Raw genomic sequence first — 230,686 nt, 5'->3', positions numbered from 1 at the left:
AATAATCTTTTGATTTTGACTACTAATGATGGGAAAGTTTTGAAATTTGAAAAGATTGATGACAGAGCTTATCATTATTAGGTGTTAGAGATAGAGAATTTCAAAAAAATCACAAAAAAACAACATTGAATTCCTGTAAACTCTATGATACAATTTCATTAATCAAGAAGCAGAATAAAAAATTTGATATTTTGAAAACAAATAAAAAGGAGAATTTGTTATGAAGAAAAATTTAAAAAAATTATGTTTGCTAATGGTAGTATTAGCAATGGGAGTAGTAACTTATGCAAATGGAAGAGCAACTGCTCAAAATAACACTCAAGCTGTTACACAAAGTGAAGAATTTCCAGGCGGATTAGCAAAAGGAATAGATCAGAAATTTACTACAGATGGAAAGTTGCATGCAGAAAAGTTTTTGAATAAAACACTTAGTTATACAGATACAGCTGATACTTTTAAAATTCAAAAAGACAGCAAAGGATATTTTGTTACAAAATATATCGATGAATCTCTAGAGCAAGACAGTTCTGATTCAATAAAAGAAGAAAAAGTAAGATTAAGATTAGAAAAGAAAGTATTTCTTAGAGAAGTAGCCAAAGATGGGGATTACGCTTATGCTTACGACACAAAACTTAAAAAAGTAGTAATAATAAATCCACATAACAATTATAGAATAATGACTGTAGTTGATTAAAAAAAGGGAGAGTGTCCAAAATTTTGTGTAAACTCAAAATATAATATATGGTACAGGATGGTAGTTTTATCATCCTGTTTTTAAATTCTTCCTTCAAAATAAATATAAATCATGAACAACCACATAGTGTAAAAAATTATTTGTGGTTTGAATATGTGCTATTATAGGAAAAGACACACTATTATCAATTTTTTTATCCTCAACTTTCACTGCCTTTGAATCAAATCCCAAATAATCAAGCCCTTTTATCATTCCCGCAAGATTAGTTCCGTTTTTATCTGTTCCTAATATTTGCCGTAACTTGGCAATTGAAAAATTTGAATTATATTGCTTAGCTATTGTTAATATACAGGCAGCTCCACAATCATTCTCATCCTTCTGTAAAACTTAAATATCGGAAAAGTCTTTTTCCCCCTCTCTCTCTTTAAAAATAAAGAGTTCCTAAAAACTAGAAACTCTCTATTCAAATAAAATTTTTATTAAGATTAGGTTAAAGACTATAATTTTATAATAAATACGTATTTATTTAATCTATCTGTTAATTTTAAGAAACTTTAATATAATTTTTCCAAGCAATCCAACAACAGCACCTGTAATTGCAGCTGTTATTAAACCTATAACCCATCCATATTCATCAATTATTCTACCACCAATTATGGCTGAAGATATTGAAGCCATTATAACTATCATATTTTGATATTTCTTATTCATAAATTTTACCTCCTTAAAAATTTCGATTACCATCCTAATTTGAAAGCTCCTCTATCAAAAGTATATCCTACTCCTCCTGCAAAAGAGCCTTCAATAGTTGATGTCTAAAATATAAAATATTTCTAAATTAATAATTCAAATAAAATGCTTCTTTCAACTCTTCATAATTTTTTGATCCACCCAAATCTTTTTGGATTCTTGAATTTTGGATAATCAAGTTGTATGGAACAGTTTTTACTTTGAAGGCTGTCATAAGAGTATTTGTAGCGTCGTAATACACAGGGAAAGTAAATTTACTATCTTCTACATATTTTTTAGTTGCTGATAAGTTTGTTTTTCTTCTTGTGAATACAACTACAACATTTATATTATCTTTATTTTCTTCGTAAAATTTTTGTACATCAGCTAATTCACGTTGACAATAAGGACACCATTCAGCCGCAAAAATTAAAAGTGTTGGTTTTCCATCTCCAAATATTTTTTTACTTTTAGTATATTTCCCATGAAAATCTCTTAATTCAAAATTTGGTAATTTTGCACCTTCTGTTACATCAACATCAAGAGGCTTTGCATTTGCGAATCCGAAAATACATGTCATAAATAATGAAATAATAATCAATAATTTTTTCATTTTTATCCCTTCTTTCTTATTTTTTTTATTTAAAATATTTTATAAAGTTTATCATATTAATATATATTTTCAATTATATTTAACTTTTTAAATCCTAATTTCGCTATATTTCTTACAAACAATCCACAAGTTAAAAGAAAAAAACTAAAATAATAGGATAAACTAAACAAAGACAAAAATATTTATATTAAAATATATCTAATTAAAAAAGAGGTGAATATGAAAAAAGTACTATTAATATTGTCATTATTTATTTTTTGTTATTGCTTCTCAAATACAAATGTAAAAGACAATAAGAATTCAAAAGTTGAAAATACAAAAAAATATGTTTCAGGAAGTGAAATTTATCGTGACAGAATGAGAGATTTAATTCGTGAAGTGCGTTCAAATACAACAAAGAATAAATATTTAATCACACAAAATGGGAATTTGTTGTATTATCGTAATAATCAAATAGACAAGGATTTTTTTAATGTTACGAACGGAACTACACAAGAATCACTTTATTATGGAGAAGGTCTAAAATTGTCGCATCCGACTAAAAAGGAGTCAAATGAGTTTCTTTTGAGTATTTTAAATCCAATTAGAAAAGCAGGGAAACCAATTTTTGCGATAAATTATGGAGTAGGGAATAAATTGAGAGAAGATTTGTTGGTAAAATCTAATCAAACAAATATTATAAATGAATTGTTACCATCATTTGGAGCTGAAAAAGCATATATGCCAATACAAAATTTTAATTCGAATAATATAAATTCTTTGAATGATGTAAAAAATTTCTTGGTGTTATTAAATCCAAAAGAATTTAGAGATGTTGATGATTTTTATAATTATTTGAAAAATACTGATTATGATTTGTTGTTAATCGAGCCTTCACATAGTGGAAAATATATGACAAAAGAGCAAATAGAATCATTGAAGAGAAAGAAAAATGGAGCTAAGAGAATAGTGATAGCATATTTTAGTATTGGAGAAGCTGGAGGATACAGAGATTCCTGGAAGCCTGAATGGAAAAATAAAGCTACAAGACCTAGTTGGATTGTGGGAGAAAATCCAAATTGGGCAGACGATTACATTGTAAAATATTGGAGTCCTGAATGGAGAAAAATCGTAAAAGATTATCAAAAACGATTAGATGATATGGGTGTAGACGGTTATATGCTTGATACAGTTGACACATACTATAATTTTGAAGTTAAATCTGAAAAAAGCGGAGAAATTATAAATTAATTATTTAGTTAATAACTTTATAACAAAGAGAAAACCACCTTTTGATTAGGATTGCATGATATAATGCAACAGGTTTTCTCTTTTTTGTTAATTAAGAAAAAGTAAATTTTAGTTTTTAGCAAAAGGAGAGGTTTAAATTGGAATTAAGAAAAATAAAATCAATAAAACAAATTAGAAATATTTACAAATTATATCAAAATTCGTTTCCAAAAGAGGAAAAAAAGCCATTTGGATTAATATTAATCGGAGTATTGAGAGGGAATTTTGAGATCTTTTCAATCGAGAAGAAAAAAACTGATGAGAAAAATAGAGATTCGTATGAGTTTAAAGGTTTAGCAATTGCATTGAAACATGAGGACTTGGTTTTGCTAGATTATTTGGCAATAACTGAAGAAGCTAGAAGTTATGGATACGGCTCTAAAACGCTATCTTTTTTGAAAGAATATTACAAAAATTATCGTTTTTTTCTTGAGATTGAAAATGCTGAGGATGAAAATGCTAAAAATTACGAAGAGCGTCAAAATCGAAAGAAATTTTATTTGAAAAATGGATTTTCGCCATTTCCTTTCAATGTTGACTTATTTGGAATTGAGATGGAAATTTTAGGATACAATTGTTCTTGCGAATTTTCAGAATATCTTGAACTTTACAAAAATCAATTTGGTGGAATTATGAAAAAGAAAATTTCAGAAAATATTTTTTTAGTGGAAAAATAATTAAAAATTGTTGTATTATCGAAATATTTGTATAACAAATATGGTATAATAGTTAAAGTAATTTTATGAAAAGTGATTGACAAATAGTTGTGATCTTGATAAGATTTTTGATTTTAGAAAAGGAGGGAGCTATGAAATTTGAAATTAAATGGAAAAGAGCTTATGAAAAAATTGGAGAAGCAGATGGTTTTAGAATATTAGTTGATAAATTGTGGCCTAGAGGGTTAAAAAAGGAAGATGCGAAAATCGATTATTGGGCAAAAATTATTACGCCATCGAAGGAATTAAGACAAAATTATCATAAAGGAATTATCGATTTTGAAAATTTTTCTGAAAAATATAGAAAAGAATTGGAAGAAAATTCGGATTTTAAGGAATTTGAGGGTATAATATTGGAAGAGTTGAAGAAGGGAAATGTGACAATGGTTTATGCGAGTAGAACTCCAGAATTGAGCCATATTCCTGTATTAAAGAAATTTATTGAGGAAAAGTTGGGAAAATAGTTGAAATTTAAAAAGTATTTTGAGTGTTGCATAGAAAAAGTTTGAAAATAAAGAAGTTAAATAAGAAATAAAGAGTAAATTTTTTATTAAAATAAATAGGAGAATAAAAAGAAAGGAAAGTGAAATATGAAAAAAGGTAAATTTTACGGTATTGGAGTAGGAGTAGGAGATCCTGAAAATATAACGGTTAAAGCGACGAAAAAATTGCATGAGGTGGATGTAATTGTATTGCCTGAGGCAAAAAGTGGAGAAGGAAGCACGGCTTTTAATATTGTAAGAGAATATTTGAAACCTGGTGTAGAGCAAATGTTTTTGGAATTTCCGATGATAAAAGATGTGGAAGCGAGAAAAGTTTTTAGAAAAAATAATGCTGATAAAATAAGTGAAGAACTTGAAAAAGGGAAAAATGTGGCATTTTTGACAATTGGAGATCCGATGACTTATAGCACATATACTTATGTTTTGGAGCATATTGCAGATGATGTAGAAGTAGAGACGATTGCTGGAATAACTTCGTTTAATAGCATTGCAGCTAGACTGAATGTGCCTTTGATGATTGGCGATGAAGATTTAAAAGTGGTGTCTGTCAATCGAAAAACTGATATTTACAAGGAAATTGAAAATAATGATAATTTAGTTTTAATGAAAATAAGCAGAAATTTTGAGAAAATTAAAAAGGCGATAATTGAAACAGGAAATAAAGAAAATGCTGTAATTGTTTCAGATTGCGGGAAAGATAATGAAGTTGTTTATTGGGATATTGAGAGTGTGGAGGAAGTTCCTTATTTTTCGACGATGATATTGAAAAAATCAGGGTTTTAAAAATTAAATTTAAGTATTAAGGAGAATGGAATTATTATGAAAAAAATTTTATTTATTTTGTCATTTATAGTGGCAATTCAAGGAATGGCAGAAACGATTGTAAAAGGAACTTACGATACAAAAAAGAAAAGATATGTAGAATTGAGTCAAGATTTTGTCAAAGAAATTAAACTAGATTATGTATTGCCAAGTGATAAAAAAGATTTGGTGACTTACAAAACTGAAAATTTTGATATTGTAGTAAGAAAAAGTGATTTGTTGGAATTATATAATAAAAATAGAGATAAAAAAGAAAAAAATATAAAAGATAGTATTTCGGATAAAGATAAAAAATTGGATTATGTTCGTAATTATATCGCTGAATTAGTGGAAAACGGTAGAGCGACTATTTATGAAAGAAAAACAAAAAAAGAAATAAAAAATATTGTAAAGATAAAATATAATAACAATACTTATTATGATGCTGGAAGAGGTTCAAATTACGATGGTTATAAATTTTATACAGATAAAAGTTTGTCACAGGAAATCATGAAATTTGATATTATAACCCAATTTGGAGTTGCACTTCACAGTAGTTTGGGAGATAATCCGTATAATAGGGAATTGACAGAAAAGGAAAAAGAATATAGAGAAAAAAGTGGAAATCATTTTGAAGAATTAAAAGAACTGTATAAAAAAGCGGTTCAAAATCCGAATATGGAACAAAAAATTAGTTATTAGTAAAAAATATTTGATAAGTTATTTTTGAAATTAATATAAATGGGGGATAAAAATGAGAAAAATTGAAAAAGGAATTGAGAGTAGTATGGTTTATTTTCAAATCAAAGAATTGATGGAAAATGCGAGAAAATAGGTGTCTGTAAAGATTAATAATATTCTTGTGCAGACTTATTGGGAAGTTGGGAAAATTATTATAGAAGATGAGCAGGAAAATAATGAGAGAGCGGAATATGGTAAAAAACTTTTAAAAGAATTGTCGAAAAAATTGACAAAAGAGCACGGAAAGGGATTTTCAAAATCAAATTCATTTAATATGAGAAAATTTTATTTGAAATATCAAAAATTCCAGACAGTATCTGGTTATCTTGAAAATGGGAAAGTCTGGGAAGCGTTTTTTAAGAAAAATGAAAAAATATATTTGAATACAGAAATATCAGTAAGTTTTGAAATAAATGAAATATTATAAAAATGGAAAATTAATTCAAAAAGAAAGAGGTAATTTTATGAAAAAAGTATATTTTATAGGAGCAGGGCCTGGAGATCCTGAATTAATAACAATAAAAGGTCAAAGAATTGTAAAGGAAGCAGATGTCATAATTTATGCGGGTTCGCTTGTGCCTAGAGAAGTTATTGAATGTCATAAAGAAGGAGCGGAAGTTTATAATTCTGCTTCAATGAACTTAGATGAAGTAATGGAAGTTATGATAAAAGCTCAGAAAAATGGAAAATTGGTTGCAAGAGTTCATACTGGGGATCCAAGTATTTTTGGAGCAATAAGGGAACAAATGGATATTTTGGATGAATATGGAATAGAGTATGAAGTCGTGCCAGGAGTGAGTTCATTTGTAGCTGCTGCTGCCGCAATAAAAAAAGAGTTCACATTGCCTGATGTGAGTCAAACAATAATTTGTACAAGATTGGAAGGAAGAACACCTGTTCCTGAAACAGAAAGTCTAGAAAGCCTAGCTTCACACAAATGCTCAATGGCAATATTTTTGTCTGTACAAATGATTGATGAAGTTGTAAAAAGACTATTAAAACATTACGAGAAAACAACTCCAATTGCAATTGTCCAAAGAGCCACTTGGGATGATCAAAAAATCATTATGGGAACATTGGAAAACATTGCTCAAAAAGTGAAAGATGAGAAAATTACGAAAACTGCACAAATTTTAGTTGGAAACTTTATGGGAGATAAATATTCTAAATCTAAACTTTATGATAAGACGTTTTCGCATGAGTTTAGAAGAGGGATTAAAGAATAAAAATTTTGATAAAGTAAAAAAATAAGGAGAATTTTAGATGAAAAAATTATTATTAATCGTATTGTTTACATTTTCGTTACAAATTTTTGGACAAGGTTATGAAGTGACGAAGGGGAAAAATGTTACATTGTCTGCAGAACAGATTGAAATGGAGAATAAAAAGATTGAAGAAAAGATAAAGGATTATATAAATAGAGGTTTTAAAGAGTATTTATCAACATTTTCAGAAGCAGAAAATGCCATGAAAAATCAAAAAAATAATAAATCAGAAGATGTTTATCTTTATAAAACTTTCTTAGAAGCTTATTCACAGATGTTTGATCTTATGGCTGAAAATACTAAAATAGAAGTAAAAAGTATAAAGTATTTATCAAATTCAAAAGCAATTGTAAAATGTGAAATAAAAATACCTTCATTTGATAAATCGGATGATTTAAGTGAAGAGGAAATTGAAAAAAATTTGGCAGAGAAATATAATGCTGATAAATTAAAAAATATGAATGAAAAGGAAATGGCTGCAGAATTTTTGATGTATATGACAGATTTAATGAAAAAAGAACTAAAAGAAAATTCGTCTTATGAAATTACTAAAAAAAATATTACTTTTGAAAAAAAAGGAAATGATTGGAAATCAAAGGAATATGAGGAAATGTTTAAATAAAATAATATAATTTTGGCAATCCTTTTTAGGAAGGAGTCTGGATAAGATTTATAGTTATTATAATACTACATGTTGTGATAATTTTAATCGAACAATTCTAGAAAATAATGTAAAATAAAAGAGGACTTACTTGGCGATTAGTCCTCTTTTTGCTATTCCATGGTTTCTTTATTTTAAAATTATATCATGTAATATTTAAAATTTTAATATTAAAATTTTCTAACACTATTCTAAATCAACATAACTATATGGTATAATATTTTATAAATAAAATAAAAAAGGAGATAAAAGTGATTACAACATTATGTTATTTAGAAAAAGATGAAAAATATCTAATGCTACATAGAACTAAAAAGAAAAATGATATAAATAAAGGAAAATGGCTAGGAATTGGCGGAAAATTGGAAGCTGGGGAAACACCCGAAGAGTGTTTAAAAAGAGAAGTTCAAGAGGAAACTGGCTACAAATTGAATAGTTATGAATTTCGTGGACTTGTGATTTTTAATTACAACAACGATGAGCCACTATTTATGTATCTTTATACAAGTTCGGATTTTTCAGGAAATCAGCATGAATGTGATGAAGGCAACTTAAAATGGATTCCAAAAAAAGAAATTTTTGATTTAAAATTGTGGGAAGGCGACAAAATATTTTTAGAATTATTGTTTAAAAATACGCCATTTTTTTATTTGACTTTAAATTATGAAAACGACAATTTATTGAGTTCAAAATTAGAATTTAAAGAAAAATATAGTTGTTTTGAAGTTTTTGTTCCAGAAAATTATGTGGAAAAAATTGTGGAAAACTTACAAAAATACAATCTTTTGACAGAAGGCTTTTATGCAGATGTTTATTCTACAATTGATGGAATTGGACATTGGAAAACTTTGGAAGGCGGAAATCCTTTTGACGGAGAAGTTGGAAAATCCAGTGTTGCCAATGAAAAAATTATGAAATTTAGAGTGAAAAAAGATTTTCAAGAGTTAGCGTATTATTTGATTAAGGAGGTTCATCCTTATGAAACGCCTGTGATTAATGTGTTTGAGATGGAAGTGTAGAATTTTATGGACTAGAGGGATTTATGAAAATAAAATTATTTAAAATTTTTAAATATTTTAAAGATATAATTTTTTGGAATCGAGAAAAATATAATAAATATTACAAAGCGTTGAAAAAATTTTATCCTGAATATTATTTATCAATAAATGATTATGAAGAAGATGATGTTGATGAAGAGATTGAGGGAACAAACTTAGAAATAGAAAAATTTCAATATTTTAAAAATGGTGAGGTAGAAAAATTATTAAAAGAATATTATGAATCATCAAATATTTCATTTTCCTTTTTGGAAAGAAAAAATTTTTTTGATAAATTGAAAAAAGAATGTACGACACAAGATATAAATAAAATTTACAGTTTGATTTTTGAAGGTGATAAGTGTGTTGAAACTGATAATTTGAGATTTGCGAATAAAATAGATAAAATTTTAAATCAAAATAAATTTGAAAAAGATTTTTTTAAATATAACCTTATGAATAATGGTAAAAGTGAATTGAAGGAAATATTAAAAGAATACGAAGCCAATTCAGAAAAAGGGATAAAAAAATTTATTAAAAAATATTTTTTTCTAAAATATAACAAAATTTTGGGTTTATGTATAAATAGTAATGAAAATATTTTAAAAAATTGGATTTTTTCAAAGCCATTTTTCTTAAATATAGAAAATATGATGTTTAAATATAAATTGAAAAAAATAAGTAATGAAGAAATTTCAGGCTATGTTTTTTATATAACTTTAATTCTTTTATGTCTACAATTTACAGGAATTATGCTTATGTTAATGGGAAGTTTACAAATTAATTATTGGATAATTTCATTAGTTATAGGAATAATCTTCCTTATTTTAGATTGGGATGCACTTATAAATTATAAAGAGATAGAAGGAGGTTTTTCATCAGGAATGACAAATTGTTATTTATTTTTTGAACCAATCATTTATTTAATTTATCATTTAAAATATCAGAATTTTAGTTATGAGAGTTTTTATCAACTTTTAGGATTAAATTTAATATTTATTATATATTTTATTATAAAGCAGAGAATAGTTTATCTTCGTGTAAAAAAAGTATCTAAATATTTTATAGATAGCATTTTTGGAAAAACTTATACGAAAGAACTAATAGTTGAAAATGAAATACAAGAAATTAAAAAATCAGATTTGATAGAAAATTGGATAAAACTTTTAAAAAGTAAACTTTCTAAATTATTATTAAAAAAATATGTATTTAGAAAAGTACCAGAATATGAAGGATTAATTGAAGATTTTATTCATTTTGAATCGGATGATAAAAAGAAAATTTTGGAAATTTTAAAATCTAAAGGAATTATAGAAAAAAGTAAAATACCAAAAAAAGAAAAGAAATTACTGTATAAAAGGTTAAAATTATAGATTTAAAAAATAGAAAAAAGGAGAAAACTTTATGAAAAAATTAATTTATGCAATTACAATTTTTTTAGCAACAAGTTTAGGAGCAAATGCATACACGCTTAGGGAATATGTTCAGGAAACGCTTTCTAAAAAAGGAGTAAAACAAAGTATAATTGATGAAACATCAGACTTTCTATTAGATTCAAGAGGTGAATTATCAATTATTCCACAGAAAGATGAAATTGATGAATTGATTAACAAGGCAGAAGTATTGCTGAAAAAAGATAAAAATAATGTTTTAGTTAGACAATACTTAATAACATTGTATTTAAAAAAAGGTGGGGATAAAAATATTTTAAAAGCACAAAAAATAGGTGAAGAAAATTTACAAGATAAGGAAATTACTGACTTTGAAAAATGGAGTCTGGCAGGTCTCTATTATTATCAAATTGGTCAAAAGGAAAAAGCTCAAGTATATTTTAATAAAATTAAACAAAAATATAAAGATAAACCAGCTGTTTATGATCTAATTGAAATTGCGACTATGGAAATTGATATTCATGGTAAGAGCAAGAATTTTCAGGAATTACTTAATCAAGCATTGGAAAATGAGAAAAAAATGAAGGAAATAAAGGAAATCAGTGATAAGCAAATGAAAAAAATAGTAGTTGTTAAAGATTTTTTTCAGTCAGAAGAAAATAAAAGAGATTTTAAAATTGTAGACGAGTTAGTTTACGGATTTGATTTAACGTTAAATTTTTCAAAAATTAATGAAATATTAGAGAATTATTCGGAAGATTCAAGTGAAGAAAAAACAGAAGTTATAAAAAAAGCGATTGATTATTATTTGAGAAATATTGCAAATAATGAGAAAATGACAGAAGATTCAATAAAGTATAATATTATTCTAGAAAATATGTACTTGAAAATAATGAGGATGGTGGCATCGTTTGATGAAAAAGAAAGCGAAGAGTTTTTAAATAAATTAGAAAAAAGTAAGCTTTATGAAGTTATGAGAAAATTAGAAGAATAAGTTCAAATAAAAAGTTAAAAATTTAGTGATTAGGAGAGATAAAAATGAGAACAGCAGTATATTGCGTAAGCAAAAACGGATACGAAACATGTTTAAAAATAAGAAACAATGTTTATAAAAATTTGCATATTTATGTGTCACAAAGAGTGGCAAATATGCTCAATCTTGAAAGTGAAAATGTGGAAAATTTGTTTGTGATAAATGAGCGAGTGCCAATTTTATTAGAAAAAACATTTGATAAATATGATTTACATATTTTCGTTGCAGCAACTGGAGCAGTTGTGAGAATTATTGAAGGGAAATTTAAAAGCAAGGATACAGACCCAGCTGTTATTACAGTTGATGATCATGCTAATTTTGTGATTTCATTACTTTCAGGACATCTTGGCGGTGCAAATGAAGAATGTAAAAAAATTGCAAATGGAATCGGAGCAATCCCAGTAATTACAACAGCTTCTGACGTCGGTGGAAAAATTGCAGTTGATACATTGTCACAAAAAATTAAAGCAAAATTGGAAAGCTTGGACGATGCTAAAAGAGTGACTTCGCTTATCGTAAATGGAGAAAATGTGAGCATTCATTTGCCAAAAAATATTGTAGGAAACGACAAAAATTGTGCTGGAGCAATAATTATTTCAAACAGAAAAAATATCGAAATTTCTAAAATTATTCCCAAAAATATCATTCTCGGAATCGGCTGTAAAAGAAATACACCAAAAGAAAAAATCATCGAAAAAATAAATTACGTAATGGAAACTCAAAATTTAGAAATGGATTCGATAAAAAAAGCCGCATCCGCTTGGGTAAAATCTGATGAAATTGGACTTTTAGAAGCAATGACTGAATTAAATATTCCAATAGAATTTTTTGAAAAAGAAAAAATTTTGGAAGTAGAAAATTTAGTCGAAGAGCGTTCAGAATTTGTAAAAAATCAAATCGGAGTATATGGCGTTTCCGAGCCTTGTGCGTACTTAGCTTCGAGCAGAAAAGGTAGTTTTTTAGTAAAGAAAGTTAAGATGGAAGGAATTACAATTTCAATTTTTGAAGAAGAAATGTAGGACCAAAAAATTGAGATTGATTTTTATAAAAAATAAATTTCATAAGATTTTCTAATTTAATTTAAAATATTTAGTATCTAGAAACAAGAAACTTAAGGAGAAAATATGAAAAAAATACTTTTTACATTAGCACTATTTTTTATAATAAACTTAAATTTAGCCGCCTTAACAATAAAGGAAAAAATCCAGCAAGATTTATCAAAAACAGGTGTAAAACAAGAAATAATTGATGAAACTGTAAAATTGGATAAGAAATTTGGAGAAGGATTTGTAAATGAGGATGATAAAGATGAGAAGGCAACTGAAAGTAAGGATGAATGGGAAAAACTTTATCAAAAAGATAAAAGAAATTATGTTGCCTTGGAAAGATTAATAGAATCATATTTTTTGACTGAAATACCAAACGATCCTCAGAAGAAAAAATATATTTCAGAATATTTGAAAATGAATATTCCTGAAGATAGAAAAAATTTCGTTTTGGGAAGGGACTTCTGGAATTGTTCTGAAAACAAAAATATAAAAAATGAGTATTTTGAAAAAGTTAAAAGAATTAGCGATAATCAGTATTATTTGAAAACAATAGACTTTTTTGAATATTTATCAAAAGAAACAGAAAATATAAAAGAAGATGGAAATCCTAAGTTAATGAAACAGAAAATAGATGAAATAACGCAAAAAATGGATGAAATTGATAAAATACTTGATAATAAAAATTTGCTAGAAAAATACAGAATTTCTGATGAAGAAGCCTATTCTACTCAATTAAGTTTTTTTATGGTTGGTGGTATTCTAAAAGTGTTTACAGGTGATACTGAAGGAATGGTCAATGATTTTATAAATAAAATTGCAAATAAAAAAATTTCTAAAGAAGTGGCAGAGTATAATCAAAATAAAGAAATAATTACTGCTTTGTTAATCAAAATGACACTGGCTTTTAAAGAATTTTCTGAAGAGGCACCAAAAGAAGGAAAAAACTTTGAAAATTTGATAAAAAGATTGGACGAAACTGAAATGTATAAAAGAATTAATATAAATTCGGCAAATGAATAAAAATAATGTTTTGAATACAAAAGGGGGAATTCAATCACTTCCTTAGATAACAAATTTGTAAATAATTAAATATATTAAAATAAGTATATCCAATAAGGAGAAATAAATTAATAAAAAGAAATTTTGAAGTTTTTCTTAAAGTAGAGATTCAAAAGATTAGATATCACAAAAAGTGATATTTATTCTTAATAATTTATTATTTAAAAAAAATAAAAAAAGTAGTTGACAATTTTTTTTGTTTTTGATATAATACTTCTTGTCGATACGAAAATGTATCATGTACAATAAACAAATAAATAGAAGAAGCATATACCATAAAAGATGTGATAAATAAGGACTTTTAATAATAAAAAAAGTTCCTGTCAATAAGACTTTAAAAGGTGAAAATAAATATTGAATGAAGAGTTTGATCCTGGCTCAGGATGAACGCTGACAGAATGCTTAACACATGCAAGTCAATGGGGAAACGGTGCTTGCACCGTGATAACCATGGCGGACGGGTGAGTAACGCGTAAAGAACTTGCCTCTTAGTCTGGGATAACAGATGGAAACGACTGATAAGACTAGATATTATTAAAGCTTCGCATGAAGCTTTAATGAAAAGAGATGCTAAGAGAGAGCTTTGCGTCCTATTAGTTAGTTGGTGAGGTAACGGCTCACCAAGACGAAGATAGGTAGCCGGTCTGAGAGGATGAACGGCCACAAGGGGACTGAGATACGGCCCTTACTCTTACGGGAGGCAGCAGTGGGGAATATTGGACAATGGAGGAGACTCTGATCCAGCAATTCTGTGTGCACGAAGACGGTTTTCGGATTGTAAAGTGCTTTCAGCAGGGAAGAAGAAAGTGACGGTACCTGCAGAAGAAGCGACGGCTAAATACGTGCCAGCAGCCGCGGTAATACGTATGTCGCAAGCGTTATCCGGAATTATTGGGCATAAAGGGCATCTAGGCGGATATACAAGTCAGGGGTGAAAACTTAGGGCTCAACTCAAAGCTTGCCTTTGAAACTGTATATCTAGAGTGCTGGAGAGGTGGACGGAACTACACGAGTAGAGGTGAAATTCGTAGATATGTGTAGGAATGCCGATGATGAAGATAGTCCACTGGACAGCAACTGACGCTGAAGTGCGAAAGCTAGGGGAGCAAACAGGATTAGATACCCTGGTAGTCCTAGCTGTAAACGATGATTACTGGGTGTGGGCATGAAGAGTGTCTGTGCCGAAGCTAATGCGATAAGTAATCCGCCTGGGGAGTACGACCGCAAGGTTGAAACTCAAAGGAATTGACGGGGACCCGCACAAGCGGTGGAGCATGTGGTTTAATTCGACGCAACGCGAGGAACCTTACCAGATCTTGACATCCTACGTAGGCCTGTGAGAACAGGCTGTGCCTTCGGGAACGTAGAGACAGGTGGTGCATGGCTGTCGACAGCTCGTGTCGTGAGATGTTGGGTTAAGTCCCGCAACGAGCGCAACCCCTATAGTTAGTTACCATCATTAAGTTGGGGACTCTAACTAGACTGCCTGCGAAGAGCAGGAGGAAGGTGGGGATGACGTCAAGTCATCATGCCCCTTATGATCTGGGCTACACACGTGCTACAATGGTTGGTACAAAGAGGAGCAAAACGGTGACGTGGAGCAAAACTAAAAAGCCAATCTAAGTTCGGATTGAAGTCTGCAACTCGACTTCATGAAGTTGGAATCGCTAGTAATCGCAAATCAGCAATGTTGCGGTGAATACGTTCTCGGGTCTTGTACACACCGCCCGTCACACCACGAGAGTTGTTTGCACCTGAAGTTACTGGTTCAACCGTAAGGAGGAAGGTACCTAAGGTGTGGATAGTGATTGGGGTGAAGTCGTAACAAGGTATCCGTACCGGAAGGTGCGGATGGATCACCTCCTTTCTAAGGAGTATATAAATACTAAATCTGTTTGGATTATGTTTCTTCTAGTATAAGGACAATGGGAAATGAATAGTAGGTAAAAAGATTACAATGAAAACAGGAAAACTGTTAGAGTTAGAATAAAAAGCTATTAAGGGCACACGGAGGATGCCTAGGCAACAAAAGCCGATGAAGGACGTGATAAGCTGCGAAAAGCTTGGCGGAGGTGCACATAACCTTTGATGCCAAGATGTCCGAATGGGAAAACCTATATGTGTAGATCACATATGCGAAAGAGGTAAGTCCGTGAACTGAAACATCTAAGTAACGGGAGGAAAAGAAAGTAAAAACGATTCTCTAAGTAGCGGCGAGCGAACGGAGAACAGCCTAAACCATATACATGTAAGTTGGCGACGTTGTGTATATGGGGTAGAGGGACTTTAATAGACTAATAGCCATAAAGTCATTTTACTAGTAGAGTAAGTGGAACACAGCTGGGAAGCTGGACCAAAGAAGGTGATAGTCCTGTAGAACGTAAAACTATTAGTGAAACTTAAAGCACCCGAGTAGCATCAAGCACGAGGAATTTGGTGTGAATCAGCGTGGACCATATCACGTAAGGCTAAATACTTTTGTTGACCGATAGAGAAGAGTACCGTGAGGGAAAGGTGAAAAGAACCCTGAGTAAGGGAGTGAAATAGAATTTGAAACCGTGTGCTTACAAACGGTAGGAGCTCGCAAGAGTGACTGCGTGGATTTTGGTTAATCATCCTGCGAGTTATGATATATGGCAAGGTTAAAAAGAATGGAGCCGAAGGGAAACCGAGTCTTAATAGGGCGACAAGTCGTATGTCATAGACGCGAAACCTAGTGATCTAGGCCTGTCCAGGTTGAAGCTAAGGTAAGACTTAGTGGAGGACCGAACTCACCGCCGTTGAAAAGTTGGGAGATGAGATAGGTCTAGGGGTGAAAAGCCAATCGAACTAGGAGATAGCTCGTTCTCTCCGAAATGCATTTAGGTGCAGCCTTAATTTTAAGATATGTGGGGGTAGAGCACTGTATGATCTAGGGGGCGTATTGCTTACCGAAATCAAGCAAACTACGAATACCATATATTAATGATTAGGAGTGAGTCTATGGATGATAAGGTCCGTGGACAAAAGGGGAACAGCCCAGACCACCAGCTAAGGTCCCTAATTATGTCTAAGTGGGAAAGGAGGTGGATATTCACAGACAACCAGGAGGTTGGCTTAGAAGCAGCCATACCTTAAAAGAGTGCGTAATAGCTCACTGGTCGAGAGTATCTGCGCCGAAGATGTAACGGGGCTAAGACATAAACCGAAGCTGTGGAAGATGCTTTCGCATCTTGGTAGGAGAGCGTTCTGTAAGCCGATGAAGGCAGGCTGCAAGGCCTGCTGGAGGTATCAGAAGTGAGAATGCAGGAATGAGTAGCGAGAAGGCGGGTGAGAATCCCGCCGGCCGGAAGTCCAAGGTTTCCAGGGGAAGGTTTGTCCGCCCTGGGGAAGTCGGGACCTAAGCCGAGGCTAAGGAGCGTAGGCGAATGGAAAATAGGTTAATATTCCTATACCACTTAATTAACGTTTTTACTGATGGAGTGACGCAGGAAGGTATGTGAGAAGGCTGACGGTTTAGCCTTTCTAAGGAAATAGCGTGGGCATATAGGCAAATCCGTATGCTTAAACGTGAGAACTGATGGGTAAGCACCTCTTGGTGTAAGTCACAAATCCTACACTGCCAAGAAAAACTTCTAAGGAGGAGATTAAGTGCCCGTACTGTAAACCGACACAGGTGGACAGAGTGAGAAACTTAAGGCCGACAGGCTAACTCTAGCTAAGGAACTCTGCAAAATAGCCCCGTAACTTCGGGAGAAGGGGTGCCTATATTACTTGAGAAGAGAAACACTTCAAGGGGAAATAGGTCGCAGTGAAGAGTCTCAAGCAACTGTTTACCAAAAACACAGGTCTATGCTAAGCTGAAAGGCGACGTATATGGGCTGACACCTGCCCAGTGCCGGAAGGTTAAGAGGAGGATTGAGAGATCCGAATTGAAGCCCCGGTGAACGGCGGCCGTAACTATAACGGTCCTAAGGTAGCGAAATTCCTTGTCGGGTAAGTTCCGACCTGCACGAATGGTGAAATGATTTGAGAGCTGTCTTGGCTGGAGGCCTGGTGAAGTTGTAATGTCGGTGAAGATACCGACTACCTGCAGTAGGACGGAAAGACCCCGTGGAGCTTTACTGTAGCTTGGCATTGGGTTTTGGCAATGTGTGTATAGGATAGTTGGGAGACTATGAAGTAATGGCGTCAGTTGTTACAGAGTCGCTGTTGGAATACCAACCATATGTTGTTGAAATTCTAATCTGGTAACGGAGACAGTGCTAGGTGGGCAGTTTGACTGGGGCGGTCGCCTCCAAAAGAGTAACGGAGGCGTTCAAAGGTTCCCTCAGGTTGGATGGAAATCAACCTAAGAGTGCAAACGCATAAGGGAGCTTGACTGCGAGACTGACGGGTCGAGCAGGTACGAAAGTAGGAGTTAGTGATCCGGTGGTTCCGTATGGAAGGGCCATCGCTCAACGGATAAAAGCTACCCCGGGGATAACAGGCTGATACTTCCCAAGAGTCCATATCGACGGAAGTGTTTGGCACCTCGATGTCGGCTCGTCTCATCCTGGGGCTGGAGAAGGTCCCAAGGGTTGGGCTGTTCGCCCATTAAAGAGGCACGCGAGCTGGGTTCAGAACGTCGTGAGACAGTTCGGTCCCTATCCACTGCAGGCGCTAGAATATTGAAAAGATCTGTCCTTAGTACGAGAGGACCGGGATGGACAAACCTCTGATGTATCAGTTGTCACGCCAGTGGCATGGCTGAGTAGTCACGTTTGGAAGGGATAATCGCTGAAAGCATCTAAGTGAGAAGCCCACTTTGAGATGAGTGTTCTTTTAGTATCCATCGAGAACAGGTGGTGATAGGCTGGAGGTGTAAGTATAGAGATATATTTAGCTGACCAGTACTAATATTACGAAAGCTTTTAATATTCTTTTTACCGTACTATTTATTTCTCATTGTCTTTATTAAATTTTAAGTTTGGTGACAATAGCGACAGGGATACACCTGGTTACATTTCGAACCCAGTAGTTAAGTCTGTTTACGCCGAAGATACTTAGAGCTGTCTAGGGAAAATAGGAAATTGCCAAACTTTTTAATATATATTCTTATTAAAAAAGAGTGTCTCCGTAGCTCAGCTGGTTAGAGCATCTGACTGTTAATCAGAGGGTCGTTGGTTCGAGTCCAACCGGGGACGCCATTTTTTTATTTGTAAAAATAATCAAATGATAATTGAAATAGTGCTAATATTTATAAATTAAAAAATGAATAAAGATAAATACTAGAACCTATTTAGAATAAAATTACTAAAATTATATAAATTTAGATTTTGAGTAAATAACTATTGTTTTTGAATTTGGTTTTAAAGCAGTTTTAGTATATAAAAAATAAAAATATATAAGAAAATAGAAATAAAAGATTTGATAAAAGAAAGAAACTAAATAAATATAAATTTTAGAAGTGACAGTTGACAGTTGAAAAGATAAAAAAATAGAGTAACATTAAATTTAAAAAGTTACTCTATTTTTTTATCTTGTATTTAAAGAAATAATTTTTTATTCTTCAATTTCTGTAAATAACCATTTGTAACATAATGCAGCTAAGGCACCACCTATTAGAGGGGCTATGATAAATACCCATACTGATATTAAAGATTCTCCACCCATGAATAATGCTGGTCCGAAACTTCTTGCTGGATTTACAGATGTTCCTGTAAAGTGAATTCCGAAAATGTGGATTAGAGTTAATGATAATCCGATTACTAATCCTGCAATTGCACTATTTGAAATTTTTGAAGTAACTCCTAGGATTACGAATACGAATACAAATGTTAAAATGATTTCGATTAATAATGATTTTCCGATACTTGAATCAAATAATCCGTTTGTACCTAGTCCGTGTTCTTTTCCGATTAATGACATTAAAATGAATGCTCCACATATTCCTCCTAAAAATTGAGCGATAACATATCCAATAAAATCTTTGACGTTCATTTTGCCTGATAATAAAAATCCTATTGAAACTGCGGGATTGATGTGACATCCTGAAATATTTCCGATTGAATAAGCCATTGCTACGATTGATAATCCGAATGCAAAGGCTGTTGCTAAGTAGGCGACGTTTGCTTCACTACCTTTTGTGCCTAAAACTGCTGCAGTTCCACAACCGAATAAAACTAAAACTGCGGTACCAATAAATTCTGCTACATATTTTTTCATGTACTTTCTTCCTTTCTTTTTGTTTTTTAATAAATTTGATGAAATAAAAAATTTAGGATATTTTTTATTATAAATTTTTTTTCAAGTTGAATTATATATTTTTGATAAAAAATTTATAAAAAAGAAATTTTTTAAAAGACTGTCTCATAAGATCAATTTAATTATTATATTTTAATATTTCTTCAAACTAATAGAAATAGTATTTTTAAATATAGTAAACTTACTTTAAAAATAAACTCAAAATTTATGGCTACTTACTTAAAATTAGAATTTATACAATTTTAGTAGTTTGATTTTAAATGGTTTGAATATATTTAAAAAGATGTAATATTTATTAATAATATTATTTTATGATTTATGAGACAGCAGTTTTATTTTCCTAAAATTTGTTTTATCATTAGTTTTTTAAAAGTATAAAAACTTAAAATATTAAACATATTAATAAACTTTACCTGTATTTGCATCAATGGTATAGTTGTATTCTTTTCCATTTACGAAAAATTGGATATTATAAACAGATTTACCATTTGATGTATTTAATTTTATTTTTGTGAAAGTTGCATTATTTTCTAAAACTTTTGCATGGTTTAAAGCTATTTTTTTTGCGGCTTCAGAAGTTAAATTGGTACTTGCTTTTCCAATTTTTGTGTAACTAGCCAAAGTATAATTCTTGGATTTTTTTAAATTATTTGAACTAAATCCAATACAGGTAACTAAAGTTAATCCCAAAAAAGTGATATTAAAAATTTTTTTCATTACTCCTCCAAATTAAATAAAAGTTATCAAAGTTACATTATTTATTAACTTCTGTTTTTTATCAATAGTAGTTTTAGGTAAATTAATAGTTATTGTTTAGAAATTCTTGAATTTACGAGATTACGAGATAAATAACAGAAGTTTTTAATTTACTAATTATTTAAGTGTATCAATAAATTACTAGTAAAAAATTTTGCTAATATTTGTTAAATTTTAACTGATACCATTACTTAATAGTTTTATGTTATCATAGAATTATTAAACAAAAATGAGAGAATTTAGATTTTTTCTAAAAATGGTAAAATGATGGAAAAAGTTGTACCTTTTCCTAATTCACTTGTTACCGAGATATTTCCGTTGTGAGCTTCGATGATACCTTTTACCATTGGTAATCCTAAACCGCTGTTGTCAGTAGTTCGTGAGGAATCAGCTTGGAAAAATCTAATCCATATTTTATCTAAATTTTCTTTTGAAATTCCAATACCATTATCTTCAAAAGTGATAAAAATTTTATTATTTTCTTTTTTTAAAGAAATTTTTAAGAAACCGTTTTCTTTACCATAAAAAATTGCATTTGAGATAATGTTGTTAAAAGCACGTAAAATCATTATTTCATCTATGAAAGTAAAAATATTTTCTTCGATATTGGTAATAAAGTTTATATTTTTTTTATTAGCGTTAATTTGTTGGGTTTCGAGTGAAATTTCTAGCAATTCTCCGATGTCAATATTTTCTAAATTTAATTTTAAGTGACCTTTGTCGATTCTGACAAGAGTCAAAAGTTGTGAAACAAGTTGTGACATTTTTTTTGATTCTTTGAAAATTATGTTGAATGTATGTTTTGCCTCTTCAGGTGTCATCTCGATATCTTTTCCATATTCAGATTGTGTCATAATTACTGAAATTGGAGTTCGTAATTCATGTGAGACATCTGAAGTGAACTGTACTTCATTTTCAAAGGATTTTTGTAATTTATCAAACATATTATCGAATGTATTTGCAAGATTATAAATTTCATCTTTTCCGTTTCCTAGATTAATTCGTTTTGTTAAGTCGTCACCGTCATTTATTTCTTGGGCAATTTCTGTGATTTTACTAATTGGTTTGAATAATTGTTTTGAAAAAATGTATCCTCCAATAGTAATAAAAATTAGTAAAATTGGTAATCCGACTAAAGTTATGAAAAAAATTGCTTCGATAGTATATTCTAAAACAGAAGATTCTACGACTCCACGAACCCATAAATCACCATATCCTTTATAAAAATGTTTTTCTTCATAAAGATACCAACGTTGATTTTTGTGTTTTAAAATCCGTACTTTTCCATTGTCTGAAAGAGTATCATCGAATTTAAAATTTAGCGGGGAGTTTCCATAAATAAATTCTTTTTGATTATTAAAAATCGATAATTGAATACTTCCGTTTAAGGTTTGTAAATTGTCGTCAATTTCGAGTTCTTTGTCTTCTTGAATGTATCGAATGCTAGAAAAACTTTTGTTTACTCGTTCTTTTAAATAGGTGTATGTTGATTTTCGGACAATATTATTTGTTATATAGAAAAATAAACCAGAATAAATTATAACAATAAACCCCATTGAAATTAGGTACCACAACGCAATTCTTGATCTTATTGAAAATTTATTGTTTAAGTTTGTATTTACTTTTTCAAAAATAGGATTTTTAGTCATCTTCCACCTTCAAAACATAACCTAGACCACGAATGGTGTGAATTAATTTTGGCGAGTAACCATTATCAATTTTTTTTCGTAAATATCGAATGTAAACGTCGACAACGTTTGTACCACCTTCGTAACCGTAATCCCAAATGTGTTGCTCGATACTTTCTCGGCTTAAAACTCTTTCCTTATTTCTAATCATATATTCTAAAATAGAAAATTCACGCATGGAAAGTTTGATTTTTTGGTTGTCACGGAGAACGGTGTGAGAATCTATTATTACGGTTAAATTCGCTAAAGTGTAGGTGTTATCAGCGTTTTCTGAGCTAGAATTATTTCGTCTCAAAAGAACTCGAACTCTAGCGAGTAATTCTTCAAATGAAAAAGGTTTTATCAAATAATCATCAGCGCCTGAATCTAGACCTTTTACTCGATCTTCTACGCTATCTCGAGCTGTTAATAATAAAACAGGTGTTTTTACATTTTTTGAACGAATTTTTTTTAACACTTCAAAACCGTCTAATTTTGGAAGCATTATGTCTAAAATTATAGCATCATATTCTGTTGCAAGAATATAATCGACAGCCTCTTCACCATCAAAACAAAAGTCGACACCATATTTTTCCAATTTTAATTTTTTTACAATAATATCATTCAAATTTTTTTCATCTTCAACAACTAAAATTCTCATATTTTGTTGTACGATTAAACGTACTGCTCCTTTCTCAAATTTAAAAATATGAATTATTAAGACATTGTATTTTTAGAAAAAATTTTGTCCAATTCAAAATATTACGAATGTTACTAGTCTATAACTAATTATAACATTTTTTTGGTTTAAAGTAGAGTAAAAAAATTATAGAAATTATGAATTTATTTTAGCTTAAAAATTTTAACACTCCCTATGTCAATTATCATTTTTTAAATAATTCTTGTATTTTTATGTTATTTTTTCTTGCTTTTAAAATCCATGAAAAGGAACCTTGTATAAAATACAGACTTTTTGGCCAATTTGGATTTATATAAATGTTTTTATCACTGTTTAAAGTTAAAATATTTCTAGAAAATCTGTTTAGTATTTTTTCTAAATTTTTGAGTGGTCCTTGTCCAAGTTTAAATTTTTTTAAATATGGTAATAATTCTCCTGAGCCTATACCAATTCCTTGTCCCCATTTTGCTTTAACTTTTTTACACCAATTTTTCATATGTAAAATTGCTAAGAAATTTTGTCTTCCTTCATAAAATCCATTGTTAACGATACAATAAATTTTAGTTTCAGGTCTTACAACATTTTCCTTTTCAAAATTTACAAGTAGCTTTAGTAAATTAGACGGAATTCCGTCAACATATAAAGGAAAAATAAATATTACAACATCGCTATTATAAATTTCATTTTTTGTTTTGTCATTTAATTGGAAATGGATGGAATAATATTTTTTTATGTTATTTTCTTTGAGCAATGGAAAAAGGTAATTTCCTAATATTTCAGAATTACTTTTTATTGTTTTGGGACTTCCATTTATTATAATAATTTTCATGTTTTATAATTCTCCTTTTCGAAATTTTACTTCAAATATATAGCTAATTTCTTATTATGATATATTTTAATTTAATTTTTTAGTGGATTAATCATAATTTTCAAAAAATAAAACTTTAAATTTTTTTACATTTAAGTTTATACTGTTGGCTTTTACTATTTTTTTCGCAGTTATTTTTTCGCTTCGTGTTAAATTTTTTCCATAAAAGTATACATTTAAATCAAATTTTGTTTTACTTCTCGTAGTGTGGTGCATTTCCTTATTTTTAAATTTAAAAAATGGAAGTAGATACGGGATTGTTCTATCTAATATATTTTTTACAAAGGGACTGTAAGAGCCATAAAAACATTGGCTTATAATAATTACTTTTTCTGCTTTTAAATATAATTTTGACAAATTTTCATATCCATCACGAATTTTACATTTTCCTGGTGTTTTAATCCAACAGTCAAAGCATCCCATACAGCTTTTTATTTTTTTATTATTGCTGATGATACATACATCTTTGTCAATTATTATTGAGCCTTGATCTATGCTTTTCTTTATGATATTTATAGATTTATCTTCTTTTTCAAGTTCTGATTTTAAATTTTCTAATTTTTCATTACTTAAATCGTGTATAATTAGTTTCATATTTATCACCTTATCGTAGTCAATTTATTTTTATATCGTGAGTTAATTTTTTATTCCTAGCTTAAATTCTTAAAGGGAAGGTATCATGCAGCTTGATTTTATTATTTCTTCTATTTTTTTCTCCCAGTATTCAGAAAAGCTTAAATTATTCATAGTTACTATTGTTACTAATCCTTGAACTAATGCCCACATTGCTATGATTTTATCTTGTATACTTTCAGGCGGTATACTGTATTTTTCAAATACTTTGGTTGCTTCAGTTTTCAATATGTAAAAAGCGTTCTGGTTATCATTTTCTGATTTTGAAAATTCAGATAGTAGATCAATTTTCATATTATTTCTTGAAATTATAAAATGATAATATCGAGAATTTTCACAAAAAAAAGTGACATATTTTTTTCCTAGTTTAACTAGCAATTCTTCTTTATTTCTATACTTTTCTCTTGTTTCATTCAATTCCTTAGCTAACATTTTCCAAATATAGTTACTTATAGCTTCAAGTAAATCTTCTTTTTTCTTAAAATATGTATAAGGAGCGGCATTGCTTACTCCACACATTTTAGCAACATATCTTAAAGATAGTTTTTCTTCGCCCATTTCATTTATTATTTCGATTCCTTTTTCAATTAATTCTTCTTTTAAATTTCCATGATGGTAACTTTTTTTTAAATTTTTCATATTCAATAAATTCCTTATTTATAATCTTATCGTTGTAAAGATTATACAATCCAATCTTTACATTGTCAAGTTTTATTTAAAAATTTTTTTGAGTTTTAGAATTAATGAGAAGAATATTATACTCAAAATTATTTAAAATTAAACTATTAAAAATTATGTGAATTTAAGAGTTGAGTAAAATAGTCATAGTTTTTGAATTTAGTTTTAAAGCAGTTTTACTATGAATAATATTTTAGAAAAAGTTTATATTTTTAACAAAAAGATAGCAAGAAGTCTCCGACTTCTATAAGTGGGAGATGAATTGTTTTTTTTTGTAAAAAAAATTGAAAAAAGGATACTCTTATGATACAATTTTTGTATAAAATATCGAAGAGAAATAATTAAAAATAATATTCAAAATCAAAAGGAGGTGTAATTTCATGAAATATAATTTGGCATTCAAATACAGAATTTATCCAAATAAAGATCAGGAATTATTGATAAATAAGACTTTTGGATGTGTTCGTTTTGTTTACAATACGATTTTGTATACTGCGAATAAATTTTATGAAGAAACTGGAAAAAATAAAATAATTACACCTGCCAGTTTAAAAAATGAAAATCAATTTTTGAAAGAAGTGGACAGTCTGGCACTTTCAAATGCTCAATTAAATGTAAAACGATCATTTACGAATTTTTTTCAAAAGAGAGCAAAGTTTCCAAGATTCAAATCTAAAAAGAATAATGTTAAAAGTTACACGACAAATTGTGTGAACAATTCGATAAGAATTGAAGAAAACAAATATTTAGTTTTGCCAAAATTGAAAAAAGTAAAATTGAAATATCATAGAGAAATACCAGAGGATTATAAAATAAAGTCGGTAACATTGACAAACAGTAATGGAAATTACTATGTTTCTGTTTTGACAGAATTTGAAAAAGAAATTCAAAAAATGCCAAGTAATGATAAAGTAATTGGACTTGATTTTTCAATGTCTGAATTATTTGTCAGTTCTGAAAACCAAAGAGCTGATTATCCAAAATATTTTAGGATATTGGAGAAAAAATTAAAAAAATTACAAAAGTCATTGTCAAGAAAAGTGAAATTTTCTAAAAATTGGTATAAGCAAAAAGCGAAAATATCAAAATTGCATGAATATATCAAAAATTGTCGAAGAGATTTTCTACATAAATTATCGAAAAAATTGTCTGAAACATATAATGCTATGGTTGTTGAAAATTTGAATATGAAAGGGATGAGCCAGGCATTAAATTTTGGGAAAAGTGTAGGAGATAATGGATGGGGAATGTTTTTGAGGATGCTTGAGTACAAGTTGATGTTTTTAGGGAAACAATTTTTAAAGATAGATAAGTGGTTTCCATCGTCGAAAACTTGCAGTAAATGTGGAAATGTTAAAGAGGAACTGAAGTTATCAGAAAGAAGCTATAAATGTGAGTGCTGTGGAATTGAAATTGATAGAGATTACAATGCGGCACTGAATATAAGAGATGTTGGAAAAGAAATGTTGAAATATTAGGAAATAAAAAAATAGGGCAGGGGCTGCCCGAAGAGCTTGGTAAATATATTTGGCTAGCAAAAGCAGATACTTCCCAAGAAGCTCCCGCTTCTACAAGCGGGAGTAGTTCACTTTGTAGAGGAGTTTGATTTTTATGAAAAATTATAAATAGAATATAGTAAATTTAAAATGATATGTGACACAGAATGTCTCATAATTAGAAAATTATTCATTTCATTAATGTAAATTAAATATTAAAAATTTGAAGGTACTTAAAAATTTTTAATAATAATAATAAATATTTTCTACTTTATGAGACAGACTGTTTTTTAGTAATGATAAAATTTAAAATTCATAATCTCCACTCCAAGAAATAAATAATCGCATTATTTCCTCAGTGATAAATTCATTTCGTTTTTTTATATCATCGACATTCCAGTGAGTAACATGTTTTGTGGCAAATTCTTTTACATAAGGAATTTGAGAACGTAAGTAAAGGATACGTTTTTTCTGGAAGTAATCTTTACTTGCCTTAATAGTCGATCTTTTTTCAAATGGAATTTTATTTCCAATTGAATCTAAGTAATCTTTGCTTACAGTTTCTAATGCTTCATTATTAAAGCCTTCCACAGATTTTGATGGGTAAATTTGTTCAATTTCCCATTTGTCAGGTAATAATTCTTCTTGAAAATTGTAAACCATCATTTTTAAAGTCATTTTGAATAAATTTTTACTTGGAAGTCTTAATTTTGTTTTTAAGCTATCAAGTGGTAGATTTTGGAATGTAACTGGTGGTGAAAGTTTTTTTGTAATTTCAACATTTAACTTTAAAATACCAGCTTTAACTGCAAGAACAGTTGGTTTAACCAAATAGTTTGCAACTAATTCGATTGTCAATTTTTTCAAGAATTTCAAAAATCTCTTTTCAAATTCAGGATTTTCTTTATGAACCAAATAATAAATTATAACAGGATATTTCCAAAATTCATTTGGATAAGATGATAAAACATCTAGCATCTTGATAATTTGGTTATTTTTAGACCATTTTGCATTTTCTAAACTCTGTTTTTTTACAACAACAGCCCACAAATCTAAAATTGAATTCAAATCTTTTAAAAGACTCTTATTAAATAATTTTGCAAAATTATTTTGTGAAAAATATTTTCTGATTCCAATGGTCGTTGTAGCAGAATCACCATCTAATGCTCGTAAATAAAACATGTAGTAGTAAAAAATCTGTTGAATATCTTCATTTACATATTCTGCTTTTTCTGTTAATTCTTTCCAACGCTCAATAAATCGGTTTTTTTGTGAATCGTCTAAAAAATTATAGATTTTGGCTTTAAAGATATCTGATTCAGACAAAGGCATTCCTCTTGTGTTTAATGTCGAGAAGATGTTAAGAGCACCTTCTTGTGATTCAGTTATTATTGGACAAATTAATGTTCGATTTAATACATAACGGACAAATTCAAACATAAGTCCTGGATTTTCATAAACTAATCCATCAAATAATCTTTGAAATAATGTGTAATTTAATGAATATCTGTCATTTGCCTCTTCCTTAGTGACCCCATTTTCTAAAATACCTTTTAAAATATTATTTCCTTCATCATTGATAACGGAAGATGAGATTAAAACATTTTTTACTGCACCTTCACTTTTGATTACATTTTTCCATAAAATAGGTTCGATTTCACTTAAAAGTTCATCATAAAGGTTTGTCTTTTTGGAAAAAGTTTTTAACTTTGTATAAATGGCTCTTAATAACAAAAATAATGATGTAATACGTTGTTGACCATCTATGATTTCCTGTTCACCATTTTCATTTTTAAATGAGATAACAGTTCCTAAGAAATAAGTGTCATTGGAATTTTTATTTTTTTTGGAAACGTCTCCCTCGGTAAATAATAATAAATCGTTAAATAATGTTACTATTTCTTCCTCTCCCCATGAGTAAGGACGCTGATAATCTGGAACAAGAAAAGGTTCTTCTCTACCAGTTTCAAGAAATTGTTTAACGTTTAGTTGTTCTATTTTCATCATCGTTCAATCATCCTCCTTATAATTAAGAATTATAGCAAAAAAGGTTGTAATTTTCTAGTTTTATTTGGTTTATTAATTGTAATAATTTAAAGAAAATAATAAGAGGTGGGTTTTCCACCTCTAAAAAAATTCAATACTTTTTTAGTTTTTATTTTAAGATTTTACTTAAATTTGATAAAATTAGTATAAAAGCTGATTTTTTATTATTCCCACTCAATTGTAGCTGCAGGTTTAGAAGAAATATCATAAACAATTCTATTTATTCCATTTACATTATTGATGATTTTATTTGCAACATCTCCTAAAAATTCGTAAGGTAATTTAGACCAAGTTGCAGTCATGAAATCAATTGTGTTTACAGAACGGATAGCTGCTACATATTCGTAAGTTCTTTGGTCACCCATAACTCCTACAGTTTTAACAGGTAATAAAGTAACGAATGCTTGATCCACTTTTCCATATAATCCTTCTTCCATCAAAGCATTAATGAAAATGTCGTCAGCTTCTTGTAAAATTCTTACTTTTTCAGGTGTAACTTCTCCAATTACTCTAATTCCAAGTCCTGGTCCTGGGAATGGATGTCTATTAATAATTGTGTCAGGCAATCCCAATTCATGTCCCACTTTTCTAACTTCATCTTTAAACAATTCTTTTAATGGTTCCAACAATTCAAATTTTAAATCTTCTGGAAGTCCACCAACATTGTGGTGAGATTTTATTGTATGAGAAGGACCTTTTATTGATTGAGATTCGATAACATCAGGGTAAATTGTACCTTGTGCTAAGAATTTTGCACCTTCTTGACCTTTTAATTTTCTAATTTCTTCATTGAAAACTTCGATAAATTCATGTCCAATGATTTTTCTTTTAGCTTCTGGCTCATCTACACCTTTCAATTTGTTTAAAAATCTATCTTTTGCATCAACAAAAACGATATTTAAATTAAAATGTTCTTTATAATATTCTAAAACTTTTTTACCTTCATCTTTTCTAAGAAGTCCAGTATCTACAAACATACAAGTCAATTGTCTTCCAATCGCATTGTTAATCAAAACAGCTGCAACTGAAGAATCTACGCCACCTGATAATGCAAGTAAAACATGTTCGTCTCCAACAATTTCTTTAATTGCTTTTGTTTTTTCTTCAATGAAACTTGTAATTTTCCAGTTTCTTTCACATTTACAAATATTGAAAACAAAGTTAGCAATAATTTCAGTTCCGCATTCAGAATGAACTACTTCTGGGTGGAATTGTAATGCATAAATTCCATTGTTATTTGTAATTGCAGCGATTGAAGAGTCAGTTTGTGCAATTATTTCAAATCCTTCAGGCAATTCAGTGATATGATCATTGTGACTCATCCAGATGCTAGAAGTTTTTTTAATTTCTTTAAATAAAGGATTTTCTCCGTTTATAACTTCTAAAATAGCTTTTCCAAATTCTCTCGAATTAGCTTTTTCAACTTTTCCACCATTTAAGTGAGTAATTAATTGCATTCCATAACAGATTCCTAAAATAGGTAATCCTAAATCAAAAATAGCTTTATCAACTGTTGGAGCGTCTTCCTCATAAACTGAAGCAGGTCCTCCCGAAAGAATAATTCCTTTTACAGGTTCAGTTCCATTTTTGATTTTTTCTACATCAATTAATGGAACGATTTCACAGTAAACTTCCATTTCTCTAATTCTTCTTGCAATTAATTGAGTATATTGCGACCCAAAGTCAACAATTAAAATTTTCTCTTTCACAAATTCACCTCTTTTTAGTATTTATTTTTGTTAATTTTTTATATAATTTATAACGATTTGATTATTTTTTCTTATTAAATATTGTATCATTAATGTTGTTTAAAGTAAAGGAAAAAACTTTATTTTCCAGATAACATTCCAAAAGTAGTCATATCAAAAAATTCAGAATTTGCAGTAGGATCTATTGTCCATTCAGAACCGTCTTTTTTGTAAATAACATCAAATGTCTTTTCTCTATATTTAACATTTGAACTAGATAATTTTTCTTTTATCAAGTCAACCATAATTTTTTCTCCCATTTTATTTAATTCTTCTTGTGATTTACCTGCCATTTCACTAGGTGATGTAGACATTATTTTTTGTAAAGCATCTTGAACTAAATTAGATAAATCTGGAGATTTCATAGTAACATTAATTTTAGCAGTATTTTTGTCAGTTTCAACTTTATTTACTTTATATGTAATTTTTTTGTAACCATTTTTTAAAGTTTCAAAAGTATCTTCATTAAGTTTTTTAAACTCTTCATTTGATTTCACATTAGGCATTTTTTCGATATCACCACTTTGTAAAATCGACATTTCTTTCTCAAAATTCTTTACAGCAGGGTGTTTTCCTCCACAACTAATTGCAAAGAAAATCGCAAATATTAGCAGTACAACAGTTTTTTTTCCAAAAAAATTTTTTTTCATAAAAATTACCTTCTTTCTAAATAAATTTATATTTCTATATTAATTTTAACACGAGAAATCATTTAAAGCAATAAAATTAGGGGATAGAAAAAAATAAGATTTTTATGAAAAATTAAAAATATATAAAATGAAACATTAAAAAAATTTAATAATAAGAATAAGAAAGGGAGGAAAGTAAATAAAAAGTAATGGTTGTAAATTTTTTTTGTAAAAAATCTACAAATATATAAAATATATTTGTAGAATACTAAATATTGTGTTATATTTTATATGTGAAAACTAGATATAGTATACTTTTAAAAAGATAAATATAAAAAATATAGATATTAGTTTTTTTGAAAACTAGTGAAAATAGCGATTGAATAAAATGAATGATTAATATTTTATATGATTTAGATAATAAAAGTTCAATTTTGGAAAATAGAATAAAATAAAAAATGAGATTTAAAATATGGACTGAAATTGGCTTTTAGTTAAAAAAATGGGAGGAATTAAAAATGAAAGAATTTTTGACGGAAGATATAAATAAAATGATATCGGGGATTGTAAATGTAGAAAAAAATGATATTAATAATGAAAATGCAAATATGTCGGCTTCAACACCAGCTGGGCAAATGATGAGACTTGCGAGTGAAATTTCCAAAATGTATACTTTGCAGAATTTGATTTCTCCTAAGTTTAGTGAAGCACATAAAAATGGGGAAATTCATATTCACGACATGGACTATTATCCAAGTAAAACCACGACTTGTCTTCAATATGACTTGAAACCGATGTTTGAGAATGGTTTTCAAACAAAACACGGATTTATTCGAGAAGCAAAAAGTATTTCGACTTATGCGACTTTGGCAACAATAATTTTTCAAACAAACCAAAATGAACAACACGGTGGTCAAGCAATTCCAGCGTTTGATTTTTTTATGGCAAAAGGTGTGTTAAAATCGTTTAGAAGACATTTTAGATATAGATTATTAAGTTTTTTATCTTTGGATTATGTGGATGAAATTAATCAAGAGGTAAAAGCCTTTATAAATAGTGTTGTAACTACGATTAAAGTGGATGATGAAACGATTAAAAAATTATCAGAACATTTAAAAATAAATGAAAAGCATATAAAAAGATTGCTGGAAATTGCTTATGATGACACTAGACTTGAAACTTATCAAGCGATGGAGGGATTTTTGCATAATTTGAATACGATGCATTCTCGTGGTGGAAATCAAGTTGTATTTTCGTCAATTAATTATGGAACAGATACTTCTGAAGAAGGTAGAATGGTTGTTCGTGAATTGTTGAAGGCGACAGAAGCTGGATTAGGGAAAAAAGAAACACCTATTTTTCCAATTCAAATTTTTAAAGTAAAGGAAGGCGTGAACTTTGATGAGGAAGATTATCAATTTGCGTTGGAAAATAGTGAAGAAATTTTTGAGGAAATTGACAGTCCTAATTTTTCTGAAAAATATAAATTTAAGACACCAAATTTTGATTTGTTGTTGTTGGCCTGTAGAACGACTAGCCGAAGATTATTTCCAAATTTTGTATTTTTAGATACAGAGTTTAATAAGCATGAAAAATGGAAAGCCGAAGATCCTGAAAGATACAAATATGAAATCGCAACAATGGGGTGTAGAACAAGGGTTTTTGAAAATGTAAATGGAGAAAAAACGAGTCTTGGGCGTGGAAATATTTCGTTTACAAGTATTAATTTTCCGAGAATAGCGATTGAAGTTAGAAAAAATGTGGAAAAAGAAATTGCAGAGTTGGAAAAACAAGGTAAATTTTCTAGTGAGCAAGAAAAATTAGAATTGAAAAATAAGATGTTGTCAGAAAGATTTATTGAAAAAGTGAAGGAAATGACATATTTTGTTGGAGAACAATTGAAAGAAAGATTTGATTTTCAGAAAACTGCGTTGGTAAAACAGTTTCCATTTATGGCGTCTAATAATTTGTGGAAAGGTTTAGGAGAGTTATCGATGAATGATGAGATTCAGAATGCGATTAACACTGGAACTTTATCAATTGGATTTGTCGGTGGTGCGAATGCGATGTATGCGCTTTTTGATGAAGAACATAGTCAAAATCAAGTGGCTTACCAAACATTGTATGATGCGATAAAAGAAATGTCGAAAATTGCTGTGGAATTGAGGGATAAGGAACATTTGAATTATTCGGTTATTGCGACACCTGCAGAAAGTTTGGCTGGAAGATTTTTGAGAATGGATAGAGAAAAATATGGGGAAATTGAAAATGTAACAGATAGAGATTATTACGTTAATTCATTCCATATTGATGTTAAGAAAAATATTAGTATTTTTGATAAAATTAGAAAAGAGGCACCGTTCCATGAATTGACTAGAGGTGGACACATTACTTATGTAGAATTGGATGGAGAAGCTCGAAAAAATATTGGAGTAATTTTGAAAATTGTAAAAGTGATGAAAGATAGCCAAATCGGGTATGGTTCTATAAATCATCCAGTTGATAGATGTAAGGATTGTGGATACGAAGGAATTGTTTATGACAGATGTCCGATTTGTCACAGTGACCATATTTCAAGGGTTAGAAGAATAACTGGTTATTTGACAGGTGATTTAGATAGCTGGAATAGTGCTAAAAAGGCTGAAGAAAAAGATAGAATTAAACATGGATTGAAATAAGTTTGTAATAAAGCAGGTGATTAGAAAATTGTAAAAAATAATAGAAAATATTATTGAAAATATTGTGAAAAATGGCAGTAGAAGGAGGAAAAATGGGACAAGAATTCACTTTAAGATTGTTGAATGTGTATAAAGAGACGATAGTGGATGGTGTGGGATTGAGATATTCGCTATATTTTTCGGGATGTTCACATGCTTGTCCTGGCTGCCATAATGAGTATTCCTGGAATCCGAAACACGGAACATTATTGACTTTCAAAAGATTAGAAGAGATTGCAGAGGAGATAAATGCGAATACGCTATTGGATGGGATTACGATAAGTGGAGGAGATCCGTTGTTTAATCCGGATGAAATGTTGAAAGTTTTGAAGTTTTTGAAGGAAAAGACTAAAAAAAATATTTGGCTTTATACAGGATATACGCTTGAACAGGTTAAAAATGATGAGAAAAAAAAGCGTTGTTTAGAGTACATCGATGTTTTGGTGGATGGAAAATTTATACAAGCGTTGCATGATCCAAAATTAAAATTTAGAGGAAGCAGTAATCAGAAAATTATTAAGAAAGCAGATTTTTATTGATTATTATTAATAAAGTTTTCTAGTTTTACTTATAACAGATTTTTAGTTATAATTAAGTTTAGATAAAAAAATCACAGTCAAAAAAGATTGTGATTTTTAAATTTCTAGTAAATTCCCTTTTCAGTTACGATAAAATCTACTTTCACATCATGTCCTTCAACTGGAACTTTTTCAATTATCTGAAAATCATAGCAAATCGCTACAAATGGAATATCAATGCCATCTTTTCTCAGTTGAGTCAAAAATGTATCATAAAATCCACCTCCAAAACCAATTCTATTTTTTTCTAAATCAAATCCAAGTCCTGGAACAATGATTAAATCGAGGATTTTTTCATCGTAAAACTTTTCTGAAGAAGATTCGTAATAGCCAAATTTATGGAGAATTAACTCGTTTTTTTGATATTTGTTGATTTTCATCTGTCTTTTTGGAAAAATTTTTGGAATAAAAAAAGTTTTAGTGGGATACATTTCAATTAAATCACTAATTTTTACTTCGTTTTGCATGTTCATGAAAATCATGATATTTTGGGCCTTTTCGATGAAAGGAGCTAAATTTTTTATTATTGAGTCAGAATATTCACGAACGATATTGATAGATAGAGAATTTCGTTGTTTTATAAGATTATTTCTAATATTTGTTTTTAAATTATTCATAATTATTTTCCTCACTTTTATAGTTTTCTAGGCTTTTTTATTATAGCTTTAAAAATTTTAAAAATCAACATTAATAAAAAGGAAAAAAATCACTTGACATTTTGGAAGAAAAGGAGTATTATTAATAAAGTAAAAAGAAAAAAATCACAATAAATTCTTTATGAAAAAAAAGATGTTTGATTTTTTTTGAAATAGTGATATACTAAAATTACAAAATATTAAAAGTCATTTTTACTATTTTAAAAATTGAAATATACTGAATATAATAGTAAAGATATAAAGTATTAGATTTATTTGAATTAGTTTGATGGTTTTACGGAAATAAATTTTGTTATTTATAAAAATCAATTAGATTTAAAAATATTGGGAGGACAAAATGGCAGAAGTAAAAGATTTAGAAGGATTGAAAGGATTAATTAGTCGTGTTAGAAAAGCACAGGAGGAATTTTCAACTTTTGATCAAGAAACAGTAGATAAAATTTTTAGAAAAGTAGCTCAAAGAATTAATGATGAAAGAATAACATTATCAAAAATGGCAGTCGAAGAAACTGGAATGGGTATAATAGAAGATAAGGTTATAAAAAACCACTTTGCTTCAGAATATATTTATAATAAATATAAAGATGAAAAAACTTGTGGTGTTTTGGAAGAAGATAAATCTTATGGAGTAAAAAAAGTAGCCACTCCAATAGGAATTATTGCAGGGGTAATTCCCACAACTAACCCAACATCGACAGCAGCTTTCAAAATATTATTAACTTTGAAAACTAGAAATGGGATTATTTTGTCACCACACCCAAGAGCAAAAAAAAGTACAATTTATACAGCTAAAATTGCTTTGGAAGAAGCAGTTAAATATGGAGCACCAAAAGATATTATTGGTTGGATAGATCAACCAAGTGTTGAATTATCAAGAGAATTAATGCAAAATGCTGACTTGATTCTTGCGACTGGAGGACCTGGAATGGTTAAAGCGGCTTATTCATCAGGAAAACCAGCAATAGGAGTTGGAGCAGGGAATACGCCAGTTGTAATTGATAAAACAGCTGATATCAAAATGACGGTAAACTATGTTTTAATGTCTAAAACATTTGATAATGGTGTAATTTGTGCGACAGAACAAGCAGTAATCATTGATAAAGAAATTTATGATGTAGTTAGAAAAGAATTTTTAGATAGAGGTGCATACATCTTAAATGAAGAGGAAAAAGATAAAGTAAGAGAAATCTTGTTTATTAACGGGAACTTGAATGCAGATGTAGTTGGTAAGAGTGCTTATGTGATTGCTAAAATGGCAGGATTGGATATTCCTAAATCTTCGAAAGTGTTAATTGGAGAAGTTGATTCAGTGGATATTGAAGAACCATTTGCACATGAAAAATTGTCACCAGTATTGGCAATGTATAAAGGAGAAGATTATCAAGATTCATTAGCAAAAGCTGAGGCTTTGGTTGAATTAGGTGGATTAGGACATACTTCGGCACTTTATGTAAACTTGGCTGAAAAAGAAAAAATCGACGAATTCGGAAGAAAAATGAAAACGGGAAGAACTTTGATAAATATGCCAGCTTCATTAGGAGCAATTGGAGATGTATTTAACTTCAAATTAGAGCCATCATTGACTTTAGGATGTGGTTCTTGGGGAGGAAACTCTGTTTCTGAAAATATTGGAGTTAAGCATTTGATTAACGTAAAAACAATCGCAGAAAGAAGGGAAAATATGTTGTGGTTTAGAATACCTGAAAAAGTGTACTTTAAATATGGTTCATTACCAACTGCTCTAGAAGAATTGAAAGGTGAACATAAAAAAGCGTTTATTGTAACAGATAGAGCGTTATCTGAATTAGGGTATGCAAATCACATTACAAAAGTATTAGAAGAAATTGGAATTGATTTTAGAATTTTCTCTGATGTAAAAGAAGATCCGTTATTGAGTTCAACTCAAGAAGGAGCAAAAGCAATGTTAGAGTACAACCCAGATGTAATTATTGCACTTGGTGGAGGTTCAGCAATGGATGCTGCTAAAATCATGTGGGTATTGTACGAACACCCAGATACTAGATTTAAAGATTTAGCAATGAGATTTATGGATATTAGAAAAAGAATTTTACCATTCCCTAAAATGGGACAAAAAGCTAAATTTATAGCAGTTGCAACATCAGCTGGAACTGGTTCAGAAGTAACACCATTCTCAATTATAACTGATGACGAAACAGGAGTAAAATATTCATTAGCAGATTATGAATTGACACCAAATGTAGCAATAAATGATCCAGAATTAATGTTGACAATGCCAAAAGGTTTGACTGTAGCTTCAGGAATTGACGTATTTACACATGCTTTGGAATCTTATGTTTCTGTAATGGCAACTGAATATACAAAACCATATTCATTGGAAGCAGCAAGATTAGTATTTAAATATTTACCAGAATCAGTAAGAGAAGGATCATATGCAATTAAAGCAAAAGAAAAAATGGCAAATGCATCTTGTCTTGCAGGAATGGCGTTCGCAAATGCATTTTTAGGAATAAATCACTCATTAGCACATAAATTGGGAGGACAATTCCATATTCCACATGGAGTTGCAAATGCGTTGATTTTAGAAGAAGTTATTAAGTATAATGCAACTGATGCACCAACAAAAATGGGAGTTTTCCCACAATATAGATATCCAAATGCAATGCAAAGATATGCAGAAATGTCTGATCATTTAGGATTTGGAAAAGATGCTAAAACAAAAGAAGAAAAAGTAGATAAATTAATCGAAGGAATTATGGCAATTAAAAAAGAAATTGGAATACCACAAACAATTAGAGATTGGGGAGTACCTGAAAAAGACTTCTTGGAAGCTGTAGATGAAATGGCATTGAATGCATTTGATGACCAATGTACAGCAGCAAATCCTAGATACCCACTAATTTCTGAATTGAAAGAAATTCTAGTTAGAGCTTACTATGGAGCTGATTATGTTCCTAAAACTGAAGAAAAAGTAAAAAAAGAAACAAAACCAGCATCTAAAAGTAAAAAAACTAAAAAATAAAAAAATTTAAAATTATTTGTTAAAATACGTCAAATCCCATATTTTTGGGAAATGGCGTATTTTTTTGTGGGAGAAATATTGAAAAAATGTGGTATAATATTGGTGGATATCTTTAATTTTTTTATAAAAGGTAGAAAGAAATTTACAACTATTAAAAGTAGAGAATATTTCACTTTAAAGAGTATTGAAAATAAAAAGCATTGGAAATATTATTAAGAAATTTATGAATTTACGAGTAGAAATTAGTCGCTTATTATGGAAAATATAGGAAATAAAAAGTGGAAAAAGAAAGGAAAAATATGTCAGATATATTTGAAAAAAAAGTAAGAATAAATGAATTAACTCAATTGAGAAATAGCTATATGCAACAGGGGAAAGTTATTGAAGAAGTTGCGATTTTAAAGGAATTGGCAAAATTGACTGAGGAAGTTTTTGGTGAAGAAAGTGATGAGAATATAAAAATATTGAATGAAGTTGGAGGAACTTTGAAATATGTGAGTGAGTTTGATGAAGCTGTGAAATCACTTTTGAAGGCGCAAAAAATTATTGTGAAAAAATACGGGAAAGATACAATTCCGTATGCAACTTGTAATTTGAATTTGGCTGAAACTTACCGTTTTATGGGGAAAAATGATGAAATTGAGAAATTGTATTTGGAAACAATGGCAATTTATGAGAAGAATAATTTGAAAAATGACTATTTGTATGCGAGTGTTTGTAATAATTTAGGGTTGTTCTATCAAGGTGTTGGAAAGTATAAGGAAGCGTTGGAATTGCATGAAAAAAGTTTGAAAATATTGGAAAATTTTCCAGAAAATGGATTGCAATATGCGACAACATTAAGCAATATGGTGTTTCCGTATGCAAAAGTTGGTGAAAGTGAAAAATCGCATGAAGTTTTGGAAAAATCATTGAAATTGATTGAAAAAATTGTTGGGAAAGAGCATAATTTGTATTCAGCGTCGTTGAATAATTTGGCAATTCAGTATTTTAATGATGGAAATTTTGAGAAGGCGTTGGAACTTTTTGAGAAAAGTGCGGAAATTTGTAGAAATACTTTTGGAGAGAATAGTGCAAATTATCAAAATTTGATGGAAAATATTAAGATGGTTAAGGAAGTTTTGGAGCAAACGAAGTAATTAGAGATTGGAAAATATAGGATAGGAGAAAACATGGAGAAAATGAAAGGATTGGAACTTTCAAGAAAATATGTTGAGGGAATTTATCTTCCATTTTTAAAAGAGGAATTTCCTGAATTGTTGGAAAGAATGGCGATTGGACTGGTTGGAGAAGGTTCGGAATGTTTTGGATTTGATGATGAAATTTCTAGGGATCATGATTTTGGACCATCTTGCTGTATTTGGTTGCTGCCTAAGGACTTTGAAAAATATGGAGTTCAGTTGGAGCAAAAATTGAGGGAGCTTCCGAAAGAATTTATGGGATTTCCAGCGTTGGTTGTGAGTGAGTATGGTGATGATAGAAGAGGAGTTCTTAATATGAACGATTGGTATTACAAATTTTTGGGAATGGAAGATGCACCAGAGAGCTTGTATGATTGGCGTTTAATTCCAGAAAATTCATTGGCAACAGCTACGAATGGAGAAGTTTTTTTTGATAATTTGGGAAAATTTACAGAAATTCGTGATAAATTGAAAAAGTATTTTCCTGAAGATATTCGGCGTAATAAAATTGCAACGAGATGTATGAAAATTGCACAGTCTGGGCAATATAATTTTTTGAGATGTATGCAACGTGAGGAATTTGTGGCAGCACGATTGGCTGAAACAGAATTTATTTCTGAGGCGATTCATATGATTTATTTGTTAAATAAAGAATATTTGCCATTTTACAAGTGGCAGCATAGAGGATTGAAAAGGTTGAAAATATTGGGATTTAAGACACATGCAATGTTGAATGAGTTGGTGAAGGCTCCATTTGATAATGCAAGATTGAAAGTGCAAATAATTGAAAAAATTTGTGGCGATATTATCGAGGAATTGAAAAATCAAAATCTTGTAAATCCATATATGCAAAGTGATTTTCTGCAAGATTACGGGCCTTTGGTGCAACAATCGATTCAAGATGAAAAATTAAGAAATTGGCCGCCAATGTTGGATTAAAATTAGAAAATTTGAAGAAAGGGAACTATTTTTGTTGATAAATTATTGAAACAACAGAATTTCAATTTATGATTTAAAAAAGTAGTTGTGATAATTATGAGCGAAGAAAAAATGACTGAAGAGCAAGAAAATAGGTTAAAAGAGAGATTAATAGAGCAAATATTAGAGAGAGAATGGATGTTTTTTCAAATGGTTCATCATACAGAAGGAAGAGCTGAATGTCAGAATAATCCTGATGAATTTGTTGTTATGAGAAAAAGTCAGTGGGAAACAATGCCAATTAATATTTTGAGAAGTTATTTGGAAGATTTGATTTTGGCAAAACACAAGGAAATTAACATCGTTGGAGAAAAATATGCTCGAATGATGGAATTTAGTGCACCAGATGAATACGCTCAAATAAAGGACTTCATAACACCGATTTCTCAAGAGAAAAAAGATTTAGTGAATGAAATTGTGGAAATTTATTTGAAATGGGAAGAAGACATGATTGAGAAGTATCCAAAATTGGCTTCTCGTGCTAGACCTTTACATTCAAAGGACGACACTCCAAATTATGTTTCGATTGAAACTTACTTGAAAGGAGAGTTATCATCGTATTCTGTAAAAACCTTGAAATTGTATTTTGAATACATTCAGGAATCATTGAATCAGGGAATTAATTTAGCAAAGAAAAATTTGGAAAATATTGCTAAGATGAAAGGTTATGAATCTTTGGAAGATGTGGAAAAAACGTTGGTTTAAAAGAGAAAAAATCAATAAAAGAGGAGTGTTTTGTATGAAAAAGAGAATGATTTTGTTAGTATTGCTTTTTGGGGTGGTGAGTTTTTCGAAAACTGGAGTAGTAGGGACGCCGACACGATCGAAAAATAATTTTTCTACAAAAGTTATAGGTGTGAAAAATGAAGAAAGTGCTGTAAATAAGGCATTTGAAGAATATATTGGTAATTTTAAAAATCCTGAAAATATTAGACAGCAATATACGGAAAAAAATCGTGAAAATTCTACGAAAAAAACAGATGAAATAGTGGGAAATAGCGTTAGTAAGTCTGATCGTGAGGGTTTGAAAAAAATAGATAACCTTGTGACAAATAAAACAAATGAAAATACTATAAATTATTTAATCAAAGCGAATGAAAAAATTTCTTACAAAATCTTGAATACAGAAATTAAAGGGAATCAAGCGATATTGATTGTGCACATGAAAGCACCAAATTTTGCGGCTTATATGGATGAAATGGAAAATTATATAAAAAAATATATAAACCAAAATTCTATGAAAATAAAACAAATGACAGAAAGAGAATATCAAGAATCAATACTCGAAAAAATGACAGAATTTTTCTTAGAATTGTCTGAAAGAAATAATATTCAGTATTTGGAAGGAGATGTAAAAGTTTTTGCTGAAAAAGTTGGAAATGAGTGGAGATTGATGGAAGATTATAAGGTGAATAATGATTTTTATCGGTATATAAGTTTTGGGGTTGCACTTAATGTGGTAGATTGATTAAAATAAAATTAAAAAATATCTAGAAAAAATCAAAAAAATAAGTTATAATAAACTCAGATAATAAAAAATTATTTGAGTTTTTTTGTTAAAAAGCATAAATTTATAGATTTAAAAAGGGGAAATCTATTTTAAATTATGAAATTGAGGGGTTGATTTTGAGTGAAAAAGAGAGGGAATGATGGGTTTACGCTCGTTGAGGTTTTGTTATACACGTCGATTGTTGTGATTTTATTTTCGATTGTTTCGATTAGTTTGCAGAAACAGAAGGAAAAACAGGAGTTTGCAATTCAAAAGAGAAATATAAGTCAGTTTGTTAGGAAGATTCAGCAGTATTCACAACATAATAAAAAAGAATATATTTTAGATTTTCAGATTTCTAAAAAAACAGTTTTTTTTAGAGAAAATACAAAAGATATTATAGATAAAATGGTTATTTCTGATCAAATTTCATATATGACAAATAACACGAAGAAAAATGATGATTTTGTTAGAAGTACGACTAATGAAGGGAATTTTGAGAGAGGATTTTCGATTTATTTGTTGAATAAAAAAGGTGACAAAATATTTTATAGAATTTCTACGAATACGATAAATGCTGCGAAATTTCCGATTATTAGTATTTACAAGGCGAAGGAGCCGATTAACGTAAAGGATGATTATTCGAAATCGGTTTTGTGGGAAAAGGAGTTGTAAATGTTGGAGAAAGTAATTGGGAAAAGTGGAGTTGAGGAATTTAGAAAAATTTGGAATAAAAAATTATCGCTGGAAGATTTTAAGAAAATTATAAGTTTTGGGACATTGTTGGCGTTGGGAGTGATTTTGTTTAATTGCTATTTGAAGTATGTTACTTTTAATGGAGAGCTGAAAGGCGAGAAGATTTTGTATGTGAAAATTGATGGTTCTACTGGGGCGGTTCAGAAAGTGAATAATAAATATTTGGGGAAACAAGCGAGTATTAAAAATACTAAAAATTTGAGTTATGGGTATTATTTAATGCGATTTGATGTGAAAAAAGTTGTTACGAAAAAGGGATTTACGACAATTGAAGGAAAAATTATGGGATACAAGGAATCAAAATTGAATAATTTTAGAAGGTATATTTTAAATATTTTTGATGATTTGTTCATGACGGAAGAAAATCTTTATGCGTTTTCACGAGCGGCAGTTTTAGGGGAAAAATCGGAAGTTTCCAAGGATATGAAGGATAAATTTAAGTATACGGGATTGGCACATTTGATTGTAATTTCAGGAACGCATATTAGTTTAGTCGTAATTGGAATTGTGAAAATTTTGGATACTGTGAATTTAGCATACAAGTGGAAGTATATTTTTTCGTTGATTGCGTTGACTCTTTATTGTACTTTGGTTGGAATGTCTCCAGGAATTTTGAGGGCGTATATTATGGGAGCGATGATGATTTTGGCTAGAATTTTGTTTCAACAAGAAGATAGTAAAAAATCGCTTATGATTTCTCTAATTGTGATTTTGGTGTTAAATCCGTATGCGATAACAGATATTTCGATGCAATTGTCATACGCAGCTGTGATTGCGATTATTTTTGTGTACCCACATATAGAAAGAATTTTAAATATCAAATTTTTGGAAAAAATGGAAAATGGAATTTTGAAGGACAGCCTAAAATTAACGATTTTAAGCCTTTGTATTCAAATTGTAAGTATGCCATTATTTTTGTATTATTTTGAAAAATTGCCATTGTTTTCATTTTTATTGAATATTATTGGAGTTCCGATTGGAACTATTTTGATCGAAGCATTATTTTCAATAACCTTATTAAATATTTTAAAATTAAAATTTTTAAATTTTATTTTTGTGCCAGTAGCACAAGCGATTTACAATGCTTTTGAAGGATTTATTTTTATGGGAAGTAAAATTCCTATGTTGCAGTTGAATGTAGCTGGGAAAATAGATTTATGGATGGTTTTTGTGTATTATATTTTGTTGATTGTTGGAGTGATTTTTGTGAGAAATGTTGGTTTTGAAATTGAGGATGAAATTAAAAAAAGAAGTATTAAAAAATATTGAGAGATTGGATTTTTCAGTCTCTTTTTTTGTTGGAGTGATAAAATATAAGCTGAAAAAAAGGAAATTTATTTTTTTATAATAAGGATTTGAAGAAAATTTTAATTTCGTTACTTGTAATAACCAAAAAATATGGTAAAATAATAGAGATAAAAGTATTTTTTAATAATTGGAGGTTGTTTCATGGAAGATAATGATAAAAATTTTGAGATGGAAATAGCGAGTAAAAGGGGAAAAGAGGCACTAATGAAAGAGGCAGAACGGGTAGAAGATATAGAAAATGGGATTGGATATACAGATAATTCTAACCAAGAAGATTATGATCTAAATCATGATAATCAATATAGCCAGAACAACGAATATGGGAATATGAATGGCTATCAAGAAGTAAATGAAAAGGAATTTATGAATTCTATAAATTGGATTATAAATATTCATAAAATATTTGGAATATTGGGGATAATTCAAGGAGTATTGGCGTCGTTAAGCATAGTTGGATTAGTAACGGGAATTCCTATGATTATAGCTAGTATGAAATTGATGGATACAAGTAAGATTTTATTTAATTATAAAATTACTAGAGAAGAGTCGAATTTAAAAATGTTTTTTGATGAGTATAAAAAATACTGGGTAATTTTGTTAGTATCAATGTTGATTTCAATTATATTAATGATAATTGGATTTGTAGCATTTGCAGGAACAATAGCAGCACTTCTTGGTACTTTCTCAGGTGGACATACAGGATATGAATATTAATATAAAATTAGAAAATTTACAGATATGGGAAATACAAAAATAGTTGAAAATAAAGGGAGATAAGAGATAAATATGGATAATAATTTTTCAGATAACAGAAATAGTTTTTTAGAGATGACATTTTTTAATTCGATTAATTGGATATCGGTTATACATAAAATAATAGGAATTATTTTGATGATACAAGGTGGAATGATATCACTTACAATAATAGGGGCAATAATAGGGGTTCCAATAATATTTGCAGGAAAAAATTTATTTGCATCAGGTGGGAATTTATCAGATTATAAATTTAGCAAAAGTATGAATGAGATTAAGAAATTTTTTATTAATTACAAAAAATACTGGAAAATAATATTTATGATATATATTGCAGGAATAGTTTCAGTAGTTTTGTTTATTGGTATTTTAGTATTTTCAGTAATTAATGCTTCAAAAGCATTACCAAAAAGTGATCCAAATGATGGAATAGCTTCGATTTCAACAACTAATGACAATAATACAAATACTACAAATACTACAACAGATCAATCAAGCAATGATCAATCAGCACCTGAATTAGATGAATTACATAAATTAATGGAAGAAGTTGTTACAAATGGTAATACAGATGCATTGAATAAATATTCAAAAGATCAGTTGAGATTATTGAGAAATACGTTGTATGCAGAAAAAGGTTATATTTTTACGGGAGATTTGAAAAATTATTTTGATTCAAAATCTTGGTATCACGGAACTGTAGTTGATCAAGATACAATTCAATTAACAGATTACGAAAAAGCCTTTATTAATGCAATAAGAGAAAAAGAAGGATTGCCAAATATTAATAATGATGGTTCTGTATCACAAACACAAACATCAAATGATAGTGGAGAAGAATTGGAAGAATTGCATGAAGTAATGGATGAAGTAGTAAATGGAAATGAATCAGTATTAGAAAATTATTCTAAAGAAAAACTTCGATTATTAAGAAACACATTGTATGCAGAAAAAGGTTATATTTTTACAGGAGATTTGAAAGGATATTTCAAATCAAAACCTTGGTATCATGGACATATTTCAAATCAAGATTCAATACCTTTATCGAGTGAAGAAAAAGTGTTTGTAGATGCGATAAAAAGATATGAAAATCAATAGAAAATTTGCAAGAAACTGTTATTGGTTTTAATTGACTTTATTGAAAAATAAGTTATAATTGTAATAATAAATAAAGATTTAATTTTATAGGAGATGATTTTTTATGAGAAAAATTATTAATTCACCATCAAAATATGTTCAAGGAAAAGATGAAATTGCAAATTTAGCAACTTATTATAAATTACGTGGTAATAAAGGAGCGTACCTTCTTGTAGATAAATTTATTTTTGATAATTTTAAAGATAAAATTGTAGAAAGTTTTGAAAAGGAAGGTATCAATTACCATATTGAAGTTTTTGGAGGAGAATGTTCTAAAAATGAAATTAATCGAAATATTGATATTCTAAAAGAAAAAAACTGTGATGCAATATTTGGAATAGGTGGAGGAAAAACTCTTGATACAGCAAAAGCAGTATCTTATTATGAAAATATTCCTGTATTTATTGTTCCTACAATTGCTTCAACTGATGCACCTTGTAGTGCTTTGTCAGTAGTTTACACTCCAAATGGAGAATTTGAAGAATATTTATTCTTAAAAGCAAATCCTGATATGGTAATAATGGATACAAATGTAATTGTAAATGCACCTGCTAGACTTCTTGTAGCTGGAATTGGGGATGCACTTGCTACTTATTACGAAGCTAAAGCCTGTGTCGATGCAAATGCTACTTCAATTGCTGGAGCTGGTATTACAAAAGCAGCTATTGCCATTGCAGAATTATGTAAAGACACATTATTTGAAGATGGATTAAAAGCTAAAGTTTCAGTAGAAAATAAAGTAGTCACAAAAGCTTTAGAAAATATAATTGAAGCAAATACTTATTTAAGTGGAATTGGATTTGAAAGTGGAGGACTTGCTGCAGCTCATGCTATTCACAATGGTCTTACTATTTTAGAAGAAGGGCACCATATGTATCATGGAGAAAAAGTAGCATTTGGAACAATAGCGCAATTAGTTCTAGAAAATAGATGTTTGTGTGAAATTAAAAAAGTTGTAGACTTTTGTAAGAGTGTAGGACTTCCAACAACATTAGCTGAATTAGGAATGGGAAGTGTTTCAAAAGGAAGATTATATGAAGTAGCAAAAGCAAGTACAGCTGAAGGAGAAACAATTCATAATATGCCATTTAAAGTTACTGCTGATGATGTTTTTGCAGCAATATTAGTAGCAGATGAACTTGGTAAAAATTAATTTAGAAAGTTATAGACAATAAATTAAGAAATAATTTAGTTAGGAATAAAAAACTTAAAAAGGTATCGGTGAAATAGAGAATTTCATTTGTTAAAATAAAAAAGGAGTTGATTGGTATGAAAAAATTAGTAATTTTTCTAATTTTATCAATTGTAGTTATTGGGTGTTCTAAGGAAAATAAAGTAGAAAGAGTTTCAAAGGTGGATTCAGGAACTATTGCCGAGATTAAGACTTCACAAAATCAGAATAATGCTGAGGAAAAATCTCAAAGTCAAAAAGTTTCTTCTGAAAAAGAAAAAAAAGTAGGAGCTAAAAGTCAAAAAGATAATTTAGGTAAAAAATCAAGTGGAACTTACACAAAAGAATTGAACAGTAGAATGGAAAAATTGGAAAAAGAAATGCAAAGTAAATTGGATTCAGGTGTAACTTCTGAAATGGTAAATGCAAATAATGAACTTTATGAAGCTTGGGACAAAGAATTGAACAAAGTGTATAAACTCCTTATGGAAAAATTACCAGCTGATAGAAAAGAAAAATTGAAAAAAGATCAGAGAGCTTGGGTAAAAATTAAGGAAGAAAAAGCAAATGAAGCTGCAAAAGAAGCCGATGGAGGAACTTTGGCAGGTGTACTGTATTCAGGTACAGCAGCTGGCTTGACAAAGGATAGAGCAATTGAACTTGCAAAAATGTACGATAATTTAAAATAGTAAAAATTAAAAAAGACTGGACTATAACCGGTCTTTTTTAGTATAATAGATATATGTTAAATAATAAAAAATATTGAAAGGATAGAAAAAATAATGAGATTATCGAAAGTATTTTTAAAAACATATAAAGAAGCACCAAAAGAGGCAGAAGTTATAAGTCATAAATTGATGTTGAGAGCTTCTATGATTAGACAATTGACAAGAGGAGTTTATAGCTATTTGCCATTGGGATATAAAGTTTTGAAAAAAATTGAGAATATTGTTAGAGAGGAAATGGATAGAGCTGGGTCACAGGAAATTTTAATGCCAGTGTTGCAACCGGCTTCATTGTGGGAAGAATCTGGAAGATGGTTTGCTTATGGTTCGGAACTTATGAGAATGAAGGATAGAAATGAGAGAGAATTTGCGTTGGGACCTACGCATGAAGAAGTTGTTACGGATATTGTTAGAAATACAATTACTTCGTATAAAGAATTGCCGTTTAACTTGTATCAAATTCAGACAAAATTTAGAGATGAAATGCGTCCAAGATTTGGTCTTATGAGAGGAAGAGAGTTCTTAATGAAAGATGCCTACAGTTTCCATTTAACAAAAGAATCGTTGGATGAAGAATTTTTGAATATGAAAAATGCATATTCTAGAATTTTGGAAAGAATGGAATTAAAATTTAGAGCGGTTGATGCGGATTCTGGTTCGATTGGAGGAGACGCTTCAAATGAATTTATGGTACTTGCTGAAAATGGAGAAGACGATATTTTATACAGTGACTCATCAGATTATGCTGCAAATGTTGAAAAAGCTACGAGTATCATTGAATTGAAGGAAAGTTCAGAGGAAAAATTGCCAAAAGAATTGGTTGAAACGCCTAATACTAAGACAATTAAGGAATTGTCAGAATTTTTGAATATTCCAGAGGAAAAAACTGTTAAAGCGGTTATGTTGAAGGAAGTATTGGAAGATAAAGTAAATTATGTGTTGGCACTTATTCGTGGAGATTTGGATGTAAATGAAATTAAATTGAAAAATGCAGTTAATGCTTCGATGGAATTGGAAATGATGACTGAAGAAGAATGCGAAAAATTTGAGATTGTTCCTGGATTTGCGGGATCTTATGAGAAAAAAGAAGGACTTACAGTCGTTATTGATGAAACAGTAAAATATGTGAGAAATTTTGCGTTGGGAGCAAATAAAAAGGATTATCATTTTATTAATGTTAATTTGGAAGATTTGCATTATGATGTAGTTGCTGATATTAGAACGGCTAGAGCGGGAGATATTTCGCCAGACGGAAAAGGTGTATTAAAAATTGCTCGTGGAATGGAAGTTGGACATATTTTTAAATTGGGAGATAAATATTCAAAAGCGTTAGATGCAAAAGTTTTAGATGAAAATGGTAAACAGCAAGTAATCCAAATGGGATGTTACGGAATTGGTGTTTCAAGATTGATGTCGGCTGTAATTGAGCAAAAACACGATGACTTTGGAATTATTTGGCCAAAATCAATTGCACCGTATATTGCAGATGTGATTATTGCTAATGTAAAAGATGAAACACAAGTAAATGTTGCTGAAAGAATTTATGAGGCGTTAGAAAATGAAAATATTGATATTGTTTTAGACGACAGAAATGAGAGAGCAGGATTTAAGTTTAAAGATGCTGACTTAATTGGTTTCCCGCTTAAAATTGTAGCTGGAAAAGGTGCAGCTAATGGAATTGTGGAAGTTAAAGATAGAGCAACTGGAGAAAGCGTTGAAGTTAAGGTTGAGGAAGTTGTTAATTTTGTGAAAGAATTTTTGGCGAAATAATTTATAAAAAAGGAGAAAAGAATGTTAAAAAAAATATTATTTTTATTGTTAGCAAATGTACTTTTTGTAATGAATTTGTCTGCTGCTCAAGAAATAATAATTCCAAAAGCGTTGAAACCTGGGGATACGATAGGACTTATTGCTCCAGCGAATTATAAAGGGGATTCGGCTCAAGCGGAAGTGGATTATTTGTTATCGAGAGGATTTAAAGTGGTTTATGGAAGATCGTTTGATTCTACTTGGTATGGATTTGGTGGAACTGATTATGTTCGGGCAAAAGATATAAATGATATGTTTGCAAATCCAAATATTGATGCGATTTTTGCGATAAGAGGCGGATATGGAGTTATAAGAATTATTGATAAATTGGATTATGATGTGATTAAGAAAAATCCAAAAATTATATCAGGATTTAGTGATATAACGACGTTATTGTTAGCGATAAATGAAAAAACTGGACTTGTGACATTTCATGGGCCTATGTCTGACAATATAAAAGATATTCCAGAAACAACAGAAAATTCATTTAATAAATCGTTTACAAGTACAGGTTCGTACAATTTGTTGGATTTCGATAAATCTTATTCGATTATGAAGCCAGGACAAGGTTCAGGTAGAATTACAGGTGGGAATCTTTCATTGGTAGTTGCGACACTTGGAACTGATCATGAAATTGATACTGACGGAAAAGTTTTATTTTTAGAAGAAGTAAATGAAGATAGTTACCGTGTAGACAGAATGTTACAACAATTAAGATTAGCTGGAAAATTCAAAAACTTAAAAGGAATAATAATTGGAGATTTTAGGAATCCTAAAAAATCAGATCCGACTGATATGAGTATTGATGAAGTATTCTATGATAATTTTGGTAAATTGAATGTTCCAATTATAAAAGGATTGAAATCAGGACACGTGAGACCATTTATTACGATACCAATTGGTGCAAAGGTTTCGATTGATACGTATAAAAATGAAGCGATTGTTCAACAATCGGTAAAATAAATAAAGCAAGATACGAGATAGAGGTAAAGTCTGTCTCGTTTTTATTAATGAAGAAAAAAAGAGATAATCTCAAATTTCTCGAGAAAATCTCTTTTTAAATTATAGAATGTTATTATTTAATGATTCCTACTAAATCTCTAAGAACAAATGGAATAAATAAATGTCCATCAGCAAAATCAGTTGCTTCACCTTGATTATAAATTAAAACGAAAGCTTCATCTTCCATGTAGAAATTATGTTTTTTAGAAACACCTTCAAATTTACCTTTTGCAGTAACTGGTGTAAGTCCAAATTCAGTAAATCTTTGATTTATAACTCTGTTTAATTCACTTTCATAATTAGGTACGAACAAATCGCTTAATTGTAAAGGTTTACCATTTTTCAAATTAAATGAAATACCATCATAAATAATTTTTGAAGTACCATCTTTTGAATCTTTTTCTAAAATTTTAAACAAAGCACTCGCAAAATAAGCATTGTTTGCTGTTAATTCGTAGCTTATTTTGTATGATTTTGTTTTAGTATTTTTGTACTCTTTCAAAAAGTTTTCCACAGATTTATTCATGTTACTTGTGATGTCAGGATTTGATGCCATAAAATATGGATAATTTCCTGTTGTAGTTGTTTTTTCTATAACACGAACACCGTCAGCAGAACTTGGTACAAAGTTTTGGAATGTGAAAGTAGTATCTGCTGCTGTTTTTTTTGCCGAGAATGAAAGATTGAATACCATTAACGACATTAATAATAATAATAATTTTTTCATTGTATTAATCACCTCAAATAAATTTTTTAGTTACAATGTATTATATCCTAAATTTCTTAAATAATCAAATTAAATTTTTGTCTTGATTTTGCTTTAAATTTACTTTATTAATTGTCGAAAAAATGGTGATAGTTTCAATGATAGGATATTATTTTTTTTGATATGATAATTTGTTATATGAATAGATTTTCAGATAAAAAATATATGTTATATATTAGGTTATAAAAATAATGAATTTTACATATTTTTTGAAAAATGTTAATATTTGTATATGAAAGAAGTTTGTAGGGGAAAAATAAACAAAAAGGATGGAGAGAAAATGAGAAATAAAGTGAAAAGGTTAAAAAACAATTTAAATTTAATAAATAGCATGTGTTGTTGTATGTGTATGATAAGGTCTACAAGAAGTTAGAAATTTATTCAATCTTCGAGTAGACGGTTTTTAATTAAAATAAAAGGCTATTCGGAGACATACAAAATCACAATATTTGATAATAAATCCGAATGTAAAAAGTTCGGATTTTTTGTTTAAAAATTTTTTGGAGGAGAGAAAATTGAGAGAAAGAGATTTTGTGAAAGAGGCAGAAATTAAAGAACTGCAAGAAATTATTAAGCTGACGAAAGCGGCTTTGACTGACCCTGAGAAAGAAAAAGAGTGGAATGCGATAAGAACATCATTTGCACTTTATACTGAAGGGAGAGCAAAAGGGACATATATGATGCGTCCTCGTTATTATGAGAGTAAAATTACGCCAGATGAATTAGAATATTTGTTGGGAGTTGTGGAAAAATATGGAGATGGGAGACTTCATATAACTACAAGACAAGATTTTCAGTTGCATGGAATTGAAAGGGAAAATTTACCTAATGTTTTGGAAGCAATTTCAAAAATGGGATTTTTTACGAAAGCAACTTGTGGAGATTCTACAAGGGCGGTAATTACGCCAGAAACAACTGGTTTTGAGGAAGAAGTTTTTGATGTGGGACCTCATAGTCGAATAACGACAGATTATATTTTGAATGGTAGAACTTTTATGCATTTGCCAAGAAAATACAAAATCGCTTTTTCTAACAAAGAAGAAAATTCATTATATGTAAAAATAAATGATATTGGATTTCAAGCGGTAATTAAAGATGGAAAAAAAGGATTTAGAGTGTATGTCGGTGGAGGATTAGGACCAATATCGTCAAATGCGATAATTTTAAGAGAATTTATTGAGGAAGATGAATTTTTGTATTATGTTCATGCTATGAGAAATGTTTTTAATGATCATGGGAACCGTAAAATAAGAGCTAGAGCTAGATTGAGATACGTATTATTAAAATTAGGTGAAGAAGAATTTTTAAAATTGTGTAATGAGTATGTGGAAAATTTTTATGCTGAAAAAGGAGATAGCTTAAAAAAATATACAAGAGAATTGCTAGATGAAGCAGCTCAAGAGAAAGATTTATTTGCAGGAGAAGTTAAAGAGCTTGAAAAGTTTGAAGATTCAAATATTGTTGCTGGGAAAAATGGTAAATTTGGATATTATTTGAGACCTAATCGTGGGAATATTTATAAAGAAGATGGGCTTAAATTGGCTGAATTTATAAGAAATTTAGGATATGAAGTGGATATAAAAATTACAAGTAATCAGAGATTGCTTGTGAGAGGACTTGAGAGAGAAGATTTATTCAAGTTGAAGGAATTGATGAGTGATTATTACGGTGGAAGTGAGTTTTTTAATTCGTATTCGTGTATCGGAAGTACAACTTGTAATGTAGGGATTTTGGATACGCCACCTATATTGGATTATGTTCTTCAATATTTTGAAAAGCCAGAAAAAAGAGAACTTGCAAATTATTTGCCACAAATAAAAATTTCTGGTTGTCCAAATTCTTGTGCAACTCCACAAATTGCAAGACTTGGATTTAGTGGAAGACGTAAAAAAGATGGAGAATATTTTGCGATTTTTGCGAGAGGGAAATTTGATGATAAGGTAGTAAAATTAAATGAAATTATTGGAGAAATAAAAGCTACTAAAATACCATATTTTCTTGAAGATATTGCGAATATTATAAAAGCAGAAAATATTGAATTTGAGCAACTTGTGAATGAAGATCGATTTATTGAGTTGATTGAAAAATATAAGGAATTTGAGCTTGAAGCGATTGATTTTAATGATTTTCGTAATGCTGATGCAAAAAAGGCTTGGTAAAATAAAAAAGCAAGAGAATCTATAGGAGAGAATCTATGTATGTTGAATTAAAAAATATAAATAAAATGTATAACGACTATAAAGCGTCAAATGACATCAATTTAGGAATAAAAAAAGGGAAACTAGTGGCATTATTAGGACCTTCAGGAAGTGGGAAATCTACAATTTTACGAATGATTGCTGGATTGGAAACACCTGATTCTGGGGAAATTGTGATAGACGGGAAAGTCGTGAATGATGTTTCACCTAGTAAAAGAGGGATCGGTTTCGTTTTTCAAAATTATGCATTGTTTCGTTATATGACGGTTTTTGATAATATTGCTTTTGGGTTGAAAATTGCGAAGGAGAAAAAGTCGGTTATTAAAGAGCGAGTGGAAAAATTGATGGAACTTGTGAATATTAAAGGACTTGGGAAACGATATCCAAATCAGCTTTCGGGAGGACAGCGACAAAGAGTGGCTTTTGCAAGGGCATTGGCTCCGAATCCTGAAATATTGTTACTTGATGAACCTTTTGCGGCAATTGATGCGAAAGTTAGGCAAGATCTTAGGAACTGGTTACGGGAAACGATTGATAAAGTGGGAATTACAAGCATTTTTGTGACTCATGATCAGGAAGAAGCAATTGAAGTAGCGGATGAAATTATTGTTACAAATCGAGGGAAAATCGAGCAAATTGGGACGCCGAAAGAAATTTATACCAATCCAAAGACTGCGTTTGTGGCAAAATTTATGGGAAATCCTACAGAGTTGGAAAATATTAATAAATTTAAAGGTTTTGAAAATTTAGAAAATGGACAAAAGGCAATTATTCGTCCAGAAAATGTAAGTGTTATAAAGTTAAATGAGAATTTTAGATATTCGGCTTCGGTTGAAACTGGAATAGTGGAATATACGTTATTTCGTGGGAAAGAGGTTGAAATTGGTGTTAGAATAAACGGAGTTTTGATAAAAGGGAATCGTAAAATTGAGGAAGAATCGGTTTCTGTGAATGAGAAAGTGAATATTTATATTTACAGGGCATATGCTTTTGGTGAAGATGAAAAAGTGGAACTTGTGGAAAATGCGAATATTAAAAATCAAAATGATGTTATTATTTAGGTTTTGTAGATTGTGAGGTGTTTTATGGCAGAAAATAAGGGAATTAAGAATAATGGCAATGAAAAAGAGAGCAAAAAAAGAGAAAAATTGAAAATTAAGGAGCTTGAAACTGATGTTTTGATTATCGGTGGAGGGACTGCTGGTTGTTATGCAGCGATTACGATTGGGAAAAATTCTGATTTGTCAGTAATTGTGGCTGAAAAGGCGAATATTAAAAGAAGTGGATGTCTTGCGGCTGGAATTAATGCGATAAATGCCTACAATGTAAAAGGGCGTGTGCCACAAGATTATGTGGATTATGCAACAAAAGATGCGAATGGAATTGTACGGAATGACTTGCTAATTACTGCTGCGAATAGATTTAACGAAATTACGGCTGAAGTGGAAAAATTAGGACTTGTAATTTTGAAGGATGAAAATGGAGAATATGTAGCACGTGGTAACAGAAATATAAAAATAAATGGAGAAAATTTTAAGCCGATACTTGCTGATGCGGTGAAAAAGACAAAAAATGTGAGAGTTTTGAACACGCTTAATATTACGGACTTGCTCACAAAAGATGGGAAAGTTTATGGAGCTATTGGATTTTCTATAAAAAAAGAGGAAGCGTTTGTGATTAGAGCAAAAAAAGTTATAATTTCGACAGGAGGAGCTGCTGGACTATATAAACCTAACAATCCTGGATTTTCACGACATAAAATGTGGTATCCGCCATTTAATACTGGGGCAGGATATGCGATGGGAATTTTGGCAGGAGCTGAGATGACAACTTTTGAAATGAGATTTATTGCTTTGAGATGTAAGGATACAATTGCACCAGTTGGGACAATTGCTCAAGGGGTTGGAGCAAAACAGATAAATTCGAAAGGATTTGTGTATGAAGATAAATATGGACTTACAACAAGTGAGCGTGTTTATGGAACTGTGCGAGAAAATCAACTTGGAAATGGGCCTTGTTATTTGAAAACAAGTGGAATTAGTGAAGATGAAAGCGATAGTTTGTTAAAAGCATATTTAAATATGGCACCGAGTCAAACATTGAAGTGGATTGAAAGTGGAAAAAATCCAAATGAGCAAGATGTAGAAATTGAAGGGACAGAGCCTTACATTGTTGGAGGGCATACTGCAAGCGGCTTTTGGGTAAATACGAATAGAGAAACAACGATTAACGGACTTTATGCAGCAGGTGATGTAGCTGGAGGCTGTCCACAAAAATATGTTACAGGAGCATTGGCAGAAGGAGAAATTGCTGCACTTGATATAATTTCAAAATTGAATGATGAAAAAAATTGTGGAAAACTTGATGAAAATGTGGAAAACTTTTTGGATAATCAAAAAAAACAAATTATTGGACAATATGAAAAAATTAGAAATACGAAGGCTAGAAGATTTTCAACTGAAGATATGGAAGAGGGAATGCAGAAAATTATGGATGAGTATGCAGGTGGAATATCGACAAATTATCAGTTTAACGAGAAACAATTGAAACTGGCAAAACAGAAAATTGATCAGTTGATAGAGCTTTCTGATGAGCTTTCGGCAGATAATATGCATGATTTGATGTTTGCTTATGAATTGAAGGAGCGATTGACGGTTTGTAAATCGTTAATTGGACACCTTTTCTTTAGAAAAGAAACTAGATGGCATTCATTTAATGAAAATTTAGATTATCCTGAAACCGATGAAAATTATTTTAAATATGTAAATTCGAGATTGGTTGATGGAGAGTTGGAAGTATTTACGAGGGAAATTGTGAAGGAGGACAAGTATGAGCATAGTAATTGATCCATATAAATGTATTGGGTGTACGAAATGTACGCAAGTGTGTCCAGGTACTTTAATCGAGATGCAAAAAGTTGAAGATATGAAGGTCAAAAAGGCAGTTATGCAATATCCAAAAGATTGTTGGGGATGTGTTTCCTGCGTGAAGGAATGTCCAGTTCAGGCGATTTCATTTTTCCTCGGAGCAGATATTGGTGGAAATGGAAGTACGATGACGACTAAAGAGGAAGGCGATATTCTAAAATGGATTATTGAAAAAAGAGATGGAACTGTAGAAGAAATTGATATAAATAGAAAAGATGCTAATAAATATTAGAAAATTTGAGAAGTTAAAAATTATTAAAACATATGAAAAAAGAAAGGGTGATTTATAATATGAATGAATTATCTCATTTAGATGAATTGGAAGCAGAGGCGATATACATTATTCGGGAAGTTGCAGCTGAATGTGAAAATCCTGTTATGTTGTATTCGATAGGGAAGGATAGCTCGGTTATGTTACATTTGGCTATGAAGGCATTTTATCCTGAAAAACCGCCTTTTCCTTTTCTACATGTAAATACTGGTTGGAAATTTAAGGAAATGATTAATTTTCGTGATAAAAGGGCGAAAGAACTTGGAATTGAAATGATCGAATACATCAATCCTGAAGGAGTTGAAAAAAATATTAATCCGTTTGATCATGGATCTTCGTTTACGGATATTATGAAAACACAAGCGTTGAAACAGGCACTTAATAAATATGGATTTACTGCGGCATTTGGTGGAGGTCGTAGAGATGAAGAAAAAAGTCGTGCTAAAGAAAGAATTTTCTCATTTAGAAATGCAGCACAAGCATGGGATCCCAAAAATCAACGTCCAGAAATGTGGAAACTTTACAATACAGAGATTAGTAAAGGTGAAAGTATCAGAGTTTTCCCAATTTCTAATTGGACTGAAAAAGATATTTGGGAATATATTCAAAAGGAGAATATACCAATTGTGTCGCTTTACTCGGCAGCAGAACGTCCTGTTGTGGAAAGAGATGGAAATTTAATCATGGTTGATGATGAGAGAATGCGATTGGAAGAAGGCGAAGAGCCTGAAATTAAAATGGTTCGTTTTAGAACGCTAGGAGATTATCCATTGTCTGGTGCTGTGGAATCAGATGCTGTAACTTTGGAGGAAATAATTGATGAAACATTAAGTTCGGTTGAATCTGAGCGTACAAGTAGAGTTATTGATAGAGATAGTGGAGCAGCAAGCATGGAAAAAAGAAAAAGAGAGGGGTATTTTTAATGGTGAGATTATTAAAATTTATTACTTGTGGAAGTGTGGATGATGGAAAATCAACATTGATTGGAAATATTCTTTATAACTCGAAATTGCTTTATGCAGATCAAGAGGAAGCATTGATTTTAGATAGTAAAGTTGGATCACGTGGAGGAGCAATTGATTATTCGCTACTTTTAGATGGATTGATGGCTGAAAGAGAACAAGGAATCACAATTGATGTAGCTTATCGTTATTTTACTACAAATAAACGTAGCTTTATTGTGGCTGATACGCCAGGTCATGAAGAATATACAAGAAATATGGCAGTTGGAGCTTCGTTTGCCGAAGTTGCAATTTTGCTTTTAGATGTTACAAAAGGTGTACTTGTTCAAACTAGAAGACACGCAAGAATTTGCTCAATGGTCGGAATACGTCATTTCGTTTTTGCAGTAAATAAAATGGATTTAGCAAATTATAGCGAAGAGAAATTTAATAAAATTGTCGATGAAGTGAAGGAATTGGCAAAAGAATTGGAATTAGAAAATATAAAAATAATTCCTGTAAGTGCGACTGAAGGAGATAATGTTACTAAAAAATCAGAAAATATGCCTTGGTATAAGGAAGAAAGCATTATCGAATATTTGGAAACAGTTGATGTAACAGAAGATACTAAAAATTCTGATTTTTATGTACCAATTCAAAGAGTTTGTCGTCCAAATCATGAATTTAGAGGATTCCAAGGGCAAATTGAAAGTAGTTTTGTAAAAGTTGGAGAAGAAATTGTTGTGTTACCAAGTAATGAGACTGCAACTGTGAAAACAATTTTAAATGGAGATAGAAATGTGGAAGAGGCATTTTCAGGACAAGCTATTACGATTCAGTTAGATAAAGAAGTAGACGTGAGCCGTGGTTCTGTTATTACAAAAAACAAAAATCTTCCAGTTTCAAAATCGGTTGAAGCTGCATTATTATGGATGGATGATGATAAGTTAATTGTTGGAAAAGAATATTTGGCAAAACTTGGAACAAAGAAACTACCTGCAATATTGAAGGAAATTGTTTATAAAATTGACGTTAATACTGGAGAAAAAATTAAAACGCAAAGTATTACAAAAAATGAAATTGCTCTTTGTAAAATTGAATTTTCAGATAAAGTTATTGTTGATTTGTTTAAGAAAAATAAGACTTTGGGAGAATTGATATTAATTGATAGACTTTCTCATCAAACGGCTGCTGCGGGAGTAGTGGAAAATATTGATACGACTGGAGAAAAACCATATTTTGAAAAAGATGATATAAAAATTGGTGGATATATTTTTGAAGAATTGTACTTTGATTTTGAAAATGCGAGAATGTCTAAAGAAGAAACAGGAGAAAAAACGTATCATGTAGGCGATATTGTGCCTCAAATGGGAGATAGCTTCGAGTATCCGCAATATTTTGACATTATTTCACTTGAAAGCGAAGCGGCAGTTTTAGTTAGGGACCGTAAAATCTTTGATATTGTGAAATTGGAAGATTACCACTTTACAGGGCTTCCAGTGTTAGATGAAGCAGGATTTGGATTGCAGATAAAAACTAGAGAAGATATGAAAAATTATCTTGCAGACCATAATCAAAATAAAAATAAAGTAGAAATTCACAAAAAATGGGCAAAATTTGAGACTTATAGAAGAATAGTAAGTGGAGATAGTTTTTACGTGATTTAAAAAATTATTAAATAAAAAGGGAAAGGAGAAGGGAAATATGCTAAAAAAACTGAAAGTGCCAGTGATATTTGTTGCAATTATAATTTTACTTTATTTTGTAGGGATTATGCGACAAAACAGTAAAATTGGAAAAAATAAGCAAAAAATGGAAATTGTGAATGTTTCCTATGATCCTACCCGTGAATTGTACGAGAGATATAATGGGCTGTTTAAGGCATATTACAAGGAAAAGTATGGAAAGGATGTGAATATTATCCAGTCACACGGAGGGTCAGGATTGCAAGCACGTTCAGTAATTGAAGGTCTTGATGCAGATGTTGTGACATTAGCTTTGGAAAATGATGTAGCACTTCTTGAGAAAGTAGATTTGCTAGAAAAAGGCTGGGTAGATAAATTTCCAGGCAGTTCTTCTCCGTATACCTCGACAATCGTTTTTCTTATAAGAAAAGGAAATCCACAAAATATCAAGGATTGGAATGATTTAGTAAAAAAAGGAGTAAAAGTAATAACACCTGATCCAAAAAGTAGTGGAGGAGCTTGCTGGAATTTTTTGGCAGCATGGTCGTATGGACTTGAAAAATATGGAAAAGATGAAAATAAAATAAAAAGTTTTGTAAAGAGCATTTATGATAATGTGGCTGTAATGGATTCAGGAGCAAGGGCAGCGACTACAACTTTTGTGGAAAATAATCAGGGAGATGTGTTAATTGCATGGGAAAATGAGGCGATTGCAACGGTTAAGGAATATCCTGACAAATATCAAATTGTTTATCCAAGTGTGAGTATTTTAGCTCAGCCGACAGTCGCAGTAGTCGATAAAATCGCAAAAAATGATGGAACGTATCAAATAAGCACAGAATACTTGAAATATCTATATTCTGAAAAGGCACAAGAAATAATCGCTGAAAGCGGTTATAGACCTTATGACCAAAAAGTTTTAAAAAAATATGGAAATAAATTTGATTTAAAGATGAAATTGACGAAAATAGATAATTTTGGTGGATGGAAAAAAGCATATGAGAAATTTTTCAATGAAGGTGCTTTATTTGATAAAATTTATGAAAATTAAAAATAAAAAAGGTTTTAAATGGAAGGAGTGAAAAATGAAAATATTAGCTTTAAAAAGAAAAGAAAAAACTGTAATTCCAGGTTTTGGACTGACATTTGGAATATCACTGGCAATGTTGTCAATTTTAATATTGATACCGCTAGCCTCAATATTAGTCTATTCCTTTCGATTGTCACCTTCTGAATTTTGGCAGCTTATAACAGAAAAGGCAGTTTTAAGTGCACTTTTTACAAGTGTCGGTTGTTCATTCATTGCCGCCATTATAAATTGTATTTTCGGAGTAATTTTGGCGTGGGTACTTGTAAAATACGATTTTTTTGGAAAAAGGTTTTTAGATGGAATGTTGGAATTGCCTTTTGCCTTGCCTACTGCGGTTGCAGGAATTACGCTTTCAAAAATGTATTCTGATACTGGAATTGTTGGAAGATACTTTGCAAAATTTGGAATAAAAATTTCATACACTCACATTGGAATAATAATTGCATTAATTTTCGTTGGAATTCCTTTCGTGGTAAGGGCAGTTCAGCCGATATTAGAAAAATTAGATAATCAGTACGAAGAAGCGGCGTACATATTAGGTGCAGATAGAAAAACAACTTTTTGGAAAGTAATTTTTCCAGAGATAAAACCTGCACTTTTGACAGGATTTGGACTTGCATTTTCGAGAGGAATTGGAGAATATGGAAGCGTAATTTATATTTCAGGAAATAGCCTAAAAGAGCATACACAAGTTATTTCCTACGTAATTATGCAAAAATTAAATTATGTTGACTATCCTTCAGCAACTGTTATAGCTTTAGTAATGCTAATATTTTCATTCATACTTTTATTTTTAATAAACTTAGTTCAAATGAACCAATTTAAGCGAACAAACAATATTTAGGGAAGGGGAAAGCAATGGATAAAAAAAATAACACGATAAAATATGTATTAATAACAATAAGTTTACTATTTGTTGGAATTATGCTAGTATTGCCACTAATAGCAATTATCATAAATTCACTTCAAAAAGGCTGGGCATTTTACATAAAAAGCCTAACTGACAAATATGTTTTATCAGCCCTGAAAGTAACGATAATTGCAACAATTTCAGCACTAATTATAAATACTTTTTTCGGAATAACGGCAGCATGGCTTCTCACAAAATTTTCTTTTCGTGGGAAACATATTTTAGCTACACTAATAGACATTCCCTTTTCAATTTCACCAGTAGTTGCAGGTCTTGCTTTCATTATGACCTTTGGAAGAATGGGTTGGGCAGCACCGTATATTACGGCATTGAATAAATTTTTTGTATTAGATATAAAAATAGTGTTCGCAATTCCAGGAGTAATTTTAGCAACTGTTTTTGTAACGTTTCCATTTATTTCAAGGGAAATAGTTCCAATCTTGAATGCGCAAGGAAAAGATGAGGAAGAGGCAGCGGCACTAATGGGAGCAGATGGATTCACAATTTTTAGAAAAATAACATTACCACATATAAAATGGGGATTACTTTATGGAATAATTCTTTGTACAGCAAGAGCATTAGGAGAATTTGGTGCAGTAAATGCACTTTCAAAAGCAAGAGGAGGAACTTTCACATTGCCACTAGAAATAGATGCACTTTATTTATCAGGTTCATCAGAGTCAATAACAGCAGCTTTTGCAGTATCTTCACTTTTAGTACTTATTTCGATAATAATTTTGATTATTAAAAATATTGTTGAACATAAATCTGTTAAAAAAGGGATTTAATAAAAAAATAATTGCAAATTTGAACTAGAAAATATATAATTGTATATGTAATTGTAATTTTATAACAAATTCAAATTTCTAAAAAATTAATCAAATGAAAAATAGAAATTTGAATAAATAGTCATAGCTTTTAAGTTTGATTTCAAAACGGCGTTACTATTAAAGTAAAATAGTTATAAAATTTCTTAATTTTGGAGGGAAAAATGACAAAAAATATGAAAACAATGGATGGTAACCAAGCTGCAGCTCACATAGCTTATGCATTTACGGAAGTTGCTGGAATTTATCCAATCACTCCGTCATCAACTATGTCAGAGCATGTAGACCAATGGGCATCATACGGGAAGGAAAACTTATTCGGAACACAAGTGAAAGTTGTAGAAATGCAGTCAGAAGCCGGAGCAGCAGGAATTGTACACGGTTCTTTACAAGCTGGAGCTTTAACTACGACATTTACTGCATCTCAAGGATTACTATTGAAAATACCTAATATGTACAAAATAGCAGGAGAATTGCTACCAGGAGTAATGCATGTAGCAGCAAGAGCTATTTCAACACAGGCATTATCAATATTTGGAGATCATCAAGATATTTATTCAGCAAGAATGACAGGTTGGACAATGCTTGCAACAAGCTCGGTTCAAGAAGTAATGGACTTAGCAGGAATCGCACATTTAGCAGCAATTAAATCAAGAGTCCCTGTTATGCACTTTTTTGATGGTTTCAGAACATCACACGAAATAAATAAAGTGGAAGTTATGGATTACGATTTTCTTGAAAGCTTACTTGATAAAAAAGCAGTTAGAGAATTTAGAGAAAGAGCATTAAATCCAGAAAAACCAGTAACTAGAGGAACAGCACAAAATGATGATATTTATTTCCAAGCAAGAGAAGCTCAAAATAAATTTTATGAAGCTGTACCTGATATTATAAACGACTACATGAAAAAAATTAGCGAAAAAACAGGAAGATATTATGCACCGTTTGTTTATTACGGAGCAGAAAACGCCGAAAGAGTTATTGTTGCAATGGGATCTGTAAACGAAACAATTAAAGAAGTTGTAGATTATTTAAATAAAAAAGGAGAAAATGTAGGAGTGTTAAACGTTCACTTATACAGACCTTTTTCAAGCAAATATTTCTTCGATGCAATGCCAAAAAGCGTGAAAAAAATTGTCGTACTTGACAGAACAAAAGAGCCAGGAGCATTAGGAGAACCATTATACATGGACGTAAAAGCACTTTATTACGGAAAAGAAAATGCGCCTGAAATTGTAGGTGGAAGATACGGATTGTCATCAAAAGATACAACACCTGAACAAATTGTAGCAGTATTCAAAAATATTGCACAAAAAGAGCCTAAAAATAATTTTACAATAGGAATTGTTGATGACGTTACATTTACATCACTTGCACTTGAAGAAGAAGTTTTCACAGGAAATGAAGATGTGAAAGAGTGCTTATTTTATGGACTTGGTTCAGATGGAACTGTTGGAGCTAATAAAAATTCGATAAAAATTATTGGAGATAAAACAGACTTGTATGCACAAGGTTATTTTGCGTACGATTCTAAAAAAGCAGGAGGAGTGACAAGATCACATTTGAGATTCAGTAAAGATCCAATTCACTCAACTTACTTAGTTACAAGACCAGGTTTTGTAGCTTGTTCAGCACCTGCATACCTTGGAAAATACGATATGATTTCTGGGTTAAAAGAAGGAGGAACATTCCTATTAAACACAATTTGGGATAAAGAAAGATTAATTCCAAGCATACCAAATGAAATTAAACGAGAGTTAGCTAGAAAAAAAATTAAATTTTTCATTATAAATGCTACAAAATTAGCTAAAGAAATTGGATTAGGAAATAGAACAAATACAATTATGCAATCAGCCTTTTTCTATCTTTCAGAAGTAATTCCGCACGAAGAAGCAAAAGAGTATATGAAAGAATATGCAGAAAAAAGTTACGGAAGAAAAGGAAAAGACGTAGTTCAAAAGAACTGGAATGCTATTGACAGAGGAATTGATGGTTTAGAACAAGTGGAAGTATTACCAGAATGGGCAGACCTTGAAGTAAACGAACAAATTATCGAAGCAGCAAAACCTGAATTTATCAAAAAAATTGTAGACCCGATTAACCATATGAAAGGTAACGAATTACCAGTTTCATCAATCATAGAAACAGGAATGGTAGACGGAACTTTCCAACCAGGAACTGCAAATTACGAAAAAAGAGGAGTAGCGTCAGAAGTACCAGAATGGCAACCAGACATGTGTATACAATGTAATCAATGTGCCTATGTTTGTCCGCACGCTGTAATACGACCATTTTTATTAGATGAAGAAGAGATGGCAAAAGCACCAGAAGGAATGCCAACAGTAAAAGCATTAGGTGGAAAAGCATTCGAAGGATTACAATATAAAATTCAAGTATCACCTTTAGATTGTACAGGATGTAGTGCGTGTGTCGATGTTTGTCCAGCTCCAAAAGGAAAAGCAATTGTTATGAAATCAATAGAATCACAAATTGATAATCACGAAATAGAATATACAGATTACTTATTCGATAATGTTTTATACAAAGATAAATTGATGAATAAAGGAACAGTAAAAGGTTCACAATTTGCAAAACCATTATTTGAATTTTCTGGAGCATGCGCAGGTTGTGGAGAAACACCATACATTAAGTTAGTAACACAATTATTCGGAGAAAGAATGATCATAGCAAATGCAACAGGATGTTCATCAATTTATGGAGCCTCAACACCATCATCACCATATACAACGGCTGAAAGTGGTTGCGGACCTGCATGGGCATCTTCATTATTCGAAGACAATGCCGAATATGGATATGGAATGTTCCAAGCTGTAAATACAATTCGCCACAGAATTTTAAAAAGAATGGAAGAAATAAAAGAAGATGTTTCTTCAGAACTTTTTGAATTATTTAATAAATTTTCAGAAAATTTTGATGATGGAGATAAAACTACAGAAATACGTGATGAATTAGTAGCAGCGTTAGAAAAGGAAAACTCTAAAAATACAAATGAAAAAGTAAAAAATAATATTTCTGAAATATTAGAATTAAAACAATACTTAATCAAAAAATCTATCTGGATGTTTGGTGGAGACGGATGGGCCTACGACATAGGGTTTGGTGGACTTGATCATGTTCTAGCCTCTGGAGATGACGTAAACATACTTGTACTTGATACAGAAGTTTACTCAAATACAGGAGGTCAATCATCAAAATCTTCAAGAACTGGAGCAGTTGCAAAATTTGCAGCCTCAGGAAAACCAGCCAAGAAAAAAGATTTAGCCGCAATATTAATGACTTACGGAAATATCTATGTTGCCAAAGTGTCAATGGGAGCAAACCAAAACCAAACACTAAAAGCAATAAAAGAAGCGGAAGCATATCCAGGACCATCAATAATAATAGCTTATTCACCTTGTATTGAACACGGTATAAAAGCAGGTATGGGTAAATTCCAAACAGAAGAAAAATTAGCAACAGAAGTAGGATATTGGCCAATTTTTAGATTTGATCCAAGATTAGCCGAAAAAGGTAAAAATCCATTGCAATTGGATACAAGAAATCCAGCTTGGGAAAAATATGAAGAATTTTTACTAGGAGAAAGAAGATATGCAACTTTGGCTGCAGAATTTCCTGAAAAGGCAAAAGAATTGCTGGAAACAAATTTGAAAAATGCTAAGGATAACTGGAATTATTATAAACGTATGGCGGCAATGGATTATTCAATAGAAGAATAATAGAATAGTAAAATATAATTTTTGAAAGAACTGTCTTAAAAATAATTAAAATTTTGAGACAGTTCTTTAATTTTTAAAAAGTAGTAAAGTTTTCAAAAAAAATTAAAAAAAGTAGTTGACAAATATTTTTGTTTTTGATATAATACCTCTTGTCGATACAAAAATGTATCTTGTACAATAAACAAATAAATAGAAGAAGCATATACCATGAAAGATGTAATAAATAAGGACTTTTAATAATAAAAAAGTTCCTGTCAATAAGACTTTAAAAGGTGAAAATAAATATTGAATGAAGAGTTTGATCCTGGCTCAGGATGAACGCTGACAGAATGCTTAACACATGCAAGTCAATGGGGAAACGGTGCTTGCACCGTGATAACCATGGCGGACGGGTGAGTAACGCGTAAAGAACTTGCCTCTTAGTCTGGGATAACAGATGGAAACGACTGATAAAACTAGATATTATTAAAGCTTCGCATGAAGCTTTAATGAAAAGAGATGCTAAGAGAGAGCTTTGCGTCCTATTAGTTAGTTGGTGAGGTAACGGCTCACCAAGACGAAGATAGGTAGCCGGTCTGAGAGGATGAACGGCCACAAGGGGACTGAGATACGGCCCTTACTCTTACGGGAGGCAGCAGTGGGGAATATTGGACAATGGAGGAGACTCTGATCCAGCAATTCTGTGTGCACGAAGACGGTTTTCGGATTGTAAAGTGCTTTCAGCAGGGAAGAAGAAAGTGACGGTACCTGCAGAAGAAGCGACGGCTAAATACGTGCCAGCAGCCGCGGTAATACGTATGTCGCAAGCGTTATCCGGAATTATTGGGCATAAAGGGCATCTAGGCGGATATACAAGTCAGGGGTGAAAACTTAGGGCTCAACTCAAAGCTTGCCTTTGAAACTGTATATCTAGAGTGCTGGAGAGGTGGACGGAACTACACGAGTAGAGGTGAAATTCGTAGATATGTGTAGGAATGCCGATGATGAAGATAGTCCACTGGACAGCAACTGACGCTGAAGTGCGAAAGCTAGGGGAGCAAACAGGATTAGATACCCTGGTAGTCCTAGCTGTAAACGATGATTACTGGGTGTGGGCATGAAGAGTGTCTGTGCCGAAGCTAATGCGATAAGTAATCCGCCTGGGGAGTACGACCGCAAGGTTGAAACTCAAAGGAATTGACGGGGACCCGCACAAGCGGTGGAGCATGTGGTTTAATTCGACGCAACGCGAGGAACCTTACCAGATCTTGACATCCTACATAGGCCTGTGAGAACAGGCCGTGCCTTCGGGAACGTAGAGACAGGTGGTGCATGGCTGTCGACAGCTCGTGTCGTGAGATGTTGGGTTAAGTCCCGCAACGAGCGCAACCCCTATAGTTAGTTACCATCATTAAGTTGGGGACTCTAACTAGACTGCCTGCGAAGAGCAGGAGGAAGGTGGGGATGACGTCAAGTCATCATGCCCCTTATGATCTGGGCTACACACGTGCTACAATGGTTGGTACAAAGAGGAGCAAAACGGTGACGTGGAGCAAAACTAAAAAGCCAATCTAAGTTCGGATTGAAGTCTGCAACTCGACTTCATGAAGTTGGAATCGCTAGTAATCGCAAATCAGCAATGTTGCGGTGAATACGTTCTCGGGTCTTGTACACACCGCCCGTCACACCACGAGAGTTGTTTGCACCTGAAGTTACTGGTTCAACCGTAAGGAGGAAGGTACCTAAGGTGTGGATAGTGATTGGGGTGAAGTCGTAACAAGGTATCCGTACCGGAAGGTGCGGATGGATCACCTCCTTTCTAAGGAGTATATAAATACTAAATCTGTTTGGATTATGTTTCTTCTAGTATAAGGACAATGGGAAATGAATAGTAGGTAAAAAGATTACAATGAAAACAGGAAAACTGTTAGAGTTAGAATAAAAAGCTATTAAGGGCACACGGAGGATGCCTAGGCAACAAAAGCCGATGAAGGACGTGATAAGCTGCGAAAAGCTTGGCGGAGGTGCACATAACCTTTGATGCCAAGATGTCCGAATGGGAAAACCTATATGTGTAGATCACATATGCGAAAGAGGTAAGTCCGTGAACTGAAACATCTAAGTAACGGGAGGAAAAGAAAGTAAAAACGATTCTCTAAGTAGCGGCGAGCGAACGGAGAACAGCCTAAACCATATACATGTAAGTTGGCGACGTTGTGTATATGGGGTAGAGGGACTTTAATAGACTAATAGCCATAAAGTCATTTTACTAGTAGAGTAAGTGGAACACAGCTGGGAAGCTGGACCAAAGAAGGTGATAGTCCTGTAGAACGTAAAACTATTAGTGAAACTTAAAGCACCCGAGTAGCATCAAGCACGAGGAATTTGGTGTGAATCAGCGTGGACCATATCACGTAAGGCTAAATACTTTTGTTGACCGATAGAGAAGAGTACCGTGAGGGAAAGGTGAAAAGAACCCTGAGTAAGGGAGTGAAATAGAATTTGAAACCGTGTGCTTACAAACGGTAGGAGCTCGCAAGAGTGACTGCGTGGATTTTGGTTAATCATCCTGCGAGTTATGATATATGGCAAGGTTAAAAAGAATGGAGCCGAAGGGAAACCGAGTCTTAATAGGGCGACAAGTCGTATGTCATAGACGCGAAACCTAGTGATCTAGGCCTGTCCAGGTTGAAGCTAAGGTAAGACTTAGTGGAGGACCGAACTCACCGCCGTTGAAAAGTTGGGAGATGAGATAGGTCTAGGGGTGAAAAGCCAATCGAACTAGGAGATAGCTCGTTCTCTCCGAAATGCATTTAGGTGCAGCCTTAATTTTAAGATATGTGGGGGTAGAGCACTGTATGATCTAGGGGGCGTATTGCTTACCGAAATCAAGCAAACTACGAATACCATATATTAATGATTAGGAGTGAGTCTATGGATGATAAGGTCCGTGGACAAAAGGGGAACAGCCCAGACCACCAGCTAAGGTCCCTAATTATGTCTAAGTGGGAAAGGAGGTGGATATTCACAGACAACCAGGAGGTTGGCTTAGAAGCAGCCATACCTTAAAAGAGTGCGTAATAGCTCACTGGTCGAGAGTATCTGCGCCGAAGATGTAACGGGGCTAAGACATAAACCGAAGCTGTGGAAGATGCTTTCGCATCTTGGTAGGAGAGCGTTCTGTAAGCCGATGAAGGCAGGCTGTAAGGCCTGCTGGAGGTATCAGAAGTGAGAATGCAGGAATGAGTAGCGAGAAGGCGGGTGAGAATCCCGCCGGCCGGAAGTCCAAGGTTTCCAGGGGAAGGTTTGTCCGCCCTGGGGAAGTCGGGACCTAAGCCGAGGCTAAGTAGCGCAGGCGAATGGAAAATAGGTTAATATTCCTATACCACTTAATTAACGTTATTACTGATGGAGTGACGCAGGAAGGTATGTGAGAAGGCTGACGGTTTAGCCTTTCTAAGGAAATAGCGTGAGCATATAGGCAAATCCGTATGCTTAAACGTGAGAACTGATGGGTAAGCACCTCTTGGTGTAAGTCACAAATCCTACACTGCCAAGAAAAACTTCTAAGGAGGAAATTAAGTGCCCGTACTGTAAACCGACACAGGTGGACAGAGTGAGAAACTTAAGGCCGACAGGCTAACTCTAGCTAAGGAACTCTGCAAAATAGCCCCGTAACTTCGGGAGAAGGGGTGCCTATATTACTTGAGAAGAGAAACACTTCAAGGGGAAATAGGTCGCAGTGAAGAGTCTCAAGCAACTGTTTACCAAAAACACAGGTCTATGCTAAGCTGAAAGGCGACGTATATGGGCTGACACCTGCCCAGTGCCGGAAGGTTAAGAGGAGGATTGAGAGATCCGAATTGAAGCCCCGGTGAACGGCGGCCGTAACTATAACGGTCCTAAGGTAGCGAAATTCCTTGTCGGGTAAGTTCCGACCTGCACGAATGGTGAAATGATTTGAGAGCTGTCTTGGCTGGAGGCCTGGTGAAGTTGTAATGTCGGTGAAGATACCGACTACCTGCAGTAGGACGGAAAGACCCCGTGGAGCTTTACTGTAGCTTGGCATTGGGTTTTGGCAATGTGTGTATAGGATAGTTGGGAGACTGTGAAGTAATGGCGTCAGTTGTTACAGAGTCGCTGTTGGAATACCAACCATATGTTGTTGAAATTCTAATCTGGTATCGGAGACAGTGCTAGGTGGGCAGTTTGACTGGGGCGGTCGCCTCCAAAAGAGTAACGGAGGCGTTCAAAGGTTCCCTCAGGTTGGATGGAAATCAACCTAAGAGTGCAAACGCATAAGGGAGCTTGACTGCGAGACTGACGGGTCGAGCAGGTACGAAAGTAGGAGTTAGTGATCCGGTGGTTCCGTATGGAAGGGCCATCGCTCAACGGATAAAAGCTACCCCGGGGATAACAGGCTGATACTTCCCAAGAGTCCATATCGACGGAAGTGTTTGGCACCTCGATGTCGGCTCGTCTCATCCTGGGGCTGGAGAAGGTCCCAAGGGTTGGGCTGTTCGCCCATTAAAGAGGCACGCGAGCTGGGTTCAGAACGTCGTGAGACAGTTCGGTCCCTATCCACTGCAGGCGCTAGAATATTGAAAAGATCTGTCCTTAGTACGAGAGGACCGGGATGGACAAACCTCTGATGTATCAGTTGTCACGCCAGTGGCATGGCTGAGTAGTCACGTTTGGAAGGGATAATCGCTGAAAGCATCTAAGTGAGAAGCCCACTTTGAGATGAGTGTTCTTTTAGTATCCATCGAGAACAGGTGGTGATAGGCTGGAGGTGTAAGTATAGAGATATATTTAGCTGACCAGTACTAATAATACGAAAGCTTTTAATATTCTTTTTACCATACTATTTATTTCTCATTGTCTTTATTAAGTTTTAAGTTTGGTGACAATAGCGACAGGGATACACCTGGTTACATTTCGAACCCAGTAGTTAAGTCTGTTTACGCCGAAGATACTTAGAGTTATCTAGGGAAAATAGGAAATTGCCAAACTTTTTAATATATATTCTTATTAAAAAAGAGTGTCTCCGTAGCTCAGCTGGTTAGAGCATCTGACTGTTAATCAGAGGGTCGTTGGTTCGAGTCCAACCGGGGACGCCATTTTTTTATTTGTAAAGAAATTAAAATAACTTTCTTTAAATTTTTAATACTTTAATTTTAAATAGGTTTAAGTATAAATAAAATATTCAGATAGATAATCATTAGTTTGATATATAATATAAGTAATTATATATATTTGACAAATAAAGTGATATTTGGTATATTACTGATAGTTATAAATTAATGAAATGAATAATAGTAATTAAATAAAAGTAGGATAGTAGGATAGTAGAAAAATTAGAAATGATATGTTATTTTGAATATGATCATGAAATATGAAACTTATAAGTATTCTGTAGTTATTATAAGTATTTTAATTTAAGTTGAGAATGAAATTTTTTAAATTTAGGATAAAAATATGTCAAAATAATATTTGAAATAATGATTTATTTTTTCAATAAATAGTAATAAATATTTTAGATGTAATAATTGTAGTTTGATTTAATTAAAGTTTACTGTCTAGAAATTGATATAAATTTTTATAAAATCAAAAAGTTGTAGTTATTTAGATGGTTATGGGAAAAATTGAATTTTGATTGGTGAATCTTGTTGGTTGTAGCTAAAATTTGAAAGTATTTTTGAAATTTGGAATTGAAATATTATTGATGAGTTTGTTTAATAATGAGATTTTTTAAGTATAAGTTTTGATATTGAAATGATGTTGTGTAGGTTTGTGTATTTAGATAATTCAAAGTATAGTCAGTTTAGTGAGTAGAAAGTTGTTATTTAAATTGAGAGATTTATTGTAACTAAAAGTATATCGTTAATAATTATCCGTATTCTCTTTTATGTTTAAAAGAGTTTTTTTATTTAATGAAAATTAAGCTATTTAAAACGAAAAAAGATGAAGAAATGTTTGTATTTGGAAAATTCTAGATAAATTTTATAATAAAATGTAATATATTTAAAATAGAAAAATTGAAAATTTTATAAGATTTATTGGTTTAATGATTTTGTCTTTTGGATTGGCTTATTTGAAATTTTAGGAGGAGAATATATGATAGTAAAAGTAGATGCGAAAATATCAAAAGAAAATTTAGAAAGAATAATTGAAAGATTGCAAAATGATTATAAATTGAAATTGCATTTTTCGTATGGTGAGGAGTATACGATTATAGGTGTTGTTGGAGATACTAGTGTAATTGATACGGATAGAATATTGTCGATAGATAGTGTAGCGGATGTTCAAAGGGTTCAGGAGCCATATAAACGAGCGAGTAGAAAATTTCATCCAGAGGATACAATTGTAAAAGTGGGAGATGTAGAAATTGGTGGAAATAATTTGGTTATGATGGCAGGACCTTGTTCTGTAGAGAATGAGAAACAAATTATTGATACGGCAAAAGCGGTGAAAGCTGCAGGAGCAACAATGTTGAGAGGTGGAGTAGTTAAACCTAGAACATCACCTTATGCGTTCCAAGGATTGGGAATGGAAGGAATCGAATTGATGAAAAAGGCGAAAGAAGAAACAGGGTTGCCAATAATTTGTGAGGTTATGTCGATTGAACAGTTGGATAAATTTGGTCCACATTTGGATATGATTCAATTGGGTGCTAGAAATATGCAGAATTTTGATTTGTTGAAAGCAGTTGGAAAGACTAATATTCCAGTGTTGTTGAAAAGAGGATTAAGTGCGACAATTGAGGAATGGCTAATGTCGGCTGAATATATTTTGGCAGGAGGAAATGAAAATGTGGTTCTTTGTGAAAGAGGGATAAGAACTTATGAAACAGCTTATAGAAATGTATTGGATTTGAATGCAGTTCCGATGATAAAAAAATTGACACATTTACCGATAGTAGTGGATTCAGCACATGCGACAGGAAAATATTGGATGGTAAAACCATTGGGAATGGCAGGAGTAGCTGTAGGTGCAGATGGACTTATGGTAGAAGTTCATCCAGAACCAGATAAAGCATTATCAGATGGACCACAATCGTTAAAATTTGATGTGTTTGAAGACTTGATGCAAGATGTTGAAAAAATTGCGAATGTGTTGGGAAAAACGTTTAAGAAATAAAAATAGGAAATGTGGTAAGATAAAAAATAAAAAAATAGAAAATTTTAAAATTATTTTATAGAAAGGAGTGTACAGTATTAAGTTTTTTTGATATTGTACTAAAAGAAAAATATATGATTATTAAAGTTGATGGAAGTATTAGTCATGATACATTGAAAGAAATGATTGCGAGATTAGAAGCAGAAAATAATGTGAAGGTTAAATTGATAGTAGGGGAAGAATATTCTATTTTAGGATTGGTTGGAGATATAAGTACAATTGATATTAAACATATTCAATCGCTTGACTATGTGTTGGATGTTCAAAGAGTGCAAGAGCCGTACAAAAGAGCAAGTAGAAAATTTCATCCAGAAGATACAATTGTAAAAGTTGGAGATGTAGAAATTGGAGGAAATAATCTTGTAATGATGGCAGGACCTTGTTCAGTTGAAAATGAAGAACAAATCATGACAGCGGCAAGAATAGTGAAAAAATATGGAGCAACAATGTTGAGAGGTGGAGTAGTTAAACCTAGAACATCGCCATATGCGTTTCAAGGACTAGGAATGGAAGGGGTTGAATTGATGAAAAAGGCAAAAGAAGAAACAGGACTTCCAATAATCTGTGAAGTAATGTCGATTGCACAATTACATGAATTCGGTCCACACGTTGATATGATTCAGCTTGGAGCAAGAAATATGCAAAACTTTGACTTGTTAAAAGCAGTTGGAAAAACAAATATTCCAGTACTTTTAAAAAGAGGATTGAGTGCTACAATTGAAGAATGGCTAATGTCGGCTGAATATATTTTGGCAGGAGGAAATGAAAATGTAGTTCTTTGTGAAAGAGGGATAAGAACTTATGAAACAGCTTATAGAAATGTGCTTGACTTAAATGCAGTTCCGATGATAAAAAAATTGACACATTTACCAATAATAGTTGATTCAGCTCACTCTACAGGAAAATATTGGATGGTAGAACCACTTGGAATGGCAGGAGTGGCAGCAGGAGCAGATGGACTTATGGTAGAAGTTCATCCAGAACCAGATAAAGCGTTGTCAGATGGACCACAATCATTGAAAGAAGATGTATTTAAACATTTGATGGAAAATGTGGAAAAAATTGCGAATGTGTTGGGGAAAAGTTTTAAATAAATTTTTAGAAGGTTGTAAAAAATGAAAAGAAAATGGCTATTATTATTAATTATAATTTCTTCAATTAATTCTTTTGCTAAAGAAACTTACACTAAAGAAGAAAAACAATATTTAAAGCAAATTGAAAAAGGCGATAAGGATTCACTGTTAAAATTAAGTGATTATTATTTTCGAAATAGAAAATTTGAAGAATCTGAGAAGTTATTATTGAAATATGAAAAAGAAAATAACAGTTTAGAAAATAGTAGAGAAATAAAAGAAAAAATTATTTTATTTTACAGATATTGGAGAGATTCAATAGAACGTTCGGTTTTAAAAGTAAATATAGAAAAAACTAAAGAATTGGAAGAAAAAATTATTGAACGGTATAATGACTTAATAAAATCTGGTGATATAAAAGCATTGAATGATCTAGGAGAATTTTATATTTGGATAAAACAGGATGAAAAAGGAAATAAATTATTGAAAGAAGCTGCTGATAAAGGATATAAACCAGCTCAAGAAACTTTAGAAAGAAAGAGTAAGGATAACAGTTTTGGTGAACAGAAATTGCAAGAATATCAGAATAATTATAAAGAAACAGGTGATATTCGGATTTTAAGAACATTGGCAAGTTTTTATGTAAGTTTGAAAAAATATGATTTAGCAGAAAAAACTTATTTACAGTTAATTGAATTAGAGAACTATCAGCCTGATTATGCTTCATTAGCTCAAATGTACGATTATAAAACCCAAAATTATGAAAATGCAATAAAGTATTATAAATTGGCAATAGAAAAAATATCTAATAAAACTCAAAAATTTGATGCCCGAGATTATTGGGTTAGAATAGGAGATATATATTTTTTGCAAAATAATTTTGTTGAAGCTGAAAAGGCATATAAAAATTCTATGGCATTTAAACATCCAACGGATGGTAAAACATACGAGCGAAATATGCTAATAGAAATTTATAAGTCACAAGGAAGAACGGAAGAAATGAAAAAATTGGAAAAGCAGAATAAAAGCTGGTGGAATAATTAATAGTTATGTTCTGCACTAATAAAGCAAATATTATGAACCAAGGAGTCTTGACTCTTTGTCAAGTTCAAAAGAATTGGACTGGTGAACAATTTAATAAAAATTTTCATATTTTGTGTACAGTATTTGGCTATAGTAATTATTTATAAGAAAAATTGTTAGCTGGTTGTAAAAGTGAAAGCAATAAATAGTGAACAACAGCATTATAATCACAGAGGATCAAGACCCTTTGACAGATAATGAAGAAAAATAATAAAGCTAAAAATATAAAAATGCTGTTTTATTGAAAGTTTTTACTTTTTCAAATGGCTAAAAAATTTGTAAAAAGAGGTGTTTACAATTTTGAAAAAAATAGAAGATTTAACAGTAACGATAGTAGGACTTGGAGTGATTGGGGCAGCTTTTGCGCAAAGTTTTAAGGAAATCGGTATCAAGACTATTTACGGAATTGATATTGATGAGGAGACGATAAAGAAGGCAGAAGAAAAAAAAATGATAAATAAAGGCTTCCTTGAAACTAAGGACCCTTTGGAAAAATCAGATTTTGTTGTAATTACTCTTTATCCTAACTTGATGAAATCGTTTTTTGTGAATAATATTGATAATTTTAAGGAAAATGCTATAATTACTGATGTTGTGGGTATTAAGGAGAAAATTATTGGAGATATTGATCCGATTATTGAGAAAAGTAATAAAAAGAATGGGAAAAATATTGACTTTATTTTTGGACATCCGATGGCAGGGCGTGAAAAAAGAGGAATTGATTTTGCGGATAACCGTGTTTTTCAAAATGCAAATTATATAATTATTAAGGATGAAAAAAATAAAAAGGAAAATTTGGAATTGCTTTCAGAAATTGTAAGATTGATGGGATTCAAGAAAGTTAGTTTTCTTACGGCACAGGAACATGATGAGATTATTGCGTTTACGAGTCAGCTTACTCATGCGATTGCGGTTTCGCTTGTGAATAGTGATAGTGAGAAGTATGATACAAATCGTTTTATTGGGGATTCTTATCGAGATTTGACGAGAATTGCGAAAATAAATGAAGATTTGTGGGCAGAGCTGTTTATGGGAAATAAAAAGAATCTTTTGAAAATGATACAGCAGTTTGAAAAGGAATTGGATGTAATTAAAGATGCCTTGAATAATAATGATTTGGGGACATTAAAAGAGAAATTTATAATTTCTACGAAACGTAGGGAGAAAATAGATTAATAGAAATTAATTTGGGAGGAATGAAATGGAAAATAATTCTGAAAAGAAAAAGTATTTGAAAACATTGATTGGAGATAATATTTATTTTTCACCAATTTCTCTTGATGATATTGAAGAGTATACTGAGATGGTTAATGATATAAAAGTTTCAGTTGGTTTAGGTTCTGTTTCTTATACAAATATTACAGATTTTGAAAGTGAAAAGGAATTTTTAACTTCAATAAAAAAAGAAAAAATATTTGCTGTTAGACTACTTGAAAATGATGAACTTTTGGGAAATATTGGATTTAATTCATTAGATATGGTAAATAGAAACGGTGCATTGGGAGTTCTAATAGGAAATCCTAAACATCAGCGAAAAGGTTATGGAACAGAGGCTCTGAAATTAATACTTGATTATGGTTTCTCATTTTTAAATTTGAGAAATATATCGCTAAAAGTATTCGAATATAATGAACCAGCCTATAATTTGTATAAAAAAATTGGATTTAAGGAAGTAGGACGGTTACGGAAAGCGGTTGAAATTATGGGAAAAACTTATGATGTGATTATAATGGATATGTTAAAAGAAGAGTTTCAGTCGATTTATATAAAAAGAGAACTTGAAAAAAGATATAACTTGAAATAAAAAATTATATAGTAAAATCATTTTAAATTGTTGGATTTAGTGGTTTTGCTATATTTTAATATACGATTGTTTTTAGAAAAATATGCTAAAAACTATTTAAAATTAAACTGTTAAAAATTATGTAAATTTAATGGTTGAGTAAAATATTCATAGTTTTTGAGTTTAGTTTTAAAGCAGTTTTACTATAATATTGATTTGAAATGTAAATTTAGTATTAAATGAAAAATTATGATTAAAAGGATGGATAAATTATGGAAAAATTACATGTTGGATTGGGAAAAAATTCTTATGATATTATGATTGGGGAAAATTTTTTTGAGGAATTTCCAAAATATATTGGAGAAGTTTATACTGGGAAAAAATTGTTTGTAATTACAGACTCAAATGTTCATGAGATTTATGAAGAAAAGTATAAAGAAATGTTTAAAGGATTTAATTATAGTATATTTGTGCTACAAGCTGGGGAAAAACATAAGCATATTGGGATAATGCCTTCGATTTACTCGGCTATGGTGAATGAAGGACTTACGAGAAAGGATATGGTTGTTGCGTTTGGTGGCGGAGTTGTTGGAGATATTGCTGGATTTGTAGCGGCTAGTTATATGCGTGGGATTGGGTTTATTCAAATTCCTACAACAATTGTTTCGCAAGTTGACAGCAGTGTTGGTGGAAAAGTTGGAGTTGATTTGCCTGAGGGGAAAAATCTTGTTGGGGCTTTCCATCAGCCAAAACTTGTTTTAATTGATAATTATTTTTTAAATACATTAACTGATAGATATTTTTACGATGGATTTGGGGAAATTGTGAAATATGGATGTATTTATGACAAGAATTTTTTTGATAGACTTGTGGAAATTGTGGAAAAAGTTGGGGTTTTGCAAGATGATGAAAATTATATACAAAAATTGCGTGAACATTTGATGAAGTATGTGAATGAGCTTGTTTATCGTTCTTGTGAGATAAAGAAGGAAGTTGTGGAAAAAGATGAGAAGGAAAGCAACTTGAGAATGATATTGAATTTTGGGCATACGATTGGTCATGCGATTGAGCAGTTTACAAATTATGAAAAATATTCACACGGAGAGGCGATTTCTGCTGGGATGGTGGATATTACGAAAATTGGAGAGAAAAAAGGGTTTACTAAAGAAGGGGAAGCTGTGAAAATTGCGAAATTGCTTAAAGCATTGAATTTGCCAACTGAAATTGAGTATCCAAAAGATGAGATTGCGAAGATTATGAAAAGGGATAAGAAAAGTACGAATGACGGGATTAATTTTGTGATTTTGAAAGAGATTGGGCAAGTTGAGATTATGAAGATTGGAGCAGAAGAGATTTTTGAGTAAACATTTGAAATTGTGGAAATAGAAATGTGTGATTATGTGGGGAAATTGAAAAGGTTAGGCAGTATCTGATAAATTTATTAAAATCTTGAATTGGAAAAGAATAAAATGGAGGATTAGTGTGTGTAAAGCAATTATAGATGAAATTTTTGGAGAAATAAAAAATTTTGAAACTGAAGTTGAGTGGCTTGGGAGAAAAATAAGTGTGAGTTTTGATGGTAGAATTGGGCATAATTGGAGTGAAGATAAAAAAGTAGAAGAAGTTAAAGGAGCAATTGAACAATTTAAAATTATGTATCTTAATCAAAAAGAATGGGATGAGAGAATAAGGGATAGAATTGTGGAAGATTTGCATTGGTTAGCGGAAGATTGGTTTTCTTCAGTAGATGAGGAAGATATAGATGGAATGATAGAAATACTTGAAAAAAATTCAAATTCTAAATTTACGGAAAAAGAAAAGGAAGAGTTAAAAGAACAGAAAGTTTCAAAAAAAGTTTTTAAAAATGGAATTTATTTAGAAAGTTTGAATATAACTTCTAATGGAGATTTTACAGTGTACTATTATGATGACGAAGTATTTTTTGCAGGACATTGGATTGATTTAATGGGGAATATTAACGGGGAATTTAGAGGTGAAGCGGATATTGTAGGATAAATTTTTAGTTTTGAGTGTTGAAAGAGAATTTTGATAAGGATAAGATTTTGAATAAAGGTTTTGGTTTAAAGGGTTCTTTTAGACTTAAAATGAAGAGGAAAAAAACAATGTAAAAGGAGAAAAATTTATGAAAATAAAAATAAAACCAAGTACATTAAATGGAAAAATAGAAATACCACCGTCAAAAAGTTATTCGCATAGAGCGGTAATTGCAGCGGCATTAGCCGAAAGTGAGAAGAAGTCGATGATTGATAATTTAAAGTTTTCTGTGGATATTACTACAACAACGGATATTATGGAAAATTGGGGAGCGAAAATTAAAAGATTTGAGAGTGCTCTTGAGATTGTTGGGAATGATGGGAAAGTTGTTCCGAAGGATAAGTTTGTGCAATGTAATGAGTCGGGATCGACTATTAGGTTTTTGATTCCTGTTGGGATTACGAGTGAGAATGAATTGATTTTTGATGGGAAAGGGAAACTTGTGGATAGACCGCTGGCTTCGTACTATAAGATTTTTGAGGAGCAAGGGTTAAAATATAAGACGACTGGTGGGAAATTGCCACTTACGGTTAATGGAAAATTGAAGGCTGGGAATTATGAGATTGACGGAAATATTAGTTCGCAGTTTATTACTGGGCTTTTGTATGCTTTGCCACTTCTTGATGGGGATTCTAAGCTGATTATTAATAAAAATTTGGAGTCGAAGGGATATATTGATTTGACGCTGGAAATTTTGCAGTTGGCTGGGATTGAGATAAAAAATAATGATTATAAATCATTTGAAATAAAAGGTAATCAGAGTTATAAGCCTTTTGATTATACTGTTGAAGGTGATTATTCGCAAGTGGCGTTTTGGATTGTTGCGGGGATAATTTCAGCGAATTGTGATAATGAAGTGAAATGTTTGCATGTGAATAAAAATTCGTTGCAAGGAGATAGGGAAATTATTGAGATTGTTACTAGAATGGGTGCAAATCTTGAGATTTTTGATGATTATGTGATTGTGAAGCCATCTAAAACAAAAGGAACTGTGATTGATATTTCTCAATGTCCTGATATTGCACCGATTTTGACTGTGCTTGCTGCATTGAGTGAAGGGGAGACTCGGATTATTAATGGGGAAAGACTTAGAATTAAGGAGTCAGATAGAATTATTTCAATAAAAACTGAGCTTAATAAACTTGGTGCGAATGTGGCTGAGAAAGGGGATAGCTTGATTATTCAAGGTGTACAAGGATTTACTGGTGGAGTTATGGTGAGTGCTTGGAATGACCATAGAATTGCGATGTCTTTGGCAGTTGCGTCGTCTCGATGTGAAAAAGAAATTATTTTGGAAGAAGCTGAAAGTGTAAGAAAATCTTATCCACATTTTTGGGATGACTTTGTGAAAATGGGTGGAGAGATTGAAATTGTTGAGAAGTAAAAAATTACAAATTAATTAAGAAAATCTTTTATTTTTTATATAAAGTTTGTTTATACAAATAATATTGAATAAATGAAAGAAAGAAGGAAGGAAAGTTTATGAAATTAGATTGTAAAAAGAAAATATATTTTGGAATGATGGCTTTATTTTTGACAGGAATGGCATTTAGTACAGTTTCTTTTGCAAAAACTGTGAATAAAAGTAAAATTATAAAATCGGTTTCGGCTGATAATGCGATTGTTGATGTCAAATCTTATGGTTTTGTTGATTTAGAAGGCGCTAAAACTTCGGCAATTATTGTTGAGTATAATCAGAATATTAAAGCTGATTCTGTAAATAAAAATGATTATGAAATTACAGATTATGCGATTTACAGCGAGAAAAAAGATGGTTTTGAGAAGACTGTGGAAATTGATAGGGATAATACAAAAGGGAATGAAGGACAAATCACAAAAGTTTATGTTAACGATAAGCCAGAAATTTCTAAAAATGGTGGTACTAAAGAAGGAAAATATGTAATTATTGAAGTGAATACAGATTATATGCTTACTGGACAAAATTTATCCTATACAAGTACAATGATGGCTGGTGTGAAACAAATTGGAGAAGTTGTTGGTAAGAATGGAAAAATTGCTGCTGGAACGAGGGAAATTTCAAATTATACTTTGGAAGATAAAACACAAACTAGACCAACAGGTGAAACAGTTAAGCAAACTGTTATTAAAGCAGATAAAAATAAAATTATTTTGCCAGAGTTTGACAAAAATAGTGGGTGGAAAATAAATTATATTGGAAATGGTGGATTTAAAGCAACTAAGGCGTATAGTGAATATACTGGGAAATATGAGAATTTTGAGTTACCTTATGCAATTTATGTTCCAAATAAAGAGGTTTTAGAAAAGAATAAAGGAAATATCTCGGTTGTACTTCATATGGAACACGCAGGAGCAAATGACATTGATCCAATGGCTTCGCTTACTTCTACAAAAGCGGCTACAAAAATGGCAAGTAAAGAACTTCAAGAGAAAAATCCAGCAATAATCATTGTTCCACAAGTTGAAGAAAGTCGTCGTTCTACAAATGATGTTGTTTCTTCAAGTGAAGCAAATACAGCAATTTGGGAACTTCTGGATTCTGTTTTGAAGGAATATAAAGGATATATTAATGAAAGCCGTATTTATGGAACTGGTCAGTCTATGGGAGGAATGCTTCTTTTAGATATGGCAGCACAAAGAGATAATTTTTTTGCGGGAGTGGCTATTTTAGGATCTCAATGGTCTAATAATTATAATAAAGATTTTCAAAATAATGGTGCAGCAGCTCGTTCTCCACAAAATGATCCAATTAGTTTTAATGGATTTGGGCTTGATAAAAAAAATTATCAGAATTGGTATTACATGATTTCTGATGATAATGTATTAGTCCATACAGCTGCAGATGATTTGATGGCAACAAGTTTGTGGAAAACAATTCAGGAATATTTTAAGGCTGCAGGAATTAAAATTTCACACAACGAATGGGATCCTTATCTTTCTGTTGAAGAGCAAAATAAAATTGATAAAAAAATGACAACTCATGATAATACAAAACCAGGTACAGGAATTAACTGGGGAGAATTTAGCAAGGGATCGCATATGTCAACTTGGAAATATGGGTATCAAATAGATTATCCTTTTGAGTGGCTATTTGAGCAAAGACGGGAAACTGCTCAAGCTCGTGGAAAAGTGGAACAGTTAAAAAATAAATGGCTTGGTCGTGATAAAAATGGAAATATTAAAAAAGGATCTGGGACTGCTGAGTTGAACACAGCTCAATATACGCCTAATGGAAAAAGTGATATTTACACAGAAGATTGGAAACCTTATGTTATTGTAAGTAAATTGATAAGTGATATTCCAAATGCAGAAAAAATAGTATTGAATAATAGAACTGGTGAAAAATACACGAAAAAATCATATCTAGAAATGGTTCATAAATTGTATAATTTACTTTCAAAAGAGGATAAAAAGAAAGTTACAAATTATGATGAATTGGTAAAAGCAGAAAAATAGAATTTTAAATTTAAAAAAGAGAAGGAGCTAGAAAATGGGAGCAAATTTTGGAAAAAATTATAGAATTTCATTGTTTGGAGAATCGCATGGAACGGCATTGGGAGTGAATATTGACGGAATTCCAGCGGGAACTGAACTAGATTTAGAATTTATCTCGCAGGAAATGAAAAGAAGAGCACCTGGAAGATCAAAATTGACAACGCCTAGAGTGGAAAAAGATGAATTTGAGATTTTGAGTGGATTTTTTGATGGAAGAACGACTGGAACGCCACTTGCGATGATTGTTAGAAATAGGGATCAGAGATCAAAGGATTATAGTGAACTTAGAAGAAAACCAAGACCAGGACATGCTGATTGGAGTGGATTTAATCGATATGATGGGTTTAATGATATTCGTGGAAGTGGGCATTTTTCAGGGAGAATAACGACTTCGATTGTATTTGCTGGTGCGATTGCGAAACAGATTTTGAAAAGTCAAGGAATTTTGATTGGAGCTCATATAAAATCACTTTATGATATTGAAGAAAGAGATTTTGTGGAAAGTGATATTACTCAAGAGAATATTGATAAATTACGTGGAATGATTTTGCCGACTTTGGAAGATGGAATAGCTCAAAAGATGGAAAATGCGATAATGAAAGCTAGAGAAGAAGAAAATTCTTTGGGTGGAATTGTGGAAGTGATGATTACAGGGTTGAAACCTGGGATTGGAGATCCGTTTTTTGAATCGATTGAGAGTGAAATTTCAAGAATGATTTTTTCTGTTCCAGCTACGAAAGGTATTGAATTTGGAGCAGGATTTGGAATTGCTAAAATGACTGGATATGAAGCGAATGACGAGATGTATTTTGATGAAAATGGGAATATAAAATCGTATACGAATAATAATGGAGGAATTGTTGGAGGAATTTCGACTGGGATGCCGATTAGCTTTAAAGTTGCGATAAAACCAACGCCTTCGATTTCAAAGGAACAAAAAACAGTGAATTTAGAAACAAAAAAATCAGATATTTTGGAAGTGAAAGGTCGACATGATCCAGTGATTGTACCAAGAGCGATTGTTGTATTGGAATGTGCGACTGCTATTGTGATTTTGGATAGACTTTTGGAAGCTAAGAAATATAGATTGTAAAATTTTTGATAAAATTTTTGAAAAAATATTGACTAAAAGGAAAATATAATGTATATTTATAGATAAATGATTTTTTTTATTAATAATTTTGAAAGGAAGTGGAAAAGTGGCGAAAAGTTACGAAGAGATAGCTAAAGAAGTAGTAGAAGCTGTCGGTGGAAAAGAAAATATTGCATCATTTGCACATTGTGCAACAAGACTTAGAATAATGGTAAATGATGAGAGTAAAATTGACAAAGAGAGAGTTGATGAAATTGAAAAAGTAAAAGGGACTATGTTTAATTCAGGTCAATATCAAATTATCTTTGGAACAGGAACTGTAAATAAAGTTTATGAGGCAGTTCAAGGACTTGGAGGAGTTAGTGAGTCTTCAGTATCTGATATGAAAAAAGAGGCTGCAAAACAAGGAAATATTATTCAAAGAATTTCGAGAACATTTGGAGATATCTTTGTGCCAATTATACCAGTGTTGGTTGCGACAGGTCTATTTATGGGACTTCGTGGATTATTAACAAATGAAAATTTATTGAAATTATTAGGGACAACGCCAAAGAGCATAAATCCTAACTTCTTAATGTATACACAAGTATTAACAGATACTGCATTTATTATTTTGCCAGCATTAGTTGCTTGGTCAGCATTTAAAGTGTTTGGTGGATCACCTGTATTGGGGATCGTGTTAGGTTCAATGTTAATCAGTAGTTCATTGCCAAATGCTTATCAAGTGGCATCAGGAGATGCACATCCAATAATGTTCTTCAATTTCATTCCAGTAGTTGGATATCAAGGAACAGTTTTACCAGCGTTATTTGTGGGAATGATTGGAGCAAAATTAGAACAAAGATTGAGAAAAGTTATACCAGATGCGTTAGATTTATTATTAACACCATTTTTAGTATTCTTAATCATGAGTACATTGGGATTATTTGTAATAGGACCAATTTTCCATTCATTAGAAAATTATATTTTGATTGGAACAGAATGGATTTTAAAATTACCTTTTGGAATAGCAGGAATTATAATTGGAGGATTACAACAATTAATCGTAGTTACAGGAGTTCACCATATATTTAACTTCTTGGAAATCCAATTACTTGCAAAAGATGGATTCAACCAATTTAATCCATTGTTATCAGCAGCTGTTGCAGGGCAATTTGGAGCAGTTTTAGCAGTTGGAGTTAAAACAAAAGATAAAAAATTAAAAGCATTGGCATTACCATCAGCATTGTCAGCAGCATTAGGAATTACAGAACCAGCAATTTATGGGGTAAACTTGATCAAAGGTAAAGGTAAACCGTTCTTAATGGGATTAGCAGGGGGAGCTGCAGGAGGATTCTTGGCATCAGTTTTTGGATTGAAAGCATCAGGAATGGCAGTAACAGTAATACCTGGAATCTTATTATTCTTAAACGCTCAATTACCATTGTACTTAGTTTCTATAATCGTAGGTGCTGGAGTAAGTTTTGCGTTAACATATACATTTGTAAAATTAGAAAAATAATAGAAATAATAAATTTAAGTAGGGGTTTTGTACTCCTGCTTTTTTTAAATTTTGTATAATTTGTATAAGATGTATAGATAATAAAGATTTAGAGAGTGTTCTGAATTTGTGTAAATTTATGATATACTAAACTAGTAATATAAGGATTTTCTAGTTTATTTACACAAAAAATTTACACTCTCATATCATCTTGCAACGTATATTATATTTTGGGTTCACATAAAATTTTGGACACTCTCTAAAAAACTAATTTTTAAGAATATATTCCTTAACTTTTTCAATCAATTCTTCTTTAGAATTTTCAATATTCCCTTCTAAAAGTTCATTTAATAAATATTTTTTCACTTTCTGAATTTCTTTATTATAAATTCCAAGTTCCATTAAGTCGTAACCGTTGATATTTAAAGAATTTATCGTAGGAACTTTCATGTTTTCCACAATATGATAAAAAGTTTTCCACAAATTATTATTTCTGTCATTTTCGTGACCTTTTCCACCATCATCAGAAATTGCTAAATCAATTAATCTTTTAGTATTTAATTCACCGTAGTTGCTAATCAATATTTTTATTGTTTTTTCACTTTGGCTATTATGTAATTTCATATGATTTTTTACAATTGTGTAGACATCATCTCTTATGTTGTTTGATTGACCAAGTCTAGACATAATTCGTTTTGCAATGGAAGCTCCAATAATTTCATGCTTGTAAAAATGAAAATATCCAGTTTTTTCATCAACAGTTTTTGCTTCAGGTTTTCCAATGTCGTGAAGAAGTGCACTCCAACGTGTTGTTAATTCAGGACTCACACCATCAAGTACATTCATGCTATGTTCCCAAAGTGTAAATTTGTGATACGGATTATTCTGATCAAAATCATAAATCACTTTTAACTCAGGTAAAACATAATCGAGAACCTTTAATTCTTTCATTTTTTCAAAACTTTTAACAGCATATTTTCCAACAATTAATTTATTTAATTCATTTGTAATTCGTTCTTGAGAAATTTTTTCTAACACATGAATATTTTCTTTTATTGCAATTTCTGTATTTTTCTCAAAATCAAATCCCAACTGACTCATAAATCTAAAAGCTCTCATCAGTCGAAGTCCATCTTCTTGCAACCGTTTTTTCGGTTTCCCAACAAATCGAATAATCTTATTTTTAATATCTTCTTGTCCGTTAAAAATATCAATAAGTCCATCCTTTTCATTAAATGCCATCGCATTAAATGTAAAATCCCTTCGCAATAAATCATCTTCAATATCGTTCACAAACTCAACAGAATCTGGTCTTCTCCCATCACTCCCAATATCTGTTCTAAATTTTGCAATCTCAAAATTTTCATCTTCATAATGAATTATCAAAATTCCAAAAGCTTTTCCAACTTCCTTTGTCGGATAATCAGAAAATATTTTTTTTATATCATTATATTCCATATTTGTTGCAATGTCGATATCTTTTGGAGTTTTACCTAAAAGAACATCTCGTAAACAGCCTCCAACAAAATACCCTTTATTCCCATTCGAATTTAATTTTTCTAAAATTTTTGTTGCTTTCTCATCAAAAGTATAATTTTCTAATTTCATTTTTCACCTCAATTTTTAAAAACTTTTTTATATTATACTATTTTTTGTGAAAAAAATCATAGAATTTTTTCTAGCTATTGAAATACGCACTAGAATAATGTAAAATGATATTAAGAAAAAAATGAAAAGGGAAATCAGAGAGAGACGAAATGGGAAAAATAAAAATTTTAGATGAGAGTGTTTCAAATATAATTGCAGCAGGGGAAGTTGTTGAAAATCCAGCTTCTATGATAAAAGAAATGATTGAAAATTCGTTGGATGCGAATGCAACTATGATAAAAATAGAAGTTTTTAAGGGTGGACTTGATGTAAAAGTGAGTGATAATGGCGTTGGAATGGATAAAGACGACACATTGCTTTCGATAGAAAGACATGCAACTTCAAAAATCGTAACAAAAGACGATGTTTTTAACTTGAAAACATACGGATTTAGAGGAGAAGCACTTGCCTCAATAGCAGCAGTTTCAAAATTAACAATAACAACGAAAACAGCAAGTAGTCCAATTGGGTACAAAATTCGTAGTTATGGTGGCGTAGTTAGAGGATTTGAAGAGATTTCAAAAAATGTTGGGACAGAAATTGAAATAAGAGATTTGTTTTATAATACACCAGCTCGAAAAAAATTTTTGAGAAAACAGTCGACAGAGTATGCTAAAATTCGAGATATTGTTTTAAGGGAAGCGCTTGTGAATAGTGATGTTGCTATTTCACTTGAATTAGACGGAAAGCCAAGCATAAAAACAAGTGGAAAAGGAATAGAAAATGCAATTCTTGAATTATTTGGAAAATCAGTTTTACGAAATTTAACAAAATTTAAGTACGGATATTTGGGAAATGTGGAAATTTTGCGAAGTAGTAAAGACTATATTTTTACTTATGTGAATAAAAGATATGTGAAATCTGCAACTATTGAAAGAGCAATTTTAGATGGTTATTATACAAAATTAATGAAGGGAAAATATCCTTTTGCAATAATATTTTTTGATATAAATCCAAATGAAATCGATGTTAACGTGCATCCATCAAAAAAAATTGTGAAATTTTCTAATGATAAAATTGTTTATCGGCAAATAAAAGATGAAATTGATGAATTTTTTTATTATAATGACAGGGAAAATTGGCAGCCGAATATTGATTTATCGGAGAAATCTAATAAAAATACGGAAAATGTGGTAACGGATGATTTATTTGATGATAAGATGGGTAAAAAATTTATTAGTTTTGAGACATACGATGGTAAAGTTGATAATAATGAGAATTTGGTAGAGGAAAATTCTAGAGAAGAAAAAAAATCGTATAATGAAAATAGAAATGAAAATAACTCTCAGAGAATAGATCAGAGTAATTTTTCTACAAGCAATTCAGAAAATTCGATAAAAAATGAAGAAGAAGGAAATCGTAAAGTAACTGAAAATGCTAACAATAGCGATATTCTTGAAAACATTATGAATCAATTGAATAACAAAAAAAATAAAGTGGAAAATTCTGAGAATAATAGAAATTTCGCAAAAAAATCAGTTATTGAAAATGATTCAGAAAATAAAATTTTTGAAAATTTGGATAATAGAAATATTGAGAAAAAAACAGATATTGTATTGTTTAATGAAGATAAAAAAAGTGTTTCTGATAAAACAGGGTATAAAATTGGAACATTTGAAAAGCATGTAGGAGAGCAGATAGAATATGATGTGCTAGGACAGATTTTTGATACATATATTTTGGTAAAGAGGGACAACGAACTTGAAATTTATGATCAACACATTATTCATGAACGAATACTTTATGAAGAATTAAAAGATAAATTTTATAACAAAAAGATTGAATCACAACGGCTTTTATTGCCACAAAAAATGGAAGTTACTGAAAGTGAAAAAGAAATAATTTTTGAAAATATTGAAATTTTTAATGATTTTGGATTTGAAATCGATGAATTTTCAGATCAAGAGATTATTTTTCGAGCTATTCCAGCTTTTGATTTTAGAGATTCAATTCAAAATGTATTTTTAAAACTTTTAGAAGATATAAAAAATGAGGCGGAAATAAAGGATTTGCGTGAAAATATAATTATTTCAATGTCATGCAAAGGAGCGGTAAAAGCAGGACAAAAATTAGATTTATACGAAATGCAAAATATGGTCAGAAGACTTCATGAAGTTGGAAAATACACTTGTCCGCACGGTCGACCAATTATTGTAAAACTAACGAGAAATGATTTAGATAAAATGTTTGGACGAAAAAAATAAAAAGGATAAAAGCCGAATTTGGGAGCGGTTAAAAAACTCTCAAGAAAATAATTGACAATAAGGGAAAAATATGGTAAAGATTAATATAGTATGTATTGGAAAAGTGAAAGATAAATACATACGAGATGGAATTGAAGAATTTTCAAAAAGACTTTCACGTTATGCAAATTTTAGTATCGTTGAATTAAGCGAAGAAGACGATAATAAAGGGATTGAGAGTGCAATCTCAAAAGAGACAGAAAGAATAATAAATGTCATTAATAAAAAAAGTCAATCATATAATATTTTGTTGGACTTAAAGGGAAAACAAAAAAGTTCTGAAGAAATGGCAGAATTATTAGAAAAAATAACAATTCAAAAAAGTGAAATTAATTTTATAATAGGTGGTTCTAACGGAGTCGGAGATGAATTGCGAAGAATAGTTGATTTTAGATTAAATTTTTCATTATTTACATTTCCACATCAGTTAATGAGATTAATTTTAGCAGAACAAATTTATAGATGGATTTCGATTAATAATAATATAAAATATCATAAATAATGGAGGGAGAAGCATGTATTCAGTAGGCGAAGAATTTGAAAAAGTAATTGATGATGAAATGGAATATTTTACATGTTTAGCAAATATTACAGTTGGGGATAAGGAGTATTTGATTTGCGAAAATGAATCAGGAGTAAAAAGAGTTTTTTATTATGATGTGAGTGAAGAAGAATTAGTAACATTGGATGAAGATGAAGAAGATCACATATTAGAAATATGGGACGAAGATTATTATGGTACTGATAAGGATTATATGTACTGGAACGAGGATTTCGGAGAATATGATAAGGTAAAAGATGAAACAAATCTTGAAGACTTAGGTGTAGAACCATTTAATGACTTAGATGATGATGATATTGCTGATTTTTCTAGTGACAAAGATGAAGAAGATTTGGATGACTTTTTGAATGAGTTTTTAGAGTAAAAAGGAGAAAAATTTTTAATGAAAATAAAAATATCAAGTATTGATAAATTTGAGCAAAAATATGATAAAATATTTGACATAGCACAAACAAATCATTTAGACGGAAAAAATGAGTATCATTACAACGATGAATTTGGAAAATGTAGAATTATAGAACATTCTGATTTTCTAGAGATTTATCGAGTTGGAAAAATAAACTCAAAACAAGTTTTTAAATTGGATAAAAAAACGTCATTTTCATATATAACAAAAGAATTTAAAGGGAAATATGAGATAATAACAAAAAAAATATTTAAAGAAAATGGAAAAATTATGTTAGAATATGATATAATGGATAGAAATGAATTAATTAATACAATAAAATTGGAAATAAATTTGTTTGTTTAAATGAAATAATTATAAGAAAGGAAAAGTGATGAGTAATCAAAATAATCAAACGCCAAATGATAATGGTATAATAAAAGAAAAATTGAAAAAAGTAGAAGAATTGAAAGAAATGGGAATCGAGCCTTATGGAAGACATTATGATAAGGTAGACGATATTTCAGAAATTAATAAGTATGACGAAACTTGCGAAAAAGTATTCAAAACAGCAGGAAGAATTGTTGCATTTAGAAGAATGGGTAAAAATGGATTTGGGAAAATTCAAGATCCAACTGGACAAATTCAATATTATGTAAAAAAAGATGAAGTTGGAGAAGACGAATATGAAATTTATAAAAAATTAGGAATGGGAGATTTCATTGGTATTGAAGGAACATTATTTAGAACAAAAACTGGAGAATTAACTTTAAGAGCAAAATCTTTTGAAGTTTTATCAAAAAATGTAAGACCACTACCAGAAAAATTCCATGGATTAACAAATATTGAAACTAGATACAGACAAAGATACGTTGACTTGGTAATGAATAGAGAAGTTATGGAAACTATGAAAAAAAGATTCCAAGTTATTAGATTTTTTAGAAGCTATTTAGAAAAAAAAGGATTTACGGAAGTTGAAACTCCAATGATGCACCCAATCGCAGGTGGAGCAACTGCAAGACCATTTGTTACGCACCACAATGCATTAGATATGGAATTATTCTTAAGAATCGCACCTGAATTATACTTAAAAAGATTATTAGTTGGTGGATTTGAAAAAGTATTTGAAATTAATAGAAGTTTTAGAAATGAAGGAATTTCTGTAAAACATAACCCTGAATTTACAATGATGGAATTGTACCAAGCATATGCTGATTTTAATGATATGATGGACTTGACAGAAGACTTAATTTCTAGCTTGACTTTCGAGTTACATGGAAAATATGAAATTGAATATGAAGATAAAACTATTAATTTAGCTAAACCTTGGAGAAGAGTAACAATGAAAGAAGCTGTAAAAGAAGCAACTGGATTTGATTTTGATTCAATTTCAAGTGATGAAGAAGCTATTGAAAAAGCGAAAGAATTTGGAATTCCTTTAGAAAAAGATAAAACATATACAAAATTTGGAATTTTAAATTTATTCTTTGAAGAAAAAGTGGAAGAAACATTGATTAATCCAACATTCATAACAGAATATCCAAAAGAAATTTCTCCACTTTCAAAAAATCAAAAAGGTGAAACTGAATGGGTTGACAGATTTGAATTATTCATTTCAGGAAGAGAATTTGCAAACGCATATTCAGAATTAAACGATCCAAGAGATCAAAAAGAAAGATTCGAAGAACAAGTTAAATTGAAAGAAGCAGGAGACGATGAAGCACAAGGAATGGATTTAGATTACATTAGAGCCTTAGAATACGGAATGCCACCTGCAGGAGGATTAGGAATTGGAATTGATAGATTAGTTATGTTACAAACTAATTCAGCATCAATCAGAGACGTAATCTTGTTCCCAACATTAAGAAAAGAAGACATTGAATTATAATTTTTTAAATAAATTTATTAATCAAAAAATAAAAGATAATCATGAAATTAGTCGTGAAAATCTAGAAAAATAGGCAATCTCAGAATTAGAGAGTGTCTATTTTTTTTATTTAAAAAAATGAGAAAAAATTAAAAGTTCTCATTTTTCTTTAATCTTTATATGATACTATTATAATGTAACAAAGGAACAGCAATTACAAATACAAAAATGCAAAGGAGGATTATAAAAAATAAATTCTTAAAAGTAGCATTGTTAGGTTGTTTGGTATTAGGTTCTTTGAGCTTTGCTGGAAGTAAAGATTATAAAAAATCAAATTTCAGCCATAAAAAAAGTTCTTATAAAAGATCAAAAATAACCCCAACAAGAGCTAAACAAATAGCATTAGCAAAAGTTCCAGGTGCAACATTGAGAAATATTAAAGATTTTTATTTTGATGAAGATTCTTATGAAGGAGAAATTCATTATAGAGGTTACACTTATGAATTTGAAATCGATGCGTATACTGGAAGAATCACAGATTGGGACGTAGATAGAGATTAGGAAATAAAGAGTTTTATGAAGAAAAGGTCGTGCATATGAGGGTAGGAGCTTATATGCAAAAAAAGGAGTTTGGTTATAAAAGGTAAGATTTTATGAAAATCTAAAAGTTTGTGAGGAAAAAAGTTAAAGGTCAAAAAAGGAGTAAAGGTCATGTATACGAGGGTAGGAGCTTGTGTGCAAAAAATGAAGTTACAAAGTTAAAAAGGATAGGGTTTTTGGTCGAATCCGAATCATGAAGAAAAAAGTTCACTAAAATTAAGTCGATATCGTTAAAAAGTTTTTAAGTGTATAATTGCTGTAGAAGAAAAAAGGTTGTTTGTAATAGTTATATAAGTAAAAAGGTCAAGTCTAAAGAGATTTAGATAGTTTATGAAGAAAAAGGTCATTATGTATAGAAAAAGGGGAAGTTAGTACATAGAGGTTTCACTTTAAAGGAGCAAATAAGAAAAAAGGTAAGAAGAAAGATAGTATTAAGAGAAGTTATTTTGTAAGTTATGTCTTGCAAAAGACTTCTTTTTTTATTTGAAAATCAGATGTTGAGAAAAATGTGTAAAATAAAAAAGGATGGTAAAATTACCACCCTAAATTCTTTAAAATTATTTTTCTCTATAATATTTTTCTAAACCGTTAACAATTCCAGAAACCATTTTATCTTGGTATTCTTTTGTTGACATTTTTCTGTCTTCAGCTGGATTTGACATAAATCCTAATTCAATTAAAGTTGTTGGTATTTTTGACCAGTTTGTACCAGTTAAGTCGTCTCTATAAGAAATTCCTCTATTTTGGGCACCAGTGGTTTTTAAATATTCTGCTAAAATGTCTTTTGATAATTTTTCACTTGCTTTTTGAACCGCAGGTGAAAGATATCTATTTTTAGCCGATGCAGTTAATACAGAAACACCACTAATAGAAGAGTTATTTATACCATCAGCATGGATTCTAACATAAGAATCACAACCTGAATCATTGGCTTTTTCGGCTCTTTCCTTGTTACTGATATTCACTTCATTTTTATCTCTAATCATTGTTATCTTGTAACCTTTTGCTTGTAAAGCATCTCTCAATTTTAATCCAACTTCTAAAGTCAATTGATATTCATTTTTTCTAGTTGCAACTCCTTGAGCTCCAGACGAAACTTTTGGTTTTCTAGTAGAAGAACCAGGAGCAACAGGCTCTAATTGGCTATTTCCTCTCAATTGGTGTCCAGGATCAATACAAACGTGTTTTGATGCTGATACAGTATCTGCGTGTGCTGGTGTTGTGACAACTGAAGTTGAAAATAGAGTAGTCAAAAACATGATTGACGCAGATAAATGTTTAATAATTAAATTTAACATAATTCATAATCTCCTTTCTTTTTACAATCTCGATTTTATCATAAATAACGTGAGATATCAAATAAAATTTATGTGATTTTATTGAGTTTATTCAGTGAGAAAATTGTATTAAAATATTTGTAGAAATAAAAAATAATTTTAAGAAAATTTTGTTGAAAATATGATTGACAATAGGTGAAAAATAATGTATAATCAAACATATAAACAATTATTCATATGTTTGGAATTAAAATTTAAAAATGATGATTGTATAATAAAATGCAACAAATTTTAAAATAAAATAGAACTCATGACAATAATGAAAAATAATTTATCTTATTTAGAATATGTTTTAGGCTGTGAGGTAGTTTTATGAAATTAGATTTTTGGAAGGAGAGAGAATGAAAAAAATACCGATATGTGAAATAGAAGCGATTCATCAAGATACTGTTGAAATGGTAAAGGAAAAATTGCCACAAGAAGAGATTTTGTATGATTTGGGAGATTTTTTTAAAATTTTGGGGGATACAACTCGGATAAAAATATTGAGTGCGTTGTATCAGTCGGAAATGTGTGTATGTGATATAGCGATTACCTTGGGGATGACTCAGTCGGCAATTTCGCATCAGTTGAGGGTTTTGAAACAGGGGAGGCTTGTGAAATATAGAAAAGAAGGGAAGGTTGTTTATTATTCGTTGGATGATGAGCATGTGATTCATATAATTGAGCAAGGATTGACGCATATTGGAGAGAAAAGATAGTAAAAATTTTGTGATTTATTGAGAGAAAATAAAAGTAAAATTAGAGTTGGAGTGATGAAATTATGGCTAAAGAGACGATTTTATCAATAGTTGGATTAGATTGTCCGAATTGTGCTGCAAAAGTGGAACGAAAAATTGGCGAAATGCCAGAAATAATAGAAGCAACTATAGATTTTTTGGGAGAAAAGTTATTTATTACGACAGAAGAAGAAAATAGAAATTCTTTGATAGAAAAAATTCAAGAGGTTGTGGATAAAGTTGAAGAAGGTGTTATTGTTTCTGAAAGAAAGATTCGTGGAATGCAACATTCTCATAAACATGAAGAGCATTGTTGTTGTTCAGGAGCTTGTGGAATGAGTGAAAATGCAGGAGAACATGTACATTCTCGTAGTCATAGTCACAGCCACTCAGAAGAGGACAATATCAAGAAAAAAGTTACAAAATTTGTGATTGGTGGAATTATTTTTGCAGGTGCAATATTGGCGCCATTACCGAATTTTATGAAAATTATTTTGTATTTGGTTAGTTATTTAATTATTGGTGGCGAAGTTGTGTTGACTGCGATACGAAATATAAAAAGAGGGGAAGTTTTTGATGAAAACTTTTTGATGACGGTTGCGACAGTTGGTGCTTTTGCGATAAAAGAATATCCTGAAGCCGTTGCAGTAATGTTATTTTATATGGTTGGAGAATTATTTCAAGATGTGGCTGTGGGAAATTCTAGAAAATCAATTACTGCTTTGATGGATATTAGACCTGATTATGCGAATGTGAAAATTGGAGATGAAATAAAGAAAGTTTCGCCTGAAACTGTGGGTGTTGGTGATTTGATAGTGGTTAAGCCAGGGGAAAAAGTACCGTTGGATGGAGAAATTGTAGAAGGAAATTCAACTTTTGATACATCGGCATTGACTGGAGAATCGTTACCAAAAGAAGTAATGGTTGGAGAAAATGTGTTGAGTGGATTTATTAATAAAACTGGATTAATAACTGTAAAAGTTACAAAAAATTTCTCTGAATCAACAGTTTCAAAGATTTTAGATTTAGTTCAAAATGCAAGTGGAAAAAAATCAAAAACAGAGAATTTTATAACAAAATTTGCAAGATATTACACACCAGCAGTTGTAATCGTAGCATTGATTTTAGCAATAATTCCGCCTGTTTTATTGCAACAACCATTCTCTAATTGGGTTTACAGAGCGTTGACATTCTTGGTAGTTTCATGTCCGTGTGCGTTAGTTATTTCGGTTCCGTTAGGATTTTTTGGTGGAATTGGAGGAGCTTCAAAACATGGAATTTTAGTAAAAGGTGCTAATTATTTGGAAGCATTGACAAAAATTGATACGGTTGTAATGGATAAAACAGGAACATTGACAAAAGGTATTTTCAAGGTTACTGAAATTAATATGAAAAATAATCAAAATATAGGAACTGCAGGGAAAAATGAACTTTTGAAATATACAGCTTATGCAGAAAGTTTTTCAAATCATCCGATTGCACAGTCGATTGTGAAAGAATACGAAGAAATGGGTAATTCGATTGATAAATCGAAAGTTGAGAAATTTGAGGAATTGTCTGGTTATGGATTAAAAGTGAGAGTCGATGGAAAAGATATTTTGGCTGGGAATGCGAAATTAATGGATTTGGAAAAAATTTCTATTGAAAATGAAGAAAAATTAGGAACAGTAGTTTATGTGGCAATAGATGGAAAATATGCAGGAAATATCGTGATTGCTGATGAAATAAAAGAAGATTCTGAAAGTGCTATTTTTGGAATGAAAAAGCAAGGAATTAAAAATATTGTAATGTTGACTGGAGATAATAAGAAAATTGGTGAAAATGTTGCGAAAAAATTGGGAATAACAAAAGTTTTTTCTGAATTGTTACCGACACAAAAAGTGGAAAAATTGGAAGAAATAATGATTGAAAATGGGAAAAATGCTGGAAAAGTGTTGTTTGTAGGAGATGGAATAAATGATGCACCAGTTTTGGCTAGAGCAGATGTTGGAGTTGCAATGGGAGGAGTTGGCTCTGATGCGGCAATAGAAGCAGCTGACGTTGTAATAATGAATGACGAACCTTCAAAAATTGTAACAGCAATAGAAATTGCAAAAAAAACGAAAACAATAGTTTGGCAAAATATCATATTTGCATTAGCAGTAAAGGGAATTATTTTAATTATGGGAGCATTAGGATTTGCTACAATGTGGGAAGCTGTATTCGGTGATGTTGGAGTAGCTTTAATAGCGATATTGAATTCTATGAGAACTATGTATTTTTTTAAAAAATAGTTTGATTTAAAATAGTAAAAGGGCTAGATTAAAAATTTAATTATTTTAAGCTAGTCCTTTTGTCATTTTAATAACTATAGTTGTTTATTAAATCTCTGTATTGTGACAGTGTTTTACTTATCCCATTATCTATAGAGAAGTGTCTTATTTCAGCTAATTCTTGTTCTGAAAACCCTCTTTCTAACAATACAGTTTTAGCACTACCAAATTCAACGATGCTAATATTTTGAGAACCTTTCAAATACAGTTCTATCAATCTTCTTGTAGAATAATTACGTTCCCTATACTTATCAGCTTTTTCATTTATTTTTTCTTGTTTTTCATCCAAATATTTTTTTCCCTTTTGAAGAATATCCAATAATCCCATTTTAGAGGCTCCTTTCTAAATTTAATTTTTAAAAATTAAAATTAAGATTAGAATGAATAAAATAATCCATCCTAAAGGGGTAGAGAGTAACAGTTTTAATAAAATTAAAAAAAATTTTAAAAAACCGTATATGCCAATTATCAAAAATTCTAATGCACCCATAGTTTACACCTCATAATAATCGATTATTGATCGAAATATTTAACAATATTTCCACTAATTATTTTGTAATTATAATATGATGGATTATGAGTAATCAATATTTTAGTTTTAATTACGATTTCTTGTAAATCTAAAGATTCAAAAATAATTTTTCCCAAAGAACAATCTTTGATACCGTATTTATAAGGATAAGTATTTAAAATTTTTCCATATTTTAAATAATTACTCATTTATTACCCCATTTTTACCCAAATATGATTTCCAGAACTTGTATCTGGACAATTTCCACCTGTACGTCCTAATGGTACAGAAGGAGATGTAACTATTTTTCCACATCTAGTACATTGCCATTTTGTTACAGCCATTTTGGTACCTCCTTTCTTACCTTTTATCACTAATATTTTATCTTTTTTTTTTTTTTGATTATAAAAAACTTTGTTTAATCTTTAAAGTTGGAAAATGATAATTTGTATAAAATATAGTTTTAGAAATGTAATAGGATATTTAAAAGAGGTTAGTTATTTTATAAATAAGGGAATCTATAAATTATATAGTCTTAAATAGTTTTGGGAAATATAAAAAGATAAGTATTAAATATAATATTACTTTTAAAATTTAAATAAAAAATTGAAATCTAACTTCACATACGATATAATGAAAATATAGATTAATATTCATTTATTTAAGGAGGAGAAGTGTCTTGGCTGAAACGATTTTAGAGGAAGTGAAAGAGATACGATTGTTAAAGACGAAACGGGAGAGAATTATTTTGATTTTGTGTTCGCTTGTGACGGGGATTGTGACGGGGGTTGTTGTTGCGACGTATCGGATATTGCTTGATAAGATTTCGATTTTTAGAAATAATTTTAATGAGAATATGAATTTTGGGAAATTTTTGATTGGGTTGTTGGTTTTTATTTTGATTGGGGTTATTGTGCAGTTTATGTTGAGTAAGAATCCTTTAATTGGGGGGAGTGGGATTCCACAGGTTAGTGCGTTTTTACAAAGAAAGTTGAAATTTAGGTGGTTTCCAGAGTTGTTTTGTAAGTTTTGGGGTGGAGTTTTAGCAATTGGAGCTGGGATGTCGATGGGAAGAGAAGGGCCTTCGATTCATTTGGGAGCTCTGATTGGTGAAGGAATTGACAGGCTTTTGAAAAGAAAGGAAGTTGAGAATAAATATTTGGTGACGGCTGGGGCTAGTGCTGGATTGGCAGCGGCTTTTAATGCACCATTGGCTGGAGCAATATTTGCTTTGGAGGAATTGCATAAATTTTTTTCACCGTTGATGTTAATTTGTGTACTTGTAGCTAGTGGTGGTTCGGGAATGATGTTACGGAAAATAATTGGATCTGGAGTTACATTTGAGTATAATTTTCATTTGCCGACAGAAACTTCTCAAATGAAGGTTTTTGTAATAACAGCTATATTTTGCTTAATTTTAGCACTTGGTGGAAAATGTTTTAATACGTATTTGATATATTTTCAGGATAAATATAAAGGGATAAAACTTAATAAATATGTGAAAATTTCGTTGTTTATGGTGTTGGCGTTTTTGATTTCGATTTTTTTCAAGGATATAACAGGTGGTGGACACGAGTTAATTGAAAAAATGTTTGATGCGAGATTGCCGATAAAAATATTGGCGATTGTATTGGTTGCAAAATTTTTGTATACGATGATTTGTTATGGTACGGGATTTCCTGGAGGAATTTTTTTGCCGATGCTTGTAATTGGTGCGTTAGTTGGGAAAATATATGGTACGATTTTAGTAATATATTTTGGGATTCCGCAAGAGTTTGTAGTTCATTTTATGCTATTGGGAATGGCTGGATATTTGACAGCATCAGTAAAAGCTCCGATTACGGGAGTGGTTTTAATAATGGAAATGACTGGGAATTTTTCGTATTTGTTTATGTTGATAATTGTTTCAACAGGAACATATATTTTGACAGAATTGCTTTCAATGGAGCCAATTTATGAGATTTTACTTGAAAGATTGATTTCAGGGAAAAAGGATGCGAATGAAAAAGTACCGTTGGAATCGAGAATTGTTACAATTTTGATTCATGTTGGGATTGATTCAGAATTTGATAATAAAAAGGTGAAGGATTTGAAATTGCCGAAAAAGGTTTTGATAGTTGGGATTCGTTCGGGTGGAAAAGAGTTTATACCAAATGGAGAAACAGTTGTTAAAAGTGGGGATCAATTAGTGATTATGACTGATCATGAGACGGCGAAAAAATATTCACATGAGTTGAAAGAGCGTGGAATGAAAATGAAATAAAATTGGAAAAATTAGAAGTTGCAAATGATTGATTTTGCAACTTTTTCTTTTGAAAAATGGTTGGAATATGTTACACTATATGAGTAGAATAAGAACGGGAGTTTTTTGGAAAATGGTAAATTATAATTTGTTGTATAGTGATCTGAAAGATGTGAAAATACAGGGATTGGGAAAAGTACAACTTGGAAAATTTAATAAATTAGGAGTTCATACTTTGTATGATTTGTTGTATTTTTTTCCAAGAGCATATGAAAATAGAGGAAATAGTAAGAAAATAGATAAAATTTTGGCAGATGAGTTTGTTATTTTAACTGGTACGATTGTAAATATTTCTAGTCAGTTTGCTGCTAGAAGACCGATGTTTAAGGCAATTTTAGCAGATGAAACTGGAATGATTGAGCTTGTTTGGTTTAATAATAAATTTGTGAAAAATTATGTTCATGTGGGGGATGAAGTTTCGGTTTATGGGAAAGTTAGAAAGACAATGAAATTTCAGATGATAAATCCTGAATTTAAAAGGGATGAGCAAATAGCCGAGGCAATGTTGCCGATTTATCCATCGACAGCTTCATTGAAACAACCGACTATTAGAAAAATTGTGGAAAAGGCATTGTTTGAGTATGCATATTTATTGGAGGAAAATATTCCAAAAGAATTGATGGAACAAGAGAATTTGCCGAGTAGGATTAGGGCGATTATGGATATTCATTTTCCGAAGAATGAAGAGGTTATGGAAAGGGCGAAAAGGCGATTTATGCTGGAGGAAATTTTGCTTTTGGAAGCTGGGATTTTGCAGAATAGATTTAAGATTGATCAGGCGAATAGCAATGTTTATAAGTTGGAAGATAAAAAAGGGCTGGTTCGAGAATTTATTGATAGTTTGAATTATGAATTGACAAGGGCTCAGAAGCGGGTAATTACTGAGATTTATAAAGAATTGAAAAATGGAAAAATTGTGAATAGACTAATTCAAGGAGATGTTGGATCAGGGAAAACAATAGTTTCGTTCATTATTCTTTTGTATATTGTTGAAAATGGATATCAAGGTGTGATTATGGCACCAACAGAAATTTTGGCAACGCAGCATTATTTGGGAATTGTGGATCAATTTAATAATTTAGATGTCAGAGTTGAGTTGTTAACTGGGAGTTTGAAAGGGAAGAAAAAGGAAAAAATGTTGCTTGAAATAGAGAATGGCGTGGTTGATATTGTGATTGGGACTCATTCGCTGATAGAGGATAATGTGATTTTTAAGAATTTGGGATTGATTGTAATTGATGAGCAGCATCGTTTTGGAGTGACTCAGAGAAAATTATTAAGGGAAAAGGGAAATTTGGAAAATTTGATTGTAATGAGTGCCACACCAATTCCACGTTCTTTAGCGTTGACGATTTATGGAGATTTGGATGTTTCGATTATTGATGAACTGCCGAAGGGGAGAAGTCCGATTGTTACTAAATGGATAAAATCAGAGGAAGAAAAACGTAAAATGTACGAATTTATTGAGAAAAAATTGAGGAAAGGGCGACAGGCGTATGTTGTTTCGCCTTTGATTGAGGAAAGTGAAACGTTGGGAAATATAAAATCGGCGCAGGAAACTTTTGAGGAATATAGTGCGATTTTTTCAAATTGGAAAATTGGGTTGATTCATGGAAGGCAGAAGTATCAGGAAAAAGAAGAGGTAATGAGGCTTTTCAAAAAGGGAGAAATTGATATTTTAGTTTCGACAACAGTAATTGAAGTTGGGGTGAATGTTCCAAATGCTTCAATTATGGTAATTCGTGATGCACAAAGATTTGGTCTTTCGTCGCTTCATCAGTTGCGAGGAAGAGTTGGTCGTGGAAGTCATCAATCATATTGTTTTTTGGAATCGGAAACTACGAATAAGATTTCGATAAAGCGTTTGGAGGCAATGGAAAGTACAACGGATGGATTTAAAATAGCTGAAGAGGATTTGAAATTAAGAAATTCAGGAGAGATTTTAGGAACTAGGCAGAGTGGGATTTCGGATATGCTGTTTACAGATATTGTGAAAAATGTACGTGAAATAAAGATTGTGAGAGATTTTGTGATAGAATATTTGAAGAATAATAATGGAGATATCGGGAATGAGTTTTTGAAATTGGATATTTATCATAAATTCTTTAATTAATAATTTTAAAAGTTTTTGAGAGTTCGAACACCACTCTTAAATTCTGCTTTTGCTACAAAAATTTGAGGATAGAAAGGAAAAATCTTTATGAAAAGATATTTAGCAGACTTTGGTTTACTTTTAGTTGGAATATTGTGGGGATTGGGATTTGTATTTGTGAAAATTGGATTAAATGAAGGGATAGATCCGTTTTATTTGTCTTCGATAAGATTTTTGCTGGGATTTGTGGCTTTGTATTTGATTTTTAGAAAGAAAGTTAGTAAGATTGTGAAAAGGGATATAAAGGCTGGGATTGTGATAGGATTTTTTCAATTTATGGGATATTTGACACAGACTTATGGATTGACAATGACAACAGCTAGTAAAAATGCATTTTTTACAGCAATAAATGTCGTAATTGTTCCGTATATTTTTTGGATATTGCATAAAAAGAAACCTGATATATTTTCGTTTGTTGCTTCAATTGTTTGTCTGGCAGGAGTTGGAGTTATTAGCTTTGATGCAAATATGAATTTGACGGATATAAATAGAGGGGATATTTTGACAATAATAAGTGCATTCTTTTTTGCGGGACAAATTGCTACGACTGGGTATTTTTCTAGAAAAATAGAGCCGATGAAATTAATATTTATTCAAATGTTAGTTGCTGGAATATTGTTTTTAATAACTCAATTTGTAACGACTGGTGTAAGAGCGTTTACTCCGTTAAGCGGGATGACATTAGTATCGGTAATATATCTAGTATTATTTTCGACAGCAATTCCAACATTGCTACAAACTTTTTGTCAAAAGGCGACAACATCGACAAGAGCTTCGATTTTAATGTCAACAGAATCATTGTTTGCACCGTTATTTGCATTTTTGTTGTTGCATGAAGTGTTGACTTTAAAAGTGATTTTTGGTGCAGGATTAATATTGTTTGCGGTATTGATTTCAGAGACAAAATTGGGATTGGCGAAAATGGAAGATTAAAAATTAATTGTGGAAAGGTAGAAAAATGAAAAAAAATTACAAAAAAATTATAGCTTTGGGAATAATTTTGATTTTGGTTATTTCTTGTGGAAAATCAAAAAAAGATAATGGGAAAAAGGTGGCAAAAGGTGCTGATAAAGTAATTGAGGAAGCTGCAAAAAAAGCTGCTGAAAATCAAAAAAAAGATGACGGAAAAGATAAAAAAATGAATGAGAAAATTGTAGGAAGTTATGTAAGCGGAAATAGTTTAGTTAAAATATACAAGGAAAAAAATGATTATTATATTCAGTGGGGAGAACTGGATATGGAATCGTGGCAAAAGAAAATCGATGCAATGAAGGAAAAAGGTGAAACATACAATACTTTCGATTCAACAGATGTAACTTGGGGAAATTCAGATATTGTAATGTTTAAGCCAATAAAATTAGAAAAAAAAGGTACAAAACTGTATAATCCAAAAATGAAGCAAACTTATTCTATCGTTGAAGCTGATAATGTTTTAATAAAAATTGATGGACACGATGAAATGCAACCAATTTTAAGAAGATTGAGCGAAGATGAAACGAAAAGAATGAAAAATATAGAATTTTTATATGATGGAAATCGACCTTTAGAAGGAACTGATTTTTACAATAAAATTCCTATCGGAATCTAGAAGACCGATTTAACAAATAATTTCAAATATTAGAAAAAAAGAAATGTTCCACTCATTATGAATGGAACATTTTTATTATCTGCAAAATACAATAAGTAATACCACTAGCAATAACAGGCCCTGCAGCAACTCCTTTAAAGAAAACAACTCCCATTATAGTTCCAATAACCAAAGCAACTGTAATTTCTGGTTGTCCGTGAAGTAAGTTGACACCTCTTGCCGAAAGCAAAGAAACAGTGATTCCACTAACGATTGCGACCCATCCAATTGGTGAATGGAAGGCATTTATCAAGTGCTTGAAGCCAATTTCACTTGTAGCGATAGGAATTAAAATAGCGATTGTAATAACTAAAACTCCCCAATTTATCCCTTTCGTACGAAATTGTGCCATTAATTTGTCGGTATGAGGTAAAAATTTTAAAATCATAACGAATATTGTAGCAATTACAATTGATTGATTTTTTGTGATAAATCCAACGAATAAAATTAAGGCTAAAAATAACCAGCTTTCCATGTAAAAAATTCTCCTTTCAAATTTTTGATAATAAACATTTTACCATAAAAATAGTTTTTGTGTTATACTTGTAATAGAGAAATTTTTTTAAAATAAAACGAAAAATTAAAATTTATAGAGGGTTTAAAAAATAATATTTAAAATTATAAAAGATTGTTACAAAATAAGAAGGAAAAATTTAAAAGGAGGAAACAAAATGTCAAGAAATGTATTTATAACTGGAGCGTCAAGTGGAATTGGAAAGGCGATTGCATATACATTTGGAAAAAATGGTGATGATTTGATTTTATGTGCAAGAAGAATTGAGAAATTACAGGAAATTAAAGCTGATATTGAGAGAAAATACGGAGTAAATGTACATATTTTTGAGTTGGATGTAACGAAATATGAAAAAGTTGCAAAAACTGTGAAAAAAATATTGGAAAAAGTTTCGAGAATTGATATTTTGGTAAATAATGCGGGATTGGCTTTGGGACTTGATAAATTTCAAGATTATAGCATTACGGATATGGAAATAATGATAGACACTAATGTGAAAGGTCTTTTGTATGTAAGTCGTGAAATTATACCAAATATGGTGGAAAATAATACAGGGCACATAATTAATATGGGTTCAACTGCTGGAATTTACGCTTATGCAGGTGCAGCGGTTTATTGTGCGACAAAAGCAGCAGTAAGATTTTTAAGCGATGGAATTAGAATTGACACAATTGATAAAAATATTAAGGTTAGCACATTACAGCCAGGAATTGTTGAGACAGATTTTAGTGAAGTCAGATTTCATGGGGATAGAAAGAGAGCGAAAGGAATTTATTTGGGAATTGAAGCATTAAAGCCAGAAGATATCGCAGACATTGCGTTATACGTTGCAAATCAGCCAAAGCACGTTCAAATTACAGATGTAACAATAATGGCTACACAACAAGCGACAGGATTTATGGTTCATAAAAAATAATGTAGAGAACTTGTTTTTTTGAAATATCATGGTAATATAAGAGTAAGGAGGTTGGAAGTAAGAAGAAAATTATTTTAAGAATAATTATATGAAAGAATTGTTAAAATATAAGCGTTATCGTTGTTTTTTGTTTCTTTTTGCAATTAAGATATGATTTAGAAAAGAAACACATGGAGGTAAAAAATATGAAAAGTGTAAAAAAAAGAACTTATGGTTTAAAAAAATTGGGGATAATTAATCCGACGAGAGTTTATCGTAATTTATCACCTGCGATTTTGGTTGAAAAAGCAATTGAAAGAGGAGAAGGGACATTATCATCAACAGGGGCATTGGTAGTGACAACAGGAAAATATACGGGGCGTTCACCTGAGGATAAATTTATTGTTGATACAGAAGCTATTCACGATTCGATTGCGTGGGGAAAAGTGAATAAGCCAATTAGCAAAGAAAAATTTGATTTTATTTATTCAAAAGTTATTGCTTATTTACAAAATAGAGAAATTTTTGTTTTTGATGGTTTTGCTGGGGCTGATCCAACTTGCAGATTAAAATTTAGAATTGTAAATGAATTAGCAAGTCAAAATTTATTCATTCAACAATTGTTAATAAGACCGACAAAAGAAGAATTGGTAAATTATGCGAAAGAAGATTATACAATAATTGCAGCACCTGGATTCAAGTGTAATCCTGAAACTGATGGAGTAAATTCTGAAGCAGCAATTATTATTGACTATGAAGCTAAAAAAGTAGTAATTTGTGGAACTCAATATTCAGGAGAAATCAAAAAGAGTGTGTTCTGCATAATGAATTATTTGATGCCAGAAAGAGATGTATTACCAATGCACTGTTCTGCAAATATGGATGCCGAAACTGGAGAAACAGCAGTATTTTTTGGATTGTCAGGAACTGGGAAAACAACATTGTCAGCTGATCCGAGAAGACTTTTGATTGGAGATGATGAACACGGTTGGTCAGATCATGGGGTTTTCAATTTTGAAGGTGGATGTTATGCAAAATGTATAAATTTAGATAAAAATAATGAACCTGAAATTTATAATGCGATAAGATTTGGAAGTTTGGTTGAAAATGTTGTGATGGATTCTGGAACTAGAAAATTAGACTTTTTTGATGGAAGTTTGACTGAAAATACGAGAGTTGGATATCCGATAGATTATATTGAAAATGCTCAAGTAACAGGAGTTGGACACATTCCAAATGTAATAATTTTCTTAACAGCAGATGCGTTTGGAGTATTGCCACCAATTTCAAGATTATCTAAAGAAGCAGCAATGTATCATTTTATAACAGGATTTACTTCAAAATTAGCTGGAACTGAAAGAGGAGTCACTGAACCACAACCAACATTCTCAACTTGTTTCGGTGAGCCATTTATGCCAAAACGACCTTCAGTTTACGCAAAAATGCTAGGAGAAAAAATTGAAAAATATCACACAAGAGTTTATTTGGTAAATACTGGATGGACAGGTGGACCATACGGAATTGGAGAAAGAATAAAATTGAAATATACTCGTGCTATGATAAATGCAGCTTTAAATGGAGAAATCGAAAATCAAGAATTTGTTCACAATAAATTTTTCAATGTAGATGTTCCGCAAGGTTGTCCAGATGTTCCAGCAGAAATGTTAAATCCTTCAAATACTTGGAATAACAAGGAATCATATGACACATACGCTGAAAAATTAGTAAAAATGTTCAATGACAATTTTGCGAGTAAATATCCAAATATCTCAGAAGATATAGTAAATGCAGGGCCTAGAATAATCGAATAATAACAATCAATTTTATTACTATTGTTTCGTTCAAAAAAATGTGGTATAATTCAATAGAAAGTATTATACTAGGAGTTTGTGTAATATTAAATAGTAATATTAGGAGGAAAAGTTTATGAAAAAATTGGTAGTGTTGTTAGGAATTTTAGGATTTTCAATTTTGGGATTTTCTAGAACAGTTTATGTAAAAAGAGAACCAGCAAGAAAAGTTTATGTGAAGAGAGAAAATTCTAGAAGAATTACAAGAAGAGTAAATCAAATAAAAAGAAAAAATTCTAAAAACAAAGTGGTTTATGTAAAAAGAGAACCAGCAAAAAAATGGTTTATAAAGAAAAGATAAATTAATTAAAGTGAAAAGCTGCACATTCTAAGAAACACAAGTGCAGTTTTTCATTTTATTAGTAATAAAAAATCTTAGAGTGAAAATACAATCTTCAATTATTTTATTCCTTCAATGTCGATAAAAAATAAATAATGTGATATAATAGAATATAGTTGAAATAAAGCCTTAAAATGAAATGAATAAAAAAATTAAAAGGTTTGGAGTGTGGAACTAGAGGAGTACAGTAGTATGCAAAAAAAGATATTTAAATTAATAGGAATGATGGTTTTATTTGGGAATATAGGTTTTTCTGAATATAAAGCAAGGGATGGAAAAGTTTATTATAATAATAATCTTGTAGTAAAAAATTTAGATGTAAATAATTTCAAAGTTTTAGGAAATAATTATGTAACAGACGATAATAAAATATTTTTTATGAACTTGGAAATGAAAAGAGTTGATTTGCCAACATTTGAAGTTTTAGCGAATCAATTATCGAAGGATAAAAATAATGTATATTATAAAGATGAAGTTTTTCCTGATTTGAGTGCGGCAGACCTTAAAATCTATAATGACGAGGATGATGGAGTTGTATATGTTCAAAGCAACGAAAAAATGTATGCTTTCACTGATTTGGAAATAAGAGAATTACAAGGAGTAAATCTAGCATCATTTGAAGTATTGAAAAATGGATATTCAAAAGATAATAAAAAAGTTTATTATGAAGGAATAGTGTTGGAAAATTCTAATCCGACAACATTTAAAATTTTAAATAAAGGATACTCAAAAGATATAAATAATGTTTACTATTTGTCGGAACCTATACAAGATGCAAATCCAAAGGCATTTAATGCATTGAGTGATTCTTATGCTACAGATGGTAAAAATGTTTATTATGGTAATAAAGCTATAAAAGGTGCGGATTTGTTAACATTTGAGGCAATTAATGATTATCCTTTTTACAGTAAAGATAAAAATGGTGTCTACTATAATGGAGTGAAAATTCCAAATGCAGATTCTAAAACATTTGAAGTACTTGATTATGAGTACTCAAAAGATAAAAATAATGTTTATCAAAAAAATAAAGTAGTAAGTAAAGCGAATCCGCAAACATTTGAGTTAATACCAGACACAATTTATGCGAGAGATAATAACAATATCTTTTATAATTTAAATGTAATAGATAGATATAATCCTCAAAATTTTGAGGTAAAAAATTCGTATATATTAAAAAGTAATAATAAAATTTATTATATTGGTTTAAAATTAAATAAAGTGGACGCAGCGACATTTGAAACAGTAAAAGGAAACGACGATCCAGATTTTAGAAGTCCATATGTGAAGGATAAAAAAAGAGTTTATGTTGTAAATGTTTTGAATCCAGATAGAACGATTGAAGAAGTAAAAGGTGCAGATCCTAAAAACTTCAGTATAATTGATCCCGATTATTACATGTATACGAGGGACAAAGGAGATGTTTATTATTACGATGCATCGACAAAAATTTCTAAAATGAAAGGTGCAGATGCGAAATCATTTAAAATATTTGATAATTATTTTTCAAAAGATAAAAAAGATGTTTATTTTAAAAATAGTAAATTGAAAGGAATTAGTTCGAAAAAATTTGATATTTTATTAGAAAATTATTCAATGTATTTCTTACGAGATAAAAATAGTGTATATTTATTTACAATAAATGATCCAATTGATACAACTTGGCAAAAATTGGAAGCAATTCCTACGATAGATCCTGATTCATTTGAAGTACTAGATGATTGGTACTTTAAAGATAAAAACAACGTATATTATTATGATTTGTCAAGAAAAGATAAATTTATGAAAATTCCATTGGCAGATACAGGAACATTTGCTGTTTTGACTGAAGGATATTCAAAAGATGCAAACGATGTGTATTATTATGGTGAAAAAATTGAATCTGTACATCCAGAAGGATTCAAAATTGTAAAAAGTACACCACAAGGGAATTTTATAAAAGATGATGACAATGTATATTTATTTTCTTTACAATATGAAGGAAACAATGATACAAAATACAAGATAAAAGTTTTCAATAATGTGGATGCACCGTCATTTGCAATGTATAATGAATACTATGGAAAAGATAAAAACAATATTTATTATTATGATTTTTCAAATACAGAAGAATTGTTAAAAGTTAACAAGGCAAACAGAAATACTTTCGTAGCATTAAATGAGTATTATGCAAAAGATAGAAACAATGTGTATTGTACAAATAAAGTCTTGAAACGAGCAGACAGTCAAACTTTTGATATAGTTACTGATCAAGATACAGGAGAGCCGTTGGCTAGAGATAAAAATAATATTTACAATAATTATTGTGAGATAAGTGACGAATCAGGTAATGAATAGGTTTTTCATAAAAAGGAGAAAAAAGAAAGGAGTTAGATTTTGTAAATTAATTTTATAAAATCTTGAAAAATATGAAAAGAAAAGGAAATAAAATTTTAACTTTAGGATTGGCGAGTATTATAGTGTTTGCTTGTTCGAGTAATTCGTTGGAAGCAGGAATTTTTAAAAGAAAACCAAAAACAGTTTCGCAAGAGACAACAAACAATGGAACTACAAAAGAAAATAAAAAAAATACTAAAAAAGAGAAATCTCAAAAAAATACAGAAATACCAGTACAACCAACAATAAATCAAGAAAATAAAGCAAATTTATCTATTTCAAAAGAGGAATTAAGTGTTGTTGCTGAGAAAATTTTTAAAAATGAAGCTGGTGGAGTGAAAAATAATTTAGTTTCATGGAATTCTGGAGAAAATTTTCCATCACTAGGAATTGGGCACTTTATTTGGTATAAAAAAGGCGAAAAGGGAGCATTTGAAGAAAGTTTTCCACCATTAGTACAATTTTATAAATCAAAAAATATAAAATTGCCAAAAATTTTGGAAAATAATCAGTATGCACCTTGGAAAAATAAAAAAGAATTTGATGCTTTAAAAGCACAGAAAAACGCAGATATTCAAGAATTGATCAATTTTCTTTATAATACAAAAGATGTTCAAATTGAGTTTATTTTCGAGAGATTGGAAGATTCACTTAATAAAATGTTAGCCGTTGCGAAAGATAAAGAAAATGTGAAAAAACAATTTTATAGAGTTGCCAATTCACCAAATGGACTTTATCCATTAATTGATTATGTGAATTTTAAAGGAGAAGGAACAACAGCAACTGAAAATTACAAAGGAGAAGGATGGGGATTATTGCAAGTCTTGGAAAATATGAAAGGTACTGAAACTGGAAAAGCAGCTTTAGTAGAATTCAGTAATTCAGCAAAATTTGTGTTGGAGAGAAGAGTTAAAAATTCAGATCCTGCTAGAAATGAGAAAAAGTGGTTGCAAGGTTGGTTGAATAGATGTAACACTTATAAACAATAAAATTGATTTTTAGATTGTAATAAGAAAATTACTAAAAAAAGTTAAATAAAAGGGACTGTCTTAAAATGATTAAAGTTTTGAGACAGCCCTTTTTTCTTCGATATAACTTCCACCTTTCTGATGTTTCCGATTATTTTTTCATTTTATGTATAATTTCAGGGATATATTCTTCATTGCAATATTCATTAAAAATATTATAACATCTATCAATGTAATTTCCATTTATATCCCTTGAATTAACTTCATCCATAATTTTGAATGTACTCCTATCAATATTTTCTAATATTTTATCTTTATAAAAAATATTATTCTTATCACTAATATAATTTTTATTAATTATTCCAATTGAATTTTTATCTATTTTTTTAATTTTTTTATCATAATAATAAATATTACTATCATCAGAATAAAAATTAAAACCTATATTTCTAAATTTTTTTGAGTTTTCTACTCTAAAACTGTGAAGTCCACCATCAAATATAAAATAATATATTTTATCATTTATTGCAATAAAATTATCATCTATTATTTTAAAAAAATCTTTTTCTATTTCTGACTTCTTGTCAGATTTAAAATATACTTTATTGTCTGTAACTAAAAATATTTTATCAATTACTTGAATTTCTTTAGGAATAAAATTTAAATAAATTTTATCACGATAGTAAACATTATTTCTGTCTCTTGAATAATCATAGCCTAAAATTTCAAATGTATTTTTATCAACATTTTTTATAATTTTATTTTCAAAATAGATATTATTTTTATCTTTTGAATACTTATCTCTGATTATTTTAAAAGTTTTCTCATCGATTTTTCCAATTTGATCAGTTTTATAATAACCTATTCCATTATTTATAAAATAATCCTTTGAAATTACCTTGAAATCTAACAAATCAGAACTTAAATTAAGTCTATAAATCCAAAATTCATTATCTATATCAGAGTCAGTAACGATATAAATATTATTTTTATTTCTAAAATAGTTTTCGCCAATACTTTTTAAATCTTTATCTTTTAGTTCAATTCCATTTAAAAATTTTATATTAATTCCATTAAAGTAAATATTATTTTTATCTTTTGATATTCCATACTTTAAATTTTGAAAAGTATTCAAATCAATATTGTCTATTTTTTTACCTAAATAATAGATATTTTCTTTTGAAATTAAATATTCATCCTGTATTTTCATATCTGGAGTTATCTTTATTCTATTTGTTATTTTTGCTAAATTTTTATTAGTAAAATTTTTTCCATAAACTGAATAATCTTTACTTTTATATTCATTAATTCCATAATAATAGTATTTATCTTTTATATAATATTTATTGACTACTTCTATATCATTTGTGTTCAAATTATTACTTAAAATCTCACCATTATAAAAAATTCTATATTTATCTTTAGCTATATTTTGTGATAACACCGTAAATGTCTTTGGATCAGAAAAGTCTATCCTCTTTCCTTTATAAAAAGCACTTATATTATTTTTAGCATAAATATCATCAATTATTTCAAAACTTTCTTTATTAATGAATGGTAATTCGTATTCTTTTTTAGTACCTTCAATTTCTTCTCTATAAACTATGGTATCATCTTTAATAATGTAGCCTAAATCTTTAGAGAAAATAAAACTACTAATAACTAATATTAAAATAAAAATATTTTTTTTCAGACTAATCACCCTTTATTCTTTTTTCCAGTTCTTTATTCCAATTTTTAATTATATTCAAATCGTGAAATTGATTATTAAATATAATATTTGGTACAGTTTCATTTTTTTATAAAATTTACAAAAAATTCAAATTCTTACAAATATTTAAGTTTTCCTCTAAAGTCTTCAATAGTTTTATACCCTTTTTCATCCATAATAGCTTTTAATTCTTCAGTAATTCTCTTAAATGCTTCAGGACCTTCCTTATGCAAAGTAGTTCCGATTTGAACCATACTAGCACCACATAAAATGTGTTCAAAGGCATCTCTTCCAGTAAGAACTCCACCAGTTCCAATTATTTGAATAGAAGGATTTAATCTTTTATAAAATGCGTGAACATTTGCAAGAGCAGTGGGTTTAACATATTCTCCTCCAATTCCTCCAAACCCATTTTTAGGCTTAATAAGAACAGTTTCATCATCTAAAATAAGTCCATTTCCAATACTATTAACGCAATTAATAAAAGTTAATGGAAATTTGTTAAATACAGCTGCTGCTTGATCAAAATGAACCATATCAAAGTAAGGTGGCAATTTTATACCTAAAGGTTTTTTGAAATAAGAAAAAATTTCTGTCAATAATTTTTCTGTAGTTTCCAAATCGTAGGCAATTTGTGGTTTTCCAGGGACATTTGGACAAGATAAATTTAATTCAACAAGTCCGTTAAATTCGCTTTCTTGCACTCTTTTCAATAAAGTATGAGTATCTTCAGGCGACATTCCAACTAGTGAAAAGAAGAATGTACGATCTGGATGAGTTTTTTGCAATTCCAACAAATATTCCAAATAGTAATCAAATCCTAAATTTGGTAATCCCATTGAATTAATGCTTCCTAAAGGTACATCTTGGTAACGAGGTGTAGGATTTCCATCTCTAGGACTTAGTGTAGCAGTTTTCGTAACAAAAGTTCCAGCTTCAGAATTTAAAATTTTCTCTAATTCCTCTCTATCAAAGCAGTAAACTCCAGCCGCATTCATAAAACAGTTTTCAAAATTAAATTTTCCAATATGAGTTTTAGTTGATGCCATTTTTTCTCCTCCTAATTTTTATAAAATCAATAATATATCTTTTTTATATTATATCATAAATATTCAAAAATTTTTATTAAATCTCTTTTTTTATAGTTTCTAGCAATGCTTTACAACCTTTGTAAACATCATTATATGTGGTCTCAAAATCTCCAGTATAATAAGGGTCTGCAATTTCACGTTTTTCTCCAGCATATTCAAGAAGCATTTTCACTTCGCCATTAAATCGATTATTTAGAAATTTCTTAATATTAGAAATATTGCTCTCATCCATTCCAATAATGTAATCAAAAGTTAAATCATTATCGTTTAAAATACGTGAAAACATTCCATTCACAGTAATTCCTTCTTTTGCCAAACGTTTTCTTGTTCCGTGATGAACAGGATTTCCATGCTCCCAAGAACTTGTCGCAGCTGAATCAATAAAAATTTTATCTGATAAATTTTCATCTTCAACCATTTTTCTAAAAACAGCCTCAGCCATTGGTGATCGACAAATATTTCCCAGACAAACAAACAGTACTTTTTTCATAAATTCTCCTTCGTTAATATTAAATTCTATAAATATTATACTAAAAAGCAAGTAAAATATCTAGTTGAAAAATAAAAATTCAAAAATTTGACAGATTTTTTTATGTGTGTTATTATACGATTATTGAAAATATGAAAATTTGTAAAACGAGGAGAAGAAAATGGCAAAAACAATTGTACCAAAAAATTATGATCCAAAATGGGATATTATGGAAACAGAAATTGCAATTAAATTGACAAAAGATTTTTTTGAAAGAGAATTAGCAAATACATTAAGTTTAACAAGAATTTCAGCACCGTTATTCGTAAAAAGAGCTACAGGGTTAAATGATAACTTAAATGGTGTGGAAAGACCAGTTGCCTTTGAAATGAAAGAAATTCCAGGAGAAACAATTGAAATCGTTCATTCATTAGCAAAATGGAAAAGATTGGCATTGAAAAGATATGGAGTAGAAGCTGGAAAAGGTATTTATGCTGATATGAATGCAATAAGAAGAGACGAAGATTTAGATAACACACATTCAATTTACGTTGACCAATGGGATTGGGAAAAAGTTTTAACAAAAGAAACTAGAAATGTTGAAACATTAAAAGAAACTGTAAGAAAAATTTTCAGCGTATTCAAAAAAACTCAAAATATGTTAGCTGAAAAATATGAAAAAGCAGAAAAATTCTTACCAGAAGAAGTAACATTTGTAACATCTCAAGAATTAGAAGATTTATATCCTGAATTAACTCCAGAAGAAAGAGAAAATGTTTATGCAAAAGAAAAAGGAGCTATTTTCATTATGCAAATAGGAAAAGTTTTAGCTTCAGGACAAAGACATGACGGAAGAGCACCAGATTATGATGATTGGGAATTAAATGGAGATTTAATCATGTGGAATCCAGTGTTAGACAGATCATTGGAATTATCTTCAATGGGAATCAGAGTAGACAAAGATTCATTAAGAAAACAATTAAAAGAATTGGGATTAGAAGAAAGAGAAAATTTAGACTTCCATAAGTTATTGTTAAATGAAGAATTACCGTTAACAATTGGTGGAGGAATCGGACAATCAAGAATTTGTATGTTCTTATTACAAAAAGCTCATATTGGAGAAGTTCAAGCTTCAATTTGGTCAGACGATATTGTAAAAACTTGCGAAGAAAACGGAATAAATTTATTATAGAATCGAAAATAATTTATGAAATTTTTGAAAGATCAAAAAAAGTTTTTCATTTTTTATAAAATATTAAAAAGAGAGAGAATTTATAAAATTTAATTTTATAAGTTCTCTTTTTTGTATAACAGAAAAATTGAAAATAATAAATAGATATAAAAATTATTAAAATTATGTTATACTACATTGAAAGCAAATAGCCGAATTTTACAAAAAAATTATGGTAAAAAGCATTAAAAATTAGAAAAGAGAAGAAAGATTTCAAAATAAAATTTGAAAAAATATTAGGAGGAAAATTATGTTTTTAGAAAAAACCGAGAGATTAGCATTAGTTGATTTTGAAAATAATCACATTAACTATATCGATTTAGTAAACAACATTAAATATTACTCAGATAATTTTATAAATTTAGGAGAAAATAAATTTGGATTAATTATAATGGAAAATAGACCAGAGTGGATTTACAGTTTCTTTACAATTTGGGATAAGAATTCAGCTGCTATTGCAATTGATGCACAAAGTTCTCCAAAAGAAATTTTGTATGTATTGGAAGATTCAAATCCAGATATAATTATGTGTTCAAACGAAACAGAAAAAAATATTTTAGAAGCAATTTCAAATTATAATTTTAAAGATAATATAAAAGTTTTGAATGTAGATAATTTTAAAATTGATAATGAAAAAATGAAAAAAATTGTAAATTCTCAATTTGAGTTAAGAAATCCAGAAGGAAATCAAATAGCAGCAATGCTTTATACATCAGGAACAACAGGGTCACCAAAAGGAGTTATGTTAACTTACAATAATTTAATGACTGAAATGGAAGGAATTTATGAAAAAGGAATTTTTGATCATAGAGATCAGATTTTAGCATTATTGCCGTTTCATCATGTTTTGCCACTAACAGCAACGGTTCTTTTAATGTTAAGATACCAAACTTCAATAGTTTTTGTAAGAAAAATCGCAAGTAAAGAGATTTTTGAAGCATTAGAAAAAAATAGAGTAACTGCATTAATAGGAGTTCCAAGAGTATTCAAACTATTTTATGATGGAATAAAACAACAAATAGATGCAAAATTTATAACAAGAGCAATTTTCAAAATAATGAGTAAAAGTAAATCTATTCCTCTAAAAAGAAAAGTATTTTCAAAAGTTCATAAAAAATTTGGAGGACATTTAGATTTCATCGTTGCAGGTGGAGCCAAATTAGATCCAGAAATTGCTAGATTTTATGAAACTTTAGGAATCTATTCGTTGGAAGGATACGGATTAACAGAAACTTCGCCAGTTATTGCTGTAAATTCAAAAAATGAAAGAAAAATCGGAACAATTGGAAAAAAATTATACAATGTTGATGTAAAAATTGAGAATGAAGAACTTTGGGTAAAAGGCCCTATCGTTATGAAAGGATATTACAACAAGCCAGAAAAAACAGCAGAAGTAATGACAGAAGACGGTTGGTTCAAAACAGGAGATTTAGCAAAAATAGACGAAGAAGGCTACATCACTATAATTGGAAGAAGAAATAGTATGATTGTCCTATCAAATGGGAAAAATATTGATCCTGAAACTCTTGAAAACAGATTAATAGCTAAAAGTGATAAATTAATAAAAGAAGCAGGAATTTTCAATCATCAAAATAAGTTAGCAGCCATAATAATTCCTGATTTATTAGAATGTAGAAAAAGAAATATCAATAACGTAAAAACTTATATAAAAAATATAGTTGAAGATTATAATTTATCTGCTCACAATTATGAAAAAGTGTTAGATTATAAAGTTTTTGAAGAAGAATTACCAAAAACAAGAGTCGGTAAATTACGAAGATTCATGCTTCCAAATTTATACGAACAAAATGTTGTAAAAAAAGCAAAAGTAACAGAACCAGACAATGAAGTATATAAAATTTTAAAAGAATATGTGAAAAAAGCGAAAGGAATTGAACCTCAACCAGAAGAAAATCTAGAATTAGAAATTGGTATGGATTCACTAGATATAGTTGAATTTTTTGCCTATATCGAAAATAATTTTGGATTGCAATTAGATGAAGAAAAATTCGCTGAAATGCCTAATTTAAAACTTTTATCAGAATATATTAATGAAAAAGCAGTGAAAATTGAAAATAATGAAATAAATTGGAAACAAATAATCGAAGAAGCCAAACCCATAAAAGATGACAAAAATCGTTGGATTACAAAATTTTTAAAAGTATTTTTAGATGTAATAATAAAAGTATATTTTAGAATCCAAAGAAATGGAAGAGAAAAATTAGATCCTAAACCAAAAATTTATGTTTCAAACCACCAAAGTTTCATTGATCCATTAATTTTAGGAAGTTTGCTACCAAAATCAATCCTTTATAACACAATATTTTTAGCAATAGACTGGTATTTCAAAAAATTTCCTCTAAAATTATTAGTAAGTAATGGAAATGTAATTTTGATTGATATAAATAAAAACATCAGAAAAAGTGTAGAGGAAATTGTAGGATATTTAAAAAGTGGAAAAAATGTGTTAATTTTCCCAGAAGGTGCAAGAACAAAAGATGGAAAAGTTGCTGAATTTAAAAAAGTATTCGCAATTATTTCTAAAGAATTAGGGATAGATGTACAATGTTTAGGAATAAAAGGAGGATTTGAAGCATATTCAAGATATATGAAATTTCCTAAACCTAAAAAAATAAAAGTAGCAGTCCTAGATATAATCAAACCAGAAGGTTCATATGAAGAAATAGCTGAAAAAGCAAAAGAAATAATAACAAAATATGTTGAAAGCGAATAAAAAGCACATAATTTGATCCCCTTTGATTCTAAAAAACTAATGAATTAAAGGGGATTGAAAAAAATAAATAAAAAAAATAAAAAAAGTGTTGACAAAAATAAAAGGCTATGATATACTAATTGAGTAGTTGTGAAAAACATAAGAGAGGTAACAATTATGCCTTGGTGGCGAAATCGGTAGACGCACAGGACTTAAAATCCTGTGGAAGCAATTCCGTGCCGGTTCAAGTCCGGCCCGAGGCACCACAAAAAAGATATGCGGGAGTAGCTCAGTTGGTAGAGCGTCAGCCTTCCAAGCTGAATGTCGCGAGTTCGACCCTCGTCTCCCGCTCCAAATTGAGAGCCATTAGCTCAGTCGGTAGAGCACTTGACTTTTAATCAAGGTGTCACTGGTTCGATCCCAGTATGGCTCACCATTTTAATAAAGAAAAAAATAATGATGTGTACCTGTAGCTCAGTTGGATAGAGCAACGGCCTTCTAAGCCGTGGGCCAGGAGTTCGAATCTCTTCAGGTACGCCATTAAGGATCCATAGCTCAGCTGGTTAGAGCACTCGGCTCATAACCGAGCGGTCGCTGGTTCAAGTCCAGCTGGATCCACCAAGAAAGAGTTTTGCGGCCTTCGTCTAGTGGTTAGGACTCCAGGTTTTCATCCTGGCAACAGGGGTTCGATCCCCCTAGGCCGTACCATTAAAATTTAGAATTTAAATTAATAATAATTATTTGCTTTTAGTATGGGTGGATGTCCGAACGGCTAAGGGACCGGTCTTGAAAACCGGCGAAATCGCAAGATGTCTGGGTTCGAATCCCAGTTCACCCGCCATTTTGCCCAGATAGCTCAGTCGGTAGAGCAAGGGACTGAAAATCCCTGTGTCCGTGGTTCGATTCCGCGTCTGGGCACCATTTAAAAAGTATTAATATGCCTTGGTGGCGAAATCGGTAGACGCACAGGACTTAAAATCCTGTGGAAGCAATTCCGTGCCGGTTCAAGTCCGGCCCGAGGCACCACAAAAAAGATATGCGGGAGTAGCTCAGTTGGTAGAGCGTCAGCCTTCCAAGCTGAATGTCGCGAGTTCGACCCTCGTCTCCCGCTCCAAATTGAGAGCCATTAGCTCAGTCGGTAGAGCACTTGACTTTTAATCAAGGTGTCACTGGTTCGATCCCAGTATGGCTCACCATTTTAATAAAGAAAAAATAATGATGTGTACCTGTAGCTCAGTTGGATAGAGCAACGGCCTTCTAAGCCGTGGGCCAGGAGTTCGAATCTCTTCAGGTACGCCATTAAGGATCCATAGCTCAGCTGGTTAGAGCACTCGGCTCATAACCGAGCGGTCGCTGGTTCAAGTCCAGCTGGATCCACCAAGAAAGAGTTCTGCGGCCTTCGTCTAGTGGTTAGGACTCCAGGTTTTCATCCTGGCAACAGGGGTTCGATCCCCCTAGGCCGTACCATTTAAAATTCAGAATTTAAATTAATAATTTTATTAAAAACTATGAAAGTAAATAAATAAAAAGTTAAGATAAAGACAATGGAAGAAGATATAATATCTTCTTTTTTTTGTTTACAGAGAAAAAATTTATTTTTTATTAAACTCACTTAATAGATCTTTTCTTACTTTTCTCATTTTTCATTCGTATATAAAAATTTCTTTAAATTATAGGAAATATTCAAAAGTGTGATTATTACTGGGAAAAATTTATTTTTTTATTTTCAAAATATAGAAAAATAAAAAAAATATTTGACATTTTTAAAAAAATATAGTATAAATATTAAAAATAAATTAAAAAGAGGTGAAAGGGAATGGGTTATTTGAAAAAAGGAATTAAAAGAAAGAACAAGGGATTTACTTTGATTGAAGTTATTTTAGTAGTTGCGATTATTACTATAATTTCGGCGATTGCGATACCGCAAGTTGGGAAATATTTGAATAAGGCTAATAGAAGTAAGGTTGTTGGCGCGGTTGCAGATTTGAATAATAGTTCGACTTCTTGGAGTGTTGATAATGGTGGTGATTTACCTAAAAATTTGCAAGATGTTTTGAAAGAATATGATAATTTGAATAGATTAGGAATTGGACTACAAAATAATGGTAATTTTAAGATAGGAAATATTGAAGGAGTTGTTATTTATGATAAAGGGGAGGTTTATGCGAAGATTAATAGTAGTAGTAAGGCTTTTCCTGGAGAAGAGATAAGAAAATAGATGTTAGGGTTTTGTTTAGGATTGATAAAATATGTTGTTTTAGTAAGGATATGTTTTATAGATTTTAGAGAGAAAATTATTAAGGATAGAGATTTAGTAATCTTATTAGTTATTGGGATTTTGCTTGGTATTGAGAGAAATAATTTTGAAAAGGTGTATTTGGGATGGTGTGCGTTTTCGATGCCGTTATTGATTTTATATATAGTTGAGGACTATTTTAAAAAGGAATTGATTGGATTTGGAGATGTAAAATTAATGATTGTCATAGGTGGGTTGTTGAAGTATAGAGATTTTAGACAAGTGTTATTTTTTTATCAGAATTTATATTTTTTGTCGGCAGCTATTGTGGTTTTGGTGTTGGTTTATTGGAGGATGAGAGGGAAAAGAGGAGAGTATGTGCCATTTGCTCCGTATATTATTTTGAATTATTTGTTATTTGAAAAGTTTTTTATGTGATGGATAAGTAAAAAAATGGGGAATAGATGATAGTTTTAAGAGATAGTAGAAAAAATCAAATAGTGAAAAATATTTTTGTAAATAAAAGATGCTAGTTTTTAAAAAATTATTTGAAAATTCTAGAAAAATTGTTTTAAAATTGTAAAAAAGATAATAAAGAATATATTAATTATTTAAAAATATTTGAATAGGTTGATTATTATTGATTTGAATAGACTGGTTATTATTGAGGGGGAAGAAGTTTGGGAAAGAATAGTGGAGAAATGCTTATAGAGAGTTTGCTTTCGATGTTTTTTATTGTAAGTGTTTTGTTTCCAATAGCGAATATTTTTTTGAAGACATTTAGAGTGAATGTGAAATCAGATGATGAAAAAAAGAGTAACTTGCAAAGTGAAAATATGTTGGAATTATTGAGAGGTGTTGATTATTTGAGAATATTTAATTTTCAAGGACAGTATGATATCAAAGGGATGCAGGAATTTTATAGTAGATTTATGATTGATGATAAATATAGAATTTTAGGAAATGATTTATTTGAAAAGAATAAAAAAGTGAAGATATCTTCGACGGAATATTATTATGTTAATGAAAATAATGAGAAGGAATATATTTTTGAGATTGAGGTTGACGGGATAAAGAGGTATTATTTTCCAAAAATTTCGTAATGTAGATGAAAGAGTGAGAGATTGTTTTATTTAGAGAGTGGTAAAATTGAGAAAAAGGAATATTGAGTTAGAGTAGGATGAAAAAATTTATAAGAAGTATGAGAAATAAATAAAGAATAAAGAAGTTGTGAGATAAAGGGCTGAAGAAGATGGGGATAAAAAGGGGAAAAGTAGAGTGAGTTGCGAGAGAATGGGAAAAAGCAGAGATATAAAAAATGTGATAAAACAAAAGGGATATTTGTTGGTGGAAGTTTTGATTAGTATGTTGATATTTTCTGTTTTAGTGTCGGTTATTGCGGTATTTTTAAAGAGAGTTGCTATAATTGAGAATGTGAAAAAGAATAGTCAGAAAATGGATGAGAATATTTATTTTGCATTGGAGAAAGTGAAGGTAGAGCTCGAAGATAGAGATTTGGAGGAATTCGATTATAGTGGTGAGAAAACAAATTTATTTGTTAGAGGTAATCAAATAATTTATTGGAAGAATAGAATATTTTATAAGTTGGAGATTGTTAATAAAAAATTGTATATTTCTGAGGTAAGTGGATTTCCTAATTTCGGTAATAGATCTTTGATTGGTGAGTACGAAGATATAAATTTTGAGAAGATTGGTGGTATTTTAGCTATAAAGAGTAAATATTTGGGGAAAAGTGAGATTATAATTTTGAGTGTTTGATTTTTTTGAAATTTTTATTAAAGTTTTATAGAATAGAAATTTTGGAATTTTGATATTTAGAGAATTTAGAGATTTTGGTTTTGATAGAAAATTATAGTTATTTGAGAAGGTAGGAAAATGAAAGAGTCTGAGAAAAATAGGGGAGTAAGTTTAATTTATGTGTTGATTGTGTTGTCAATAATAACAGTATTTTCTTTTAATTTTATGTATTTTGTAAGGGAAAAGGTTAAGATAAATTCGTTGGTGAAGAGTGAGAGAAAAGTTTCTAAAAGTTTTTTGATTCAAAAGGAAGAGGAAAATTTAGAGAGAATTCTGAAAAAAGGGATTTATTTTAATAATGAAAATGTAAATTTGGAAACTAGAGAAAAGTATTTTGATTCAAATATAGGAATTGATAATTTAGGTAAAATAGAGATAAAGAAGTTGATTTATTTGAGTTCTGGTTTTGAAAGTGTTGGAGGATATAGAATCAAAGAAGTGATGGATGAAGATGGGAATAAATACGTGATTCCATTGAAGGAAAACGAGGTTTACAGAAATTTAAAAATTATTTATTCAAGAAAAGTTTTGGGCGAGGAAATTGAGTATGAGGAGAAAATTTCTTTTAGGCGAAAGAGTTTGAAAGAAATTGAGATAATAAGAATAGAGAGTAAATTTTTATAGAAAATATTTTATTTTTTAGAAATTAGTTGAGTGAAGATAGTTAGGTTTTGGAGATTTTTTGTAGTAGTTTTGATGTAAAAGTTATAAATGGGGAGAGAATGTGAGGGAACAAATTAAAATATATATTAGAAGTGAGGAAAAGATATATTTATTTATAGAAGAGAAAATTTATTTTTATGAAAATCAAGATTTGAGTTCGGTTTTGGAGAGTTTAGATGAATATAGTTTGAGTGAAGAAGTGGAAATTTCTTTGATTTTGCATTTTTCGTATTTTAAAATAGAAGGAATGGAAACGGATTATAGAGATAATAATATTAAAAATATAGAAAATTTTGATGATGAAATTGAAGAAAATGTTGAAGGAAATATTGAAAAAAATGGAACTCAGAAATTGGTGAAAATTAGTTTTAAGGAAAATTTTAGATGGGAAATTTTAAAGGAAAAAATTCTTTGGAAAATGAAAGAAATGAAATATTTGAAGAAAAAATTTTTTCTGAATCACATTGAGGACAAGTATGTAACTTTTGGTATTGAGAAGAAGAAAATCGAGGAATTTAAAAATGTATTTAAGCAGGAAAAAAAGAAATTACTGGATATAAAAGTGGATGTAGCTTCAATTTATAATTATAATAAAAATGAAGATACTGAGATTTTAACGATTGGAGAGAGAAAAAGTTTAAGGTTTGTGATTGAAGACTCGAAAATTAGTGAGTTTGAAGAGATCGATTTAAAAATTGATGATTTAGAGAATTTAGAAGAGTATGATTTTAGTGACATGAAAACAGTTGGTTTGAGTGAGGATAATTTAAAAGAGATATTTTTAGGGACAGAATTGTATGAGGAGCCTAATTTTCTGAAAAAAGAGAAGTTTTTTGATGATAAAAATTTAAAGAAATTTGAAGTTAAAGATGTAGCTGTAATTTTACTGATAGGAGCGGGGTATATTTTTTTGCAAAATTTGATACCGTTGGAAAGGGAAAAAGCTAAGAATGAGCGATTGAAGAATGAAACGAAAAAGTTGGAGAAGGAATATTTGAGTAAGAAAAATGAGAAATTGCCTGATTATTCAAAAGAATTATCTCTATTGGAAGAGGTAGATTCTAATATTACAAGAAAAGAGTATTACAGTTTTATAAAATTTTTGATTGAAAATAGTAGGAATGGCGTGGATTATACGAAAATTAATTATAGCGATAACAAATGGATTGTTCAGGGAACGGTTAATAAATTTGAAAATTTTGAGAAATTTGAGAATAATTTGGAGAGGAAATATTCGAGTACAGAATTGGGGTATTTGAAGGATAATGATGAGGAAATTGTGTTCGAATATACGATGATAGATAAGAAAAATGATAATTAGAAGATGTGGAATTAAGTGAGAAATTGGGAGAAATTATGGGGAATTTAAAAAATTTGGTGTTTTTAGTTTTGGTTTTATTAGGCGCTTTTGGGCTGAATGATAAATATTCGAAGTATAAGGAAACTTTAAAAGATGGGAAATTGATAGTTGAAAATAAGAAAAATTTAGAGGATAAAATAGATGAGATTTTTGTTGAAAAGGCAAGAAATAAAGAGAAAATGGAAAATGATTATGAAAAAATAAAAATGTTAATAGATAGATTTGGAATTCTTTCGATAAAAAATGAATCACAATTTAAGAAAATGGTGTATATTTTTTCGAATGAAAGCGGTTTGAAACTGAAAGAAATTTCGAAATCAGAGAAATTGTGGGATAGGAAAGGGTATAGTCTGAAATATATTCATTTTACGTTGAGTGGGAGTTTGAATGATTTTGGGAAATTTTTGTATTTTGTGAATAAGAGTAAAAAATATATTGATACGACACGGAGTTATATTGAATTGACACAGGAAGCGTATAAGATTTCATTGGGATATATTGAAAATACAGCGAAATAGAGAATGGATAAAAATTATAAATTTTAGAGAATTGAGTTGAGAGAAGTAAAAAGGGAGAGGGAATGAAAAAAAGGAAATATAAGAATTTGTTAATAATTTTGTGTTTTTTTGTTTGTAATGTTGCTTTTTCGAGTAGTGTTAATAATTATGTGGATAAAAAAGATAAAGATAGGATGGGAAAAATTTTTATCTATCGAGAAGATATTGAAAAGGAAAAGTTAAAAAAATTGCAGACGGAATTGCAAAATTTGAAAAATAAAGAGAGTAAAGATAGTCAAAATAATCAAAGTAATCAGAATAATAAAAATCAAAAAAAATCATCTAGTACAAATCAAAAAAATGGAGAAATATCAAAATCTGAAAATAATTCTGTGCAAAAAACTGTTATTGAAAAGGTGGTAACACCTGTAGTAACAAAAAAAATAAAGGAAATTTATTTGGATTATGGAGATGCGAAGGAAATTTCAGAAGCTTTGGATGGGTTTGAAGATTTTAAAATGATCGGGATTGATAATAAAATTATTTTGAATGGAGATGAGAAGAAATTTTTGGAATTGGAAAGGATTATTAAATCTTTGGATAGGGCAAAAGAACAGGTTATTATTAAAGGAACGATAATTGATACAAGTTCTAATTTATTTGAGAGACTTGGAATTGACTGGTCGATAAATCCTGAAAATGCTAATCCGAATAGAAAAAATTTGATTGGGAAATTTTTAAATGGAGAGGTTTCGATTAGTTCGATTTTTTCGATGGGAGGAAATTTTTTAGGGATTGATTTTAATTTGTTGAAAGAAAATGGGGATATAAAAATTGAGGCGATGCCGACGTTGATGATAATGGAGAAGGAAGAAGGAGAATTACGGGTAACTGAGGAAGTAATTATTGGAGAGAAAAAAATTACGAAAAATAATGAAGATTACGTTGAGCCGATATTTTCCGAAGCAGGAATAGTTTTTAAAATTTTGCCTGAGATAAAAAATGTGAATGGAGAAAAGAAAATTATTTTGAAAATGGATACAGAAATTAGTAATTTTAAATTAACTTCAAGTTATAATGAATCTTCGGGGGCGAAACAGAAAAATCAAACTCGGACGACTATTACTTTAAATAATGGGGGATCTACGTTTATTGGAGGATTGAAGCAAAATGTAGGAAAAGAGACAGTTAGAAAAATACCGATATTGTCGAGTATTCCAATAATAGGTCCATTATTTAAATATCAAAGAAAAAATAAGGAGATGAGAGATATTTATATTGAAATTGAAGCAATTATTCAAGAGATAAAATGATAATTGATGTGATACTATTTTTAGACTAAGTTTTTTACTTTAAAATTTTAGTAAAGAAAATAAAAAAATTAATGAAATAATTGAAATTGTATAGTATAATAATAAAGAAAAATGATTTTGAGAGAGGAAAAATATGATATCAATTCAAAGGCTTGAAGAAATACTAAAAAAGTTTAATAAAATTAAAATAGCGGTTATTGGAGATATGATGTTGGATGAATATTTGATTGGAAAAGTGAATCGGATATCACCAGAAGCTCCAGTGCCAGTTGTGAATATTGAGGAAGAGAGATTTGTATTAGGGGGAGCTTCGAACGTTGCTAATAACTTGAAGAGTTTGGAAGGGCAAGTGCGAGTTTATGGTGTTATAGGCGAAGATGATAACGGGAAGAAGTTTACTAGTGAATTAGAGGCGAAGGGAATAGAATCAGATGGAATTGTTGTGGATGATTCTAGACCAACAATTATAAAAAGTCGTGTTTTATCTCAAGGACAACAATTATTAAGATTAGATTGGGAAAAAGATACGAATATTTCTAAAGAAATTCAAGAAGCATTGATTAAAAAAGTCGAAAGAGATATTGATGAAATTGATGCAATTTTATTGTCAGATTACAATAAAGGAGTTTTAACAAAATATGTTTCTGAAAGTATAATAAAAATAGCTAAAGAACATAATAAAAAAATAGTTGTAGATCCTAAGCCGCATAATTTTAAAAATTATGTTGGAGTTACGACAATGACGCCTAATAGAAAGGAAATATTGGACTATTTTGGACTGAATAAGTTTAATAGCGAAGAAGAAGTTGCTAATGCGATGAAACAGTTAAAAAAAGATTTGCAACTGGATTGTGTAGTTTTAACAAGAAGTGAGGAAGGATTTTCGTTGTATGATGGGAATTATGAAAGGGTTCCCACTGTGGCAAGGGAAGTTTTTGATGTGACAGGAGCTGGAGATACGTTTATCTCGACGTTGTTGCTTTCACTTTCGGCAGGTGCAAGTTTATATGAAGCTGGAGTAATTGCAAATATGGCATCAGGAATAGTTGTAGCTAAGATTGGTACAGCAACAGCAACTAAAGAAGAAATTTTGGAATTTTATCATAATGAATTAAAATAAATTATAAATATTTTTAAGTTCAACAATTAAGGGGGATTGAGGAATTAAAATATAAAAAAGGAAGTGAAGTTTATGACAGTAATTGCGGCAATTGAAGCTGGAGGAACTAAATTTATTTGTGGATTAGGAAAAGAAAATGGAGAAGTTATTGAGAGAATAAGCATTCCAACAACAACTCCAGATGAAACAATGAGAAAGGTTATTGAATATTTTAGTGATAAAGAATTTGATGTAATGGGTGTTGGAAGCTTTGGACCAATTGATCCAGTAAAAGGTTCAGAAACTTATGGTTATATTACAAAAACACCAAAACCTTATTGGAGTGATTTCAATATGATAGGTGAATTGAAAAAACATTTTGATGTACCTATGGAATTTGACACAGATGTAAATGGTGCAGCATTGGCAGAAGCTTGGTGGGGAGCTGGAGAAGGTTTAAAAAATGTAATGTATATCACAGTTGGAACTGGAATTGGTGCTGGAGCAGTAGTAAATGGAAGAATGGTTCAAGGATTAACTCATCCTGAAATGGGACATATTTTTATTAAAAGACACAAAGATGATAAATTTGAAGGAAGATGTCCGTTTCATAAAGATTGTTTAGAAGGAATGGCAGCTGGACCGGCAATTGAAGCTAGATGGAATAAAAAAGGAATTGAATTAGCAGATAGAACAGAAGTTTGGGAAATGGAAGCATATTATTTGGCTCAAGCATTGGTTAACTATATTTTGATTTTATCACCACAAAAATAATTATGGGTGGTGGAGTAATGAAACAAAAACAAATGTTCCCATTCATAAGAAAATATGTTCAGGAGTTTTTAAATGGTTATGTTCAAAAAGATGCGATATTAAAAGATATTGATAATTATATCGTTTATCCTGGACTTGGAGATGAAGCAGGATTTGTTGGATCTATTGCTTTAGGGAAAATAGCGTTAGTACAAAAATAATAAAAAATAAAACAATTATATCTGGGGGGATTATGAGAGTTTTTAAAAATGAGGAAAAAATAAAAGAAAAAGATTATTTTTCTTTTACAAAGGGGATGTATTATCTCTTAAAAGGTAAAATAAGTTTGGTTAATGCATTGGAAATAATTTCAGGAAATTATAAAGAAAATTTTAAAAATAAGATTTTGAAAACAAAATTTCAAATTGAAAAAGGAGTTTCTTTGCAAGTAGCGTTTAAGAGAATTACTGACAATAGAGAATTTTTAGAGATGATTAAAATTGGAGAAGAAACAGGGAATTTGGAAATAATATTCAAAAATTTATCTGAAAAATATGAATTTAATCAAAAGATAAAAAAAGAAATAAGAAATTTGAGCGTGTATCCGTTGACAGTAATGGGGACAGCTTTTATTATTGTAATAATTTTATTAAAATTAGTAGTTCCAAAATTTGTTTTAATTTATTCGGATATAGGGCAGCAGTTGCCTAGATTGACACAGTTAGTTGTGAATCTGAGTGAAATTGTAAATAAACATGGGCTACTTTTATTAGTTGTAGCAGGAGTGATTGTCTTTGGGGCAAATTTTATTTATAAAAGGAATAATTATAATATTGAAAAATTGCTCTTGAAGATTAAAATTGTGGATAAATTGTATAAAGATATTTGTATTTTGAATTTTACGAGAAATATGTATATGTTGAGTAGTGCTAATGTTCCTTTGTTGCAATCTTTAAAATTGACTTCAAATTCAAAAAGTTTGATGTTGAATGCAGAGGTAAAAAAAATAATAAAAAAGGTGGAAAAAGGGATTTCGATTCAACAGGCTTTTAAAAATCTTTATTTTTTTGATAGAGAATATATTAATTTTTTGAGTATTGGTGAAAAAACTGGAAATGTGGAAACTGCTTTTTCAAATTTGAATACGATTTATTATGAGAAAGTGACTGAAAAAGTGAAATTATTTTTAAAATTATTTGAGCCATTGTCGATAATAGTTATTGGATTGATAATTGGTTTTGTGATTTTTGCAGTTATGCTTCCGATGTTTAAAATGGGAGAAATGATTTAAAAAATTGTAATTAAAAATAAAAATTAGAGATTTTGTAAAAAATGGTAGAAAAAATAGAAAAGAGAGAAAAATGATAGAAAATTTTTTAGAATCATCGAAGTATGCACAGGAATTATTTGAGATTGATGATGAGATTGTTGAAAAAATAGAGCGTGAGAGTTTGGAGGATAAGGTTCCGATTATAACAAGAGATGTCTTGAATTTCATGATTTATAATGCGAATAATATTAATGCAAAAAATATTTTGGAAATAGGGACTGCAACTGGTTATTCGGGATTATTTTTGGCTAGAATTGCGAATAAAAATGGCGGAAAATTAACGACTATTGAGATAGATGAAAAGAGACACAAAATAGCGAAAGAGAATTTTGAGAAGTTGGGATTACTAGATAAAAATGAAATGATTTTAGGTGATGCGTTGGAGGAGATTCCTAAATTAGATCAGTCTAAAAAATATGATTTTATTTTTATCGATGCTTCAAAAGGTCAATATTTAAAATTTTTTGAAATGAGTTATGGATTATTGAATGAAAATGGAGTAATTTTTATAGATAATTTGATGTTTAGAGGATTAGTTGCCGAAAGTGATGAAAATGTTCCGAAAAGATTTAAAACGATTGTTAGAAGATTGAGAGAATTTATTCAAAAATTGAATAAAGAATATAATTTTATCTTATTACCGTTTGGAGATGGAGTAGGATTAGTTAGGAAGTAGTTAAAATGAAATTTCTTTTGTATAACATAAGATATGGAACGGGGAAGTATTTAATAAAGAGATTTAAACATATTAGAGGTTATTTGGGTCGTTCTGAAAAACAAATAGATCGAATAGGAAAATTTATTAAAAGACAAAAGCCAGATATAGTTGGTTTGGTGGAAGTCGATTTAGGGTCATTTCGTATGAAATCAAAAAATCAAGCCGAGATTTTGAGTGAAATGACAGACAAAAATTTTATTTATCAGTATAAATACGAAGAAAATTCGAGATATATGAAATTTCCAATGGTGCGAAAACAAGGAAATGCATTATTATCAAATAAAGAAATAGTAAATCATAAATTTCATTATTTAGATAATGGAATGAAAAAATTAATAATTGAAATTGAAACTAATGGAATTGTAATTTTCTTAGTTCATTTGGCGTTGGGTGGAAAAACTCGAATGAAACAATTTGTGCAATTGTTTAGTTTAATTGAAAAATGTGAAAAACCAATGATTGTTGCTGGAGATTTTAATACTTTGTGGGGGACTGAAGAGATAGAATTGTTTATGAAAGCTGGGAAACTGAAAAGTGCGAATTTAGAGAAAAAGCCGACTTTTCCTAGTTGGTCGCCTAAAAAGGAATTGGATTTTGTGCTCCATTCAGAGAATATAAAAATAAATGATGTGAAGGTTATAAAAACAATGTTATCGGATCATTTGCCAATTTTGATTGATTTTGATATTATTTAATGAAAAAAATTTCTATAAATAAGAGTAACTAATTTCTTCTTGTTTTTGTAAAAGGAAAAAGATTTAAAAAAATTTGAAAATAAATTTGAAAAATTGCAAAAAATGTATTAAAATGAAGATAGAAAATGTTTTTTTAGAAAGGAGATTTTAGTGAAATCATTGTTAAAAAAATTGGCAGTATCTCTATTGGTTATATCAGCTGCTACGACATTAAATGCTCAAAGTATAATTACAGGAGCTAGAAATATCGGTGGAGGTAATGCTACAAGCAACAGAAATTCAGATGTTGCTAATCAACAAGAGTTAAGAGGTGTTTGGGTAGCAAGTGTTAGTAACATTGACTGGCCTTCAAAAAAAGGGCTTAGTGTAGAACAACAAAAAAGGGATTTTATTACTATTTTGGATAATGTAAAAAAATGGAATATGAATGCAGTTTTCGTTCAAGTAAAACCTGCGGGGGATGCTTTTTATCCTTCAAAATATTCACCTTGGTCTGAGTATTTAACAGGAACTCAAGGAAAAGATCCTGGATATGATCCTTTGAAATTTATGGTGGAGGAAGCACATAAAAGAGGAATTCAATTTCATGCTTGGTTTAATCCGTATAGATTGACAGCAACAGGTGGAAGAGAAAAACTTTCAAGTGACAATATTGGGAAAAAGAGACCAGATTGGACAGTTATTTATGGAGGGCATGTTTATTTGAATCCTGGTATACCAGAAGTTAATAATTATGTTGTGGATAGTATTGTTGAAGTTGTTAAAAATTATGATATTGACGGAGTGCATATGGATGACTATTTTTATCCATACAAAGTTAAAGGTCAAGAATATCCAGATAGTGCGCAATATCAAAAATATGGTTCTAAATTCGCTAGTATAGGTGACTGGAGAAGAAATAATGTAAATAATTTAATAGAAAAATTACATAAATCTATTAAAAAAGTTAATCCTAATGTAGAATTTGGAATAAGTCCATTTGGTGTTTGGAGAAATGCTTCAACAGATCCAGTAAAAGGTTCTAGTACAACAGCAGGTGTTCAAAATTATGATGACTTGTATGCAGATATATTGTTATGGATGGATAAAGGTTGGCTAGATTATGTAGCACCACAAATTTATTGGAATCAAGGATTTAAAGCAGCAGAATACAACACATTAGTAAAATGGTGGAGTAAATATGCAGCAGATTCTGGTACAAAATTATATATTGGACAAGCAGCGTACAAAGTAAATGAATGGCAAAATGCAAAAGAATTAGTAAACCAAATTAATTTCAACAGAAATTATGCACAAGTAAAAGGAAGTATCTTTTTTAGCTATAAATCATTATTAACAAATCCAAAAAATGTAACAAATAGTTTAAAAAATGGTCCTTACAGCAGTGTTCCTAATGAAAATATTGTAGGAATGAACTAAAAATAAAGTGCTAACACGGATAAGAGAATAAAAATTGAAATGTGAAATGTGAATTTATAATTGTGAAGATTATTCATGAGAAGTAAATTCACATTTTTTAGTATAATAATTGGCTCTTTGTCAAGTGTGGGGGTGGAAAAAGTTCGGTAACCTTAAAAGATTCTAAGCTGAATAAGCTTTCTAAGGTTGTCGAATTTTTTTATCCCATAAGATAGCCTTTTTATTACTTTTATTTTGTTATTTTTCCCTTCAACAAATCCATTATTTATATTATATTTTTGGATATTATTTATTTCTTCTTCCCAGTTTGATAATGTTTCCCCTAACTTAATACATTCCTTTATTCCAGATTCCTTCAGTTCTCATATTAGGTCATTCAGTTCATAACTGAATATAGTGACATCCTTTATTTCAAATATACTGAAAAATTTTGTCCTAAGATCATAAGCCCTTGAAAATATCTCTGAAAAGGTTCTTCAGTTTCTTTAGCCAAAGGACTGAACGTACTATTTGGATTCTTTGCTATCAGTTTCCAATATTTCTTATATTCCTTGTATTTTATGTCTGAATTGAATAATCTTATCCTCACATCCCCTATCCTCCAGTTTGCCTGCCTTATGACATGATATTTGTCTGCTACAATATCAGCATGTGGAAGACAGGAGTATACTGTATTCCTGAACTGCATGAACATGTACATTCCAACCTTTTTTATACTGTCTTTTATATTATAGAGCCTTTATGTATTAAAATTTCACTCATAAATATAGTTTTTTCTATTGGAAATTTTTTAAAAATAATAAGAGAAATGCCTAAAATATGTTATAATAAATATATTTCTAGCAGGAGAAAAATTCTGATGAAAAAATTTAAGATAAAAACTAGACCGTCTGAAGAAATTATGATGGCAATAAATGGTGAACTTGATGATAAATTGATAAGTGAAAATATGAAAAAAATGCTGGAAGAAGCATATAAAATTTTTACTCATGATTTAAATGGAAAACTGACTGTGTGTACACCTTGCTGTGTAAGTGAAGAAAATGTAGAAAAACTTATAAAGACACCAGTCAGAGAATTATCAAGGGAGTTAATGTGGGAGTATCTGGATGCTGTAAATCTAGATGAAACAGGACTTGAGATAAAACATTTTCTTCCAAAAATACTTGAGTTTATAGTAAAATATGCAGAAATAAGGCTGGACACTTCACTTATTCTTGATAAATGCCACTTTGAGAAGAAAATCTGGAGTGATGAGGAACTTGATTTCATGTACAGATTTTCGAATGAGTTTATGTTTGAAGTGCTTAAAACTGAGCCTAAAACAGCAAGAATAGAAAATTTTTCAGTTTATATGACTATGTTTAATCTGGGAGGACTGAAAACAGAGCATCTGTTTGATATTGAAATGTGGAAAAAAGCAAGTGAAAATATAAATGTATTGTGGCATTTTGAAGAAATGATGTACTCCTATACTGAAAGCTATACTTACTATTCGTATTCTTTTTCTTCCAATCCTGAATTTAATGAACAAATGAATTTATGGATGAACAGTAAAGAAATTGCAGAGGTATTTTTACCGGTTATTGAAAAATATTATTTTGAGAATCCAAAGATGGATTATGAGGAACAATGGCGTCTGGATCAGCTTTATTCTGTTCTTGAAAAAAATTTAAAAAAATAGGAAAATCAGTGAGAATGAATATTTATTTCATATGAAATAAGAAAAAATATGATCTGATTATTTTGCCGGTGGTGGATATTGAAAATAGGCTTCTTGGAATAATAACAATAGATGATATTATTGATGTAATTGAGCAGGAAGACACAGAAGATTTTCATAGAATGGCAGGGATATCATCTCCTGTAGAAGAAACTTATTTAAAGACAAGTGCATTTACAATAACTGCATGAACATATCCATTCCAACCTTTTTTATACTATCTTTATGACAGAGAAGAAATTTCCTTATGGTTGATGATTTCCTGTCCTTTAAAATATTTATCAGGATATGGTTTGTATCATACTCTTATTCCATATACATGGTAGGTGTCACAGATAAGTTCCACTTTTTTTATTTTTACATCTTTTATTTCAGGTCTGAATGTGGTAAAATTATTTTTCATAAATACAAATTCCTTTCTTATGTCTTTTTGGCAAAAACATAATACTATAAATTTGTTATTTATGCTATTTTTTTATTTCTTTTTTCATCCCCATATATATTATAGAGCCAAAAAACACCTTTCAAGAACAATATCTTAAAAAGGCGCTTAAATCAAAAACTATTATTTAAAAAACATAATAAACGAAGTGATAATACAAGTATTAACAAAATCGATAAATAAAGCTCCTACTACTGGAACTACGAAGAATGCCATTTTAGAGAAAATATATTTTTCTGTAACGGCTTTCATATTTGAAATTCCATTTGGAGTGGCTCCCAAACCAAATCCACAATGTCCTGAAACCATGACAGCAGCGTCGTAATTTGATCCCATTGCTTTAAAGGTAATGAAATTAAGATAGAAATAAATTAAAATAATTTGTGCAATTAATAAAATTAATAACGGTCCTGCTAAATTAATTAATTCCCATAATTTTAGTGACATAAGTGCCATTGCTAAAAATAAACTTAGAGTAACATCTTCTAAAACACTAATTTCTTTTATTGGTGCATTTAGTTTTTTCGATTGATCAGATATATTTCTAAGAATAGCAGCGATTATCATAGGTCCAATGTATATTGGGAATTTTAAAGCTGGTAAAAGTGCTGTTATTATAATTGATAAATATGAACCAATTCCCATTGAAACCAAGATGTAGAAGAATGCCATTGAAAATCTTTCCCCGTCTAAAAATGGTCGTTGTTTTTTTAGAACTTCTTCATCAATATCTGAATCTTCCAAATGTTTTTCGTTTTTCTTCCAATCTACAGGTAATAATTTATGTTTACTAATAAGTCTATCTGCAATAGGGCCTCCCATCATAGAACCAACAATAAGCCCAAAAGTTGCAGCTGAAATTGCTATAGTTTTAGCTCCAGCATATTGAGGTCCAATCGCTTCAATAATAGGTGCAATTGACGCTGAAGTTCCGTGTCCTCCAGTCATAGGAGTAGATCCTGTCATCAATCCCAATAAAGGTGGGAAACCAATAATTTTTGAAACTACAATAGCTACAATATTTTGAGAAAAACATAGCCCTCCAGCAATAAGTAAGAATATACCAACCTGTTTTCCTCCTTTTTTCAATGTTTTTAAACTCGCATTAAATCCAACACTCGTAAAAAACATTACCATAAAAAATGTTTGTAAAGTTGTATCAAATGTAATAGTAAGTATATTTGTTTCCTTAAAGATAAGTGAAATTATTGAAAATAAAAATCCACCAATAACAGGAGCTGGGATACAATATTTTTCAAAAAATTTAATATGTTTTCGTAATTTCATACCAATAAGCAACAAAATGACTGCCAAACCAATAGTTTGAATCATGTCCATTTCAATTTTAATCATAAATAAAATTTTCCTTTCTTTTTAGATAACATAATAATATTATATACTAGATACGATTTTTTTGCAATGAAAAAACATTTTTTAAATAGAAAAAATAAATAAAAAATGTTATAATTGTACTAAATATTGAAAATAAATATAAAAATTGAAAGGAAGTAACAAATGAGTTTACCAAAATGCCCAAAATGTGGATCAGAATATACGTATGAGGACGGGAATATGTTAATTTGCCCAGAATGTTTTCATGAATAGACATTAGAAGAAAGTAATAGTGAAAATGAGGAAAATGTTGTAAAAGATTCAAATGGAAATGTTTTGCAAAATGGAGATAGTGTTACAATAATTAAAGATTTAAAAGTAAAAGGTGCGTCAAGTGATTTGAAGAGAGGTACTAAAGTAAAAAATATTAGATTGATAGATGACGGAATTCACAATATTGAATGTAAAATTGATGGATTTGGAGCGATGAAACTAAAATCGGAATTTGTTAAGAAAAATTAATATCTTGGTTCAAATTGTTGTTTAAATTGTTTTAGAAATTATAAATTAAGGTGAAAGCTATTTCTGTAAAGAAAAATATGATAGAGATTATTTTTGAATTATGAAATGGCTCTTTGAAATTAATAGAATAAAATAGAAAAATAAAATGGAAGGAGGAAAGATGAAATCAGGATTTATAGCGATTGTTGGTCGTCCAAATGTGGGAAAATCAACATTGATGAATAAATTGGTAAAAGAGAAAGTTGCGATAGTTTCAGATAAAGCTGGGACTACAAGAGACCAAATTAGAGGGATTGTAAATATTCAAGATAATCAGTATATTTTTGTTGATACGCCTGGAATTCATAAGCCGAAGCATTTGTTAGGTGAGCATATGACAGAAGTTGCGTTAGAAACGTTAAATGATGTGGATTTGATAATGTTTATGCTTGACGGAAGTGTGGAAATTTCAACTGGAGATATTTTTGTGAGTGAGCATATTAAAGAAGCGAATACACCTGTAATTGTGATAATTAATAAAATTGACAAATTATCAGATGAAGAGATTGAAGAGAAAAAGTTGGAAATCAAAGAAAAATTGGGCGATTACGAAAATATCATAACTTTGACTGCAGAATATGCGATAGGTATTCACAAAATTTTTGAAGTTGCAGAGCCTTATTTGTCGAATGATGTGTGGTTTTATCCAGAAGATTATTATACAGATTTGCCTGTTAATAAAATTGTTGTTGAGACAATTAGGGAAAAAATATTGCATCATACGAAAGATGAGATTCCTCACAGTGTTGCTGTCGAGATTATAAATGTTGAGACGAAGCCGAATATTAGAAAATATGATGTGAATATTTATGTTGAAAGAGATAGTCAAAAAGGGATTATCATTGGAAAAGACGGTGCTTTGTTGAAGAAAATTGGAATTGAAGCGAGACGAGAAATTGAAGCTTTGATTGATTTGAAAGTGAATTTGAAATTGTGGGTAAAAGTTAAGAAAAAATGGAGAAAAAATAAACAATTTTTAGATGAAATGGGATACAAAATTAAGAAAAAATAAGTTATTTAGTGGAAGAAATTTAAAATTAAAGTGGAAATAAAATTATTTTCTATTTTAATAAAAATGTTACAAGAAGTCTTCAGCTTCTAAAAGTGGGAGTAGTTCACTGGAATTAATTAAGAGGGTATTTTTTAAGAAATGTTAAATTTAGATGAATCATTTTTTGAGAGATACCTTGTTTTGTAATTAAAATTTTATTTTGTTAGAAAAATAAATAAAAAAATATATAATAATGTGAAAAATGTGCTATAATTATAATGGGGAGAGGGATGAATAAGGATTTAAAGATATGGAAAAATATGTGTTTTTTAGAGGAAAAGTGATAGATAAATGGTATGATTTTGATTAAAAAATAATGATTTTCACATTTTTAAGAATAAAATTAGAAATAAAAATAAAATCATAAAAATTAGTCAACGCATACAGAAATGTGTGTGAAAATAGTTATAAAACTATAAAAAACTACTTGAATTGCTGGAAAATCCTAAAGTTAGTTTGACTACAACATAATATCTATTCTGTTTAATAAATTAAGAATATAGATGTAAGTGTGAAAGTGGCGAAAGCAGAAAAAATAAACTAGATGGCATAAGGTTAAATCCTAAGTGCTAAAATAATGGACAACCAGCAGCTAAGACTGAAAAGTAAAGTTCAACGACTATTCCTTTTTGGAAGTACACCAAAGTTGGTGGAAGTGGGTAGACCTAAACGGATAATGCTGTAGGATAAGATATAGTCTGTGCTTGTTAGAAATAGCAAGAAGTTTGAAGTTAAATTTTTCTCTAATTATAGTGAAGAAAAGCTTAATAAAGAACTGCATAAGAAGTAGCGAGCTTATGTGAACAAAATTTATAAAAATCAGAAAAATTCTCATTATCATATCATCGCAGATGCTGAAGGTAAACAATATGATTTGGCAATTAATATAGGAAGTATTTTAGAGCAAAATGGCGTAGTTAAATCTTCGGATTTACGTGTCTGTTATGAGGAGGAATATACTTACAATAGGAAGATTTTGAAAGAAATGCTATTGCAGAAAGAAGGTGTGACAGAAGCTAGAAAAGGCTTGTGTTTAGATTATTCTAAGATGAAATTATTTCCTCATGAGAAGTTGAAGTTAATGAAAGGTTTTAGTGAAAAAGAGATTTTCTTAACAGAATTAATTGAAGAAAATATTTGTAAAATGATGCTAAACGAAAGATTTGAAATATTTGTATTTGGTAAGCTATATTCAAATAATAAAGGAATACATGATATTCATTTAAATCAAGGGAGTAGAGGGAAACATAAATTAAAAGACAGTCCATTTTCAGACGGAGCAATATTTTTTTTCGACAGAAAAGTGAAAAAATGGAAGGCATTGTTTATTGCTTTTAGAACTCAAACATTGAGAACTGATAGAAATGGAAAAGCTTTATAGAAAAGAGGAGTAATAGCTATGTTGAATATGACAAGAGAGAGCTTTTGGAATTATGTTTCGGAGGCTCAAAATAATACGAAAAATGGATCAGAAATGTTAAATTATTTAACAGAAAAATTATCCAAAGAAACAGATGAAACAATTTTTAGTTTTGGAATTATTATAGATGAATTGATGCTTGAAAGCTATAATGAAAAATTGTGGTGTGCATCGTATTTGATTAATGGTGAAGACAGTGAAGAATTCTTTGATTTCTTTAGATTATGGCTCATTTCACAAGGAAAAGATGTATATGAAGAAATTTTAAAGAATCCAGACGATCTTATTAAATATGTAAAAACACCTGAAGAAGATGGATTTGCAAGTGATCTATATGAAAATGAAGATTTTTTCTTTGTAGCTATAGATGCTTTTAGAATAAAAAATTCATTGGAAGATTTTGAGGAAGCATTTGAAAAATATTTGGAAGTATTTGATGAGTATAAAGAAAAATTAAATTATCAAGATGAAGATTATCCAAAACTTAAATTTAGTTGGAATAAGAAAGTTCCTAACTCTATGAAAAAAGAATGTCCAAAATTGTTTGGAAGATTATACATCGGAGATTCGGAGTTGGACGCCTAAGTAGAAGTTGTAAGGAATGATAGCTAAAAGACTAATATAAATAAAACAAGTAGCATAAAATAGCGTAAAATAAAAAATATGAAATTCTCGTAATTGAGGATTTCATATTTTCTTTTATTTATAAGAAAATTAAATTCATATTTTTTAAACTATTTACTAATAATATTTAATAATTTAAAAAGAGGATCAGCCTCTTTTCTAGTAATAGATAATTTTATCCAATCAAATTTTTAAATTTTGCAATTTCGTAAAAAGATCCGCAAATTACAATTGCTTTATACGAAGTATTTTTTTGATTGACTAATTCTAAAGTCTTGTTGTATGCGATTTTTATATCATTTTCAAAAGTGATGTTATGTATTGGAATATTTTCTTTTATCATTCGAGATTTTATTTCCTCTGAATTAAGTCCATAAGTGATTCCACTCAATGAAGTTATAAAAATTTTATTTGTTGTTGTTTCTAATTTTTCAAAAATTTTTTTAAAATCTTTTGTTTCGAGAACCGATGTTATGAAAATAACTTCATTTTTTTTATAAAGTTCATTCAAATTTTCCAAAAGAGTTTTTATTGAATCTTCATTATGAGCAGCGTCTAGTATTACTGGCGGATTTTTTGAGAAAAACTCAAATCGTGCTATCCATTTCATATCATCGAGTCCCTTTTGAATAATTTTGTCTTCAATATTATAAATTTTTGCGATTTCGTATGCAATTAAAAAATTATTAGCTTGAAATTTTCCAAAAAGAGGAATTTCAAATGTAGAATTATTCAGTGTAACTATTGTCTTGTAATTTTTTTTATCTAAAATAACTTTCATATTATGATATTTTTCGATTAAATTAATGCTGTTTTCAGTTCTTTCGTTAATCGCATCTATTAATTCAGGTAAATTTTGTGAAAATAAACAAAGTTCATTCTTTTTAATAATTCCTGCCTTTTCAAAAGCAATTTCTTTCAAAGAATTTCCTAGAATATTTGTATGTTCTAAACTAATATTTGTAATTGCAGCTATGTCAGAATTAATCAAGTTTGTAGCATCCATTCGACCACCTAACCCTGTTTCTATTACAATAAAATCAGGATTTTTTTCATTGAAAAATAGTAGGCAAATGAAAAAAGTTATTTCAAAAAAATTAAGTGGGTGGGGATTTTCTTTTTTTGAACTATATTTTTTTATTTTTTCTAAAGCAATTTGATAATATTTGATTATTTCGTCGTCTGAAATCATTTGTTTATTAAAAATAATACGCTCGTTAAATTTTTGAATGTGTGGAGAAGTAAATTTTCCTACACGAAATCCATTTGCAAATAAAATATTTTCAATAAAAGTTACAGTTGAACCTTTTCCGTTTGTACCTGCAACATGTATGATTTTAGAATTTTGACAAGGAAATCCTAACAAAGCGTAAATTTCTTTTAAATCATCGATATTTTCTCTTCGTTTTTTTGTACGAAAATTAAAAAGTTCATTTAAGATAGTATTAATGTCCATTTGAGAATACCTTTCTAGATAATTGAATTTATAAAAAAAGAGCGCTTATATATACGCTCTCTTAAATATTGGCTATTTCTTTTTAGTTTCTTGGAATTTAGCCCATACTCCAGCTTTTGTTAAAATACTTTTAACAGTTTCTGTTGGTTGAGCACCATTTGATAAGAATTTTAAAATTTCTTCTTCTTTTAAAACTACTTGGTTTCCTTCTTCAGCTAAAGGATTGTATGTTCCTAAGTAAGCAACTGCTTTACCGTCTCTTTTTGATAATGCTTCCATAGCAGCTATTCTATAAAAAGGAACTTTTTTTCTACCTAATCTAGTTAATCTTAATTTTAACATTTAAATTTACCTCCGTTTAATATCTTAAATTATATTTTATTGTAGTGAAATTTATGAATAACAAATTTATTCTAAAAATTTACTAAAATTATATTGTTAATTTAATATGTGGTTATTATACACAATTTTCGAAGTGGTGTCAAGTATTTTTTCTTTACAAAGATTTTCATTATGAAATTTTTTTATTTAACAAAAAGATAGCAAGAAGTCTCCGACTTCTATAAGTGGTAGATGAATTGCTTTTTTTGTAAAAAAATTGAAAAAAGGATACTCTTATGATACAATTTTTGTATAAAATATCGAAGAGAAATCATTAATGATAAAATCTCTAAAGAAATAATTAAAAATATATTCAAAATCAAAAGGAGGTGTAATTTCATGAAATATAATTTAGCATTCAAATACAGAATTTATCCAAATAAGGAACAAGAATTATTGATAAATAAGACTTTTGGATGTGTTCGTTTTGTTTACAATACAATTTTGTACACTGCGAATAAATTTTATGAAGAAACTGGAAAAAATAAAATAATTACACCTGCCAGTTTGAAGAGTGAAAATCAATTTTTGAAAGAAGTGGACAGTTTGGCACTTTCAAATGCTCAATTGAATGTGAGACGATCATTTATGAACTTTTTTCAGAAGAGAGCAAAGTTTCCAAGGTTCAAATCTAAAAAGAATAGTGTTAAAAGTTATACAACAAATTGTGTGAATAATTCGATACGAATTGAGAAAGGTGAATATTTGATTTTGCCAAAATTGAAAAAAGTAAAATTGAAATATCATAGAGAAATACCAAAGGATTACAAGATAAAGTCAGTAACATTGACAAATAGCAATGGAAATTATTATGTTTCTGTTTTGACAGAATTTGAAAAAGAAATTCAAAAAAATCCAAGTAATGATAAAGTAATTGGACTTGATTTTTCAATGTCTGAATTATTTGTCAGTTCTGAAAACCAAAGAGCTGATTATCCAAGATATTTTAGGATATTGGAGAAAAAATTGAAAAAATTACAAAAATCATTATCAAGAAAAGTGAAATTTTCTAAGAATTGGTATAGACAAAAAGAGAAAATATCAAGATTGCATGAGTATATCAAAAATTGCCGAAGAGATTTTTTGCATAAATTATCAAAAGAATTGTCTGAAACGTATAATGTTGTGGTTGTTGAGGATTTGAATATGAAAGGGATGAGCCAGGCATTAAATTTTGGGAAAAGTGTAGGAGATAATGGGTGGGGAATGTTTTTGAGAATGCTTGAGTATAAACTGATGTTTTTAGGGAAACAATTTTTGAAGATAGATAAATGGTTTCCGTCATCGAAAACTTGCAGTAAATGTGGAAATGTTAAAGAGGAACTGAAATTATCAGAAAGAAGTTATAAATGTGAGTGCTGTGGAATTGAAATTGATAGAGATTACAATGCTGCAGTGAATATAAAAAACATTGGAAAATTGATGTTGAAATATTAGGAAAATAAAAAAAACAGGGCAGGGACTGTCCGAAGAGCTTGGTAAATATATTTGGCTAGCAAAAGCAGGTACTTCCCAAGAAGCTCCCACTTCTAAAAGCGGGAGTAGTTCACTATTTTTACTTAACATTATTTATAAATCGTTTTCAAATTAATTAATAACTTTTCAGGAGTAAAATTTAAATGAGAAAAGATTGACTAATTTTGAATAATAAAGATTTTGAATAATAAAAAAAGAAAACCAATCAGTAAATTTAATTCAAGAATGGTTTTCTCTAAAGTTTAAGAACATTAAAATTCTAAAAATTTAAATTTTATTTTATAAATTTCCATAGTGATGGAAGTAAAAGTGTTACAGCTGTTGATTTTATTGCATCTCCAGGAAGGAAAGGCAACACACCTATTATAAATGCATTTTTTCCAGGCATAAATAATGATAATACGAAAGCACCTAATGTCAAAATGATAGTGCTTGAAAGCATTAATGAAAGAATTGTTTTCAAGTAAGATTTTGTAACACCTTTATCAGATAAATATCCTAAAACGATTGTAGATACGATGTATCCTAAGATATATCCACCAGTTGGTGAAAATATTGAACCTGCTTTAAAACCAGCAAAAATTGGAGCTCCTAAGCTACCAGCTATAACATATGAAAGTATAGTTGCTGTTCCTAATTTTCTACCGTATAGTAACGCCATTAATGTTACTCCAAATGTTCCAAGTGAGATTGGTACTGGAGTGAATGGAAGCGGGATTACAACTTGAGACATTACTGACAAGAATATAACACCACTTAATACTAAAAGAATATTTTTTAAAAGTTCTTTTTCTTTTGTTTCAATTTTTACAATGTTGCTAATTAATGTATTTTGTTTCATAGCAAACCTCCATTTTTATAATTATTTTTATTAATAATTATAACACCCGTTATTTTAAAAGTCAAATAAATGATTTTTTGAAGATGTTATTCTATAAATATTTTAAATGTATAATTTTTTGATTTTTTATAAAAACTTGTTTTAAATTAAGTTTTATAAAGTCAATATAAATAAATCAGTTGATGAATCATAAATAATATATATGATTTATTAGGAAATGTTATTTAATATTGAAATTACTAGAAAATTGTAACCTTTATAAACTAATAAGAGTTATATTTTTGCAAATTAAATAAATAACTTGAGAAATACTATTGTTTTTCTTAAATTCATATGGTAACATAGTAATAAATGTAAAAATTTGTATATAAAAGAATAAAACCATAAATGGAGGAAAAAATGGAAAATATATCTAAAGATAAATTATTAAGTATGTATGAATCAATGTTAGATATTAGAAACTTTGATTTGAAGGTGAATCAACTTGTAAAAAGAGGGATGGTTCCAGGAATGACACATTTGTCAGTTGGAGAGGAAGCGGCAAATGTTGGAGCGATTGCGGCGTTAAATCCTGATGATTTTATAACATCTAACCATAGAGGACATGGGCAAGTTATTGCAAAAGGGATTGACTTGAATGGAATGATGGCTGAAATTATGGGGAAAGCTACAGGAACTTGTAAAGGTAAAGGTGGTTCAATGCATATTGCCGATTTAGAAAGTGGAAATTTAGGAGCTAACGGAATTGTTGGTGGAGGACATGGAATGGCAGTAGGAGCAGCTTATACTCAAAAAGTTAAAAATACTGGAAAAATCGTAATGTGTTGTTTTGGAGATGGAGCTACAAATGAAGGAAGTTTTCATGAAGCAATGAACTTGGCATCAGTTTGGAATGTACCAATTATTTTTTATTCAATTAATAATGGATATGGAATAAGTACAGATATTAGAAAAGTTACAAATGTAGAACATATTTATCAAAGAGCAGCAGCTTATGGAATTCCTGGATATTTTATTGAAGATGGAAACGATGTTTTGGCAGTTTATGAAACATTTAGAAAAGCAGTGGATGATGTAAGAGCAGGAAAAGGTCCTGTTTTAATTGAAAGTGTGACATATAGATGGTTTGGGCACTCGAGTTCAGATCCTGGAAAATATAGAACAAAAGAAGAAGTGGATTCTTGGAAGGCAAAAGATCCTATTATTAAGTTTAAAAATAGATTGATTGAAGAAGGGATTGCTACTGAGGAAGAATTAACTAAATTGGAAGAAAATTCGAAACAAAAAATTGAAGAAGCAGTTGATTTTGCGAAAAACAGTCCAGAACCAACTCTTGAATCAGCATTTGAGGATATTTTTGCAGATTAATTAAAGTGTTTATTACTAAAAGAATTTTTGGAAATTTAGTAAAAAGATATTGATTTAAAAAATATAAATTTTGAAAAAATTCTAAGAGGGTTAAATTAGGAAAATAGTGTTAGAAATTTTAAAAAGAAGAGATAAAAACTGGGAGGAAAAAATAAATATGGAGACAAAATTAATGTCTGTAAAAGAGGCAATAATTACAGCAATGTCAGAAGAAATGAGAAGAGATGAAAATGTATTTCTTATGGGAGAAGATGTTGGAATATTCGGAGGAGATTTTGGTACTTCGGTAGGAATGTTGGAAGAATTTGGAGAAGAGAGAATTAAGGATATGCCTATTTCAGAATCAGCAATCTCAGGAGCAGCTATTGGAGCGGCAATGACAGGTTTAAGACCAATTGTAGACGTAACATTTATGGATTTTATCGTGTATATGATGGATAATATTGTAAATCAGGCGGCTAAAACTAGATATATGTTTGGTGGAAAAGGAAGAGTACCAGTGACATTTAGATGTGCGGCAGGAAGTGGAGTAGGTTCAGCAGCACAACATTCGCAATCATTGGAGGCTTGGTTTACGCATATTCCTGGAGTGAAAGTAGTTGCACCTGGAACACCTGCAGATGTGAAAGGGTTATTGAAAGCAGCCATTAGAGATAATAATCCAGTAATTTTCTTGGAATATAAGGCGCAATATAATATGAAAGGTGAAGTTCCAACAGATCCTGAATTTGTTATTCCTTTAGGAAAGGGAGAAATAAAAAGAGAAGGTACGGATATTACAATAGTAAGTTACGGAAGAATGCTTGAAAGAGTATTGAAGGCAGCAGAAATAGTGGCTGAAGAAGGAATTAGCGTGGAAGTGGTGGATCCTAGAACATTGATACCATTAGATAAAGAAATAATTTTGGATTCAGTTAAGAAAACAGGAAGAGTTATTTTAGTGAATGATGCTCATAAAACAAGTGGATTTATTGGGGAAATTTCAGCAATTATTTCAGAAAGTGATGCATTTGATTATTTGGATCATCCAATTGTGAGATTGGCTGGAGAAGACGTGCCTATGCCATATAATCATACTTTAGAAACAGCGATGGTTCCGAGTGTTGAAAAAATTGTTGAGGCAATTAGAAAAGTAAAAAATAAACAATAGTAGAAGGTGAAATATAAGATGGAAAATAGCAAATTGAGAGCTACACCCGCTGCGAGAGATTTAGCTAAAATGATGGGAATAGATTTGTTAAATGTTAGAGGCAGTGGAGCTAAAGGTAGAATTCATAAAGAAGATGTGGAAGAATTTAATTTTGAGAAAAAAGTGAGAATTACTCCGTTGGCTAGTAAAATAGCACAAGAATACAATATTGATTTGAGTACAGTAGAAGGTAGCGGACATAACGGGAAGATAATGAAAGAAGATATTTTGAATATCATTGCTAAACCGAAAGAAACTGAAGAATTGGCAAGACATGAAAAAGCGATATTGGCTGAAAAAGAACAAGTGGAAGAAGCTGATATTGAAGTTATTCCAATGTCGCCAATGAGAAAAGTAATTGCAAAAAGAATGTCAGACAGTTACTTTACGGCACCTACATTTACATTAAATTATGAAGTTGATATGACAGAATTAATTTCATTGAGAAAAAAAGTTATGGATACAATTATGGAAAATACAGGTAAAAAGATAACTGTAACAGATTTAATTTCGTTTGCTGTAGTTAAAACATTAATGAAACACAAATATGTAAATTCTGAATTGTCTGCAGATGGAACACAACTTACATTACATAATTATGTAAATTTATCAATTGCTGTTGGAATGGACGATGGACTTTTGGTGCCTGTAATTAAAGGTGCTGATAAAATGTCATTGAGTGAATTGGTAGTTGCGTCTAAAGATATTATTAAAAAGGCGTTGGCAATGAAATTGAGTCCTTCTGAACAAAGTGGAAGTACGTTTACAATTAGTAATTTGGGAATGTTTGGAACGCAAAGTTTCAATCCGATTATAAATCAACCAAATTCAGCAATTTTAGGAGTTGCTGCGACAGTTGAAAAACCAGTAGTTGTAGATGGAGAGATTGTAATTAGACCAATAATGACAATGTGTTTAACAATTGACCATAGAGTTGTGGATGGACTTGCTGGAGCTAAATTTATGCAAGATTTGAAGAAATTATTGGAAAATCCATTGGCAATGTTAATTTAGAAAATTTGAAATACTATAAATACCATTAAATAAAATAAAGGAAGTGAAATAAATGGCAGTAGAAGTAATTATGCCTAAAGCTGGAATAGATATGACAGAAGGGCAAATCGTGAAATGGAACAAAAAAGAAGGGGAAAAAGTAGAAGAGGGAGAAATCTTACTTGAAATAATGACTGATAAAACAAGTATGGAATTGGAGGCAGAGGCTTCAGGATACTTAATTAAAGTGTTAAAACAGGATGGAGAAACTGTGCCAGTTACAGAAGTTATTGGATATATTGGAGCTGAAGGAGAAGAAGCACCAACAGGAGCAGCACCTCAAGCGGCACCAGAACCAAAAGCAACAGAATCAGTGGCAGCAGCTCAACCAGCAGCTTCAACTTCAAATGAACCAAAAGCACCAAAAGGTGACGATGAATTTGATGTAGTTGTAATCGGTGGAGGACCTGCAGGATATGTAGCGGCAATTAAAGCAGCACAATTAGGTGGAAAAGTAGCGATTGTGGAAAAAGTTCACTTTGGAGGAACTTGTTTGAATAAAGGATGTATTCCTACGAAAACATTCTTGAAAAATGCTGAAATTATCGAAGGAATCGAAATGGCAGGAAAAAGAGGAATTATCTTGGAAAACGATAAATTCACAATCGATATGCCAAAAGTTGTTAAATTGAAAAATGATATCGTAAAAACATTGACAAATGGAGTTCAAGGATTATTGAAGAGTAATGATGTTAAAATCTATAACGGTATTGGAAAAATAAATGTTGATAAAGATGTTGTTGTTACAAATGATAAAGGTGAAACAGTATTGAGAACTGATAAAATCATTTTAGCAGGTGGTTCAAAAGTAGGAAGAATCAATATTCCAGGAATTGACAGTCCAAAAGTATTGACAAGTGATGATATTTTAGATATTCAACAAATTCCTAAATCATTAGCTGTAATTGGTGGAGGAGTAGTTGGAATTGAGTTGGGACAAGTGTTTAATTCATTTGGTTCAGAAGTAACTGTTGTGGAAATGATGGATAGAATTATTCCTGGTGTGGATAGGGAATCTTCTGAAACATTGAGAAAAGAATTAGAGAAAAAAGGAATGAAAATCTTGACTTCAACTGCAATTAAGGAAATTGTTGATAATGGAGATACATTAACAATTAAAGTTGATGGAAAAGATGATATTGTGGCTGAAAAAGCATTGTTGTCAATTGGAAGAGTGCCTGATTTAGAAGGAATTGGAGAAATTGACTTAGAATTGGAAAATGGTAAAGTTAAAGTGGATAAATATATGGAAACTAGCGTTAAAGGTATTTATGCGCCTGGAGATATTAATGGAACTAGAATGTTGGCTCATGCGGCATTTAGAATGGGAGAAATTGCAGCAGAAAATGCAATTCAAGGAAACCACAGAGCAACAAGATTAGAAACAAATTCTTCAGCTTCAATTTATACTATACCATCAGCAATTTATACTGTACCAGAAGTAGCAATGGTTGGATTGACAGAAGAACAAGCTAAAGAAAAATACGATATAAGTGTAGGAAAATTTGCATTTGTAGGAAATGGAAGAGCGTTGGCATCAGGGGAATCTGCTGGATTTGTAAAAGTTATTGCTGATAAAAAATATGGAGAAATTTTAGGAGTTCATATTGTAGGGCCTTCAGCTGCTGAAATCATTAACGAAGCTGCAACATTAATGAAAATGGAAATTACAGTTGATGAAGTAATTAAGACAATACACGGACACCCTACTTATTCAGAAGCATTGTTTGAAGCATGTGCAGATGTTTTAGGAGAAGCTGTTCATTTACCTAAAAAGAAAAAATAGAATGAAAGAGGACTAGTTACTATGATTTATTACATTAGTAAAACTCATGATACCGCATTTAATATTGCTTTAGAAGAATATTGCTTCAAAAATTTAAGGGATGAAGACGAAATATTTTTGTTGTGGATAAATGAGCCTTCGATAATTGTTGGGAAGTATCAGAATACGATTGAGGAAATTAATACGGAATATACAAGAGAAAAAGGGATTCATGTAATTCGTAGAATTTCTGGTGGAGGAGCAGTTTATCACGATTTGAATAATTTGAATTATACGATTATTTCTAACAGAGATAAAAATCAAGAAGGATTCAATTTTAAAGAATTTTCAAAACCAATAATTGAAACATTGGCAGAATTAGGCGTAAAAGCTGAGTTTACTGGAAGAAATGATTTGGAAATTGATGGGCAAAAGTTTTGTGGAAATGCACAGGCTTACATAAAAGATAGAGTGATGCATCATGGTTGTCTTTTATTTAACGTTGATTTTAGTGCTTTGGGAAATGCTTTGAAAGTTTCTAAAGACAAAATTGAGTCAAAAGGTGTAAAATCTGTTAGAAGTAGAGTTACAAATATATTGCCTCATTTGAAAACTCCGATTACAGTTGAAGAATTTGGTGATAAAATTATGGAATATATGAAAAAACAGTATCCAGATATGAAAGAATATGTTTTTAGTAAGGAAGAGTTGGATTATATTGCAAAAAGAGCTGAAATTAAAAGAAGCTGGGAATGGAATTACGGAGAGTCGCCAGAATTTAATATAACTCGAGGAGAAAGATTTAAAAATGGACGAATTCAAATATTTGCAGATGTTGAAAATTCGAAGATAAAAAGTATTAAATTTTATGGAGATTTCTTTGGAATGAATGAGGATTTAACAGAATTGGAAAATCTTTTAGTGGGAGCGAAATATACGCCAGAAGCGATAAGAGAACGTTTAAAAGAAGTAAATATTGGTGAGTATTTTTCGAAATTTACTTTAGATGAAGTTGTGGAAGCAATTGTGGAATAAGATTTTTAAATTTTACATAGTAAAAACGATATTTCTTAACTTTAAGTTATTGTTTTTACTATGTTTTTTAGTGAAGTAATCAATTACATGATACACTTCGATTAAAAAAATATAATGTATCAAGTAATTTTACTTGACAACTACGAGAAAATAATATATAATTAACTAATATGAGAGCCTTTCCCACAAAGGACCGTTATCCGAAAAGATAAAAGAAATAAATTTAGGAGGATAAAATAGTGAATAGATACACTGTAATGCAAAAAAAAGAAGAAGTTGTAAGAAACTGGTATGAAATAGATGCAGAAGGAAAAATATTAGGAAAATTAGCGGCTGAAATCGCTGTTAAATTAATGGGTAAACATAAAGTTAGTTACACACCACATGTTGACGGTGGAGATTTTGTTGTAGTAACAAACGCTGAAAAAATCGCAGTTACTGGTAACAAATTATTAGCTAAAAAATACTACAGACATAGTGGATATCCAGGAGGATTAAAAACTAGATCATTAGAAGAAATGTTAGCAAAACAACCTACTGAAGTAATCAGAAAAGCTGTTGAAAGAATGTTACCTAAAAATAAATTAGGTAGCCAAATGATCGGTAGATTAAAAATTTATGTTGGAAATGAGCATACACATGCAGCTCAAAAACCAGAAAGAATAGAGTTATAGGAGGTAAGATTTCGTGGCAGAAAGAATTCAATATTTAGGAACTGGAAGAAGAAAAACTTCAGTAGCAAGAGTAAGATTAATCCCAGGTGAAACTGGAGTAGTAATAAATGGAAAAGAAATGAGAGATTATTTTGGTGGAAGAGAATTATTAGCTAAAATAGTTGAACAACCTTTAGAATTAACAGAAACTTTAAATAAATATGGAGTAAGAGTTAATGTAAACGGTGGAGGAAATACAGGTCAAGCAGGAGCTATTAGACACGGTGTTTCAAGAGCATTATTAGAAGCTGATGCTGAATTAAGAGGAGCTTTAAAAGAAGCAGGATTCTTAACTAGGGATTCAAGAATGGTTGAAAGAAAAAAATATGGGAAAAAGAAAGCCAGAAGAAGTCCTCAATTTTCAAAAAGATAATTGTATTATTTTATATACCCTTGGAAATCAATGTTTCCGAGGGTTTTTATTTTGGTAAGAAATGTGCTAATAAACTATTTTCTAGATTAACAATCAATCCAAAAGAAAACTTGTATTACGAAATTTAAATAAATGGTAAAATTAAGATTGGATTTTCTAGTTTTTTATTAATTTTTTAGATAAAAAATATTTTTGGTTAAATTATTTCAATAGTTTCAATAATTAAAAAATAATCGTAATTAAAATATATTTTATGATCATATTATCAAAAAAAATATAAAAAAACACAAAAATTTCATAATTAAAACATAATTTTGTCAAAATTAAATGGTACTATATATTTGTTCGAGAGGAACGCTAAAAAATAAAAGAAGATATACTATGAAATTTAATTTGTAGTATCAGAAGAATATGGAGGAAAAAATTATGAAAAATATTAGTAAAAAAGGAATTATGGGAATGGCTTTATTAGCGTCATTATCAGTATTTGCAGGGACGACAACGTTGAAGGAGAGTAAAAATAAAATTCCAGTACAAAATGAGCAATGTCCAGAACCACCGAAAGATGCGAATGGAAATCCAATAAAACCAGATGAAACAAAAATGAAGGCAGAATTTGAACAAAGAGCAAAAAGAATAGAAGATTTGAAAACAAAATTGAAGACAGGAAATTTGACATCAAGCGAATCAGAAGAAATAATTGAGATTTTAAGTAGAAAAGGTAGACCGCATAAGGACTGCAAACCACCAAAAGATGGGAAAAAACCTGAAAGAAAATTTGATAAAGAACCACCGAAAGATGCGAATGGGAATCCAATAAAACCAGATGAAACAAAAATGAAGGCAGAATTTGAAAAAAGAGAAAAAAGAGTAGAAGAATTAAAAACAAAATTGAAGACAGGAAAATTAACAGCTAATGAAAGAGAAGAATTAGTAGAAATTTTAGATAGAATTGGAAAAAGAGGACCTAGAAGACCAGAAGGAAATCCGCCTCAAATCGAAAATCAAAAGTAGTAGAAAAGTTATTAATGATTTGTTAAATAAAATTTTTGTAGAATTGTTTTGAAATATAAATATGGAAATATGCTTGTTTAGTAGAGTGATTAGAATCTTTACAAACAGGTATATTTTTTATTTTTGACTACATTTTAACAAGATTTTCATATAGAAAAAATGAATTTTATGTGATAAAATACGATTGATTTCAAGATTATGGAAATGTTGAAAATGATATTTTGGGAGGAGTTTTGAGATGATAAGAAAGGCAAAAAAATTTTATGAAGGTTATAAAAAAACAAAAATTACGTTGGAACAATTGAAAAAGGCAAATAATTTAAAAGGGAATTTAGGAGAAATTGGGAATAAATTTGCTTTGTTGGTTAGAATGATGAGAGCAAATTTGAAGGGAGAATTTGAGATTTCTACGGCTGATAAGTTGAAAATTGTTGGAGCAATTGTGTATGTGATTACGACACTTGATGCTGTGCCTGACATTATACCAGTTTTAGGATTTGGAGATGATATTGGAGTGGTAGCTTATGTTATTGGGAAATTGGGGAAATTGATTAAGGAATATGAGGAATTTGAGCGAGTTAGAAGGAATGAAGAAAAAGATAAAAATGTTGATTTTGATAATTTGAAGGTTGTGAATGAAATTTAGTGGAATTTATAATTTGATGGAATTAATTAAATAAAAAATGTGAAAAAGGAGGGGAAAATGAAAAAAGAAATGTTTTTGAAGCAATTTCCGAAAGAATCAGAGCATTTGGCAAGTAAGATTTTTAATGCATATGAAATGGCTAGTGAGTATGAAATAATAAGTTTTACTGAGGAATTTTATACGCCAAATTTTTGGAAGAAATTTCAGAAGAAGATGAATGGATTAAATGTAATTACTAATGGAATTTTTGAGGATAGCGATAGGAGACAAATTGCGTTTGTGCCAGATAGCTTTATGACTGAAGATGTTGAAAATACTGAGCTTTTGGATTTTCCATGTAAATTGTTAAAAATATCAATAAATTCAAAATTTAAGGAATATCAGCATAAAGATTTTCTTGGAAGCTTGATGGGACTTAATATAAAGCGGGAATTGATGGGAGATTTGATTCTTGAAAATGGGATTGGTTATATTCCTGTTTCTAGCAAGATTGTGGATATAATTTTGGTGGAGTTGAAGCAGATCGGGAGAGCTCCGTGTGAAATTGAAATTGTGGAAGTTGAAAAAATTGAAGAGTTACCAAGCTATAATTATGATGATAAATTGATTACAGTGCCATCGAAGAGGCTTGATAGTATTGTTTCAGCGATAACGAATTTATCCAGAAATAAGGTTGTGGAGCCGATTGAAAGAGGAAAAGTTTTGATTGATTATGCGGAGGAAAAGGATAAATCTAAAATGATTGAGATTGGTAGTTTAATTACGATTAGAGGATTTGGAAAGTATAAGTTATTTTCAGACAAAGGAGAAACGAAGAAGGGGAAGGAAAGATTGTTGGTGAAAAAATATATTTAGTAGAAGTAGCTCAGAGAGTTAAAATATAGAATCAAGATGAGGGGAATATGATTTTGATTGGATAAATTTGGAATATTTTAATAGGAAATAAAGATTAAGAATCAAGAAAAGGAGTAGGAAATATGAAAGATGTAACACCAAAAAGTAATTTAGAATTGATTTTAAAAGCGATAGGATTTGCAGTAGCAGTTGTTGCGATAATTGCGTTATTGAAGGTGGCGTTTTATGCGTTTATGTCTGTGGCGGGATGGATTATTCCGTTAGCGATTATATATTTTTTAATTGTGAAATTTTCGGATAGAGATTAATGAAAACAAATAAATATTGATGGTGAAAATAGTAAAAATGATAAAAAGAATAAAAAATGAAATAGCAAAAATGGGAAAGGAGAAAAACTGAATAACAGAATCAAAAGATTTGTGAAAAGTTTTGTAAAAATTGATGGAAAGAAAAGATATTGCAAAAGAGTATAAATGGAATTTGAATGATATTTATGAAAATTATGAAAAATGGAATGAAGATTTTGAGAAAATGAAGGAAATTGAGAAAGAGTTGGTTGGATATAAAGGGAATTTTGGGAAGGAAGAAAATTTATTGAAATTTTTGAAGAAGCAAGAGGAATTGGATAAAATTTCGTATAAATTGTATAGATATCCGCAATTGGCACGAGATTTGAATTTGTTGGATAAAGAGGCAACAGAAAATTTACAAAAGATACAATTTTTGTTTGCAGAAATATCGACAGGGCTTTCGTGGGTTAATTCTGAATTAATCGAAAATAGAGAAAATATTGAAAAATGGATTCAAAAAGAGGAGTTTTCAGATTATAGATTTGGATTGGAAAATTTATTTAGATTGCAAAGTCATGTTTTGGATGAGGAAAAAAGTAAATTACTTTCGTATTTTAGCTCATATTTTTCAACTCCAAGAACAATTTATTCAGAAATTACAGTTAGTGATGTTCAATGGCCAGAAGTAGAATTGTCGTCGGGAGAGAAAATCGAAGCAACAGCTGCTAATTATGGAAAACAAGTTCATGTGAATAGAAATCAAGAAGATAGAAAATTAATGTTTGAAAGTCATTATGGTGTTTACAATAGAAGAAAAAATACAATTGCGGCTGTGTATAATTCAATTTTGCAAAAAAATATTGCGAAAACGAAGGCTTATAAATATGATTCATTTTTATTGAGTGCTTTGGAAGAGGATAATATTCCTGAGAGTATTTATTTGAATTTGATTAATACTGCAAAAGAAAATACTGCACCATTGAAAAGATATATAAATTTGAGAAAGAAAGTATTAGGATTGAAAGAATATCACAATTATGATGGTTCGATAAATTTAATTGAATTTGATAAGGAATATGAGTACAATGATGCGAAAAATATTGTTTTGAATTCAGTTAAACCTTTAGGGGCAGATTATGTTTCTAAAATGGAAAAGGCGATATCTGAAGGTTGGTTAGATGTATTTGAGACAAAAGGAAAAAGACCAGGAGCTTATTCAGCAGGAGTTTACGGGGTTCATCCATATATGCTTTTGAATTATAATAAGACGCTGGATAGTGTGTTTACGTTGGCACATGAGTTGGGACACACATTACATACGCTTTATTCCCAAGAAAATCAACCATTTTCAATGTCAGATTATACAATTTTTGTAGCAGAAGTTGCATCGACATTTAATGAGAGATTATTGCTAGATTATATGTTGGAAAAAACGAGTGATTCTGCCGAGAAAATCGCTTTATTAGAGCAAGAAATTGGAAATATTACAGGAACATTCTATTTTCAAGCACTATTGGCTGATTATGAATATCAAGCACATAAATTAGCAGAAACAGGACAACCTATAACAGCTGACGTTTTGAGTAAGATAACAGAAGATTTGTTTGATGCTTATTATGGCGATGGAATTGAAAAAGATGAATTATTGAATATTTTTTGGGCAAGGGTACCACATTTCTTTAATTCACCATTTTATGTGTATCAATACGCAACTTGTTTCGCATCTTCGGCAATTTTGTATGATAAAGTTATAAAAAATGAAGATGAAAATGTGAGAAAAGAAGCACTTAAAAAATATATTGAATTATTGAGTTCAGGTGGTAGTGATTTTCCGATGAATCAATTGAAGAAAGCAGGAGTGGATTTAGCTGAAAAATCTACTATTGAAGCAGTTTCTAAACAATTGGATAGTTTGTTGGATAAATTGGAAGAAGAATTAGAAAAAATTGAGAAATAGTAAGAATAAATAAATTAAAAATCTGAATTTGATTTTAAAATAAATTTATTTGATAATTTCTATGTTTCAAGAAGTGTTTCAAAAAAATTATAAATTTTTTAAATTTTTGACAAGATATAATATTATATAAATTGTTATTTTTTCTCTATTATGCTATAATAACACATGTTATATAAACAAAATATTTTATAATCAAAGTATTTTGTTTATAAAGAACTAATAGGAGGAAAAATATGAATAAATTTATAAATGAAAATTTGTTAAAAATGAATACAGAAGAATTTTTGTCAAATATAAAAAAAGCATTTAATGAAGTTTTTTCGAATGGAAATATAGAAAAAATAAATTTGATGAAATATTTATCAGAGGAGAAGTGGAAAAATATTAAAAAGTGTGGACTTTTATTACCATTTCTTCCAGAAAAATTTGGAGGAAGAAAAAATAATCAGTTTGAAATTCAGGAAGTACTTAGAATAGCTGGAAATTATGGTGTTCCGATTACACTAAGAACAGGAATTGAAGGAGCCTTGGTATTACAGCCACTTGTTGAATATGGAAATCAAGAGCAAATTGAAAAGGGCCTAGAAATGATATTCAATGGAGAAGGTGGAGGTCTTGGAATTACAGAGCCTAACACATCTGGATCTGCAATAGCAAAGGAAATGCAGTCATATTATGAGTATATAGATGAAAATACAATTCATGTTAAGGCTGATAAATATTGGCAAGGAAACTCACAAAGTGATTTTTTACTAGTTGCCGCTAAAGAAAAAAAGAATGAAAAAATTTCTAAAATAATTAGTTTGATATTAGTTCCTAGAGAGTATATAACTTATGATGTTTTAAATTCAGAAGGTTTAAAAGCTGTAAGATATGCAGTAAATCACATTGATGCCGATATTCCTGCAAAAAATATTATTAAACTTTCAGAAAACAAAGCAAATTGTCTCAGAGAATTTCAAAATATTTTCATAAGAAGCCGTTTACAGCTAGTAGGAATGACGCATGGAATTATGGAGTTTATTATAAAGAATATAATAAACTTTGCTAGAAAAGAAATAGATTTTGTTCAAAATGAATTGAATGAAATAAAAAATACGTATGAAATATCAAAAATTATGTACAATTATACTTGCAATAATATTTCACCAGAAAAATCTGTTGCCGATAAATTGATGGAAGCAAATATTCTAAAAACACTTGCTACAGAATATACTTATAAAGCAGCTCAAATCGCTCAAAAACTTTTAGGAGCAAAAGGTTTTGAAACTGGACATCCAATAAGTAATGTAGCTATTGATTTTAGACCGTTTACAATTTTTGAAGGCCCAAATGATATGCTTTATGCAGAAATTTATGATCAATTTTCTAGAGCTACAACTTCTGAAAAGAAAGATGGAATACGAATAAATAAAAATTCCACAATTTATGAAAGATTTCTTTCTGATAAAAGGTTCAAGAAATTTGAGAACACTTTTATAAATAATATTATCAATGAATCCAATGAGTTAATAAAATTCTTAAAAAATCATACACTAAATGAGATAGATCAAGTTAAAAAAGTTTTTGTTGGAAAAATATTGGCAAGATTGTTTCTTCTGCTTCAATCTGAATCAGATAATGTGATAAAATTTTTGATGAGAGATATAAGAAAAGATATAATAGATTTTGAATATAATGAGTAAAAAATATGGGGCTGTCTTAAAATTTTAATTATTTTGAGATAGCCCCTTAAAATATTTAAAGAGATTATTATTTTTTTTTCTCTTGTATTTTTTGTAAAATAATTTTTATTGATTCTCCTAAATCATTAATTTCAGATAATTCCTCATCAGAAATCCATTTTGAAACATCTGCATTCAAATAACCCAATGATTCCAATGCTAATTTCAAGTCTTCCTTCATTAAAATTAATTTTGTATTATTAACAGATTCTGTTGTTGAAATTATTAATTTACCATTTGCAATACTGCTATTTTCGTTGTCAATTTCAATTATATTTAATTTTTTAACTTTATCTTTCAAATCTAAAATTATTTTTTGTGCCTTTTTCACTCCTAATCCAGGAACTCTTGTAAATATTTTAGCTTCATCGCCAGTCACGATATCAATTACTTCTCTTGTATTAAATGTTGATAATATTGCAATTGCTAATTTAGGTCCTACACCACTTATACTTATCAATGCTTTAAATAATTCTCTCTCATTTTCAGTCTTAAATCCATAAAATGAAATATCATCTTCTTTCACATTTGTATGAATGTAAACTTTTTCTTTTTGTCCAATTTCTTCTAGTTTTTCAAAAGTTTTTAAAGAAATGTATATTTTATAAGCTAACCCATTGATATCCAATGCAATATAATCTACTTTTTTTACTTTTAATTCTCCAAATATATACTCAAACATTTTTGCCTTTCTACAACTTAATCAAATTTACCTTTTTTATATTTTTTCCTAAAAACATTGTTCCAACTTCTTTAAATTTATCTTCTCCATCAGTAACATAATATTCCACTTCATTACCTTTTTCCGCGTCATTTTCCAATAAATTATTTTCTTCTAGAATTTTTTCCAAATCTAAAGCAGTTTCTTTCGCTGGATCGACAATATTTATTTCAGGATAAATTTTAGAAATTACATCTTTTAGCAATGGATAATGTGTACATCCTAAAATCAATGAATCTATTTTTCCATCAAACTCATCTAAATAAGTTTTCACAATTTGGTTCATTAATTTCCCTTCTAAAATTCCTTCTTCCACAGCTGGAACAAATAACGGACACGCTTTTGAAAAAACTTCTATCTCATTATCTTTTTTCTTTATTTCTTCTTCATATTTTTTAGAATTTATTGTCGCTTTAGTACCGATAACTCCAATTTTTTTATTTTTTGTAGTGTATAAAGCTGTTTTTACTCCTGCATCAATCACTCCTATAATTGGCGTTTTAAAAGTATCGTTAAGTTCATCTAATGCAAGAGAAGTAGCTGTATTACAAGCCACCACTATTGCACTCACTTTTTTTTCAAGCAAAAACTCCACTATCTGTTTTGAATATCTTATTATTAAATCTTTTGTCTTTTCACCATAAGGAACTCTAGCCGTATCACCTAAATAATAAATTTTCTCATTTGGTAATACTTTTCTAATTTCTTTTAAAACTGTTAAGCCACCTACTCCTGAATCAAAAACTCCTATAGACATATCTTTTTGCCTTTCTTTAAAAATATTTTATCTCATTATTAAATCTCCACTAACTTCGATTTTCCCATCTGTAGCAGTGTATTTCCCTACAACTTTTCCTCTACTATCTCTATTTACTCCATCTTGTAAAGTAACACTATAAGTCAAATTAGGTTTTTCTGTAGCTGTTATTTCAATATCTTGTGTCGGATATAAATTATATTTTTCATTTCCTATTTTAACGACGGCAACAACATCTCTTTTACTTACAACTCTAATTTTTCTAGGTCCATCTTTGTGATTATTTCCGAATAAAGAACCCAAAAAGTCTTGGATTCCACTTTTCTTTTCTGGATTGTTTGTATTATTATTTGTATTGTTATTTGCATTTTTATTGGTATTGTTATTATTTTTTCTTCCATATCCGTTTGCGTAATAGTTATTAATTTCTCTCATTCCAATCGCATTTCTATCTTTAGATTTATTCGATCCCAAAATAACAGCAATTACTCTATCTCCGCCTCTATCAGCTGTCAAAATAATATTTGATCCCGCTGCATCATGATATCCTGTTTTCAATCCATCTAATCCTGTAACTTTCCCTAAAAGTGTATTTGTAGATGTAAGTTTTGTATCTCCATTACTAATATACGCAACTGAATTTTTAGAAAAATCCAAAAATTCACTATAGTCTTTTACTGTTATAGTTGCTAATTTATACAAATCTTTCGCATTTCCTTGATCCATACAAGAACCTGTATAACTAGGTGGCAACCCATTAGGCGAACAATATCTCAACGAATTTAATCCAAATTGTCTTGCTTTCGAGTTCATTTGTCCAACAAAACTATTCACATCCCCCCCAACATATTCAGCCAATGCATATGCTGCTGAATTTGAAGATTTTACGATTGTTGCTTTTAATAAATCTCTTACAGAGTACTGTTTACCTGCTTTTAATTGAATCCCATAAGGTATTTTAGAAGCCTTATTCGAAACTGTAACCTGATCATCATATGAAATTTGCCCATTTTTCAATTTATCAAATGTTAAAATCGATGTCATAACTTTTGTTATTGACGCCAAAGGTCTAACTGAATTTGCATTATCTTCTTTTATAATATTCCCATTCTCATCTCCAATTAATAACGCTTTATAATCTGAATAATCCTCTCCTTCCGCGAATGAAAACGCAGACATTGCCAGAAACATTGCTGTTATAAATATTTTTTTTCTATTTTTTTTCATTTTCCCTCTTTTCTTTTTATTCTTACTTCATAATTTACATTTACATTGAAAATCTTACTTACTAGATTTATTTGAAAATTCGATAAGAAAATAAAACAGACCTTTTGTAAATTCTCATTATATCTTCAACATTTTTCAAAGAAATTAACAATAATTGAGTCTTTATTAACTATCAATTTATCAAATTTACCTTATAAAAACTTCAACGTATAATTTTAACATTTTTTTTCTTTTTTGAGAACCATTTTTTAAAAAATTTTTGAAAATTTTTCTTTAACTAATAAATCTTCTAGAATTTTTTATATTTTTAATCTTATTTTTATAATTTCGTTAACTTTTTTCACTAACAAAGATAAAAAATACTAAAATAATAATTTATTCTAATAGATATACCGTATAATAATCTTGACCAATAGAAAAAGTGAAAACTTTTTTCTTCATAAACTCCTTTTAAGACCTAGGGTATACGGCTCTAGGTCTTTTTTTATATTATTACCAACTCAATGTATTATCTTTACTAGCTTTCTTGTTATTTTCCTTCTCTTATCTCTTAATATAATTTTTTTTCTTTTTCCTCATACTTTCACTTAAATAACACTTACTCATGCTTTTTTAAAAGGCGGTTGCCTGTCGGTTGCCTGCAATTCTAAATGTACATTACGCCTTTATTTATAATAGTTTGAATCTATATTTTTTTATATCATTTTTGAATATTTTTTATTTTTATCAATTACAGAATTAATTTTACCTAATTTTTGTTATATTTTAGGTAGCGTAGCCCCTCCGTAGCCCCTCTACTACTCTTATAATTCATCCTCAAAAAAAAATAAAAAAAGTTGTTGACAAAAATAAAATAATAGTGTATAATCATCTATGTAGTTAATAAAGTTAATGTATGCCTTGGTGGCGAAATCGGTAGACGCACAGGACTTAAAATCCTGTGGAAGCAATTCCGTGCCGGTTCAAGTCCGGCCCGAGGCACCATACAAAATTATAAATGTCGCGGGATAGAGCAGCATGGTAGCTCGTCGGGCTCATAACCCGAAGGTCGTTGGTTCAAATCCAGCTCCCGCCACCAAATATGCCTAGATAGCTCAGTTGGCTAGAGCATGCGGTTCATACCCGCAGGGTCGGAAGTTCGAATCTTCTTCTAGGCACCACTTTTAAAAATAAGTTGTTGTAAATGAGAGTTTTAAACTTTCTTTTTTTTTATAAAAATAATTATAAATACAGTAATTTTTATAGTTTCAGCGATTATAGAATTGTATTTTAAAATTTATCTAATGAAAGAGGAAAAAAATGAAGAAAAATAAAATTTTTTCTTATACAGAGAAGGAATGGAAAGAACTAGCTAAAGAAAAAGATTATGAAACAAGAATGAGAATCATAGGAATTTTGATATTGGGAATAAATTTTCTTATTGAAAAATATTATGGAAATAATGTTGTAAGTCATACGGTATTTTATTTAGTGATGTTAGCATATTTTCCATATTATTCTATAAAATTAAAGATAAAAGCTATGGAGCGAGATGAAAAAAGAAGAAAAATTTATTTGGCAGGTAATGTAGAGAAAAGAAAATCTCTGTTGAAGAAAAGTATTTTATTGATAGTTGTAATAATATTCTATTTTAATTTTTTTTCAAATAACTTATTTCTAAATATAGTTAGAATTGGTTTAATTCGTAAGAAGATTTATAATACAAAAGTTTTTTATTTTAAAGATCAAAAAGTTAAAGATACTGAGTTATTAAAAAATTGGATTTTAGAAGAAACTAGGTTTGAGAAATTATTATTAGATGGTAAAATTGGTGAAATAGATGATTTGCAAAAGGCTGAGGTAATACTAAAAAATCAGGATGGGGATGAAATAACAGTAGTTTCAATAGGTGATTACGTGGAAAAAGATAAAAAAGATTATCCGACGGTTTTTTTTACAGCGATAGTAATAAAAGGAAATTTTGTTTGTAATTTGAAGCCGGATATTCTTTTGGGAAAACTTAAAGATAAAGATTATAATTTTTATACAATTTTGGGAAAATAGAAAATGTAAAAAAGAGGGAGATGAGGATATGAAAGAGAAAATATTTTTGGTAGATTTAGATGGGACGATTATAAATTCGAGTAGAGGGATTTTGAATTCTTTTGATTATGCGTTTGAGAAAATGGGTGTTTTGACGCCATCGAAAGAGATTTTAAAGTCGTTTATTGGTCCTCCTTTGCATGACTCATTTGGATTGTATTTTGAAGGGAAAGATATTCAAAAGGCGGTTGAGGTATTTAGGGAATATTACTCGGAAAAGGGAATGTTTGAAATAGAGGTTTACGAAGGAGTGGAAGAGACGATTAAAACATTAAGTGAATCGTGTAAATGTAAATTGTTTGTAGCGACTTCGAAGGACGATAAACATGCAAAAGAAATAATAAAAAATATTGGATTGGATAAATATTTTGAGAAAGTTGTAGGATCTAGCGCTGATGGAACTTTTTCTGAAAAAGTTGATATAATTCGATATATTTTAGATAATGAAATAGAAAATACTGACGAATACGAAATTTTTATGGTTGGTGATACGAAGTTTGATATTATTGGAGCTAATAAAAATGGGATAAATAGTATTGGAGTACTTTATGGATTTGGTTCAGAGGAGGATTTAAGAGAGGCTGGAGCTACGTATATTGTAGAAAAGTTGACGGATATTTTGGAAATTAAATAAGATTGTTTGATATAATAAAAAGATGTATTAAAAGAAAATGTTGAGTTTAATTTTTATTTTTGAAGTGTGAGAATGTCTATAATTTTGTGTAAATTAATAGATGAATTCAGTAAATTCAATACTTTGCTATTTTGTTTACACAAAAATTTTTACATATTCGAAAGTGTCCGTAATTTTATCGGAATAGAGAGTAGAAAATATTTTCTCGTTATATAAGAACGTTAATAATTTATATAAACTATACAAATTATTGACGTTCTCTTTTTATATATAATTTTAAATTTTCTTTTTTGTCATCAAATAAGAAACTAAAAGTAAAATTGGAATTGCTGCTAAAACAGCTTTTTCTGATTGATTAATTGTGTTCAAGAAATTAACTAGAAAAACACATAAAAGACCTCCTAAAATGAATGAAAGAATCATACCGATATATTTTAGGAAGAAATGTAGACTCTTTTTGTTTTTAGTGTTTGTATAAATATACAAATGTTCCATTGAAGATCTAAAATTCCCAGTACACATTGTTGTTGCCATGACAACTCCATTTGATTTTTTGAATGTTTGGTACTGAATTGCGGCGATAAATGAAACAATAATATTCACATAAAGATCCCATTTTCCTTTAGAGATAAATCCGACAATAAGTAAAATGATAATTTCAATAAATACTCCAATTTGACGCCAATGGAAATAATTTTCGTTTTCAATATTTTTAGGTGCTAATTTTCCTCTTATAACTTCTGAAATGAAGATTCCAGCACCAAAAGCTAGGATAGGAAATAAATAAAAAATAGCTTTTTTAATATTTCTTTCTCCTAAATAAATAGCCAGATAAACAATGTTTCCTGTTTGAGCATTGGCAAGGACTTTTCCACGTACTAAAAATGTATAAGCATCAAGAAGACCTCCGACGATACTTAGTAGAAAAGTTAATCTAAAAGTATCAGACGGCTGCTTATTTCCGTTAAAAATTTTTTTCATAGTTCAGATTCCTTTCTTTTTAATTTTGGTAAGTTAATTATGTTTTGATTTTTATTTTTATTTAAAAAGTCATTTCCATAAATAATGAATAACAACTCATTTTTTGTTTATATAAAAAATCAAGTTTTACCAGATTTTATTTATTTCTACTAAAGTTTTTGAAAATTTATAAGTACATAAAATTTTGTTTTTCAATAAATTAATTATACCAAAAAAGGCTTGTTTTTTAAAGAGTTGTTTTAAGAACTATTATTACAAATGAAAATTTATAAAAAATTAGAAAATAAATGTTTGACAATTTTGGATATAAAGGATATAATACAGAAGGTTAGATAAAGAAATAAACATATATAAAAAGAAATTTCTGGTCTATTCGATACTAACAATATAATTTTTGGGCTTTACTCTTTTTTTAATGGGGTTATCACTTTACAAAAGAGATTCAGGTCAATCACGGCGGCATTAGCTTTGCACGGATTCTGTGCTGTTTTGTGAAAATAACTACCACCTGTAACATTTACAGGCAACCAAAAATTAAGTTAGAACGGTAGATTGGATTTTTTTTATGTAAAAATTTATATAAAAAAAGAGTAGAAATTTTAAATTGAACTTTAAAAATTTTACTCTTAAATTTAAAAATATGTTTGTTTTTAAAAATCAAAAATTATTTTTCATTTTCAAATAAATAAATATAGTCTGAATACCCTTCTTTTTCCAAATCTTCAAATGGAATAAATCTCAAGGCAGCAGAATTCATACAAAATCTCATTCCTGTTTCAGTTGGTCCGTCGTTGAAAATATGACCTAAATGAATATCGCTTCTTTTTGTTCTAACTTCAGTACGAGTTCTAGAAAGTTTGTTATCTTCTTTATAAATCATATTTTCTTGATTAATTGTAGCGTCAAAACTTGGCCATCCACAACTTGATTCAAATTTTTGCATTGAAGTGAATAGAGGTTCGCCAGAAACAATGTCTACGTAAAGTCCTTTTTCTGTATTATCCCAATATTCGTTTTTGAAGGGTGCTTCAGTTCCTTCGTTTTGTGTCACTTCAAATTGTTCAGGTGTTAATTTTTCTTTTAGTTCTTCGGTAGTGTATTTTTTTTCATAATCTTTTTTCATAAATCCTCCTAAAATTTGGTAAATTTTGTTAAGTAATATTTAACTTAGTATAACTGATTTTATATAAACAATATTGTAAATTTATATGAACTTTTTTTATATCACAGATAAATCAACACGATACTGATTATTACTAATTTTCGTCAAAAATCCTTTATTACAAAGTGAAGAAATTTCACGAGATAAAGAAGGTCGTGTAATTTCAAATTTTTTTGCAAGTTCAGAAATATTTGGATAAAAAGTGATAATTCCATTTTTTTGATTTTGTTTGACATAGCTAATAATTTTTTCTGTGATAGTTTTGTTTGTAAAATTAAACCAAATTCTTTTTGATAGTAATTGTCCTTTGTTGGAAATTTCGTTGATAAAATTTATTAAAAGGGTTTTATCAGTTTGTAAAAGTTCTAAAAAATCATTTTTGTCTAAAAAAAGCAATTTTGTTTTTTCAACAGTGATTAAATCAACGGGGAAAGTGCTTACATCGCCAAAAATAAAGGCAGGAGCGACAATTTGCTGTGAAGGAATGTAATCAATCACAATTGAATCGCCATTCAGCTTTTGCATTTCTCCTTTGCAAAGTCCTTCCAAAATAATAATTATATGATTAATAGTGTCACCTCGAAAAAAAACTAATTCATTTTTAGGATAATCTTTTATTTGATAATGAATTTTACTAAAAATATTCTCAATTTGTTTCTCATTAAATGTTCGAAAAATACCGATATTTTTTAATAAACGATAGAAGTTATTTATCTTCATTTTTTCTCCTTTCATTCAAAAGGAAACAAAATTATTTTGTTTCTCAAAGTAATTATATCATATTTTTTTGTTTAAATGAAAGGTAAAAATACAATTTTTTGATAATTTTAGTAAGTTTGTAGATTTCCTTTTGAAATAGTTCCTTTAATTTTAAAATTATCATCAAAATATGTTAAATCGGCGATAAATCCTTCTTTTATGTATCCGTATCTTTCTTCTACAGAAATAAATTTTGCTGGATAGGAAGTTGCCATTCTTAATGCTTCTTCTAAAGGTTGATTGACTTTTTGAACTAAATTTTTAACTCCGTCAATCATTACAAGAGCTGATCCGCCAAGTGTTCCTTCGGGAGAAATACATTTACCATTTTGATATAAAACACGATTTCCTTCAAACATAAATTCTTTCATGCCAGTTGTTCCAGCAGGGCTTACAGCATCAGTAATTAGATACAATCGATTTTTCATTATTTTTTTTGCAATTTCGACAGCAGAAAATTCTGAGTGAAAACCATCCACAATTATTCCAGCACTTAATTCATTATCGTTAAATAGGAAACCGACAAGTCCAGGATTTCTCGATTCTAGTGGACTCATTGCATTATATAAGTGTGTTCCTCCATCGTAGTATTCTTTTTTTTCAAGACATTGGTCATAAGTAGCATTTGAATGTCCCATATTTATTTTGATTCCAGCTTTTCTCAAAGTTTTCAAATGTTCAATTTTCGCTTTTTCTGGTGCAATCGTAATTAATCGAGTGATTTCTTTTCCAGAATCTGCAATTTTTTGTATAATTTCATCTGACAAAATTCTAATGTATTCAGGTCTATGAATTCCTTTTTTTTCAACACTTATGTAAGGCCCTTCAATGTGAAGTCCCAAAACACCGATTTTTTCTGGATTATCGATATTTTTCAAAACTTCTAGAGCGTTAAGAATTTTATTATCAGGAGAAGTGATTAATGTTGGTAAAAATGATGTACAACCAAATTTTTTGTTAGTTTCATTCATAATTTTTAATGCGTTTTCAGACGTATCATCATTGAATAATACACCGCCACATCCGTTTAACTGCAAATCAATAAATCCTGGTGACAAAACCATTCCTTGAATGTCTATGATTTCATTGTCAGAAATTTCTTTTTGTGATAATTCATTTTCATTTAAAATTTTTTTTATAGTTTTATCTTCGATGAGAACAGTATTTTTGTCTATAAATTTTTCTCCATCAAAAATTATTGCATTTTTTATAATCATTTTATTTTCCTCTCATATTATTAATTTTATTTAAAAGTCAATAATTCTTCTTTCATTTTTTCTAAATCAATATTTTTTGATTCAATATCTTTAAAATATCTATAAGTTTTTACTTTTAAATCAGAAACGGCGTCTTCGTCAACGATTAAAAGAGCTTTTCGATGTAGTTGTAATGCAGAAATAGTCCACATTTGAGTAACACTTCCTTCAATTCCGTAATAAGCGGCTTGTGATTTTTTGTATCCGTTAATGATAGTCAAAATTTCTTTCGAATCTAAAAGTGTTCCAACTCCAACGGTTAAAGCTAATTTTGGAACTTTTTCAACATCATGGTCAAAAAATCTAGAATTTGCTAAAATTGTGTCATGTGTAAGTTCTTTACTACGAGTTCGTGAACTTAGCGAAGATCCTGGTTCGTTAAAGGCAATGTGTCCGTCTTCTCCAACTCCGCTTAAAAACAGAGTTATTCCTCCAACTGATTTTATTTTATCTTCGTATCTTTGACATTCGGCTTCTAAATCAGTTGCCATTCCATTTGGAATATTAATATTTTCTGGTTTAATATTGATGAATTTGAAAAAATGTTCGTGCATAAAGTAGTGATAACTTTGTTCGTTATCAGGCGATAAACCTACATATTCATCCATATTAAATGTAATAACATTTTCAAATGAAATAATTCCTTCGTTATATAAATTGATTAATTCTTTGTATGTTTTTAAAGGTGTAGAGCCAGTAGGTAGACCTAAAACAAAAGGTTTTTCAGGAGTTGGCTTGAATTTTAACATTTCTTTTGCAATTCGATAAGCGCTCCATTTTGCTGTTTCGTTGCTATTTTTTAAAATAATAACTCTCATAATTAAATTTCCTTTCTTAGACAAGATAGTCGTTTATTTCCAAAAAGAAAGTAAACATTTCCAATTTTAATTATACATTGATTTTATTTTTAGTCAATAGACAAACATTTTTGAAATATTTTTTTAAAAAAGTATAAAATTTCTTGATAAATTATTAAAAAATTTGTATAATGTACAGGTAATTAATAATATAAATGGAAGGAAGAACTAGAATGAAAAAAAGACCAGTAGTTTTAATAATTTTAGACGGTTGGGGAATGAACCACCACAATGACGAAGTTGATGGAGTAAAATTGGCTAATCCAATAAATTTTAACAAATACGTTAAAGAATACCCATTCACTGAATTAAGAGCAGACGGAGAGTTTGTAGGATTACCAGAAGGGCAATTTGGGAACTCAGAAGTTGGACATACAAATATTGGTGCTGGAAGAATAGTTTATCAAATGTTACCAAAAATTTCTAAAGCAATTAAAGAAGGAACAATTTTAGAAAATAAAGTATTGTCAGATGTTATGGAAACAACAAAAGCTAATGGAAAAGCATTACATATCACTGGATTGACTTCAGATGGTGGAGTTCACTGCCACATTGACCATTTAATCGGATTAGTTGACATGGCTAAGAAAAAAGGATTAACTGAAATTTACATTCATGCAATTATGGATGGAAGAGACACTGCGCCTGAAAGTGGAGTGGAATACTTAGCACAATTACAAAAAGCATTAGATGATTTAGGTGCTGGTAAAATTGCAACAATAGTTGGAAGATACTACGCAATGGATAGAGATAATAACTGGGATAGAGTAGAATTAGCTTACAATGCATTGACTTTAGGAGAAGGAAATGTAGCAGCTACAGCTGAAGAAGCTATCAAAAATTCTTATGCAGAAGGAATTACAGATGAATTTGTAAAACCAGCAAAAATTGGTTCAAAAGACAATGGATTAATTAAAGATGGAGACGGTGTAATCTTCGCAAACTTTAGACCTGATAGAGCTAGACAATTAACTAGAACATTTGTTGACCCTGAATTTACAGGATTTACAAGAAAAGTTTATCCTAAAGTTAATTTCGTTACAATGGCTCAATATGATATTACATTTGCTTCACCAGTAGCATATCCACCTGAAGAAATCGTAAATGGATTTGGAGAAGTAGTTTCAAAAGCAGGATTAACTCAAGTAAGAACAGCTGAAACTGAAAAATATGCACACGTTACATTCTTCTTCAATGGTGGTAAAGAAGAACCTTATCCAGGAGAAATCAGATTGTTATCTGACTCACCAAAAGTTGCAACTTATGATTTACAACCTGAAATGAGTGCTTATAAAGTAAAAGAAAGATTAATCGAAGAATTAAACACTGGTAAAGTTGACACAGTTATATTAAACTTCGCAAATCCTGACATGGTTGGACATACAGGAAATGTAGAAGCAGTAATGGCAGCTTGTCAAGCAGTAGATAACTGTACAGGACAAATTGTTAACAAAGTATTGGAATTAGATGGAGCAGTATTAATTACAGCAGACCATGGAAATGCTGATTTATTAGTAAATCCTGAAACTGGAGCACCTCATACAGCTCATACTGTAAACCCAGTTCCATTCATCTTAATTTCAAATGACTTGAAAGACGTTAAGTTAAGAACAGACGGTAAATTAGCTGATTTAACACCAACAATGTTAGATTTATTAGGTATTGAAAAACCTGCTGAAATGACTGGAGAAACTTTAATTGTTAAATAATAAATAATTAAAATTGAATAGTTTTAAAAAAGGGTAGGTTTTGCTTATCCTTTTTTGTTTGGTGAGTATTTAAATTATGAAGTATAAAATTAAAATAAATAAAAAATTATATAAAAATTACTAATTTTAAAAAAAATAAAATTTAAGAGTTGTTTAGGATGTTGATTTTTAAAGGTTTTTGAAGATGATTAGTTTTTTTGTAAAAAATTTAAAAAAATTTTAAAAAAGTGTTGACAAATTTTTCAAAATGTAGTATAGTATATCTGTAATTAGCACTATGAGTTAGTGAGTGCTAACAAAAAAAGGAAGGGATACAGAGATGAATGAAAGAGAACAGTTGATTTTAAAAGCTATAATCAAACATTATCTCGAATTTGGTGAAAGTGTAGGGTCAAGAACTTTAGAGAAAAAGTACAATATCGGAGTTTCTTCAGCTACAATTAGAAATACAATGGCTGATTTGGAAGATAAAGGTTTGATTAGCAAAACACATACATCTTCTGGAAGAATTCCTACAAGTGAAGGTTACAGATTATATGTGGAGGAACTTATTAAAATACGAGATATTTCTCAAGAGGAAAAAGCAAAAGTTTTACAAGCGTATAATAAACGAATGAACCAAATAGATATGATATTTGAAGAGACATCGAGGCTACTGTCGAAAATTAGTCAGTATGCAGGAGTTGTGTTGGAGCCAGCTATAAAGCAGGAAGGAATTAAGAAAGTAAAGTTAGTTCATATTAATGATACGACTATTCTTGCTGTAATAGTTATGGATTCATATTTAACAAAAAACTTGAGTGTGTATCTGGAAACGCCTTTGAATGAAGAAGGGGTTGAAAATATTAATAGGTTTTTGAATGAAAAAATCAGAGAAAAAGAAGTATTTACACTATCTGATTTAGGAGAATTCTTCACAAATACGGAGTTATTCGTACCAGAAGGTTTTCAGGAAGATAAAGGTGTAGATGAAGGGAAATTATTTTTTGAAGGGGGTTCGAATTTATTAGAAGGCAATGTCTCAGATGTGATGAAAATAATTGATCGAGTGAAATTGTTTAATAATCCAAAAGATTTAAGAGCAGTATTTTCACAATTTATTCAAAGAGAGCAATATAAAGATGGTGAAGTGAATGTTATCTTTGGAGAAGATTTGAATATACCTGGCTTGGAAGATTTCTCGTTTGTATTTTCGGTTTACACATTGGGAAATGCTAAAGGTGTTATGGGGGTAATAGGTCCGAAACGGATGGAATATTCTAGAACAGTTGGTTTGGTAGAATATGTTTCAGAGGAAGTGAAACAACTTTTAGAAAAAAATAATAAAGGAGAAGTGAGGTAGACGATGTCAGAGAAAAAAAATGAAAACGAAGAAGTAAAAGATAAATTAAATGCAGAAAATGAAGCAAATGAAACAAAAGAAAATGCTGATTCTACTGCAAAAGAGGAAGTTAAAGAAGAAAATCCTTGCGAAGTAATCGCAAAACTTGAAAAGGATTTGGAAGAATGGAAGAGTTCTTATACAAGAAAATTAGCTGAATTTCAAAACTTCACAAAAAGAAAAGAAAATGAAGTTGCTGAAATGAAAAAATATGCTTCTGAAGGAATTATTACAAAATTATTAGATAATATTGATAATTTAGAAAGAGCTGAACAAGCTTCTGCTGAAACTAAAAACTTTGACGCATTGGTTGAAGGAGTTAATATGATTTTGAGAAATCTGAGAAATCTTTTGACTGAAGAAGGTGTTGAAGAATTGGAAGCAGCGGAAGGTGTGAAATTTAATCCTTATGAACATCAAGCGATGATGACTGAAAATGTGGAAAATTTAGACAATGATGTTATTGTGAAAGTGTTTCAAAAAGGATATAAATTGAAAGGGAAAGTTATTAGACCAGCGATGGTAACAGTTAATAAAAAGTAATTTTGTAAAAGTTATAATTTGAAAATTCAAAAAAATGGATTTAAAATAATACTTTTATAAAAAAATTAAATAAATTGAAAATTAAGGAGAATGATATATATGAGTAAAATAATAGGAATAGATTTAGGGACAACAAACAGCTGCGTGGCAGTTATGGAAGGTGGAAACTTTGCGATAATACCAAATAGTGACGGAGGAAGAACTACACCTTCAGTAGTAAATATTAAAGATAATGGAGAAATTATAGTTGGGGAAATTGCTAAAAGACAAGCAATTACAAATCCTGATTCAACAGTAATTTCAATTAAAACACAAATGGGATCAGACTATAAAGTAAATATTCATGGAAAAGATTATACACCACAAGAAATTTCAGCAATGATTTTGAAAAAATTGAAAAAAGATGCTGAAAGCTATTTAGGAGAAACTGTAACAGAAGCAGTAATCACTGTACCAGCTTACTTTACTGATGCTCAAAGACAAGCAACTAAAGATGCAGGAGAAATTGCAGGACTTACAGTAAAAAGAATTATTAATGAACCAACAGCAGCAGCATTATCTTATGGATTAGATAAGAAAAAAGAAGAAAAAGTGTTAGTATTTGACTTAGGTGGAGGTACATTTGACGTATCAGTATTGGAAATTGGAGATGGAGTAGTAGAAGTTATTTCAACTTCAGGAAATAACCATTTAGGTGGAGACAACTTTGACCAAAAAATTATCGACTGGTTAGCTGATGAATTTAAAAAAGAAACTGGAATTGATTTAAGAAATGATAAAATGGCAATTCAAAGATTAAAAGATGCAGCAGAAGATGCTAAGAAAAAATTGTCAACTACATTAGAAACACAAATTTCATTACCATTCATCACAATGGATGCAAGTGGACCAAAACATTTGGAAAAGAAATTAACTAGAGCAGCATTTGATGAATTGACAAAAGACTTGGTTGAAGCAACTAAAGGGCCTGTTAAACAAGCGTTAGAAGATGCAAACTTAGATCCAAGTGGAATTGATGAAATCTTATTAGTTGGTGGATCAACAAGAATCCCAGCAGTTCAAGAATGGGTTAAATCATTCTTTGGAAAAGAACCTAATAAATCAATTAACCCTGATGAAGTTGTAGCAGCAGGAGCAGCTATCCAAGGTGGAGTATTAATGGGAGATGTTAAAGATGTATTGTTATTAGATGTAACTCCATTGTCATTAGGAATTGAAACAATGGGTGGAGTATTTACTAAGATCATTGATAGAAATACTACTGTGCCAGTTAAAAAATCACAAGTATTCTCAACAGCAGCAGATAATCAACCAGCAGTATCAATCGTTGTATTGCAAGGGGAAAGAGCCAGAGCGGCTGACAACCATAAATTAGGAGAATTTAACTTGAACGATATCCCACCTGCACCAAGAGGAGTACCTCAAATCGAAGTAACATTTGATATTGATGCAAATGGTATCGTGCATGTATCTGCTAAAGATTTAGGAACAGGAAAAGAAAACACAGTAACAATTTCTGGTTCATCTAATTTGTCTAAAGAAGACATCGAAAAAATGAAAAAAGACGCTGAAGCAAATGAAGCTGAAGATGCTAAATTTAAAGAATTAGTAGAAGCTAGAAACCAAGCTGACCAATTAGTAATTGCAACTGAAAAAACTATAAAAGAAAATGAATCTAAATTGCAAGGAACTGAAAAAGAAGACATCGAAAAAGCAATTGAAGAATTGAAGAAAGTAAAAGATGGAGACGATATCGAAGCAATCAGAAAAGGAATCGAAGAATTGTCGAAAGTATCTCAAGGATTTGCAACTAGAATGTACCAAGAAGCAGCAGCAGCTCAACAAGGAGCACAAGGTGGAACTGAAGGAAATGCAGATAATGGTTCTTCTGAAGATGATGTTCAAGATGCAGAAATTGTTGATTAATTGCAAATAAGTAATTTTATAAAATATTTATAGTAAGTGATGATAGAGATGAAATAATACTCGAAAATCTTAAACGATATTTAAAAGATAAAAACGATTTTAAACATATAAAAAACGATAGAAAAAATAAATAACAGAAGAGAACTTTCGGGTTCTCCTTTGTTTTAGTAGTATTTTAGGTATTCAAAAAATGTAAAGTTTTAAAATAATTTTCTTTTTTGTAAGTATAGATAGTATAATAAAATGTAATTAAAAGATATAAAAATGTAAAATATTATTGTTTTTTCACATAAAATAGTATATACTATGTATATACTGAATGTAGGAGGTTTTTCGAGATGTTACTTATCAAAATTTCAAAATGGGGAAATGGTCAAGGAATAAGAATTCCCAAAAATGTTTTAGAATTGTTAAAATGGAAAAAAGATGATGAATTGGAGATGATTATTGAAAAGGGAAATTTAAAAATCCAAAAAGTTGAAAAAGAAAAAAGGAAAACAATAAAAGAATTGTTTGCTAATTATGATGGAAGTTACGAAAAACAAGAAATTGATTGGGGAGAGCCACAAGGTAAGGAAATATGGTAAAACAAGGAGATATAATAAAAATAAATTTTAATCCACAAAAGGGACACGAACAAGCAGGATATCGTCCAGCTATTGTTGTGAGTAATAATACTTTTAATAGAGTTTCAAAACTTGTTTTTGTCTGTCCAATTACAAATTCAATAGATAATTTTCCACTTCATATAAAGTTAGATACTCGGACAGTTACTACAGGAATCATCTTATGTGAACATCTTAGATCTTTAGATATAGAGGCTAGAGATTATAAAATTGTTGAAAAATTACCGAAAGATATTTTACAGAATGTTATAGATATAATTTTTTCTGAAATTGATATTGAAAATAATTAGATATTTCAGAAAATAAACAAAAAAAGAGAGAAACTCTTTTTTGAAACATTGAAATAAAAGCAAAATAATGCGAAAGAAAGGAGTACATCTCTGAAAAAAAGGAGGTGTAAGTGGGAAATGGCAAAAAGAGATTATTATGAAGTGCTTGGAGTAGCAAAAAATGCAAGTGAATCAGATATAAAAAAGGCGTATAGAAAAGCGGCGATGAAATATCACCCAGATAAATTTGCTAATTCGTCAGATGCTGAAAAAAAGGATGCGGAAGAAAAATTTAAAGAAATAAATGAGGCTTATGAAATTTTGTCAGATGCACAAAAAAAAGCAGCTTATGATCAATATGGACATGCGGCATTTGAAAATGGTGCTGGTGGAGCTGGTGGCTTCGGTGGAGGCTTTAACGGATTTAGTGGAAATGCACAAGGCTTTGATTTTGAAGATTTGGGAGATATTTTTGGAAGTTTCGGAAGTTTCTTTGGTGGCGGTGGAAGAGGTCGTAGCCAAGGTCCAAGAGTAAAAGAAGGAGAAGACTTGAGATATAATCTTGAGTTAACGCTTGAAGAAATTGCAAAAGGTGTAGAAAAAGAAATTAAATATAAGAGAGAAGGAAAATGTCACACTTGTCACGGTTCGGGAGCTGAGCCAGGTCATAACATGAAAACTTGTCCAAAATGTAATGGTTCTGGACATATTAGAACTCAACAAAGAAGTATTTTTGGAGTGCAAGTTGTAACACAAGAATGTGATGAATGTCATGGAACAGGAAAAATACCAGAAAAAGCTTGTAGTACTTGTCATGGAACAGGTCTTGAAAAAGAAACTGTTACTAGAAAAGTAAGAATTCCTTCAGGAGTTGAAACAGGACAAAGATTAGTTGTCAGAGATGGAGGAAATGCAGGTGGAAACAACGGTATTTTCGGAGATTTATATATATTTATAACAGTTAAAAAACATGATATTTTTAGAAGAGATGGATTCGATATTCACTGTGAAGTGCCAGTTAAGATGACGACGGCTATTTTAGGTGGAGAAGTGGAAGTACCAACTCTTGAAGGAAAAACTAAGATAAAAATACCTGAAGGAACACAATCAGGAACAATATTTAGATTGAGAGATAAAGGAATAAAACAACCTTCTAGTGATAGAAGAGGTTCAGAAATAATACAAGTAAAAGTAGAAGTTCCTACTAATTTGACTGAAAAACAAAAAAATATTTTAAAAGAATTTGATGATACTTTAGGAAGTAAAAATTATAAAGAAGGTAAGTCATTTAAGGATAAAATAAAAAGATTTTTTCAAAAATTTGAAGGATAAAAAAGAAGAATAAATTGATAATTAGTATTCATATTTTTTTCTTTTATTCTTTTTGTGAAGTGATAAAAAAGAAAATATTTTTTTGAAAAAAATTCTTGTAAAAATAAAATAGATATGATAAAATATATAAAGTAAAAAAAGGATATTCCGCTTTTATTGTTGCTGCCAACTAGTGTTGGTATAGGTAAAATGAATGTCTAGAGAAGAAGGGAGTGAATTTCTTGAAAGAGAAATTAATCGAATTAGTAGAAAAAGATTATTTGAAATCTGATGTACCTCATTTTAAAGCTGGGGACACAATAGCTGTTCACTATAAAGTAAAAGAGGGGAACAAAGAAAGAATACAGGTTTTTGAAGGTGTAGTAATTAGAGTATCTGGTGGAAGTGTTGCAAAAAACTTCACAGTAAGAAAAGTATCTTCAGGAATTGGTGTTGAAAGAATAATACCTTTAAATTCTCCATTAATCGAAAAAATCGAAGTTAAGAGAATTGGTAAAGTAAGAAGATCAAGATTGTATTACTTAAGAAACTTATCAGGAAAAGCTGCTAGAATTAAAGAAATTAGAAAGTAGCTCAAAGCTAGCGTTTGCTAGCTTTTTTATGTTTTATGGATTTAGTTATTTGTAAGCACAAAAATGTGTTTTTAAATTCTAAATTATGAGTTATTAAAGCTAGATATGTTTTAAAATAAAAAATGAGTTTCGAAATAATGATTAGATTTATAAAAAATTAGAGAGGGATTAAATAAGATGAAAATATTATTATGGGTTATTTTTTATCTGATAACTTCGATATTTCTTTTGTATTTCTTTGTGAGAGAGAAAAAAGTAATAGGATTTATTAGAAAAAAAGAAGATGACGTTTTGAAAAAGTTTCCATTGCAAAGTAATGGGAAAAGTATAACATTGGGAAATATTCTGACATTAGTTGCATTGGTTGTTACTGCCTTATTTTTTGTTTTAGTTGATAAAACTTATGATCGAACGATAGCGATAAAAATATGGGGAGTTTACGGAATATTTATTTTAAATTTAGTGTTTTATGTAATGAAGAAAGAGCATGAGTGGATTTTTTTAGGGAACTTAGTTATGATGCTTCTTGGAAGATTGATGTTTAATATTCTAGATCCAAAATATTATGTTTATTTGGCAATAAATGTGGTTTTATCGTTGATATTAGTTTATTTGTTTAGAAAACCAGCTGAAGAGAAAATTGATGAAAAAACGATTTTAAAGGAAATTGCCGATGCGAAAAGTGAAGATGAGTATTTATTAGATAATTCAATTTCGATGGAAGATAAAATTGAGATTACGAAAGTTAGAAGAAGTTCTTTTGGAAAAGCGGTTACGAGAATTAGTAATTCGTTGTTAGCTGTGATTTTGGTAGGATTAATTCAAGTGTTTTATATTGGGAACTATGTTATTCCATCAGGATCTATGGAGCCAACAATTTTGATAAAAGATAGAGTGTTTGCAAATATGATAAAATATAGATTTACAGCACCGAAAATTGGGCAAATTATTGCATTTAAAGAACCAATGGCTAATACTGTGATGTATACGAAAAGATTGGTTGGAGGACCTGGAGACACTTTGCAAATTGTTAATAAAAGAATTTTGATTAATGATAAAGTTGAAGAAATTTTGAATAGACCTTATAATCAAGAAGGAGTATTGAATAATAATAAGATTTATATTCCTAAAAAAGGTGATAAAGTTAAATTAGATAAAGTTATTGCTATTAATAAAATGTCTGGATATGCAGCTGATAATACATTTGTAGTTTATACTAGATGGGATGATTTTGCTAATGGAACTGAATTTAAAAATTTAACAGGGAAAGAGTTTTTGCAATTGATAGGAACGCAAAAAGGGTATAAAGATATAATTGGTGTAAATGACGGTCCTTATAAAGAAGATGATCCAAAAACAAATACGTACTATACTTTTACATTGAAAGTTGAAGGTAGAAATGAAATGGTAATGCCAATTATGGATTTCAAATATGATGATGCGTTATTTACAAAACTTTTAAATGGAGAAACAATTACATTGGATAAAGATTATTATATGGCTATGGGAGATAACACAGGAAATAGTTTTGATTCGAGATATTTTGGTAATGTTTCAAGATCTAGAATTAAAGGTGAATTATTAGTTAGATGGTGGCCATTGAATAGAATAGGATTATTGTAATGGATAAAGATAAAATGTTAAAATTAGAAATAGAAAAAACAAAAGAAATTGAAAATATTGATTTAATGAGAATATTACAAGAAATGACAACAATTCACAATAATAATTTTCACAATAAAGTTAATGAAAATTATTTTAAAGAAATCTTTTTAAGTAAGCAGTATGATTTATACTGCTTATTTAATATTAGAGACAAATCAGATGAAAAAAATTATGAAATTAAAAAAATAACTGAAAAAATGGGAAAAAATGAAAATATTTCTTTTGGATATATTGTATTTTATGATACAATATATAGTCTAGATTTATTTGAAATAGCAATTGATGGTCAATATCAAGGAAAAGGATTTGGGAATGAGCTTCTTGAAAAATCTTTAGAAATGATATTATCTGATAAAAAATATAAAGATCGAGACAAAGAAGAAATGAAAATATTTTTAGAAGTAAATCAAAAAAATTTGAATGCAATAAAATTGTATGAAAAAAATAATTTTGAGGAAATTTCGGTTAGAAAGAATTATTATGGATTAAATGAGGATGCTCTTATAATGGTAAAGAGTTTAAAGAAATGATGTGAAACTGAGAGGGAGGAAAATGTTACAAAAAAGTATATTAGGAGAGATCAAAAAGAAAATCACGCCAAGCATTTATACGATTGGAAAAGAATACTATGATAAGAGATTGGGGAATTTAACAGCACTTTTTGCTGATGGAAATGTGATGACAGTCGAAGGTGAGTATAAGGAAAATCATGTTTATAAGACTTCTTTGACATTTGATCAAGAAAAAGTGGAATTTTTGGAAGCTGATTGTGATTGTATGTTTTTTCAAAAAAGTAAGAAAAATTTATGTAAGCATATAATTGCGTTGGGATTTATGTCTGATAAATCGAAGAAAGTGTCTGAGATTATTGGAACGAATGAGGCTGAAATGTTGTTTGAAGATGAATTTGAAGAGGATAACAAAAATGATAAGATCATTGAAGAGCCTAAAAAAGTAGAGAAAAAAGCAAGTAAAGAAGTTAAGGATAAAAAAGAAAGTTTGACTTTAAAAAAAGCTGAAGAGAAAGAAATTGAAAAAGAAGGAAAATCTGTTCAAAAAGAAATTTCTGAAAAGGATTTTGAGCTTGAAGATGAGGAAAAAGAATATAATTTAGACAATTTGATTGATAGAATTGATGAAATTAGAATGAATCAAAAAGAGCTTGGAAAAACTGAAAAAGAAGAAATGCAGGAATTAAGACTTGAAGTTGAGATTGATGAAGGGAGTTATAGTGATTATAAATATGGTTATGGATATGATGATGACTATAATCCTGGATATGTATTGAGATTGAAAACAGGTTTTTCAAAAACATATTATATAAAAGATATTTTGAAATTTGTGAATGCGGTAATTGAGGAAAGCGAGTACAGTATTAGTACAAAAATTAAATATAATCCTGTAAATTGTTATTTTAATGAAAGTGACAAAAAAATTATTGAGGCAATTTATGAATATCATAAAGAGATTAGTAGTGTTGTCGATAATGGAATCAAGGATAAAAAAGGTTTAAAAGTGTATGAAATGCTGTTGAATAAGCTATTGTTGGCTATGAAAGATGGTAGAAATATTCTCTTTTTAGGAGAACGTAGACAAATTTTGAATAATTATGAGCCGATATTTTTGTTGGAAAATGGGAAAATTAAATTGAGAAAAATTAGAAGAATGACTTCTTTTGGTGGATTTTTCACATTTGCAAATGATACGACGAAAATTTTTAAAATGGCTGAAAATGAAGAAAAATTATTGAGAAAATTGTCGGGAATGAATTTGATAGGCTTGAATCAACTTCCAGATGAAACAAATCAAAAATTAAAAGAAATTTTGGAAAATGAAAATATTAATATTGCTGAATATGTTGATAAATCTGGGACTGTAGATGTTTATGTTCAAGAAATGGAAAATAGGCAATTATTGAGAATTAGTTTATCAAATATCGTTCAATCGATAGAAAAAAATGGGAAATATTTTATTCCAAGAAAAAATGTTGAAGTATTTGAAGAATTGAAAACGCTTATTAAGGAATTGACGTTTAAAGAAACTGAGGATTATGAAGAGGAAATTAACGAGGATACTTCTATAATGGATTATGAGGCACTTGGAAAACTTTCAGAAATTATTGATAAAAAATATCGTGATAAAGTGAAAATTCATTTGGATACGAATATAAAAAAGGCTAAGGATATTCATGTGAACATTGAAGTAAAAAAGGCTCAAAGTGATATGTTAAATATTAATTTTGAGGTGGAAGGAATAGATCCAATTGAGATTGAGAATGTGATAGAAGCTATTAAAAATGAGAGAAAATATGTGACTCTTTCAAGTGGAGAGCTTGTAAAAATAGCAAATAAAAGTGTTGAAGAATTGCTAGGAATTGTGGATTCGATTTCGAATATAAAATTGGGAGAAAATAAAATTTCTAAGATTAAGGCGTTGCAATTGGCACAGGTTTCTAGAACGGTACAAGATGAATTAGAGAAATTGGATGAATTTAAAGAATTGTTTCATAAAATTAAGAATCGTAAGGAACAGGAACCAACTAATATTAACGTAAAATTATTTCCGTATCAAAAATTAGGATTCAACTGGTTGAAAAATATGTATGATGTTGGATTTGGTGGAGTTTTAGCGGATGATATGGGATTGGGAAAAACATTGCAGACAATTTCGTTGTTGAATGAAATTTATCGTGTGAAAAAAGATTTTTTTGCATTGATAATTGTTCCAAGTTCGTTGCTTTATAACTGGAAAGAGGAAATTATTAAATTTTCTGGGATAAAACCGATTTTGGTTGAAGGAACGGCTGCTCATAGAAAAGAATTGATTGAGAAAAAGAAAAAAGGATTGTTAATTACGACTTATCAGGCATTGAGAAATGATATTGATGAGTATAAAAACAAAAAATTTGAAATAGTAGTTTTAGATGAGGCACAAAATATAAAAACGGCTACTTCGCAAATAAAAAAAGCGGTTATGAAATTAAATAGTAAAGTTAATTTTGCATTGACAGGGACACCTGTTGAAAATAATATTTTGGAATTGTGGTCGATATTTGATTTTGTGTTGCCAGGATATTTGGATAATCTTACGAAATTTAAAAAAACTTACAAGGAAGCGCTGGTAAATCCTAATTCTGCGAAAGTTACTAATTTAAGAGAAATTATTGCGCCATTTCTTTTAAGAAGAACTAAAAAAGAAGTGTTGACAGAGTTGCCTGAAAAAATGGAATCGAATATGATTGTAACATTGAGCAGTGAGCAAAAACAACTTTACTTATCGTATGTAAAACAAGCGAAAAAAGAAATGAAAAAATTCAATGAAAATGAAAATAATAGAATGAAAATATTGGCGATTTTGACTAAATTGAGACAAATTTGTAATTCGCCAACATTGTTTAAGGAAGATTATAAAGGTGAGGTTGCAAAACTTCAAGTATTGAGAGATTTATTGCCTGATATTACAGAAAATGGTCACAGATTGTTGATTTTTTCGCAATTTGTTGGGACATTGAAGGAAATTGAGAAGGAATTAGTTGATTTGGGAATTGAGTATTTCTATATTGATGGAAATGTAAAATCTAAAGAAAGAATGGAGATTTCTAAAAAATTCAATGCTGGGCAAAGACAAGTTGTGCTTATTTCATTGAAGGCTGGAGGAACTGGATTAAATTTAGTAGGAGCGGATGTTGTAATTCACTACGATCCTTGGTGGAATGTGGCAGTTGAAAATCAAGCGAGTGACAGGGCCTACAGAATTGGACAGAAGAAGAGCGTTCAAGTCATTAAATTAGTGACAGAAGGAACGATTGAAGAAAAAATTATTAAAATTCAGGAAAATAAAAAGCAGCTTAGTGAAAATCTGTTAGAAAGTAAAGATAATGACAAAGTATTGTTTGAAATGAGTGATAAGGAATTGATGGATTTATTGGCGTAAAAATTTTTTGCTAAAGTCGAATAGAAGTAATTAATTTTTGATAGAAAAATCCATAATATTATGTTAAAATGAAATATAAGTTTAAAAAAAGAAAAACAGGAGGATATAAATAAAATGTCAAATGAATTAAGTAAAACATATTCACCAACAGAAATAGAAGACAAATGGTACAAAATTTGGGAAGAAAAAGGATATTTTAACGCACAGCATAATAGCGAAAAACCAGGATATTCGATTGCTATTCCGCCACCAAATGTAACTGGGATTTTGCATATGGGACATATGTTGAATAATGCGATTCAAGATGCAATTATTAGATATAAAAGAATGAGTGGATTTGAAACACTTTGGATTCCTGGGATGGATCATGCTGGGATTGCGACTCAAAATAAAGTTGAGAGAATGTTAAAAGAAGAAGGAACTTCAAAAGAAGAAATTGGATACGATGAATTTTTGAGAAGAACTTGGGAATGGAAAGAAAAACATGGTGGATTAATCACTAAACAGTTGAGAAAATTGGGAGTTTCGCTTGACTGGGATAGAGAAAGATTTACGATGGATGAAGGTCTTTCAAGAGCTGTAAAAGAAGTTTTCATAAAATTGTATAATGATGGTTTAATTTATAGAGGAGAGTACATTGTAAACTGGTGTCCTCATGATAAAACAGCTTTGGCTGATGATGAAGTTAATCACATTGATAAAAAAGGGAAAATTTGGGAAATCAAATATAGAATAAAAGATACTGATGATTATGTAATTATTGCGACAACAAGACCTGAAACAATGTTAGGAGATACAGGGGTTGCAGTAAATCCAAATGATGACAGATACAAACATTTAATTGGTAAAAAAGTTATTTTACCGTTGATGAATAGAGAAATTCCAGTTGTTGCAGATGAATATGTAGATATGGAATTCGGTACAGGGGTAGTAAAAATGACACCTTCACACGATCCTAACGACTTTGAAGTAGCAAAAAGAACTGGACTTGAATTTATAAACATTTTTACTGAAGATGCGCACGTAAATTCAAATGGTGGAAAATACGAAGGATTAGAAAGATTTGCGGCTAGAAAAGCGATTTTGGCAGATTTAGAAGCTGAAGGATTATTAGTTGGTACAAAAGAACACAATCATGCTGTGGGACATTGTTACAGATGTGATTCTATTATTGAGCCAAGAGTTTCAACTCAATGGTTTGTAAAAATGGAACCACTTGCAAAAAGAGCATTGGAAGTTGTAAAAAATGGACAAATTCAAATTACTCCAAAAAGATGGGAAAAAGTTTATTACAACTGGCTTGAAAATATAAGAGATTGGACTATTTCTAGACAAATTTGGTGGGGGCACAGAATTCCTGCATACTATGCTGAAGATGGAACAGTATTTGTCGCTAGAAATATGGAAGAGGCAAAAGCTCAAGCGAAAGAAAAATTTGGAAAAGAAGTTTCATTAAGAGAAGAAACAGATGTACTAGATACTTGGTTTTCATCAGCATTATGGCCATTTTCAACATTAGGTTGGCCTGACAAAACTCCAGATTTGGAAAAATTCTTCCCAACAAATGCGTTAGTAACAGGAGCAGATATTTTATTTTTCTGGGTAGCGAGAATGGTTATGATGAGTTTGTACATTAATGATGAAATTCCATTTAGTTATGTATATTTGCACGGAATTATTAGAGATGAATTAGGTAGAAAAATGTCGAAATCATTAGGAAATTCACCTGATCCATTGGATTTGATTGCAAAATATGGAGCAGATGCGATAAGATTCAGTTTCTTGTATAATACTTCGCAAGGACAAGATATTCATTTTTCTGAAAAATTATTGGAAATGGGTTCTACATTTGCAAATAAAGTTTGGAATGCTTCAAGATTTGTATTATCTAATTTGGAAGACTTTGATGCAAATGTAGTTATTGATGAGAAGGAATTTAAGCTAGAAGATAGATGGATTTTATCTAAATTGCAAACAGCTTCAAGACAAATTAACGAATATATGGATAAATATGAATTGGATTCAGCAGCAAAAGTTGCTTATGAATTTTTCAGAGGAAATTTCTGTGACTGGTATGTTGAAATTGCGAAAACTAGAGTTTATGGACAAGAAGGTTCAGATAAAACTGTGGCACAATATGTATTGAAAACAGTTCTTGATAAAGGATTGAGAATGCTTCATCCATTTATGCCGTTCATAACTGAAGAAATTTGGCAAAAATTAGGATTAGACGAAGAAACAATTATGTTATCAGAATTCCCAACAGAAAACAAAAAATATGTTGATTTGGCAGCTGAAAAAGAATTTGATTACTTGAAAGAAATCGTTAATGCGATTAGAAATATTAGAGGGGAAGCAAATGTTTCACCAGCGAAGAAAATCGAAGTAATCTTCAAAATCGTAAATGATGGAGAAAAAGAAATTTTAGAACATAATGCGAAAATATTAGATAAATTATCAAATGTTGAAAAATATGAATTTAATACAGAAATTCCTGCATTAGTTGGATTCAAATTAGTTGAAACAACAGAAATTTACGTTCCACTTGCTGATTTAATCGACAAAGAAAAAGAAATCGCAAAACTTGAAAAAGATATTCAAAAAACACAAAAAGAATTAGACAGAGTTTTAGGAAAATTATCAAATGAAAAATTCTTGTCTAAAGCACCAAAAGAAGTTATCGACAAAGAAAATGGCATAAAAGAAGAATTAGAAAACAAAATTGCTAAATTTAAAGAATCTATTAAATTGTATCAAGGATAATTGTAGATGATCTAAGAGATAGCGATAAATATTAATTAGGAGGTCATCTTGTAAGTAAAAATAAATTTTTAAACTTATGAGATGGCTTTTTTGAAAATAATACTTGCAAGAAAGTTAAGAAAATTATAAAATATAAAGGGTAGCAACCAAAAATAAAAAATGAAAGGAAGATAAATTATGAAAAAAATTATTATTGCAATATTGATGTTATTGGCTTTGACATCATGTTTAAGTGCTGGAATTGGAGTAGGAACTGGAGGAATCCACGGAGGAATCGGAATCGGATTTTAGTGAAAAATAAAATTGGGAGGAAGAAATTATGGGAGCGTTGTTTTGGACGATGGCAACAGCAATTTTTTCAATTTTAGAAATTGTTATACCTGGGCTTGTTACTATTTGGCTTGCATTAGCTGCATTGATACTGACGGCGATATCCTTTTTTATAAAAAATCCTAATATAGAATTTGTGATTTTTACAGTTTTATCCATAGTTTTTGTAATTTTCACGAGACCAGTTTTGAAAAAATATTTGGAAGATAAAAAGACGAATTTTAGTTCAAAAATGGTTGGGCAAGAGTTGAAAATAGAAAAAGTTGTGGATTTGGAAAGTCCGAAAAAGGTATATGAAGTTAAGTTTAAAGGTGTAATTTGGAAGGGTGTGAGTTCTGAGATTTTTAGAGAAGGTGAAATTGTAAAAATTGAGGATTTTGAAGGAAATAAAATTATTTTAGAAAAAATAAAAAAATAGGAGGAGATATTAATGGCTATACCAATAGTAATATTGATTTTATTAGTTTTTTTCGGAATTTTGGTGTTAAAAGCTATTAGAATTGTACCAGAATCAAAAGTTTATATTGTTGAAAAATTGGGGAGATATTATCAATCTTTAAATTCTGGATTGAATTTTATAAATCCGTTTTTTGATAATGTTGCAAGAATTGTATCGTTGAAAGAGCAAGTTGTTGATTTCCCGCCACAACCAGTTATTACAAAGGATAATGCGACAATGCAAATTGATACAGTTGTTTATTTTCAAATAACTGATCCAAAATTGTATACTTATGGAGTGGAAAGACCGCTTTCTGCGATTGAAAATTTGACTGCTACAACTTTGAGAAATATTATCGGAGATATGACAGTTGACCAAACATTGACGTCAAGAGATGTAATTAATACGAAAATGAGAAAAGAGCTTGATGATGCGACTGATCCTTGGGGAATTAAAGTTAATCGGGTTGAATTGAAATCAATTTTGCCACCTGCAGATATTCGTGTTGCGATGGAAAAAGAAATGAAAGCTGAACGTGAAAAAAGAGCAAATATTTTGGAAGCACAAGCAAAAAGGGAAGCTGCAATTTTAGTGGCTGAAGGAGAAAAACAAGCTGCAATCTTGAGAGCAGAAGCTAAAAAAGAACAACAAATAAAAGAAGCAGAAGGGGAAGCAGAAGCTATTTTATCAGTTCAAAGGGCAAAAGCAGAAGCTTTGAAATTGTTAAATGAAGCGTCACCAAATGAAAAAGTTTTATCTTTAAGAGGATTAGAAGCGTTTGAAAAAGTTGCTGATGGGAAAGCTACCAAAATTATTATTCCTAGCAATATGCAAAATCTAGCAAGTATTGCGACAGCGTTTTCAGAATTAACAAAAAAAAATGAAATTGGAGAATAGCTTACAAAACCGTTGATAAAAGTAATATTTTGTGGTAAAATGATAAAGGAATTAAAAAATAAAAATATTTGGAGGACAGATTAATGAGAAAAATAATCGTAGCAGGAAACTGGAAAATGAATAAAACTGCATCAGAAGCAAAAGCTTTTTTTGAAGAATTTAAACCTTTAGTAGCAGACGTTAAAAATGCTGAAATTATAATTGGAGCACCTTTTACAGCATTAGAAACTGCAACTAGAGAAACTAAAGGATCAAACATTAAAATAGCAGCTGAAAACATGAATGCTAAAGAAAGTGGAGCATATACTGGAGAAGTTTCACCATTAATGTTAAAAGATTTAGGTGTAGAATACGTAATTTTAGGACACTCTGAAAGAAGAGAATATTACGGAGAAACTAACGAAATCATTAATGAAAAAGTTAAATCAGCTTTAGCACACGATTTGAAACCAATTTTATGTATTGGAGAAAAATTAGAAGAAAGAGAAGCTGGAACTATGGAAGCAGTTATAAAAGACCAAATTATTGGTGGATTACAAAATGTAACAGCTGAAGAAATGGCTAACGTTGTATTAGCTTACGAACCAGTTTGGGCAATTGGAACAGGTAAAACTGCAACTCCTGCACAAGCTCAAGAAGTTCACGCTTTCATTAGAAACTTATTAACTGATTTATATGGAAAAGAAGTTGCTGAAAACGTAACTATCCAATATGGTGGATCTATGAACGATGCAAATGCAGCTGAATTATTAGCTCAAAAAGATATCGATGGTGGATTAGTTGGAGGAGCAAGTTTAGTTCCAGCTAAATTTACAGTAATCGCAAAAGCTGGAGATGCTTTATAATTAGCTAAGTTTGCTTCAAAAAAATAAATGGAGGAAACGATGTTAGAAAATTTATTAATCGTAATTTTAGTAATATTAGCTATCGTTATGATAGGAGTTATTTTACTTCAACCAGATAGAAGCCAAGGTTTAGCAAAAAGTGCGGCTAATATTTTAGATGAAGAAAAAGAAGGAATTGAAAAATTTACTGAATGGACAGCAGCGGCATTCTTGATTGTTGCAGTGTTATTCCAAGTGGTAAGATAATCAGGAAAAGTCGAATTTATTTCGGCTTTTTCTTTTTATTAATAAATTGTGAAAGGAGTAAGGAGATGGATACAAAATATTTAGGATTGGGAACGAATTTGAAAGAATACTTGTTTCAAGAATTTACAAAAAATGAAGAAGCACTTTATGTATTTGAAAATCCAATGACTTATTATGAGTTGAGGAGAGAATTGCTAAAAGATAGTGAAAATCAGTTGTTTAATAATTTTAGATTAATGAATAATTATGATTTTTATGAAAATCTTTTTGTTACAGACAAAATTGTTGTGAAAGAGGAAAAGCAGGTTGTATTATTTTACAATTCGTTGAACGAGAAGTTGAAAAAAAAATTGGAGGTGTCGAGTTATTACGATATTATCGACATTGCCTATAATTATTACAACTTGTTTGCGGAATTGCAAGAATATAAGATTGATTTGGAAAAAGTTGAGTTGGAAAAATGGCAGGAAGAATTGTTTGAAACGCTAAAAATGGTGGATGAAAAGGTAAAAGAAACTTGTCAGTTAAAAGGACTGATTTTACCGTATATGCTTAGAAATGTGGAAAATATTTCAGATAATTTTTTGAAAAGATACAAAAAAATTTATTTTGTGAATAAAGTGAGATTTTCTCCGTTTGAAAAGGAAATTGTGGAAAAATTTGAGGAAAAAGGTCTGATTGTGGAAAATATCTTGCAATTATCAGAAAATGATTTTAATGAAAAAGAATTGAAAATATCTGAAAATTTTTCATTGCCAGCGAAGGAAATTTTTGATAAAAAGAATATAAATGTGGAAATTCATGAATTTAGTAGTAAATTTGGAGAATTGTTGGGGCTAGTTAGAAAGTTGGAGGAAGTTGAGAAAGAGAATAGAAAAGTGAGCAAGGAAAATGATGATTTGAAAGAAAATTATCGGATTTTTGAGGCACAGGAAAATGCTGAAGAGGCAAAAAGTGATTATCAGCTTTTGAGACAGAAAAAGATTTCTTCAAATTTGGAAATAACGATGAAGGATACGAAAATCTATCGAATTTTGAATTTGATTTACAATTTGTTAGATAATGTGAAGGAAATTGATAGGAAAGATAAGGAGAAATTACTTTTATTTCGAGTGAAAGATTTTTATGATGCCTATAAATCAAATGATTTATTGGAGATTTTTGACTTGAAGGAAAGTTATTATATTTTTCAAGATTTGGTTTCAAAGGATTATAAGTACATTTCAAAAGAGGAATTGGAGCGAATAAATCAAGAAGTTTTAGAAAAATTAGAAAAAGAGAACCAAAAGGAAATTTACAATCAAAGAATGACAGCTGTTTGTAAAATTATTAAATTTGTTGAAAAGTTGGAAGAAATTTATGGATATACTACGTTGAAAGAATATAGCGATTACTTGGAAAAAATTTATTTGGATAATGAGAAGAAAGTGAAACAGGACAAGAATGTAAAAGACAAATATTTTGAGGCTTTGTCAGAAATGGTTGTGCTTGAAGATTTTAGTTTTGATAATCTGTGGGATAAGTTTTTTAATGAGAATGTTTCGGCTAATTTGTTGAAATTATTTTTGAAATATTTGGATAAAAAATCGATTGGATTGACTTTGGAAGATAGTGCTGAAGATGAGTCTGAAGACAGCTTTTCGATAAATTCATTTGAAAATATTTCTGAAAATACGAAGGAAAATATAATTATTTTGAATTTACAGGATTCATTTCCAAAAGTAAAAATTCATAATTTTTTGTTTTCAAAAGTTCAGCGTGCAAAAATGGGGCTTCCTACAAGTGATGATAAAAAATTGATTGAATTGTTTAAAATTTATCAAAATATTCTTGCGGCGAAAAATGTGTATTTGGCGTATATCAAGGATTTGGAGAAGAATATTGATTCAGCGAGTGTTATTGAAGAATTGAAGTTGAAGTATGGAATTGAAGTTACGAAAGGTGAAATAAGTGAAGCGGAAGAGCTTTATTTTGTAAAAAAATATTTCTTGAAGGATAGAAAAGAGAAATGGGAGAAAAAGGAAATTGGAGAGTTTATTCCATCGAAATTGGAGAAAAATCTTGAGAAAATAAAAAATGAAAAATTGAGTTTGGGATACTATTCGTTTGAGAAAATGAGAGATTTTGAGTATGGATATTATTTGGAAAAAGCGATTGGTGAGCAGGAAGTCGAAGAAATTGAAGATGAAATAAACGTTAAGATTTTTGGAACTATAATTCATGCTTTTTATGAAAAGGTTGTAATGGAAAATAAGGTTGCTTTGGAGAATAAAACTTTTAAAATTGATCGAGATCAATTATCAGAAATTTTGAAAAAAGTGCTAAATTCATTTGATTATAAGGTTCCTAAGGAATATTTGGAATTTTATAGAAAAGTTTCGTTTGAAGAGATTTTGAATTCGGCAGAGAAATATTTTAAAGAATTGATTGAAAAATTAGAAGCAGAAAAGAATATCGAAATTCATTTTGAGGAGAGAATAAAATTATCTTCAGAAAAAGAATTGTTTGAAAATGTGTTTATCAATGGGGTTACGGATTTACATATAAAAACTAGTGACAAGGATTATTTATTTGATTATAAGTCTGGAAAATTGAAGGATAGTTACAATAGTTATAAAAATGATAAGGTTTATAAAGCGATGGAACAGTTAGATTATTATTCGATAATGTTGGAAAATGATGGTAAAGAAAATATTGAGAAGATTGTTGTTGACACTTGGGAAGGTAAATTGGTTCCAGATAATAGAAGTGAGGATAAAATATTGACTAAAAAGGCTGTTGAAGAGGTGGTTAGTAACTATCGAAATTCTCAATTTTATGATTTAGGAAGAAATTTAAATGGTAAAGATCTAAGAAAAAATTTTAAAGATCCAAAAAATTATTTTTACAAAGAGTATAAAAATATTTGTAGAGGGGAGGATGAATTAGGCGATGAAGAAGAATAATATAATTTTAAAGGCTAGTGCAGGAACGGGGAAAACGTATAGATTATCGCTAGAATTCATAGCTAATTTAATAAGAGGTGTTAATTACAAAAATATAGTTGTAATGACATTTACTAAAAAGGCGACTGCTGAAATTAAAGAAAGAATTTATGATTTTTTACATCAAATTGCTTTCGATGAAGGAAATGGGGCAGAATTAGAGAAAAACTTAAAAGAAATTTATAAATTTGATGATTTGAATAAAAAGGAATTGCAAAATATTTATTTTGAGATGATAAGAAATAAAGAGGATATTAGAATTTCTACAATTGACGGATTTACAAATAAAATCTTTAAAAATGCAATTGCACCATATTTTAATATTTATAATTACGAAACTTTGGACGAGGAAACTGATGAATTTTATTCAAAAATTTTGATTAAAATTATTGAAAATAAGGATAATTTTGAAGATTTTAAATTCATTTTTGATGAGAAAAAAGAAAAGAAGAATATTAAAAGGTATATGGAAATAATTAAGGAAGTATTGGATATGCGTCCGAAGTTTGTATTGACTAAAGGTTTTAAAATGTCGGAAGTTAAGAAGGTGTCTTACAAATTTATAGATGAATTGGATGGAATATTTGAAAAGATTGAGGAAGTTGCTAATAAAAAAAATAAAAATGTTACAGATGTTTTGACAAAAGCATTTTATAATATTTATGAAAAGTATAGCAATCTGTCGAAGGATGAAAGTAAAAATGAAAATCAAAAAATAAAAGAGAAATTGGAGTTAATCGTTCCTGAAATTGATTTGTTTTTTGAAAAGAAACTTTGGAATGGAACTCAAACTAAAGGGGAAAAAAATAAAGATGACAGGGAAGAATTGGAAACAAAATCTGAAGAGCTAAAAGAAAAGTTATCAGAATATGTTTTCATCGAAAAAGTTTTACCATTAGATAAAAAATTAAAAAATATAGCTCAAACAATATTTGATATTGCTAAAAAAATAAAAATTTCTTCAAAAAGACTTACTCACAATGATATTTTAGTGTATACATACGAATTTATTTTCAATAAAGATTTAAAATTTGTGGAAAATGATAGAGTTACAGAAGAATTTCTTGAGTTGATTGGTGGAAAAATAGATACGATTATGATTGATGAGTTCCAAGATACGAGTGTTTTACAGTGGAAAATTTTGAAATTGCTTATGAATACTTCGGAAAATATTATTTGCGTTGGTGATGAGAAACAGAGTATTTATAACTGGCGTGGTGGTGAAAAGGAATTATTTGAAAAATTAGAAACGATAATTGAAGGAAATGTTCAGAATTTGGATAAATCGTATAGAAGTTATAAGGCTATTATTGAAAATGTTAATAAAATCTTTAATGGTTATGATACGAAATGGAATTATGTTGATTCAGGTTATAGAGATGATGAAGAGTATCAGAAAGGATATTTTGGATATTTTATTCGAAATACAAAAGAAGAAACACCGAAAATTTATACGAAAATTGTTGAAATGATAGAAAACGGTCAAGTGAAAAATTTAGGAAAAAGTGCAATTATATGCCGTACAAATCCACATTTGAAGGAGATTGCGGAATTACTGAATGAAGCGAAAATTCCGTACACGCTTGAAAGTAAAACGACAATTTTAGAGTATAAGCCAATTGTTCCAATGTATCAGTTAATTAAATTTTTTGCATTTGGTAATTTCAAATATTTGTTGGAATTCATGAGAAGTGATTTAATTGGTGGATTGAATAGTCATGTGAAATACTTGCTTGAGAATAAGAATGAGATTATGCAATTTATTAACGGATATCAAAAAATAGAAGCTTCTAAAGAGGTTAATAAAAAGAAAAAAAATGATAATAAAGATTCAAAAGCAATTAGTTTTAAAGAATTTATTGATATGCAAAAGGATGAAAATGTAAAAGAAGAACTTTTGAAATATAAAGAAATTAATGTTTTAGAGAGAAATAATTTGATTTTTGAGGAAATTCTTGAGAAGGTTAGGGAATTGAAAAGATTGTCGAAAGACTTGAATAATAAATATGAAAATGAAAATTTTTCGAGAAAACTTGTAGAAAATTTTGAAATAACAAAATATTATTCGACAAACAGTGACTTGAAGAATATTTTTATATTTTTTAATATTTTGAAAAAATATAATAATTTGTACGAATTTATTACGTTTATTGAGGAAGAAAAGGAAAATTTGAGACAGGTTAGCAGTAGAGATGTTAATGCAATAAACTTAATGACGATTCATGCTTCAAAGGGATTGGAATTTGACACAGTATTTTACTATAAACATAAATCAAATAAAGGAAATACTGACAAGAGCAATTTAAAAGGCTATTTAGATTTCGATGAAAAATTTGTTGATGTGAAAAAATTTATGCTATTATTTTCGGGTTATGATAAAAAAATGATTGGAAATGACTTAAGAAAATTAATAGATAAAAATATTCAAAAAGAAGAAATGGAAGAAATTAATAATGATTATGTTGCGTTGACTCGTGCTAAGAAAAATTTGATATTACTTTTTGATGCCGAGGTTACGAAGGAAAAAGGGTATACAGATCCTTTGGCAAAGAGAATAATTGATGTTTACAAGGAAGAAAATGAAAATGAATATGAATATGAAACGGGTCAAATTGTAGAATCGGAAATTCCAGAAGAAACAACAGATACTTCAGATGTAAAAATTAGCGATAGTTTATTTAAAACATATTTTAACGATGATAAATTAAGAATGGAAAAATCTTCAAATACGTTGGAAAATGAGTTTAAGCGTAAAAAAGGTCTTGCAATGCACTATTATTTTGAGCATATTTTAAATGATTTGGAAAATGATAAAATTATGGCAAAATCAGCGTTGTACAGTCGATATGGAAATATGCTTGGAAAAAATATTGTTGAGAATTTGGTAGAGAGATTGGATAAATTTATTTTGGAAAATGCTGAAATTTATGATTCGAAATATAAGGTGTATACTGAATTTGAGATTTTGAATAAAGATGGTAAAAAAAGAGTTATCGATAGAATAAATATTGATGAAGAGAATAAGAAAGTTTATATTTTTGATTATAAAACAGGGGATAATCCTGAAGAAAATGAGAAGTATCAGTTGCAGATTGAGGAGTATAAGGAAATATTGGAAAATAGACTTGGTAGAGAGTATGAGGTTATTCCAAAATTATTAATAATAGAATAAAAACTATTGTAAATAATTTTATTGTATTATATTTATTAACTAAAAGTGGTTCGTAAAAAATTAAATATAGAGTAAAATTTTGATAAAAAAATAATTATAAATAAAAAATATAAATAAAATATTGAAAAATTTGATTTTATAAAGTAAAATAATTGTAAGGATAAATTAATTAAAATAAGGATGGTGTAATCATGAAATACTACGCAGGTATCGATTTAGGGGGAACAAATACAAAAATAGGATTAGTTGATGAAGATGGAAATATTATTTTTACAACTATTGTAAAAACTGATTCGATGGAAGGATTTGAAAAAACAATTCAAAGATTATCAAAAATCTTATTACAACAAGTAAAAAGTTTTGACTTGAACTTTGATGATGTGCAATCTGTTGGGGTTGGAGTACCAGGGCCTGTATTAAATTCGAGAGTTGTTAAATTTTGGGCGAATTTTCCTTGGAAAAATGGTGTTGATTTGGCATTGGAATTTGAAAAAAATCTTGGGAAACCAGTAAAAGCAGATAATGACGTAAATGTTATTACATTGGGAGAAATGTGGAAAGGTTCTGCACAAGGATATAAAAATGTTTTAGGATTAGCAATTGGAACTGGAATCGGTGGTGGAATTATCGTCGATGGTAAATTAGTAAGTGGTGAAAATGGAGCTGGTGGAGAAGTTGGTCACATTAAAGTTGAAAGAGATGGAAAACTTTGTGGATGTGGACAAAAAGGATGTTGGGAAGCATATGCATCAGCGACAGGATTGATAAGAGAAGCTCAAAGTAGATTGGCAGTTAACAAAACTAATGGATTGTATGAACAAGTAATAGGTAGAGATTTGGAAGCAAAAGATATTTTTGATGTTGCCAAAGAAGGAGATGCATTTGCATTGGATTTAGTAGATTATGAAGCAGATTATATTGCTTTGGGAATCGGAAATTTACTTAATGTTTTAGACCCTGAAATAGTAGTAGTTGGTGGTGGAGTTTCTTTAGCTGGAGATATTTTATTCAACAAAGTTAAAGAAAGATTGAAAAGATACGCATTCCCTTCAACAACAGAAAATCTAAAAATTGTTGCAGCTAGTTTAGGAAATGATGCAGGAATTTTAGGTGCCGCTTATTTAGGAATGATGTAATTAAATTTTTTATTCAATGAAATTTAATAATATTTGTAGATTGGAAAATTGTTTCAAGATGGTTAAAATCTATTTTGGAGCAATTTTCTTCTTTTAAAAAAATATAGTGAAAAAAATATAGTGAAATTTTTCAACTTATAAAACAAGAATAGTTAGTTTAATTATTTTATAAAAATTTTTTTTGGAAAATTACAGAGGGAGAATTTATTAAATAGTGCAAGAACACTCGCAACTTTAGTCATGAGATGAATTGCACGAAAATTTTAGTAAGCATATAGGAAAACTTGTATGTAGACACGGAGCAAAACCGTGCAACAAAGAAACTGAATTGCTGGGAACTCTTAAAGCTAGTATAACCACAACATAGTACCTAAGTGCGAATATAGTATAAGTGTGATGGTGGCGAAAGCAGAAAAAATATACTAGATGGTGCAAGGTTAAATCCTAAACATTATGATAATAGACAATCAGCAGCTAATCCTGAAAAGGAAAGTTCAACGACTATCCCTCGTGAGGGGAGTACAATACAAGCGATTGGTATTGGAAGTGGTTTCGCCTAAGGTGTTGAAATACACTATGGATAAGATATAGTCTGTGCTTGTTAGAGATAACAAGAAGTTCATAAGAGAACTGCATAAGTAGTAGCGCACTTATGTGAACGACGCTTCCCACTGTTGTGGGGTTTTAAAAACTTTAAAAATATTTAAAAATAAATAAAAAATATTACTTTTTTGACAGATAAATGTAGAATACATGGTATAATATCTCTGATGAAAAGGAGGTGATATCTATGTATTTAACTTTAAAACAACAGGTAAAACATCTTAGCAAAAAGGAGTTTAGAAATTTAAAATATTTATCTCATATAGCCAAGAACTTAACTAATGAAGCAATATATAATATTAGACAGTATTATTTTAATAAGAAAAAGTATTTAAGTTATAATGAAAACTATAAAATACTTAAAAACAGTGAGAACTATAAGAAGTTAAATTCTAATATGGCTCAACAAATTCTAAAAGAAGTAGACGGAAGTTTCAAATCATTTTTTGGACTTTTAAAACTTGCTAAAAATGGTCAATATGATAATAAAAAAATAAAATTACCTAAATATCTTGCTAAAGATGGTTTTACAACTCTTGTTATAGGTTTTGTAAGATTAAAAGATGATATTCTGATAGTTCCTTATTCAAATTCGTTTAAGAAAACTCATCAGGAAGTTAAAATTAAGCTGCCACCAGTATTAAAAGGTAAGAAAATAAAAGAGATTAGAATAATACCAAAACAACATTCTAGGTACTTTGAAATTCAATACATTTACGAGGTAGAAGAAGTTCAAAGGGAATTAAATAAAGAAAATGCACTAGGAATTGATTTAGGTATAGATAATCTTTGTACTTGCGTTACAAATGCTGGAACTTCATTCATAATAGATGGTAGAAAATTAAAATCAATAAATCAATACTATAATAAGATAAATGCAAAATTACAAAGTATAAAAGATAAGCAAAAGATTGAGTGCACAACATTAAGACAAAAGAGAATAACTAGAAAGAGAAATAATTGTATAAATGATTATCTTTCAAAAGTAGCAAGAATAATTGTAAATTATTGTCTTAATAATGATATAGGAAAATTAGTTTTAGGATATAATGAAGATTTTCAAAGAAATTCAAATATAGGAAGTATAAATAATCAAAACTTTGTAAATATACCATATGGAAAATTAAGAGATAAATTAATATATTTATGTAAACTATATGGAATAGAATTTAAACTGCAAGAAGAGAGTTATACATCAAAAGCAAGTTTCTTTGATGGAGATGAAATTCCAATATATGATAAAGAAAATCAAAAAGAATATATATTCAGTGGGAAAAGAATAAAAAGAGGACTATATCAAACAAGCACAGGTAAAATCATAAATGCGGATTGTAATGGAGCATTAAATATATTAAGAAAAAGTAAAGTTGTGGATTTAAGTATCCTATACAATAGAGGTGAACTGAACACACCTAAAAGAATAAGGGTGGTGTAAAGCTATCAAACTTCTTAGAAAATTTTTAAATATTTTTAAAGATTTTAGAACCCTGCGACTTTAGTCGTGGGAGGTTCAGGAAAATATATACAAAATATGGAGATAAAGGATTCACAAAATTGTATGGTGGCGATAAAGTAAAAAAAACTCATAAAAGAATAGAGGCTTGTGGGACTGCAGATGAGGTTTGTTCTTTGCTTGCAGTAGTTGTTGCAGAAATGAGAGAAAATGAGATTTTGGACGATATTAGAAAAGAGTGTGAGGAAATTCAGCAACAACTTTTTGATTGTGGAAGTGATTTGGCGACTCCAAGAGAATTGAGACCTTATAAACAGAAAGAAGAAGACGTTAAGTATCTTGAGCAAAGAATGGATGAATATATTTCAATTTTACCTAAAATGGAACATTTCATAATTCCTGGAGGAAGTAAAGTTTCAAGTTTTCTTCATATGGTTAGGACAGCAACAAGGAGATTAGAGAGAAAAATGGTGGCATTAATTGATGAAGGTGAGGCTGTAAATGAGACTGGCTTGATATACATAAATCGTTTGTCAGATTATTTTTTCGTAATCGCATGTGTCGTTAATTTGAAATTGAAAGTGGAAGAAACAGTTTATAAAAGAAGTCCAAAAGTATTCAGAACTAAAAAATAGATTATATAAGAGGATGGTGTTTGAATGAAAAAAATATTAATATTTTTATTGATTTTATCTAACTTAACTTTCGGAGTACAAAAAATGTCTTTAGATTCAAAAGAAACTGATAAAATTTTGGAGCAAGTAACAAAGGAGTTTGATAAGGGGAACCCTCAAAAAGCTATATCAACATTAAAAAAGAAAATAGCTGAAGACCCTTCAAAAATTATTTATAAAGTGATACTTGGTTTTGCATATGAGGAAATGGGAAGAAAAAGTGAAGCGGAAAAAGAATTTAACGAAGTTGTAGAATTACAGAAAAAATATCCTTTTTTTGCTGAAAATGGTGAAAAATATGATGTGAGATTATTAATCGGAATAATCTATTTTTCAGAGAATGATTATGATGAAACGTTAAAATGGTTAAAACAAGTTGACGATAAAGAATTTTACAAATCTACAGACGAGGAAAAGGGAATTTTTTAGGAATTGTTAATTTTCAGGCAGAAAATTATGAAGAAGCGAAAAAATATTTGTTGCAGTCATATACTTATGATAAAATAGGGGCGTCAGAAAATGTTCTAGGGATGATTTACTGGGAGGAAGGAAATCAAAAAGAAGCTCAAAAATGGTTTTTAAAATCTTCAGATAAAGGAAATTCAGGAGCTCAAGCAAATTTGGGATCACTTTATTATGAACTAAATGATAAAAAAGAATCGTTAAAATGGTTGGAAAAAGCCTACGAAACAGCGAGAAAAGATAAAGATACTGAAAAAATGGAAGAAATAAAAGAAATGATAAAAGATGTAAAAGATTCTCAAGAATAAAAACAGAAAGGGGAAAATATGAAAAAATATTTGATTTTATTATTATTAGTGGCAAATTTAGGATTAGGAATACAAGGTTTTTCGGCTATGACGAGAGAAGAAAAAATAAGTTTGGAAAAACAAATAGATGAAGCGTATGATAAGAATGACAATAAAAAAACGATATCTTTAGTTTCAAGATATGTAAAAGAGTTTCCTAATAATGCTGATTACTTGAATAAATTAGGAGTTTTGTATGCTAACGAAAATAATTACAAGGAAGCAGAAAAATGGTATTTAAAAGCTATTGAAAATGGGAACTTGACAGCAATTTCAAATTTGGCAGATAATTATTCTCAATTGAAAGATTACGAAAAAGCAATAAAATATTATAAAGAGTATGAAAAAGTAGCAGATAATCCTAGAAATTATACTTGGATAGCAGCGGCATATGAAAATTTGGAAGATTATAAAAATGCAAGAGAGTGGTATTTTAAAGCACTAAAAACTGAAAAAGATGGATTTTCTGAAAATCATTTAGGATTAATGGCAGATAATGAAGGAAATCAAAAAGAAGCATTAAAATGGTATCAAACTTCTGCACAAAAAGGATATCTATGGGGATATAGCAATTTAGCTACTACGTATATTGAATTGGGAGATTATGAAACTGCTGAAAAATGGGTAATTAAAGGATTAGATTTAGCTAAAAAATCGAAAGATTCTGATGATACAGCTGTAAAAAAAGAAATGCAAGATACTTATGATTACATTCAAAAGGTGAAATAGTATCTTAGAGGAAAAGAGATGATGAATATGGATTTTAAGATACATTCAAAATTTAAACCGACTGGAGATCAACCTGAAGCAATTGAAAAAATTGTCGAAAATCTAGAAAATGGGATTTCGGATCAAATTTTGTTAGGAGTTACAGGTTCTGGAAAAACTTTTACTATTGCAAATGCTATCGAAAGAGTAAATAGACCAGCATTAATAATGGCTCCAAACAAAACTTTGGCTGCACAGTTGTATAATGAATATAAACAATTTTTTCCAGAAAATGCAGTAGAATATTTCGTTTCATATTATGATTATTACCAGCCAGAAGCCTACATTATGCAAACTGACACATATATTGAAAAAGATTCTTCGATTAATGATGAAATTGATAAACTGCGACATGCGGCAACGGCGGCACTTTTAAACAGAAGAGATGTAATTATTGTAGCGTCAGTTTCAGCTATTTATTAAATAGTGCAAGAACACTCGCAACTTTTAGTCGTGAGATGAATTGCACGAAAATTTTAGTAAGCATATAGGGAAACTTGTATGTAGACACGGAGCAAAACCGTGCAACAAAGAAACTGAACTGCTGGGAACTCTTAAAGCTAGTATAACCACAACATAATACCTTCGTTAAAATATGGTATAGGTGTGATGGTGGCGAAAGCAGAAAAAATATACTAGATAATGCAAGGTTAAATCCTAAACATTATGATAATAGACAATCAGCAGCTAATCCTGAAAAGGAAAGTTCAACGACTATCCCTCGTGAGGGGAGTACAATACAAGCGATTGGTATTGGAAGTGGTTTCGCCTAAGTCCTTGAAATAGGATATGGATAAGATATAGTCTGTGCTTGTTAGAGATAACAAGAAGTTCATAAGAGAACTGCGTAAGTAGTAGCGTACTTATGTGAACGACGCTTCCCACTATTGTGGGGTTTTAAAAACTTTAAAAATATTTAAAAAATATTACTTTTTAATAGATAAAATGTAGAATATACGGTATAATATCTCTGATGAAAAGGAGGTGATTATATATGTATTTAACATTAAAACAACAAATAAAACATCTTAGTAAAAAAGAGTTTAGAAATTTAAAATATTTATCTCATATAGCCAAGAACTTAACTAATGAAGCTATATACAATATTAGACAATACTATTTTAATAAGAAAAAGTATTTAAGTTATAATGAAAACTATAAAATGCTTAAAAATAGTGAGAACTATAAGAAGTTAAATTCTAATATGGCTCAACAAATTCTAAAAGAAGTAGACGGAAGTTTCAAATCATTTTTTGGACTTTTAAAACTTGCTAAAAATGGTCAATATGATAATAAGAAAATAAAATTACCTAAATATCTTGCTAAAGATGGATTTACAACTCTTGTTATAGGTTTTGTTAGATTAAAAGATGATATGATGATAGTTCCTTATTCAAATTCGTTTAAGAAAACTCATCAGGAAGTTAAAATTAAGCTACCACCAGTATTAAAAGGCAAGAAGATAAAAGAAATTAGAATAATACCAAAACAACATTCTAGGTACTTTGAAATTCAATATACTTATGAGGTAGAAGAAGTTCAAAGGGAATTAAATAAAGAAAATGTACTAGGAATTGATTCAGGTATAGACAATCTTTGCACTTGTGTTACAAATACTGGATCCTCATTCATAATAGATGGTAGAAAATTAAAATCTATTAATCAATACTATAATAAGATAAATGCAAAATTACAAAGTATAAAAGATAAGCAAAAGATTGAGCGAACAACATTAAGACAAAAGAGAATAGCCAGAAAGAGAAATAATCGTATAGAAGATTATCTTTCAAAAACAGCAAGAATAATTGTAAATTATTGTCTTAATAATGATATAGGAAGAATAGTTCTAGGATATAACGAGGATTTTCAAAGAAAATCAAATATTGGAAGTATAAATAATCAAAACTTTGTAAATATACCATATGGAAAATTAAGAGATAAATTAATATATCTATGTAAACTATATGGAATAGAATTTAAACTACAAGAAGAGAGTTATACATCAAAAGCAAGTTTCTTTGATGGAGATGAAATTCCAATATATGATAAGGAAAATCTGCAAGAATATATATTCAGTGGAAAAAGAATAAAAAGAGGACTATATCAAACAAGCGCAGGTAAACTCATAAATGCAGATTGTAATGGAGCATTAAATATTCTAAGAAAAAGTAAAGTTGTGGACTTAAGTGTCCTATACAATAGAGGTGAGCTGAACACACCTAAAAGAATAAGGGTAGTGTAAAGCTATCAAACTTCTTAGAAAATTTTTAAATGTTTTTAAAGATTTTAGAACCCTGCGACTTTAGTCGTGGGAGGTTCAGGGATTGGGATCGCCAGAAGCGTATAAGGAAAAATCAATACCAATTGATGTTGAAACAAATGGTATTGATAGGAATGAGCTGATAAAAAAATTGATTTTATTGAGATATGAGAGAAATGATATAGCTTTTGAGCGTGGGAAATTTAGAGTGAAAGGTGATATTATTGATTTGCATCCATCGTATTTGGATACAGGATATAGATTTGAGTTTTTTGGAGATGATTTAGAAAGTATTTCTGAGATAAATACGCTTACAGGACAAAAAATTAAGACAATAAAAAGAGTAACAATAATGCCGGCGACACACTATTTATCGACTGAAGATACTGAAAAAATATTTTCTCAAATAAAAAAAGAAATGGAAGAAAGAGTTCATTTTTTTCAAAAAAATGGACAATTGTTGGAAGCGCAAAGAATAAAACAGCGAACAGAATACGATTTGGAAATGATTAATGAAATTGGTTATTGTAAGGGAATTGAGAATTATTCTAGATATTTGACTGGGAAATCTGAAGGAGAGGCACCAGATACGTTGATTGATTATTTTCCTGATGATTTGGTTGTATTTCTTGATGAATCGCATATTTCTGTGCCACAAATAAATGGGATGTACAAAGGGGATAGAGCAAGAAAGCAATCATTGATTGACAACGGATTTAGGCTACCAAGTGCGTACGATAACAGACCATTGAAATTTGAAGAGTTTTTTGGGAAAATACCACAAGTAGTTTATGTTTCTGCAACTCCAAGTGATTATGAATTGGAACATTCTAATGGAGAAATTGTTGAGCAATTGGTTAGACCGACTGGAATTGTGGAGCCAGATATTGAAATTAGGGAAACTAAAAATCAGATTGATGATTTGATGGATGAAATAAAAGAGAGAACAAATCGAAGAGAACGGGTCCTTGTAACGACATTAACGAAGAAAATGGCTGAAGAGTTAACAGATTATTATTTGGAATTTGGGATAAAGGTAAAATATATGCACTCGGATATTGATACGCTTGAAAGAACGGAAATTATAAGGGATTTGAGAAAAGGAGTATTCAATGTTTTGGTTGGGATAAACCTTTTGAGAGAGGGCCTTGATATTCCTGAAGTTTCGCTTGTAGCAATTTTAGAAGCCGATAAAGAAGGATATTTACGTTCTAGAAGATCATTGATTCAAACGATGGGTAGAGCTGCAAGAAATGCACACGGACAGGTTATTTTGTATGCTGATAGAATGACAGGTTCGATGCAAGAAGCAATTGATGAGGTTAACAGACGGCGTGAAATCCAAGAAAAATACAATAAAGAGCATAATATAAATCCAAAAACTGTTGAAAGACAAATAGAAGAATCGCTTGTAGATTACGAAATTGAACAAGAAGATAAAATTAATAAGGCTAAAAAAGAATATAGAAGTCAATTTGAAATTGAAAAAGAAATTAAATCACTTAATAAAAAGATTCAAAAATTGGCAGAAGAACTTAATTTTGAGGAAGCGATTAAGTTAAGAGATAAAATGAATGAATTGAAGAAAATATTGTTAGAATTGTAAAAAAAATTAATATAGCCTAAAAGATATATAAATATTGACTTAGAAGCTAATAATAAATTAAGTAAAAGAAAAAATAAAACAAAATTTAATAAAAATCTATTGAAATTTTTCGAAAAATATTGTAAAATAGACGAGATAATTAATTAAATAAAGAAAATAAGGAGAATAATATAATGTCTAAAAAAAATGAAAAAGAAGTGAAAGAAGCAGTTAAAGAATTAACTTTAACAAAAAAAGAAAGAGAAGGATTAAACGAAGACGAAATTAGAAATTTATTAGTTAATAAAGCAATCTTAGAAGAAGCAAAAAAATATAAATTCACTGATGAAGAAAAAGAAGAATTTGATTATTTCTTCACAAATGAAAAATGTAAATATTTCATTGCTAAATCTATCGAAGATAAAATTTCAATCAATGAAAATGATATTACAAAAATTTATACAGAAAACAAAGCTAGTTTTGATGCACAAAATATTCCTTTTTCTCAAGCAAGAGAAAGAATCCAAAGAGATTTATTAAATCAACAAGTTGCAGTTTTAGAAGGAGATGAAATTTCAAGATTAGTAGATGAAATGGCTAATTCAGTAGAAATCACAAAAAAAGAAATTATTTTCTCAAAAGGAAATTCAGAAGTAATCAAAACTATTATCATTAGTAAAGTTATTTCAGAAGAAATGAATAAAGGAGACTTCTTGGAAAAAAATAAAGAAGATATCGAAACTATCGAAAACAATGTTTACATCAATTTCTATTTAGATTTACAAATTAGAAAAACTGTAACAGTAACTCAAGAAGAAATCGTTGAAATTTATGAAAATGAAAAAGGTAAATTAGGAAATATTACACCTAACGATGCTTACCAACAAATTGGAAATGGATTAATTAACAATAAAGCAATCAATGAAAGAAATAATTTAATCAACAAAATTGCAGAAGATTACAAAGTAGAAGAATTAACAAAAAAATATGCTGAAGAAAAATAAACAAAAATAAAAAAGTAAATTAAATTATTTGAAATATGGTCATGTTTTTATGATAAAGATTGTTTTTTTCATAAAACTTGACCATATTTAATTTTTATTGTATAATATAAAGTGAAAAGTCTGAAAAATAAAAAATAAAAATTAAAAAGCGCCAGATCTTAATTTTAAATATAAAAATTATATTAAATAAAGATGACGAGGAAAAAGAGTTATCGAAAATTCGGCGGATGCTCTTTAGGTTATCACAACCTTAATAATATACAAAACTATTAAGAAATTATAGCACAAAAGTATTATAGTGATTGTTTTTCAGATAAAAATTAATATTTGAAAAGGAGAGAATATGTGCGGAATAGTAGGATATATCGGTTCACAAAATGCACAAGATTTTGTAATTGATGGATTGGAAAAATTAGAGTATAGAGGATATGATTCAGCGGGAATAGCTGTAAATACAGGGAAAGATCGTTTTGAAATTGTAAAAAAAGTAGGAAGATTACAAAATTTGGAAGATGCTTTAAAAGAGCATCCTTTAAAAGGTCATAGTGGAATAGGACATACAAGATGGGCAACTCACGGAAAACCATCTGATGTAAATTCGCATCCACATTTTAATAAAGATAAAACTTTAGTTGTTGTGCATAATGGAATTATTGAAAATTATTTGGAATTGAAAAAAGATTTACAAGCTAAAGGGTATGAATTTATTTCAGAAACAGATACAGAAGTTGTAGCTCACTTGTTGGATAGCTTATACGAAGGAGACTTGTTAGAAGCAGTAAAAAAATCATTGAAAATTATTAAAGGAGCTTATGCTTTAGGAATGATGTCTATTTCAGAGCCAGATAGAATTATAGCGGCTAGAAAAGAAAGTCCATTAATCGTAGGTTTAGGAAAAGGTGAAAATTTTATTGCTTCTGATATTCCAGCTATATTAAAATATACGAGAGATGTTTATTTGATTGAAAATAATGAAATTGTTGAAATTAAAAAAGATTCAGTAAAAATAATGGATACAGAAGGAAATGAAGTTTCTAGAGATGTTACACATGTTGAATGGGATATGGAAGCAGCTTCAAAAGGTGGTTACGAATATTTCATGGAAAAAGAAATTTACGAACAACCAAAAGTTTTAATGGAAACTTTAAATAGTAGAGTAGACGAAAATAAAAATATTAATTTTGATGATGCAGGATTGACAAAAGAATACTTAGAAGGCGTTAGAAGCATTTATATTGTAGCTTGTGGAACTGCTTATCATGCTGGATTAGTTGGAAAATATATTATTGAGAAAAAAACTAGAATAAAAGTAGATGTAGAAGTAGCATCTGAGTTTAGATATAGAAATCCAGTGATTGATGACAAAACATTGATTATTGTTTTAAGTCAATCAGGTGAAACATTGGATACGTTGGAAGCTATGAAAGAAGGTAAGAGACATGGTGCGAAAATCGTAGCTATAACAAATGTTGTTGGATCGTCAATAGCTAGGGAAGCTGATCATGTAATTTATACATGGGCAGGACCTGAAATAGCCGTTGCTTCAACTAAAGCATACAGTACTCAAATGATGATTTTATACTTATTAGCAATCGATATGGCTTACAAATTTAATAAAATAACAAGAGAAGAATATGAGCATGATATTAATTCATTGTATGATTTAAAAGAACATGTTGAAAAAGTATTGGAACATTCAGAAAATGTTGAAAAAGCTGCAGCTAAAATATTGGATCAACATAGTATCTTCTATTTAGGAAGAGGTTTAGATTATATGATAGCAGTAGAAGGGGCTTTAAAATCTAAAGAAATTTCTTATATTCACTCAGAAGCCTTTGCATCAGGAGAATTGAAACACGGAACGATTGCATTAATTGATGAGGGAGTACCAGTAGTAATTAATGTTACTCAATCAGACTTATTTGATAAATCAGTTTCAAATATAAAAGAAGTAGCTGCAAGAGGAGCTTATGTAATTGCAATAGCTAAAGAAGGTAATACAATAGTGGAAGAAGTAGCCGATGAAGTGTTTTATATACCTGCTGTTGAAGATGAGTATACAGGATTTTTATCAATTATTATTCACCAATTATTAGCATATTACTTATCAAAATTAAAAGGTAATGATGTTGATAAACCAAGAAACTTAGCAAAATCAGTAACAGTTGAATAGTAAAAGGATTAAGAAATAAGCTAAAGAAAAATAAGAAATGAGCCAACAATTCTAAAGGAGGTTCGTTTCTTATTTAGTTTACACACTTTTGCTTTGTTTTTGTTGAGTAAACATTAGTTAATAATGTTATTTCAAGTAAAAAAACAATGAAAAAACAAAATTTTAATCAATGAAGATTACGTGAAAGGAGAAAGATTCGATTTAGAAAGTCACATAAAAACAAGTTAAGATTTAATAGCAAATATACATTTTATTCTCTACTCAAATCAAGAAAACACATTTGTCTTTTAATTTGTTTTAATTATAAATCGAAAAGTATTAGTATATGAGACATCGTTGTAATTTATATATAAATAAAATAAAACAAGTACATGGAAGACTTTTGAATAAGGCTTTGATTAAAGAAAATGTGAAGGACTACAATGCTGAGCAAAGTAGGATTTTAGAAGTTCTTTGGGAAGAAGGAAGTATCAGTAATAAAGAAATTTCTCAAAAATCAGGATTGGCATTAAATACGTTAACAACAATGCTGAATCGGATGGAAGATGCTGGTTTGATTATGAAAGAAGTAGATGAGAATGATAGAAGAAAGACGATTGTAAGTTTGACAAGAAAGTCTAAGAGATTGAAAAAGAAATTTGATTAAAAAAATTTAGTCAGCGTATATAGAAATATATGCGTAGAGATGGATATGAGAGCCATCCAATACTACTCGAATTGCTGGAAAATCCTAAAGCTAGTTTGACTACAACATAATATCTTAAAAATATTTTGAGATGTAGGTGTGAATGTGGCGAAAGCAGAAAAAACAAACTAGATGGCATAAGGTTAAATCCTAAGTGCTAGAGTAATGGAAGATCAGCAGCTAAGACTGAAAAGTAAAGTTCAACGACTATTCCTCTTGAGGGAAGTACACCAAAGTTGGTGGAAGTGGGTAGACCTAAACGGGTAAAGCCGTAGGATAAGATATAGTCTGTGCTTAATAGAAATATTAAGAAGTTCAAGATATTTTTGTTTCTTTAACAAATTAAGGAATAAGAATATTGAGAGAACTGCATGAGAAGTAACGAACTTATGTGAACGACAATCTTTAAAACAATTGAGTTTAAATAAAATAAGGCTTGGTTGTGGTAAGATTCAGAATATAGTAGAAGGTTTAGTATCAGAGATTTTTAAAGATTTTAAAGATGAAGAAATTATAGAATTAGAAAATTACTTAAACAGAGTTTTAAGAAATTCTGAAATAGCTGAAAAAAAATTAAACTATAAATAAAGTAGTGGGAGTTTTGGCTCCTGCTTTTTTGTAGAGAATTAAGGATTTGTGAAAATTAATTGAAGTAAAATGATAAAATAAAATGTACTCGAGAAATTAACTGTGAAAATTTCAAAAGTACATTTTTTATTAGATTTATTAAGAATAATTTTTATTCCAGTCAATGTTTAGAACTAATATGAAAAAAACTGTTCCAGCTAAAAGGTTTGAAAATAAATTTCCCCAAAAAACTGAATAAAGTCCTAAAGTTGATTTTGTGAATAAGATAAATAAATATCTAAAAAACCAAATTCTTAAAATTGACATAAACATTGGAACTTTTGTACGGGCTAGAGCGATGAAAACTCCTTGACAGACACAGAAAATTCCAAATCCGATAACGGAATATGTGTAAATATTCAATGCTCTGTTAGCAATGTCTAAAACGGCTTTTTCTCTTGTAAATGAAAGCGTAAAAACATTTGAAAAAGGTAGTGTTGATGCAATAATAAATAAAGCGATGACAATACTTGTAGTAATTCCGCAATAAAATATTTTTTTTGATTTTTCAATGTTTCCAATACCTAAATTCATACTAATCATGCTTGTTACGGTTGTTCCGATTGAAGCTGGTAAAATGAAACAAATAGAATTAATGTTTGAGGCAATTCCTTGAGCATTTAATGCGACAGCTCCATAATGTTCAACTTCTTTATTAATTAGGAAAAATCCTAAATAAATTAACATGTAGCTAATCATTGATGGAAATCCAATTCGTAACAGTTTTTTTACAATTGGTGCTATAAATTTGTATTTTTTTAATTCCAATCGCATTTCGTCTTTTTTTATAAATAAATCGTGATACATCCAAATTGTAACGACAATGTATGAACAAAGTGTTGCTAAAACAGCTCCAACAATTCCCATTCTTAAAAAATACAAGAAAATTGTATTGAAAATTATTTTTAAAATTAATAGAATGAAAACCCTAATAAATGGCACTTCTGGTCGTCCAACAGAATTTTTTGCCGCATTATAAATTGAAGCAAGAAAATTGAATGGAATGACTAACGAGTAAAGGGAAATATAGATAAACACGTACTGTTTTATCTCAGGTGTCGTAAATTTAGCTATGAAAAATGCTAGAAAAATACAAACAGGAATCAATCCTAAACCAACTAAAAAACTAAAGACAAAAATTTGAAGTGTCGTTTCTTTTACTGCACGAATAATTCCACGACCATAAAGGTTCCCAATCATAGCCATAGCAGCAACACCAAGTCCTTGCGACAATGCAATCATAATATTTAAAATCGGCTGACTAAATGAAACCGAACTAGCAACAAGCACTCCTCCTAAATTATTCAGAAAAAGTCCATCTGACAAAGGAATAAGAGCTTGAATAATCCCGACCATAAGCGTAGGAACTGATAAAAATAAAAGCGTCCTTAGGATATTTCCATTTAAAATCATGTTACGGCGTTCTTCCGTTGATTGTTTTTTGAATAACATAATTTTTCCTTTCTGATAATATTTTGATTATCTATTATTTATTTTTACAATGAATATAAACTCTATTTGATAATTTTAACATATTTTTTTATAAATTTGAAACTTTTTCTTTTCTTCAATATTTTTATGAATTATGCCAAAACACTCGCGACTTTAGTCGTGAGATGAATGGCGTATTTTTTGTTTACAAAAAATTTGAAATAGTTAAATACATAAGGTATAATAAAAATGGTGATAAATAATGTCAAATATTAATTTTGGAAGAGGATATGTATATTCAATTCAATATCATATAGTGTGGTGTGTAAAATATAGAAGGAAAGTATTAATTGATGATATTGAAAAAACTTTAAAAGAATTATTAATTGAAATTTCTAATGAAAATAATATAAAAATAATAGAAATGGAAACAGATTTAGACCATATTCATATATTAATTGAGTGTAGTCCTCAACATTTCATACCTAATATTTTGAAAATATTCAAAGGAATTTCTGCAAGAAACCTTTTTTTAAAACATCCCGAGATAAAAAATAAGTTATGGAATGGACACTTATGGAACCCTAGTTATTTTGTTGCAACTGTTTCAGAAAATACTGAAGAACAAATAAAAAGATATATCCAAACTCAAAAAGAAAGATGAGAAGGAGGAACTATGGCGAATTATGTATTGACATTAGCTTTAAAAACTGAACTATGGCAAGAACATATTTTAGAAAAGAGACTAAACATAGCCAGAATGATATATAATTCTTGCCTTAGTGAAATTCTTAAAAGACATAGAAAAATGATAAATTCTTCTGAATATAAAGAAATCAGTAATTTAGATAAAAAAGAGCAATCTAAAAGATATAAAGAATTAGATAAAAAATATTTAATATCTAAATTTGAATTAAATAAGTATGTGAAACCTATGACACAAAAATTTAAAAAGAATATAGGTTCTCAAATGGGACAAGAATTAGCTGAAAGAGCTTTTGCAACTTATGAAAAATTTAAGTATGGTAAAGCTAAAAAAGTATATTTTAAAAGTTATGAAAATTTCTATTCTGTTAGAGAAAAAGGTAATATTACGGGACTTAGATTTTTTAAAGAAGATTGTTGCATATCTTGGTTAGGCTTAAAGATTCCTGTAATAATAAAAAATAATGATAAATATGCACAAAGTTGTTTTTTAGATAAGTTATTGTATTGTAGATTACTTAAGAGAGTTGTAAATGGAAAAAATAAATACTACGTTCAAATAACTTTTGAGGGGACACCTCCTAAAAAACATAAAGTTGGTGGAGAAAATGAAATTGGAATTGATATAGGAACTTCAACAATAGCAATCGTTAGTGATAATAAAGTAGAATTAAAGATTTTAGCTGAAAATATAGAAATAAATGAAAAAGAAAAAATAAGACTACAAAGAAAACTAGATAGACAGAGAAGAGCAAACAATCCTAATAAATACAATGCTGATGGTACTATTAATATAGAAAATAAAGAAAAATGGAAAAAGAGCAAATCATATCTAAAAACAAAGTTAAAACTTTCAAATTTACAGAAAAAAATCGCAGAGAAAAGGGAGCAATCTCATAATATTTTAGCGAATAGTATACTAGAAATTGGAACAATAGTAAAAGTTGAAAATATGAGTTTTAAAGCTTTACAGAGAAGAAGTAAGAAAACTGAAATATCTGAAAAGACTGGAAAATTTAAAAAGAAAAAGAGATTTGGAAAATCTTTATCAAATAGAGCACCTGCATTATTAATTGAAATAATAAATAGAAAATTAGAATATATTGGAAAAAATATAATAAAAATTGATACTTTTAAAGTAAAAGCTAGTCAATTAAATCATAGTACAAATGAATATGAAAAGAAAAGTCTATCAAAAAGATGGATAGAAATATTAGGAAATAAAATACAAAGAGATTTGTATTCTGCATTTTTAATAAAGAATGTAAAAGAAAATTTAGAAGAGGTAAATATAGAAAAAGCTCAAAAAGAATTTAAAAATTTTGTTAAATTGCATAATGAAGAAATTGAAAGAATAAAAAAAGGAAATGTAAAAACATTAAAGTGTATGGGATTTTAAAATAAAAACTGGTTTTGAACCGAGCCAACAGGATGTAAATGTTCTCAACGGAGAGCTTGTCCATTAAAGTCTTAAGGAAATTAGCTAGTATTTGAATATTAGATATTCAAAAGAAACTAAATAGTACTTAAGAACCTCGCGACTTCAGTCGTGAGAGGTTCAGTATAAAAGTTGGTAAAAAAACGTCAAAAATTAATTGATTTTTTTTTTTTTTATGTTACACTAAGATAAAGCTAAATTAAATTATATTAATTCATTGGAATAATTATGGAAATGTTGTAAAATACTAAAATGAATTAATCATTAAAATGCAATTATTATGGATTTCTATGAAATATTAGGTTAAATAATAAAAAATATAACTTTTCTTCTTAACTTTTTGTTTAATTTATCGTTTTATAGGGAAAAATAATAAGAAAAATTAAAAAAGCTTAATAAAAATGAAAATTTGATAAATGAGGTGAAAGATTATGACAAATAGCCTAAGAAAATTAGCAAAAGATTTAAAAGCCTTTGCTAAAAGATGTAAAGACTTTAAATATACAGAACAAGCATTGTTTGTATTTTTGTTATGTGGAATAGTTGGTTTTGCTGATGTAACAACAGCGCCAACAGATAAAGCTATTCAAAATCAAAGACAAGAAATAACAACGTCGATTGGAGATATGCGACAACAATTCAAAAGAGTAAAATCAGAAAACGACAAATTAATGAAAAACTACAACTTAGAATTGATCCAATTAATGGAACAAGGAGATCATGTAGTTAAATCGCCTTGGAGTTCTTGGCAATATGGAGCTAACACAATCTTAAATGATTGGAAAGGTTCTTATAAAGGTAGAGGAGATAAGGCTGAAAAATATCCTTATGAAGGTATTCTTGAAAGAAGTTCAGATCCTTATGAAAGAAATGTATCAACAGACAGCAAAAATTACAGTTTATTGTCAAAAACGACTAATGTAAAATCTGCTTCATCTAATAATAGACAAGGAATGAAAGGGTATGGTATTGCTAGTACTAAAGCGGTAAAAGAGCCAATTGTAGGATTTGAAGTAAATGCCGGAATTAATCCAAGAATATTTAATACACCGGTTGTCACTCCACTTAATGCAACACAGCCTAATTTACCTGAAGCTATTAATTTTGTACCACCAACAATAGAAACACCTTCGCCAAATCCGGCAAATATAAATGTGACAACTGTAACATTGTCTTCATATAGTAATGGTGGTTCCTATACCATGTTACGGAAGGAAACGAATATAAACGGGAATTACGATTTATTACCAACTACCCCTGCTTTCAGCACCGGAAATGCATATGGTGTAGCGGAATATACAGTAAGGGAAGGAAACTTTAATGCTTCAGCAAATTCAGTAATGAACATAAACAGTGAAAGAATGAGAGCCGTAACATTAGATCCAATCTATAATAGTGGAACTAATAGCGGTCTTACGTTTACAAATAATGGAACAATCAATCTTATAGCAGAAAAAACTGGTGGAATAGAAGTACAGACACACCAAAATAATACGCCAGTTTTAGGGATAAACGCAGGAAATATAAATGGGAACGGTAATAAACAAGTAGCTCTTATCTTTACAGATGAAGGGTCTTCAACAGGTTCTTATACATTAAGAAATGATGGAACAGTTATTATGAATGGTGATGATTCAACAGGATATGGCCTAGAAATAACTACGGGATGGGTCGGTCACGCTTTAAACAGTGCCGGTGGAACCATAACTATGAATGGTAAAAACAGTTATGGTATTGGAATTGGAACAGCTTCTACGAATATTGGTGCCGGGTCTTCTGCTAAAAACGTGGGGGCTATTAATATAACTGGTGAAAATTCAGGTGGGATAGCTGTACAGAAAGATATGACAGGTGGGATTGAAAATACAGGAAAAATTAATATCTCAGGGAAAAACTCTTTCGGGATATATTCTGAAATAGCAAGACCACTAAATAATGATGGTGAAATTAATATAACTGCCGGGGACAGTAATATAGGATTAAGATCAGGAAACACAGCTGTATTAATAAATAAAAAAGATATAAATATTTCAAGTACAGGGAAAGAAAATATAGGACTTTATACTTCAACAGGAACAGTTGAAAATGATGATACGACAGGTAATGTTACAATAACAGCAGGAGAAAATATTGGAATTATGTCAGCAGGAACTGGAACTGCTAATAATAAAGGGACAATTACTGTGACTGCTGATGGTTCAACAGGAGCAATTGCAACTGGAGGAACAGTTAATAATACAGGGACAATTAGTGTAACTGGAAATACTTCTTCAAACGGAAGAGGAGCAGCTGGTATTATAGCTTCCGGCGGTACATTTACAGCTACTGGAAGTGGAACAGTCACAGCTAATGTAACAGGGAAAAATTCAGTTGGAATATATGCAAAAAATGGAACAGCTACAGTTTTACAAAATAATACAGACACTGCTGATGGAGCAGTAAACTATGCTGTTGATACAAACGGAACAATTAATTTAAATGGAACAGGAACTGCAAATACTGGAGCAAGTGCATTGCTGTTTTATAATGATGGCGGAAAGATAAATGTAAATTCTTCATTAACTGCAAATATATCAGGTGGTTCAAATACTCCCGCAACAAGAGGAACAGCATTCCTATATAAAGGAACTGGATATAGTTCATTTACAGCTTCAGATATATCTACATGGGCAAAAAATAAATTTGGAAATGGAGCAACAACAACTTTAAATAACCTAACACTTAATATGGCTTCAGGTTCAAGACTATTCATAGCTTCAGATGTAAGTATGAATTTATCTGATACAGTAGGTAGTGCATTGTCAAGTGCTTTAGGAGCTACTATTAATGGAAGTGACTACAAGACATTTATGTTGTATAACAGTTTACTTAGATTAAATCAGTCAATTAATTTAGATAATACTAATGATGCATATAACCAACTTGAATTATCTAATTCGTCAATTGATAATAATAATAGCAATACTATAACAGGTACACAAGCAGGACAAACTGCAATTGCACAGGAGAACTTATTAACAAACAGAGCAGCTGTTACATTAAATAATAATGGTGTAATTAATTTAAGTGGTACAAATTCAACAGGTATGTATGCTAAATTTGGAGTTATCAATAATAATTCAACAGGAACAATTACGATAGGAGATTCATCAACTGGTCTTTATGGAACAGAAGATAGTATCCTTACAAATACAGGAACAATTACAATGGGAAATAGTTCAACAGGTATGTATTCTGAAGGTTCAACAACTCAAGGTGTAACAAATGCAGGAACAATCACAAGTGCTGGAACTTCTTCAGTAGGTGTATTGTATAAACCAGCTAGTACTATTCCAACAGGAACAGTTTTAGGTAATACAGGAACTATTATTTTAGGAAATTCGAGTGTTGGATTGTATGGAGAAAATACAGCAACAAACTACGTTACATCTAACCTAGGAACAATTACAGTAGGTAATAATGGTATTGGTATGTTTGGATATGCTTCTGATGTATCTGGAGGAACAATTACAGTAGGAGATACAGGTGTAGGTGTATATTCTCAAGGAGGAAATGTAAACCTTACAGGAGGAACAATTACAACAGGAGCATCTGAAGCAGTAGGTGTGTATACAGTAGGAAGTGGACAAACAATTACTAACAGTGGAACTGCATTCAATTTAGGAGATACATCAGTTGCAATAGCAAATGCTGGAACTGGTAATACAATTAACTCAACAGTAGGAAATGTAGGATTAGGAACAAACAATATTTATATTTATTCGAGTGATACTGGAGGAACAGTAAACAACTCTACAACATTAAATGCATCAGGTGGAGGAAATTACGGTATTTACTCAGCAGGAAATGTTATAAATACAGGTGATATGAACTTTGGAAATGGAACAGGAAATGTAGGTATTTACTCAGTTGGAGGAGGTAATGCAACAAACAACGGTGGAGTAATTACAGTAGGAGGATCTAATCCAGCTGCAAATTCATACAGTATAGGTATGGCCGCAGGTTATGGAACTACAGACACTGGACATGTAACTAATAATGGAACAATTAATGTAAATGGTAATTATGGAATCGGTATGTTTGCAAGTGGAGCAGGAAGTACAGCAACAAATGCTAGTAACATAGTATTAAATGGAAATAATACAACAGGAATTTACGCTGATAACGGAGCAACTGCAATAAATACAGGTTCAATTTCAACTGGTTCTGGATCATACTCTAATGTAGTGGGAGTTTACTTAGGACAAGGTTCAACATTGAATAATACTGGTTCAATTACAATTGATGGTTCTAATGCAGTTGGTGTATACTTAAAAGGAGGAACTATTGCTAACTACGGTAATATTACAGTAAATGGAAGTAGTGATCCTGATGATACAGTGTATACATTTACAACACCAGCAACAGGAAAAGGTGTAGGAGGAGCAATAATCAATGCACCAGCAGGAGCTACAAGTGCTACAGTTACAATAAATGGTGTTAAACAAAATCCAGTAACAGTAAATACATTTGCTAAAAACCCAATAAATGTATCAGCTTCAAGTATTGGATTGTACGTTAATACTTCAGGAGTAGATTATACAAATTCTATTAATGGATTAGGAAACTTAACAAGTGAAGCAGATTTAATTATTGGTACAGAAGCTACTGAAATGACAAATAGTAAATCTATTTTAGTAAATGATCCTAAGATTTTAAATCCATATAATAATGCGATGAGATCTAGTGGAGTTTCAAACTGGAATATTTATTCAGCAGGATTAAACTGGTTAGCAACACCAACATTGAATCCAACTGATGGTACAATGACTAACATTTACATGGTTAAAGTACCTTATACTGCTTGGGCAGGAAAAGAAAATACGCCTGTAAACAGTACAGATACATATAATTTCTTAGATGGATTAGAACAAAGATATGGTGTAGAAGCATTAAGTACGAGAGAAAGACAAGTATTTAGTAAATTGAATAGTATTGGAAACAACGAAGAAACATTATTCTATCAAGCAACAGATGAAATGATGGGACACCAATACGGAAATGTTCAACAAAGAATCAATGAAACTGGAAGCCTACTTGATAAAGAATTTAGATACTTGCACGATCAATGGAGAAATCCTTCTAAAGATAATAATAAGATTAAAGTATTTGGTATGAGAAATGAATACAACACAGATACAGCTGGTATCATTGATTATACAAGTAATGCTTACGGAGTAGCTTATGTTCATGAAAATGAAACAGTTAAGTTAGGAAATTCTTCTGGATGGTATGCTGGAGCAGTAAATAATAACTTTAAATTCAAAGATATTGGAAAATCTAGAGAAAATCAAACTATGGTAAAAGCAGGAATCTTTAAAACAATGTCGCCTTACATGGATCACAATGGTTCATTGAGATGGACAATTGCTGGAGATGTATTCTTAGGTAAAAATGAAATGAAACGTAAATTCTTAGTAGTTGATGATATCTTCAACGCTAAAGGAGATTACACTTCTTATGGTGCTGCGTTCAAAACAGATTTAGGATACGATATTAGAATGTCTGAAAGAACTCATTTGAGACCATACGGAGCATTGAAAATGGAATACGGAAGATTTAACAGTATTAAAGAAGATAGCGGAGAAATCAGATTAGAAGTTGATGGAAACGATTATTATTCTATCAAACCAGAAGTTGGAGTAGAATTTAAATACGTTCAACCAGTAGCAGTTAAATCACAATTGTCTGTTGGATTGTCAGCAGCTTATGAAAACGAATTAGGAAAAGTAGGAGATGTAAATAATAAAGCAAGAGTAAGATTTACAGATGCTGACTGGTTCGGAATCAGAGGAGAAAAAGAAGATAGAAGAGGAAACGGTAAATTCGACTTTAACTTAGGTGTAGATAACACTAGATTCGGAGTAACTGTAAACGCAGGATACGACACTAAAGGAAGCAACATCAGAGGTGGAATCGGATTTAGAGCGATTTACTAATTAAAAAATAATCATGACATTTTGAATTAAGTTTCAAAATGTTGTGATTCTACAATTATGGTCTTAAATTATTTGTCATATTACATAAAACAAAAGATAGCCTAAATTTATGAGGGCTATTTTTTGTTTATTGAGAAAAAAATTCTTTTGAAGTGTTTACAAATAAAGAAAAATTTAGTATAATGTTATAAGATAGAGGTGCGGTTTTTAAGAGTAGATTTATGGAGAAAGTCAATTCGATGAAATAACTTGAAAGGGGAAATCGCCGAAGTACAAAGAGTGACGAACTTTGCTACTGGGTCTATGGAGAATATCTATAGGACTGTCATTATAATGTGTAATGGTGAGCTGTCAGATATATAAATGTGATTTTGATTTTAGATTATATAATTTTATATGCTGATGTTCGTTGTCAGCATTTTTTATTTAAAGAAGAAATTTTTAGGAAAGGAAAATTTGTGAAAGTATGAAATTATTTGGAACGGCAAAAATTAATGAAAAAGGGAATTTATCAATAGGAGGAGTTGATACGATAGAGTTGGCAAAAGAGTTTAAAACGCCACTTTATGTAATGGATCAGGAATTGATTGAAACGACTATTGATAAAATGAAAGAGGCTTTTCAATCATCAAGATTTAAAACAAGAATAGCTTATGCAGGGAAAGCGTTTTTGACAACTGGGATGATTAAATTGGTTGAATCTAAAGGATTGGATTTAGATGTGGTTTCTGGTGGAGAATTGTATACGGCACATAAAGCAGGATTTCCGATGAAAAGAGTGCATTTGCATGGAAATAATAAATTGGTGAATGAGATTGAAATGGCTGTTGAATATGGGATTGATACGATTGTTGTAGATAATGAAGATGAAATTGCTAAAATTGAAAAAGTTTGTAAGGAAAAAGGTAAGAAACAAGCGGTTTTAGTGAGAATTGATCCAGGAATTGAGGCACATACGCATCACTATATAAAAACTTCAGGACTTACATCAAAATTTGGGATTTCACTTTTCCAAGAAAATTTGATTGATATTGTAAAAAGATTGAATGATAGTCCATATATTGAATTTAAAGGGTTCCATACACATATTGGTTCGCAAATATTCCAATCTGCATTCTTTATTTTTGCGTTAGATGAAATTTTCAAATATTTGGATAGATTGAAAAAAGAATTAGGAATTGTAGTTCACACAGTAAATATGGGTGGAGGATTTGGAGTTTATTACAAAAATGGAGATGATCCTAAACCAATAGAAGAAGTGCTTAGCGAAATTATAACTTATACTGAAGCAATGGAAATTAAATATCAAATTGGATTTAAAGAACTTTGTATTGAGCCAGGAAGAAGTATTGTCGGAAATGCTGGAACGACTTTATATGAAGTTGGTGGAATTAAAGAAACTGTTGGTGGAAAAACTTATGTGTTTATTGATGGAGGAATGTCAGATAATATAAGAACTGCACTTTATCAAGCTGAATATGAGGCTGGTGTTGTTAATAAAATGGAAGATACTGACACAAGAGATGTTACATTAGCTGGGAAATTGTGTGAATCGGGAGATATTATTATTCAAAATGGTAAATTGCCAAAATCGACTAAAGTTGGGGATATAGTTGCAGTTGGTACGACAGGAGCTTATTGTTATACAATGTCAAGCCACTACAACAGAATGGTTACGCCAGGAGTTGTATTTGTAAAAGACGGTAAAGCAAAAGTTGCTGTTAGAAGGGAATCTTATGAAGATTTATTGAGAAATGATGAAATTTTTGAATTATAATTTTGTTTCTTTTTGTAATGAAAATTTGTAATGATAAAAAGAAAAGACAGATTGAAAGGATAGAGGTGCATTTATTGTGATTATTGTACATAAATATGGTGGAACTTCGGTTGCCACAACTGAAAAAATTATGAATATTGCTAAATATTTAGGTAGCGTAAAGGATTCAGGAAATGATGTAGTTGTAGTAGTTTCGGCTATGGGGAAAACAACTGATGCGTTAATTAAATTGGCTCATGAAATTACTGAAAATCCAGATTCTAGGGAAATGGATAGATTGATGTCGACTGGAGAACAACAAACAATTTCGCTTTTAAGTATTGCGTTGAAAACATTGGGATATGAAGCGATTTCATTGACAGGGGCTCAAGCGGGGATAAAAACGAGTGGGCATTATATGAAAAATAAAATAGATGATATAAATGGTGATGTTATAAAAGGTCACTTGAATGAAGGAAAGATTGTTGTTGTAGCTGGATTCCAAGGAGTTAATAAAGATGGAGATGTAACTACTTTGGGGCGTGGAGGTTCTGATACTTCTGCAGTTGCACTTGCGGCAGCTTTGGGAGGAAAATGTGAGATTTATACGGATGTTGATGGAATTTATTCAATTGATCCGAGAGTGTATAGCAATGCGAAAAAATTGCCATATATTTCTTATGATGAAATGATGGAATTGGCTTATTTAGGGGCTGGAGTAATGGAGCCTAGAGCTGTTGAACTTGGTGGGAAATATGGAGTAGAAATCTATGTTGGAAAATCACTTGGTGAAAAAAATGGAACGATTATAACTTCAATTCAAAAAATAAAGGAGATTAAAGAAATGGAAGAAAAAGTAATAACTGGAGTGTCGATAAATGAAAATATATTAATGGTAAACGTGGAAGAAATTCCTACAAATGCACAAAATGTATATGAGATTTTTGAAAAAGCTGAAGCAAATGGAATAAATATTGATATGATAAGTCAAAATGATGTAACTAGCCATCACGGAAGTTTTGCGTTTACTTGTCCAAAAACTGATATAGCAGCACTTGAAAAAATTGGTAAAGAAATAGAAGCTAAATTTTCAAAAACATCATTTATAATAAACCAATATGTTACAAAAGTTTCAATTGTAGGAATTGGATTAATTAGTAATGTTGGTGTAGCTGCAAAAATGTTTAAAATCTTATCTGAAAATGATATAAGTTTTCACCAAATTTCGACTTCAGAAATTAGCATTTCGTTGGTTGTAGATGAAGTTATGGGTAAAAAAGTTGCAGAATTATTTGCTAGAGAATTTGATATTTAAGATTTTATGAAAGAGGGGTGTTTACAGATAACAAGGAATGAGATATAATAAGAGTTAAGAAATCGTTGAGGGAGGAAGAAAAATGTTAAAATTTGAAAAATATCAAGGTACAGGAAATGATTTTGTTATTTTTAGTGAAAAGGATTTAATAGAAAAAGGGATACCAGATTATTCAGAATTGGCTAAGGAAGTGTGCGACAGACATTACGGAATTGGTGCAGATGGAATGATTATCTTGAAATATGTGGCGACTATGCCGTTTATGTTTTTCTTTAATGCTGATGGAAGTCAAGCACCTATGTGTGGAAATGGAATAAGATGTTTTGCGCATTACTTGAAAAATAATGGTATTCAAGAGGAAGACACATTTACTGTAAAAACATTGCCTGGAGATATGATAATTGAAACAAAACAGGGAGAAGATATCAATGATTTTGTTGCAAAAGTGAATATGGGAAAACCGATATTTGAAATAAAAGAATTGATAAACACTGATAAAGATAGATTTTTGAAGGAAAAAATAACTATTGATGGTAAAGAAATTGAAATTTCGTATATTTTTATGGGAACTGACCATTCAGTAATTTTTGTTAATGATTTTGAAGATTTTGATATTGATAAAATTGGTTCAAAAATTGAGAATTTTACAGAATTGTTTCCAAAGAGAGTAAATGTTAATTTTGTAAAAGTAGTTGATAGAAAATATATTGAAGTTGTAACTTGGGAACGTGGAGCTGGAAGAACATTGGCTTGTGGAACTGGGGCGACTGCTTCGGCTGTACTAGCTAGAGAATTTGGATTTACAGATGAAAAGGTAAATGTAAAAGTTCCAGGAGGAATTTTGGTAATTGAGTATGCTGGAGAAAGAAATGACGCGTTTATGACTGGACCAAGTGAAAAAGTAGCTGAAGGACAATACCTTTTTAAAAGATAAATTAATTAATGAATTAATAAATAAATGAAGGGATGATAAAATGAAATTTGAAGGATCTTATGTGGCACTAATTACACCATTTACAGCAACTGGTGAATTAGATGAAGACAAATTAAGAGAATTAGTGAATTGGCATATTGAAAATGGTACGGCTGGAATAGTGCCTTGTGGTACAACTGGAGAAGCTCCTACATTGACATTTGCAGAACATGAAAAAGTTATTAAAATTGTTGTTGAAGAAGTAAAAGGGAGAATACAAGTTATTGCAGGAGCAGGGTCTAATAATACGCATAGAGCAGTAGAGCTTACTAAATATGCGAAAGAATTGGGAGCAGATGCAGCACTTAGTACGTGTCCTTATTACAATAAACCTAGTCAAAGAGGACTTTATGAGCATTACAAAAAAATTGCAGAAGATTCAAAATTTCCAATAATGCTTTATAATGTTCCAGGAAGAACAGGAACAAATATCGAGGCAGAAACTATTGCGAGATTGGCTGAAATTCCAGAAATTGTAGCGGTAAAAGAAGCAACAGGAAGTTTGGAACAAATGATAAAAATTCAAGATTTATGTGGAGATAAAATCGAAATCTTATCTGGTGAGGATCATTTGATTTTACCAATGCTATCAATTGGAGCAAAAGGAGTAGTTTCAGTAATTGCTAATATTATGCCTCAAGAAATGAGTGATTTAATAAGTTCATTCTTGAATAGAAAATATGAAAAAGCATTTGAATTACACAAAAACTTGTATGATTTAAGTAGAAATATGTTCTTAGAAGGAAATCCTGTTACAGTAAAAACAGCGATGAAAATTTTAGGAAGATTAAATAATGATGATGTAAGATTGCCATTAGTAAATTCAGGACAAAAAACACATGATAAACTTGTGAGATTATTTAAAGAAAAAGGAATTTTGGTATAAAAATATGGTATATGAAATTGTTGAATTGGAAGAAAAACAAATAGTAGGAGTTTCGGAAAGAGTAAGAAAAGACGAAACAGAAGTTGAAAAAATAAAAAAACTATGGGAAAAGTTTGTAGAAGAAACACAAAATATTAGAGAATGGGTAAGCTTAGCAACATATTCGGTTTATTTCAATTATAAAAATGATGGAATTTTTGAATACAGTACTTTAATAGGATATGAAGTTGGAAATGGAACAAGTTCTGAATATCATTTAAGTATGGTAGTTATTCCAAAAGGAAAATATGCAAAATTTACACTTAAAGGTAATCCTAAAGTAGAAATTAGTAAATTTTGGGAAAACTTTAGAGAAAATTTTGAAGATAAATTAAATAGAAGTTTTGAATATGATTTTGAAGAACATATTCCTTTTCAAGAAGAAAATGAGATAATAAATATTTATATTTCTATAAAATAAAAAATTACTAGGAGGAAAAATTAATGAGTAAAAAATATAATGTAGCAGTAGTTGGAGCGACAGGATTAGTAGGACAAACATTTTTAAAAGTATTAAAAGAAAGAAAATTTCCAGTAGAAAATTTATATCTTTATGCGTCGGCTAGATCAGCTGGGAAAGTTATAAACTGGGAAGGAAAAGATTACACAGTAATTGAATTGAAAGATGAAAATATTAAAGATGATATTGATGTAGCTTTATTTTCAGCAGGAGGAGGAATTTCTAAAGAATTCGCACCTAAATTTAGAGATAAAGGTGCTGTAGTAGTTGATAATAGTAGTGCTTGGAGAATGGATAAAGATATTCCTTTAGTTGTACCTGAAGCAAATCCAGAAGCATTGAAAAATCACGGAGGAATTATTGCAAACCCAAATTGTTCAACAATTCAAGTAATGCCAATTTTAAAAGTATTGCAAGATAAATATGGATTAAAAAGAGTAGTTTACTCAACTTATCAAGCAGTTGCAGGAGCTGGGAAAAAAGGATTGGATGATTTAGAAAATAATTTACAAGGGAAACCATCGACAAATTTCCCTCATCAAATAGCTTTTAATGCATTGCCACACATTGATGTATTCTTGGAAAATGGGTATACAAAAGAAGAAGAAAAAATGATAAACGAAACTAAAAAAATATTGAATTTGCCTGATTTAAAAGTTACAGCAACTTGTGTTAGAATTCCAGTTAAATTTGGACATGGAGTTTCTGTAAATGTTGAATTAGAAAGACCTTTTGAATTAGAAGATGTAGTTAAAGCATTTGAAGAAAAAGAAGGTGTAATCGTTCAAAATGATGGTAAAAACAAAGTTTATCCAATGCCAATAACAGCACAAGATACTGATGAAGTTTATGTTGGTAGAATTAGAAGAGACGATACTGTTGATAATGGATTGAATTTATGGGTAGTTGCTGATAACATTAGAAAAGGTGCGGCAACAAATACAATCCAAATTGCTGAAACATTAATTAAAGAAGGAGCATTATAAGAATAAAAATGAGAATGAACAAGATAAAAAGTAGATTAGTAGTATTCTTAATTTTTATGTTGACATTCGTAACAGGATATAGTGCAAGTAATGAAATTAAAGTAGGGATGGAGTGTGGATACGCTCCATTCAACTGGTTTCAAGACACGAATAAAAATGGTGCAGTTCCAACTAATGGTGGATACTGTGGTGGTTACGATGTTGAAATAGCTAAGGTTATAGCTAAAAAATTAGGGAAAAAATTAGTAATAGTAAAAACAGAATGGGATGCTTTATTAGGTCCAGCATTGACATCTGGGAAAGTTGATTTGGTAATAGCTGGTATGTCGGCAACACCTGAAAGAAAACAAAGTCTATTATTTACCAAACCGTATTATGAATCAGATTTAGTAGTAGTTGTTAAGAAAAATGGAAAATATGCAAAAGCGAAATCAATTAATGATTTTTCGGGAGCAAGAATTACAGGACAGTTAAACACGTTGCATTATGATGTAATTGATCAAATGAAAGGTGTTAGTAAACAGACTGCAATGGAAAGTTTTCCAGCGATGATAGTTGCTCTAAATTCTAATAAAATTGATGGATATGTGTCAGAAAGACCAGGAGCGATGGCAGCTCAATATTCAAATCCAAATTTAACATTTATATCATTTAATAAAAATACAGGATTTAAGTATGAAACTTCAGAAGTAAATGTTGCGATTGGGATGAAGTTAGGGAATACAGAATTAGAAGAAAAAGTAAATAAAATACTTGATCAGGATTTGACGCCAAAAGTTAGACAAAAAATAATGGAAAAGGCAATAAAAACACAACCTGGAAATACTTCAAGATCATTTTTTGGATGGGTCGCATTTTTTATTCAAAAAAACTGGCATCAATTTGTTAAAGGGACAATTATGACACTATTTATTTCATTAACAGGAACTGTAGTTGGATTCTTGATTGGGATGGTAGTTGCGTTGTCAAGACAAGTAGAAGCTGAAACTGATCATAGAACTTCTAAATTTAAAAAAGTTGGATTTTATATTTTAAATAAATTTTTTGCGATATATATTGCGGTGTTTAGAGGAACGCCTATGATGGTGCAATCAATGGTAATTTATTATGGATTGTCACAAGTATTTGGATTAAATTTATCACCGATTGTGGCTGCGTTGTTTATTGTTTCGATAAATACTGGAGCCTATATGAGTGAAATTATAAGAGGTGGAATTGATTCGATTGATAAAGGGCAATTTGAAGCTGCAAAAGCAATTGGAATGACAAATTTCCAAACAATGAAGAGTATAATTTTCCCACAAATGTTTAGAAATATTTTACCAATGATTGGAAATGAATTTATTGTAAATATTAAAGATACATCTGTGTTGAATGTAATCAGTGTTACAGAATTATTCTTTATTTCAAAATCTGTTGCGGGAACATATTCGAGATATTACGAAGTGTTTATTATAACAAGTGTGATTTACTTCTTCTTAACATTTACATTATCACTACTTCTAAAACAACTTGAGAAAAAAATAGATGGGCCTCAAACATTTGAATTTTTAGAAGAAGTTGAAGAAGGAGAAAAATAATGTCAAGTAAACAAAAAGTAATAGAAATTAAAAATATAAGAAAAGATTTTGGGAATAGAACAGTTTTAAAAGATGTAAACTTTAATGTGCACGAAGGAGAAGTTGTGAGTATCATTGGTTCTTCTGGAAGTGGAAAATCTACGCTTTTAAGATGTATAAATTTACTAGAAACGCCTACTAGTGGACAAATTTTGATTCATGGGAAAGATGTGTTGAGTGGAGATGTTCCTTTAGTTGAATTGAGAGAAAAAGTTGGAATGGTTTTTCAGCAATTTAATTTATTCAATAATTTAAGTGTTCTAGATAACTGTGTCATTGGACAAATGAAAGTTTTGAAAAGAACTAGAGAAGAAGCTGAAAAAGTTGCAAAAGAATTTTTAGGAAAAGTTGGAATGTCAAGATTTATCAATGCAAAACCAAGCCAAATTTCAGGTGGTCAAAAGCAAAGGGTCGCAATTGCAAGAGCATTGTCAATGGAGCCAGAAGTACTGTTATTTGATGAACCAACATCAGCACTGGATCCTGAAATGGTTGGAGAAGTTTTAAAAGTAATGAAAGATTTAGCTCAAAGTGGACTTACAATGATTGTTGTTACACATGAAATGGATTTTGCTCACGATGTTTCAAGCAGAGTAGTTTTCATGGATCAAGGAATAATTTTGGAAGACGATAAGCCAGAAATTATTTTTGAAAAGCCAAAACATAATAGAACGAAAGAGTTTTTATCTAGAATGTTGAAAAAATAATAAATTATTTTACATAAATAATTTCAGAGTGGTTGTAGCCACTCTGTTTTTTTTTGTTATTTTTATTCTTCAATTTCAACTTTTTTAAATTCCATTCTCACATTAACTCCGTCTTTTCTATTTTCCAAATAAATTTCTCCATCATTTAGCAAAATAATATCTCGTATAATAGAAAGTCCAAGTCCTGCTCCTTTTTTTGCATTTTTTCCTTGAAAATTACGATTAAATATTTTTTTCTTTTCTTCTTCAGGAATTCCTTCTCCGTAATTTCTTACGATAATTTTGATTATTTCACTTTCTTTGGCAATTAATTCAATATTTCCATTAGAATATTTTATACTATTGTCAATCAATCCACGCAAAACTTCTGAAATTAAGTTTTTATCAACAAAAATGTTAACATTATCATCAGATTTTACTAAAATTTCTCTTTCGATATTCAAAAGTTCATAATCTTTTTTTATTTTTTCAAAAAGTTGTTTTACATTGATAATTTCTTTTTTAATAGTAATTTTTTCAAGATTGGAACTTAAAAATAGCGTATTTATAATTCTTTCAATATTTTTTATTTCGATATCCATGTTTTCAATAGCTTCTTCTAACAATTTTTCGTCATCTTTTCCCCATTTTAAAACATCCAAGTATCCTTTCAGTATGGAGAGTGGGGTTTTCAATTCATGTGATACATCAGAAGAAAATGTTTTTTGACTTTTGATAATTTCCTCTTTTTTCTTAAAAGTTTCATTCAAAACATCAATTAATTCTCCAATTTCGTCATCTCTTGTCTTTGTCAATTGAGCGTCGATATTGTGATTCCTCATTTCTATACTTTGAGAAATTATATTTGTTAAAGGGTTTAATACATTTTCGGCTACAATTTTGGAAATTACGATAATCGAAATTGTAATTAAAACAAACATTAAAAGCATAACATACAAAATTTCGTGTGCTTCCATAAATTTAAAATTTCTTATTGCATAATATTTTGTATTGTTCACAGTGTAAATTCTTTTGTAGACAAATCTGTCCCATTTTGTTTCAAGTTTATTCGCTTCAATCTTTTTAAAATCCGAACGATTTTCGTCGTCCGTTAAATAAATGAAATTCCCATTTTTTTCAACTGCAAGAGAAATATATTGTTTGTCTGCATAATCGTAATTTTTATAAGTTTCTTTCAATTTATCAGTTGTAACATTATTTAATTTTTTGATAGTGGGTAAAACTAGCTTGTCCATTTCCTCAGTTTCGGCTTCAACAGCTTTATGAACTAAAAATATAGTCATTCCTAAAATGATTATAAATGAAATAAAAGCTAGACTTATTGTATTTGCAAAAATTATTTCATCTTTTATTTTTTTTGATTTTATTTTTTTCATATTTTTAAAATGTATCCAATTCCTCTCACAGTTTTAATTTTTTCTTTTCCTAATTTTTTTCTGATTTTTTTAATCGTACTGTCAAGCAGATTGTCACTTGCTTCCCAATCCCATATTTTTTCAACAATTTTATCTCGTGAAACGATTTCTTCTTTATTTTCAATCAAAAGTTTAACCAGTTCAAATTCCGTTTTTGTCAATAAAATAGGCATTTCTTCCAAATAAACAGAATAATTTTCTGAATTTAATCTTAAAGTTTTATAAACGATTTCAGAAATTTTATTTTTTCTAATATTTATATCAATTCTTGCTTCAAGCTCAAGAAAATCAAAAGGTTTCGTAACATAATCACTTGCTCCAGATTTCAGTAAATCAACTTTTTCTTCAATGTTATTTTTCGCAGAAACAACGATTATTGGAACTTTAGATATTTTTCTAACGTTTTTACAGACATCATTCCCTTCCATCAAAGGAAGCCCCAAATCCAAAAGCATCAAATCATAAAAATCCCTCTTGTTATCAATTTCATTCAAAGCATCAATTCCATTTTCGATTATCGTAATTTCATGATTTTTACGCTCCAACTGCAATTTTAAAATTCTTGATATTTTTTTATCATCTTCAACAACTAATATTTTCCCCATTATTCTTTTATTTTTTTCCTTTCTAAAAATTTATTCAGTTTAAATTCATTTAAAAATTTATTTTTTATGGTATTATAAGCTATATTAAAAATATTATATCCTAATTTTGGAAAAATAAAAAGATATAAATCAAATAAACTAATAATTTTTTTATAAATACAAAGAAGGAGAAGTGATACAATTGAAATTAACAAATTATATTTTTTCTGTAGATAAGTTCTTTTTTAAACATTTATCATATACTTCAGAGTCAAGTATTTTTCGCCATTCAGAAATTACTGAAAAATTTTTTCGTTTTATTACTAAATTTGGAGAAGGATATTTTGAATTGTTGCTTACAGTTGTATTGCTATCATTCTTTTTAATCAATAAAAAGAAATATAATTATTTAAAAAAATATATTTTAGCAGTAATTTTTACTTTGCTTTCTACTCAAATTACAGTGAATGTAATGAAAGTTCTATTCGCAAGAGCAAGACCGTCGATAACTGTAAATCCTGATAAGTTTTATGGAATTATGACTTTGATTAAAAATACTTCATATTGGAAAGGAAGTTATGTATCTTTTCCATCAGGACACACAATCACTATTTGGGGAACAATTTGGATTTTATCTTTTATCATAAAAAGTAAAGCAATAAAAATACCGTTATTTGTCTTAGGAATTTTAGTAGGAATAAGCCGTATTTATTTGTTGCGTCACTGGACAACTGATGTTGTTACAAGCATTATTCTTTCATATTTTATTGCAAAATTTGTTCATAAAAAAATTTTTGGAAATAGAGAAAAAGATACAAAACCAAGTTTCATTCCATATTATAGAAAATTAAAAATACGTCTAATATTTATGTTTTTACATAAAAGACGTATTTTTTTGAAAATTTTTGAGATGAAAGAATAATGATATTTTTTATTCATTAATCATTCTCTCTCAAACTTTACCTCAAATTCTTTCCCAAAAAACGCAATCCCAATTTTTAAAACTTTCTCAATTCCAGCGTTTTTTAGTACTGAAACATATTCTTTTTCTTCAATTTGCTTTAATGCGATTTTACATTCATTTTCAAGTTTTTCATGAATTTTATCGCTATTTAAATTTTCTGAATTCTTTAAAATTTTTAATTCAAAAATAATGCCTTCTTTTCCATTTGAAATATTTTTAGGTTTCAAAAGTAGATCATATCTACCTTTTCCAGCAAAGCCATTCGATGTAATTTCATATTCGTTTCTTAAAATCAAAATTATTCCAAGCATAAGTCCATGATAAAATTGCTCTTTGTAAGTTCCGCTGACATCGAAAATACCTGTATTTTCGAGTAAAATTTTATTTAATTCAAACTTAAATTTTTCGATATCTCCATTTTTTAATGCATTTGCAAATTTTGAAAAATTATTAGAGTTTCCAAAATAAACATCAATAAACATTTTTGAAAACATTTTTAAAATTTCTTCATTTGGAATTTTTAAGTAGACTTCTTCATTAATTTCATCGTATTCTTTGGCTAAAGTCAAATAACCGCTATGAAAAAATAGATTCCAAATATTTTTCTCAAAATCAGCTTCTAGATTTCCAAAAGTCATGCTGTCATTAATCGTTTCAAAAATTTCTTCTTTATTCAACAATTTTGAAAAATCTTCAAAAATTTCATCTTTCAATTTTTGTAAATATAGATGAATTAAGCCATTTCCACTTGTATTTACCCAATAAGCTCCGAGTCTTTTTTCGTCCAAAAAATTAATAATAGACCACGGATTATACACTTTTGTATCGCCAAATAAATATCCGTTGTACCATTTTTGAACATCTAATAAATCGTATTCTAATCCAAAATCTTTTAGAGCATCTTCCACTTCAGTTTCTAAAATTCCAAAATATTCTGTAAAACGTTTATTAAGAATACTATGAACTTTTATATTATTCAACCCTGAAAAAATATTCTCTTTCGCAACTCTTAAAATACCCGTCATAATCCCCATTTCAAGATATTCATTGTCTTTCAAAACCAAACCATAAAAACTTTTGAAAAAACTAATTGCTTTGTCGTAATAGCCTTTTATGTAAGAATCTATTATCGGTTGGTCATATTCATCAATTAAAATTATAACTTTCCTTCCGTAATATTCATACAAATATTTTGATAAATTAAGGAGAGTTATTTCCCATTCGACTGAATCAAGACCTCGTCGAACAGAATTAAATTCTTCAGTTTCAATATCATCCATTTTTTCTGTCAAAAATTTGTAGTCTCCATACAATCGCTTTATAACACTTTTAATGCTTTTAAATCCATTTTCCCAATTTTCTTCATCATAATTTCTAAACGAAATCGAAATTACTGGATAATTCCCTTGTTCTGAAAAATATTCACTTTTAGAAATATTCAAACCTTCAAATAACGTTCTGTTTTCTTCTTTGTTTTTAACATCAAAAAAATATCGTAACATTGATATATTCAACGTTTTTCCAAATCTTCTTGGACGAGTAAATAATTTTACTTTTGAGCCATCGTCTAAAATATTTTCAATAAATTTTGTTTTATCGAAGTAGTAGTAGTTTTTTGTAATGATTTCCTTGAAATCAGATACACCGATTGGTAGTCGTTTTTTTCTAATCTTCATAATAATCCTCCCTTTTTTTATAATTTTACTTTAATTATTCTCTTTCATACTTTATCTCAAATTCTTTCCCAAAAAATGCAATTCCAATTTTTAAAATTTTCTCAACCCCAGCATTTTTTAGTACTGAAACATATTCTTTTTCTTCAATTTGCTTTAATGCAATTTTACATTCATTTTCAAGTTTTTCATGAATTTTATCACTATTTAAATTTTCTGAATTCTTTAAAATTTTTAATTCAAAAATAATGCCTTCTTTTCCATTTGAAATATTTTTAGGTTTCAAAAGCAAATCATATCTGCCTTTTCCAGCAAAACCATTTGACATAATTTCATATTCGTTTCTTAAAATCAAAATTATTCCAAGCATAAGTCCGTGATAAAACTGTTCTTTGTAAATTCCACTGACATCGAAAATTCCAGTATTTTCTAGTAAAATTTTATTTAATTCTAGTTTAAATTTTTCAATATCCCCATTTTTTAAGGCATCTGTCATATCTAAAAAATTATCGGAATTTTTAAAATATATTTCAATAAACATTTCAGAAAACATTTCTAGAATTTCTTTATTTGGAATTTTTACATTTACATTTTTTTTCATCGTATCATATTCTTCTGCTAAAGTTAAATATCCGCTGTGAAAAAATAGATTCCAAATATTTTTTTCAAAGTTAGTTTCCAAATTTTCAAAGGTCGTATTGTCATTAATTCTTTTTAAAACCGTTTCCTTTTTTAATAATTTTGAAAAATCCTCAAAAATTTCATGTTTCAATTTTTGTAAATATAATTTTATCAAGCCATTTCCACTTGTATTTACCCAGTAAGGCTTCAATTTTCCTTTCTTTAAAAAATTAATAATTGACCACGGATTGTATACTTTTGTATCGCCAAACAAATACCCGTTATACCATCTCTGAACGTCACTTAATTCATATTCTAAATCAAAATCTTTCAAAGATTCTTCCACTTCATTTTCTATAATTCCAAAATATTCTGTAAATTCACTATCCAAAATCGTGTGAACTTCCAAATTATTCAGCCCTGAAAAAATATTTTCTTTCGCAACTCTCAAAATACCAGTCATAATCCCCATTTCAAGATATTCATTGTCTTTTAAAACTAAGCCATAAAATGTTTTGAAAAAACTAATTGCCTTGTTGTAATAACCCTTTATGTAAGAATCTATTATCGGTTGGTCGTATTCATCTATCAAGAGTATGACTTTCTTTCCGTAATATTCGTACAAATATTTTGATAAATTCAAAAGAGCCTCTTGCCATTCTGCTTCATCTTCCTTTAAGCAAATCGCGTCAAAATCTTTTGAATCAATGTTATTCAAATTTTCTCTTAAGAATTGAAATTGATTGTACAGTCGTTTGATTTCTTTTTTTAGTGTTTTAAATCCATTTTCCCAATTTTCTTCATCATAATTTCTAAACGAAATCGAAATTACTGGATAATTCCCTTGCTCCTCAAAATATTCACTTTTAGAAATATTTAATCCA

187 protein-coding genes, 19 tRNA genes, 6 rRNA genes, 1 other RNA gene, 6 pseudogenes and 1 riboswitch (2 of these 220 only partly in view) are annotated in these 230,686 nt (G+C 29.9%); of the genes and pseudogenes, 176 read left to right on the top strand and 43 right to left on the bottom strand.

What is annotated here, in order from left to right; genetic code table 11:
* Both J4863_RS07740 and J4863_RS07735 read left to right on the top strand, forming a co-directional pair.
* Positions 1 to 81, top strand: the 3' portion of a protein-coding gene (locus J4863_RS07740) for an META domain-containing protein (protein WP_211618175.1). It extends 702 nt beyond the left edge of the window; only the last 81 of its 783 coding nucleotides appear in the window; its start codon lies beyond the left edge, outside the window; the stop codon is at positions 79 to 81.
* A gap of 139 nt (positions 82 to 220) precedes the next feature.
* Positions 221 to 694, top strand: a complete 474-nt coding sequence (locus J4863_RS07735) for a pantothenate kinase (protein WP_178937026.1) — start codon at positions 221 to 223, stop codon at positions 692 to 694.
* A 93-nt stretch (positions 695 to 787) separates the two neighbouring features.
* Here J4863_RS07735 and J4863_RS09545 read toward each other — a convergent pair.
* The 3 genes and pseudogenes from J4863_RS09545 to J4863_RS07720 all read right to left on the bottom strand — a co-directional run.
* Positions 788 to 1,069, bottom strand: a pseudogene (locus tag J4863_RS09545) (cysteine peptidase family C39 domain-containing protein); the annotation flags it as partial.
* A gap of 156 nt (positions 1,070 to 1,225) precedes the next feature.
* Positions 1,226 to 1,405, bottom strand: coding sequence for a hypothetical protein (locus J4863_RS07725; protein WP_060918504.1), 180 nt, complete (start codon positions 1,403 to 1,405; stop codon positions 1,226 to 1,228).
* A 127-nt stretch (positions 1,406 to 1,532) separates the two neighbouring features.
* Entirely contained in the window at positions 1,533 to 2,036 is a 504-nt protein-coding gene (locus J4863_RS07720; protein ID WP_211618174.1) for a TlpA disulfide reductase family protein, read from the bottom strand.
* Between the two features lie 219 nt (positions 2,037 to 2,255).
* Here J4863_RS07720 and J4863_RS07715 point away from each other — a divergent pair, with 219 nt between their 5' ends.
* The 17 genes and pseudogenes from J4863_RS07715 to J4863_RS07635 all read left to right on the top strand — a co-directional run bounded on the left by J4863_RS07715 (position 2,256) and on the right by J4863_RS07635 (position 18,729).
* Entirely contained in the window at positions 2,256 to 3,266 is a 1,011-nt protein-coding gene (locus J4863_RS07715) for an endo alpha-1,4 polygalactosaminidase (RefSeq protein ID WP_211618173.1), read from the top strand.
* A 137-nt stretch (positions 3,267 to 3,403) separates the two neighbouring features.
* A complete protein-coding gene (locus J4863_RS07710; protein WP_211618172.1) occupies positions 3,404 to 3,982 on the top strand; it encodes a hypothetical protein in 579 nt (192 codons plus the stop codon).
* A gap of 131 nt (positions 3,983 to 4,113) precedes the next feature.
* On the top strand, positions 4,114 to 4,485 hold the full coding sequence (locus J4863_RS07705) for a DUF488 domain-containing protein (protein WP_211618171.1): 372 nt from the start codon (positions 4,114 to 4,116) through the stop codon (positions 4,483 to 4,485).
* Between the two features lie 126 nt (positions 4,486 to 4,611).
* Positions 4,612 to 5,307 carry a precorrin-2 C(20)-methyltransferase gene (gene cobI, locus J4863_RS07700; protein ID WP_211618170.1) on the top strand — a complete coding sequence of 232 codons (696 nt, stop codon included), beginning with the start codon at positions 4,612 to 4,614 and terminating at the stop codon, positions 5,305 to 5,307.
* Positions 5,308 to 5,343: 36 nt separating this feature from the next.
* On the top strand, positions 5,344 to 6,027 hold the full coding sequence (locus J4863_RS07695; RefSeq protein WP_211618169.1) for a hypothetical protein: 684 nt from the start codon (positions 5,344 to 5,346) through the stop codon (positions 6,025 to 6,027).
* A gap of 52 nt (positions 6,028 to 6,079) precedes the next feature.
* Positions 6,080 to 6,395 (top strand): annotated as a pseudogene (locus J4863_RS07690) (DUF1016 N-terminal domain-containing protein); the annotation flags it as partial.
* Positions 6,396 to 6,530: 135 nt separating this feature from the next.
* Positions 6,531 to 7,292, top strand: a complete 762-nt coding sequence (cobM, locus tag J4863_RS07685) for a precorrin-4 C(11)-methyltransferase (RefSeq protein ID WP_211618168.1) — start codon at positions 6,531 to 6,533, stop codon at positions 7,290 to 7,292.
* Between the two features lie 37 nt (positions 7,293 to 7,329).
* Positions 7,330 to 7,953, top strand: coding sequence for a hypothetical protein (locus J4863_RS07680; protein ID WP_211618167.1), 624 nt, complete (start codon positions 7,330 to 7,332; stop codon positions 7,951 to 7,953).
* Between the two features lie 290 nt (positions 7,954 to 8,243).
* Entirely contained in the window at positions 8,244 to 9,011 is a 768-nt protein-coding gene (locus tag J4863_RS07675; protein ID WP_211618166.1) for an NUDIX domain-containing protein, read from the top strand.
* 23 nt (positions 9,012 to 9,034) lie between these two features.
* Complete coding sequence (locus J4863_RS07670; RefSeq protein WP_211618165.1) at positions 9,035 to 10,402, top strand: hypothetical protein; 1,368 nt, start codon at positions 9,035 to 9,037, stop codon at positions 10,400 to 10,402.
* 31 nt (positions 10,403 to 10,433) lie between these two features.
* On the top strand, positions 10,434 to 11,414 hold the full coding sequence (locus J4863_RS07665) for a hypothetical protein (RefSeq protein WP_211618164.1): 981 nt from the start codon (positions 10,434 to 10,436) through the stop codon (positions 11,412 to 11,414).
* 44 nt (positions 11,415 to 11,458) lie between these two features.
* Positions 11,459 to 12,472, top strand: coding sequence for a cobalt-precorrin 5A hydrolase (gene cbiG / locus J4863_RS07660; protein ID WP_211618163.1), 1,014 nt, complete (start codon positions 11,459 to 11,461; stop codon positions 12,470 to 12,472).
* 105 nt (positions 12,473 to 12,577) lie between these two features.
* On the top strand, positions 12,578 to 13,522 hold the full coding sequence (locus tag J4863_RS07655; protein WP_249111507.1) for a hypothetical protein: 945 nt from the start codon (positions 12,578 to 12,580) through the stop codon (positions 13,520 to 13,522).
* A gap of 394 nt (positions 13,523 to 13,916) precedes the next feature.
* Positions 13,917 to 15,428, top strand: a 16S ribosomal RNA gene (locus tag J4863_RS07650).
* A gap of 120 nt (positions 15,429 to 15,548) precedes the next feature.
* A 23S ribosomal RNA gene (locus J4863_RS07645) occupies positions 15,549 to 18,459 on the top strand.
* 49 nt (positions 18,460 to 18,508) lie between these two features.
* Positions 18,509 to 18,621, top strand: a 5S ribosomal RNA gene (rrf, locus tag J4863_RS07640).
* The 16S, 23S and 5S rRNA genes sit together here with 1 tRNA gene alongside, the layout of an rRNA operon.
* 31 nt (positions 18,622 to 18,652) lie before the next feature.
* A tRNA-Asn gene (locus J4863_RS07635) sits at positions 18,653 to 18,729 on the top strand.
* 355 nt (positions 18,730 to 19,084) lie between these two features.
* On the opposite strand, the gene J4863_RS07630 is transcribed toward J4863_RS07635, so the two are convergent.
* The 7 genes from J4863_RS07630 to J4863_RS07600 all read right to left on the bottom strand — a co-directional run bounded on the left by J4863_RS07630 (position 19,085) and on the right by J4863_RS07600 (position 25,028).
* A complete protein-coding gene (locus J4863_RS07630; RefSeq protein ID WP_211618162.1) occupies positions 19,085 to 19,747 on the bottom strand; it encodes an MIP/aquaporin family protein in 663 nt (220 codons plus the stop codon).
* Positions 19,748 to 20,185: 438 nt separating this feature from the next.
* Positions 20,186 to 20,503 (bottom strand): PepSY domain-containing protein, encoded by a 318-nt coding sequence (locus J4863_RS07625; protein ID WP_211618161.1) that lies wholly within the window; start codon positions 20,501 to 20,503, stop codon positions 20,186 to 20,188.
* A 278-nt stretch (positions 20,504 to 20,781) separates the two neighbouring features.
* The gene (locus tag J4863_RS07620; protein WP_211618160.1) at positions 20,782 to 22,191 is read right to left on the bottom strand and encodes a HAMP domain-containing sensor histidine kinase; all 1,410 of its coding nucleotides are present in this window, start codon (positions 22,189 to 22,191) and stop codon (positions 20,782 to 20,784) included.
* Positions 22,184 to 22,870 (bottom strand): response regulator transcription factor, encoded by a 687-nt coding sequence (locus J4863_RS07615; protein ID WP_211618159.1) that lies wholly within the window; start codon positions 22,868 to 22,870, stop codon positions 22,184 to 22,186. The genes J4863_RS07620 and J4863_RS07615 overlap by 8 nt, the downstream gene beginning before the upstream one ends.
* A 223-nt stretch (positions 22,871 to 23,093) precedes the next feature.
* On the bottom strand, positions 23,094 to 23,717 hold the full coding sequence (locus tag J4863_RS07610) for a hypothetical protein (protein WP_211618158.1): 624 nt from the start codon (positions 23,715 to 23,717) through the stop codon (positions 23,094 to 23,096).
* A gap of 87 nt (positions 23,718 to 23,804) precedes the next feature.
* Positions 23,805 to 24,350 carry an NAD(P)H-dependent oxidoreductase gene (locus J4863_RS07605; protein ID WP_211618157.1) on the bottom strand — a complete coding sequence of 182 codons (546 nt, stop codon included), beginning with the start codon at positions 24,348 to 24,350 and terminating at the stop codon, positions 23,805 to 23,807.
* A 69-nt stretch (positions 24,351 to 24,419) separates the two neighbouring features.
* Positions 24,420 to 25,028: a TetR/AcrR family transcriptional regulator gene (locus J4863_RS07600; RefSeq protein ID WP_211618156.1), complete on the bottom strand. Its 609-nt coding sequence runs from the start codon at positions 25,026 to 25,028 to the stop codon at positions 24,420 to 24,422.
* 419 nt (positions 25,029 to 25,447) lie between these two features.
* Here J4863_RS07600 and J4863_RS07595 point away from each other — a divergent pair, with 419 nt between their 5' ends.
* A complete protein-coding gene (locus tag J4863_RS07595; RefSeq protein WP_211618155.1) occupies positions 25,448 to 26,545 on the top strand; it encodes an RNA-guided endonuclease TnpB family protein in 1,098 nt (365 codons plus the stop codon).
* A 324-nt stretch (positions 26,546 to 26,869) separates the two neighbouring features.
* Here the strand turns inward: J4863_RS07595 and J4863_RS07590 are convergent, their stop codons facing one another.
* The 3 genes from J4863_RS07590 to J4863_RS07580 all read right to left on the bottom strand — a co-directional run bounded on the left by J4863_RS07590 (position 26,870) and on the right by J4863_RS07580 (position 31,007).
* Positions 26,870 to 28,570, bottom strand: coding sequence for a DUF262 domain-containing protein (locus J4863_RS07590; protein WP_211618154.1), 1,701 nt, complete (start codon positions 28,568 to 28,570; stop codon positions 26,870 to 26,872).
* Positions 28,571 to 28,773: 203 nt separating this feature from the next.
* On the bottom strand, positions 28,774 to 30,318 hold the full coding sequence (gene guaA, locus J4863_RS07585) for a glutamine-hydrolyzing GMP synthase (RefSeq protein WP_211618153.1): 1,545 nt from the start codon (positions 30,316 to 30,318) through the stop codon (positions 28,774 to 28,776).
* Between the two features lie 119 nt (positions 30,319 to 30,437).
* Positions 30,438 to 31,007: a DUF5105 domain-containing protein gene (locus J4863_RS07580; protein ID WP_211618152.1), complete on the bottom strand. Its 570-nt coding sequence runs from the start codon at positions 31,005 to 31,007 to the stop codon at positions 30,438 to 30,440.
* Between the two features lie 497 nt (positions 31,008 to 31,504).
* On the opposite strand from J4863_RS07580, the gene J4863_RS07575 reads away from it, so the two are divergent.
* Complete coding sequence (locus J4863_RS07575) at positions 31,505 to 33,664, top strand: anaerobic ribonucleoside triphosphate reductase (protein WP_211618151.1); 2,160 nt, start codon at positions 31,505 to 31,507, stop codon at positions 33,662 to 33,664.
* Positions 33,665 to 33,756: 92 nt separating this feature from the next.
* Entirely contained in the window at positions 33,757 to 34,242 is a 486-nt protein-coding gene (gene nrdG / locus J4863_RS07570) for an anaerobic ribonucleoside-triphosphate reductase activating protein (RefSeq protein WP_211618150.1), read from the top strand.
* A gap of 104 nt (positions 34,243 to 34,346) precedes the next feature.
* Here nrdG and J4863_RS07565 read toward each other — a convergent pair whose 3' ends face one another.
* Positions 34,347 to 34,898 carry a 5-formyltetrahydrofolate cyclo-ligase gene (locus tag J4863_RS07565; protein WP_211618149.1) on the bottom strand — a complete coding sequence of 184 codons (552 nt, stop codon included), beginning with the start codon at positions 34,896 to 34,898 and terminating at the stop codon, positions 34,347 to 34,349.
* Between the two features lie 376 nt (positions 34,899 to 35,274).
* On the opposite strand from J4863_RS07565, the gene adhE reads away from it, so the two are divergent.
* The 13 genes from adhE to J4863_RS07500 all read left to right on the top strand — a co-directional run bounded on the left by adhE (position 35,275) and on the right by J4863_RS07500 (position 50,208).
* The gene (adhE, locus tag J4863_RS07560; RefSeq protein ID WP_211618148.1) at positions 35,275 to 37,938 is read left to right on the top strand and encodes a bifunctional acetaldehyde-CoA/alcohol dehydrogenase; all 2,664 of its coding nucleotides are present in this window, start codon (positions 35,275 to 35,277) and stop codon (positions 37,936 to 37,938) included.
* A gap of 278 nt (positions 37,939 to 38,216) precedes the next feature.
* The gene (locus J4863_RS07555) at positions 38,217 to 39,077 is read left to right on the top strand and encodes a tetratricopeptide repeat protein (RefSeq protein ID WP_249111506.1); all 861 of its coding nucleotides are present in this window, start codon (positions 38,217 to 38,219) and stop codon (positions 39,075 to 39,077) included.
* Positions 39,078 to 39,110: 33 nt separating this feature from the next.
* A complete protein-coding gene (locus tag J4863_RS07550; RefSeq protein ID WP_249111505.1) occupies positions 39,111 to 40,058 on the top strand; it encodes a DUF4037 domain-containing protein in 948 nt (315 codons plus the stop codon).
* 96 nt (positions 40,059 to 40,154) lie between these two features.
* Positions 40,155 to 40,802: a DUF4125 family protein gene (locus J4863_RS07545; protein WP_249111504.1), complete on the top strand. Its 648-nt coding sequence runs from the start codon at positions 40,155 to 40,157 to the stop codon at positions 40,800 to 40,802.
* A gap of 34 nt (positions 40,803 to 40,836) precedes the next feature.
* On the top strand, positions 40,837 to 41,565 hold the full coding sequence (locus J4863_RS07540) for a hypothetical protein (protein ID WP_211618147.1): 729 nt from the start codon (positions 40,837 to 40,839) through the stop codon (positions 41,563 to 41,565).
* Positions 41,566 to 41,727: 162 nt separating this feature from the next.
* Positions 41,728 to 42,261 (top strand): type II secretion system protein, encoded by a 534-nt coding sequence (locus J4863_RS07535; RefSeq protein ID WP_211618146.1) that lies wholly within the window; start codon positions 41,728 to 41,730, stop codon positions 42,259 to 42,261.
* The gene (locus tag J4863_RS07530) at positions 42,262 to 43,611 is read left to right on the top strand and encodes a ComEC/Rec2 family competence protein (RefSeq protein WP_211618145.1); all 1,350 of its coding nucleotides are present in this window, start codon (positions 42,262 to 42,264) and stop codon (positions 43,609 to 43,611) included.
* Positions 43,612 to 43,791: 180 nt separating this feature from the next.
* The gene (locus J4863_RS07525; RefSeq protein ID WP_211618144.1) at positions 43,792 to 44,364 is read left to right on the top strand and encodes a DUF5362 family protein; all 573 of its coding nucleotides are present in this window, start codon (positions 43,792 to 43,794) and stop codon (positions 44,362 to 44,364) included.
* 72 nt (positions 44,365 to 44,436) lie between these two features.
* Complete coding sequence (locus tag J4863_RS07520; protein WP_211618143.1) at positions 44,437 to 45,501, top strand: DUF5362 family protein; 1,065 nt, start codon at positions 44,437 to 44,439, stop codon at positions 45,499 to 45,501.
* Positions 45,502 to 45,604: 103 nt separating this feature from the next.
* Positions 45,605 to 46,693: a glycerol dehydrogenase gene (locus J4863_RS07515; RefSeq protein ID WP_211618142.1), complete on the top strand. Its 1,089-nt coding sequence runs from the start codon at positions 45,605 to 45,607 to the stop codon at positions 46,691 to 46,693.
* 116 nt (positions 46,694 to 46,809) lie between these two features.
* On the top strand, positions 46,810 to 47,400 hold the full coding sequence (locus J4863_RS09455) for a lysozyme inhibitor LprI family protein (RefSeq protein WP_249111503.1): 591 nt from the start codon (positions 46,810 to 46,812) through the stop codon (positions 47,398 to 47,400).
* Between the two features lie 93 nt (positions 47,401 to 47,493).
* Positions 47,494 to 49,206: a proline--tRNA ligase gene (locus J4863_RS07505; RefSeq protein WP_211618141.1), complete on the top strand. Its 1,713-nt coding sequence runs from the start codon at positions 47,494 to 47,496 to the stop codon at positions 49,204 to 49,206.
* A gap of 21 nt (positions 49,207 to 49,227) precedes the next feature.
* On the top strand, positions 49,228 to 50,208 hold the full coding sequence (locus tag J4863_RS07500) for an LD-carboxypeptidase (RefSeq protein ID WP_211618140.1): 981 nt from the start codon (positions 49,228 to 49,230) through the stop codon (positions 50,206 to 50,208).
* Positions 50,209 to 50,320: 112 nt separating this feature from the next.
* Here the strand turns inward: J4863_RS07500 and J4863_RS07495 are convergent, their stop codons facing one another.
* Positions 50,321 to 50,974, bottom strand: a complete 654-nt coding sequence (locus tag J4863_RS07495) for a DUF3298 domain-containing protein (protein ID WP_211618139.1) — start codon at positions 50,972 to 50,974, stop codon at positions 50,321 to 50,323.
* A 554-nt stretch (positions 50,975 to 51,528) separates the two neighbouring features.
* Here J4863_RS07495 and J4863_RS07490 point away from each other — a divergent pair.
* From J4863_RS07490 to J4863_RS07370, 25 genes are all read left to right on the top strand, one after another.
* A complete protein-coding gene (locus J4863_RS07490) occupies positions 51,529 to 53,172 on the top strand; it encodes a nitrite/sulfite reductase (RefSeq protein ID WP_249111502.1) in 1,644 nt (547 codons plus the stop codon).
* 35 nt (positions 53,173 to 53,207) lie between these two features.
* Positions 53,208 to 54,272, top strand: a complete 1,065-nt coding sequence (locus J4863_RS07485) for a sulfate/molybdate ABC transporter ATP-binding protein (protein ID WP_211618138.1) — start codon at positions 53,208 to 53,210, stop codon at positions 54,270 to 54,272.
* A 24-nt stretch (positions 54,273 to 54,296) separates the two neighbouring features.
* A complete protein-coding gene (locus J4863_RS07480; protein ID WP_211618137.1) occupies positions 54,297 to 56,057 on the top strand; it encodes an adenylyl-sulfate reductase subunit alpha in 1,761 nt (586 codons plus the stop codon).
* Positions 56,041 to 56,370 carry a ferredoxin family protein gene (locus tag J4863_RS07475; RefSeq protein ID WP_147003031.1) on the top strand — a complete coding sequence of 110 codons (330 nt, stop codon included), beginning with the start codon at positions 56,041 to 56,043 and terminating at the stop codon, positions 56,368 to 56,370. The genes J4863_RS07480 and J4863_RS07475 overlap by 17 nt, the downstream gene beginning before the upstream one ends.
* Before the next feature lie 59 nt (positions 56,371 to 56,429).
* On the top strand, positions 56,430 to 57,332 hold the full coding sequence (gene cysD / locus J4863_RS07470; RefSeq protein WP_211618136.1) for a sulfate adenylyltransferase subunit CysD: 903 nt from the start codon (positions 56,430 to 56,432) through the stop codon (positions 57,330 to 57,332).
* Complete coding sequence (locus tag J4863_RS07465; protein ID WP_211618135.1) at positions 57,332 to 59,017, top strand: sulfate adenylyltransferase subunit 1; 1,686 nt, start codon at positions 57,332 to 57,334, stop codon at positions 59,015 to 59,017. The genes cysD and J4863_RS07465 overlap by 1 nt, the downstream gene beginning before the upstream one ends.
* Positions 59,018 to 59,054: 37 nt before the next feature.
* Entirely contained in the window at positions 59,055 to 60,086 is a 1,032-nt protein-coding gene (locus J4863_RS07460; protein ID WP_211618134.1) for a sulfate ABC transporter substrate-binding protein, read from the top strand.
* A gap of 34 nt (positions 60,087 to 60,120) precedes the next feature.
* Positions 60,121 to 60,969 (top strand): sulfate ABC transporter permease subunit CysT, encoded by an 849-nt coding sequence (cysT, locus tag J4863_RS07455; protein WP_211618133.1) that lies wholly within the window; start codon positions 60,121 to 60,123, stop codon positions 60,967 to 60,969.
* Positions 60,970 to 60,983: 14 nt separating this feature from the next.
* Positions 60,984 to 61,823, top strand: coding sequence for a sulfate ABC transporter permease (locus J4863_RS07450; RefSeq protein ID WP_211618132.1), 840 nt, complete (start codon positions 60,984 to 60,986; stop codon positions 61,821 to 61,823).
* Between the two features lie 203 nt (positions 61,824 to 62,026).
* Positions 62,027 to 65,599, top strand: a complete 3,573-nt coding sequence (gene nifJ, locus J4863_RS07445) for a pyruvate:ferredoxin (flavodoxin) oxidoreductase (RefSeq protein WP_211618131.1) — start codon at positions 62,027 to 62,029, stop codon at positions 65,597 to 65,599.
* A 286-nt stretch (positions 65,600 to 65,885) separates the two neighbouring features.
* Positions 65,886 to 67,397, top strand: a 16S ribosomal RNA gene (locus J4863_RS07440).
* A gap of 120 nt (positions 67,398 to 67,517) precedes the next feature.
* A 23S ribosomal RNA gene (locus tag J4863_RS07435) occupies positions 67,518 to 70,428 on the top strand.
* Between the two features lie 49 nt (positions 70,429 to 70,477).
* Positions 70,478 to 70,590, top strand: a 5S ribosomal RNA gene (gene rrf / locus J4863_RS07430).
* A 31-nt stretch (positions 70,591 to 70,621) separates the two neighbouring features.
* Positions 70,622 to 70,698: transfer RNA gene (locus J4863_RS07425), tRNA-Asn, on the top strand.
* Positions 70,699 to 71,695: 997 nt separating this feature from the next.
* Positions 71,696 to 72,718, top strand: coding sequence for a 3-deoxy-7-phosphoheptulonate synthase (aroF, locus tag J4863_RS07420; RefSeq protein ID WP_211618130.1), 1,023 nt, complete (start codon positions 71,696 to 71,698; stop codon positions 72,716 to 72,718).
* Between the two features lie 113 nt (positions 72,719 to 72,831).
* A complete protein-coding gene (aroF, locus tag J4863_RS07415; protein WP_211618129.1) occupies positions 72,832 to 73,851 on the top strand; it encodes a 3-deoxy-7-phosphoheptulonate synthase in 1,020 nt (339 codons plus the stop codon).
* A 21-nt stretch (positions 73,852 to 73,872) separates the two neighbouring features.
* Positions 73,873 to 74,874 (top strand): hypothetical protein, encoded by a 1,002-nt coding sequence (locus tag J4863_RS07410; RefSeq protein ID WP_211618128.1) that lies wholly within the window; start codon positions 73,873 to 73,875, stop codon positions 74,872 to 74,874.
* A 339-nt stretch (positions 74,875 to 75,213) separates the two neighbouring features.
* Positions 75,214 to 76,089 (top strand): prephenate dehydrogenase, encoded by an 876-nt coding sequence (locus tag J4863_RS07405; protein WP_249111501.1) that lies wholly within the window; start codon positions 75,214 to 75,216, stop codon positions 76,087 to 76,089.
* Positions 76,090 to 76,114: 25 nt separating this feature from the next.
* Complete coding sequence (locus tag J4863_RS07400) at positions 76,115 to 76,717, top strand: GNAT family N-acetyltransferase (RefSeq protein ID WP_211618126.1); 603 nt, start codon at positions 76,115 to 76,117, stop codon at positions 76,715 to 76,717.
* A 251-nt stretch (positions 76,718 to 76,968) separates the two neighbouring features.
* Positions 76,969 to 78,060, top strand: coding sequence for a 3-dehydroquinate synthase (aroB, locus tag J4863_RS07395; RefSeq protein ID WP_211618125.1), 1,092 nt, complete (start codon positions 76,969 to 76,971; stop codon positions 78,058 to 78,060).
* 118 nt (positions 78,061 to 78,178) lie between these two features.
* The gene (locus tag J4863_RS07390) at positions 78,179 to 78,712 is read left to right on the top strand and encodes a DUF2262 domain-containing protein (RefSeq protein ID WP_211618124.1); all 534 of its coding nucleotides are present in this window, start codon (positions 78,179 to 78,181) and stop codon (positions 78,710 to 78,712) included.
* Positions 78,713 to 78,839: 127 nt separating this feature from the next.
* Positions 78,840 to 80,135 carry a 3-phosphoshikimate 1-carboxyvinyltransferase gene (aroA, locus tag J4863_RS07385; protein ID WP_211618123.1) on the top strand — a complete coding sequence of 432 codons (1,296 nt, stop codon included), beginning with the start codon at positions 78,840 to 78,842 and terminating at the stop codon, positions 80,133 to 80,135.
* Positions 80,136 to 80,233: 98 nt separating this feature from the next.
* Complete coding sequence (locus J4863_RS07380) at positions 80,234 to 82,186, top strand: peptidase (RefSeq protein ID WP_211618122.1); 1,953 nt, start codon at positions 80,234 to 80,236, stop codon at positions 82,184 to 82,186.
* Between the two features lie 34 nt (positions 82,187 to 82,220).
* The gene (aroC, locus tag J4863_RS07375) at positions 82,221 to 83,318 is read left to right on the top strand and encodes a chorismate synthase (RefSeq protein ID WP_211618121.1); all 1,098 of its coding nucleotides are present in this window, start codon (positions 82,221 to 82,223) and stop codon (positions 83,316 to 83,318) included.
* Between the two features lie 106 nt (positions 83,319 to 83,424).
* Complete coding sequence (locus J4863_RS07370) at positions 83,425 to 84,819, top strand: sucrose-specific PTS transporter subunit IIBC (protein WP_211618120.1); 1,395 nt, start codon at positions 83,425 to 83,427, stop codon at positions 84,817 to 84,819.
* Between the two features lie 246 nt (positions 84,820 to 85,065).
* On the opposite strand, the gene J4863_RS07365 is transcribed toward J4863_RS07370, so the two are convergent.
* Positions 85,066 to 86,406, bottom strand: coding sequence for a CCA tRNA nucleotidyltransferase (locus tag J4863_RS07365; RefSeq protein WP_211618119.1), 1,341 nt, complete (start codon positions 86,404 to 86,406; stop codon positions 85,066 to 85,068).
* A gap of 149 nt (positions 86,407 to 86,555) precedes the next feature.
* Here J4863_RS07365 and mutL point away from each other — a divergent pair, with 149 nt between their 5' ends.
* The 6 genes from mutL to J4863_RS07335 all read left to right on the top strand — a co-directional run bounded on the left by mutL (position 86,556) and on the right by J4863_RS07335 (position 92,063).
* On the top strand, positions 86,556 to 88,649 hold the full coding sequence (gene mutL, locus J4863_RS07360) for a DNA mismatch repair endonuclease MutL (protein ID WP_211618118.1): 2,094 nt from the start codon (positions 86,556 to 86,558) through the stop codon (positions 88,647 to 88,649).
* A gap of 70 nt (positions 88,650 to 88,719) precedes the next feature.
* Complete coding sequence (locus J4863_RS07355; RefSeq protein WP_211618117.1) at positions 88,720 to 89,190, top strand: 23S rRNA (pseudouridine(1915)-N(3))-methyltransferase RlmH; 471 nt, start codon at positions 88,720 to 88,722, stop codon at positions 89,188 to 89,190.
* A gap of 13 nt (positions 89,191 to 89,203) precedes the next feature.
* Positions 89,204 to 89,614 carry a hypothetical protein gene (locus J4863_RS07350; protein WP_211618116.1) on the top strand — a complete coding sequence of 137 codons (411 nt, stop codon included), beginning with the start codon at positions 89,204 to 89,206 and terminating at the stop codon, positions 89,612 to 89,614.
* 18 nt (positions 89,615 to 89,632) lie between these two features.
* A complete protein-coding gene (locus tag J4863_RS07345; RefSeq protein WP_211618115.1) occupies positions 89,633 to 90,001 on the top strand; it encodes a DUF1934 family protein in 369 nt (122 codons plus the stop codon).
* A gap of 28 nt (positions 90,002 to 90,029) precedes the next feature.
* Positions 90,030 to 91,523 (top strand): lysine--tRNA ligase, encoded by a 1,494-nt coding sequence (gene lysS, locus J4863_RS07340; RefSeq protein WP_211618114.1) that lies wholly within the window; start codon positions 90,030 to 90,032, stop codon positions 91,521 to 91,523.
* Between the two features lie 207 nt (positions 91,524 to 91,730).
* Positions 91,731 to 92,063 carry a PepSY domain-containing protein gene (locus J4863_RS07335; RefSeq protein WP_249111500.1) on the top strand — a complete coding sequence of 111 codons (333 nt, stop codon included), beginning with the start codon at positions 91,731 to 91,733 and terminating at the stop codon, positions 92,061 to 92,063.
* Between the two features lie 596 nt (positions 92,064 to 92,659).
* Here J4863_RS07335 and J4863_RS07330 read toward each other — a convergent pair.
* Positions 92,660 to 93,400, bottom strand: a complete 741-nt coding sequence (locus J4863_RS07330; protein ID WP_249111499.1) for an N-acetylmuramoyl-L-alanine amidase — start codon at positions 93,398 to 93,400, stop codon at positions 92,660 to 92,662.
* Between the two features lie 380 nt (positions 93,401 to 93,780).
* Between J4863_RS07330 and J4863_RS07325 the strand changes: the two genes are divergently transcribed.
* Together J4863_RS07325 and J4863_RS07320 are read left to right on the top strand one after the other, a co-directional pair.
* Positions 93,781 to 94,140, top strand: coding sequence for a metalloregulator ArsR/SmtB family transcription factor (locus tag J4863_RS07325; protein ID WP_211618113.1), 360 nt, complete (start codon positions 93,781 to 93,783; stop codon positions 94,138 to 94,140).
* 62 nt (positions 94,141 to 94,202) lie between these two features.
* The gene (locus J4863_RS07320) at positions 94,203 to 96,431 is read left to right on the top strand and encodes a heavy metal translocating P-type ATPase (protein WP_211618112.1); all 2,229 of its coding nucleotides are present in this window, start codon (positions 94,203 to 94,205) and stop codon (positions 96,429 to 96,431) included.
* 67 nt (positions 96,432 to 96,498) lie between these two features.
* Here J4863_RS07320 and J4863_RS07315 read toward each other — a convergent pair whose 3' ends face one another.
* From J4863_RS07315 to J4863_RS09495, 3 genes are all read right to left on the bottom strand, one after another.
* The gene (locus J4863_RS07315; RefSeq protein ID WP_211618111.1) at positions 96,499 to 96,798 is read right to left on the bottom strand and encodes a hypothetical protein; all 300 of its coding nucleotides are present in this window, start codon (positions 96,796 to 96,798) and stop codon (positions 96,499 to 96,501) included.
* A gap of 185 nt (positions 96,799 to 96,983) precedes the next feature.
* Positions 96,984 to 97,190, bottom strand: coding sequence for a hypothetical protein (locus J4863_RS07310; RefSeq protein WP_211618110.1), 207 nt, complete (start codon positions 97,188 to 97,190; stop codon positions 96,984 to 96,986).
* A 3-nt stretch (positions 97,191 to 97,193) separates the two neighbouring features.
* On the bottom strand, positions 97,194 to 97,325 hold the full coding sequence (locus J4863_RS09495) for a hypothetical protein (protein WP_256438995.1): 132 nt from the start codon (positions 97,323 to 97,325) through the stop codon (positions 97,194 to 97,196).
* Between the two features lie 335 nt (positions 97,326 to 97,660).
* Here J4863_RS09495 and J4863_RS07305 point away from each other — a divergent pair, with 335 nt between their 5' ends.
* From J4863_RS07305 to J4863_RS07290, 4 genes are all read left to right on the top strand, one after another.
* A complete protein-coding gene (locus J4863_RS07305) occupies positions 97,661 to 99,244 on the top strand; it encodes a ClC family H(+)/Cl(-) exchange transporter (RefSeq protein ID WP_211618109.1) in 1,584 nt (527 codons plus the stop codon).
* A gap of 112 nt (positions 99,245 to 99,356) precedes the next feature.
* Positions 99,357 to 101,396, top strand: coding sequence for an ATP-dependent DNA helicase RecG (gene recG, locus J4863_RS07300; protein ID WP_211618108.1), 2,040 nt, complete (start codon positions 99,357 to 99,359; stop codon positions 101,394 to 101,396).
* A gap of 87 nt (positions 101,397 to 101,483) precedes the next feature.
* Positions 101,484 to 102,368, top strand: coding sequence for a DMT family transporter (locus tag J4863_RS07295; RefSeq protein WP_211618107.1), 885 nt, complete (start codon positions 101,484 to 101,486; stop codon positions 102,366 to 102,368).
* 25 nt (positions 102,369 to 102,393) lie between these two features.
* Positions 102,394 to 103,023 (top strand): hypothetical protein, encoded by a 630-nt coding sequence (locus J4863_RS07290; RefSeq protein ID WP_211618106.1) that lies wholly within the window; start codon positions 102,394 to 102,396, stop codon positions 103,021 to 103,023.
* A gap of 55 nt (positions 103,024 to 103,078) precedes the next feature.
* On the opposite strand, the gene J4863_RS07285 is transcribed toward J4863_RS07290, so the two are convergent.
* Positions 103,079 to 103,537, bottom strand: a complete 459-nt coding sequence (locus J4863_RS07285) for a DUF441 domain-containing protein (protein ID WP_211618105.1) — start codon at positions 103,535 to 103,537, stop codon at positions 103,079 to 103,081.
* A 196-nt stretch (positions 103,538 to 103,733) separates the two neighbouring features.
* Here J4863_RS07285 and J4863_RS07280 point away from each other — a divergent pair, with 196 nt between their 5' ends.
* The 5 genes from J4863_RS07280 to J4863_RS07260 all read left to right on the top strand — a co-directional run bounded on the left by J4863_RS07280 (position 103,734) and on the right by J4863_RS07260 (position 110,023).
* The gene (locus J4863_RS07280; RefSeq protein WP_211618104.1) at positions 103,734 to 104,492 is read left to right on the top strand and encodes an SDR family NAD(P)-dependent oxidoreductase; all 759 of its coding nucleotides are present in this window, start codon (positions 103,734 to 103,736) and stop codon (positions 104,490 to 104,492) included.
* Positions 104,493 to 104,677: 185 nt separating this feature from the next.
* The gene (gene pckA, locus J4863_RS07275) at positions 104,678 to 106,282 is read left to right on the top strand and encodes a phosphoenolpyruvate carboxykinase (ATP) (RefSeq protein WP_211618103.1); all 1,605 of its coding nucleotides are present in this window, start codon (positions 104,678 to 104,680) and stop codon (positions 106,280 to 106,282) included.
* 115 nt (positions 106,283 to 106,397) lie between these two features.
* The gene (locus J4863_RS07270; protein WP_211618102.1) at positions 106,398 to 106,622 is read left to right on the top strand and encodes a hypothetical protein; all 225 of its coding nucleotides are present in this window, start codon (positions 106,398 to 106,400) and stop codon (positions 106,620 to 106,622) included.
* A 231-nt stretch (positions 106,623 to 106,853) separates the two neighbouring features.
* Complete coding sequence (locus J4863_RS07265; RefSeq protein WP_211618101.1) at positions 106,854 to 108,995, top strand: DKNYY domain-containing protein; 2,142 nt, start codon at positions 106,854 to 106,856, stop codon at positions 108,993 to 108,995.
* A gap of 71 nt (positions 108,996 to 109,066) precedes the next feature.
* Entirely contained in the window at positions 109,067 to 110,023 is a 957-nt protein-coding gene (locus J4863_RS07260) for a hypothetical protein (protein WP_211618100.1), read from the top strand.
* Between the two features lie 130 nt (positions 110,024 to 110,153).
* On the opposite strand, the gene J4863_RS07255 is transcribed toward J4863_RS07260, so the two are convergent.
* The 3 genes from J4863_RS07255 to J4863_RS07245 all read right to left on the bottom strand — a co-directional run bounded on the left by J4863_RS07255 (position 110,154) and on the right by J4863_RS07245 (position 113,294).
* Positions 110,154 to 111,704 carry a DKNYY domain-containing protein gene (locus tag J4863_RS07255; RefSeq protein WP_211618099.1) on the bottom strand — a complete coding sequence of 517 codons (1,551 nt, stop codon included), beginning with the start codon at positions 111,702 to 111,704 and terminating at the stop codon, positions 110,154 to 110,156.
* 125 nt (positions 111,705 to 111,829) lie between these two features.
* A complete protein-coding gene (locus J4863_RS07250; protein ID WP_211618098.1) occupies positions 111,830 to 112,762 on the bottom strand; it encodes a dihydroorotate oxidase in 933 nt (310 codons plus the stop codon).
* A gap of 76 nt (positions 112,763 to 112,838) precedes the next feature.
* On the bottom strand, positions 112,839 to 113,294 hold the full coding sequence (locus J4863_RS07245) for a low molecular weight protein-tyrosine-phosphatase (protein WP_211618097.1): 456 nt from the start codon (positions 113,292 to 113,294) through the stop codon (positions 112,839 to 112,841).
* A 160-nt stretch (positions 113,295 to 113,454) separates the two neighbouring features.
* On the opposite strand from J4863_RS07245, the gene asnA reads away from it, so the two are divergent.
* The 30 genes and pseudogenes from asnA (at position 113,455) to J4863_RS07095 (ending at position 131,118) form a co-directional block, all read left to right on the top strand.
* On the top strand, positions 113,455 to 114,465 hold the full coding sequence (asnA, locus tag J4863_RS07240; RefSeq protein ID WP_211618096.1) for an aspartate--ammonia ligase: 1,011 nt from the start codon (positions 113,455 to 113,457) through the stop codon (positions 114,463 to 114,465).
* 289 nt (positions 114,466 to 114,754) lie between these two features.
* The gene (locus J4863_RS07235) at positions 114,755 to 117,238 is read left to right on the top strand and encodes an AMP-binding protein (RefSeq protein WP_211618095.1); all 2,484 of its coding nucleotides are present in this window, start codon (positions 114,755 to 114,757) and stop codon (positions 117,236 to 117,238) included.
* A 158-nt stretch (positions 117,239 to 117,396) separates the two neighbouring features.
* Positions 117,397 to 117,483: transfer RNA gene (locus J4863_RS07230), tRNA-Leu, on the top strand.
* Positions 117,484 to 117,495: 12 nt separating this feature from the next.
* Positions 117,496 to 117,571: transfer RNA gene (locus J4863_RS07225), tRNA-Gly, on the top strand.
* A gap of 6 nt (positions 117,572 to 117,577) precedes the next feature.
* A tRNA-Lys gene (locus tag J4863_RS07220) sits at positions 117,578 to 117,653 on the top strand.
* 27 nt (positions 117,654 to 117,680) lie between these two features.
* Positions 117,681 to 117,757 (top strand) — tRNA-Arg (locus J4863_RS07215).
* 4 nt (positions 117,758 to 117,761) lie between these two features.
* Positions 117,762 to 117,838: transfer RNA gene (locus tag J4863_RS07210), tRNA-Ile, on the top strand.
* 12 nt (positions 117,839 to 117,850) lie between these two features.
* Positions 117,851 to 117,925: transfer RNA gene (locus J4863_RS07205), tRNA-Glu, on the top strand.
* A gap of 46 nt (positions 117,926 to 117,971) precedes the next feature.
* Positions 117,972 to 118,058 (top strand) — tRNA-Ser (locus J4863_RS07200).
* Positions 118,059 to 118,062: 4 nt separating this feature from the next.
* Positions 118,063 to 118,138: transfer RNA gene (locus tag J4863_RS07195), tRNA-Phe, on the top strand.
* Between the two features lie 18 nt (positions 118,139 to 118,156).
* A tRNA-Leu gene (locus tag J4863_RS07190) sits at positions 118,157 to 118,243 on the top strand.
* A 12-nt stretch (positions 118,244 to 118,255) separates the two neighbouring features.
* Positions 118,256 to 118,331: transfer RNA gene (locus J4863_RS07185), tRNA-Gly, on the top strand.
* A gap of 6 nt (positions 118,332 to 118,337) precedes the next feature.
* Positions 118,338 to 118,413, top strand: a tRNA-Lys gene (locus tag J4863_RS07180).
* A 26-nt stretch (positions 118,414 to 118,439) separates the two neighbouring features.
* A tRNA-Arg gene (locus J4863_RS07175) sits at positions 118,440 to 118,516 on the top strand.
* A gap of 4 nt (positions 118,517 to 118,520) precedes the next feature.
* Positions 118,521 to 118,597: transfer RNA gene (locus tag J4863_RS07170), tRNA-Ile, on the top strand.
* 12 nt (positions 118,598 to 118,609) lie between these two features.
* Positions 118,610 to 118,684: transfer RNA gene (locus tag J4863_RS07165), tRNA-Glu, on the top strand.
* A 349-nt stretch (positions 118,685 to 119,033) separates the two neighbouring features.
* Positions 119,034 to 119,435, top strand: coding sequence for a type II secretion system protein (locus J4863_RS07160; RefSeq protein WP_211618094.1), 402 nt, complete (start codon positions 119,034 to 119,036; stop codon positions 119,433 to 119,435).
* Positions 119,436 to 119,891, top strand: a complete 456-nt coding sequence (locus J4863_RS07155) for an A24 family peptidase (protein ID WP_211618093.1) — start codon at positions 119,436 to 119,438, stop codon at positions 119,889 to 119,891.
* Between the two features lie 242 nt (positions 119,892 to 120,133).
* Entirely contained in the window at positions 120,134 to 120,556 is a 423-nt protein-coding gene (locus J4863_RS07150; protein WP_211618092.1) for a hypothetical protein, read from the top strand.
* Between the two features lie 190 nt (positions 120,557 to 120,746).
* Complete coding sequence (locus tag J4863_RS07145) at positions 120,747 to 121,232, top strand: type II secretion system protein J (protein ID WP_211618091.1); 486 nt, start codon at positions 120,747 to 120,749, stop codon at positions 121,230 to 121,232.
* Between the two features lie 117 nt (positions 121,233 to 121,349).
* Positions 121,350 to 121,895, top strand: a complete 546-nt coding sequence (locus J4863_RS07140) for a hypothetical protein (protein ID WP_211618090.1) — start codon at positions 121,350 to 121,352, stop codon at positions 121,893 to 121,895.
* Between the two features lie 100 nt (positions 121,896 to 121,995).
* Positions 121,996 to 123,255 (top strand): hypothetical protein, encoded by a 1,260-nt coding sequence (locus J4863_RS07135; protein ID WP_211618089.1) that lies wholly within the window; start codon positions 121,996 to 121,998, stop codon positions 123,253 to 123,255.
* Positions 123,256 to 123,290: 35 nt separating this feature from the next.
* Positions 123,291 to 123,812: a hypothetical protein gene (locus J4863_RS07130; RefSeq protein WP_211618088.1), complete on the top strand. Its 522-nt coding sequence runs from the start codon at positions 123,291 to 123,293 to the stop codon at positions 123,810 to 123,812.
* Positions 123,813 to 123,874: 62 nt separating this feature from the next.
* Complete coding sequence (locus tag J4863_RS07125) at positions 123,875 to 125,104, top strand: type II secretion system protein GspD (protein ID WP_211618087.1); 1,230 nt, start codon at positions 123,875 to 123,877, stop codon at positions 125,102 to 125,104.
* A 133-nt stretch (positions 125,105 to 125,237) separates the two neighbouring features.
* Positions 125,238 to 126,224 (top strand): D-glycero-beta-D-manno-heptose-7-phosphate kinase, encoded by a 987-nt coding sequence (gene rfaE1 / locus J4863_RS07120; protein ID WP_211618086.1) that lies wholly within the window; start codon positions 125,238 to 125,240, stop codon positions 126,222 to 126,224.
* A gap of 72 nt (positions 126,225 to 126,296) precedes the next feature.
* A pseudogene (locus tag J4863_RS07115) lies at positions 126,297 to 127,177 on the top strand (ROK family protein).
* A 32-nt stretch (positions 127,178 to 127,209) separates the two neighbouring features.
* Entirely contained in the window at positions 127,210 to 128,247 is a 1,038-nt protein-coding gene (locus J4863_RS07110; RefSeq protein ID WP_249111498.1) for a type II secretion system F family protein, read from the top strand.
* 70 nt (positions 128,248 to 128,317) lie between these two features.
* A complete protein-coding gene (locus tag J4863_RS07105; RefSeq protein WP_211618085.1) occupies positions 128,318 to 128,962 on the top strand; it encodes an O-methyltransferase in 645 nt (214 codons plus the stop codon).
* 5 nt (positions 128,963 to 128,967) lie between these two features.
* Positions 128,968 to 129,699, top strand: coding sequence for an endonuclease/exonuclease/phosphatase family protein (locus J4863_RS07100; protein ID WP_211618084.1), 732 nt, complete (start codon positions 128,968 to 128,970; stop codon positions 129,697 to 129,699).
* A 150-nt stretch (positions 129,700 to 129,849) separates the two neighbouring features.
* Positions 129,850 to 131,118, top strand: coding sequence for a glycoside hydrolase family 10 protein (locus J4863_RS07095; RefSeq protein WP_211618083.1), 1,269 nt, complete (start codon positions 129,850 to 129,852; stop codon positions 131,116 to 131,118).
* A gap of 152 nt (positions 131,119 to 131,270) precedes the next feature.
* Here the strand turns inward: J4863_RS07095 and J4863_RS09540 are convergent, their stop codons facing one another.
* Together J4863_RS09540 and J4863_RS07085 are read right to left on the bottom strand one after the other, a co-directional pair.
* Positions 131,271 to 131,477, bottom strand: coding sequence for a transposase (locus J4863_RS09540; protein ID WP_211619344.1), 207 nt, complete (start codon positions 131,475 to 131,477; stop codon positions 131,271 to 131,273).
* Positions 131,478 to 131,524: 47 nt separating this feature from the next.
* Positions 131,525 to 131,833, bottom strand: coding sequence for a transposase (locus tag J4863_RS07085; RefSeq protein ID WP_256439033.1), 309 nt, complete (start codon positions 131,831 to 131,833; stop codon positions 131,525 to 131,527).
* 144 nt (positions 131,834 to 131,977) lie between these two features.
* Between J4863_RS07085 and J4863_RS07080 the strand changes: the two genes are divergently transcribed.
* Together J4863_RS07080 and J4863_RS07075 are read left to right on the top strand one after the other, a co-directional pair.
* On the top strand, positions 131,978 to 132,802 hold the full coding sequence (locus J4863_RS07080; protein ID WP_211618081.1) for a hypothetical protein: 825 nt from the start codon (positions 131,978 to 131,980) through the stop codon (positions 132,800 to 132,802).
* 41 nt (positions 132,803 to 132,843) lie between these two features.
* A pseudogene (locus tag J4863_RS07075) lies at positions 132,844 to 133,023 on the top strand (CBS domain-containing protein); the annotation flags it as partial.
* 383 nt (positions 133,024 to 133,406) lie between these two features.
* On the opposite strand, the gene gltS reads toward J4863_RS07075, so the two are convergent.
* Complete coding sequence (gltS, locus tag J4863_RS07070) at positions 133,407 to 134,636, bottom strand: sodium/glutamate symporter (protein ID WP_211618080.1); 1,230 nt, start codon at positions 134,634 to 134,636, stop codon at positions 133,407 to 133,409.
* A 162-nt stretch (positions 134,637 to 134,798) separates the two neighbouring features.
* Here gltS and J4863_RS07065 point away from each other — a divergent pair.
* The 4 genes and pseudogenes from J4863_RS07065 (at position 134,799) to J4863_RS07050 (ending at position 138,232) form a co-directional block, all read left to right on the top strand.
* Positions 134,799 to 135,137 (top strand): annotated as a pseudogene (locus tag J4863_RS07065) (zinc ribbon domain-containing protein YjdM).
* A 160-nt stretch (positions 135,138 to 135,297) separates the two neighbouring features.
* The gene (era, locus tag J4863_RS07060) at positions 135,298 to 136,188 is read left to right on the top strand and encodes a GTPase Era (protein ID WP_211618079.1); all 891 of its coding nucleotides are present in this window, start codon (positions 135,298 to 135,300) and stop codon (positions 136,186 to 136,188) included.
* Positions 136,189 to 137,026: 838 nt separating this feature from the next.
* Entirely contained in the window at positions 137,027 to 137,608 is a 582-nt protein-coding gene (locus tag J4863_RS07055) for a DUF2278 family protein (protein ID WP_211618078.1), read from the top strand.
* Positions 137,609 to 137,626: 18 nt separating this feature from the next.
* Positions 137,627 to 138,232 (top strand): DUF4240 domain-containing protein, encoded by a 606-nt coding sequence (locus J4863_RS07050; protein WP_211618077.1) that lies wholly within the window; start codon positions 137,627 to 137,629, stop codon positions 138,230 to 138,232.
* 214 nt (positions 138,233 to 138,446) lie between these two features.
* On the opposite strand, the gene J4863_RS07045 is transcribed toward J4863_RS07050, so the two are convergent.
* Both J4863_RS07045 and rpsP read right to left on the bottom strand, forming a co-directional pair.
* On the bottom strand, positions 138,447 to 139,727 hold the full coding sequence (locus J4863_RS07045) for a folylpolyglutamate synthase/dihydrofolate synthase family protein (RefSeq protein ID WP_211618076.1): 1,281 nt from the start codon (positions 139,725 to 139,727) through the stop codon (positions 138,447 to 138,449).
* 72 nt (positions 139,728 to 139,799) lie between these two features.
* The gene (rpsP, locus tag J4863_RS07040) at positions 139,800 to 140,069 is read right to left on the bottom strand and encodes a 30S ribosomal protein S16 (RefSeq protein ID WP_211618075.1); all 270 of its coding nucleotides are present in this window, start codon (positions 140,067 to 140,069) and stop codon (positions 139,800 to 139,802) included.
* A 378-nt stretch (positions 140,070 to 140,447) separates the two neighbouring features.
* On the opposite strand from rpsP, the gene J4863_RS07035 reads away from it, so the two are divergent.
* Complete coding sequence (locus J4863_RS07035; protein WP_211618074.1) at positions 140,448 to 141,545, top strand: RNA-guided endonuclease TnpB family protein; 1,098 nt, start codon at positions 140,448 to 140,450, stop codon at positions 141,543 to 141,545.
* Between the two features lie 313 nt (positions 141,546 to 141,858).
* On the opposite strand, the gene J4863_RS07030 is transcribed toward J4863_RS07035, so the two are convergent.
* Positions 141,859 to 142,425, bottom strand: coding sequence for a biotin transporter BioY (locus J4863_RS07030; RefSeq protein ID WP_211618073.1), 567 nt, complete (start codon positions 142,423 to 142,425; stop codon positions 141,859 to 141,861).
* A gap of 399 nt (positions 142,426 to 142,824) precedes the next feature.
* Here J4863_RS07030 and J4863_RS07025 point away from each other — a divergent pair, with 399 nt between their 5' ends.
* The 13 genes from J4863_RS07025 to J4863_RS06965 all read left to right on the top strand — a co-directional run bounded on the left by J4863_RS07025 (position 142,825) and on the right by J4863_RS06965 (position 156,368).
* Positions 142,825 to 143,793: a thiamine pyrophosphate-dependent dehydrogenase E1 component subunit alpha gene (locus tag J4863_RS07025; RefSeq protein ID WP_211618072.1), complete on the top strand. Its 969-nt coding sequence runs from the start codon at positions 142,825 to 142,827 to the stop codon at positions 143,791 to 143,793.
* Positions 143,794 to 143,950: 157 nt separating this feature from the next.
* Positions 143,951 to 144,943 (top strand): alpha-ketoacid dehydrogenase subunit beta, encoded by a 993-nt coding sequence (locus J4863_RS07020; RefSeq protein WP_026239115.1) that lies wholly within the window; start codon positions 143,951 to 143,953, stop codon positions 144,941 to 144,943.
* Positions 144,944 to 144,961: 18 nt separating this feature from the next.
* The gene (locus tag J4863_RS07015) at positions 144,962 to 145,996 is read left to right on the top strand and encodes a dihydrolipoamide acetyltransferase (RefSeq protein ID WP_211618071.1); all 1,035 of its coding nucleotides are present in this window, start codon (positions 144,962 to 144,964) and stop codon (positions 145,994 to 145,996) included.
* 52 nt (positions 145,997 to 146,048) lie between these two features.
* Complete coding sequence (gene lpdA, locus J4863_RS07010; RefSeq protein ID WP_211618070.1) at positions 146,049 to 147,821, top strand: dihydrolipoyl dehydrogenase; 1,773 nt, start codon at positions 146,049 to 146,051, stop codon at positions 147,819 to 147,821.
* 21 nt (positions 147,822 to 147,842) lie between these two features.
* On the top strand, positions 147,843 to 148,835 hold the full coding sequence (locus J4863_RS07005; protein ID WP_211618069.1) for a lipoate--protein ligase: 993 nt from the start codon (positions 147,843 to 147,845) through the stop codon (positions 148,833 to 148,835).
* A gap of 239 nt (positions 148,836 to 149,074) precedes the next feature.
* Positions 149,075 to 149,509, top strand: coding sequence for a 50S ribosomal protein L13 (gene rplM / locus J4863_RS07000; protein ID WP_211618068.1), 435 nt, complete (start codon positions 149,075 to 149,077; stop codon positions 149,507 to 149,509).
* 13 nt (positions 149,510 to 149,522) lie between these two features.
* On the top strand, positions 149,523 to 149,921 hold the full coding sequence (gene rpsI / locus J4863_RS06995) for a 30S ribosomal protein S9 (RefSeq protein WP_211618067.1): 399 nt from the start codon (positions 149,523 to 149,525) through the stop codon (positions 149,919 to 149,921).
* 426 nt (positions 149,922 to 150,347) lie between these two features.
* Complete coding sequence (locus J4863_RS06990; protein ID WP_211618066.1) at positions 150,348 to 150,935, top strand: hypothetical protein; 588 nt, start codon at positions 150,348 to 150,350, stop codon at positions 150,933 to 150,935.
* 238 nt (positions 150,936 to 151,173) lie between these two features.
* Complete coding sequence (locus tag J4863_RS06985; protein ID WP_211618065.1) at positions 151,174 to 151,581, top strand: YkvA family protein; 408 nt, start codon at positions 151,174 to 151,176, stop codon at positions 151,579 to 151,581.
* Between the two features lie 57 nt (positions 151,582 to 151,638).
* Complete coding sequence (locus J4863_RS06980) at positions 151,639 to 152,436, top strand: RNA-binding protein (protein ID WP_211618064.1); 798 nt, start codon at positions 151,639 to 151,641, stop codon at positions 152,434 to 152,436.
* Positions 152,437 to 152,558: 122 nt separating this feature from the next.
* Complete coding sequence (locus J4863_RS06975; protein WP_211618063.1) at positions 152,559 to 152,744, top strand: hypothetical protein; 186 nt, start codon at positions 152,559 to 152,561, stop codon at positions 152,742 to 152,744.
* A 133-nt stretch (positions 152,745 to 152,877) separates the two neighbouring features.
* A complete protein-coding gene (pepF, locus tag J4863_RS06970; protein WP_249111497.1) occupies positions 152,878 to 154,683 on the top strand; it encodes an oligoendopeptidase F in 1,806 nt (601 codons plus the stop codon).
* A 233-nt stretch (positions 154,684 to 154,916) separates the two neighbouring features.
* Positions 154,917 to 156,368: an acyl-CoA dehydrogenase family protein gene (locus J4863_RS06965; RefSeq protein WP_211618061.1), complete on the top strand. Its 1,452-nt coding sequence runs from the start codon at positions 154,917 to 154,919 to the stop codon at positions 156,366 to 156,368.
* Positions 156,369 to 156,435: 67 nt separating this feature from the next.
* Here J4863_RS06965 and ruvA read toward each other — a convergent pair whose 3' ends face one another.
* The 3 genes from ruvA to J4863_RS06950 are packed head-to-tail and all read right to left on the bottom strand — an operon-like array spanning position 156,436 to position 159,112.
* Positions 156,436 to 157,089: a Holliday junction branch migration protein RuvA gene (gene ruvA / locus J4863_RS06960; RefSeq protein ID WP_211618060.1), complete on the bottom strand. Its 654-nt coding sequence runs from the start codon at positions 157,087 to 157,089 to the stop codon at positions 156,436 to 156,438.
* A gap of 10 nt (positions 157,090 to 157,099) precedes the next feature.
* Positions 157,100 to 157,885, bottom strand: coding sequence for a glutamate racemase (murI, locus tag J4863_RS06955; protein WP_211618059.1), 786 nt, complete (start codon positions 157,883 to 157,885; stop codon positions 157,100 to 157,102).
* Between the two features lie 27 nt (positions 157,886 to 157,912).
* A complete protein-coding gene (locus J4863_RS06950; protein WP_211618058.1) occupies positions 157,913 to 159,112 on the bottom strand; it encodes a D-alanyl-D-alanine carboxypeptidase family protein in 1,200 nt (399 codons plus the stop codon).
* Between the two features lie 897 nt (positions 159,113 to 160,009).
* On the opposite strand from J4863_RS06950, the gene J4863_RS06945 reads away from it, so the two are divergent.
* The 5 genes from J4863_RS06945 to J4863_RS06925 all read left to right on the top strand — a co-directional run bounded on the left by J4863_RS06945 (position 160,010) and on the right by J4863_RS06925 (position 161,828).
* Positions 160,010 to 160,096, top strand: a tRNA-Leu gene (locus J4863_RS06945).
* A 17-nt stretch (positions 160,097 to 160,113) separates the two neighbouring features.
* Positions 160,114 to 160,190: transfer RNA gene (locus J4863_RS06940), tRNA-Met, on the top strand.
* Between the two features lie 5 nt (positions 160,191 to 160,195).
* A tRNA-Met gene (locus J4863_RS06935) sits at positions 160,196 to 160,272 on the top strand.
* Positions 160,273 to 160,411: 139 nt separating this feature from the next.
* The gene (locus J4863_RS06930) at positions 160,412 to 161,155 is read left to right on the top strand and encodes a hypothetical protein (RefSeq protein WP_211618057.1); all 744 of its coding nucleotides are present in this window, start codon (positions 160,412 to 160,414) and stop codon (positions 161,153 to 161,155) included.
* Between the two features lie 28 nt (positions 161,156 to 161,183).
* On the top strand, positions 161,184 to 161,828 hold the full coding sequence (locus tag J4863_RS06925; RefSeq protein WP_211618056.1) for an HAD hydrolase-like protein: 645 nt from the start codon (positions 161,184 to 161,186) through the stop codon (positions 161,826 to 161,828).
* A gap of 276 nt (positions 161,829 to 162,104) precedes the next feature.
* Here the strand turns inward: J4863_RS06925 and J4863_RS06920 are convergent, their stop codons facing one another.
* On the bottom strand, positions 162,105 to 162,809 hold the full coding sequence (locus tag J4863_RS06920; protein WP_211618055.1) for a YoaK family protein: 705 nt from the start codon (positions 162,807 to 162,809) through the stop codon (positions 162,105 to 162,107).
* Between the two features lie 358 nt (positions 162,810 to 163,167).
* Between J4863_RS06920 and ssrS the strand changes: the two genes are divergently transcribed.
* Positions 163,168 to 163,372, top strand: a non-coding RNA gene (ssrS, locus tag J4863_RS06915) — 6S RNA.
* A 101-nt stretch (positions 163,373 to 163,473) separates the two neighbouring features.
* On the opposite strand, the gene msrB is transcribed toward ssrS, so the two are convergent.
* From msrB to nagB, 4 genes are all read right to left on the bottom strand, one after another.
* Positions 163,474 to 163,932: a peptide-methionine (R)-S-oxide reductase MsrB gene (gene msrB, locus J4863_RS06910; RefSeq protein ID WP_211618054.1), complete on the bottom strand. Its 459-nt coding sequence runs from the start codon at positions 163,930 to 163,932 to the stop codon at positions 163,474 to 163,476.
* Between the two features lie 96 nt (positions 163,933 to 164,028).
* On the bottom strand, positions 164,029 to 164,691 hold the full coding sequence (locus J4863_RS06905; RefSeq protein WP_211618053.1) for a Crp/Fnr family transcriptional regulator: 663 nt from the start codon (positions 164,689 to 164,691) through the stop codon (positions 164,029 to 164,031).
* A 107-nt stretch (positions 164,692 to 164,798) separates the two neighbouring features.
* Positions 164,799 to 165,947 carry an N-acetylglucosamine-6-phosphate deacetylase gene (gene nagA / locus J4863_RS06900; RefSeq protein ID WP_211618052.1) on the bottom strand — a complete coding sequence of 383 codons (1,149 nt, stop codon included), beginning with the start codon at positions 165,945 to 165,947 and terminating at the stop codon, positions 164,799 to 164,801.
* A gap of 26 nt (positions 165,948 to 165,973) precedes the next feature.
* Positions 165,974 to 166,804 carry a glucosamine-6-phosphate deaminase gene (gene nagB, locus J4863_RS06895; protein ID WP_211618051.1) on the bottom strand — a complete coding sequence of 277 codons (831 nt, stop codon included), beginning with the start codon at positions 166,802 to 166,804 and terminating at the stop codon, positions 165,974 to 165,976.
* Between the two features lie 212 nt (positions 166,805 to 167,016).
* Here nagB and gpmI point away from each other — a divergent pair, with 212 nt between their 5' ends.
* From gpmI to J4863_RS06740, 31 genes and pseudogenes are all read left to right on the top strand, one after another.
* The gene (gene gpmI, locus J4863_RS06890) at positions 167,017 to 168,552 is read left to right on the top strand and encodes a 2,3-bisphosphoglycerate-independent phosphoglycerate mutase (protein ID WP_211618050.1); all 1,536 of its coding nucleotides are present in this window, start codon (positions 167,017 to 167,019) and stop codon (positions 168,550 to 168,552) included.
* A gap of 319 nt (positions 168,553 to 168,871) precedes the next feature.
* Positions 168,872 to 169,894 (top strand): heat-inducible transcriptional repressor HrcA, encoded by a 1,023-nt coding sequence (gene hrcA, locus J4863_RS06885; RefSeq protein ID WP_211618049.1) that lies wholly within the window; start codon positions 168,872 to 168,874, stop codon positions 169,892 to 169,894.
* Between the two features lie 3 nt (positions 169,895 to 169,897).
* The gene (gene grpE, locus J4863_RS06880) at positions 169,898 to 170,476 is read left to right on the top strand and encodes a nucleotide exchange factor GrpE (protein ID WP_211618048.1); all 579 of its coding nucleotides are present in this window, start codon (positions 169,898 to 169,900) and stop codon (positions 170,474 to 170,476) included.
* Positions 170,477 to 170,575: 99 nt separating this feature from the next.
* Complete coding sequence (gene dnaK / locus J4863_RS06875) at positions 170,576 to 172,402, top strand: molecular chaperone DnaK (RefSeq protein ID WP_211618047.1); 1,827 nt, start codon at positions 170,576 to 170,578, stop codon at positions 172,400 to 172,402.
* 338 nt (positions 172,403 to 172,740) lie between these two features.
* On the top strand, positions 172,741 to 172,989 hold the full coding sequence (locus J4863_RS06870; RefSeq protein ID WP_211618046.1) for an AbrB/MazE/SpoVT family DNA-binding domain-containing protein: 249 nt from the start codon (positions 172,741 to 172,743) through the stop codon (positions 172,987 to 172,989).
* Complete coding sequence (locus tag J4863_RS06865) at positions 172,983 to 173,318, top strand: type II toxin-antitoxin system PemK/MazF family toxin (RefSeq protein WP_211618045.1); 336 nt, start codon at positions 172,983 to 172,985, stop codon at positions 173,316 to 173,318. The genes J4863_RS06870 and J4863_RS06865 overlap by 7 nt, the downstream gene beginning before the upstream one ends.
* A 117-nt stretch (positions 173,319 to 173,435) precedes the next feature.
* Complete coding sequence (dnaJ, locus tag J4863_RS06860) at positions 173,436 to 174,629, top strand: molecular chaperone DnaJ (protein WP_211618044.1); 1,194 nt, start codon at positions 173,436 to 173,438, stop codon at positions 174,627 to 174,629.
* 221 nt (positions 174,630 to 174,850) lie between these two features.
* The gene (gene rplS / locus J4863_RS06855; protein ID WP_211618043.1) at positions 174,851 to 175,201 is read left to right on the top strand and encodes a 50S ribosomal protein L19; all 351 of its coding nucleotides are present in this window, start codon (positions 174,851 to 174,853) and stop codon (positions 175,199 to 175,201) included.
* 177 nt (positions 175,202 to 175,378) lie between these two features.
* Complete coding sequence (gene lepB, locus J4863_RS06850) at positions 175,379 to 176,824, top strand: signal peptidase I (RefSeq protein WP_211618042.1); 1,446 nt, start codon at positions 175,379 to 175,381, stop codon at positions 176,822 to 176,824.
* A complete protein-coding gene (locus J4863_RS06845) occupies positions 176,824 to 177,396 on the top strand; it encodes a GNAT family N-acetyltransferase (RefSeq protein ID WP_249111496.1) in 573 nt (190 codons plus the stop codon). Before lepB ends, J4863_RS06845 begins: the two co-directional genes overlap by 1 nt.
* Positions 177,397 to 177,418: 22 nt before the next feature.
* Positions 177,419 to 180,799: a DEAD/DEAH box helicase gene (locus J4863_RS06840; protein WP_211618041.1), complete on the top strand. Its 3,381-nt coding sequence runs from the start codon at positions 177,419 to 177,421 to the stop codon at positions 180,797 to 180,799.
* A gap of 114 nt (positions 180,800 to 180,913) precedes the next feature.
* Positions 180,914 to 183,562, top strand: a complete 2,649-nt coding sequence (locus tag J4863_RS06835) for a valine--tRNA ligase (protein ID WP_211618040.1) — start codon at positions 180,914 to 180,916, stop codon at positions 183,560 to 183,562.
* Positions 183,563 to 183,881: 319 nt separating this feature from the next.
* Positions 183,882 to 184,310 carry an NfeD family protein gene (locus tag J4863_RS06825; RefSeq protein WP_211618039.1) on the top strand — a complete coding sequence of 143 codons (429 nt, stop codon included), beginning with the start codon at positions 183,882 to 183,884 and terminating at the stop codon, positions 184,308 to 184,310.
* Positions 184,311 to 184,322: 12 nt separating this feature from the next.
* Complete coding sequence (locus J4863_RS06820) at positions 184,323 to 185,228, top strand: SPFH domain-containing protein (RefSeq protein WP_211618038.1); 906 nt, start codon at positions 184,323 to 184,325, stop codon at positions 185,226 to 185,228.
* Positions 185,229 to 185,311: 83 nt separating this feature from the next.
* Positions 185,312 to 186,073 carry a triose-phosphate isomerase gene (gene tpiA, locus J4863_RS06815; protein ID WP_211618037.1) on the top strand — a complete coding sequence of 254 codons (762 nt, stop codon included), beginning with the start codon at positions 185,312 to 185,314 and terminating at the stop codon, positions 186,071 to 186,073.
* A 39-nt stretch (positions 186,074 to 186,112) separates the two neighbouring features.
* Complete coding sequence (secG, locus tag J4863_RS06810) at positions 186,113 to 186,319, top strand: preprotein translocase subunit SecG (protein ID WP_211618036.1); 207 nt, start codon at positions 186,113 to 186,115, stop codon at positions 186,317 to 186,319.
* Between the two features lie 65 nt (positions 186,320 to 186,384).
* On the top strand, positions 186,385 to 189,264 hold the full coding sequence (locus J4863_RS06805; RefSeq protein WP_211618035.1) for a PD-(D/E)XK nuclease family protein: 2,880 nt from the start codon (positions 186,385 to 186,387) through the stop codon (positions 189,262 to 189,264).
* The gene (locus J4863_RS06800; protein WP_211618034.1) at positions 189,251 to 192,475 is read left to right on the top strand and encodes an exodeoxyribonuclease V subunit beta; all 3,225 of its coding nucleotides are present in this window, start codon (positions 189,251 to 189,253) and stop codon (positions 192,473 to 192,475) included. The genes J4863_RS06805 and J4863_RS06800 overlap by 14 nt, the downstream gene beginning before the upstream one ends.
* Before the next feature lie 191 nt (positions 192,476 to 192,666).
* Complete coding sequence (locus J4863_RS06795; protein ID WP_211618033.1) at positions 192,667 to 193,611, top strand: ROK family protein; 945 nt, start codon at positions 192,667 to 192,669, stop codon at positions 193,609 to 193,611.
* Between the two features lie 790 nt (positions 193,612 to 194,401).
* Entirely contained in the window at positions 194,402 to 195,649 is a 1,248-nt protein-coding gene (locus tag J4863_RS06790) for an RNA-guided endonuclease TnpB family protein (RefSeq protein WP_211618032.1), read from the top strand.
* A gap of 29 nt (positions 195,650 to 195,678) precedes the next feature.
* The gene (locus tag J4863_RS06785) at positions 195,679 to 196,302 is read left to right on the top strand and encodes a cob(I)yrinic acid a,c-diamide adenosyltransferase (RefSeq protein ID WP_371815589.1); all 624 of its coding nucleotides are present in this window, start codon (positions 195,679 to 195,681) and stop codon (positions 196,300 to 196,302) included.
* 24 nt (positions 196,303 to 196,326) lie between these two features.
* Positions 196,327 to 196,770, top strand: a complete 444-nt coding sequence (locus J4863_RS09450; RefSeq protein WP_249111494.1) for a hypothetical protein — start codon at positions 196,327 to 196,329, stop codon at positions 196,768 to 196,770.
* Between the two features lie 101 nt (positions 196,771 to 196,871).
* A complete protein-coding gene (locus J4863_RS09445; RefSeq protein WP_249111493.1) occupies positions 196,872 to 197,111 on the top strand; it encodes a tetratricopeptide repeat protein in 240 nt (79 codons plus the stop codon).
* Positions 197,112 to 197,129: 18 nt separating this feature from the next.
* Positions 197,130 to 197,879: a lipopolysaccharide assembly protein LapB gene (locus tag J4863_RS06775; protein ID WP_211618031.1), complete on the top strand. Its 750-nt coding sequence runs from the start codon at positions 197,130 to 197,132 to the stop codon at positions 197,877 to 197,879.
* 18 nt (positions 197,880 to 197,897) lie between these two features.
* Positions 197,898 to 198,338 (top strand): annotated as a pseudogene (locus J4863_RS06770) (DEAD/DEAH box helicase family protein); the annotation flags it as partial.
* 574 nt (positions 198,339 to 198,912) lie between these two features.
* Complete coding sequence (locus tag J4863_RS06765; RefSeq protein WP_211618030.1) at positions 198,913 to 200,160, top strand: RNA-guided endonuclease TnpB family protein; 1,248 nt, start codon at positions 198,913 to 198,915, stop codon at positions 200,158 to 200,160.
* Positions 200,161 to 200,242: 82 nt separating this feature from the next.
* Positions 200,243 to 201,784, top strand: a complete 1,542-nt coding sequence (gene uvrB / locus J4863_RS06760) for an excinuclease ABC subunit UvrB (protein WP_249111492.1) — start codon at positions 200,243 to 200,245, stop codon at positions 201,782 to 201,784.
* A gap of 173 nt (positions 201,785 to 201,957) precedes the next feature.
* The gene (locus tag J4863_RS06755) at positions 201,958 to 202,767 is read left to right on the top strand and encodes a viral A-type inclusion protein (RefSeq protein WP_211618029.1); all 810 of its coding nucleotides are present in this window, start codon (positions 201,958 to 201,960) and stop codon (positions 202,765 to 202,767) included.
* Between the two features lie 343 nt (positions 202,768 to 203,110).
* Positions 203,111 to 204,940, top strand: a complete 1,830-nt coding sequence (gene glmS, locus J4863_RS06750) for a glutamine--fructose-6-phosphate transaminase (isomerizing) (protein ID WP_211618028.1) — start codon at positions 203,111 to 203,113, stop codon at positions 204,938 to 204,940.
* 382 nt (positions 204,941 to 205,322) lie between these two features.
* Positions 205,323 to 205,586 carry a MarR family transcriptional regulator gene (locus J4863_RS06745; RefSeq protein WP_211618027.1) on the top strand — a complete coding sequence of 88 codons (264 nt, stop codon included), beginning with the start codon at positions 205,323 to 205,325 and terminating at the stop codon, positions 205,584 to 205,586.
* A 453-nt stretch (positions 205,587 to 206,039) separates the two neighbouring features.
* A complete protein-coding gene (locus J4863_RS06740; RefSeq protein WP_211618026.1) occupies positions 206,040 to 206,213 on the top strand; it encodes a hypothetical protein in 174 nt (57 codons plus the stop codon).
* A gap of 138 nt (positions 206,214 to 206,351) precedes the next feature.
* Here J4863_RS06740 and J4863_RS06735 read toward each other — a convergent pair whose 3' ends face one another.
* Positions 206,352 to 207,704 carry an MATE family efflux transporter gene (locus J4863_RS06735; protein ID WP_211618025.1) on the bottom strand — a complete coding sequence of 451 codons (1,353 nt, stop codon included), beginning with the start codon at positions 207,702 to 207,704 and terminating at the stop codon, positions 206,352 to 206,354.
* A gap of 241 nt (positions 207,705 to 207,945) precedes the next feature.
* Here J4863_RS06735 and tnpA point away from each other — a divergent pair, with 241 nt between their 5' ends.
* The 11 genes from tnpA (at position 207,946) to J4863_RS06680 (ending at position 224,545) form a co-directional block, all read left to right on the top strand.
* On the top strand, positions 207,946 to 208,347 hold the full coding sequence (tnpA, locus tag J4863_RS06730; protein WP_211618024.1) for an IS200/IS605 family transposase: 402 nt from the start codon (positions 207,946 to 207,948) through the stop codon (positions 208,345 to 208,347).
* A 12-nt stretch (positions 208,348 to 208,359) separates the two neighbouring features.
* Complete coding sequence (locus J4863_RS06725) at positions 208,360 to 209,787, top strand: RNA-guided endonuclease TnpB family protein (protein ID WP_211618023.1); 1,428 nt, start codon at positions 208,360 to 208,362, stop codon at positions 209,785 to 209,787.
* Positions 209,788 to 210,257: 470 nt separating this feature from the next.
* On the top strand, positions 210,258 to 215,804 hold the full coding sequence (locus J4863_RS06720) for an autotransporter-associated N-terminal domain-containing protein (RefSeq protein ID WP_211618022.1): 5,547 nt from the start codon (positions 210,258 to 210,260) through the stop codon (positions 215,802 to 215,804).
* A gap of 185 nt (positions 215,805 to 215,989) precedes the next feature.
* A riboswitch (Lysine riboswitch) is annotated at positions 215,990 to 216,163 on the top strand.
* A gap of 107 nt (positions 216,164 to 216,270) precedes the next feature.
* A complete protein-coding gene (gene lysA / locus J4863_RS06715) occupies positions 216,271 to 217,581 on the top strand; it encodes a diaminopimelate decarboxylase (RefSeq protein WP_211618021.1) in 1,311 nt (436 codons plus the stop codon).
* Positions 217,582 to 217,657: 76 nt separating this feature from the next.
* Positions 217,658 to 218,875 carry an aspartate kinase gene (locus tag J4863_RS06710; protein ID WP_211618020.1) on the top strand — a complete coding sequence of 406 codons (1,218 nt, stop codon included), beginning with the start codon at positions 217,658 to 217,660 and terminating at the stop codon, positions 218,873 to 218,875.
* An 82-nt stretch (positions 218,876 to 218,957) separates the two neighbouring features.
* Positions 218,958 to 219,809 (top strand): diaminopimelate epimerase, encoded by an 852-nt coding sequence (dapF, locus tag J4863_RS06705; RefSeq protein ID WP_211618019.1) that lies wholly within the window; start codon positions 218,958 to 218,960, stop codon positions 219,807 to 219,809.
* 40 nt (positions 219,810 to 219,849) lie between these two features.
* Positions 219,850 to 220,734, top strand: a complete 885-nt coding sequence (gene dapA / locus J4863_RS06700) for a 4-hydroxy-tetrahydrodipicolinate synthase (RefSeq protein WP_211618018.1) — start codon at positions 219,850 to 219,852, stop codon at positions 220,732 to 220,734.
* Positions 220,735 to 220,738: 4 nt separating this feature from the next.
* Positions 220,739 to 221,194, top strand: a complete 456-nt coding sequence (locus tag J4863_RS06695) for a GyrI-like domain-containing protein (RefSeq protein ID WP_211618017.1) — start codon at positions 220,739 to 220,741, stop codon at positions 221,192 to 221,194.
* 23 nt (positions 221,195 to 221,217) lie between these two features.
* On the top strand, positions 221,218 to 222,219 hold the full coding sequence (locus J4863_RS06690) for an aspartate-semialdehyde dehydrogenase (protein WP_211618016.1): 1,002 nt from the start codon (positions 221,218 to 221,220) through the stop codon (positions 222,217 to 222,219).
* Positions 222,220 to 222,233: 14 nt separating this feature from the next.
* Positions 222,234 to 223,799 carry an ABC transporter substrate-binding protein/permease gene (locus tag J4863_RS06685; RefSeq protein ID WP_249111491.1) on the top strand — a complete coding sequence of 522 codons (1,566 nt, stop codon included), beginning with the start codon at positions 222,234 to 222,236 and terminating at the stop codon, positions 223,797 to 223,799.
* Positions 223,799 to 224,545, top strand: a complete 747-nt coding sequence (locus tag J4863_RS06680) for an amino acid ABC transporter ATP-binding protein (RefSeq protein ID WP_211618014.1) — start codon at positions 223,799 to 223,801, stop codon at positions 224,543 to 224,545. The genes J4863_RS06685 and J4863_RS06680 overlap by 1 nt, the downstream gene beginning before the upstream one ends.
* A gap of 62 nt (positions 224,546 to 224,607) precedes the next feature.
* Here the strand turns inward: J4863_RS06680 and J4863_RS06675 are convergent, their stop codons facing one another.
* Positions 224,608 to 225,921: a cell wall metabolism sensor histidine kinase WalK gene (locus J4863_RS06675; protein WP_211618013.1), complete on the bottom strand. Its 1,314-nt coding sequence runs from the start codon at positions 225,919 to 225,921 to the stop codon at positions 224,608 to 224,610.
* Positions 225,918 to 226,565, bottom strand: coding sequence for a response regulator transcription factor (locus tag J4863_RS06670; RefSeq protein ID WP_211618012.1), 648 nt, complete (start codon positions 226,563 to 226,565; stop codon positions 225,918 to 225,920). The genes J4863_RS06675 and J4863_RS06670 overlap by 4 nt, the downstream gene beginning before the upstream one ends.
* A 172-nt stretch (positions 226,566 to 226,737) precedes the next feature.
* Here J4863_RS06670 and J4863_RS06665 point away from each other — a divergent pair, with 172 nt between their 5' ends.
* On the top strand, positions 226,738 to 227,466 hold the full coding sequence (locus J4863_RS06665) for a phosphatase PAP2 family protein (RefSeq protein WP_249111490.1): 729 nt from the start codon (positions 226,738 to 226,740) through the stop codon (positions 227,464 to 227,466).
* Positions 227,467 to 227,486: 20 nt separating this feature from the next.
* Here J4863_RS06665 and J4863_RS06660 read toward each other — a convergent pair whose 3' ends face one another.
* Together J4863_RS06660 and J4863_RS06655 are read right to left on the bottom strand one after the other, a co-directional pair.
* A complete protein-coding gene (locus J4863_RS06660) occupies positions 227,487 to 229,184 on the bottom strand; it encodes an AAA family ATPase (protein WP_211618011.1) in 1,698 nt (565 codons plus the stop codon).
* A 34-nt stretch (positions 229,185 to 229,218) separates the two neighbouring features.
* Positions 229,219 to 230,686 carry the 3' portion of an AAA family ATPase gene (locus J4863_RS06655; RefSeq protein WP_211618010.1) on the bottom strand. The gene runs 230 nt beyond the window's last position, so 1,468 of the gene's 1,698 nt are visible here — the last part of the coding sequence; its start codon lies off the right edge, out of view; it ends in the stop codon at positions 229,219 to 229,221.

The organism is Leptotrichia sp. oral taxon 221, assembly GCF_018128245.1.
GTDB lineage: Bacteria > Fusobacteriota > Fusobacteriia > Fusobacteriales > Leptotrichiaceae > JABCPH02.
Note: the sequence above shows the minus strand (reverse complement) of the source record. Positions and strands in the feature narration are given on the sequence as shown.

What these genes read in the sequence shown, in the direction of transcription:
- J4863_RS07735 (WP_178937026.1), top strand. Translation starts at nt 221, where the DNA reads ATGAAGAAAAATTTAAAAAAATTATGTTTGCTAATGGTAGTATTAGCA.
- J4863_RS07725 (WP_060918504.1), bottom strand. Translation starts at nt 1,405, where the DNA reads ATGAATAAGAAATATCAAAATATGATAGTTATAATGGCTTCAATATCT.
- J4863_RS07720 (WP_211618174.1), bottom strand. Translation starts at nt 2,036, where the DNA reads ATGAAAAAATTATTGATTATTATTTCATTATTTATGACATGTATTTTC.
- J4863_RS07715 (WP_211618173.1), top strand. Translation starts at nt 2,256, where the DNA reads ATGAAAAAAGTACTATTAATATTGTCATTATTTATTTTTTGTTATTGC.
- J4863_RS07705 (WP_211618171.1), top strand. Translation starts at nt 4,114, where the DNA reads ATGAAATTTGAAATTAAATGGAAAAGAGCTTATGAAAAAATTGGAGAA.
- cobI (WP_211618170.1), top strand. Translation starts at nt 4,612, where the DNA reads ATGAAAAAAGGTAAATTTTACGGTATTGGAGTAGGAGTAGGAGATCCT.
- J4863_RS07695 (WP_211618169.1), top strand. Translation starts at nt 5,344, where the DNA reads ATGAAAAAAATTTTATTTATTTTGTCATTTATAGTGGCAATTCAAGGA.
- cobM (WP_211618168.1), top strand. Translation starts at nt 6,531, where the DNA reads ATGAAAAAAGTATATTTTATAGGAGCAGGGCCTGGAGATCCTGAATTA.
- J4863_RS07680 (WP_211618167.1), top strand. Translation starts at nt 7,330, where the DNA reads ATGAAAAAATTATTATTAATCGTATTGTTTACATTTTCGTTACAAATT.
- J4863_RS07670 (WP_211618165.1), top strand. Translation starts at nt 9,035, where the DNA reads ATGAAAATAAAATTATTTAAAATTTTTAAATATTTTAAAGATATAATT.
- J4863_RS07665 (WP_211618164.1), top strand. Translation starts at nt 10,434, where the DNA reads ATGAAAAAATTAATTTATGCAATTACAATTTTTTTAGCAACAAGTTTA.
- cbiG (WP_211618163.1), top strand. Translation starts at nt 11,459, where the DNA reads ATGAGAACAGCAGTATATTGCGTAAGCAAAAACGGATACGAAACATGT.
- J4863_RS07655 (WP_249111507.1), top strand. Translation starts at nt 12,578, where the DNA reads ATGAAAAAAATACTTTTTACATTAGCACTATTTTTTATAATAAACTTA.
- J4863_RS07630 (WP_211618162.1), bottom strand. Translation starts at nt 19,747, where the DNA reads ATGAAAAAATATGTAGCAGAATTTATTGGTACCGCAGTTTTAGTTTTA.
- J4863_RS07625 (WP_211618161.1), bottom strand. Translation starts at nt 20,503, where the DNA reads ATGAAAAAAATTTTTAATATCACTTTTTTGGGATTAACTTTAGTTACC.
- J4863_RS07620 (WP_211618160.1), bottom strand. Translation starts at nt 22,191, where the DNA reads ATGACTAAAAATCCTATTTTTGAAAAAGTAAATACAAACTTAAACAAT.
- J4863_RS07615 (WP_211618159.1), bottom strand. Translation starts at nt 22,870, where the DNA reads ATGAGAATTTTAGTTGTTGAAGATGAAAAAAATTTGAATGATATTATT.
- J4863_RS07610 (WP_211618158.1), bottom strand. Translation starts at nt 23,717, where the DNA reads ATGAAAATTATTATAATAAATGGAAGTCCCAAAACAATAAAAAGTAAT.
- J4863_RS07605 (WP_211618157.1), bottom strand. Translation starts at nt 24,350, where the DNA reads ATGAAACTAATTATACACGATTTAAGTAATGAAAAATTAGAAAATTTA.
- J4863_RS07600 (WP_211618156.1), bottom strand. Translation starts at nt 25,028, where the DNA reads ATGAAAAATTTAAAAAAAAGTTACCATCATGGAAATTTAAAAGAAGAA.
- J4863_RS07595 (WP_211618155.1), top strand. Translation starts at nt 25,448, where the DNA reads ATGAAATATAATTTGGCATTCAAATACAGAATTTATCCAAATAAAGAT.
- J4863_RS07590 (WP_211618154.1), bottom strand. Translation starts at nt 28,570, where the DNA reads ATGATGAAAATAGAACAACTAAACGTTAAACAATTTCTTGAAACTGGT.
- J4863_RS07580 (WP_211618152.1), bottom strand. Translation starts at nt 31,007, where the DNA reads ATGAAAAAAAATTTTTTTGGAAAAAAAACTGTTGTACTGCTAATATTT.
- J4863_RS07575 (WP_211618151.1), top strand. Translation starts at nt 31,505, where the DNA reads ATGAAAGAATTTTTGACGGAAGATATAAATAAAATGATATCGGGGATT.
- nrdG (WP_211618150.1), top strand. Translation starts at nt 33,757, where the DNA reads ATGGGACAAGAATTCACTTTAAGATTGTTGAATGTGTATAAAGAGACG.
- J4863_RS07565 (WP_211618149.1), bottom strand. Translation starts at nt 34,898, where the DNA reads ATGAATAATTTAAAAACAAATATTAGAAATAATCTTATAAAACAACGA.
- adhE (WP_211618148.1), top strand. Translation starts at nt 35,275, where the DNA reads ATGGCAGAAGTAAAAGATTTAGAAGGATTGAAAGGATTAATTAGTCGT.
- J4863_RS07550 (WP_249111505.1), top strand. Translation starts at nt 39,111, where the DNA reads ATGGAGAAAATGAAAGGATTGGAACTTTCAAGAAAATATGTTGAGGGA.
- J4863_RS07545 (WP_249111504.1), top strand. Translation starts at nt 40,155, where the DNA reads ATGAGCGAAGAAAAAATGACTGAAGAGCAAGAAAATAGGTTAAAAGAG.
- J4863_RS07540 (WP_211618147.1), top strand. Translation starts at nt 40,837, where the DNA reads ATGAAAAAGAGAATGATTTTGTTAGTATTGCTTTTTGGGGTGGTGAGT.
- J4863_RS07530 (WP_211618145.1), top strand. Translation starts at nt 42,262, where the DNA reads ATGTTGGAGAAAGTAATTGGGAAAAGTGGAGTTGAGGAATTTAGAAAA.
- J4863_RS07525 (WP_211618144.1), top strand. Translation starts at nt 43,792, where the DNA reads ATGGAAGATAATGATAAAAATTTTGAGATGGAAATAGCGAGTAAAAGG.
- J4863_RS07520 (WP_211618143.1), top strand. Translation starts at nt 44,437, where the DNA reads ATGGATAATAATTTTTCAGATAACAGAAATAGTTTTTTAGAGATGACA.
- J4863_RS07515 (WP_211618142.1), top strand. Translation starts at nt 45,605, where the DNA reads ATGAGAAAAATTATTAATTCACCATCAAAATATGTTCAAGGAAAAGAT.
- J4863_RS09455 (WP_249111503.1), top strand. Translation starts at nt 46,810, where the DNA reads ATGAAAAAATTAGTAATTTTTCTAATTTTATCAATTGTAGTTATTGGG.
- J4863_RS07505 (WP_211618141.1), top strand. Translation starts at nt 47,494, where the DNA reads ATGAGATTATCGAAAGTATTTTTAAAAACATATAAAGAAGCACCAAAA.
- J4863_RS07500 (WP_211618140.1), top strand. Translation starts at nt 49,228, where the DNA reads ATGTTAAAAAAAATATTATTTTTATTGTTAGCAAATGTACTTTTTGTA.
- J4863_RS07495 (WP_211618139.1), bottom strand. Translation starts at nt 50,974, where the DNA reads ATGAAAAAATTATTATTATTATTAATGTCGTTAATGGTATTCAATCTT.
- J4863_RS07485 (WP_211618138.1), top strand. Translation starts at nt 53,208, where the DNA reads ATGTATGTTGAATTAAAAAATATAAATAAAATGTATAACGACTATAAA.
- J4863_RS07480 (WP_211618137.1), top strand. Translation starts at nt 54,297, where the DNA reads ATGGCAGAAAATAAGGGAATTAAGAATAATGGCAATGAAAAAGAGAGC.
- J4863_RS07475 (WP_147003031.1), top strand. Translation starts at nt 56,041, where the DNA reads ATGAGCATAGTAATTGATCCATATAAATGTATTGGGTGTACGAAATGT.
- cysD (WP_211618136.1), top strand. Translation starts at nt 56,430, where the DNA reads ATGAATGAATTATCTCATTTAGATGAATTGGAAGCAGAGGCGATATAC.
- J4863_RS07465 (WP_211618135.1), top strand. Translation starts at nt 57,332, where the DNA reads ATGGTGAGATTATTAAAATTTATTACTTGTGGAAGTGTGGATGATGGA.
- J4863_RS07460 (WP_211618134.1), top strand. Translation starts at nt 59,055, where the DNA reads ATGCTAAAAAAACTGAAAGTGCCAGTGATATTTGTTGCAATTATAATT.
- cysT (WP_211618133.1), top strand. Translation starts at nt 60,121, where the DNA reads ATGAAAATATTAGCTTTAAAAAGAAAAGAAAAAACTGTAATTCCAGGT.
- J4863_RS07450 (WP_211618132.1), top strand. Translation starts at nt 60,984, where the DNA reads ATGGATAAAAAAAATAACACGATAAAATATGTATTAATAACAATAAGT.
- nifJ (WP_211618131.1), top strand. Translation starts at nt 62,027, where the DNA reads ATGACAAAAAATATGAAAACAATGGATGGTAACCAAGCTGCAGCTCAC.
- aroF (WP_211618130.1), top strand. Translation starts at nt 71,696, where the DNA reads ATGATAGTAAAAGTAGATGCGAAAATATCAAAAGAAAATTTAGAAAGA.
- aroF (WP_211618129.1), top strand. Translation starts at nt 72,832, where the DNA reads ATGATTATTAAAGTTGATGGAAGTATTAGTCATGATACATTGAAAGAA.
- J4863_RS07410 (WP_211618128.1), top strand. Translation starts at nt 73,873, where the DNA reads ATGAAAAGAAAATGGCTATTATTATTAATTATAATTTCTTCAATTAAT.
- J4863_RS07400 (WP_211618126.1), top strand. Translation starts at nt 76,115, where the DNA reads ATGGAAAATAATTCTGAAAAGAAAAAGTATTTGAAAACATTGATTGGA.
- aroB (WP_211618125.1), top strand. Translation starts at nt 76,969, where the DNA reads ATGGAAAAATTACATGTTGGATTGGGAAAAAATTCTTATGATATTATG.
- aroA (WP_211618123.1), top strand. Translation starts at nt 78,840, where the DNA reads ATGAAAATAAAAATAAAACCAAGTACATTAAATGGAAAAATAGAAATA.
- J4863_RS07380 (WP_211618122.1), top strand. Translation starts at nt 80,234, where the DNA reads ATGAAATTAGATTGTAAAAAGAAAATATATTTTGGAATGATGGCTTTA.
- aroC (WP_211618121.1), top strand. Translation starts at nt 82,221, where the DNA reads ATGGGAGCAAATTTTGGAAAAAATTATAGAATTTCATTGTTTGGAGAA.
- J4863_RS07365 (WP_211618119.1), bottom strand. Translation starts at nt 86,406, where the DNA reads ATGAAATTAGAAAATTATACTTTTGATGAGAAAGCAACAAAAATTTTA.
- mutL (WP_211618118.1), top strand. Translation starts at nt 86,556, where the DNA reads ATGGGAAAAATAAAAATTTTAGATGAGAGTGTTTCAAATATAATTGCA.
- J4863_RS07355 (WP_211618117.1), top strand. Translation starts at nt 88,720, where the DNA reads ATGGTAAAGATTAATATAGTATGTATTGGAAAAGTGAAAGATAAATAC.
- J4863_RS07350 (WP_211618116.1), top strand. Translation starts at nt 89,204, where the DNA reads ATGTATTCAGTAGGCGAAGAATTTGAAAAAGTAATTGATGATGAAATG.
- J4863_RS07345 (WP_211618115.1), top strand. Translation starts at nt 89,633, where the DNA reads ATGAAAATAAAAATATCAAGTATTGATAAATTTGAGCAAAAATATGAT.
- lysS (WP_211618114.1), top strand. Translation starts at nt 90,030, where the DNA reads ATGAGTAATCAAAATAATCAAACGCCAAATGATAATGGTATAATAAAA.
- J4863_RS07335 (WP_249111500.1), top strand. Translation starts at nt 91,731, where the DNA reads ATGCAAAGGAGGATTATAAAAAATAAATTCTTAAAAGTAGCATTGTTA.
- J4863_RS07330 (WP_249111499.1), bottom strand. Translation starts at nt 93,400, where the DNA reads ATGTTAAATTTAATTATTAAACATTTATCTGCGTCAATCATGTTTTTG.
- J4863_RS07325 (WP_211618113.1), top strand. Translation starts at nt 93,781, where the DNA reads ATGAAAAAAATACCGATATGTGAAATAGAAGCGATTCATCAAGATACT.
- J4863_RS07320 (WP_211618112.1), top strand. Translation starts at nt 94,203, where the DNA reads ATGGCTAAAGAGACGATTTTATCAATAGTTGGATTAGATTGTCCGAAT.
- J4863_RS07315 (WP_211618111.1), bottom strand. Translation starts at nt 96,798, where the DNA reads ATGGGATTATTGGATATTCTTCAAAAGGGAAAAAAATATTTGGATGAA.
- J4863_RS07310 (WP_211618110.1), bottom strand. Translation starts at nt 97,190, where the DNA reads ATGAGTAATTATTTAAAATATGGAAAAATTTTAAATACTTATCCTTAT.
- J4863_RS09495 (WP_256438995.1), bottom strand. Translation starts at nt 97,325, where the DNA reads ATGGCTGTAACAAAATGGCAATGTACTAGATGTGGAAAAATAGTTACA.
- recG (WP_211618108.1), top strand. Translation starts at nt 99,357, where the DNA reads ATGGTAAATTATAATTTGTTGTATAGTGATCTGAAAGATGTGAAAATA.
- J4863_RS07295 (WP_211618107.1), top strand. Translation starts at nt 101,484, where the DNA reads ATGAAAAGATATTTAGCAGACTTTGGTTTACTTTTAGTTGGAATATTG.
- J4863_RS07290 (WP_211618106.1), top strand. Translation starts at nt 102,394, where the DNA reads ATGAAAAAAAATTACAAAAAAATTATAGCTTTGGGAATAATTTTGATT.
- J4863_RS07285 (WP_211618105.1), bottom strand. Translation starts at nt 103,537, where the DNA reads ATGGAAAGCTGGTTATTTTTAGCCTTAATTTTATTCGTTGGATTTATC.
- J4863_RS07280 (WP_211618104.1), top strand. Translation starts at nt 103,734, where the DNA reads ATGTCAAGAAATGTATTTATAACTGGAGCGTCAAGTGGAATTGGAAAG.
- pckA (WP_211618103.1), top strand. Translation starts at nt 104,678, where the DNA reads ATGAAAAGTGTAAAAAAAAGAACTTATGGTTTAAAAAAATTGGGGATA.
- J4863_RS07270 (WP_211618102.1), top strand. Translation starts at nt 106,398, where the DNA reads ATGAAAAAATTGGTAGTGTTGTTAGGAATTTTAGGATTTTCAATTTTG.
- J4863_RS07265 (WP_211618101.1), top strand. Translation starts at nt 106,854, where the DNA reads ATGCAAAAAAAGATATTTAAATTAATAGGAATGATGGTTTTATTTGGG.
- J4863_RS07260 (WP_211618100.1), top strand. Translation starts at nt 109,067, where the DNA reads ATGAAAAGAAAAGGAAATAAAATTTTAACTTTAGGATTGGCGAGTATT.
- J4863_RS07250 (WP_211618098.1), bottom strand. Translation starts at nt 112,762, where the DNA reads ATGGCATCAACTAAAACTCATATTGGAAAATTTAATTTTGAAAACTGT.
- J4863_RS07245 (WP_211618097.1), bottom strand. Translation starts at nt 113,294, where the DNA reads ATGAAAAAAGTACTGTTTGTTTGTCTGGGAAATATTTGTCGATCACCA.
- asnA (WP_211618096.1), top strand. Translation starts at nt 113,455, where the DNA reads ATGGCAAAAACAATTGTACCAAAAAATTATGATCCAAAATGGGATATT.
- J4863_RS07235 (WP_211618095.1), top strand. Translation starts at nt 114,755, where the DNA reads ATGTTTTTAGAAAAAACCGAGAGATTAGCATTAGTTGATTTTGAAAAT.
- J4863_RS07160 (WP_211618094.1), top strand. Translation starts at nt 119,034, where the DNA reads ATGGGTTATTTGAAAAAAGGAATTAAAAGAAAGAACAAGGGATTTACT.
- J4863_RS07155 (WP_211618093.1), top strand. Translation starts at nt 119,436, where the DNA reads ATGTTAGGGTTTTGTTTAGGATTGATAAAATATGTTGTTTTAGTAAGG.
- J4863_RS07145 (WP_211618091.1), top strand. Translation starts at nt 120,747, where the DNA reads ATGGGAAAAAGCAGAGATATAAAAAATGTGATAAAACAAAAGGGATAT.
- J4863_RS07140 (WP_211618090.1), top strand. Translation starts at nt 121,350, where the DNA reads ATGAAAGAGTCTGAGAAAAATAGGGGAGTAAGTTTAATTTATGTGTTG.
- J4863_RS07130 (WP_211618088.1), top strand. Translation starts at nt 123,291, where the DNA reads ATGGGGAATTTAAAAAATTTGGTGTTTTTAGTTTTGGTTTTATTAGGC.
- J4863_RS07125 (WP_211618087.1), top strand. Translation starts at nt 123,875, where the DNA reads ATGAAAAAAAGGAAATATAAGAATTTGTTAATAATTTTGTGTTTTTTT.
- rfaE1 (WP_211618086.1), top strand. Translation starts at nt 125,238, where the DNA reads ATGATATCAATTCAAAGGCTTGAAGAAATACTAAAAAAGTTTAATAAA.
- J4863_RS07110 (WP_249111498.1), top strand. Translation starts at nt 127,210, where the DNA reads ATGAGAGTTTTTAAAAATGAGGAAAAAATAAAAGAAAAAGATTATTTT.
- J4863_RS07105 (WP_211618085.1), top strand. Translation starts at nt 128,318, where the DNA reads ATGATAGAAAATTTTTTAGAATCATCGAAGTATGCACAGGAATTATTT.
- J4863_RS07100 (WP_211618084.1), top strand. Translation starts at nt 128,968, where the DNA reads ATGAAATTTCTTTTGTATAACATAAGATATGGAACGGGGAAGTATTTA.
- J4863_RS07080 (WP_211618081.1), top strand. Translation starts at nt 131,978, where the DNA reads ATGAAAAAATTTAAGATAAAAACTAGACCGTCTGAAGAAATTATGATG.
- gltS (WP_211618080.1), bottom strand. Translation starts at nt 134,636, where the DNA reads ATGATTAAAATTGAAATGGACATGATTCAAACTATTGGTTTGGCAGTC.
- era (WP_211618079.1), top strand. Translation starts at nt 135,298, where the DNA reads ATGAAATCAGGATTTATAGCGATTGTTGGTCGTCCAAATGTGGGAAAA.
- J4863_RS07050 (WP_211618077.1), top strand. Translation starts at nt 137,627, where the DNA reads ATGTTGAATATGACAAGAGAGAGCTTTTGGAATTATGTTTCGGAGGCT.
- J4863_RS07045 (WP_211618076.1), bottom strand. Translation starts at nt 139,727, where the DNA reads ATGGACATTAATACTATCTTAAATGAACTTTTTAATTTTCGTACAAAA.
- rpsP (WP_211618075.1), bottom strand. Translation starts at nt 140,069, where the DNA reads ATGTTAAAATTAAGATTAACTAGATTAGGTAGAAAAAAAGTTCCTTTT.
- J4863_RS07035 (WP_211618074.1), top strand. Translation starts at nt 140,448, where the DNA reads ATGAAATATAATTTAGCATTCAAATACAGAATTTATCCAAATAAGGAA.
- J4863_RS07030 (WP_211618073.1), bottom strand. Translation starts at nt 142,425, where the DNA reads ATGAAACAAAATACATTAATTAGCAACATTGTAAAAATTGAAACAAAA.
- J4863_RS07025 (WP_211618072.1), top strand. Translation starts at nt 142,825, where the DNA reads ATGGAAAATATATCTAAAGATAAATTATTAAGTATGTATGAATCAATG.
- J4863_RS07020 (WP_026239115.1), top strand. Translation starts at nt 143,951, where the DNA reads ATGGAGACAAAATTAATGTCTGTAAAAGAGGCAATAATTACAGCAATG.
- J4863_RS07015 (WP_211618071.1), top strand. Translation starts at nt 144,962, where the DNA reads ATGGAAAATAGCAAATTGAGAGCTACACCCGCTGCGAGAGATTTAGCT.
- lpdA (WP_211618070.1), top strand. Translation starts at nt 146,049, where the DNA reads ATGGCAGTAGAAGTAATTATGCCTAAAGCTGGAATAGATATGACAGAA.
- J4863_RS07005 (WP_211618069.1), top strand. Translation starts at nt 147,843, where the DNA reads ATGATTTATTACATTAGTAAAACTCATGATACCGCATTTAATATTGCT.
- J4863_RS06990 (WP_211618066.1), top strand. Translation starts at nt 150,348, where the DNA reads ATGAAAAATATTAGTAAAAAAGGAATTATGGGAATGGCTTTATTAGCG.
- J4863_RS06985 (WP_211618065.1), top strand. Translation starts at nt 151,174, where the DNA reads ATGATAAGAAAGGCAAAAAAATTTTATGAAGGTTATAAAAAAACAAAA.
- J4863_RS06980 (WP_211618064.1), top strand. Translation starts at nt 151,639, where the DNA reads ATGAAAAAAGAAATGTTTTTGAAGCAATTTCCGAAAGAATCAGAGCAT.
- J4863_RS06975 (WP_211618063.1), top strand. Translation starts at nt 152,559, where the DNA reads ATGAAAGATGTAACACCAAAAAGTAATTTAGAATTGATTTTAAAAGCG.
- pepF (WP_249111497.1), top strand. Translation starts at nt 152,878, where the DNA reads ATGGAAAGAAAAGATATTGCAAAAGAGTATAAATGGAATTTGAATGAT.
- J4863_RS06965 (WP_211618061.1), top strand. Translation starts at nt 154,917, where the DNA reads ATGAATAAATTTATAAATGAAAATTTGTTAAAAATGAATACAGAAGAA.
- ruvA (WP_211618060.1), bottom strand. Translation starts at nt 157,089, where the DNA reads ATGTTTGAGTATATATTTGGAGAATTAAAAGTAAAAAAAGTAGATTAT.
- murI (WP_211618059.1), bottom strand. Translation starts at nt 157,885, where the DNA reads ATGTCTATAGGAGTTTTTGATTCAGGAGTAGGTGGCTTAACAGTTTTA.
- J4863_RS06950 (WP_211618058.1), bottom strand. Translation starts at nt 159,112, where the DNA reads ATGAAAAAAAATAGAAAAAAAATATTTATAACAGCAATGTTTCTGGCA.
- J4863_RS06930 (WP_211618057.1), top strand. Translation starts at nt 160,412, where the DNA reads ATGAAGAAAAATAAAATTTTTTCTTATACAGAGAAGGAATGGAAAGAA.
- J4863_RS06925 (WP_211618056.1), top strand. Translation starts at nt 161,184, where the DNA reads ATGAAAGAGAAAATATTTTTGGTAGATTTAGATGGGACGATTATAAAT.
- J4863_RS06920 (WP_211618055.1), bottom strand. Translation starts at nt 162,809, where the DNA reads ATGAAAAAAATTTTTAACGGAAATAAGCAGCCGTCTGATACTTTTAGA.
- msrB (WP_211618054.1), bottom strand. Translation starts at nt 163,932, where the DNA reads ATGAAAAAAGATTATGAAAAAAAATACACTACCGAAGAACTAAAAGAA.
- J4863_RS06905 (WP_211618053.1), bottom strand. Translation starts at nt 164,691, where the DNA reads ATGAAGATAAATAACTTCTATCGTTTATTAAAAAATATCGGTATTTTT.
- nagA (WP_211618052.1), bottom strand. Translation starts at nt 165,947, where the DNA reads ATGATTATAAAAAATGCAATAATTTTTGATGGAGAAAAATTTATAGAC.
- nagB (WP_211618051.1), bottom strand. Translation starts at nt 166,804, where the DNA reads ATGAGAGTTATTATTTTAAAAAATAGCAACGAAACAGCAAAATGGAGC.
- gpmI (WP_211618050.1), top strand. Translation starts at nt 167,017, where the DNA reads ATGAAAAAAAGACCAGTAGTTTTAATAATTTTAGACGGTTGGGGAATG.
- hrcA (WP_211618049.1), top strand. Translation starts at nt 168,872, where the DNA reads ATGAATGAAAGAGAACAGTTGATTTTAAAAGCTATAATCAAACATTAT.
- grpE (WP_211618048.1), top strand. Translation starts at nt 169,898, where the DNA reads ATGTCAGAGAAAAAAAATGAAAACGAAGAAGTAAAAGATAAATTAAAT.
- dnaK (WP_211618047.1), top strand. Translation starts at nt 170,576, where the DNA reads ATGAGTAAAATAATAGGAATAGATTTAGGGACAACAAACAGCTGCGTG.
- J4863_RS06870 (WP_211618046.1), top strand. Translation starts at nt 172,741, where the DNA reads ATGTTACTTATCAAAATTTCAAAATGGGGAAATGGTCAAGGAATAAGA.
- J4863_RS06865 (WP_211618045.1), top strand. Translation starts at nt 172,983, where the DNA reads ATGGTAAAACAAGGAGATATAATAAAAATAAATTTTAATCCACAAAAG.
- dnaJ (WP_211618044.1), top strand. Translation starts at nt 173,436, where the DNA reads ATGGCAAAAAGAGATTATTATGAAGTGCTTGGAGTAGCAAAAAATGCA.
- lepB (WP_211618042.1), top strand. Translation starts at nt 175,379, where the DNA reads ATGAAAATATTATTATGGGTTATTTTTTATCTGATAACTTCGATATTT.
- J4863_RS06845 (WP_249111496.1), top strand. Translation starts at nt 176,824, where the DNA reads ATGGATAAAGATAAAATGTTAAAATTAGAAATAGAAAAAACAAAAGAA.
- J4863_RS06840 (WP_211618041.1), top strand. Translation starts at nt 177,419, where the DNA reads ATGTTACAAAAAAGTATATTAGGAGAGATCAAAAAGAAAATCACGCCA.
- J4863_RS06835 (WP_211618040.1), top strand. Translation starts at nt 180,914, where the DNA reads ATGTCAAATGAATTAAGTAAAACATATTCACCAACAGAAATAGAAGAC.
- J4863_RS06825 (WP_211618039.1), top strand. Translation starts at nt 183,882, where the DNA reads ATGGGAGCGTTGTTTTGGACGATGGCAACAGCAATTTTTTCAATTTTA.
- J4863_RS06820 (WP_211618038.1), top strand. Translation starts at nt 184,323, where the DNA reads ATGGCTATACCAATAGTAATATTGATTTTATTAGTTTTTTTCGGAATT.
- tpiA (WP_211618037.1), top strand. Translation starts at nt 185,312, where the DNA reads ATGAGAAAAATAATCGTAGCAGGAAACTGGAAAATGAATAAAACTGCA.
- secG (WP_211618036.1), top strand. Translation starts at nt 186,113, where the DNA reads ATGTTAGAAAATTTATTAATCGTAATTTTAGTAATATTAGCTATCGTT.
- J4863_RS06805 (WP_211618035.1), top strand. Translation starts at nt 186,385, where the DNA reads ATGGATACAAAATATTTAGGATTGGGAACGAATTTGAAAGAATACTTG.
- J4863_RS06800 (WP_211618034.1), top strand. Translation starts at nt 189,251, where the DNA reads ATGAAGAAGAATAATATAATTTTAAAGGCTAGTGCAGGAACGGGGAAA.
- J4863_RS06795 (WP_211618033.1), top strand. Translation starts at nt 192,667, where the DNA reads ATGAAATACTACGCAGGTATCGATTTAGGGGGAACAAATACAAAAATA.
- J4863_RS06790 (WP_211618032.1), top strand. Translation starts at nt 194,402, where the DNA reads ATGTATTTAACTTTAAAACAACAGGTAAAACATCTTAGCAAAAAGGAG.
- J4863_RS09450 (WP_249111494.1), top strand. Translation starts at nt 196,327, where the DNA reads ATGAAAAAAATATTAATATTTTTATTGATTTTATCTAACTTAACTTTC.
- J4863_RS09445 (WP_249111493.1), top strand. Translation starts at nt 196,872, where the DNA reads ATGATTTACTGGGAGGAAGGAAATCAAAAAGAAGCTCAAAAATGGTTT.
- J4863_RS06775 (WP_211618031.1), top strand. Translation starts at nt 197,130, where the DNA reads ATGAAAAAATATTTGATTTTATTATTATTAGTGGCAAATTTAGGATTA.
- J4863_RS06765 (WP_211618030.1), top strand. Translation starts at nt 198,913, where the DNA reads ATGTATTTAACATTAAAACAACAAATAAAACATCTTAGTAAAAAAGAG.
- J4863_RS06755 (WP_211618029.1), top strand. Translation starts at nt 201,958, where the DNA reads ATGTCTAAAAAAAATGAAAAAGAAGTGAAAGAAGCAGTTAAAGAATTA.
- glmS (WP_211618028.1), top strand. Translation starts at nt 203,111, where the DNA reads ATGTGCGGAATAGTAGGATATATCGGTTCACAAAATGCACAAGATTTT.
- J4863_RS06735 (WP_211618025.1), bottom strand. Translation starts at nt 207,704, where the DNA reads ATGTTATTCAAAAAACAATCAACGGAAGAACGCCGTAACATGATTTTA.
- tnpA (WP_211618024.1), top strand. Translation starts at nt 207,946, where the DNA reads ATGTCAAATATTAATTTTGGAAGAGGATATGTATATTCAATTCAATAT.
- J4863_RS06725 (WP_211618023.1), top strand. Translation starts at nt 208,360, where the DNA reads ATGGCGAATTATGTATTGACATTAGCTTTAAAAACTGAACTATGGCAA.
- J4863_RS06720 (WP_211618022.1), top strand. Translation starts at nt 210,258, where the DNA reads ATGACAAATAGCCTAAGAAAATTAGCAAAAGATTTAAAAGCCTTTGCT.
- lysA (WP_211618021.1), top strand. Translation starts at nt 216,271, where the DNA reads ATGAAATTATTTGGAACGGCAAAAATTAATGAAAAAGGGAATTTATCA.
- dapF (WP_211618019.1), top strand. Translation starts at nt 218,958, where the DNA reads ATGTTAAAATTTGAAAAATATCAAGGTACAGGAAATGATTTTGTTATT.
- dapA (WP_211618018.1), top strand. Translation starts at nt 219,850, where the DNA reads ATGAAATTTGAAGGATCTTATGTGGCACTAATTACACCATTTACAGCA.
- J4863_RS06695 (WP_211618017.1), top strand. Translation starts at nt 220,739, where the DNA reads ATGGTATATGAAATTGTTGAATTGGAAGAAAAACAAATAGTAGGAGTT.
- J4863_RS06690 (WP_211618016.1), top strand. Translation starts at nt 221,218, where the DNA reads ATGAGTAAAAAATATAATGTAGCAGTAGTTGGAGCGACAGGATTAGTA.
- J4863_RS06685 (WP_249111491.1), top strand. Translation starts at nt 222,234, where the DNA reads ATGAACAAGATAAAAAGTAGATTAGTAGTATTCTTAATTTTTATGTTG.
- J4863_RS06680 (WP_211618014.1), top strand. Translation starts at nt 223,799, where the DNA reads ATGTCAAGTAAACAAAAAGTAATAGAAATTAAAAATATAAGAAAAGAT.
- J4863_RS06675 (WP_211618013.1), bottom strand. Translation starts at nt 225,921, where the DNA reads ATGAAAAAAATAAAATCAAAAAAAATAAAAGATGAAATAATTTTTGCA.
- J4863_RS06670 (WP_211618012.1), bottom strand. Translation starts at nt 226,565, where the DNA reads ATGGGGAAAATATTAGTTGTTGAAGATGATAAAAAAATATCAAGAATT.
- J4863_RS06660 (WP_211618011.1), bottom strand. Translation starts at nt 229,184, where the DNA reads ATGAAGATTAGAAAAAAACGACTACCAATCGGTGTATCTGATTTCAAG.